The organism is Ruegeria sp. R8_1 (assembly GCF_017743815.1).
GTDB classification, from domain to species: Bacteria; Pseudomonadota; Alphaproteobacteria; order Rhodobacterales; family Rhodobacteraceae; genus Ruegeria; species Ruegeria lacuscaerulensis_A.
On the sequence record NZ_JAGHRL010000002.1, the window covers coordinates 283818 to 511749 of the forward strand.

Annotated in this window: 223 protein-coding genes, 2 tRNA genes and 1 other RNA gene (1 of these 226 running past the window's edge); 113 read left to right on the forward strand and 113 right to left on the reverse strand. The window is 58.1% G+C overall.

Annotation, left to right across the window (positions count from 1 at the left end; translation table 11 throughout):
* The 13 genes from J7380_RS05495 to J7380_RS05555 form a co-directional block, all read left to right on the forward strand.
* Positions 1-906: the end of a DUF3604 domain-containing protein gene (locus tag J7380_RS05495; protein WP_209194840.1), read on the forward strand. Its footprint begins 1017 nt before the window's first position; 906 of the gene's 1923 nt are visible here — the last part of the coding sequence; its start codon lies beyond the left edge, outside the window; its stop codon occupies positions 904-906.
* A gap of 16 nt (positions 907-922) precedes the next feature.
* Entirely contained in the window at positions 923-2791 is a 1869-nt protein-coding gene (locus tag J7380_RS05500) for a DUF3604 domain-containing protein (protein ID WP_209194841.1), read from the forward strand.
* Positions 2792-2846: 55 nt separating this feature from the next.
* Positions 2847-3848 (forward strand): transporter, encoded by a 1002-nt coding sequence (locus tag J7380_RS05505; RefSeq protein ID WP_209194842.1) that lies wholly within the window; start codon positions 2847-2849, stop codon positions 3846-3848.
* A gap of 17 nt (positions 3849-3865) precedes the next feature.
* Positions 3866-4639, forward strand: coding sequence for a hypothetical protein (locus J7380_RS05510; protein WP_209194843.1), 774 nt, complete (start codon positions 3866-3868; stop codon positions 4637-4639).
* Positions 4640-4643: 4 nt separating this feature from the next.
* On the forward strand, positions 4644-5573 hold the full coding sequence (locus tag J7380_RS05515; RefSeq protein WP_209194844.1) for a peptidylprolyl isomerase: 930 nt from the start codon (positions 4644-4646) through the stop codon (positions 5571-5573).
* Positions 5570-6580 (forward strand): HupE/UreJ family protein, encoded by a 1011-nt coding sequence (locus J7380_RS05520; RefSeq protein WP_209194845.1) that lies wholly within the window; start codon positions 5570-5572, stop codon positions 6578-6580. The genes J7380_RS05515 and J7380_RS05520 overlap by 4 nt, the downstream gene beginning before the upstream one ends.
* Before the next feature lie 26 nt (positions 6581-6606).
* The gene (locus J7380_RS05525) at positions 6607-6792 is read left to right on the forward strand and encodes a hypothetical protein (protein ID WP_209194846.1); all 186 of its coding nucleotides are present in this window, start codon (positions 6607-6609) and stop codon (positions 6790-6792) included.
* A gap of 187 nt (positions 6793-6979) precedes the next feature.
* The gene (locus J7380_RS05530; RefSeq protein ID WP_209194847.1) at positions 6980-7825 is read left to right on the forward strand and encodes a neutral zinc metallopeptidase; all 846 of its coding nucleotides are present in this window, start codon (positions 6980-6982) and stop codon (positions 7823-7825) included.
* A 103-nt stretch (positions 7826-7928) separates the two neighbouring features.
* Positions 7929-9017 carry a transporter substrate-binding domain-containing protein gene (locus J7380_RS05535; RefSeq protein ID WP_209194848.1) on the forward strand — a complete coding sequence of 363 codons (1089 nt, stop codon included), beginning with the start codon at positions 7929-7931 and terminating at the stop codon, positions 9015-9017.
* Positions 9018-9070: 53 nt separating this feature from the next.
* Positions 9071-10495: a sodium:alanine symporter family protein gene (locus tag J7380_RS05540; protein ID WP_209194849.1), complete on the forward strand. Its 1425-nt coding sequence runs from the start codon at positions 9071-9073 to the stop codon at positions 10493-10495.
* Positions 10479-11426: a glutaminase gene (locus J7380_RS05545; protein WP_209194850.1), complete on the forward strand. Its 948-nt coding sequence runs from the start codon at positions 10479-10481 to the stop codon at positions 11424-11426. Before J7380_RS05540 ends, J7380_RS05545 begins: the two co-directional genes overlap by 17 nt.
* 25 nt (positions 11427-11451) lie before the next feature.
* Positions 11452-11778, forward strand: coding sequence for a hypothetical protein (locus J7380_RS05550; RefSeq protein ID WP_209194851.1), 327 nt, complete (start codon positions 11452-11454; stop codon positions 11776-11778).
* A complete protein-coding gene (locus J7380_RS05555; protein ID WP_209194852.1) occupies positions 11748-12620 on the forward strand; it encodes a hypothetical protein in 873 nt (290 codons plus the stop codon). The genes J7380_RS05550 and J7380_RS05555 overlap by 31 nt, the downstream gene beginning before the upstream one ends.
* A gap of 46 nt (positions 12621-12666) precedes the next feature.
* On the opposite strand, the gene J7380_RS05560 is transcribed toward J7380_RS05555, so the two are convergent.
* The gene (locus J7380_RS05560) at positions 12667-13350 is read right to left on the reverse strand and encodes an AIM24 family protein (RefSeq protein WP_209194853.1); all 684 of its coding nucleotides are present in this window, start codon (positions 13348-13350) and stop codon (positions 12667-12669) included.
* 1 nt (position 13351) lies between these two features.
* Positions 13352-14161, reverse strand: a complete 810-nt coding sequence (locus J7380_RS05565; protein ID WP_209194854.1) for a DUF4239 domain-containing protein — start codon at positions 14159-14161, stop codon at positions 13352-13354.
* Between the two features lie 49 nt (positions 14162-14210).
* On the opposite strand from J7380_RS05565, the gene J7380_RS05570 reads away from it, so the two are divergent.
* Positions 14211-15158, forward strand: coding sequence for a TAXI family TRAP transporter solute-binding subunit (locus tag J7380_RS05570; protein ID WP_209194855.1), 948 nt, complete (start codon positions 14211-14213; stop codon positions 15156-15158).
* 176 nt (positions 15159-15334) lie between these two features.
* On the opposite strand, the gene J7380_RS05575 is transcribed toward J7380_RS05570, so the two are convergent.
* The 6 genes from J7380_RS05575 to J7380_RS05600 form a co-directional block, all read right to left on the reverse strand.
* Positions 15335-15634: a hypothetical protein gene (locus J7380_RS05575; protein WP_209194856.1), complete on the reverse strand. Its 300-nt coding sequence runs from the start codon at positions 15632-15634 to the stop codon at positions 15335-15337.
* Between the two features lie 148 nt (positions 15635-15782).
* The gene (locus J7380_RS05580; protein WP_209194857.1) at positions 15783-16391 is read right to left on the reverse strand and encodes a HupE/UreJ family protein; all 609 of its coding nucleotides are present in this window, start codon (positions 16389-16391) and stop codon (positions 15783-15785) included.
* Between the two features lie 2 nt (positions 16392-16393).
* Entirely contained in the window at positions 16394-16990 is a 597-nt protein-coding gene (locus J7380_RS05585; protein WP_247742420.1) for a HupE/UreJ family protein, read from the reverse strand.
* 68 nt (positions 16991-17058) lie between these two features.
* Positions 17059-18027 carry a hypothetical protein gene (locus tag J7380_RS05590; protein ID WP_209194858.1) on the reverse strand — a complete coding sequence of 323 codons (969 nt, stop codon included), beginning with the start codon at positions 18025-18027 and terminating at the stop codon, positions 17059-17061.
* 673 nt (positions 18028-18700) lie between these two features.
* Entirely contained in the window at positions 18701-20068 is a 1368-nt protein-coding gene (locus J7380_RS05595; RefSeq protein ID WP_348539076.1) for a sensor histidine kinase, read from the reverse strand.
* Positions 20065-20733 carry a response regulator transcription factor gene (locus tag J7380_RS05600; protein ID WP_209194859.1) on the reverse strand — a complete coding sequence of 223 codons (669 nt, stop codon included), beginning with the start codon at positions 20731-20733 and terminating at the stop codon, positions 20065-20067. Before J7380_RS05600 ends, J7380_RS05595 begins: the two co-directional genes overlap by 4 nt.
* A 139-nt stretch (positions 20734-20872) precedes the next feature.
* On the opposite strand from J7380_RS05600, the gene J7380_RS05605 reads away from it, so the two are divergent.
* The 5 genes from J7380_RS05605 (at position 20873) to J7380_RS05625 (ending at position 26431) form a co-directional block, all read left to right on the forward strand.
* Positions 20873-21961: a tricarboxylate transporter gene (locus tag J7380_RS05605; protein ID WP_209194860.1), complete on the forward strand. Its 1089-nt coding sequence runs from the start codon at positions 20873-20875 to the stop codon at positions 21959-21961.
* A 76-nt stretch (positions 21962-22037) separates the two neighbouring features.
* Positions 22038-24068, forward strand: coding sequence for a tripartite tricarboxylate transporter permease (locus J7380_RS05610; protein WP_209194861.1), 2031 nt, complete (start codon positions 22038-22040; stop codon positions 24066-24068).
* 10 nt (positions 24069-24078) lie between these two features.
* Positions 24079-25167 (forward strand): 4-oxalomesaconate tautomerase, encoded by a 1089-nt coding sequence (locus J7380_RS05615; RefSeq protein WP_209194862.1) that lies wholly within the window; start codon positions 24079-24081, stop codon positions 25165-25167.
* Between the two features lie 50 nt (positions 25168-25217).
* A complete protein-coding gene (locus tag J7380_RS05620; RefSeq protein ID WP_209194863.1) occupies positions 25218-25454 on the forward strand; it encodes a hypothetical protein in 237 nt (78 codons plus the stop codon).
* The gene (locus J7380_RS05625; RefSeq protein ID WP_209194864.1) at positions 25451-26431 is read left to right on the forward strand and encodes a D-2-hydroxyacid dehydrogenase family protein; all 981 of its coding nucleotides are present in this window, start codon (positions 25451-25453) and stop codon (positions 26429-26431) included. The genes J7380_RS05620 and J7380_RS05625 overlap by 4 nt, the downstream gene beginning before the upstream one ends.
* On the opposite strand, the gene J7380_RS05630 is transcribed toward J7380_RS05625, so the two are convergent.
* On the reverse strand, positions 26400-27464 hold the full coding sequence (locus J7380_RS05630) for an AbrB family transcriptional regulator (protein ID WP_209194865.1): 1065 nt from the start codon (positions 27462-27464) through the stop codon (positions 26400-26402). The two genes, J7380_RS05625 and J7380_RS05630, sit on opposite strands and share 32 nt — an antisense overlap.
* Positions 27465-27542: 78 nt before the next feature.
* Between J7380_RS05630 and J7380_RS05635 the strand changes: the two genes are divergently transcribed.
* The 3 genes from J7380_RS05635 to tcuB are packed head-to-tail and all read left to right on the forward strand — an operon-like array spanning position 27543 to position 30698.
* Positions 27543-28223: a GntR family transcriptional regulator gene (locus J7380_RS05635; protein ID WP_209194866.1), complete on the forward strand. Its 681-nt coding sequence runs from the start codon at positions 27543-27545 to the stop codon at positions 28221-28223.
* Between the two features lie 11 nt (positions 28224-28234).
* Positions 28235-29629, forward strand: a complete 1395-nt coding sequence (gene tcuA, locus J7380_RS05640; protein ID WP_209194867.1) for an FAD-dependent tricarballylate dehydrogenase TcuA — start codon at positions 28235-28237, stop codon at positions 29627-29629.
* Positions 29619-30698, forward strand: coding sequence for a tricarballylate utilization 4Fe-4S protein TcuB (gene tcuB, locus J7380_RS05645; protein ID WP_209194868.1), 1080 nt, complete (start codon positions 29619-29621; stop codon positions 30696-30698). Before tcuA ends, tcuB begins: the two co-directional genes overlap by 11 nt.
* A 611-nt stretch (positions 30699-31309) precedes the next feature.
* Here the strand turns inward: tcuB and J7380_RS05650 are convergent.
* The 4 genes from J7380_RS05650 to J7380_RS05665 form a co-directional block, all read right to left on the reverse strand.
* Positions 31310-34099: a UvrD-helicase domain-containing protein gene (locus tag J7380_RS05650; protein WP_348539077.1), complete on the reverse strand. Its 2790-nt coding sequence runs from the start codon at positions 34097-34099 to the stop codon at positions 31310-31312.
* A gap of 573 nt (positions 34100-34672) precedes the next feature.
* On the reverse strand, positions 34673-36001 hold the full coding sequence (locus J7380_RS05655; protein ID WP_209194870.1) for an MATE family Na+-driven efflux transporter: 1329 nt from the start codon (positions 35999-36001) through the stop codon (positions 34673-34675).
* A gap of 278 nt (positions 36002-36279) precedes the next feature.
* Entirely contained in the window at positions 36280-37293 is a 1014-nt protein-coding gene (locus J7380_RS05660) for a hypothetical protein (protein ID WP_209194871.1), read from the reverse strand.
* 184 nt (positions 37294-37477) lie between these two features.
* Positions 37478-37552: transfer RNA gene (locus J7380_RS05665), tRNA-Gln, on the reverse strand.
* Positions 37553-37833: 281 nt separating this feature from the next.
* On the opposite strand from J7380_RS05665, the gene J7380_RS05670 reads away from it, so the two are divergent.
* On the forward strand, positions 37834-38742 hold the full coding sequence (locus J7380_RS05670) for a haloalkane dehalogenase (protein ID WP_209194872.1): 909 nt from the start codon (positions 37834-37836) through the stop codon (positions 38740-38742).
* Positions 38743-38759: 17 nt separating this feature from the next.
* Here J7380_RS05670 and J7380_RS05675 read toward each other — a convergent pair whose 3' ends face one another.
* The gene (locus J7380_RS05675) at positions 38760-39233 is read right to left on the reverse strand and encodes an SH3 domain-containing protein (RefSeq protein WP_348539085.1); all 474 of its coding nucleotides are present in this window, start codon (positions 39231-39233) and stop codon (positions 38760-38762) included.
* Between the two features lie 186 nt (positions 39234-39419).
* On the opposite strand from J7380_RS05675, the gene J7380_RS05680 reads away from it, so the two are divergent.
* The 4 genes from J7380_RS05680 (at position 39420) to J7380_RS05695 (ending at position 46307) form a co-directional block, all read left to right on the forward strand.
* Complete coding sequence (locus J7380_RS05680; RefSeq protein WP_170353109.1) at positions 39420-40406, forward strand: D-glycerate dehydrogenase; 987 nt, start codon at positions 39420-39422, stop codon at positions 40404-40406.
* 43 nt (positions 40407-40449) lie between these two features.
* The gene (ggt, locus tag J7380_RS05685; protein WP_209194873.1) at positions 40450-42243 is read left to right on the forward strand and encodes a gamma-glutamyltransferase; all 1794 of its coding nucleotides are present in this window, start codon (positions 40450-40452) and stop codon (positions 42241-42243) included.
* A gap of 24 nt (positions 42244-42267) precedes the next feature.
* Positions 42268-43665, forward strand: a complete 1398-nt coding sequence (locus tag J7380_RS05690) for an FAD-linked oxidase C-terminal domain-containing protein (RefSeq protein WP_209194874.1) — start codon at positions 42268-42270, stop codon at positions 43663-43665.
* A 134-nt stretch (positions 43666-43799) separates the two neighbouring features.
* Positions 43800-46307, forward strand: coding sequence for an FAD-dependent oxidoreductase (locus tag J7380_RS05695; RefSeq protein ID WP_209194875.1), 2508 nt, complete (start codon positions 43800-43802; stop codon positions 46305-46307).
* 139 nt (positions 46308-46446) lie between these two features.
* Here the strand turns inward: J7380_RS05695 and J7380_RS05700 are convergent, their stop codons facing one another.
* Positions 46447-47100 (reverse strand): DUF938 domain-containing protein, encoded by a 654-nt coding sequence (locus J7380_RS05700; RefSeq protein WP_209194876.1) that lies wholly within the window; start codon positions 47098-47100, stop codon positions 46447-46449.
* Positions 47100-48164, reverse strand: a complete 1065-nt coding sequence (locus J7380_RS05705; protein WP_209194877.1) for an FAD-dependent oxidoreductase — start codon at positions 48162-48164, stop codon at positions 47100-47102. The genes J7380_RS05700 and J7380_RS05705 overlap by 1 nt, the downstream gene beginning before the upstream one ends.
* 122 nt (positions 48165-48286) lie before the next feature.
* On the opposite strand from J7380_RS05705, the gene J7380_RS05710 reads away from it, so the two are divergent.
* Positions 48287-48679 (forward strand): hypothetical protein, encoded by a 393-nt coding sequence (locus J7380_RS05710; RefSeq protein WP_348539078.1) that lies wholly within the window; start codon positions 48287-48289, stop codon positions 48677-48679.
* A 3-nt stretch (positions 48680-48682) separates the two neighbouring features.
* Positions 48683-49915, forward strand: coding sequence for a biotin/lipoyl-binding protein (locus tag J7380_RS05715; RefSeq protein ID WP_209194878.1), 1233 nt, complete (start codon positions 48683-48685; stop codon positions 49913-49915).
* Positions 49916-49955: 40 nt separating this feature from the next.
* Here the strand turns inward: J7380_RS05715 and J7380_RS05720 are convergent, their stop codons facing one another.
* The 10 genes from J7380_RS05720 to xdhA all read right to left on the reverse strand — a co-directional run bounded on the left by J7380_RS05720 (position 49956) and on the right by xdhA (position 60636).
* Positions 49956-50324, reverse strand: a complete 369-nt coding sequence (locus J7380_RS05720; RefSeq protein ID WP_170352261.1) for a ribbon-helix-helix domain-containing protein — start codon at positions 50322-50324, stop codon at positions 49956-49958.
* A 16-nt stretch (positions 50325-50340) separates the two neighbouring features.
* A complete protein-coding gene (locus J7380_RS05725) occupies positions 50341-50655 on the reverse strand; it encodes a muconolactone Delta-isomerase family protein (RefSeq protein ID WP_209194879.1) in 315 nt (104 codons plus the stop codon).
* Between the two features lie 26 nt (positions 50656-50681).
* Positions 50682-51077 carry a VOC family protein gene (locus tag J7380_RS05730; RefSeq protein ID WP_209194880.1) on the reverse strand — a complete coding sequence of 132 codons (396 nt, stop codon included), beginning with the start codon at positions 51075-51077 and terminating at the stop codon, positions 50682-50684.
* A gap of 203 nt (positions 51078-51280) precedes the next feature.
* Complete coding sequence (locus J7380_RS05735) at positions 51281-52354, reverse strand: BMP family ABC transporter substrate-binding protein (RefSeq protein WP_170352264.1); 1074 nt, start codon at positions 52352-52354, stop codon at positions 51281-51283.
* A 34-nt stretch (positions 52355-52388) separates the two neighbouring features.
* Positions 52389-53309, reverse strand: coding sequence for an ABC transporter permease (locus J7380_RS05740; protein WP_209194881.1), 921 nt, complete (start codon positions 53307-53309; stop codon positions 52389-52391).
* Complete coding sequence (locus tag J7380_RS05745) at positions 53309-54391, reverse strand: ABC transporter permease (RefSeq protein WP_209194882.1); 1083 nt, start codon at positions 54389-54391, stop codon at positions 53309-53311. The genes J7380_RS05740 and J7380_RS05745 overlap by 1 nt, the downstream gene beginning before the upstream one ends.
* A 38-nt stretch (positions 54392-54429) precedes the next feature.
* A complete protein-coding gene (locus J7380_RS05750; protein WP_209194883.1) occupies positions 54430-55947 on the reverse strand; it encodes an ABC transporter ATP-binding protein in 1518 nt (505 codons plus the stop codon).
* Positions 55944-56879 carry a xanthine dehydrogenase accessory protein XdhC gene (gene xdhC, locus J7380_RS05755; protein WP_209194884.1) on the reverse strand — a complete coding sequence of 312 codons (936 nt, stop codon included), beginning with the start codon at positions 56877-56879 and terminating at the stop codon, positions 55944-55946. Before xdhC ends, J7380_RS05750 begins: the two co-directional genes overlap by 4 nt.
* Positions 56879-59281: a xanthine dehydrogenase molybdopterin binding subunit gene (gene xdhB, locus J7380_RS05760; RefSeq protein ID WP_209194885.1), complete on the reverse strand. Its 2403-nt coding sequence runs from the start codon at positions 59279-59281 to the stop codon at positions 56879-56881. The genes xdhC and xdhB overlap by 1 nt, the downstream gene beginning before the upstream one ends.
* Positions 59278-60636, reverse strand: coding sequence for a xanthine dehydrogenase small subunit (gene xdhA, locus J7380_RS05765; protein WP_209194886.1), 1359 nt, complete (start codon positions 60634-60636; stop codon positions 59278-59280). Before xdhA ends, xdhB begins: the two co-directional genes overlap by 4 nt.
* 343 nt (positions 60637-60979) lie before the next feature.
* Here xdhA and dnaE point away from each other — a divergent pair, with 343 nt between their 5' ends.
* The 3 genes from dnaE to J7380_RS05780 all read left to right on the forward strand — a co-directional run bounded on the left by dnaE (position 60980) and on the right by J7380_RS05780 (position 65144).
* Positions 60980-64480 (forward strand): DNA polymerase III subunit alpha, encoded by a 3501-nt coding sequence (gene dnaE, locus J7380_RS05770; RefSeq protein ID WP_209194887.1) that lies wholly within the window; start codon positions 60980-60982, stop codon positions 64478-64480.
* 77 nt (positions 64481-64557) lie between these two features.
* The gene (locus J7380_RS05775) at positions 64558-64770 is read left to right on the forward strand and encodes a YMGG-like glycine zipper-containing protein (RefSeq protein WP_209194888.1); all 213 of its coding nucleotides are present in this window, start codon (positions 64558-64560) and stop codon (positions 64768-64770) included.
* Between the two features lie 5 nt (positions 64771-64775).
* Positions 64776-65144, forward strand: a complete 369-nt coding sequence (locus J7380_RS05780; RefSeq protein ID WP_209194889.1) for a YmgD family protein — start codon at positions 64776-64778, stop codon at positions 65142-65144.
* A gap of 4 nt (positions 65145-65148) precedes the next feature.
* Here J7380_RS05780 and J7380_RS05785 read toward each other — a convergent pair whose 3' ends face one another.
* Complete coding sequence (locus J7380_RS05785) at positions 65149-65343, reverse strand: SlyX family protein (RefSeq protein WP_170352274.1); 195 nt, start codon at positions 65341-65343, stop codon at positions 65149-65151.
* A gap of 124 nt (positions 65344-65467) precedes the next feature.
* Here J7380_RS05785 and hisS point away from each other — a divergent pair, with 124 nt between their 5' ends.
* Genes hisS through hisG form a run of 3 tightly spaced genes read left to right on the forward strand, consistent with a single transcriptional unit; the run spans position 65468 to position 68733 of the window.
* A complete protein-coding gene (gene hisS / locus J7380_RS05790; RefSeq protein WP_209194890.1) occupies positions 65468-66955 on the forward strand; it encodes a histidine--tRNA ligase in 1488 nt (495 codons plus the stop codon).
* A 3-nt stretch (positions 66956-66958) separates the two neighbouring features.
* Positions 66959-68047 carry an ATP phosphoribosyltransferase regulatory subunit gene (locus J7380_RS05795; RefSeq protein ID WP_209194891.1) on the forward strand — a complete coding sequence of 363 codons (1089 nt, stop codon included), beginning with the start codon at positions 66959-66961 and terminating at the stop codon, positions 68045-68047.
* Positions 68044-68733: an ATP phosphoribosyltransferase gene (gene hisG, locus J7380_RS05800; protein WP_170352277.1), complete on the forward strand. Its 690-nt coding sequence runs from the start codon at positions 68044-68046 to the stop codon at positions 68731-68733. The genes J7380_RS05795 and hisG overlap by 4 nt, the downstream gene beginning before the upstream one ends.
* On the opposite strand, the gene J7380_RS05805 is transcribed toward hisG, so the two are convergent.
* Positions 68730-69161 carry a DUF1489 domain-containing protein gene (locus J7380_RS05805; protein ID WP_170352278.1) on the reverse strand — a complete coding sequence of 144 codons (432 nt, stop codon included), beginning with the start codon at positions 69159-69161 and terminating at the stop codon, positions 68730-68732. The genes hisG and J7380_RS05805 overlap by 4 nt on opposite strands.
* 129 nt (positions 69162-69290) lie before the next feature.
* Here J7380_RS05805 and J7380_RS05810 point away from each other — a divergent pair, with 129 nt between their 5' ends.
* From J7380_RS05810 to rpsD, 3 genes are all read left to right on the forward strand, one after another.
* Entirely contained in the window at positions 69291-71573 is a 2283-nt protein-coding gene (locus tag J7380_RS05810) for an adenosylcobalamin-dependent ribonucleoside-diphosphate reductase (protein WP_209194892.1), read from the forward strand.
* 188 nt (positions 71574-71761) lie between these two features.
* Positions 71762-72256, forward strand: a complete 495-nt coding sequence (locus J7380_RS05815) for a hypothetical protein (protein WP_209194893.1) — start codon at positions 71762-71764, stop codon at positions 72254-72256.
* 219 nt (positions 72257-72475) lie between these two features.
* Positions 72476-73096 carry a 30S ribosomal protein S4 gene (rpsD, locus tag J7380_RS05820; protein ID WP_170352305.1) on the forward strand — a complete coding sequence of 207 codons (621 nt, stop codon included), beginning with the start codon at positions 72476-72478 and terminating at the stop codon, positions 73094-73096.
* A gap of 88 nt (positions 73097-73184) precedes the next feature.
* On the opposite strand, the gene J7380_RS05825 is transcribed toward rpsD, so the two are convergent.
* Together J7380_RS05825 and J7380_RS05830 are read right to left on the reverse strand one after the other, a co-directional pair.
* A complete protein-coding gene (locus J7380_RS05825; protein ID WP_209194894.1) occupies positions 73185-74078 on the reverse strand; it encodes a hypothetical protein in 894 nt (297 codons plus the stop codon).
* Between the two features lie 294 nt (positions 74079-74372).
* Entirely contained in the window at positions 74373-74834 is a 462-nt protein-coding gene (locus tag J7380_RS05830; protein ID WP_209195142.1) for an Lrp/AsnC family transcriptional regulator, read from the reverse strand.
* 103 nt (positions 74835-74937) lie between these two features.
* Here J7380_RS05830 and J7380_RS05835 point away from each other — a divergent pair, with 103 nt between their 5' ends.
* The 4 genes from J7380_RS05835 to J7380_RS05850 all read left to right on the forward strand — a co-directional run bounded on the left by J7380_RS05835 (position 74938) and on the right by J7380_RS05850 (position 79233).
* A complete protein-coding gene (locus J7380_RS05835) occupies positions 74938-76353 on the forward strand; it encodes an aminotransferase class V-fold PLP-dependent enzyme (RefSeq protein ID WP_209194895.1) in 1416 nt (471 codons plus the stop codon).
* A gap of 65 nt (positions 76354-76418) precedes the next feature.
* Positions 76419-77504 (forward strand): histidinol-phosphate transaminase, encoded by a 1086-nt coding sequence (gene hisC, locus J7380_RS05840; protein WP_209194896.1) that lies wholly within the window; start codon positions 76419-76421, stop codon positions 77502-77504.
* Entirely contained in the window at positions 77501-78421 is a 921-nt protein-coding gene (locus tag J7380_RS05845) for a prephenate/arogenate dehydrogenase family protein (RefSeq protein ID WP_209194897.1), read from the forward strand. The genes hisC and J7380_RS05845 overlap by 4 nt, the downstream gene beginning before the upstream one ends.
* The gene (locus J7380_RS05850; RefSeq protein ID WP_209194898.1) at positions 78418-79233 is read left to right on the forward strand and encodes an extensin family protein; all 816 of its coding nucleotides are present in this window, start codon (positions 78418-78420) and stop codon (positions 79231-79233) included. Before J7380_RS05845 ends, J7380_RS05850 begins: the two co-directional genes overlap by 4 nt.
* Before the next feature lie 7 nt (positions 79234-79240).
* On the opposite strand, the gene J7380_RS05855 is transcribed toward J7380_RS05850, so the two are convergent.
* Together J7380_RS05855 and J7380_RS05860 are read right to left on the reverse strand one after the other, a co-directional pair.
* Positions 79241-80008, reverse strand: a complete 768-nt coding sequence (locus tag J7380_RS05855) for an FkbM family methyltransferase (RefSeq protein ID WP_209194899.1) — start codon at positions 80006-80008, stop codon at positions 79241-79243.
* A gap of 105 nt (positions 80009-80113) precedes the next feature.
* Positions 80114-81115, reverse strand: a complete 1002-nt coding sequence (locus J7380_RS05860; RefSeq protein WP_209194900.1) for a DUF2125 domain-containing protein — start codon at positions 81113-81115, stop codon at positions 80114-80116.
* A gap of 67 nt (positions 81116-81182) precedes the next feature.
* Here J7380_RS05860 and J7380_RS05865 point away from each other — a divergent pair, with 67 nt between their 5' ends.
* From J7380_RS05865 to J7380_RS05875, 3 genes are all read left to right on the forward strand, one after another.
* On the forward strand, positions 81183-81713 hold the full coding sequence (locus tag J7380_RS05865) for a gamma-glutamylcyclotransferase (RefSeq protein ID WP_209194901.1): 531 nt from the start codon (positions 81183-81185) through the stop codon (positions 81711-81713).
* A 70-nt stretch (positions 81714-81783) separates the two neighbouring features.
* Entirely contained in the window at positions 81784-82962 is a 1179-nt protein-coding gene (locus tag J7380_RS05870; protein ID WP_209194902.1) for a biopolymer transporter ExbB, read from the forward strand.
* A 3-nt stretch (positions 82963-82965) separates the two neighbouring features.
* Positions 82966-84645 (forward strand): peptidoglycan -binding protein, encoded by a 1680-nt coding sequence (locus tag J7380_RS05875; RefSeq protein ID WP_209194903.1) that lies wholly within the window; start codon positions 82966-82968, stop codon positions 84643-84645.
* 802 nt (positions 84646-85447) lie between these two features.
* Here J7380_RS05875 and clpA read toward each other — a convergent pair.
* On the reverse strand, positions 85448-87772 hold the full coding sequence (clpA, locus tag J7380_RS05880; protein ID WP_209194904.1) for an ATP-dependent Clp protease ATP-binding subunit ClpA: 2325 nt from the start codon (positions 87770-87772) through the stop codon (positions 85448-85450).
* Between the two features lie 175 nt (positions 87773-87947).
* Positions 87948-88715, reverse strand: a complete 768-nt coding sequence (gloB, locus tag J7380_RS05885) for a hydroxyacylglutathione hydrolase (protein WP_209194905.1) — start codon at positions 88713-88715, stop codon at positions 87948-87950.
* A 62-nt stretch (positions 88716-88777) separates the two neighbouring features.
* Between gloB and J7380_RS05890 the strand changes: the two genes are divergently transcribed.
* The 7 genes from J7380_RS05890 (at position 88778) to J7380_RS05920 (ending at position 95154) form a co-directional block, all read left to right on the forward strand.
* Positions 88778-89512: a class I SAM-dependent methyltransferase gene (locus J7380_RS05890; protein ID WP_209194906.1), complete on the forward strand. Its 735-nt coding sequence runs from the start codon at positions 88778-88780 to the stop codon at positions 89510-89512.
* Between the two features lie 312 nt (positions 89513-89824).
* On the forward strand, positions 89825-90385 hold the full coding sequence (locus J7380_RS05895) for a F0F1 ATP synthase subunit delta (protein ID WP_209194907.1): 561 nt from the start codon (positions 89825-89827) through the stop codon (positions 90383-90385).
* Positions 90386-91924: a F0F1 ATP synthase subunit alpha gene (gene atpA, locus J7380_RS05900; RefSeq protein WP_209194908.1), complete on the forward strand. Its 1539-nt coding sequence runs from the start codon at positions 90386-90388 to the stop codon at positions 91922-91924.
* Between the two features lie 15 nt (positions 91925-91939).
* A complete protein-coding gene (locus tag J7380_RS05905; protein ID WP_209194909.1) occupies positions 91940-92818 on the forward strand; it encodes a F0F1 ATP synthase subunit gamma in 879 nt (292 codons plus the stop codon).
* Positions 92819-92836: 18 nt separating this feature from the next.
* The gene (atpD, locus tag J7380_RS05910) at positions 92837-94261 is read left to right on the forward strand and encodes a F0F1 ATP synthase subunit beta (RefSeq protein WP_209194910.1); all 1425 of its coding nucleotides are present in this window, start codon (positions 92837-92839) and stop codon (positions 94259-94261) included.
* Between the two features lie 12 nt (positions 94262-94273).
* A complete protein-coding gene (locus tag J7380_RS05915) occupies positions 94274-94684 on the forward strand; it encodes a F0F1 ATP synthase subunit epsilon (protein ID WP_209194911.1) in 411 nt (136 codons plus the stop codon).
* Between the two features lie 119 nt (positions 94685-94803).
* Positions 94804-95154: an H-type lectin domain-containing protein gene (locus tag J7380_RS05920; protein ID WP_209194912.1), complete on the forward strand. Its 351-nt coding sequence runs from the start codon at positions 94804-94806 to the stop codon at positions 95152-95154.
* A 12-nt stretch (positions 95155-95166) separates the two neighbouring features.
* Here the strand turns inward: J7380_RS05920 and rpiB are convergent, their stop codons facing one another.
* The gene (gene rpiB / locus J7380_RS05925) at positions 95167-95607 is read right to left on the reverse strand and encodes a ribose 5-phosphate isomerase B (protein WP_209194913.1); all 441 of its coding nucleotides are present in this window, start codon (positions 95605-95607) and stop codon (positions 95167-95169) included.
* Positions 95608-95667: 60 nt separating this feature from the next.
* Entirely contained in the window at positions 95668-96687 is a 1020-nt protein-coding gene (locus J7380_RS05930; protein ID WP_170352327.1) for a ribose-phosphate pyrophosphokinase, read from the reverse strand.
* A gap of 108 nt (positions 96688-96795) precedes the next feature.
* On the opposite strand from J7380_RS05930, the gene J7380_RS05935 reads away from it, so the two are divergent.
* Both J7380_RS05935 and J7380_RS05940 read left to right on the forward strand, forming a co-directional pair.
* Positions 96796-97398, forward strand: coding sequence for a 2-hydroxychromene-2-carboxylate isomerase (locus J7380_RS05935; protein ID WP_170353112.1), 603 nt, complete (start codon positions 96796-96798; stop codon positions 97396-97398).
* Positions 97395-98201, forward strand: a complete 807-nt coding sequence (locus J7380_RS05940) for an alpha/beta hydrolase (RefSeq protein ID WP_348539079.1) — start codon at positions 97395-97397, stop codon at positions 98199-98201. Before J7380_RS05935 ends, J7380_RS05940 begins: the two co-directional genes overlap by 4 nt.
* 12 nt (positions 98202-98213) lie before the next feature.
* Here the strand turns inward: J7380_RS05940 and J7380_RS05945 are convergent, their stop codons facing one another.
* From J7380_RS05945 to J7380_RS05980, 8 genes are all read right to left on the reverse strand, one after another.
* Positions 98214-99248 carry a low specificity L-threonine aldolase gene (locus J7380_RS05945; protein ID WP_209194914.1) on the reverse strand — a complete coding sequence of 345 codons (1035 nt, stop codon included), beginning with the start codon at positions 99246-99248 and terminating at the stop codon, positions 98214-98216.
* Positions 99248-99721: a YcgN family cysteine cluster protein gene (locus J7380_RS05950; RefSeq protein ID WP_209194915.1), complete on the reverse strand. Its 474-nt coding sequence runs from the start codon at positions 99719-99721 to the stop codon at positions 99248-99250. The genes J7380_RS05945 and J7380_RS05950 overlap by 1 nt, the downstream gene beginning before the upstream one ends.
* Positions 99718-100650, reverse strand: coding sequence for a bifunctional riboflavin kinase/FAD synthetase (locus J7380_RS05955; RefSeq protein ID WP_209194916.1), 933 nt, complete (start codon positions 100648-100650; stop codon positions 99718-99720). Before J7380_RS05955 ends, J7380_RS05950 begins: the two co-directional genes overlap by 4 nt.
* A 47-nt stretch (positions 100651-100697) precedes the next feature.
* Positions 100698-101141: a MaoC family dehydratase gene (locus J7380_RS05960; RefSeq protein WP_170352332.1), complete on the reverse strand. Its 444-nt coding sequence runs from the start codon at positions 101139-101141 to the stop codon at positions 100698-100700.
* A gap of 100 nt (positions 101142-101241) precedes the next feature.
* Positions 101242-102117 (reverse strand): TIGR01459 family HAD-type hydrolase, encoded by an 876-nt coding sequence (locus tag J7380_RS05965; protein WP_209194917.1) that lies wholly within the window; start codon positions 102115-102117, stop codon positions 101242-101244.
* Between the two features lie 106 nt (positions 102118-102223).
* Positions 102224-103300, reverse strand: coding sequence for a DUF389 domain-containing protein (locus J7380_RS05970; RefSeq protein WP_209194918.1), 1077 nt, complete (start codon positions 103298-103300; stop codon positions 102224-102226).
* A gap of 130 nt (positions 103301-103430) precedes the next feature.
* Positions 103431-104351, reverse strand: coding sequence for a manganese-dependent inorganic pyrophosphatase (locus J7380_RS05975; RefSeq protein ID WP_209194919.1), 921 nt, complete (start codon positions 104349-104351; stop codon positions 103431-103433).
* A gap of 100 nt (positions 104352-104451) precedes the next feature.
* The gene (locus tag J7380_RS05980; protein WP_209194920.1) at positions 104452-105432 is read right to left on the reverse strand and encodes a TraB/GumN family protein; all 981 of its coding nucleotides are present in this window, start codon (positions 105430-105432) and stop codon (positions 104452-104454) included.
* A 137-nt stretch (positions 105433-105569) separates the two neighbouring features.
* Here J7380_RS05980 and J7380_RS05985 point away from each other — a divergent pair, with 137 nt between their 5' ends.
* The 6 genes from J7380_RS05985 (at position 105570) to J7380_RS06010 (ending at position 111369) form a co-directional block, all read left to right on the forward strand.
* Positions 105570-106244: a DUF2161 family putative PD-(D/E)XK-type phosphodiesterase gene (locus tag J7380_RS05985; protein ID WP_209194921.1), complete on the forward strand. Its 675-nt coding sequence runs from the start codon at positions 105570-105572 to the stop codon at positions 106242-106244.
* A 152-nt stretch (positions 106245-106396) separates the two neighbouring features.
* Positions 106397-106684, forward strand: a complete 288-nt coding sequence (groES, locus tag J7380_RS05990) for a co-chaperone GroES (protein ID WP_039185788.1) — start codon at positions 106397-106399, stop codon at positions 106682-106684.
* Between the two features lie 54 nt (positions 106685-106738).
* The gene (gene groL, locus J7380_RS05995) at positions 106739-108382 is read left to right on the forward strand and encodes a chaperonin GroEL (RefSeq protein ID WP_209194922.1); all 1644 of its coding nucleotides are present in this window, start codon (positions 106739-106741) and stop codon (positions 108380-108382) included.
* Positions 108383-108566: 184 nt separating this feature from the next.
* A complete protein-coding gene (locus J7380_RS06000; protein WP_209194923.1) occupies positions 108567-109409 on the forward strand; it encodes a DMT family transporter in 843 nt (280 codons plus the stop codon).
* A 38-nt stretch (positions 109410-109447) separates the two neighbouring features.
* Positions 109448-110221 carry an alpha/beta fold hydrolase gene (locus J7380_RS06005; RefSeq protein ID WP_209194924.1) on the forward strand — a complete coding sequence of 258 codons (774 nt, stop codon included), beginning with the start codon at positions 109448-109450 and terminating at the stop codon, positions 110219-110221.
* A complete protein-coding gene (locus tag J7380_RS06010; RefSeq protein ID WP_209194925.1) occupies positions 110218-111369 on the forward strand; it encodes an alpha-D-ribose 1-methylphosphonate 5-triphosphate diphosphatase in 1152 nt (383 codons plus the stop codon). The genes J7380_RS06005 and J7380_RS06010 overlap by 4 nt, the downstream gene beginning before the upstream one ends.
* A gap of 60 nt (positions 111370-111429) precedes the next feature.
* Here J7380_RS06010 and J7380_RS06015 read toward each other — a convergent pair whose 3' ends face one another.
* The 3 genes from J7380_RS06015 to J7380_RS06025 form a co-directional block, all read right to left on the reverse strand.
* Complete coding sequence (locus J7380_RS06015) at positions 111430-112497, reverse strand: 5-(carboxyamino)imidazole ribonucleotide synthase (RefSeq protein ID WP_209194926.1); 1068 nt, start codon at positions 112495-112497, stop codon at positions 111430-111432.
* Positions 112490-112978: a 5-(carboxyamino)imidazole ribonucleotide mutase gene (gene purE, locus J7380_RS06020; protein ID WP_209194927.1), complete on the reverse strand. Its 489-nt coding sequence runs from the start codon at positions 112976-112978 to the stop codon at positions 112490-112492. Before purE ends, J7380_RS06015 begins: the two co-directional genes overlap by 8 nt.
* 399 nt (positions 112979-113377) lie before the next feature.
* Positions 113378-113602, reverse strand: a complete 225-nt coding sequence (locus J7380_RS06025) for a DUF465 domain-containing protein (RefSeq protein ID WP_170352346.1) — start codon at positions 113600-113602, stop codon at positions 113378-113380.
* A 163-nt stretch (positions 113603-113765) separates the two neighbouring features.
* Here J7380_RS06025 and J7380_RS06030 point away from each other — a divergent pair, with 163 nt between their 5' ends.
* The 4 genes from J7380_RS06030 (at position 113766) to J7380_RS06045 (ending at position 116234) form a co-directional block, all read left to right on the forward strand.
* Complete coding sequence (locus J7380_RS06030; protein ID WP_058280036.1) at positions 113766-114179, forward strand: Hsp20 family protein; 414 nt, start codon at positions 113766-113768, stop codon at positions 114177-114179.
* 5 nt (positions 114180-114184) lie between these two features.
* Positions 114185-114409, forward strand: coding sequence for a DUF1150 family protein (locus J7380_RS06035; RefSeq protein ID WP_170352348.1), 225 nt, complete (start codon positions 114185-114187; stop codon positions 114407-114409).
* Between the two features lie 80 nt (positions 114410-114489).
* Positions 114490-115374, forward strand: coding sequence for a PhzF family phenazine biosynthesis protein (locus J7380_RS06040; RefSeq protein WP_209194928.1), 885 nt, complete (start codon positions 114490-114492; stop codon positions 115372-115374).
* Positions 115374-116234 (forward strand): hypothetical protein, encoded by an 861-nt coding sequence (locus J7380_RS06045; RefSeq protein WP_209194929.1) that lies wholly within the window; start codon positions 115374-115376, stop codon positions 116232-116234. The genes J7380_RS06040 and J7380_RS06045 overlap by 1 nt, the downstream gene beginning before the upstream one ends.
* Before the next feature lie 51 nt (positions 116235-116285).
* On the opposite strand, the gene J7380_RS06050 is transcribed toward J7380_RS06045, so the two are convergent.
* From J7380_RS06050 to trxB, 4 genes are all read right to left on the reverse strand, one after another.
* The gene (locus J7380_RS06050) at positions 116286-118004 is read right to left on the reverse strand and encodes a bifunctional sulfate adenylyltransferase/adenylylsulfate kinase (protein ID WP_209194930.1); all 1719 of its coding nucleotides are present in this window, start codon (positions 118002-118004) and stop codon (positions 116286-116288) included.
* 217 nt (positions 118005-118221) lie between these two features.
* Positions 118222-119892 (reverse strand): adenylate/guanylate cyclase domain-containing protein, encoded by a 1671-nt coding sequence (locus J7380_RS06055; RefSeq protein ID WP_209194931.1) that lies wholly within the window; start codon positions 119890-119892, stop codon positions 118222-118224.
* A gap of 60 nt (positions 119893-119952) precedes the next feature.
* Positions 119953-120411 carry an RES family NAD+ phosphorylase gene (locus J7380_RS06060; protein WP_209194932.1) on the reverse strand — a complete coding sequence of 153 codons (459 nt, stop codon included), beginning with the start codon at positions 120409-120411 and terminating at the stop codon, positions 119953-119955.
* A 3-nt stretch (positions 120412-120414) separates the two neighbouring features.
* A complete protein-coding gene (gene trxB / locus J7380_RS06065; RefSeq protein WP_209194933.1) occupies positions 120415-121356 on the reverse strand; it encodes a thioredoxin-disulfide reductase in 942 nt (313 codons plus the stop codon).
* Positions 121357-121583: 227 nt separating this feature from the next.
* Here trxB and J7380_RS06070 point away from each other — a divergent pair, with 227 nt between their 5' ends.
* Positions 121584-122084, forward strand: coding sequence for an Lrp/AsnC family transcriptional regulator (locus J7380_RS06070; RefSeq protein ID WP_170352355.1), 501 nt, complete (start codon positions 121584-121586; stop codon positions 122082-122084).
* Between the two features lie 116 nt (positions 122085-122200).
* Here the strand turns inward: J7380_RS06070 and J7380_RS06075 are convergent, their stop codons facing one another.
* The 6 genes from J7380_RS06075 to lgt form a co-directional block, all read right to left on the reverse strand.
* On the reverse strand, positions 122201-122977 hold the full coding sequence (locus J7380_RS06075; protein WP_209194934.1) for a Hint domain-containing protein: 777 nt from the start codon (positions 122975-122977) through the stop codon (positions 122201-122203).
* 2 nt (positions 122978-122979) lie between these two features.
* Positions 122980-123138, reverse strand: a complete 159-nt coding sequence (locus J7380_RS06080; protein ID WP_170352357.1) for a hypothetical protein — start codon at positions 123136-123138, stop codon at positions 122980-122982.
* 173 nt (positions 123139-123311) lie between these two features.
* Entirely contained in the window at positions 123312-123440 is a 129-nt protein-coding gene (locus J7380_RS20495; protein WP_280635732.1) for a hypothetical protein, read from the reverse strand.
* 271 nt (positions 123441-123711) lie between these two features.
* Positions 123712-124470, reverse strand: coding sequence for a peptidoglycan editing factor PgeF (pgeF, locus tag J7380_RS06085; RefSeq protein WP_209194935.1), 759 nt, complete (start codon positions 124468-124470; stop codon positions 123712-123714).
* The gene (locus J7380_RS06090; protein ID WP_209195144.1) at positions 124467-125534 is read right to left on the reverse strand and encodes an SAM-dependent methyltransferase; all 1068 of its coding nucleotides are present in this window, start codon (positions 125532-125534) and stop codon (positions 124467-124469) included. The genes pgeF and J7380_RS06090 overlap by 4 nt, the downstream gene beginning before the upstream one ends.
* On the reverse strand, positions 125531-126418 hold the full coding sequence (gene lgt / locus J7380_RS06095; protein WP_209194936.1) for a prolipoprotein diacylglyceryl transferase: 888 nt from the start codon (positions 126416-126418) through the stop codon (positions 125531-125533). Before lgt ends, J7380_RS06090 begins: the two co-directional genes overlap by 4 nt.
* 97 nt (positions 126419-126515) lie before the next feature.
* Here lgt and J7380_RS06100 point away from each other — a divergent pair, with 97 nt between their 5' ends.
* From J7380_RS06100 to J7380_RS06120, 5 genes are all read left to right on the forward strand, one after another.
* Positions 126516-126764, forward strand: coding sequence for an accessory factor UbiK family protein (locus J7380_RS06100; protein WP_170384762.1), 249 nt, complete (start codon positions 126516-126518; stop codon positions 126762-126764).
* A gap of 310 nt (positions 126765-127074) precedes the next feature.
* Positions 127075-127575, forward strand: coding sequence for a YbjN domain-containing protein (locus tag J7380_RS06105; protein WP_170352361.1), 501 nt, complete (start codon positions 127075-127077; stop codon positions 127573-127575).
* 37 nt (positions 127576-127612) lie between these two features.
* Positions 127613-128428, forward strand: coding sequence for a pyrroline-5-carboxylate reductase (gene proC / locus J7380_RS06110; RefSeq protein WP_209194937.1), 816 nt, complete (start codon positions 127613-127615; stop codon positions 128426-128428).
* The gene (locus J7380_RS06115) at positions 128421-128759 is read left to right on the forward strand and encodes a tRNA-binding protein (RefSeq protein ID WP_170352363.1); all 339 of its coding nucleotides are present in this window, start codon (positions 128421-128423) and stop codon (positions 128757-128759) included. Before proC ends, J7380_RS06115 begins: the two co-directional genes overlap by 8 nt.
* Entirely contained in the window at positions 128759-129709 is a 951-nt protein-coding gene (locus J7380_RS06120) for a D-glycerate dehydrogenase (protein ID WP_209194938.1), read from the forward strand. The genes J7380_RS06115 and J7380_RS06120 overlap by 1 nt, the downstream gene beginning before the upstream one ends.
* Here J7380_RS06120 and J7380_RS06125 read toward each other — a convergent pair.
* Positions 129706-130284: a thymidine kinase gene (locus tag J7380_RS06125; protein ID WP_209194939.1), complete on the reverse strand. Its 579-nt coding sequence runs from the start codon at positions 130282-130284 to the stop codon at positions 129706-129708. The genes J7380_RS06120 and J7380_RS06125 overlap by 4 nt on opposite strands.
* Before the next feature lie 357 nt (positions 130285-130641).
* Between J7380_RS06125 and J7380_RS06130 the strand changes: the two genes are divergently transcribed.
* A complete protein-coding gene (locus J7380_RS06130; protein WP_068336404.1) occupies positions 130642-131103 on the forward strand; it encodes a hypothetical protein in 462 nt (153 codons plus the stop codon).
* A 243-nt stretch (positions 131104-131346) separates the two neighbouring features.
* On the opposite strand, the gene J7380_RS06135 is transcribed toward J7380_RS06130, so the two are convergent.
* Positions 131347-132237, reverse strand: a complete 891-nt coding sequence (locus J7380_RS06135; protein WP_209194940.1) for a formylglycine-generating enzyme family protein — start codon at positions 132235-132237, stop codon at positions 131347-131349.
* 159 nt (positions 132238-132396) lie between these two features.
* Complete coding sequence (locus J7380_RS06140; RefSeq protein WP_209194941.1) at positions 132397-134820, reverse strand: arylsulfatase; 2424 nt, start codon at positions 134818-134820, stop codon at positions 132397-132399.
* A gap of 261 nt (positions 134821-135081) precedes the next feature.
* On the opposite strand from J7380_RS06140, the gene J7380_RS06145 reads away from it, so the two are divergent.
* Positions 135082-136104 carry an AraC family transcriptional regulator gene (locus tag J7380_RS06145; protein ID WP_209194942.1) on the forward strand — a complete coding sequence of 341 codons (1023 nt, stop codon included), beginning with the start codon at positions 135082-135084 and terminating at the stop codon, positions 136102-136104.
* A 368-nt stretch (positions 136105-136472) separates the two neighbouring features.
* Here the strand turns inward: J7380_RS06145 and J7380_RS06150 are convergent, their stop codons facing one another.
* Entirely contained in the window at positions 136473-137597 is a 1125-nt protein-coding gene (locus J7380_RS06150) for a beta-ketoacyl-ACP synthase III (RefSeq protein WP_209194943.1), read from the reverse strand.
* A gap of 169 nt (positions 137598-137766) precedes the next feature.
* On the opposite strand from J7380_RS06150, the gene J7380_RS06155 reads away from it, so the two are divergent.
* From J7380_RS06155 to J7380_RS06165, 3 genes are read left to right on the forward strand one after another with little or no spacing between them, the layout of a single operon-like run.
* Positions 137767-138234, forward strand: coding sequence for a MarR family transcriptional regulator (locus tag J7380_RS06155; protein ID WP_170753347.1), 468 nt, complete (start codon positions 137767-137769; stop codon positions 138232-138234).
* Positions 138231-139268 (forward strand): efflux RND transporter periplasmic adaptor subunit, encoded by a 1038-nt coding sequence (locus J7380_RS06160; protein WP_209194944.1) that lies wholly within the window; start codon positions 138231-138233, stop codon positions 139266-139268. Before J7380_RS06155 ends, J7380_RS06160 begins: the two co-directional genes overlap by 4 nt.
* Positions 139269-139279: 11 nt before the next feature.
* Entirely contained in the window at positions 139280-142330 is a 3051-nt protein-coding gene (locus J7380_RS06165; RefSeq protein WP_209194945.1) for an efflux RND transporter permease subunit, read from the forward strand.
* Positions 142331-142390: 60 nt separating this feature from the next.
* Here the strand turns inward: J7380_RS06165 and carB are convergent, their stop codons facing one another.
* Entirely contained in the window at positions 142391-145735 is a 3345-nt protein-coding gene (carB, locus tag J7380_RS06170; RefSeq protein WP_209194946.1) for a carbamoyl-phosphate synthase large subunit, read from the reverse strand.
* Positions 145736-145911: 176 nt separating this feature from the next.
* On the opposite strand from carB, the gene J7380_RS06175 reads away from it, so the two are divergent.
* From J7380_RS06175 to aspS, 4 genes are all read left to right on the forward strand, one after another.
* A complete protein-coding gene (locus J7380_RS06175) occupies positions 145912-147039 on the forward strand; it encodes an aminodeoxychorismate synthase component I (protein ID WP_209194947.1) in 1128 nt (375 codons plus the stop codon).
* Positions 146994-147641, forward strand: a complete 648-nt coding sequence (locus J7380_RS06180; protein WP_209194948.1) for an aminotransferase class IV family protein — start codon at positions 146994-146996, stop codon at positions 147639-147641. Before J7380_RS06175 ends, J7380_RS06180 begins: the two co-directional genes overlap by 46 nt.
* Positions 147638-148309 (forward strand): CPBP family intramembrane glutamic endopeptidase, encoded by a 672-nt coding sequence (locus tag J7380_RS06185; protein WP_348539080.1) that lies wholly within the window; start codon positions 147638-147640, stop codon positions 148307-148309. The genes J7380_RS06180 and J7380_RS06185 overlap by 4 nt, the downstream gene beginning before the upstream one ends.
* A gap of 79 nt (positions 148310-148388) precedes the next feature.
* A complete protein-coding gene (gene aspS / locus J7380_RS06190; RefSeq protein ID WP_209194949.1) occupies positions 148389-150164 on the forward strand; it encodes an aspartate--tRNA ligase in 1776 nt (591 codons plus the stop codon).
* Positions 150165-150346: 182 nt separating this feature from the next.
* Here the strand turns inward: aspS and J7380_RS06195 are convergent, their stop codons facing one another.
* A complete protein-coding gene (locus J7380_RS06195) occupies positions 150347-151063 on the reverse strand; it encodes a response regulator (RefSeq protein ID WP_209194950.1) in 717 nt (238 codons plus the stop codon).
* 137 nt (positions 151064-151200) lie between these two features.
* Between J7380_RS06195 and mce the strand changes: the two genes are divergently transcribed.
* Entirely contained in the window at positions 151201-151605 is a 405-nt protein-coding gene (gene mce, locus J7380_RS06200; RefSeq protein ID WP_170352375.1) for a methylmalonyl-CoA epimerase, read from the forward strand.
* 16 nt (positions 151606-151621) lie between these two features.
* A complete protein-coding gene (locus J7380_RS06205) occupies positions 151622-151897 on the forward strand; it encodes a DUF1467 family protein (protein WP_170352376.1) in 276 nt (91 codons plus the stop codon).
* Between the two features lie 3 nt (positions 151898-151900).
* Here J7380_RS06205 and J7380_RS06210 read toward each other — a convergent pair whose 3' ends face one another.
* Both J7380_RS06210 and J7380_RS06215 read right to left on the reverse strand, forming a co-directional pair.
* Positions 151901-152596: an EI24 domain-containing protein gene (locus J7380_RS06210; protein ID WP_209195146.1), complete on the reverse strand. Its 696-nt coding sequence runs from the start codon at positions 152594-152596 to the stop codon at positions 151901-151903.
* Positions 152596-153174, reverse strand: coding sequence for a nitroreductase family protein (locus J7380_RS06215; protein WP_209194951.1), 579 nt, complete (start codon positions 153172-153174; stop codon positions 152596-152598). The genes J7380_RS06210 and J7380_RS06215 overlap by 1 nt, the downstream gene beginning before the upstream one ends.
* A gap of 136 nt (positions 153175-153310) precedes the next feature.
* Between J7380_RS06215 and J7380_RS06220 the strand changes: the two genes are divergently transcribed.
* Positions 153311-153586, forward strand: a complete 276-nt coding sequence (locus J7380_RS06220) for a DUF167 domain-containing protein (protein ID WP_209194952.1) — start codon at positions 153311-153313, stop codon at positions 153584-153586.
* Here the strand turns inward: J7380_RS06220 and J7380_RS06225 are convergent.
* The gene (locus tag J7380_RS06225) at positions 153574-153822 is read right to left on the reverse strand and encodes a hypothetical protein (RefSeq protein ID WP_170352379.1); all 249 of its coding nucleotides are present in this window, start codon (positions 153820-153822) and stop codon (positions 153574-153576) included. The genes J7380_RS06220 and J7380_RS06225 overlap by 13 nt on opposite strands.
* A gap of 123 nt (positions 153823-153945) precedes the next feature.
* On the opposite strand from J7380_RS06225, the gene J7380_RS06230 reads away from it, so the two are divergent.
* The 4 genes from J7380_RS06230 (at position 153946) to J7380_RS06245 (ending at position 155879) form a co-directional block, all read left to right on the forward strand.
* Positions 153946-154653: a M48 family metallopeptidase gene (locus J7380_RS06230; RefSeq protein ID WP_209194953.1), complete on the forward strand. Its 708-nt coding sequence runs from the start codon at positions 153946-153948 to the stop codon at positions 154651-154653.
* Positions 154650-155018 carry a YigZ family protein gene (locus tag J7380_RS06235; RefSeq protein WP_209194954.1) on the forward strand — a complete coding sequence of 123 codons (369 nt, stop codon included), beginning with the start codon at positions 154650-154652 and terminating at the stop codon, positions 155016-155018. The genes J7380_RS06230 and J7380_RS06235 overlap by 4 nt, the downstream gene beginning before the upstream one ends.
* A 68-nt stretch (positions 155019-155086) precedes the next feature.
* A complete protein-coding gene (locus J7380_RS06240; RefSeq protein WP_209194955.1) occupies positions 155087-155362 on the forward strand; it encodes a DUF6455 family protein in 276 nt (91 codons plus the stop codon).
* 259 nt (positions 155363-155621) lie between these two features.
* Entirely contained in the window at positions 155622-155879 is a 258-nt protein-coding gene (locus J7380_RS06245) for a DUF6455 family protein (RefSeq protein ID WP_170352383.1), read from the forward strand.
* Here J7380_RS06245 and J7380_RS06250 read toward each other — a convergent pair.
* Positions 155876-156118 carry a CDGSH iron-sulfur domain-containing protein gene (locus tag J7380_RS06250; RefSeq protein ID WP_170753318.1) on the reverse strand — a complete coding sequence of 81 codons (243 nt, stop codon included), beginning with the start codon at positions 156116-156118 and terminating at the stop codon, positions 155876-155878. The two genes, J7380_RS06245 and J7380_RS06250, sit on opposite strands and share 4 nt — an antisense overlap.
* A 216-nt stretch (positions 156119-156334) precedes the next feature.
* Between J7380_RS06250 and J7380_RS06255 the strand changes: the two genes are divergently transcribed.
* The gene (locus J7380_RS06255; protein ID WP_170352385.1) at positions 156335-156523 is read left to right on the forward strand and encodes a hypothetical protein; all 189 of its coding nucleotides are present in this window, start codon (positions 156335-156337) and stop codon (positions 156521-156523) included.
* 125 nt (positions 156524-156648) lie between these two features.
* Positions 156649-157005: a diacylglycerol kinase gene (locus J7380_RS06260; RefSeq protein WP_209194956.1), complete on the forward strand. Its 357-nt coding sequence runs from the start codon at positions 156649-156651 to the stop codon at positions 157003-157005.
* A 6-nt stretch (positions 157006-157011) separates the two neighbouring features.
* Here the strand turns inward: J7380_RS06260 and J7380_RS06265 are convergent, their stop codons facing one another.
* Positions 157012-157374: a hypothetical protein gene (locus tag J7380_RS06265; protein WP_209194957.1), complete on the reverse strand. Its 363-nt coding sequence runs from the start codon at positions 157372-157374 to the stop codon at positions 157012-157014.
* Between the two features lie 104 nt (positions 157375-157478).
* The gene (gene rimO, locus J7380_RS06270) at positions 157479-158867 is read right to left on the reverse strand and encodes a 30S ribosomal protein S12 methylthiotransferase RimO (protein WP_209194958.1); all 1389 of its coding nucleotides are present in this window, start codon (positions 158865-158867) and stop codon (positions 157479-157481) included.
* A 95-nt stretch (positions 158868-158962) separates the two neighbouring features.
* On the opposite strand from rimO, the gene J7380_RS06275 reads away from it, so the two are divergent.
* Positions 158963-160918, forward strand: a complete 1956-nt coding sequence (locus J7380_RS06275; RefSeq protein WP_209194959.1) for an AsmA family protein — start codon at positions 158963-158965, stop codon at positions 160916-160918.
* Positions 160919-160953: 35 nt separating this feature from the next.
* On the opposite strand, the gene J7380_RS06280 is transcribed toward J7380_RS06275, so the two are convergent.
* From J7380_RS06280 to J7380_RS06295, 4 genes are read right to left on the reverse strand one after another with little or no spacing between them, the layout of a single operon-like run.
* Positions 160954-162450: a phosphomannomutase/phosphoglucomutase gene (locus J7380_RS06280; protein ID WP_209194960.1), complete on the reverse strand. Its 1497-nt coding sequence runs from the start codon at positions 162448-162450 to the stop codon at positions 160954-160956.
* Positions 162451-162465: 15 nt separating this feature from the next.
* The gene (gene kdsA, locus J7380_RS06285) at positions 162466-163299 is read right to left on the reverse strand and encodes a 3-deoxy-8-phosphooctulonate synthase (protein WP_209194961.1); all 834 of its coding nucleotides are present in this window, start codon (positions 163297-163299) and stop codon (positions 162466-162468) included.
* A gap of 5 nt (positions 163300-163304) precedes the next feature.
* Positions 163305-164879: a capsule biosynthesis protein gene (locus J7380_RS06290; protein WP_209194962.1), complete on the reverse strand. Its 1575-nt coding sequence runs from the start codon at positions 164877-164879 to the stop codon at positions 163305-163307.
* Positions 164857-165516: an ATP-binding cassette domain-containing protein gene (locus J7380_RS06295; protein WP_170352393.1), complete on the reverse strand. Its 660-nt coding sequence runs from the start codon at positions 165514-165516 to the stop codon at positions 164857-164859. The genes J7380_RS06290 and J7380_RS06295 overlap by 23 nt, the downstream gene beginning before the upstream one ends.
* 217 nt (positions 165517-165733) lie before the next feature.
* On the opposite strand from J7380_RS06295, the gene J7380_RS06300 reads away from it, so the two are divergent.
* Both J7380_RS06300 and J7380_RS06305 read left to right on the forward strand, forming a co-directional pair.
* Positions 165734-166321, forward strand: a complete 588-nt coding sequence (locus tag J7380_RS06300) for a uracil-DNA glycosylase family protein (RefSeq protein WP_209194963.1) — start codon at positions 165734-165736, stop codon at positions 166319-166321.
* Positions 166314-167102 (forward strand): SseB family protein, encoded by a 789-nt coding sequence (locus tag J7380_RS06305; RefSeq protein WP_209194964.1) that lies wholly within the window; start codon positions 166314-166316, stop codon positions 167100-167102. The genes J7380_RS06300 and J7380_RS06305 overlap by 8 nt, the downstream gene beginning before the upstream one ends.
* Positions 167103-167137: 35 nt before the next feature.
* Here the strand turns inward: J7380_RS06305 and yghU are convergent, their stop codons facing one another.
* Positions 167138-168016: a glutathione-dependent disulfide-bond oxidoreductase gene (gene yghU / locus J7380_RS06310; RefSeq protein ID WP_209194965.1), complete on the reverse strand. Its 879-nt coding sequence runs from the start codon at positions 168014-168016 to the stop codon at positions 167138-167140.
* A 248-nt stretch (positions 168017-168264) separates the two neighbouring features.
* On the opposite strand from yghU, the gene J7380_RS06315 reads away from it, so the two are divergent.
* Positions 168265-168783, forward strand: coding sequence for a YHS domain-containing (seleno)protein (locus J7380_RS06315; RefSeq protein WP_209194966.1), 519 nt, complete (start codon positions 168265-168267; stop codon positions 168781-168783).
* Between the two features lie 58 nt (positions 168784-168841).
* On the opposite strand, the gene J7380_RS06320 is transcribed toward J7380_RS06315, so the two are convergent.
* The gene (locus tag J7380_RS06320) at positions 168842-169495 is read right to left on the reverse strand and encodes a J domain-containing protein (protein ID WP_209194967.1); all 654 of its coding nucleotides are present in this window, start codon (positions 169493-169495) and stop codon (positions 168842-168844) included.
* Between the two features lie 163 nt (positions 169496-169658).
* Positions 169659-170525, reverse strand: coding sequence for a methylenetetrahydrofolate reductase [NAD(P)H] (gene metF / locus J7380_RS06325; RefSeq protein ID WP_209194968.1), 867 nt, complete (start codon positions 170523-170525; stop codon positions 169659-169661).
* A 93-nt stretch (positions 170526-170618) separates the two neighbouring features.
* Here metF and J7380_RS06330 point away from each other — a divergent pair, with 93 nt between their 5' ends.
* Positions 170619-171524: a LysR family transcriptional regulator gene (locus J7380_RS06330; RefSeq protein ID WP_209194969.1), complete on the forward strand. Its 906-nt coding sequence runs from the start codon at positions 170619-170621 to the stop codon at positions 171522-171524.
* 96 nt (positions 171525-171620) lie between these two features.
* Positions 171621-172406 (forward strand): inositol monophosphatase family protein, encoded by a 786-nt coding sequence (locus J7380_RS06335; protein WP_170753297.1) that lies wholly within the window; start codon positions 171621-171623, stop codon positions 172404-172406.
* A gap of 54 nt (positions 172407-172460) precedes the next feature.
* On the opposite strand, the gene bhcD is transcribed toward J7380_RS06335, so the two are convergent.
* From bhcD to bhcA, 4 genes are read right to left on the reverse strand one after another with little or no spacing between them, the layout of a single operon-like run.
* Complete coding sequence (bhcD, locus tag J7380_RS06340; RefSeq protein WP_209194970.1) at positions 172461-173444, reverse strand: iminosuccinate reductase BhcD; 984 nt, start codon at positions 173442-173444, stop codon at positions 172461-172463.
* Positions 173445-173459: 15 nt separating this feature from the next.
* On the reverse strand, positions 173460-174623 hold the full coding sequence (gene bhcC / locus J7380_RS06345; RefSeq protein WP_209194971.1) for a 3-hydroxy-D-aspartate aldolase BhcC: 1164 nt from the start codon (positions 174621-174623) through the stop codon (positions 173460-173462).
* A gap of 11 nt (positions 174624-174634) precedes the next feature.
* The gene (gene bhcB, locus J7380_RS06350) at positions 174635-175606 is read right to left on the reverse strand and encodes a beta-hydroxyaspartate dehydratase BhcB (protein WP_209194972.1); all 972 of its coding nucleotides are present in this window, start codon (positions 175604-175606) and stop codon (positions 174635-174637) included.
* An 11-nt stretch (positions 175607-175617) separates the two neighbouring features.
* The gene (bhcA, locus tag J7380_RS06355) at positions 175618-176808 is read right to left on the reverse strand and encodes an L-aspartate--glyoxylate aminotransferase BhcA (protein WP_209194973.1); all 1191 of its coding nucleotides are present in this window, start codon (positions 176806-176808) and stop codon (positions 175618-175620) included.
* Positions 176809-176995: 187 nt separating this feature from the next.
* On the opposite strand from bhcA, the gene bhcR reads away from it, so the two are divergent.
* Positions 176996-177838, forward strand: a complete 843-nt coding sequence (gene bhcR / locus J7380_RS06360; protein WP_209194974.1) for an HTH-type transcriptional regulator BhcR — start codon at positions 176996-176998, stop codon at positions 177836-177838.
* Here bhcR and J7380_RS06365 read toward each other — a convergent pair.
* Both J7380_RS06365 and putA read right to left on the reverse strand, forming a co-directional pair.
* Positions 177803-178546 carry a rhomboid family intramembrane serine protease gene (locus tag J7380_RS06365; RefSeq protein WP_209194975.1) on the reverse strand — a complete coding sequence of 248 codons (744 nt, stop codon included), beginning with the start codon at positions 178544-178546 and terminating at the stop codon, positions 177803-177805. The genes bhcR and J7380_RS06365 overlap by 36 nt on opposite strands.
* A 42-nt stretch (positions 178547-178588) precedes the next feature.
* Complete coding sequence (gene putA / locus J7380_RS06370) at positions 178589-181990, reverse strand: bifunctional proline dehydrogenase/L-glutamate gamma-semialdehyde dehydrogenase PutA (RefSeq protein WP_209194976.1); 3402 nt, start codon at positions 181988-181990, stop codon at positions 178589-178591.
* Positions 181991-182093: 103 nt separating this feature from the next.
* Here putA and J7380_RS06375 point away from each other — a divergent pair, with 103 nt between their 5' ends.
* On the forward strand, positions 182094-182582 hold the full coding sequence (locus J7380_RS06375; RefSeq protein ID WP_170753285.1) for a winged helix-turn-helix transcriptional regulator: 489 nt from the start codon (positions 182094-182096) through the stop codon (positions 182580-182582).
* A 30-nt stretch (positions 182583-182612) separates the two neighbouring features.
* Positions 182613-183179, forward strand: coding sequence for a tetratricopeptide repeat protein (locus J7380_RS06380; protein ID WP_209194977.1), 567 nt, complete (start codon positions 182613-182615; stop codon positions 183177-183179).
* A gap of 45 nt (positions 183180-183224) precedes the next feature.
* Here J7380_RS06380 and J7380_RS06385 read toward each other — a convergent pair whose 3' ends face one another.
* The 7 genes from J7380_RS06385 to J7380_RS06415 form a co-directional block, all read right to left on the reverse strand.
* Positions 183225-185114 (reverse strand): PhoX family phosphatase, encoded by a 1890-nt coding sequence (locus tag J7380_RS06385; RefSeq protein WP_209194978.1) that lies wholly within the window; start codon positions 185112-185114, stop codon positions 183225-183227.
* Positions 185115-185321: 207 nt separating this feature from the next.
* Positions 185322-186314 carry an ABC transporter ATP-binding protein gene (locus J7380_RS06390; protein WP_209194979.1) on the reverse strand — a complete coding sequence of 331 codons (993 nt, stop codon included), beginning with the start codon at positions 186312-186314 and terminating at the stop codon, positions 185322-185324.
* Entirely contained in the window at positions 186311-187345 is a 1035-nt protein-coding gene (locus J7380_RS06395) for a Gfo/Idh/MocA family oxidoreductase (RefSeq protein WP_209194980.1), read from the reverse strand. Before J7380_RS06395 ends, J7380_RS06390 begins: the two co-directional genes overlap by 4 nt.
* Positions 187342-188181 (reverse strand): carbohydrate ABC transporter permease, encoded by an 840-nt coding sequence (locus tag J7380_RS06400; RefSeq protein ID WP_170352414.1) that lies wholly within the window; start codon positions 188179-188181, stop codon positions 187342-187344. The genes J7380_RS06395 and J7380_RS06400 overlap by 4 nt, the downstream gene beginning before the upstream one ends.
* A gap of 10 nt (positions 188182-188191) precedes the next feature.
* Positions 188192-189106 carry a sugar ABC transporter permease gene (locus tag J7380_RS06405; protein WP_209194981.1) on the reverse strand — a complete coding sequence of 305 codons (915 nt, stop codon included), beginning with the start codon at positions 189104-189106 and terminating at the stop codon, positions 188192-188194.
* Positions 189107-189171: 65 nt separating this feature from the next.
* Complete coding sequence (locus J7380_RS06410; protein WP_209194982.1) at positions 189172-190425, reverse strand: ABC transporter substrate-binding protein; 1254 nt, start codon at positions 190423-190425, stop codon at positions 189172-189174.
* 17 nt (positions 190426-190442) lie between these two features.
* Positions 190443-191336 carry an N-acetylmuramic acid 6-phosphate etherase gene (locus J7380_RS06415; RefSeq protein ID WP_209194983.1) on the reverse strand — a complete coding sequence of 298 codons (894 nt, stop codon included), beginning with the start codon at positions 191334-191336 and terminating at the stop codon, positions 190443-190445.
* A 168-nt stretch (positions 191337-191504) separates the two neighbouring features.
* Between J7380_RS06415 and J7380_RS06420 the strand changes: the two genes are divergently transcribed.
* From J7380_RS06420 to J7380_RS06440, 5 genes are all read left to right on the forward strand, one after another.
* Positions 191505-192380, forward strand: coding sequence for a BadF/BadG/BcrA/BcrD ATPase family protein (locus tag J7380_RS06420; protein ID WP_209194984.1), 876 nt, complete (start codon positions 191505-191507; stop codon positions 192378-192380).
* The gene (locus J7380_RS06425) at positions 192367-193116 is read left to right on the forward strand and encodes a GntR family transcriptional regulator (RefSeq protein ID WP_170352419.1); all 750 of its coding nucleotides are present in this window, start codon (positions 192367-192369) and stop codon (positions 193114-193116) included. Before J7380_RS06420 ends, J7380_RS06425 begins: the two co-directional genes overlap by 14 nt.
* A 19-nt stretch (positions 193117-193135) precedes the next feature.
* Positions 193136-194164: an SIS domain-containing protein gene (locus J7380_RS06430; RefSeq protein WP_209194985.1), complete on the forward strand. Its 1029-nt coding sequence runs from the start codon at positions 193136-193138 to the stop codon at positions 194162-194164.
* The gene (nagA, locus tag J7380_RS06435) at positions 194161-195297 is read left to right on the forward strand and encodes an N-acetylglucosamine-6-phosphate deacetylase (RefSeq protein WP_209194986.1); all 1137 of its coding nucleotides are present in this window, start codon (positions 194161-194163) and stop codon (positions 195295-195297) included. Before J7380_RS06430 ends, nagA begins: the two co-directional genes overlap by 4 nt.
* A 112-nt stretch (positions 195298-195409) precedes the next feature.
* Positions 195410-195484 (forward strand) — tRNA-Gly (locus J7380_RS06440).
* A gap of 66 nt (positions 195485-195550) precedes the next feature.
* On the opposite strand, the gene J7380_RS20330 is transcribed toward J7380_RS06440, so the two are convergent.
* The gene (locus tag J7380_RS20330) at positions 195551-195721 is read right to left on the reverse strand and encodes a hypothetical protein (RefSeq protein WP_247742423.1); all 171 of its coding nucleotides are present in this window, start codon (positions 195719-195721) and stop codon (positions 195551-195553) included.
* Between J7380_RS20330 and J7380_RS06445 the strand changes: the two genes are divergently transcribed.
* From J7380_RS06445 to J7380_RS06455, 3 genes are all read left to right on the forward strand, one after another.
* Positions 195720-197432 carry an ABC transporter transmembrane domain-containing protein gene (locus J7380_RS06445; RefSeq protein WP_247742424.1) on the forward strand — a complete coding sequence of 571 codons (1713 nt, stop codon included), beginning with the start codon at positions 195720-195722 and terminating at the stop codon, positions 197430-197432. The genes J7380_RS20330 and J7380_RS06445 overlap by 2 nt on opposite strands.
* Positions 197433-197584: 152 nt before the next feature.
* Positions 197585-199474: an acyl-CoA synthetase gene (locus J7380_RS06450; protein WP_209194988.1), complete on the forward strand. Its 1890-nt coding sequence runs from the start codon at positions 197585-197587 to the stop codon at positions 199472-199474.
* A 13-nt stretch (positions 199475-199487) separates the two neighbouring features.
* The gene (locus J7380_RS06455) at positions 199488-200411 is read left to right on the forward strand and encodes an alpha/beta hydrolase (RefSeq protein WP_209194989.1); all 924 of its coding nucleotides are present in this window, start codon (positions 199488-199490) and stop codon (positions 200409-200411) included.
* On the opposite strand, the gene J7380_RS06460 is transcribed toward J7380_RS06455, so the two are convergent.
* The 16 genes from J7380_RS06460 to J7380_RS06535 all read right to left on the reverse strand — a co-directional run bounded on the left by J7380_RS06460 (position 200412) and on the right by J7380_RS06535 (position 217821).
* A complete protein-coding gene (locus J7380_RS06460) occupies positions 200412-201248 on the reverse strand; it encodes an alkaline phosphatase family protein (protein WP_209194990.1) in 837 nt (278 codons plus the stop codon).
* Positions 201249-201386: 138 nt separating this feature from the next.
* Entirely contained in the window at positions 201387-203024 is a 1638-nt protein-coding gene (locus J7380_RS06465) for an ABC transporter ATP-binding protein (protein WP_209194991.1), read from the reverse strand.
* Entirely contained in the window at positions 203021-203836 is an 816-nt protein-coding gene (locus J7380_RS06470) for an ABC transporter permease (RefSeq protein ID WP_209194992.1), read from the reverse strand. The genes J7380_RS06465 and J7380_RS06470 overlap by 4 nt, the downstream gene beginning before the upstream one ends.
* Entirely contained in the window at positions 203833-204789 is a 957-nt protein-coding gene (locus J7380_RS06475) for an ABC transporter permease (protein WP_170352428.1), read from the reverse strand. Before J7380_RS06475 ends, J7380_RS06470 begins: the two co-directional genes overlap by 4 nt.
* A gap of 16 nt (positions 204790-204805) precedes the next feature.
* Positions 204806-206392, reverse strand: coding sequence for an ABC transporter substrate-binding protein (locus J7380_RS06480; protein WP_209194993.1), 1587 nt, complete (start codon positions 206390-206392; stop codon positions 204806-204808).
* Between the two features lie 125 nt (positions 206393-206517).
* Entirely contained in the window at positions 206518-208509 is a 1992-nt protein-coding gene (locus tag J7380_RS06485; protein ID WP_209194994.1) for a CocE/NonD family hydrolase, read from the reverse strand.
* A gap of 51 nt (positions 208510-208560) precedes the next feature.
* Complete coding sequence (locus tag J7380_RS06490; RefSeq protein WP_209194995.1) at positions 208561-209664, reverse strand: DUF4147 domain-containing protein; 1104 nt, start codon at positions 209662-209664, stop codon at positions 208561-208563.
* Complete coding sequence (gene dtd / locus J7380_RS06495; protein WP_209194996.1) at positions 209664-210101, reverse strand: D-aminoacyl-tRNA deacylase; 438 nt, start codon at positions 210099-210101, stop codon at positions 209664-209666. Before dtd ends, J7380_RS06490 begins: the two co-directional genes overlap by 1 nt.
* 15 nt (positions 210102-210116) lie before the next feature.
* Positions 210117-210785, reverse strand: coding sequence for a nitroreductase (locus J7380_RS06500; RefSeq protein WP_209194997.1), 669 nt, complete (start codon positions 210783-210785; stop codon positions 210117-210119).
* Positions 210786-210874: 89 nt separating this feature from the next.
* Positions 210875-211963, reverse strand: coding sequence for a TFIIB-type zinc finger domain-containing protein (locus tag J7380_RS06505; RefSeq protein WP_209194998.1), 1089 nt, complete (start codon positions 211961-211963; stop codon positions 210875-210877).
* Complete coding sequence (locus tag J7380_RS06510) at positions 211960-212502, reverse strand: hypothetical protein (RefSeq protein WP_209194999.1); 543 nt, start codon at positions 212500-212502, stop codon at positions 211960-211962. Before J7380_RS06510 ends, J7380_RS06505 begins: the two co-directional genes overlap by 4 nt.
* Positions 212503-212505: 3 nt before the next feature.
* Positions 212506-213654 (reverse strand): SPFH domain-containing protein, encoded by a 1149-nt coding sequence (locus J7380_RS06515; RefSeq protein ID WP_209195000.1) that lies wholly within the window; start codon positions 213652-213654, stop codon positions 212506-212508.
* A gap of 22 nt (positions 213655-213676) precedes the next feature.
* The gene (locus J7380_RS06520) at positions 213677-214633 is read right to left on the reverse strand and encodes a DUF2927 domain-containing protein (RefSeq protein WP_209195001.1); all 957 of its coding nucleotides are present in this window, start codon (positions 214631-214633) and stop codon (positions 213677-213679) included.
* 4 nt (positions 214634-214637) lie between these two features.
* Complete coding sequence (locus tag J7380_RS06525) at positions 214638-215828, reverse strand: toxic anion resistance protein (RefSeq protein WP_209195002.1); 1191 nt, start codon at positions 215826-215828, stop codon at positions 214638-214640.
* 30 nt (positions 215829-215858) lie between these two features.
* On the reverse strand, positions 215859-216773 hold the full coding sequence (locus J7380_RS06530) for a 5-bromo-4-chloroindolyl phosphate hydrolysis family protein (protein WP_209195003.1): 915 nt from the start codon (positions 216771-216773) through the stop codon (positions 215859-215861).
* Between the two features lie 175 nt (positions 216774-216948).
* Entirely contained in the window at positions 216949-217821 is an 873-nt protein-coding gene (locus J7380_RS06535) for a pseudouridine synthase (RefSeq protein WP_209195004.1), read from the reverse strand.
* Between J7380_RS06535 and J7380_RS06540 the strand changes: the two genes are divergently transcribed.
* A complete protein-coding gene (locus tag J7380_RS06540; RefSeq protein ID WP_209195005.1) occupies positions 217820-218275 on the forward strand; it encodes a nucleoside deaminase in 456 nt (151 codons plus the stop codon). The genes J7380_RS06535 and J7380_RS06540 overlap by 2 nt on opposite strands.
* Before the next feature lie 13 nt (positions 218276-218288).
* Here J7380_RS06540 and J7380_RS06545 read toward each other — a convergent pair whose 3' ends face one another.
* Together J7380_RS06545 and J7380_RS06550 are read right to left on the reverse strand one after the other, a co-directional pair.
* Positions 218289-219266 (reverse strand): adenylate/guanylate cyclase domain-containing protein, encoded by a 978-nt coding sequence (locus J7380_RS06545; protein ID WP_209195006.1) that lies wholly within the window; start codon positions 219264-219266, stop codon positions 218289-218291.
* Positions 219267-219273: 7 nt separating this feature from the next.
* On the reverse strand, positions 219274-219966 hold the full coding sequence (locus J7380_RS06550; RefSeq protein WP_209195007.1) for a metal-dependent hydrolase: 693 nt from the start codon (positions 219964-219966) through the stop codon (positions 219274-219276).
* Positions 219967-220024: 58 nt separating this feature from the next.
* On the opposite strand from J7380_RS06550, the gene J7380_RS06555 reads away from it, so the two are divergent.
* Complete coding sequence (locus J7380_RS06555; protein WP_209195008.1) at positions 220025-220675, forward strand: ceramidase domain-containing protein; 651 nt, start codon at positions 220025-220027, stop codon at positions 220673-220675.
* On the opposite strand, the gene J7380_RS06560 is transcribed toward J7380_RS06555, so the two are convergent.
* On the reverse strand, positions 220672-221235 hold the full coding sequence (locus J7380_RS06560) for a DUF4202 domain-containing protein (RefSeq protein WP_209195009.1): 564 nt from the start codon (positions 221233-221235) through the stop codon (positions 220672-220674). The two genes, J7380_RS06555 and J7380_RS06560, sit on opposite strands and share 4 nt — an antisense overlap.
* 125 nt (positions 221236-221360) lie before the next feature.
* A complete protein-coding gene (locus tag J7380_RS06565; RefSeq protein WP_209195010.1) occupies positions 221361-221519 on the reverse strand; it encodes a hypothetical protein in 159 nt (52 codons plus the stop codon).
* A gap of 225 nt (positions 221520-221744) precedes the next feature.
* Between J7380_RS06565 and gatC the strand changes: the two genes are divergently transcribed.
* From gatC to rnpB, 5 genes are all read left to right on the forward strand, one after another.
* Positions 221745-222032: an Asp-tRNA(Asn)/Glu-tRNA(Gln) amidotransferase subunit GatC gene (gene gatC / locus J7380_RS06570; protein WP_170325838.1), complete on the forward strand. Its 288-nt coding sequence runs from the start codon at positions 221745-221747 to the stop codon at positions 222030-222032.
* Positions 222033-222035: 3 nt separating this feature from the next.
* Positions 222036-223523, forward strand: a complete 1488-nt coding sequence (gatA, locus tag J7380_RS06575) for an Asp-tRNA(Asn)/Glu-tRNA(Gln) amidotransferase subunit GatA (RefSeq protein ID WP_209195011.1) — start codon at positions 222036-222038, stop codon at positions 223521-223523.
* 35 nt (positions 223524-223558) lie between these two features.
* Positions 223559-224269 (forward strand): hypothetical protein, encoded by a 711-nt coding sequence (locus J7380_RS06580; RefSeq protein WP_209195012.1) that lies wholly within the window; start codon positions 223559-223561, stop codon positions 224267-224269.
* Positions 224253-224921 (forward strand): N-acetylmuramoyl-L-alanine amidase, encoded by a 669-nt coding sequence (locus tag J7380_RS06585; RefSeq protein WP_348539081.1) that lies wholly within the window; start codon positions 224253-224255, stop codon positions 224919-224921. Before J7380_RS06580 ends, J7380_RS06585 begins: the two co-directional genes overlap by 17 nt.
* A gap of 132 nt (positions 224922-225053) precedes the next feature.
* Positions 225054-225453, forward strand: an RNA gene (gene rnpB, locus J7380_RS06590) — RNase P RNA component class A.
* 9 nt (positions 225454-225462) lie between these two features.
* On the opposite strand, the gene J7380_RS06595 is transcribed toward rnpB, so the two are convergent.
* The 3 genes from J7380_RS06595 to J7380_RS06605 all read right to left on the reverse strand — a co-directional run bounded on the left by J7380_RS06595 (position 225463) and on the right by J7380_RS06605 (position 227351).
* Positions 225463-225795 (reverse strand): GYD domain-containing protein, encoded by a 333-nt coding sequence (locus tag J7380_RS06595; RefSeq protein ID WP_209195014.1) that lies wholly within the window; start codon positions 225793-225795, stop codon positions 225463-225465.
* A gap of 65 nt (positions 225796-225860) precedes the next feature.
* Complete coding sequence (locus J7380_RS06600; protein ID WP_209195015.1) at positions 225861-226703, reverse strand: DUF2182 domain-containing protein; 843 nt, start codon at positions 226701-226703, stop codon at positions 225861-225863.
* Between the two features lie 12 nt (positions 226704-226715).
* Complete coding sequence (locus tag J7380_RS06605; protein WP_209195016.1) at positions 226716-227351, reverse strand: DUF1326 domain-containing protein; 636 nt, start codon at positions 227349-227351, stop codon at positions 226716-226718.
* Positions 227352-227644: 293 nt separating this feature from the next.
* Here J7380_RS06605 and rpmG point away from each other — a divergent pair, with 293 nt between their 5' ends.
* Positions 227645-227812 carry a 50S ribosomal protein L33 gene (rpmG, locus tag J7380_RS06610; RefSeq protein WP_010441901.1) on the forward strand — a complete coding sequence of 56 codons (168 nt, stop codon included), beginning with the start codon at positions 227645-227647 and terminating at the stop codon, positions 227810-227812.
* Positions 227813-227932 lie beyond the last annotated feature (120 nt).

Genomic DNA, 227932 nt, shown 5'->3' on the forward strand with positions numbered 1-227932 from the left:
AAGACACCCGACATGCTGCCCGGGGAATACGCGCGGTCGGGCCTTTTGCGTGGTTTGGCAATGCAGGCAGAGCTTGGCGTGAACCCCTATAAATTTGGCGCAAGTGCCGCGACTGACACCCATACGGGTTTATCGACTGTGGCAGATGATAACTTCTTTGGGAAATTCGCCGCCTATGAACCGAACGCCGAGCGCGCCAACCACGTCGCGCGCACCTTTGCAGATGGCGAAGCCGCATATTACAGTTCTGCATACAGCTCTGCTGGAATGACGGCGGTTTGGGCGCGCGAGAACACGCGGGGCGAAATCTTTGACGCGATGCAAAGGCGCGAGGCCTATGCAACGACCGGCCCCCGCATGACGGTGCGCTTTTTTGGCGGCGACTATTCTGACGATGTACTTGCCCGCCGCGATCTGGCGCGTATCGGTTACTCTGGCGGGGTCCCCATGGGGGGTGATCTTGCCGCGCCTGCCAATGGCCAAGCACCAGACTTCCTCGTTTACTCGCTGCGCGATCCCATGGGTGCCAACCTTGACCGCATTCAGATCATAAAGGGCTGGATCGACGCAGAAACCGGCGAGGCAATGGAGCAGGTCTATGACGTTGCATGGGGCGGAGACCGCAGCCCGGACGAAAACGGCCAGCTACCACCGGTCGGCAATACGGTTGATCTGTCTATTCCATCCTGGACCAACACGATCGGGTCCCCGGAACTGGGTGCGGTCTGGACGGACCCGGACTTCGACCCTGAGGAATCCGCCTTTTACTATGCCCGCGTCATCGAAATCCCGACCCCGCGCTGGACGGCATATGACGCCGTGAAATTCGGCGCCGAAATGCCTGAAGGCACGAAAATGGTCACGCAAGAGCGCGCCTATACCTCACCCATTTGGTACACGCCGTAAGGTTCGGGAGGTTCCCATGCGATCGCTTTTGATCATTGCTCTGGGTTCGGTTTGCGGAACGACTGCATTTGCGCAGGACACCCCGCCTGTTGGACCGGCCGAAATGTATTCCCCTTATCCTGAACAGAATTTCCCAAACCAGGTTTTCTTCGGCGACACCCATCTGCACACAACCTACTCGGCAGATGCAGGGCTGTTCGGCAATACGCTTGGCCCCGATGAAGCGTACCGTTTCGCCAAAGGTGAAACTGTCACGTCTTCAACCGGATTGCCAGCGCGCCTTGCACGGCCGCTCGATTTTCTCGTTGTTGCAGATCACGCTGAGAATATGGGGACAGCCCCGCTTCTGGAAGCACGAGACCCACGCCTTTTAGAGACTGAATACGGGTCGTCTCTGCTGGAAGCTCTGGATGCGGATGATCTTCCGCGAGCATGGGAAATATTCTCGGTCACCAAAGCAAGCGGCGAAGACCCATTGGCTGATGTCCCCGGTATCTACGAGAGCGTTTGGCAGGAGATGACAGCCGCCGCCGAAAGGCACAATCAGCCCGGAGGTTTCACGGCCTTCATCGGCTTCGAATGGTCTTCGACGTTTGACCGTTCGAATTTGCATCGCAACGTCATCTATCGCGGCGGAAAAGAAAATGCCGACACACGTTTGCCGTTCTCGCAATACGACAGCGCTAATCCCGAGGATCTTTGGGATTGGATGGAAGCCTACGAGGCGGACACCGGAGACAAGCTGTTGGCGATCCCGCACAATGGGAACCTCTCCAACGGGCTGATGTTTGACAGCGTCAAGCTTGGCAGCGATGAACCGCTCGATACGGCCTACGCCGAGCGCCGTGCCCGCTGGGAGCCGCTCTACGAGGTAACCCAGATGAAAGGCGACGGTGAAGCGCATCCGATGCTGTCACCGGATGACGCATTCGCGGATTTTGAGACGTGGGACAAAGGTCAACTTGGCCCGAATCCAAAGACCCCCGAAATGATCCCCAACGAATATGCGCGCGAAGCCCTTAAACGCGGTCTCGCCTATCGCACTGAACTTGGAGTCAATCCGTTCAAGTTTGGCTTGATCGGCTCGACGGACAGCCACACATCACTCGCGACCTCGAGAGAGAACAATCACTTCGGAAAGGTTGTAGCCCTTGAACCAACGGCCGATCCAATCCGTTTCGAAGAAGTTGTCGGCGGAGTCGGAGGAGACGATAGCGTAGCGCAGTATGCCTGGCAGACTTCGGCTTCTGGGTTAGCAGCTGTTTGGGCACGCGAGAATACGCGTGAGGCGATCTTTGACGCGATGATGCGCAAAGAGGTTTATGCCACGACTGGCACGCGGCTCAGTGTGCGTGTGTTTGCGGGATATGACTTTGAAGAATCTGACCTCCCTCGGTCGGACTTCGCGGCGCATGGCTACGCCAATGGCGTACCTATGGGGGGTGATCTGGGAAAGAGTGAAGGCCGTGCGCCGCGATTCCTAATTCGGGCATTGCGAGACCCCGATGGGGCCAACCTGGACCGGGTTCAGGTCATCAAGGGCTGGCTGAATGCGGACGGCTCGACCAGCGAGAAGGTCTATGACATTTCCTGCGGCGGGCGCGAGGTGATTGACGCGGCCTGCGATGGGGTAGTCGGCAATACCGTCAACGCGCAAGAGGCCACCTATACCAACGATATCGGTCAGGCGATCCTCGCCGGCTATTGGGAAGACCCCGATTTCGATCCTTCACAAAGCGCATTCTACTATGTCCGGGTTCTGGAAATCCCGACTCCGCGCTGGACGACCTATGACCGCAAGTTCTTTGGTGTCGAACTGCCGGAAGGCGCGCCTGAGTCCATTCAGGACCGGGCCTATACATCGCCCATCTGGTACACGCCCTGATCCGACAAACCAAACAGCGCGGCTAACGCGCGAGTGATTTTGAACGAGGTGACAAATGAAGACATTTCTACGCGGCCTGCGCCCTTTGGCGGGCGCAGCGGCCCTTGCGTCCTCGGTGGTTTTGACCGTCAGCCCGGCGATTGCTGTCGAAGGGGGGCTGGGCGCATATTTTCTCGGAACCAGAGATACTTTTGCAGGTTTCGTGCCCGAGCCGGGAACTTACACAAGCCTGACATTCGACCATCTTGATGGCAGCGTGGACGGCGTTTCGCTTGCGGGTCTTCCGATTGCAGCGGATGCAGACCTTGAACTCAATCTCTGGCGACTGGGTGTAACTCAGGTTTTCGACGCGCAACTATTTGGCGGAACCCCCGCCATAAACCTCACTGTTCCTTTTCCTGTTGCCGATCTCACCTTTACTGCGATCCGCCCCCCTTTGGAGGGCGCGAACATCGACGACACGCTTTCCAGCTTCGGGGACCTCAGTCTGACCGGTTTGGTGGGTTGGCACCGCGGTAATCTGCATTACAGCACTGGCCTGACCGTTTATGCGCCGACTGGCGAATTCAATACCGCAACTATCAACGTTCAGGAACGTACCGTTCAAGTTTTGAACGCAGGCAAGAATGTCTGGTCGTTCCAGCCCTTCTTTGCCGCGACGTGGTTTGTTCCGGAACGTGGTTTTGAAGTTTCAGGCGCGGCCAGCTTACTGTTCAGCGAAGAAAACGATGCGACTGACTATCAAACGGCTCCCGCGTTTCAATTGGAAGGTGCGGTTGTGCAGCGCTTCCGCTCGGGCTGGGGGGTTGGCCTTGCTGGCTATACCTACCATCAGCTTGAGGATGACAGCGGCGCGGGTGCTGAGCTTACACGGATCGCTCTGGGGGCCAGTAGCCTGCGGGCTCAGGTCAGCGGTATCGGGCCTCTCGTGACATACGAGGGAGGAACGCTGTTGGGAGCCAATGCTTCCCTCAAACTTAAATACACACATGAGTTTGCGGCAAAGCGGCGGTTCGAAAGCAATATCCTGACGGCCGTGGTTTCATTAGCGTTCTGACCTGCGGGATTTTCAACATGAAGCCGACACTGTCTTGGGTGATTGCAGTAGTTCTGGTCCCTTGCGTTATCCACGCACAGGAGACATCTGAGTCTTTGCAATCTGCAGCCAACGATCCGACGGCGTCGATCATGTCGTTTCAACTGCAAGGGTTTCATTCGTTTAACCTGCACAACTCACCCGAGGATAGCAGCCTGTTGCAATTTCGCGCTGCGATCCCGTTTACCTTGGGGTCAACCAACCACATTGCGCGGCTGACACTGCCCTACATCACCGACAGTGCGACGGGCGAGTCTGGGCTTAGCGATACCACCCTATTTGACCTCGTGACCTTTGATCGGCGCTGGGGTCGTTTCGGAGTGGGTGCCGTGGCCTTGTTGCCAACGGGTGAGGATGGTTTGAGTGCGGAAAAATGGGCACTGGGGCCCGCCGCCGGATTTGCGAAACAGGAAAAATGGGGATTGTGGGGTCTGTTCAACCAGAACTTGTTCACCGTCGCCGGGGATGACGACCGGCCAGATGTCAACCTGTCCACAATCCAACCGGTGTTCAACTACAACCTTGGTAACGGTTGGTCGGCTGGCACATCCGAGATGGTCTTTGTCTACGATTGGGAGGCTGGCGATTTCAGCAGCGTGCCGTTGGGGGTGAAGCTGTCCAAGCTCGTCAAGGGCAACGGCCTGCCGTGGCAGTGGTCCTTGTCCTACGAACACAACTTTGACGATGATGTGGTCTCGGCGGCGGACACAGTCAGTTTTACGTTGAAATTGTTGGTGCCCAAAGGCGGCTGAACGCATGGATGATAAACCGATGAATGAGAGCCAGCAGACAACCAACCCTCCGCGCGGGACAGAGCCGCCGCAGAGTAAACCAAGTCTGTTCCGTCGCCTTGCCACAGAACCATTTGTCCATTTTGCGCTGCTCAGCGTGGCGATATTTGGCTGGTTCAAGCTGGAGCAGCCTGTCGAATGGACTGCTGAACCAGACACGCGGGTGATCGTTATCGACCAACGGCAGGTCGACGTTCTGGCCGGTCAGTTCAAAGACACCTGGCGGCGGTCTCCGACCGAAGATGAGTTGTCTGCCCTCAGGGAGGATTGGCTGAACCGCGAGGTTCTGGTGCGCGAGGCGATGGCACTGGGTTTGGACAGCAATGATGAGATCATCCGCAACCGGCTGGTGCAAAAGATGAACTTCCTTCTGGCCTCTCAGGCGGGTGCGGCCCGCCCGGATGACTCGGTGCTGAAATCGCATCTGTCCAACAATACCGAGGCATTTACGACCCCCGCGCGGCTTGCAGTCAGCCTTGTGTATCTGGGTCAAAACCCCGGCACCACCTTTGTCGAACAAACCCGTGCGCGTTTGGCTGCCGGGGAAGATCACCGCCAGTTGGGCCAGGCCTCGTTGCTGCCATCTGACTTTGGTCTGAGCGCCCGCAACGCGGTTGACGGAAACTTCGGGTCAGGTTTCTTCGATCAGGTGCAACCCTTGCCGCTAGGGGAATGGAGCGGGCCTGTTCAGTCCTCCTTCGGCCTTCACCTGGTTCGGCTCGACGACAGGTGGGATGCTGTCCTGCCGCCTTTTGGCGCGATCCGCGATCGCGTTTTGGCGGATTGGCGCGAGAAAAAAGTTCAAAGCGCAACAGAGACGTACATCGACAATCTTCGGTCCACCTACACGGTGCAGGATCTGGCTGAGACAGGTGCGCCTGCAGGTGAACCATGACGCACTTTCTGACGCTGATCGCGCTTCTGGCGGGGCTGTTAGCACCGATCCACGTCCATGCCCATGCGTTGGAACCGGGTTATCTGGAAATCTCGCAGGAGACCGACACCGACTGGCACGTCTTCTGGCGCAAGCCCGACGTCCGCGGCGCGCCGATGGATATCGACGTTGCGCTGCCCGAGAACTGTTCGGCGCCCGCCTTCGACGCGCCGGTCTTTGACGGCCGCGCCTGGACACAGGTCTGGCGGATGACATGCGCCGATGACCTGCGTGGCAACGTGATCCGGATCGACAGACTCGAGGCGCAACGGACGGATGTCCTGCTGCGGGTTGGGTATCTGGATACGGTGAACATGGCGACCTTCCGTCTAACCCCGGATGCACCTTCGGTAGTGTTGCCCGCGCAGCAAGGCTTGCTGCAGACCTTGTGGCAATATGGAGTGTTGGGCTTCGAACATATCCTTGAAGGCTGGGATCACCTGCTGTTCGTCTTTGCCCTGCTGGTTCTGATCCGCAATCTGCGCCAGCTGATCTGGGCGGTCACGGCCTTTACTGTTGCCCATTCAATCACGCTGGGCCTTGCGACCTTCGGCGTACTGAACGTGCCCGGCCCCCCGGTCGAGGCGGTCATTGCGCTGTCGATCGTCTTTCTGGCGACCGAGGTTCTGCGGTCGGATGACAAACCAAAGACGCTGGCCAGTCGGATCCCCTGGGTGATTTCCTTTGGCTTCGGCTTGTTGCACGGGCTTGGTTTTGCCGGTGCACTGGCCGAGATCGGCCTGCCTGAACAGGATATCCCGGCAGCCTTGCTGGCCTTTAACCTCGGTGTCGAGGCAGGGCAGCTCGCCTTCATCTTTGCCGTATTGGGTGTCTTCGTGACGCTTCGAAAGATAGTGCAGATGGTCTGGGGCTGGTCGCTGGCGCAAGGCACCTCGCGTCAGATCTTGGGTTACCCGATCGGATGCATCGCCGCGTTCTGGCTGGCTGAGAGACTGGCCGGATTTTGATCCAACTAAGAAAAGGAGAATGGACAGTGAAAAAGATAGTGGGGGGTGCAATGGCCGTCGCGATGCTTGCGATTACGGGCTGTGATGTGGCGGACCCTGATTGCACACCGGAAAAGGCTGCGAAGCGCCAGGTCCAACAAGCAACGATAGGCGTCAGCAACCGCTGCACACCGGCCGAGACCGCGAGGGATACCGCCGGGATCGATGGCTGAGACATTCGGGTGTTTCAAACCCTGAGCGCAATTTGAGTGGTGGCGAAGTGGCACCCGATATCGTCCATTAGAAACGGTTGTCACTGCCTCAGGATTTGGAAGTCCGGATCGGTTCCCCGTTCAAACCTCGTAGATCGGGGAGCCGTCAAAAAATTGTGGTAGAATACCCGAATTGTTCGGAGGCTGCATGCGCTGGAAAGGACGACGTACAAGCCGTAATATCGACGACCGACGCTATGCGTCGCGCGGTACGTCCCGTGCGGGTATGGGCGGCCTTGGTCTCATCGTGGTCGTTGTCGTCGGGCTGTTCCTCGGCGTGGATGTGACCCCGTTCTTGACCGGTGGCGGGCAACTCTCGGCGCCGCAAGCGAATGCACCGGTGCAGATCGATGACGAAGCCGAAGAGTTCGTTGCGGTCATCCTGGCCGATACTGAAGAAATCTGGTCCGAGATATTCAGGAACTCCGGCATTCAGTACACGCCGCCAGTTCTGGTTTTGTTTGCTGATCGTACGCACTCAGCTTGCGGGCGCGCCGTGTCTGCCACCGGTCCATTTTATTGCCCGGTCGATCAGCGCGTCTATCTGGACACATCCTTTTTCCGAGTGATGGAACAGCGCCTTGGTGCGAAGGGCGATTTTGCCAAAGCCTATGTGATTGCGCATGAGGTCGCGCACCATGTTCAGAACAGCCTTGGCATTCTGGACCAGGTAAACCGGGCCAAAAGTCAGTCCAGTCAAGCCGATGCCAACGCCCTGTCTGTTCGCGTCGAACTTCAGGCGGATTGTTATTCCGGTGTCTGGGCCCGCGCCGTTGATCAGAAGTTCGATGTCTTGGAGCGCGGGGATATCGAAGAAGCTCTGAACACCGCTGCCGCGATCGGAGATGACGCTTTGCAACGTGCGCAACAGGGCGTGGTGGTTCCGGACAGCTTTACTCATGGCACAAGTGAGCAACGGCAAAGCTGGTTTTATAGGGGATATGAAACCGGAGACCCAAACGGCTGCGATACTTTTTCGACAAACCGGCTGTAGGATTTGATGATGGCGGGCGCATTGAAACCACAGACCGAATACTGGTTCGAAAAAACTCTGAAACTCGTTCTTCGGAAAATCAATTTCTTTCAATGATGTGAGTATGAAACGTAAAATTTCTCTGTTGCTGTGTATAGCTGTGCTGTTCACCTTGGTCTTCTTACCCGACAACGGCAGTGCACAGGATCGCAGCGGGCCGGTGCCGATTGCCGCTGCAGTTTGCCCACCTTTCGTGATGCAGGAGGGTGAAAACCTGGATGGTCTGGCCATTTTCTTGTGGGACCGCGTGGCCAGAGAATTGGACATTGCGTACGACATTTCTGTCATGAATTTCGGTGACATGATCGACAGTGTCGCCGCCGGTCGATCTGCAGTTGGTGTCTCTTGCCTTTCGATCACGCCCGAGTGCGAAGAACTGGTCGACTTTTCTCATTCCTTTTTTGAGACCCACAAGGCGATAGGGATAAAGAAAGCCAGCTATCTCAGTTCGATCCGGCAATTCCTTCTGAGCCCGCGAATTTTGACTGCGATCATCATCGTCTTCGGCGCGGCAGCTGTGGTTGGCGGCATCTTTTATCTGCTTGAGCATAAGATCAACTCGAAGCTCTACGCGATGAAAACCCGGGGTGGGAAGGTGATGGAAGCGCTTGTCATTGGCCTGCTGTTCGTGACCCGCGGTCCCATTCGCTATTACGAGTTCAAAACACCGACTGCGCGTATTTTATCTGCGGTGCTGGCTGTGAGCAGCACAATTCTGGTTGCGAGTATAACGGCCATTCTCGCCAGCGCATTCACGCTGGAACAAATCCGATCCGAAATCCGCACGCCAGAGGATCTGGCCAAAGTACGTGTCGCGACACTGGCGGCATCCACGTCGGAGGAATATCTGCAAAGAACCGGCATTGCTGCCAGGACATACGAGACATTGGATGAAGTCGTCGCAAGTCTGGAGGCCGGGCGGGTCGACGCGGTGGTAATGGACGCACCCGCGTTGAAATTCGAGATTCTGCGTGGTCGTGAACAGGGTCGTTTCGAGGACCTCGAAGTGCTGCCCTATGAGTTCGAAGAACAGAACTATGCCTTCGCCTTGCAGGATGAGAGCGAATATGTCGAAGTTCTCAATCGCGCTTTGCTTTCGGTCCGGAAAAGTCCTGCATGGGACACCGAAGTTCTAAGATACATCGGGAAGTGACTTGCTGAATTTCTGATATACTGTCGGAGGTTAATATTGATTGAGGTTTGTTGATGGATTTCTTTGTTGATGGTCTGAATGGCATTCTCTGGAATTATGTCCTCGTTTATGGACTGCTGGGGGCGGGACTCTTCTTCACGATCCGACTGGGTGCTCTGCAGTTTCTGCATTTCGGCGAGATGCTGCGCGTCATCACCGCAGCCCCCAGCACCGACAAGCGCGGGATCACACCGTTTCAGGCACTGACCGTTAGTCTCGCGTCGCGCGTTGGCACCGGGAATTTGGCAGGTGTTGCGGTTGCCCTGACCTTAGGTGGACCCGGAGCAATCTTCTGGATGTGGATGGTAGCGCTGGTCGGTATGGCAACGGCCTATTCCGAAAGCACCCTTGCGCAGCTTTACAAGGTGACGACCAAGAATGGAGATTTTCGCGGCGGCCCAGCCTTTTACATCTCCAGAGGGCTGAATGCTCCTTGGGCCGGAGCCGTGTTTTCGGTTTGCCTGATCCTAAGCTTCGGTCTGATCTTTGTCGCTGTTCAGTCAAACTCGATTGCCGAGGCGCTGAACGGAGCGTTTGGGATCGAAAAGTTTTGGGTTGGTATCGGCATCGCGGCGGGGGCGGCAATTGTGATCTTTGGCGGGATCAAAGCCATTGCGCGCGTTGCCGAAATTCTGGTGCCTTTCATGGCAGGCGGCTACCTGTTGATCGCGGTATTCGTCATGATCTTAAATATCACCGAAGTTCCCGGCCTGCTGTGGCTGATCGTCTCCAGCGCGCTGGGTCTGCAAGAGGCCGCAGGCGGTGTCGCCGGTGGTGTTATGGCGGCCATGCTAAACGGGATCAAACGCGGCTTGTTTTCCAACGAAGCGGGCATGGGATCGGCCCCCAATATTGCGGCTGTCGCGACCCCGTCGCCGCATCATCCTTCAAGTCAGGGATTGGTGCAGGCATTCGGATGCTTTGTTGACACCATCCTTGTCTGCACGGCGACCGCGCTTTTGATCCTGTTGTCCGGCGTAATCGACGGCGAGATCACTGGCATGCAGCTGACGCAAAACGCGCTGGACGTTCACCTGGGGCCGGTCGGGACTTATTTCATTGCAATTGCGATCATCTTCTTCGCCTTCACATCCATCCTCGGCAACTACTCCTACGCCGAAAACGCCATGGTTTATCTCGGGCTGGAGGGAAAGGCCCCGATAACTGCACTGCGAGCGGCCTGTCTGGCGATGGTTGTGTGGGGCGCGCTGCAAACCGTCGCGACAGTCTTCAACTTTGCTGATGCTGCAATGGGTCTGATGGCTGTCATAAACCTGACCGCCATCCTTTTGTTGTCCGGCACCGTGTATCGATTGACCAAGGACTACTTTGGTCAGAGACGGGCAGGGCAAGAACCGACTTTTGTTCTGGAGGATTTCGAAGGGGCAACCGAAGGTGTTTCGCATAAAATCTGGAACGAAGATGCCCAATGCACTTAATACCGAAGAAATCCAGACGGTCCTGGACGATATCGTCACCCAAATGGCGGGCGAAACTGATCGAGGAGAGGTGGCCGGCTATATCCCAGAACTGGAGCAGGTCCCGCTCAACCGGTTTGGCATAGCGTTTGCACCGTTGAACGGAGAACCCATCATTGCAGGTGATGCCGAGGTTCCGTTTTCCATCCAGAGCATCTCGAAAGTGTTCGCTCTGGTTGTGGCGCTTGGGCATGTCGGTGCGACTCTGTGGCGGCGCGTTGGCCGTGAGCCTTCTGGTGACCCCTTCAACTCGATTGTTCAGCTTGAATTTGAACGCGGTAAGCCTCGTAACCCGTTCATCAACCCCGGCGCGATTGTCGTATCGGACGTGATCTTGGAACACCAATCCAACGAACTGGGTTTGCATCCGGTTGTTGAGCTTTGCCAACGTCTGGCAGACGCGCCGGATATCGCGGTGGACGAGCATGTCTTTGCCTCCGAGGTTGCGACGGGCGACCGCAACCGGGCCTTGGCCTACTTCATGCTGGCCGAAGGCAACCTTCGCGGCGACGTGACGGAAGTCACTGAAAGTTATTTCCGCCAATGCAGCATCGAGATGAGCTGCCGTCAGCTTGCGATGGCGACACGGTTTCTGGCCACCGGAGGTAAGGGGCCCGACGCGGAAACAGCGGGTGTCACACCAGAACGCGTTCGCCGCTTGAATGCGCTGATGATGACCTGCGGGTGCTACGATGCATCTGGTGAGGTAGCCTTTCGGATCGGATTGCCCTGCAAAAGCGGAGTCGGCGGGGGTGTTGTTGCCATCGCTCCGGGTGTCGGTTCGATCGTCGCATGGAGCCCAGGGCTGGACGAGAAAGGGAACTCGGTCCTCGCCCTCAAAGCATTAGAAGAACTGGCGCATAGGCTCGGATGGTCAGTGTTTCAAACTTAATCTTTGGCAAGAAAGGATGGCGCGAATGAACTTTGTCAAAGCAATCCCTGCAGCGCCGCTGATTGCGGCGAGTGCCGCACTATGTGCCGAGTATGAAGAGCCGCCCCTCTTGTCTGCACAGGAAAGCATTCTGGACGTTCCGCTGTCATCTGAGTTTTACAACATTAAGGACCAGGTGCCGACTGACGGGTTTATGGCGACCTACCGCATTGATACTCCGTTCGGGCAGTTCTCGGCTTCAGGACCCGGTATGTTGAGAGCGCGGCTAACCGAAATCCGGGCTCTTGCCGCACTTGACCATATTCAGAACGATCAACAATTTTGGATGCTGCCGAAAACACGGCCGGAGTGACATTCGAAAACCTGCGCCAGTTCGCCAAACAGCCTAAAGAAACTCTGAAAGGCGTTCCCGAAGGCATCGGGCGGTTTTTCAAACGTACCGGCCGGTCGGCCAAGACTGGCTTGCAAAAACTGGGGGATGTACGAGAGGGAAACTTGCCCGGCGTTGATCCCGAGAGTGTTTCCAAACTTCCCGGAGGCTCGGCAGATCAGCAGGCGGGTCCGCAGGGCAGCTTTACTGAGAATGTCGCGCGCGCTGGCGGTGATGTTGCGGTGAATATCTTGGGGTTTGACAAACAACGCCGTCGGCTGGCCAAGGAACTGGGTGTTGACCCCTATACCACCAATAATTTGCTGGCCGCGCGACTTGATGAGGTCACATGGGCCGCCTTTGCCGGTGGGCTTGGCGTCAACGTGTTGACCAGCCTGGTCCCAGGCGGGTTGATCTTGTCTTCATCCTCACGACTCAGCGATTGGGTTTGGGATACTGCCCCTGGAGACTTGCGCGTGCAGGTCGGTGAAACACTGTTGTCCATCGGCGTGCCACATGATCAAGTCGACCGTTTCCTGCGGCACAGCTATTACACGCTTAGCATGCAAGCCGTGGTAGCGACCTCGCTACAATCGCTTGACAGTGTGCAAGGCAGGGCGGTGGTCATGGCCCCGGTGGATTACCTGAGTTGGACCGCAACACTGGATGCCTTTTCTGCCAATCTTGCCACATCGAACGAAGGCCCAATTGCGCTCTATGTCTCGGGCGATATATCCAAATCTGCAAGGGACAGCCTGATCTCGCGAACTTGGGTAGTTGAAAAGCCCGGCCTTATCACCCCGGATGCCTACCCGCTGCGGTGATCAGAAGCAGGGTTTGGATCGCGCCAAAACACGAACCGTATCCGCGTCATTCAAACAATGATCCCCGGACATGATCCCCGCCGCTCATTTGATTGTGGAGATATTCGTTCCAATAGGGCGTCCAGGCGACCAGCGCCTTTCCGGTCCCTTCAAACAGCCTGAGGCGGGTCTGGCCCGAAATCATATTCCGGGGAAACCGGGCTGATCGCACGGACCGAAACCGCAGACCCGAGGTTCGGCCCAGAACAAGGCGGCCTTGCACTTTGATTTCTCCATCAGTAACTGAAATCTCTTCGACCGGGCCGGGCGCGTTGATCGCCACTTTACCTGCGCCACGCAAGGTCGTTTTCCAGGCAAAAAGTCCGTCGCCTGCCCACCAGCTGGCCAGCATAGGGTCACGATGCAAGCCAAGGCGCACCGTCCCCTCGCTGGCCCAGTATTCGCCGGGTTCCAGAATCCATGTCTCATCGGGCTGAACTTCGAAGACATGAAAACCCGCCAGCGATGGTTGCAAGTGGATCGTTCCGGTCCCGCTGTAGTATGGCCTGATCCGGGATTCACGGGCGAAGATGTTGCGAAAGATGTCACCCACCCCAGGCAGCTTAGGCGTAAAGGAGATGTCACCGCGGAAATTGGACAGCGCGCCCCGTGCGGCCTGAACCGTTTCATCATCAAGATGCATACGTAATTGGCGCATACCTTCGACATTGGTGACATCAAACCGGGCCATGTCAGAACCTTTCGCCCGGAGGTTCATCCCAGACCATAAGACGACTCCAGAGAAGTCGGAAAGGTTCAGGTTGCAGTGCCGCGCCGCCCCGCAGGGGACGGTCGAGTGTCACGATAACGAACAGGATCACACCCAGGAAAACAGCCGTGATACTGCCAAGAACAAGGTGTTGCCGAATCCGGATCCGAAACATAGTCATCAACAGGATGCTGATCCCAGCCCCGACCAGTACAGCTTGCCAAAGCACGTCGGGAATGGCGGTAACTACTCCGGCCAGTCGTAGCTGTCGCGCGTCGGAAAAGTCTTGGAAAGACGACACGACCTCAGTGTGCACAATCTGCTCTGCCCGGGTTTCGGGAGAATACTCAGCCAGCTTACGGCGAATTGCCTCGGCGCGGTTGTACCCGCCATTCAGAATCTCACCTTGTTGGTGGGCGGGCCATTCGCTGTTGACCGTGTATAGGACATAATCCCTCATGATCAGCTTCACTTCGCTACGGTAAGGCTCGGCATAAACGTTCAGTTGTGCGTAAAGAGATCCGAGCGATGTTGCCTCAAGCAGAATGCTCTCTTTGACACGTTCGGAATTCTGGTAGGCTGCGACGGTCAGAAGGCCCAGCAAAAGGCCGTAAAACAGGCTGAATCCAGATGTTACATAGTTAATTGATGAGTTGAAATCGGGGCCAGTCCCAAGAAGAATACGAAGAATGGGTTTAACGACAAACAATCCTACCACGACCGCCGCCAAAGCGATCAGAACAAACCATATGGCCAGGCTCTGGGTCGGGATGTCATAAATGAAATCAGGCATATCGCTGCCACTTGTGAATACCCCAGAAACAATACGATTGGTTCGGACAATGACAAAACGGTTATTCGCTATTTTTCTGGGTATTACCCTTTTTTTCCCCGGATTTTTGGCCGCGCAGGACGTCAGGGTTTTCAGCATTGGATCAGGGAATGTCTCGGGCAACTATTTCCCTGTGGCCAGCGCGATCTGCGATGTATTCAACATGCGCGACGACTCGCTGCGCAGATGCAGCCCAGAGCCCACACCGGGCAGCGTTTACAACCTGAAAATGATGCATTCAGGAGAGTTGGATTTCGCAATCGTGCAGTCCGATTGGCAACAAGCTGCGTTTGAAGGCACCACCCTATTTGCGAAAGATGGGGCAATGGATGATCTGCGTGTCATTACCCCTCTGTTCAAAGAAGCTGTAACGATACTGGCAGCACCAAACTCGGGTATCCGAACAATCAGAGACTTGCGCGGTAAGGCCGTTGATATTGGTCGGTCTGCATCTGGCAGAAACGCGTCCATCCGGAATTTCCTTGATGAGATGGGTCAAGGGCTGGACTTGTTCGGCACGACGTATGAGCTGGAGCCATCCAATGCGTTGCAAGAGCTTTGCGAGGGGCGCATTGACGCCAGCATCTTCATTCTGGGACACCCCAATCAACTTATTGGACAGGCATTGGATACCTGTGAAGCGACAATGGTATCCGTCGCGGGCCCAGGTATTTCGGAGTTTTTGAACCAGAACCCGGTATATCAAGCCGCTACAATTGACATGGAGCTGTATGGCAAACCGGGTCGGCAAATTCCAACTATATCCGTTGTTGCTGCTCTTGTTGCGCGTGAGGGTGTCGAATCCAATCTTGTTGCAGATCTTGCAGATGGCATCGAAAACGCACATCAGAAACTAACGGCTGATCTTCCCGTTCTGGACGCCGGTTTTTTGAAGAACCCTGCTGCCCAGAAGATGCCCGTCCCTGAACATCCGGGGGTTTCTCTGGTTCAGAATTGAAATTTTGATCCTTGACCTCGTCAAATTCGGTGAGGTCAGGCTCGGTAGTGATTATGTTCGAAATCACGTCGTCTAAACGAAACACTTTCGGAAGTAGCTATATTCCCATGAGCAGAACGAGAAGTTTCGTGCGCCTTACAACTGCGATTTTGGGTATCATTTGCATGGTTCAGGTTTCATTCGCAAACGCCAGTAATGCCGAGGAAAAACTGGAGTTTGACATTGCTGCTGGTACTGAACCATGCGTCGGCGTTGCCCCCATGCGGTGTCTGGTTATCAATGGTGACTTTTTCTATGAAAACATAGTTGGCTACCAGCACATCGAAGGGCAGGCCGCGAAGATTTGCGTGCTCCGTACAAAGCGCCCCGAACCAATACCTGCCGATCTCGGAGCCTTTGTTTTCACGCGCGTACCCTGCGACGATTGAAGCATCCGCGATAACAGGGTCTTTTGCCTCGTAGCTGGTCGTGGTCAAAATGGGCGCGCACCTTGGCTTCAGACATAGCACTTATAAACACTGTTTAGCGTAAATGGTGGCATCGTTTCTTAACTGCGACAATCGACGAAAGGTGTTCGCAGCGCCCATCAGCACTTGATCCTGGTGCCGTCGCCCTAAAGGTTGACTACCCTGGCGACGCCGTCTCCGAAAGCCTAAGCGCCAGCATTAAGAGCGACACAGCTCCAAGCCACGCCGCTGCAACGCGGAATGCAATTGCAACCCAAGGTTTGCTAAAGCGTTCTCTGATCCATAGGGAGCCGCCTAAAAGATACAAAAAGCCGACATTCGCCCCAACCATAGAACCCGACATTGTGAACACTCTGTCGCGGACCGGCCCCGCTTCTGGGACAGATGCATCTCCGATCAGAAACGCACCAATACAGACCAAAGCGATTGCTACAGGCAACAGTTTTCCTTGAAAAAGCGCGGCTGTCGAACACGCTGCAAAGGCAATCGAAAACATTTTTGCGTCGAGGCTTTCAAGTCCATAAGCCGAAATGAGGCCAGCAAAACTCGCCGCAAGAAAACTGGGAAGCAGCCATCGCACCCGTTCAGGTTTGAACCCACCCACAAGCAAACCAAGGCTAAGCATAAGAAGCGCCTGCGGCGGTGTCGAAAAGGGGTGAACCAATCCGACATAAAAGCCTTTGATGCCAGGAACTGGGCTATGAGCTGCGGCAGGTCCCGCAGCCAATACCAAGAGCACGCAAACGGGCAGTAAGCCCTTTCCCATATTCAGGCGACGCCGCTGAGGAATGCGATCCCGGCAAAAGCTATAAGGCCACCTGCGCCGCGCACAGCAACCCGGCCGGCAGGCCACCGAACAAGCAAGCCAAATGCAATCCCGATAAGGTGAAGTAGTCCTGTTGAGATGACAAACCCAACTGCATAGGCGAACGCGTTGACAGTAGCTGGGAGTTCTGTGCCGTGGGCGTAACCGTGAAAAATTGCAAAAGACCCTACGATCAAGGCACAAATCCAAATCGGCGGCCTTAAAGCGAATAAGATCATCACCCCCAATACGAAGGCAGACAACGCAATGCCGGTCTCAATAGCGGGAATGGGAATGCCAACAATCCCAGCAACCGCGCCAAAGGCCATAACCAGCGGGAACACGACGGGCAGAATCCAGATCGATGGTGCGCCAAGAAAAGCCCCCCAAAGGCCGACCGCGACCATCGCGGCCACATGATCCCAACCCAGGATCGGGTGCGTGAAACCTGCAATGAAACCTCCACCATACCCTTCGCCAGAATGGGCATGTGCTGCATAAGCCGTGAAAAGATAGACCAAGGCAATCGCGAGAAGACTGGACGCAATACGGTTTGGCAAAACGAACATCCCTACAAATTTAGTGTCGATTATCTGCAAGCTACACATTCGCATAACTCAACATGAGATCAATCCCTTACTTCAGGCTCCTGTTTTTCCAAAATGGCTCGGCGCACAGTGCGAGCTCCGAAAAACACCAGCAAGACAAGCCCACAAGCCAATAAAGCAGCTTCTGCACGAAACAACGCCGTCTCAGTTGTTGGTGAAGACATTAGGACGATCCCGGCCGACATTGAAGCTGGCGAAATGGGCTTCCTGGACGGTAAGTATCGCAGGCCAATCAAAATAAGCACGACCGCGACAAGCTTGAAATACAAAGTCGTGAGAGGAAACGTCACAAACACCGAGGCCATACCCGCGCCGAGCACCATTGCCAGTCCTTTGCGCCTGGCTTGCGCGACATGACTGCCGGGAGGATCCAACGCACGCGCTGTGAACAGCAGGGCGACCCAATGTGAATGGGCGTTTTCGAACTGGCTTGCGATCAATTGTGCGCAAACCAATCCAACGGCCAGGGCAATTCCATGCGTGATAGCGTATCCGCTTTCAATGTCTGATGGCTCAACACGTCCCTCTAAGCTGGGCAAAATCGCCATGGTTACGCCAACGGCAGCAGATACAGAAAACACGAGCAGTAACGGAAGCAATTCAGCGTCAAGTGTCACAGGGCTGCTCAAAATGATCCAGGACATGATGGCAAATATGGTGACCCTGGTGCCGAAACGCGCCAATTCCGTCCCTGCAAGCACGGCAAAGGCAGGCGCCAACACGTAGAAGCTTAACCAGGCCGGGATGGCGACGGTGATCGCACTCGCAACGGCAACACTCAAAATCGCGAAAGTCGTTTTGACTCGCCCGCCAAAGACGATCCCAAAGAACCCAAGAATCAACCCAGAGATAGCCCCGGGGATATTTGAAGGACCGGTGAATACAGTTGTCGCGCCCACGACCAGACAAAGCATGGCAAGCAGCAATGAGACAAACCGCCAGGGCAACAGGAAAACCGGGCGATCTGAGGTCTCTGGAAGTCTATTCATGGAAGGCGATGTCCCAAAAGTTAGAGGTTAGGAAAGATGAGAGGTCGGAGGGCGTCAGAACACCGAAACCACTGGGGCATAAACGGGGGCATTTCTCGGAGGGTTTAGCTCCAAGCGCCTGCTGTTGTTCCATGTCTTGATGAACTGGCTGGGGTGGTAGGATGCCATGCTAAGTCCTTGATATATATCATTTATATAAGTAAAATGGAGAGAATATGGGGTCAAGTTCGAATTTTTGTATCCCGGTTTGTATCCACAACAGAAATTTGCCTTAGTAACTTGGCCAATGTTGCAAAGAGGGTGAGTGTCTGGCGGTTTCTTATACCAAACAGATAGGTCGATCCTCTTTTAACTCAGGCCGACTTCTGTCTCAAAGCTCCAGGCGACGGACGGACTGGGACGCCTCCGATTACGCGGCCCATGCGGCGAAAAAGACGAATCCCGCCTTGCCGCCACCACTTAAAACCTTCGTAAAGTGGCCAAGATCTTTCCTGCACGGCGGCAAACATGAAAAGCCGGAGCAGGCACTCACGCTTCGTTCAGCGCCTTTCATTCAGCGATAGCAATGCGTTGTTTTTCAACAGAATCGGGCGGAAACCGGTCATTCGCTGCAATCGCAAAAATTCTCTTTGATTGTGACAGGTTTCGGGTTCCGAGCAGAAATAGAAACAAACTATAGGGCTATGGGAAGCTCGAGCGTAACGCTTGCTCCTTTTTCGACTTGGTTGATCGCGACCACTCCTCCGTGACGCTTCGCGACAGCTGAGACAATCGACAACCCTAAACCGCTACCTTCGGAATATTCCAGCTGCGAAAATCGACTGAAAACGGCTTCGCTTTGGTCGGGTGAAAGGCCGGTTCCGTCATCAGACACGGTTAGTTTGACGTTCCCCGCGTCACAACGCAGTACAACTGATATTTGACTCAGTTTAGCGCCGCCGTGCTTAAGCGCATTGTCCAGCAGGTTTTTGATAGCCTCTGCCAAAAAGATCCGATCTCCCGAGACCAAGATTGTTGGTTCTGGCAATGTGACTTCAAAATCGATCCCTTTTGTGAGGATATGAACGCCCATGTCAGCGCAGGCCTCTTCCACAACCGCACGGAAATCAATCTTGTCCATCTGATCCTGATGCGTAGGCTGCCGCAACCGCTCCAACGACAATAGCTGCTCGGCCACTGTGGCGGAGTTTTTCGCTGCTGACACAAGTTCGATAATCCGTTTGTCCTTGTCCTCATCCGTTTTTGCGTCCCGCAACGCCTCGGCCATGGACTGAACCGCTGCCGCCGGATTTCGCAGCTGATGCGCGGCTTCGGAGATAAACACCTGATGGGCGTTGATGCTGTGCTCGACCTGTCCAAAAAGCCGGTTCAGGGTTTGAACAATGCCATGAACCTCGACCGGGACCGGGCGTTTGATCTTGCTGAGGTCGTCGGGTGAGCGTAGGTCGATCGCATCCTGCAAATCCAGCAAGGGGCGCAACCCGCGTGCGACCCCGAACCACACGACAACAGCAAGCGTGGCCAGCAGGATACCCATCAGGATCGCGGCGCGGATTGACAGTTCGTTGGCAAAAGCGTTGCGGTCCGCGACGCGTTGCCAGGCCGTAACTGTCGCATCGCCCACCAGGTTATCCAGTGTGACCCGCTCGGTCATTTTCAGTACGCGCACCAACTCATCCCGATAAACTGCTTCGAAAAACCGCGGCTGGTACGCGTCCTGTTCAGACGGTTTTGCAGCGGCCGGGGGATATGCATACCCTGTGACGTAGATGCCACCTGGTCCGGTCACGTGATAAAAAATCTCACCGCCGGACGCATCGCGGATCAAGCTGCGCGTGGTGGGCGACAAGGCGTCACCTTCTGACACAGCCACGTCGCGCGAAATGGCCAGACCGGCGGATAGCAGGCTGTCGTCAAACAACTCCTGCGCCGTTTGCTGGGCCACGGTGTAGCGCCAGTATCCAAGCAGGATTGCGAGCAGCACCAATGGCGTCAGGATCAGAATGAAAAGCCTGAGCCTGAGTGAGCCGTGCCGGATCACTTCTGCACCTCAAGCAGGTATCCAAGGCCACGGGCGGTCTTGATCCGGATGCCAAGGTTCTGAAGGCGTTTGCGCAGTCGTGACACATGCGGCTCGACGGCTGAATCGTCGACATCGGCGCCCACGCCGTAGACGTAATCGGTCAACTGACTTTTGGGGACGATCCTGCCCCGCCGTTCCAGCAGGCATTCAAGCACAGCCATTTCCCGACGCGGCACATCGAGAACTTGGCCCTTTGCACTGACCTGCCGGGCGGTGCGGTCGAACTCAAGATCTCCGATGATCTCTCGCGCGCCATAGTCCAGTTGTTTGCGACGGGACAGCGCGCGGATGCGGGCTTCGAGCTCGTCCATTTCGAAGGGTTTCACGAGGTAATCGTCAGCGCCCATATCCAGACCGGAAACACGGTCGCTGGTCTCGGTACGTGCGGTCAGCAGGATGACAGGCGCGCTGTCGCCCCGGTTGCGCAGGGAACGCAAGATCTCAAGCCCTGACCGACCCGGCAGGTTGATGTCCAGAACGATCAGGTCTGCGCCTTCCTGTTCCAGATACAAATCGGCCGCGACACCATCTGTCAGCACGTCAGCGGCATGGCCCCTGTCCAGCAGGCGATAGGCAATGGCGTTAGCGAGGGTCTCATTATCCTCGACGATGACGATCCGCATTCGGGCTCCTGCAAGTTTCGCGCAAGGTTGGCGCTCCATGATTGCCAGATGGGAGGGGGAATCAACCCCACAGTTCTATTTACGATCACGGTGGCGCGGAGGGCGTCGACGTGGTTGTCTGGTCAACAGGGAGGAACCAATGGCCATTTCCAACTTCACCCGTCGCGCCGTCGTGGGGCTGATCGCCGCCGCCGGACTCGCCGCACCTGCCGCTGCAGAAGTCGATTTCTCGGGCAAGACCATCGAATGGGTCATTCCTTTCTCGGAAACGGGCGGGTCGGCCAAATGGGCCAACTTCTTTGCGCCGCTTCTGTCCGAGGCACTGCCGGGCCAACCGACTGTGGTGGTCAAATTCATGCCGGGCGCAGGTTCGACCAAAGGTGCGAACTGGTTTCAGGAGCAGAATCATGATGACGGCACGCTGCTGTTTGGCACGTCGGGTTCAACACAGTTCCCGTATCTGCTGAGCGACCCGCGTGTGCGCTATGAATACAACGATTGGATTCCGGTTATGGCGTCGGGCACCGGCGGTGTCGCCTATCTGAACGCCGAAGATGGGGCCAAGTTTGATGGTTCTGCCAATGCGCTGAAAGACACCAATTTCATCTACGGCTCGCAGGGCGCGACCCGTTTAGACCTTGTGCCGCTGCTGGCCTGGCAGATGCTGGGCATGAATGTTGAGCCTGTCTTTGGTATCAAGGGCCGCGGTGATGGCCGCCTGATGTTCGAACGCGGTGAGGCTAATATCGACTACCAGACTTCCTCGGGCTATCTGGGCGGGTCGGCCCCACTGGTCGAGGCTGGTCAGGCCGTTCCGATGATGACATGGGGTGCACTGGACGCCGATGGCAACATCGTGCGCGATCCGACCTTCCCGGACATTCCGACTTTCAAGGAGGTCTGCGAGGCCACCGATGGCTGCGAAACCAGTGGTGAGGCATGGGACGCATGGAAAGCCTTCTTCGTGGCAGGTTTCCCGGTTCAGAAGCTGGCCTTCCTGCCCGGTGACACGCCGCAAGAGGTCGTCGACGCCTATACCGCAGCGTTCCAAGCTGTGACCGAGCGGGGTGATTTTGCTGATATCTCCTCGAAGCGCGTCGGCAAGTATCCGGTGTTCGTCGGCGACGGCTCAAAAGCCGCGCTGCAAACGGCGACTAATGTGGACGACAACGCCAAGCAATACGTCCTGAACTGGCTGAAAGAGGCCTACGGCGTTGAACTGAACTAAGTTGACACGTCGTCGCGCGCCCAACGAAGGGCGCGCGTTTCTCTACATCCAAGACATTTTATGAAAGGCGGCCGCTATGGAGGTTTTCGCCACCGCTCTTCCTGCGCTCGGTGACGCGTGGGGTCTGATCCTGCAACCTATCGTTCTGGGGTATCTCATTCTCGGCGTCGTTATGGGGCTGGCCGTGGGCGTCTTTCCGGGGCTGGGAGGCATCGCCGGTCTGTCCCTGTTGCTGCCCTTCATGTTCGGTATGGACCCGATCCTTGGACTGGCGCTGATGATCGGTATGGTCGCGGTGGTGCCGACGTCGGACACTTTTGCGTCCGTCCTGATGGGCATCCCCGGCAGCTCCGCCTCGCAGGCGACCGTGCTGGACGGCTTCCCCATGGCGAAAAAGGGCGAAGCGGCAAGGGCGCTGTCGGCGGCTTTTTCCTCGTCCCTCTTCGGCGGGCTGGTCGGCGCGACCTTCCTGACCATGTTCATTCTGATCGCGCGGCCCATCGTTCTGGCCTTCGGCCTGCCCGAGATGTTGATGATCACAATTCTCGGCCTGTCGATGGTCGCCATTTTGGCCGGGCGAATCCCGCTGAAAGGCGTCGCCGCCGCCGGTCTGGGCCTGATGGTCGGCACGATTGGTGAGGCGGATGCAGGCGGTTCGCTGCGCATGGCAACTTATGACATTCCTTATCTGACGGACGGCCTGAAGCTGGTCATCGTTGGCCTGGGTATCTTTGCGGTGCCCGAGATCGTATCGCTGCTGCGTCAAGATCGGTCGATTGCCAAAGGGGCCTCACTGGGCGCCGGTTGGCTGGACGGCGTCAAAGACTGGTTCGCAAATATATGGCTGTCGGTGCGTTGTTCGATCATTGGCGTGATTGTTGGCGTCATACCTGGTCTTGGTGGTTCGGTGGTCGACTGGATTGCCTACGGCCATTCGGTTCAATCCACCAAGGACAAGAGCAATTTCGGCAAAGGCGAAGTGCGCGGAGTCATCGGCCCGGAAAGCTCAAACAACGCCAAGGAGGGCGGCGGTTTGGTGCCAACTTTGCTGTTCGGCATTCCCGGTTCCGGCTCAATGGCGATCTTTATCGGCGCGGTGGCCCTGCTGGGGTCTGGCGATATCGAGGTCGGTCCAAGCATGCTGAAAGACAATCTCGACATCACCTATTCAATCGTTTGGCTGCTGGCGCTGGCCAACGTCGTGGGCACGATCTTGTGCATCGCGGCATCGGGCGGGATCGCCAAGCTGACCACGATCCGCTTCACCTATCTGGCGCCGTTCCTGTTCATGCTGATCAGCTTTGCGGCCTTCCAGTCCGGTCAGAACTTCGAAGACCTGCTGGCCTTGTTCGTGATTGGCTTGATCGGCATCTTCCTGCGCCGTTTCGACTGGTCGCGCCCAGCCTTCCTGATCGGTTTCGTTCTGTCGAATCCGGTTGAGAAGTTCACCAATCAGGCGTTCCAGATCGCCTCATTCCGGTTCCGCAAGAGCTTTGGCGAGGGGATGGAATATGTCTTCAGCCCTATCGTTATCGTGCTGATCGTGGTCACGGTTGTTTCGGTCATTCTGGGTATTCGGCAGGCCAAGATGATTATGGCTGAGGGTGATGTTCAGGCCGGTACCAAACGCGCGCCGCTTATCTTTCTGCTGGTGATCATGGCCTATCTGATCGTCGCTTTGGTCAACGCCAACATGATCCCCGACTACAATATGACCGATAAGATCATCCCGCTGGTGATCGGCAGCGTCTCGCTATTCTGTTGCGTGATCCTTCTGATCCAGATGATGCGACGTCCCGAAGGCGACGTGATCTTTGCCGACAAGGAAATCGCTGGTGAGGACGCCAGCGCACCGCATGGTTTGTGGTCCACTCTGGCGTGGTTCGCCAGTTTGATCGCGGCCACGTGGGTGGTGGGCTTCATCCTCGCCCTGATAGGGTTCCTGATCGCCTTTCTCCGTATCCGCGCCGGGTCCAGCTGGCAGATGACTCTGATCCTGACCGCCTGCGGCATCGGGTTCATGTGCCTGATGGCGGGCGCTCTGAACCGCGATTTCCCGCCGGGTCTGTTGCAGGACATGGTCAGCCTGCCCTGGCCGTTGAAGTGAGGGGTTCAAAATGACTCAAACCGCAATCCCTTATATCTTGATGCGCGGCGGCACGTCGAAAGGCCCGTATTTCCGCCGCTCGGATTTGCCCGAGGATCTGGACGCGCTGGCCGAGGTGCTGATCGCCGCTATTGGGTCCGGGCAGTCGCTGAACATCGACGGCATCGGCGGCGGCGCGGCGGTGACCACAAAGGTCGCGATGCTGTCGGTCAGCGAGGATGACTGGGCCGATATCGACTATTTCTTCGCGCAGGTCTCGGTCGAGGACAAGCTGGTCGATTTCAAACCCACTTGCGGCAATATCCTGTCTGGCGTTGCCCCTGCTGCCATCGAGATGGGCCTGTTCAAACCGCAGGGTGATGAAACTGAAGTTCGCATTCGGGCCGTCAACACTGGGGCTCGGGTCGTGGCCAAGGTGAATACACCCGGGGGCGAATTGACCTATGAGGGTGATGCGGAGATCGCCGGCGTTCCCGGTCATTCAGCGCCGGTGCAGTTGAGTTTCATGGGCGTGGTGGGCTCGGCCACCGGAGCGTTCCTGCCTACGGGCAACCTGCGCGATGCAGTTCAGGGCGTCGAACTGACCTGCATGGATGTCGCTATGCCGATGGCTATCGCCCGCGCCACAGACTTCGGATTGACGGGCTATGAGAGCGCCAAGGAGCTGGACGCAAACCGCGCGTTCTTTGACCGGATGGAGGCCGTTAGGATCGAAGCAGGGCAGCGGATGGGTATGGGGGATGTGTCCAAATCGGTCACCCCTAAGTTCGGCCTTGTTGCTCCGGCCAGAGAGGGCGGAACGCTCGCAGTGCGGTATTTCATGCCGTGGAAAACCCACCCGACCATGGCGGTCACCGGCGCGCAATGCATGGCGTCTTGCGCTTTGACGCCCGGAACCGTCGCCGACGGTTTGCTGGATCGCCCCACGAACAGCCCGGCTGAAGTCGTTCTGGAACACGCCTCGGGCAATATCGACGTGTTGGTGGATTTTTCCACCACCGACCGGTTCACAGTGAACGCGGCGGGTTTGGTGCGGACCGCGCGCAAGTTGGCGGACGGGCATGTTTATGTGCCAAAGTCTGTTTGGAACGGGAGTTGATCAAGTGCAACCCAAATAGTATACTATTGCATACATAGCGGGAGGTCACGATGGACGACTATTCGGAATGCCTCGGTATCGCGCGTCAGGAACTTAAGCTGGCGCAAGCGGCCTTGCGGCGAGATATGGCAGAATACCCAACGCCGATCGCCGGGTGTGATGAGCAGTTCAACCATCTGCTGGATCAAAGCGAACGGGTCCGAAACGCTTTGGCCGCCCTTGACGCACCGCATTTTGTGCCGACGCCAAGAAAACTGAACACCGAGCAGAGTATAGAAAGCCGATGAAGGTCCACATTCTTGATGACTGGTTTGGCACGCTGCGTGGCCTGCCTTGCTTTGAGAAACTCACCGGTCATGAGGTGACGGTATGGACGGATCATGTCGAAGACACTGACACTCTGGCCGAACGACTGCAGGACGCAGAGGTGCTTGTCCTGTTCCGCGAACGTACCAAAGTCACCCGCGCCTTGCTGGAGAAATTACCAAACCTGAAACTGATCAGCCAGCGCAGCGTTTATCCTCATGTCGATGTTGAGGCCTGCACAGATCACGACGTGCTGCTGTGCTCAAACATGCATGGCGGGACGCCGTCTTATGCTGCAGCCGAACTTACTTGGGCGTTAATCATGGCCGGGATGCGGGATTTGCCCGCACAAATGGCCTCGGTCAAAGCAGGGCACTGGCAGGCGGGCGTGGGCAAGACGCTGCGTGGTCGTCAGTTGGGGCTCTATGGCTATGGCCGCATTGCTCGCGCCATTGCAAGTTATGCCGAGGCCTTTGGGATGAATGTGGTCTGGTGGTCATCCGTAGAAGGCCGGGCACGTGCGCAGGCGGATGGCGCGCAGGTCGCGCCCAGCCGTGAAGCGTTCTTTGGCAGCAGCGATGTTGTCTCGGTCCATGTGCGCTTGAAACCGGACACGCGCGGGATCATCACCGCATCGGATTTCGCACAGATGCAGCCGGAGGCGCTGTTTGTGAACACCTCGCGAGCCGGGCTGATCGCGCCTGGTGCTTTGCTTGAGGCGCTGAACGTCGGTCGCCCCGGCAAAGCGGCGATTGATGTGTTCGATTCCGAGCCACTGATTGATCCGACCGACCCGCTATTGTCACATCCCAACCTGATCGCGACCCCACATATCGGCTTTGTCACTGAGGACGAGTTCGACCTGCAATTCGCGGATATTTTCGATCAGGTGAACGCCTATGCCGAATGCGCTCCGATCCACATGATCAACCCCGAGGTTTGGACCAACGCAGAATAAGATTTGCGGCGATGGGCGCACCAATGATCACCAACACGATCCTTGTCAGATGGTGGGTGATCACAAAGCCCAAATCCGCGCCCGAGACGATGGCCAGCACCGTCATCTCTGCCTGCCCACCGGGCGCGAAGGCCAGAAACGCCTCGACAGGTTGGCCCAGTCCCAAGGTGGTGACAACGGCGGTGAAAGCGGCTGCCAGGACGGCAAGGACAATTACATAGGCGAAGCCCGCTGCCACTACCCGGCGTAGTTCGACCCATGTGACACCTACGAATTTCACACCAATTCCGCAGCCAATGAAAAACTGCGCTGCAAGGATCGCCTCGCGAGGCGGTCGGGTATGAATGAAGTCGCCCAGTGACAAGGCAGCCGTAAGGATCATTGGCCCCAGGATTGACGCCCCGAACAGGCCGATCCGCTCCCCGCCTTTCCAGCCGATAATGGCGGCCAGAACCATCAGCGCCAATTCATGTATTGGCAGGTTGTACGCGGGCTCGCCAATCGGATTGGTGAGTTGGGCATCATAGAACACGGTGAGGAACAAGGGGGCCAGCGTCACGATGATCAGCACGCGCGTACCGTGGATCAAGGACAGGGTACGCGGATTGGCCCCAGCCTCAGTGCCAAAGATGATCATGTCTTGCAAACCGCCCGGCATGGCTGCGTAGAAAGCCGTTGTGGAGTCAAAGCCCCAGAATTTGCGAAAGAATGGCACACCTACCATCGCGATCAGCAGGATGAAGAACGGGATCAGCGCAATTGACGCGGCCATTTTCGGCAATTCAGCAAACAGAGCCGGCGTAATCGATGCCCCTACCGCCACGCCCAGTATAGTGCGGGCGGCAACCGAGACCTGTCCAAAGCCTTCCATCGGTGCGTGCGCAAGAGCTGCAATCAAACATGCGCTCATTGGCCCGAACAGAAAGGGTAGCGGCAGGTTTAGCGCCCAAAATACCCCACTGCCCAACACCGCCAGGCCGAGCGTGACGGCCTGTTTCGTCAGAAGAGCGGGGGTATCGGTTTGGCTGTGCAAGGTAAGCGTTCCAGCTTCGTTGACTTATAATGTATCCATATGTATACAATTGGACGCAAGATGACAAGAGAGCCTGTGATGACCCTTCAAGACGACCCGTTACAACCTGGCCCACAAGGCAATTCTGCGTATCAGCGCCTGCTGGACGAGATTCGCCAGGGCACTCTTCTGCCCGGCGACCGGCTGCGTGAGATTGAGCTCTCGGAACGGTTGGGCGTCAGCCGTACCCCGGTACGCGAGGCGATAAGGCAGTTGGAGGCCGACGGGCTGGTCACACATGTGCCACGGCAAGGTGCCACCGTGCGCAGTCTGGATTACGCTGAGGTCATGGAGTTGTACGAAATGCGCGCCGTGCTGGAAGGCACCGCCGCGCGGCTGGCGGCCCGTGCGGCCTCGGATGTCGAGTTGGATGAGCTGGATCTATTGAACGACCGGCTGGCCGAGGCAGGGACCGGTCCAGAGGCGGCCCAAATCAACAGGGTCTTTCACGCAACGCTTCTGGATGCGGCCAAGAACAGGTTTCTCGCGAAATCCATGCTGTCCTTGCAAAAGGCGCTGTTGATCCTGGGGCCGTCCCAATTGCTGGATGGCGACCGGGCCGAGGCAGCGGTAGCGGAACATCGGCGCATCATGGCCGCTCTGAAGGCCCGCGACGGCGCAGCGGCCGAGACAGAGATGCGGGCGCATATTCAAGCCGCGCAGCGGATGCGTATCCGTGCGTTGCAGGACCGCGACCGCTCAATCGACGATAATCAGTAGGTAGACAGGATATGGCCACCCCAAAGGAGGCTTACGATATCGTTGTGATCGGGGGCGGTAATGCGGCTCTCTGCGCTGCGATGACCGCGGCCGAGGCTGGTTCCCGGGTTTTGATCCTTGAGACAGCACCCAAACCTTATCGAGGCGGAAACTCTCGCCACACCCGAAATTTCCGATGCATGCATAGGACGCCTTTGGGTCCGCTGATCAAAGAATACAGCGAAGACGAATATCTCTCGGACTTGATGAAGGTAACCGGCGGCAAAACCGACGAGCATTTGGCGCGTCTGGCAATCCGTACGTCCGAGGAATGCCTGCCGTGGATGGAGGAACACGGGGTCCGGTTCCAACCCTCGCTTTCCGGAACATTGTCACTGGCGCGGACCAATGCCTTTTTCACGGGCGGAGGCAAGTCTCTTGTTAACGCCTACTACCGAACAGCGGCGGGTTTAGGTGTTGATGTACTTTATGAGGCTGCGGTTACGCATTTGGAGTTGAACAAGGATCAGATTGAATGGGTGGATTACACCTATGAAGGCCAGTCTCATCGGATCACACCCAGAGCGGTCATCGTTGCTTCTGGAGGGTTTCAGGCCGACACAGATTGGCTCACCCGCGCCTGGGGTGAGCCTGCCAAGAACTTCCTGATCCGGGGAACGCCGTACAACCGAGGCGTGGTGCTGGCTGACCTTTTGGATCAAGGCGTCGAGAGCGTTGGCGACTCGACCCAATGTCACGCGGTCGCCATCGACGGGCGCGCGCCGAAGTTCGACGGCGGCATCGTCACCCGCTTGGACTGCGTGCCGTTTTCCATCGTCGTGAACAAACATGCCGAGCGGTTCTATGACGAGGGCGAAGACGTCTGGCCCAAGCGCTACGCGATATGGGGGCGACTGGTGGCGGCCCAACCGGATCAGGTGGGTTATGTGATCATTGATGCCAAGTCGCTGAACCTGTTCATGCCGTCCGTGTTCCCTCCGACAAAGGCGGACACTTTGGAAGAACTGGCGGGGATGATGGGCCTGCCCGCCGACAAGCTGGCCGCAACCGTCAGCGAATTCAATGCCGCTTGCGGCGACACCAGTGGCTTTCACCCAACCGAACTGGACGGGGTTGCGACCTCGGGTCTGACGCCACCCAAGACCAACTGGGCCCGTCCAATCACCGAACCGCCCTTCTATGGCTACTCGTTGCGCACAGGTGTGACCTTCACATATCTGGGCCTGAAGGTTGACGACACAGCGCAATGCTCGACCCCTGACGGCAAGATCAAGAACCTATGGGCGGCCGGTGAAACCATGGCCGGGTCGATATTGGGGCAGGGGTATCTGGCCGGCTTCGGCATGACTATCGGAACCGTTTTTGGACGCATCGCAGGACGTGAGGCAGCCGCTTATGCAAACTGATCTTATTCAAGAAGCTCGCCGTCAGGCCGAGATCTGCAACGCCTGCCGCTATTGCGAGGGCTATTGCTCGGTCTTCCCGTCGCTGCACGCGGAACGCGCGTTCTCGGACGGGGACATCACGCAATTGGCTAACCTCTGCCACAACTGCCGGGGCTGTTACTACGCCTGTCAGTACACCGCCCCGCATGAGTTCGATCTGAACCTCCCCAAGGCGCTGGCCGAGGTACGGCGGGACAGCTGGGAAAGCTTCGCCTGGCCGCAGCCGCTGGCGCGCCGGTTTCACACGCAAGGCGGCGCCATCGCCCTGGCGCTGGTGATCGGCTTTGCTTTGCTGTTCTGGGCCATCCGGGCCATCGGTTCCAGCGGAGGGGAGGGGTTCTACGCCGTCCTGTCCCACAATGCGATGGTCGCGATCTTTGCCCCCGCATTTCTGCTGCCGCTGTTCAGCATAGCCATCAGCCTTCGGCGCTATTGGGCCGAGGTTGGCGGCAAGCCGATCCAGATGTCTGATCTGAAGGCTGCGTTCAAGCGCGCGGGCAAGATGCAGGATCTGGCAGCAGGCCATGGAGAGGGCTGCAACTTCGAGGATGAAGACCGGTTCAGTCAGGGCCGACGCCACATCCACCACGCCATTATGTATGGCTTCCTGCTGTGCTTTGCGTCGACCTCGGTCGCGACGATCATGCACTATGTCTTCGGAATGCACGCGCCGTACGGGTTCTGGTCGTTGCCGAAACTGTTCGGAATTTCCGGGGGTCTGCTGCTGACGGTTGGATGTGGTGCGATGGCCTGGCTCAAGCAAAAGTCAGACCGCGATCTCGGCGATCCATTGGCATGGGGTGGGGATATTGGCTTTATCTTGTTGCTTGGGTTTGTGGGGCTCAGCGGTTTGGTTCTCTATGCCCTCGGTTCAACGGCTCTGATGCCCGCACTGCTGGCCATCCACCTCGGATCGGTCCTGACCTTCTTCCTGCTGACGCCCTATACAAAAATGGCACACGGGTTTTACCGATTGGCGGCGCTGATCCGGGATGCACAACGGAAAAGAGATGTGTCCATGGTCCGTTAACAGCCCGTCGCGCCTGGGTGAGCAGATAGAACATGCAATAGGATCAAATATTATTTTGAAGGTCTCTGCGTCGCAGCACTTAGAGTTGCGGACAACGTCCGGAATGGGCCGTCCGCGGTCAGGCGCTGACACGATCCTGAGCAGATGTTGCACAGCCTCCGATGTCCACAACGAGCTCTTTCTTCTTGATGCCGAAGTATGCGCGAACGGTTATCGATCTTAATTTTGCAAAGATTGCCACGGCAAACCGAAGATTAGTCGCGACCTGACATCAAGTGGCACGGGCTGAAATAAAGACAGAAAGAAAACCTGAGGCGAACCTCTTCATTGAGCATGTCTATCCAAATTCAAAAAAAAGCATTGTATTTTTGCTGATCCAGCGCACATGCACTGGATCAGTAAGTGTACTGTAATGTCATCTGTGCGAGGTTGGCCGATCGGCAGTGAGAGATGGTCAACCATGACAGGGACTTTGGCTGAGGGCAGCGACAGTGGGAACGATCTTCATTGACCAGTTGCCTTCGTCTCGAGATTTGTTGCAATGCTACCAAATGCTGCCGGACTTATTGGCAAGCTCCTAATCGTGTTTTGCGGTAAATAGTTTGAACAACTTAGGACTGTTGTGATTTCTCTACTCGTATTTTTGCTTTGCCAGAGCATCTCGGAAATTTCACACATCCCAGAAACTTTCCGTACCGCCCTTTGCGCTCGACCAGCCAACCGTCCTGACATTTGGGGCATGCCTGGTACTCTGAACCGCACGAGCATGTCGCGAAGTGATCTGCAGAATTTCGGACAGGAAAACCAACACCACAGCTTTCACATGCCGGCAAACTGTTTCCGCAAAGCCCTGTGTGCTCACACCTGTAATACATTCCGCCGTCTTGCTTGGGCACGGGGAATAGATGCCCTTGGCAATCTCCACAGGTTTGCGGTTCTGCGAATGCTTCGTGTTCTTTTTCGACGCCATATTCCTCGTCGTCCAACAGTTCCTCAACAAATGCCGATTGACGAGCTGCCGAGCCCATGATGGTGAGTGTTTTCCTCGCGCGTGTCATCGCTACGTACATCACACGCCGTTCTTCAGCGTGCTCAAAAGGTTCAGCCTCTGGCGAAACCATTGTAAGCAACGGGTCATCAACAATTTCTGAGGGAAAACCTGTCCGGCCGCTGTAAACCTGCAGAAGAACAACATGATCTGCTTCCAAGCCTTTTGATGAATGAATGGTTTTGAAAGTCAAATCCAAATGCGGGTATTCCGCACGCAACTTCCGAAGGTTTGGCGGCGCGGAGTGCCGATACCGCCCCAGCAATAACACAGATGACTGAGACCCTGATGATTTAGCCATTGTTTGCAAAGAAGACAGTACGGCCAAGAGCTTGGCTTCACTGTCATGGCGGAATGTTGAGACGATCTGAATTGCGGGTTCACTGGTAGTTCCCGCTGGTATGACTGTCTTGGACAGTTGGGTCGGATTCTGCAAAACGAACCGACGTGATGCATATGCGATTTTGTCAACAGAGCGGAAGGTCCGACCAAGATCTACAGTACGGTGAATACCTACCTCGTCGTCAAAAACTCCACCGAATTCCACTCCAAATTCTCGCATCAGGTGAATATCTGAGCCGGCAAACCGGTAGATCGACTGCCAATCATCTCCGACGGCAAATAGCCGGGCGTCTTCGCGTTGTGCGAGAAGAGCTTTCACCAGTCGAGCGCGGCTGCGCGAAATGTCTTGAAACTCATCGACAAGTATGTGCCCGAACGGGCTTTGGAACCGATTGGTCTCGACGTATTTCGCGGCCCGCATAACCATGTCTTCAAAGTCTATGCGGCCATCCAGACTCTTTTCGTATGCTTCGAGGAGGGGTTTGAAGATTCTTAAGAAGGCCGTTCCTCGGAGGCCGAGTTTTGCTTCGGATGCCTTTTTCTCACAATCGTCGATAGAGTAACCGCCGCTTTTGAAGTTGCGAAGAAAGCTTCCGATAAGGCGAATAAAGCCATCGATCAGGTTCATTTCCACGACGCGATCGAAAAGCTCCTCGCTCGGCCGCGGTCGCAGAGAGACATACGGGTCAACTTTTTCAGCCAACGCTTCGAGCAGACGACCCTCTTGCTGTTCATAACTGTAGGTTTCGATCAGGGTAGTTTCGTTTTCCTGATGTACCTTTCGCTTCCAGTCCATGCTTTCGAGGTATTCATCTCGATCTACCCACGGCGCGGTTGTGAGGTTTTCGGTTCCATTTGACCCGTGTTTTTTCCGCACGCCAAAATGCTCAAGATAGATCCCGCTTTCTGTGAGGCGAAAATCCGGACAATAGTTTCGTTTTGTTGGATCTGACGTGTCAAACTCGTAGTCGGGCTCGTATTCGTATTCGATACCGTTTTCATATAGCCAGTTGGCGATCAGCAGTTCTTCGTAACTCTTAACTTGATCGCCCTGAAGGGTGCGTAAGTCCTGTTTCTCAAGATAGTTGTAGAAGTCGTGTTTACGTTTGAAGTCCCATTCAGACTTTCCTTCCAGACGCGCAGACGTGAACCATTTGATAATAGCCTTTGAGACCAACGAGGCCTGGCCAACAAGCTCGATAAGGATGCGTTTTATCAAATCGAGGAACGCTGTGTCGTCGGTCGCGTGAGCAGCGAGAGCGGGCTTTCCGCCTTCGACTTGGCCAATTATGTCATAAGCCAATGCATGGAACGTGCGAGCTTCCACAGGCTCTCCGCAGCGTGCTTCGATACGCTCTGACATTTCTGCCGCAGCATCTCGCGCAAAAGCAAGAAGGAGGATTTCGCTTGGTTGGCGTATGCCAGCCTTGATCAAGTAGCCTGCTTTGGCAGTGATGACGCTCGTCTTACCAGATCCTGCTCCCGCGAGCACCAGCGTCGCATCCTCGTCAGCGATAACTGACAAGCGTTGTTCGGGTGTAAGTGGGTTTGTCTCGAAGCCATCGAAAAACTTTGACCAGCAATCAAGATGCTTCTTTTCGAATTTCTCGATCGCTTCAGCTCGAATTTTCTTCGGGGACGTCAAAAACTCGCGAATAGCAGAAATGGCTTGGATCGATCTTTCATCGAGTGCCTCTTCTTTCAGTTTCTGGAAAATGTTGCTTTCAAGACTTTTCGCACTCTTCAGAACGGGTTCAAGGCGGCAGGCTGAAGGGTAATGCGACGGATCGGAAAGAGTCCGAACCGCGGTAAGAACTTCGTCTATTTCTTGGGAATTTGTTTGAAGCTGGGACGTGTTGAATTCACGCCACGCGCGTTCGATCTCTTCGGAGAACCGCTCAAGCTGCTCCATATCAGCGCTTCGAATGCGAAGAAAGGTTTTGGCTGCTTCAACGTCGAGACGAAGCTCGGCACCAAAGGTTCTGGGCGCGATAGACGGAGCACGGTTCAAGCACTGCAACCCAATTGACGACATACTGGGATCCGAACTCGAGATATTAGTGCCGTCAAAAGACAGGTAAGAGGTGTTTCCTCGCCATCGGTCAAAAACAAAAAAAAGAAATTTGCTGGATTTCAAATGCATGGCGCCAAATAAATAGGCTTGGACAGCAAGTAACAACTCAAATCGGCCATCACCAGTGCTTTGGCACAGTATGTTGCAGGAGGTGGTAGGTATAAGCTTGGTTGTTCATTCCTTGCTCGATAATAGGTCTTCGAGATTGTCATATGGCGCAATGTCCCTAAACTGTTTTACGAGCTCAGGGTCGTTTGAGCGATCACGCCCGTAGGTTTTCAGAAGATACCGTACATATAGAAGCAGAGCGATTGTCGTTACCGCTGCTGTAATGTTGAATGCGACTTCCCACACTGTCATTCAAGTGCTCCCTCAATTGATAAGTTTCGCTTCCCTGCACTGTTTCCCGTTCGACAAGTGGAGGGGGGTGCTTTTGGCAAACCACAAATGCCAAGAAGTGGACGAATGGCGGACTTCCACCGGAAATCCCCGGCGAGCAAAAAGCCGCAATCATCCTTTCTGCAAGACGAGCTCGGGCTCTGCGCACGTTGAACGCCCGAAATACCCCGCGCGCCAAAACTGCCAGAGTGTTACCAAGCTATCCATCGCTATTCCGCCGCCAAAGAGAAAAGCTATTTTGTTGAGATCAGGGACGAACTCACCTGCCAGGTACGCGACAAAGGCCCCGCCATAGTAGATCACGCTGACGAACAGGGATTGATAGAGCATCAGGTCCGTTCTGCCCATCCCATACAAGTAGCTGTCAAGAACATGGTTCAAAGCGAAGACGACATAGAAACCCAGGAAAACCAGCGCGAGATACACTACCTTTCCAGCCTCATCCGACCCCATCGCATTAGCAATGAACCAGCGCCATGCTGGGATCGTAACAAGCCACAGGCCAACTATGATCACGGTAAGCCAGAAATATCCCGCCAAACGCCCATCGATCTTGCCTTGGTGATTTCCAACGTCTTGCCGGATCAATGTCCCGAGGGTGAGGACCGGCAACAGAAGCCAGCCCCAAATGAAGTTGTTGGTCACCCAGAACAGACCCGCTTCGTTGACCTCGTTTACAAGTTTCAGGATCATGAGTGAGAAGGCAAGGTTTCGGACGCCCGCCTCCAGACCAGAACGGATCGCGACGCAAAACCAGTCCCTTTTCCAACCCTCGACGCGTCCAAGATGAGGAATGCCGAGAACTCCGGCTCGTGCGAGAATTGCGATGGACGGCATAAACAACAAAGCACCAACCGCGATATTCGTTAGAGCGACGCCCTGAACCCCGAGGTCGAGCGAAAAATCAAATTGTCCCACGAAGACACTGTCAAAGAGGATGGTCAGCATTGCTCGTGCCGCCACCAGAGCAATGAGGACACGCGACCACGACAATGCGACAACGACGATGATGCAGATGTCATTCAGGACGCCGACCATTATGCCCAATGCCTCGAGGCGCACATATTCTGCTGTTTTTGCCTGAAGCTCAGGTTGTTGCGACATCGCGCGTGTTAACCAATCCGAGCCAAGCAGGATCGCGATTGTCAAAAGCCCGTAGGAAAGGAGAGCGACAAGAAAGGCATCGCCGACCCTTTCACGCAAGGCCGCACGATCCGCAATGACCTTCCCAAAGACGTAGTAGAGCGGCAGCAAGAGTGCTTCCTGAACCACTTCATATGCAAGATTCAGCCATGCGGCTTGAGCCGCAATGCTTACGCTCCACGTATCCGGCAGGCTGTTCAGGAAATAAATTCGCACAGTTGAATAAAGGGTCGGCAACAGAGCTGTAAGAATTATGGCAAACCAAAGTCGGTAATCGATGCCTTTGAGAAAGGACATGTAATATTCCGTTAATCCAAATTAACACTGGTGCGCGACTTCACGCTAAACAGGTCCCGCGTCAACCGACCATTTTGAGGCCAAGTGATGGTCTTTGGGCTTTTCCCTGCTGATGGGTGAATGGCAACGGAAGTATCCTCAATCTTTGTTCTTGTGGTGGTGTTTCGCGTGCTCCTCAAGAGCTTCCGCGTGCTCCTCCTGCCAAGCTCGTTTCCGATCTTCCTTGGTCGCGACAAGTTCCGAAATACGCTTGTCCAGAGCGTCGGTATCTGCAGCGGTCAACTGACTACGCTGTTCGAGCAAAAGGTCGATGACGACTTTCGAAAAATGGCGTGCAGGCGGTCGAGGTGGTGTCCAACCGTGGTCATTGCCAGCCTCGGAACAAGCACTTCAGCGAGGCGGGCACGTTTTTCTGGCAACGGGAGCAATTCGTCTGCTTCGATTTGGGCGCGGAGTGTGCCATCGTGCAAATCCGCGATTTCGATTTCCTCTCGCTTCGTCGCATTTTGACGATCCTTGACGAAGCGATTGTTACCATGCTTCTTCCCATGCAATGCTGGTATCCGTTGAACGAACCACATCAGGTCTTTGACGTTTTCGGTCGTCACGGTTGACAGAGCGATATCCCCCCAAAACTCGAGTGCGATGGCGCCTGTGGCTGTATATTTGTTGGCCATATCTTGTGACGTGGCGTTGGCCACAGCGCTCTCAATGGCTCCGGACAACGTGATTTCACCCTCAATGAAACGGTCAAAATCCTTGTTCTCGTCGTCTGTGAGCAGATTGGATGCGGCAATTCGGATATCTTCGCCATCAAGAACATCGATTTCGACTTCATTGATTTGTCTCTGTTGAGCGACCGCCCGTCGTCCAATATCTGTCGAAACCGGCGTTGGTACCGGGATGGAAATTGTTTCCCCTGCCGCAAGCAGCGCTGGTTCGATGGTGGACCAGTCGCGCTTCCGCATCGCTGCTTTGAGAGCTTTATTTTCGTTTTCCAGTGCTTCGATGCGGGTGTATGCTTCCTGATCCGAAAGCGTGCAATCTGAATTTTGTTCCACCAGAATACGATTGAGTTCAGCGCGGAGCATCTCTTTCAGTAAGGCAATTGCCTGTTCAGGTGTTATCTCTTTTTTGTTCAGTGCGTTCACGATTTCCGGTTCCCTCTGCTCGTAAACCGCGAGCAGGCATCCAGCCCGCACTACGGCGTCGAGCGGTAGGTCGGTTTGCAGTGAAAAACGCAGAAATCGGTTTGATGCGCTGTACAATATTTTTTTTGGCAGACGCTTCATGAAGTAATAAGTGCGGCCACGCCTCGTAAGATAGGGGCCGCCGCGAGAGCGTCGCCTGGGTCGGAATCCGAGCTTGGAGTGACGAGCTTGTATCCCGCATTGTATCCCAACTTCGGAGGCATGGGATACATGTCGGCTTGAAGGGGCGGAATTCCCCTTATTTTGTTGCTCTTTCGGAGAATGGTGGCTGGGGTGGTAGGATTCGAACCTACGATACACGGTACCAAAAACCGCTGCCTTACCACTTGGCTACACCCCAACGGTGAGGCGCTATCTACGATTGTTGTTTGGGGGGTTCAAGTCCTTTCAGGCAAAAAATCAGCTCAGGTTAAAATATTTTTTCAAACCTAAGCAGCCGTCATGCTGGGGCTTTCAGGACGGCATTCAAGGGATCGCTTTTTAGGGTTTGTAGCCCCCAAGCTCTAGAAGATCGCCGCAAAAGCGGTGAGCTCGGAAACCGCTGGTAGGCATTGTGATGTGACAGGCGACCTAAGTGCGTGCCATTCATTTAAATAGCCCATCAAAAAAAGTAGGTGAAAGATGAAATATCTGCGCACACCAGACGAACGTTTCCAAGAGTTGTCGGACTACGATTTCACTCCGCATTATACACAGATCGACGACACCGAAGGCGGGTTTATGCGAATCCACCATGTCGACCAAGGACCGCAAGAGGCCGCGCCTGTCTTGATGATGCATGGTGAGCCAAGTTGGTCATACCTGTACCGACATATGATCAAGGGATTCGTTGCGCAGGGTCATCGGGCGATCGCACCGGATTTGATTGGCTTTGGGCGGTCGGACAAACCGACCGAGCGCGACGATTACACCTATGCGCGCCATGTGGCCTGGATGGGAGAATGGCTTCGTAAAACAGATCTGCGCAACATCACTCTGTTCTGTCAGGACTGGGGCGGGTTGATCGGCCTGAGACTATGGGCAGAAATGCCGGACAGATTCGCACGTATTGTGGTTTCGAATACGGCTTTACCCACTGGTGATCAGCCAATGGGTGAGGCGTTCGAAAATTGGCGGGCATTCAGTCAGACTGTCCCGGTTTTTCCGGCAGGTGGCATCCTTCAAGGCGGAACCGAGACGAGCTTGTCCGACGAGACATTGGCAGCCTATGATGCGCCGTTTCCCGATGAAAGCTACAAAGCCGGAGCGCGCCAGTTCCCCATGCTTGTTCCCGCGTCACCGGACGATCCGGCCGCTGGACCCAACAGGCAGGCTTGGGAGGTGATACAGGGACTTAAAACTCCGGTTCTTACGGCCTTTGGCGCAGATGACAAAGTCATGGCAGGGATCGATCAGATATTCCAAAAACTGTGCCCTGGCGCTGCGGGACAACCTCATGTCGTGCTGCCCAAGGCAGGCCACTTTCTGCAAGAGGATGTCGGCGCTGAACTGGTAAAGCTGACCTGCGATTTTATTGAAAGGACGTCCTAGTTACCGGAGCAAGCCGATCATTCGCGAACTTCACCGGGGTCTACACCCCAAAGATTCGACTTGAGTGTCCAGCCTTTGTAACCACCGGCTGAGATCCGGCACCAGTCAATGGTGCAACTGCCCAGCCGGGCAACAACTCCGGACTCGAACTGGGCGCTGACCGGTGAGTTCGGATCGGGGTTGGTGTATACGGGCAGCATTTCGGATTCGATCAATACCGTCCGTACGCCGGACAACAAAGCATAGTGTACCCAGCCACCGGCTCCGTCGCGATCCTGAACCTTCCGCCAGTTTCCGAATTCGGCCGTCACCTGCAAGGGCATCCCACGCCGTTTGAAGACCCAGTCGATTCGATGTGTCAAAGACGGGCCGCGTCGCACATTTCCCTCGGCTGCCTTCATCGAGACGAAACGCGGCAGCGGCAGGTTCGTGACTTGGCCGCGTTTATCCTGTGCAGCTGCGCTTGACGCGCAAATTCCTATCAGGATCACGCTTATCAGCGCCGTTATTCGGCGTTTTGCGGGTAGAATACCACTCACTGACGGTCTGCTCTTGTGCCTGTTGATCTTGTTTCGAAAAAAGGTGGTTTCAATGCCCTTGGGGTTCTTGTGCCCCGCCTTTTCCTGCGCCACGATGCCATGGCGCGCGAAGTTTTGCAAAGCAGTGGGAGTGCACAGGTGCCAAGAGAACGTCTGAGTGTTGTCGTTACGCGACGGTTGCCCGAGGCGGTGGAAACGCGATTGAGCGAACTGTTCGATGTTCAGCTGCGTACAGACGATGCCCCCATGACCCGAGATGAGCTTGTCGCCGCGGTCAAAGAGGCAGATGTGCTGGTTCCCACCATCACCGATACAATCGACGGCGGGCTGCTGGGGCAGGCGGGTGAGAACCTGCGCCTGATCGCCAACTATGGTGCGGGGGTCGACAATATCGATGTGGCAACCGCCCGCCAGCGGGGCATTCTGGTGTCCAACACTCCGGGTGTGCTGACCGATGATACCGCCGACATGACCATGGCGCTGATTCTTGCAGTAACGCGTCGTATCCCCGAGGGGCTTTCTGTGATGCAGAAATCCGAATGGGATGGATGGGCTCCTAATGCGTTGTTGGGCGGCAGAATCGGTGGGCGCCGTCTTGGCATCCTTGGTATGGGCCGGATCGGGCAGGCCGTAGCGCGGCGGGCCAGCGCCTTTGGGATGCAGGTGCACTACCATAATCGCCGCCGGCTGCGGCCTGAAACGGAACAAGAGCTTGAGGCAACCTATTGGGAAAGCCTTGACCAGATGGTTGCGCGGATGGATGTGATATCTATCAACTGCCCGTCGACACCGTCCACTTTTCACCTGATGAACGCGCGGCGGCTGAAGCTGATGAAACCCTCGGCGGTGATCGTGAACACTTCGCGCGGCGAGGTGATCGATGAGAACGCTTTGACCCGGTTGATCCGCTCGGGCGAGATCGCCGGGGCCGGTCTGGATGTGTATGAGCACGGCACCGATGTGAACCCACGCCTGCGGCAATTGTCCAATGTCGTGTTGCTGCCTCATATGGGGTCCGCGACGTTGGAAGGCCGGATTGAGATGGGCGAAAAGGTCATTATCAATATCAAAACATTCGAAGACGGCCACCGCCCACCGGATCAGGTGGTTCCTGCCATGCTCTGACGTATCACTCAGGCTGGTGGCTTTTAATTTTTAGGAGGACACTATGAAACGAAGTCTGATTTCAGGATTGCTATTGTCCGTCATGGCCTTTGCTGACCCGGCCATAGCGCAAGAAGCAGCCGACGCCGTCGCACCCGAAGGTGGTTCGACCGGGCAGGTTCAGGGCCTGACCGAAGAGGTTATCGCCGCACTGGAAGCCAAGCTTGCGGGCGAGCCGGTCACTTCGGAAAACTGGATGGTCGCCGCAGCGAACCCGCTGGCAGTTGAAGCTGGGGCCAAGGTTCTGCGGGCCGGAGGATCAGCTGCCGATGCGATGGTTGCCGTTCAGGTTGTACTGGGTCTGGTTGAACCTCAGTCGTCGGGCCTTGGGGGCGGTGCGTTCCTGGTCTGGTATGATGCCGCAACCGGTCAGATGACCACGTTGGATGGCCGTGAAACGGCTCCGTTAGAGGCAAACCATCGTCTGTTTCAGGATGAAAACGGCGAACCTCTTAAGTTCTTCGATGCTGTTGTCGGTGGCTTGTCTGTCGGAACGCCAGGCACCCCGGCACTGTTGGAAGAAGCGCATCGCCGCTGGGGCCGCAGCCCATGGCCCAGCCTATTTGCAGACGGGATCACACTGGCTGACGACGGATTCCTAGTTTCGCCCCGGTTGGCAAGCCTTGTTGAAAAGGACGCCGAGCGACTGTCACGTTTCCCGGCAACGGCCTCGTATTTCCTGCCGGATGGCAAGCCGCTTGAGCAGGGGCAGCGTCTAGTGAATCCGGACTATGCTGACACGCTGCGCACGCTTGCCAGCGAAGGCTCGGCTGGCTTCTATGGCGGAGAGATCGCCGCCGGGATCGTCAGCACCGTTCGCGGGGCCGAAGGCAATCCCGGCGTATTGTCGGGTATCGATCTGGCGCTGTATCAGGTGATCGAACGCGAGCCGGTCTGCGCGACCTATCGCGCCTACGAGGTCTGCGGGATGGGGCCGCCATCTTCGGGCGCGCTGACAGTTGGGCAGATCCTGGGCATGTTGGACGGGTATGATCTGGCCGAGTACGGACCAGAAGATATCAATACCTGGCGTCTGATCGGAGATGCCTCACGGCTGGCTTTCGCTGATCGCGGCCGCTACATGGCCGATCACGACTTTGTCCCGATGCCGACGCAGGGTCTGGTCGACCCCGGCTATCTGTCCGAACGCGGAGAGCTTTTGAACACGGATGGTGCTTTGATTGATGCGAAACCGGGTAACCCGGCCTTCGATCATGCATCAAACTGGGCAGATGATGTGTCGATCGAGCTGCCATCGACATCGCATATTTCGATCGTGGATCAATACGGCAATGTCCTTTCTATGACCACGACCATTGAGAATGGGTTTGGATCCCGTCTCATGACCAACGGATTCTTGTTGAACAACGAATTGACTGACTTCTCGTTCAAGACCCACAAGGATGGTGTGCCAATTGCCAATCGGCTTGAACCCGGCAAGCGGCCCCGGTCGTCGATGAGCCCGACAATCGTAATGCAGGACGGTAAACCGGTTCTGGCCATCGGCTCGCCCGGAGGCAGCCGGATCATCGGCTATGTCGCCAAGTCGATCATCGCGTGGGCAGACTGGGATATGGATGTCCAGCAGGCCCTGTCCTTGCCGCATCTGGTTAACCGGTTCGGCACCTATGACGTGGAACAAGGCACCGCAGCCGAAGGGTTCACGGATGGGCTTACCACGCTGGGGTACGAGGTTAATCCGCGCGACCTGACCTCGGGGCTGCACGCGATCGAGATCGGCGACGTACTGATTGGTGGCGCGGATCCAAGACGTGAAGGCATTGCGCTGGGCGAATAACCCGGCGCCTTAATTAGGAGCAGCATGGTGCAGGCAGTTGCGTTGCCCCGGAATGAAAACGGGATCCAAACGGTTGTCGGAATTCTGAAACAGAAATTCGGCGACCGGTTGCAAACCGGTCAGGCCATTCGTGAACAGCATGGCCACACGACGACCTGGATTGAAAACCAAAGCCCCGACGCCGTTGTTTTTCCGCATTCTACCGACGAAGTGGCAGAGATTGTCAAAGCCTGCGCCACACACAAGGTTCCGGTGATCGCCTTTGGCACCGGAACCTCGCTTGAGGGGCATGTGAATGCGCCTGCCGGAGGAATTTCGGTTGATCTGACACAGATGAACAAGGTGCTGGCCGTGAATGCCAGCGATCTGGACTGTGTCGTGCAACCCGGTGTCACGCGCGAGGATCTGAACACGCATCTGCGGGATCAGGGGTTGTTCTTCCCCATCGACCCCGGCGCGAATGCCTCGTTGGGTGGAATGGCGGCCACGCGCGCCTCGGGTACGAACGCGGTGCGTTACGGTACGATGAAGGATAATATCCTCAGCCTTGAGGCCGTGATGCCCGATGGGCAGATCATACGTACCGGCCACCGGGCCAAAAAATCCTCGGCCGGGTATGATTTGACCCGTTTGCTGATCGGTGCCGAAGGCACGCTGGGCATCATTACCGAGATCACCTTGCGACTGCAGGGCATCCCCGAGGCAATCTCCTCGGCGCGTTGTTCTTTTCCAACCGTCGATGCGGCCTGTCAGGCTGTGATGATGACCATTCAATACGGTGTGCCTGTTGCCCGCATAGAACTGCTGGACGAGATGTCAGTGCGCGCCGCCAATGCCTATTCCAACCTGACCCTGCCGGAAACGCCGCTGTTGTTGCTTGAGTTTCACGGCTCGGAACACGGTGCCGTCGAACAGGCCGAGACCTTCGGTCAAATCGCTGAAGAGTTTCAGGGTACCGATTTTACTGCGACCACGACCACCGAAGAGCGGAACAAGCTGTGGCAGGCCCGGCACGATATGTATTGGGCAAGCCTGCAGCTTCGGCCGGGCGCGCGCGGAATCTCTACCGATGTCTGCGTTCCGATCTCGCGACTGGCCGAGTGCGTCACGGCCACGCAGGATAAGGCGCAAGAGCTGGACCTGATGGCCCCCATGGTTGGGCATGTCGGAGACGGCAACTTTCATACCTTGTTGCTGATTGACATGGACAATGCCGATGAGGTCGCAAAAGCCGATGGTTTTGTGGGCTGGCTCAACGATCTTGCGATCTCGATGGAAGGCACCTGCACCGGTGAACATGGAATCGGTCAGGGAAAGCGTCCGTATCTGGTCAAAGAACTGGGTGAAGCCACTCGTTATATGGCAGCCATTAAGGCGGCGCTGGATCCCGACAACATCATGAACCCCGGTAAAATCCTGTAGCCGCTTCACTTCCATTTGAGTGAATGCGCCACCAAAGGTCGGTTTTGCCCTTTTTTGCGTCGGCTGGACTTCGCGCTGAGACGCAGGCTTGGGCATAAACCTTGCCAAACAGACTCAATCCGGAGAGCGGGCGAATGAAAACCCAAGTCAAAGCACTGGTTGTCGGCGGCGGTGCCGTCGGGACCTCGATTGCATACCACCTTGCCAAGGCAGGCTGGGACGATGTGATGCTGATCGAACGGGACGAGTTGACATCTGGTTCGACGTGGCACGCGGCGGGCTTGTTGCCGCTGTTCAACATGTCATATGCGACCACCCACATCCACAAATACTCGGTCGATTTCTATAAGACGCTTGAGGAAGAGACCGGCCTGAACGCGGGCTTTGCCGTGGTCGGCAACCTTCGCATGGCGCAGACGCAAGAGCGTATGGACGAATACATGCTCTATGCCTCGACCGCCGAGACCTGTGACGTGGCTTATGAATGGCTGACACCCGAGCAGATTAAGGAACGCTGGCCGCTGATCGAAACCTCGGACCTGAAGGGCGCGATCTATCACACCGAAGATGGTTACATTAACCCCGCAGACGTAACGCAGGCGATGGCCAAGGGTGCGCGTCAGCGCGGAGTTGATATCGTGCGTAAACTGCAGGCCGATGCTTTCCACTGGAACGGCACCCACTGGGAAGTCACCTGCACCAAAATGGTCGAAAAGGGCGGCAACCTTGTCGAAAGCGACGAGCGGGTGGTTATCACGGCCGAACATGTCGTGACCGCATCGGGTAACCACGCACAGCGCACCGCCAAGATGCTGGGCATCAAGATGCCCGCGATCCCGGTCGAGCACACGTTTATCGTCATGGACAAAGACCCCGAGCTGGTCAAATGGCGCGAGGCTGGCAACCCCGAGCACCCCGTTGTGCGCGACGCGGACAATGAATCCTATGCGCGCGAAGAGCGCGGCGGCTGGATTCTGGGCATCTACGAACACGGCGCGCCTGCGCGTTTTGAGCATGGCGTGCCCGACAGCTTCCGCGCTGATCTGTTCCCGCTGGATCTGGACCGGATCGCGGATCAGTACATGGCGATGGCCGAACGGGTTCCGTCCTGCGCCGAATCCGGTCTGAAAGACGATTTTAACGGCCCGATCTGCTACACCCCCGACGGCAACCCGCTGGTCGGTCCGGCTCCGGGCCTGCGCAATATGTGGCTGGCCGAGGGCTTCTCGTTCGGGATCACCGCTGCGGGCGGCACTGGCTATTATCTGGCGCAGATGATGGTCGATGGCGAAGCCGAGATCGACATGGCCTCGCTGGACCCCAAACGGTATTCGTCGAACTGGATGACCACCGAATTCGCGGCGCGCAAGAACGAAGAATGCTATGAGCACGTCTACATCCTGCACCACCCCGACGAAGAGCGTGAAGCCTGCCGTCCGCTGCGGACTGTTCCGGCCTATGACCGCCAGAAAGCGCGTGGCGCACAATTCGGCTGGGTCAATGGTTGGGAACGCCCGAACTATTTTGGCCCCGTTGATGCTCCTGATAACTTCGACAAAGAAAGCCGCAGCTTCCGTCGCGGTGGCTGGTGGAAACACGCCGTGGAAGAAGCCAAGGCGATCCGCGAAGGCGTTGGCCTGATCGACGCGTCGGCCTTTACCAAGCATGTCGTCAAAGGCCCCGGTGCGACCCAGTTTCTGGATTGGTTCACCTGCAACAAACTGCCCAAGGTCGGTCGCATCAACCTGACCTACGCGCTGACCTCGCATGGGACCACCCGCACCGAATACACCATCGTGCGCAATGGCGAGAACAGCTACTACATCGTTTCTGCCGGTGCCTGGACCGAGTATGACGCAGACTATCTGCGCAAGGCGGCCGAGGACAAGATGGAGGAGTTCGGCTACATCGAGATCCAGGACGTGACCACCCAGTGGGGCGTCTTCGCAATCGCCGGACCCAAGTCGCGTGACGTTCTGAAAGAGGTCATCAAAGATGCCGATCCGGAAACCGCACTGTCCAACAAGCGTTTCCCGTGGCTGTCGGCCCGTCAGATCGAGTTGGGCATGTGCCCTGTGAACGCAATCCGCGTGGCCTATACCGGCGAACTGGGCTGGGAACTTCACCACCCGATCGAGATGCAGAACTACCTGTTCGATCTGCTGGAAAAAGCCGGTGAGAAACACGGTATGAAGCTGGTCGGCGCCCGCGCCCAGAACTGGCTGCGTCAGGAGAAATCCTATCGCGCCTTCGGCACCGAACTGGGTCGCGACGCAACCCCGCTGGAAGCCGACCTGCCGCGCTTTGTCGACCTGTCGAAGGACTTCTACGGCAAGGCCAAGCTGGAAGAGACCGGTGTGCGCGTGAAGTGCTGCACTTTGCTGATTGACGGTCCGGACGATGCGGACCCGTGGGGCCGCGAGGCGCTGTATACGCCGGAAGGTGAACGCGTGGGCCGTTTGACCTCGGGCGGGTATTCGGTCGCGTTCGAGAAATCCATCGGCATGGGATATGTGAAACCTGAGCTGGCGGTCGAAGGCACCAAGCTGCAAGTCAAAATACAGGATAAACTGTGGGATGCGGTTGTGACCTGCGACAGCCCATATGATCCAAAGAACGAAACCATCCGAAAGGACGGTTGATACAGTGTATCAATTCAGGCGGCGCAAAAACGCGCCGCCTGAAAAAGCCGTGAATTACTGCAGAAGCTGTAGGCTCGTGTTATAGGATGACCCAGTCTAACGGGGTAGCAGACACACCGGCAACAGGTTTGGGTTTCGATCAGAGGCTAGGTTTTTCCACCACAAACGCCAAATTGTTTGCAGGCATCTCAATGGTTTTCACAAGGGTCAGGCCCTGTTCCAGCATACACCCGATAATGTCTTGATCGTTCTTGTACCCGATTTCCGCATCTTGTTGCACCAACGCGTTATGGAACCGTTGGTCACCATCACTGGTCAGTTGCCCTGATCGCATGAAAGGCCCGTAAAGGATAAAGCGTCCGCGTGGGTTCAGGGCCTTTGCAGCCTCAGTCAGAATGGTTTGAGTTTCCTGCCAGCTGATCAGATGCGTCAAGTTGATCAGGACAATCAGGTCGCGCTCACCATACTTTTCATGCCACCCCGCTGCCGTTGCATCCAATTCCACAGAGTTGGAAATATTGGCATGCTCGGCAGCATACGTGTCGATGCTAGAGCGGCGCTCTGGCTCAACTTCAGTCGGTTGCCACGCCAAACCGGGCAGTTTTCGGGCGAATGCGCTGACGTGCTGCCCTGTTCCGCTGGCAAGCTCCAGCGCATGGCCAGCGGTCGGAGCCCATTCCGCAAGCAGGTCTGATAAGGCTTCGGCGTTGCGGGTGGCCGCCGGGGCGATCATTCGGGCGCCCTCGGCCTGCGTTGCAACACTGGCGTTTGCGGGAAGGGTGCGTTTGCTCATTATCGGAACCTGCAGGGTTTGAGGGCGTTTACACTGTCTGCGTCTAAGTCAGAGGTCGCGCCAGTTACCAAATCTGCCACCAGCTTAGACGCGGCGGGCGATGTCTGAAACCCATACCCGCCCTGACCGGCAGACCAGATAAATGTCGGCTCGGACGGTTCCGGCCCCAGAACCAATGTGCCGTCCGGGGCAAAGCTGCGTAGCCCCGCCCAGTTGGCCTCAAGCCGGGTAACGGGTTCAGTCATCATTTCTTCGTACCGGGCCAGCCCTTCGGCAAGGATCATGTCGTCCGCATAGGCGTCATGTGGCGGCACAGGGGTCGCCTCGGACGGAGAGACGATCAGGCTGCCTGCGTCTGGTTTGGCATACCACCCTTCGCCTGCACCCAGCATCATGGGCCAACCTCGCACATCGTAGCCACCCGGAGCCGGAATGCGTGCCATCGATCTCCGCTTAGGATTGATGCCAACCGGCGCAATCCCCGCCAATGCGGCGACCTCGTCGACCCAGGGTCCGGCGGCATTGATGACCAGGCGGGCTTCGTAACGATCTTGGCCGTCAACCACCCAGTTCTTGTTTTTTTTCAAGGATGTGACACGGTTTTTTGTCAGAACCTCTCCGTCATTGCGGCGAATGGTTCGGGCAAAATCCTGCATCAAACGGTCGGTGTCGATGTCGAATGCGGCGTCGCTGATCGCCGCGTGGCTCAGGACCTCTGGGTTCAGGATAGGCACACGCGAAACTGCGTCCGAGTTGGAGATAACTTGCATCGAAAGATCGCTGACATCGCGGTCAAAGGCCTCTTGCTGCGATGCGTTGGCAACCAACATAAGACCGCGTGGAGTAAGATACCCACCTTCGTGCAGAAACCCGGCGCTGGCCCGGTTCAAAGCAACGACCGATGGAGGACCATAGCTTTCCTCAAACAAGGCGGCCGAGCGGCCAGAGGCGTGGTACCCAAGGGCGTCTTCAGCTTCAAGCAAGGCAACTTTACCGAAAGCAGACAGGCGCGCCCCGGTGCTGAGGCCCGCTATCCCTCCACCGATGATGAGGAAATCTATCATGCCGCTTGGATCCTTGAAAAAATACCGCACAGACGGGGCAAGCCGCGCAGCGCATACTAAGCAGGCTTGAATTTGGGCATCAACCCATCCAAACACGTCATATACAATTATAGGAGGGCAGGGTGACAGCCGCAGATTTACACCCAATGGCCACGGGACATATTCCCCACTACGTGGTCCAGGCGGATGGCAGTGATTATCTTTTGACATTCATGTTCGTGTTTACGGTCGGCGTGATCATCTTGATCGGTGTGGGGTATTTCACACTGCATTCGATTCCGGAAAAAATCGCACACGAATCCAATCATCCCCAGTTTCAACTGGTTGGTATTCTTGCCCTGCTGGCCTTGTTTACTCATAACGGCTTGTTCTGGATTGCCGCCATTTTGGTCGCCGGTTTTCAATTCCCCGACGTAGGTGCGCCATTGCGTGCGATTGCCGATGCGATCCGATCTTTGGGTCCGCAGCGTCAGGATCCACCCGTGCCCCCGTCGCCCGAACATCAGGAGCAATAAGATATGCTTGAAACGCTGATGTGTGCACTGGTCACGGTGCTACCGGATTACCTGTTCCGTCGCTTTGTCCAAGGCAAACGGATCGGGCACGAGATTACCCTGTTCACCATGTGGTATGAGCTGCGCTGGGGCCTGACCACCTGCGCCATTCTGGCGCTGACCGTGATCACTACGCTGTTCTATTTTCACCCTGCCAGCAAGACGGCCGCGTCTTACTTTCGTACGGTGACAATCCTGCCGCAATTAGGTGGACGCGTCGCCGAGGTTTATGTGACCAACAACCAGCTGGTTGTTGCGGGGCAGCCCATTTTCCGAATGGAAGATTTTACCCAAACGGCAATGGTCGAGGCCGCCCATGCGCAGATCGCGCAGGTTCAGGCCTCTTTGAAAGTGGCCGAGACCGATCTGGCCGAAGCGACTGCCGGAATTGCAGGCGCCAAGGCCTCGCTGGATCAGGCGATTGAGGACCTTGAGCGCAACACGACTCTGCGCGACGAAGGGTCCAGTGCTGTGCGTCTGGCCGAGATTGACCGGCTGGAAAACATCGTGGCTGAACGCGAAGCCAAACTTGTGGCTGCAGAGGCGAAACGATCCGCCGTTGTTCAACAGATCGAAGAGCTTATCCCGGCACAGCTTGCCAGTGCAAACGCGCAACTGGACGCGGCCCTGACCGAGCTGGATAAGACCGTTGTTGCCGCAGGTGTGACAGGCCGGGTCGAGCAATTCGGCCTGCAGGTCGGCGATTTCGTAAGCCCCTTGTTGCGCCCTGCGGGCATTCTGGTGCCGTCGCATTCGGGGCATAATCGGTTTCAGGCCGCGTTCAACCAGATGTCTGCACAAGTCATCAAGCCCGGCATGATTGGCGAGTTGGGTTGCATGACCAAGCCCTTTACCGTCATCCCAATGGTCGTGGTGCAGGTTCAGGACGTGATCCCATCGGGGCAACTGCGCCCGTCCGATGAATTGCGTGACGTGCAGGCCAACACCTACCCTGGCTCGATCCTTGTTTACATGGAACCGCTCTACAAAGGCATGGCTGACGACATCCCTCCGGGCAGCAACTGTTTGGCAAATGTCTACACCAGCAATCACGAGAGGCTGGAGCATGAAGATCTGGGCTTCTGGCATGCAGCGTTCTTGCACGTGGTCGATACGATCGGTGTGGTGCACGCAGCGGGTCTGCGCTTGCGGTTGATCCTGATGCCTGTGAACACGCTGGTTCTGAGCGGGCATTAACGACAAAAAAGCTGCTTGGTTACAGAGGCGCCCCAAAACATCATAGTTTTGGGGCGTTCTCGGCGCGGGCCTTTTGTTCAAGTGACAGAATATCTTGGGCTGGAAGCAAAGACAGATTGACGTGTGCTTCAAGCGGGATCAGGCCGCGCAGTTGCAAATCAAGATACCGCAAACAACAGACCCGCAAGAATGACGTAAAATTACCTACATCGTGCCCCGCATCCAGGCTTTCATTGTATAGCCTGTGCAACAGTTGGGGCACGGTAAGCTCATCCCTCTCGCTGACGGTTTCAAGCGTACGCCAGAACAGCTCTTCCAGGCGCACGCTGGTGACCATACCTTCCATTCGGAATGAACGGGTGTGAGAAGCCCAAAGCGCCGGATCGGCATCGATAAACAACTGGCACATTGGGTTCCCCTTCGCTTCAGCGTCCCAGCCGCTCTTTGACGTCGGCCGCGAAGTCTTCGTATCGACGCAATGACTTCACCTCGACCTTAACATGATGACCCATTTTCTGCATGATGGGCAGATCGAACAGAATCCTGTCCAGAGTATCTGGATCTTCGACATCGACGATCGCCGTCACTTTGCGTTCACCGACAACCTTCCACAAGTCTTTGACGACGCCCGCCGACTTCGCGCCCAAGGCGGCTTCGGCTTCTTCTGCCCAGATTCCCAGCAGACCTTGCTGGGCCATCGTAGCATCGTATTCAACGTTGAAATTCAGTTGATAAAGCATGTTTTCCTCCGAGTTTTTTGACGCGTTCAGATAAAGCGACCACCTTTTTCGATCACTTCGATCTGATAACCGTCGGGGTCCGACACAAAGAAAAACCGCGCTACGCGCGTTCCTCCGGGGCGGAAATCCACGATGTCTTTGGGATAGGCTCCTAGATCACGGATGTGACCATGCATGGCGTCCAGGTCATCGACGACAAAGGCGATGTGACCGTATCCATTGCCCAGATCATAAGGTTCACTACGATCTTTGTTTATGGTCAGTTCTAGCTCGAAATCGGAACCTTCCGAAATCATGTAGATCAGGGTAAAGCCGTCAAAGTCGAGCCGATCCTTAACCTTCAGATCAAAAGCTGTCTTATAAAACGTCACGGCCCGGTCTTCATCGATAACCCGGATCATGCTGTGTGCAAGTTTTGCCATCTGCGCACCTCCTGCGGCTTTGTACCGGGCAGGGAACGCGAAGTGGTATTATAGGACTAATACAACCCTGAATTTTTGCTGGGGAAGACGTGCAACTCGGTTGATGGTTGCCGCCATCAAGGCCAAGGTACACGTCAAAACCGGACCAAGAAAAAAGGCCCGCAAACTCTGCGGGCCTTACAAGTATTCGCTGAGATACTGGTTTACTGCGGAATTTCGCCTTCCAGCCCTTCAACGTAGAAGTTCATGCCAGCCAGGGTGCCGTCATCGGCTGTTTCGCCGTCCGCCAGCCAGTCGCTGCCGTCCTGCTTTTTGATCGGGCCGGTGAAGGGGTGGTATTCACCTGCAGCCATTGCGGCTTTCAAAGCCAGCGCCTCTTCCTTGACATCAGCAGGTACCGCGTCGGAAATCTCGCCGATAGCGACCATGCCTTCGCGGATACCGTCCCAGGTGTTCGCGCTTTCCCATGTGCCGTCCATCACGGCCTTGGTCCGTGCGATGTAGTAAGGTGCCCAGTCATCGATGATTGACGACACGCGCGGGAAGGGGGCGTATTCGCTCATGTCAGATGCCTGGCCGAAGGTGACCACGTTGCCCGCTTCTTGTGCGGCGGCCTGCGGTGCGGTCGAGTCAGTGTGCTGCAGGATCACGTCAGCGCCCTGTTCGATCAGTACGGTGGCGGCGTCAGCTTCTTTTGCGGGGTCAAACCAGGTGTAGGCCCAGATGATCTTGAACTCGACATCCGGGTTTACGGCTTTGGCGTGCAGATAGGCCGAGTTGATGCCGCGGATCACTTCGGGGATCGGATACGAGCCGATATAGCCGATGATGTTCGACTTGGTCATCTTGCCCGCGATGTGACCCTGAACCGCGCGGCCTTCGTAGAAACGCGCCGAATAGACCGAGACGTTTTCGGCGGTTTTATAGCCGGTCGCGTGCTCGAACTTTACGTTCGGGAATTTCTTGGCAACGTTGATGGTCGGGTCCATGTAGCCAAACGAGGTGGTAAAGATCAGGTCCGCGCCTTCCAGCGCCATCTGAGTCATTACGCGCTCGGCGTCGGGGCCTTCTGGGACGGACTCGACAAATACGGTTTCAACCTTGTCGCCAAACTCTTCTTCAACGGCCAGACGACCTTTGTTGTGTTCGTATGTCCAGCCGCCATCGCCGACTGGGCCAACGTAAACGAAGCCGACCTTTGTCTTTTCGTCGGCCATCGCTCCCGAAGCCAGCCCGAGCGCCATGGCGGCGCTTGCCAAAAGTGTAGTGAATTTCATGTGGTACTCCCCAAGTTGGTTCAGTTGGCCCCGTCTAGTGCGAGGCATGGAAGGTCCGGCCCAGTGAGGCAGGTGCGCTGCTCTTGTCGGCCGAAAGGATCACAAGCACAAGGATCGTGATGATGTAGGGCGACATTGCCAGATACTCGACCGGAATGGCAACGCCCGCCGCCTGCAAATTGAGCTGCAAAACGGTGATACCGCCGAACAAATAGGCACCCAGCAACGCACGCCACGGCTTCCAACTGGCGAACACCACCAGTGCAAGGGCGATCCAGCCAACCCCGGCGGTCATGCCCTCGGTCCATTGGGGCACGCGGATCAGGCTGATGTAGGCTCCGCCCAGGCCCGCACAGGCTCCGCCGAACAGGATCGCCATGACGCGAATCTTGATGACCTTGTAGCCAAGCGCGTGCGCGGCATCGTGGTTTTCCCCGACCGCGCGCAGGATCAGACCTATGCGAGTGTACTTTAGCGTAGCCCAAACCGCTGCAGTCAAAGCGATGCCGACATAAAGGATAGGGTCGTGCTGGAACAGGATAGGACCGATCACCGGAATATCGCTGATCACCGGGATATGGATATCTCCCATGCTCGGGGGTTTGACGCCTACGTAGCTTTGCCCCATCAGAGCGCTAAAGCCGAGTCCGAACAGGGTCAGGGCAAGACCGCTGGCGACCTGGTTGGCCAAGGCCACCTGTGTCAGCACCACAAACAACAAAGACAGAACCGCGCCGCCAATGGCTGCGGCGATAAAGCCCAGCCAAGGTGACCCGGTCTCGACCGAGATCGCAAAGCCACTGATAGCGCCGACGATCATCATGCCCTCGACGCCCAGATTCAGAACGCCTGCTTTCTCGACGACCAGTTCCCCGATTGCGGCCAGCAGCAGGGGGGTTGCAGCCACCATCAAAGAGGCGACCAGAAGGACGGGGTTAATTTCACCAAGGTCCATTACGCCACCTCGCTACGTGCCGCACGGATGCGGTAGTTTGTCAGAAGATCGAAAGCCAGCAGGAAGAACAGAAGCATCCCCTGGAACACCTGAATTGCAGCGGCCGGCAGGCCCAACTGAGACTGCGCGATTTCACCTCCGATATAGGTCAGCGCCATCAAGCCGCCGGCCAGCAGGATACCCACCGGGTGCAGACGGCCAAGGAAGGCCACAATGATCGCGGTAAAGCCATATCCCACGTTGAAGTCGATGCTGACCACGCCCGACGGGCCTGAGACTTCGAACATCCCCGCCAGACCGGCCAGAGCGCCGGACAGGCCCAGGCAGAACAGGATCAGACGGGCCGGGTTCACACCGGCAAACTTCGCAGCGCGCGGAGCTTCACCGGTCAGGCGGATGTGAAAGCCCAGCATGTGCCGGTTCAGAAGGACATAGGAAAAGATCACCGCGATCAGCGCGGCTACTACGCCCCAATGCATCCCCGATCCGGCGATCAGCTCGGCGTTATGGGCGCTGTCATAGGCTTGCAGGTTGCGCGAGCCGGGAAAGCCGAACCCCTCGGGGTTTTTCAACAAGCCGAGCGACACTGAGGCCAGCATCTGCTCGGCAACGTAGACCAGCATCAGCGAGACAAGGATTTCGTTGGTGCCGAAGCGAACCTTCAGAAAGGCCGGGATCATCGCCCAGAGCCAGCCACCGAATGCCCCCGCGATTACCATGATCGGAAAAATGTAAAACGCGTCCAGAGGGTAAAAGGCCAGACCCGCACCGGCCCCAAAGATGGCGCCCATGATATACTGCCCCTCGGCCCCGATATTCCATATGCCGGCACGGAAACCCAGCGACAGACCAATGGCGATCAGCACCAAAGGCGCCCCTTTCACCAGCAGCTGCGGGCGGTAATAGAATGCAAACTCACCGAACAGGGGTTCCCAGAAAATGGTGCCGATGGCCTCGATCGGGTTCTTCCCCAGAATGGCGAACAGCAGCCCGCCGAATACCATTGTCGCCAACACCGCGACCAAAGGGGTGGCATAAGACCACGCCTTGGACGGCTGTGGCCGTTTCTCCAACACAATCATCCGCTCATACCCCCGTTTTCGTCTTTTTCTGTAATAGCTTAGACATGGGCTACCTCCATGCCATGCGCGCCGCCCATCATTAGGCCAATCTCATCCACGGTAAGGCCCGTAGTTGGTCGAGGCGCGCTGAGGCGACCTTCGTTGAGGGCGGCGAAACTGTCGGAAATCTCCATCAGTTCATCCAAATCCTGACTGATACAGACAACCGCCGTGCCCTTGGCTGCTAAATCCAGAATGGCCTGCCGGATCGACGCCGCAGCTGCCGCGTCCACTCCCCAAGTCGGTTGGTTCACCACTAGCACATCCGGGTTTTGTAGCACCTCGCGCCCAATCACGAATTTCTGCAGATTGCCGCCGGACAACGAGCGCGCGGCGTTTTCCGGGCCTGGCGTGCGCACGTCGAAGGCGCTGATGATCTTTTCAGCGAAGCTTTTGGTCTCGGCCCATTTCAGAAAGCCATTGTTTTCTAGACCTTCCCGAACCGATCCAGTCAGTAAAGCGTTTTCCGTAAGGCTCATGTCCGGAGCTGCCGCATGACCCAGACGTTCCTCGGGCGCGGTCAGAACGCCCAGTTTGCGACGCGTAGTTGGCCCCAGCAAGCCGATGGGCTGACCGTTGAACTTAATAGCATCAGCTGCAGTGGTGATTTCGCCGGACAGAACGCCCAGTAATTCATCTTGCCCGTTGCCTGCGACACCGCCGATGCCCAGAACCTCGCCCTTGCGGACTGTCATATGAACGTTGCGCAGCGCAGTGCCGAACTCGGAGGGCGAAGGAACAGATAGCCCGCTGACATCCAGAGCGACTTCGCCGAAGTCACGCCCCGACCGTTCGGGCGTTTGCAGGGTCGAGCCGACCATCATCTCGGCCATGTCCCGCGCGGATGTCTCGGCCGGTACGCATTCGCCCACATTCTTTCCCAGACGCAGGATCGTGGCGTGGTCGCACAACGTGCGGATTTCTTCCAGCTTGTGCGAGATATACAGGATTGAGGTGCCTTCGGCCCGCAATTTGTTCAGCGTTTCAAACAGGATTTCGACCTCTTGCGGGGTCAATACGCTGGTGGGTTCGTCCATGATCAGCAGCTTGGGGTCCTGCAGCAGACAGCGGATGATCTCAACTCGCTGGCGTTCACCTGCCGACAGGTCGCCCACAGTGCGGTATGGGTCCAGCGGTAAGCCATAGGTCTCGGAGACTTCGCGGATACGCGTGGCCAGATCGCTCATCCTGGGCGGGTTTTCCATCCCCAGCGCGATGTTTTCGGCCACGTTCAATGCGTCAAACAGGGAAAAGTGCTGAAACACCATCGCAATCCCGTCGGCCCGCGCCGCGCGGGGTTCCGCCGGAGCAAAAGGCTGGCCGCGCAGCAGCATGGTGCCGCTGTCGGGTTTCACCAGCCCATAGATCATCTTGACCAGCGTGGACTTTCCCGCGCCGTTTTCGCCCAACAGGGCGTGTACTTCGCCTTCGCCGATATCAAAGGACACCTGATCATTGGCGACGACGCCGGGATAAGCCTTGGTCAGCCCTTGCAGACTTAAAAGTGGAGTGGTCACGCGCTCTGGTCCTTCTTCAGTTCGTTCTGCCAAGCCGGGCGCAGTAGTTGCGCGGCGACGCCAATGGCGATCATCTGCGGGTGTTTGCCCAGACCGGGATCGCCAATCGGGCAGGTGATCTGTCTGATCCGTTCGGGGGAATGACCAAGGGCTGTCAGCCGCGACCGGAATCGCGCCCATTTCGTAGCCGAGCCGATGAGGCCAGCAAAGCCAAAACCATGCGTCAAAAGGTGATTACACAGCTCAAGGTCCAGATTGTGTGAATAAGTAAGCACAAGATGCTCGGCCTCGGGCGGCGCGTGCTGGACCAGCGCGGCGGGTTTGGGTGTTGGAATCGGGGTGACACTGGCCGGGATTTGCGTGGGAAAACGTTCGGGGCCGGTATCGACCCAGGTGATTGCAAGGTCGGGCAGGGGGGCCAGCACATCCACCAGCGCCCGGCCCACATGGCCCGCGCCCCAGACCCACAGCTGCCGGGTCGGTTTGTGAACGGGTTCGACCATCCAGCCATCGATCAGTTGCGGTTCGGGCGCGATGCCCTGCGCGCGGGCTGCGGCCAGCAGGCGCTTGACCGAAAGGGGTATATCGCCGCCTGACGGGGCGCGTGCGATGACCGTCTGATCCAACGCGTCCAACGCGTGTTGGTCGTAAACCTCGCTCAAAAGCGAGACCGCCCCTCCGCAGCATTGGCCCATATCGGGGCCAAGCGCATGGTGGGTCAGTCGCATTGGGACGGACTGCGCCCGTGCGGCGAGCGCCGCCTGATGCTCCAGCGTACCGCCGCCGATCGTGCCGGACTGACCGTCCGCCCAAACCAGCATGGCGGTGCCGACCTCGCGCGGGGACGAGCCTTTGATGGCAGCGATGACCACGCGGGTCACGCGTCCGTGAATCTTGACCGCCTCCTGCAGAGCTTCAAGGTCAAACCCCATCAGGTGCCGCCTTTCATCCGCTGGACACCGTGCCAGACCTGTTCGGCCGTGGCGGGTGCATCCAGCGCGGGGTAAGCGTCGCCACAAGCTGCCACCGCATTCGACAAGGCCAACCACGCAGAAATACCTAGCATGAAGGGCGGCTCACCAACCGCTTTTGACCGATAGATCGTGTCCTCGCGGTTCTCGCCGCCCCACAGCGAAACGTTGAAGATATCGGGCCGGTCGGAACAGGCGGGAATTTTATAGGTCGAGGGCGCGTGGGTGCGCAGGTTGCCCTTGCCGTCCCAGACCAGTTCCTCGGTCGTCAGCCATCCTGCGCCCTGCACATAGCCGCCTTCGACCTGCCCGATATCCAACGCCGGATTCAGCGAGGCCCCCGCGTCATGCAGGATATCCGTGCGCAGAATGCGGTTTTCGCCGGTCAGCGTGTCCAAGGCGACCTCGGTGACGGACGCGCCATAGGCAAAGTAAAAGAACGGTCGCCCTCGGCCCGCGATGCGGTCCCATTCGATCTTGGGAGTTTTGTAGAACCCAGTCGCCGACAGGCTGATACGGCCTTGATAGGCCAGCGCGGCGGCTTCGGCGAAGGTATAGCGTTCCTCGCCAACCAAGACATGCCCATCTGCGAAGGTCACAGTCGCGGGATCGGCCTGGTGCCGTTCGGCCAGATAGTCCGCCATCCGGTCGCGGATCGTGTCACAGGCGGCTTTCACAGCCATCCCGTTCAGGTCACTGCCCGAGGACGCCGCCGTGGCCGAGGTGTTCGGCACCTTGGCGGTGTCTGTGGCGGTGATCTTGACCATCTCCAGCGGAATGCCGAACCGCGATGCGGCCACCTGCGCGACCTTTTGGAACAGGCCCTGTCCCATCTCGGTGCCGCCATGGTTCAGATGGACCGAGCCGTCCTGATACACATGCACCAGCGCGCCCGCCTGATTCAGATGGGTCAGCGTGAAGGAAATCCCGAACTTGACCGGCGAGAAGGCGATACCCTTCTTTATCACGCCGTTCTTCGCGTTCCACTCGGCGATGGCGGCCTTGCGAGCGGCATAGTCGCTGGATTTCAGCAGCGCTTCGGTCATGCCGTGCAGTTCGAAATCGCTGACCTCCATTCCGTAAGGCGTGGTGTTGCCGCCGGCGGGTAGGGGACGAACGGGGGCATTCCCGGTTTCGACAGCGCCTCGGCTGGTCAGGTCTTCGTGCGGGTCGGGATGACCCAGTGGTTTCGCGTGCAGCGGCTGATCGGCCACCTTATGCGCAGGCTCATAGTAGTTGCGGCGGCGCAGCTCGACCGGCTCCAGCCCAAGCGCATGCGCGGCGTGGTCCATCACCCGTTCGATCCCGACCATACCCTGCGGCCCGCCGAACCCGCGGTAGGCGGTGGCAGATTGGGTGTTGGTCTTCAGCCGATGGCTTTCTATGCGTGCATTCGGCAGCAGATAGGCGTTGTCGGAGTGCAGCATCGCGCGGTCAGCCACGGGCAGGGACAGATCCTGCGCCCAGCCGCATATGACGTAGTGATGGAACGAGACGCCCTGAACATGGCCGTTCTCATCAAACCCCGCTTTGTAGGCGATGCGGAAGGCGTGGCGCTTGCCGGTGATGATCATGTCATCATCGCGGTCGTATCGCATCTTGCAGGTCTTGCCGGTGGCGCGGGCGGCGATGGCGCAAGCCACCGCCAGAGCGTTGCCCTGACTTTCCTTGCCGCCGAACCCTCCGCCCATCCGACGGGTTTCGACCCGCACGGCGTGCATGGGAACGCCTAAAGCATCAGCTACCTTGTGCTGAATCTCGGTCGGGTGCTGGGTCGAACTGTGGACCAGCATATCCGCGCCTTCATTCGGGACGGCCAGAGCAGCTTGGCCTTCCAGATAGAAATGTTCCTGCCCGCCCAGTTCAAAACTACCCTCGATCACATGAGTGGCCGAGGCAATCGCCGCATCTGCGTCGCCCTTGGCATAAATGCGGGGGCCGTCCTCGAACCGGCTGTCGGCGGCCAGCGCCTCTTCGATGGTCAGGATCGGGGTGTCTTCGGCATAGTCGATCTTTCCCAGCCGCGCGGCTTTGCGGGCTGCCAGATGGCTGGTCGCCACCACCAGAAACACCGGCTGGCCGATGTAATGAACGGTGCCGTCCGACAGCAGCGGCTCATCATGGATCGAAGGTGAGACGTCATTGGCAAAAGGCAGGTCATTCGCCGTCATCACCTGCACCACACCCTCGGCGGCTTTCACCGCCGACAGGTCCATCGCGGTGATGGTTCCCTTGGCAATCGGGCTGAGGCCAAAGGCCAGATGCAACGTGCCTTTGGGCGTTGGGATATCATCCACATATCGCGCGGCCCCTGCCACATGCAGCGGCGCGGCGTCATGGGGGAGAGGCTTGGTCACGCTCATGCCGTCACCTTCAGTACGTCGGTCACTTCGCCCTGATCTTCGAGGAAATACCGCTCCAGCATCGCCTTGGCGGTTTCCAGACGATAGGTGGCCGAGGCGCGCATATCCGTGAGTGGTTGGTAATCGTCAGCAAAGGTGGGCAGCGCGGCCTGAATGGTCGCAGCGGTCCAGGGTTTGCCGATCAATGCGGCCTCGACATGGGTGGCCCGCTTCGGAATGCCCGCCATGCCGCCAAAGGCGATCCGGGCTTGGGTAACAGTGCCATCGGACACGGTGATGTTGAAACAGCCGCAGACGGCTGAGATATCCTGATCAAACCGCTTGCTGAGCTTGTAGCATTTCAGGCGATCGGGTTGGCGTGGGAAGCTGACGGCCTCTACAAATTCGCCGGGCGCGCGGTCCTGTTTGCCGTAGTCGAGGAAGAAATCTTCCAGCAGGATCTGACGGCGCGTATTGCCTTTGCGCAGGTACAGAGTTGCACCAAGAGCGATCAACGCGGGCGGATTGTCCCCGATGGGCGAGCCATTGGCGATATTGCCGCCGACGGTTGCCGCATGACGGACCTGCACGCTGGCATAGCGGCGGATCATTTCGGCGTAGGAGGGGTGAAGATCGGCCAGCGCCGCGCCCATCCGGTTCATGTCGACCATGGCTCCGAGGCGGATTTCATCCTCGGTTAAGGTAATGTCCTTGAGGTCGTCGCAGCGGTTCAGGAAAATCACCGGGTCCAATTCGCGCAGCTGTTTGGTGACCCAGAGGCCCACATCGGTTGCTCCGGCAATCAAGGTGGCCTCCGGGTGATCTGCGTAGATAGCAGCCAGTTCATCCGACGACGTGGGCAGCATTGGTTGGGCAGCGGCATCCACGGGCGCGTCCTTGACCCAGACTGGTACAGGCATTGCCTCGATAGCCGTGGCAGCGCGGATGATCGGGGCATAGCCCGTGCAGCGGCACAGGTTCCCGGCCAGTTGGGCGTCATGGTCGGTCGCGCCATTCGCGTGGCTGGCGACCATCGACATGACGAAGCCCGGTGTGCAGAAACCGCATTGCGATCCGTGCAGATCGACCATCGCCTGCTGCACAGGGTGCGCCTCGCCATTGGGGCCGCTTGCGCCTTCGACGGTGCGCACAGCCTTACCGTGCAACTGGGGCAGGAACAGGATGCAAGCGTTCAAAGCCTTGGCACCGCCCTCATCTGTTACCATCACGGTGCAAGCGCCGCAGTCGCCTTCGTTGCAGCCTTCCTTGGTGCCGGTCAGGCCGCGATCCTCGCGCAGCCAGTCCAGCAGGGTGGCGGTCGGATCGACATCCGACAGCTCCACTGTCTCTCCGTTCAGAAGAAACGTGATGTTCATGCGTGAAACCCGTCGCCTTACCCGGTTGCGCCCCTGCGGCCCTCCTTCGATGCGACGTAGAAAGAGTGGCGGGCGAATAGCTTGCCGTCAGATGTTAGAAATAGCTCACCCGATCTGGCAAGAAAAACTGCCTGTGGGATGTACCATTACGCCGGACGGCGATGAATTTGAAATTGGTGTTTACCGCACAGAGCTTTGAAATTAAAGTGATTTGCCTTCTTGGGCCGTTGCTGTTGCCGAAGCACCTTCTGGAAAAGCCGAATAATCCAAGCTGATTTTTTAGGCATTCCATCTATGCGGTTCCCGCTTTTGCCGCGCGCCTGGCTGGGATAGCTTGGGCTTCATGAGCAGCACTCCTCGATTCATCCACCTTCGTGTTCACACAGAATATTCCTTGCTGGAAGGGGCCGTGCGGCTGAAAAAGCTGCCTGGCCTGTGTGAAAAGGCCGATATGCCCGCCGTCGCCGTCACCGACACCAATTCGATGTTCTCGGCGTTGGAGTTTTCCGTGACCGCCAGCGGGGCCGGGGTGCAGCCGATCATGGGGTGTCAGGTTGATCTGACCTATGTGCAGCCGCAGCCCGGCGAGAAGCCCAAGGCTCCTGCGCCGCTGGTGCTGCTGGCGCAGTCTGAGGTCGGGTATGAGAACCTGATGAAGCTCAGTTCCTGCCTCTATGTGGACAAGGGTGGGCAGTTGCCACAGGTCACGTTGGAGGAGTTGGCGGAACGCTCGGACGGCTTGATCTGTCTGACCGGCGGGCCGGACGGGCCGGTGGGGATGCTGCTGCAACAGGGCCAGCGCCCGGCGGCCGAGGCTCTGGTGGATCGGTTGGCCGGGATGTTCCCGGATCGGCTGTATATCGAATTGCAGCGCCATCCGGGCGAGGACGGCCAGCCCGAGGCCGAACGCCTGACCGAGCGTGGCCATGTCGAGATGGCCTATGCCAAGAACCTGCCTCTGGTCGCCACTAATGACGTCTATTTCCCGACCACCGACATGTATGAGGCGCATGACGCGCTGATCTGTATCGCCGAGGGTGCGTATGTCGACCAACAGGACGGCCGCCGCCGCCTGACCGCGCAGCATTACTTCAAGTCGCAGCAGGAAATGGTGACGCTGTTCGCCGATCTGCCCGAGGCGATTGAGAACACGGTTGAGATTGCGCGCCGTTGTGCGTTCATGGCTTATCGCCGCGATCCGATCCTGCCGAAATTCGCCGATGACGAAGTGGCCGAACTGCGCCGCATCGCCAATGAGGGCCTGCAGAAGCGTCTGGCCGTGATCCCTCATGCGGTGACGCCCGAGGAATATCAGGAACGGCTGGATTTCGAGCTGGGCATCATCGAAGGCATGGGGTTTCCCGGCTATTTTCTGATCGTTGCGGATTTCATTCAGTGGTCAAAGGATCACGACATTCCGGTGGGGCCGGGGCGGGGGTCCGGTGCGGGCTCACTGGTGGCTTATGCGCTGACGATCACCGACCTTGATCCGTTGCGGTATTCGCTGCTGTTCGAACGCTTTCTGAACCCCGAACGGGTCTCGATGCCCGACTTTGATATCGACTTCTGCATGGATCGCCGCGAAGAGGTGATCCGCTATGTTCAGCAGAAATACGGGCGCGACAAGGTGGGGCAGATCATCACATTCGGTGCGCTGCTGTCCAAGGCCGCTGTGCGTGATATCGGGCGGGTGCTGCAGATGCCCTATGGGCAGGTGGACCGCCTGTCCAAGATGATCCCGGTGGAGGGGGTCAAGCCTGTTTCCATCGAAAAGGCTCTGAAAGACGAACCCCGCCTGCGCGAAGAGGCGCGCAACGAAGAGGTTGTGGACCGTCTGCTGACCTACGGCCAGCAGGTCGAGGGGCTGTTGCGGAACGCCTCGACCCACGCGGCGGGGGTGGTGATCGGCGACCGGCCTCTGGACGCGCTGGTGCCGCTCTATCAGGACCCGCGTTCCGACATGCCCGCGACCCAGTTCAATATGAAATGGGTCGAACAGGCCGGGCTGGTGAAGTTCGACTTTCTAGGTCTGAAAACGCTAACCGTGATCCAGAACGCGATGGATTTGATCTTCAAATCCGGGCGAGATCTTCACATCGCGGCGGATGGCACGGAACTCTATGAACCCGCCGATGGGGCCCAGAACCAGATCAACGCCATCCCGCTGGACGATGAGGCGACGTACAAGCTCTACTCGGCGGCCAAGACGGTGGCGGTGTTCCAGGTGGAATCCTCGGGCATGATGGATGCGCTCAAGCGCATGAAACCGACATGTATCGAAGATATCGTCGCCCTTGTGGCGCTGTACCGCCCCGGCCCGATGGAGAACATCCCGACCTATTGCGAGGTCAAGAACGGGCTGCGCAAGATCGAATCCGTGCACCCGTTGATCGACCACATCCTTGAGGAGACGCAGGGCATCATCGTCTATCAGGAACAGGTGATGCAGATCGCTCAGGTTATGGCCGGTTACTCGCTGGGCGGCGCCGACCTGCTGCGCCGCGCGATGGGTAAAAAGATCAAAGAGGCGATGGATGCCGAACGCCCCAAATTCGAAAAGGGCGCGGGTGAAAACGGCGTGGATGCCAAGAAAGCCAGCGAGGTCTTCGACCTGCTGGAGAAATTCGCCAATTACGGCTTCAACAAATCTCACGCTGCGGCCTATGCCGTGGTCAGCTATCAGACCGGCTGGCTGAAAGCGAACCACCCGGTCGAGTTCATGGCAGGTGTCATGAACTGTGATATCCACCTGACCGACAAGCTGGCCGTCTATTTCGAAGAGGTCCGCAAGGGGTTGGAGCTGCCTTATGTGCCGCCTTGCGTGAACCGGTCGCTGGCGACCTTCGATGTGGTGAACGGAGAGCTGGTCTATGCGCTGGGCGCGTTGAAAAACGTGGGCGTCGAGGCGATGAATTTGGTCGTTGATGGCCGGGCCGATAAGCCTTTCGTGAACCTGTTCGATTTCGCCCGCCGGGTCGATCTGAAGAAGGTCGGCAAACGCCCACTTGAGATGATGGCGCGGGCGGGGGCGTTTGATCAGCTCGACAAAAACCGCCGCCGCGTGTTCGAAAGCCTTGATCCGCTGGTGCAGTATTCGGCGGCGATCCACGAACAGAAGAACTCGAATCAGGTGTCGCTGTTTGGCGAGGCCGGGGACGACCTGCCCGAACCGCGTCTGTCGCCGACGCCGGACTGGCTGCCTGCTGAACGGCTCAGCGAGGAGTTCAAAGCCATCGGTTTCTACCTGTCGGGCCACCCGCTGGACGACTATATGCCCGCGCTGAAACGCAAGCAGGTAATGACGCTGGACGAGGTGACGGAAAAGGCGCGCTCGGGTCCGTTCATCGCCAAGATGGCTGGTGTTGTCGCTGGTCGGCAGGAACGAAAATCGGCGCGTGGCAACCGGTTTGCCTTTGCGCAGCTTTCGGACCCCAGCGGTGCGTATGAGGTCACGCTCTTCTCGGAAACGCTTGAGAAATCGCGCGAGTATCTGGAAACCGGCGCGCAAGTTGTACTAACCGCCGAGGCCACAATGGAAGCTGATCAGCTGAAACTGCTTGGCCGCTCTGTCGGCCCGGTGGATACGGTCGTGGCCGAGGCGGGCGCGACCGGTCTGCGTATCTTTGTGGACGAGGAACAGGCCCTGCCCACCGTGGCCAAAGTGCTAGAGGACGCGGCCGCCGCCGCCAAAAATGCCGCGCGTGGGCCGATCCAACTGCTGCTGATGGCGCCCGGATTGCCCGGCGAGGTCGAGATGGATCTGGGCCAGAACTTCCCCATCAATCCGCAAATTAAAGGCGCGATCAAATCGCTGGAAGGCGTGATGTCAGTCGAGGAGTTCTGACCCCGCCATTTGTTGCCAGACAAAGCCCCTCGGGCTAGGCTGACATTGGTCGGTTTCGGGCCAAAGGAGGGTTTGACATGGTGATTTTAGGTCTCGGGTTCAGAACTGTTGCGCTTGCCGCGATGGCATCACTTGCGTTGGCTTCGGCGGCGGTGGCTGATGACAAGAAAAAAAAGAAAACGATCGAAGGCGCCGTAATCGGGGCCGGTGTGGGTGCGTTGATCGGGGACGGCAAGGGCGCTGCGATCGGTGGTGTGGCCGGTGCGATTATCGGGCATAACTGGAAGTGAATGTTATGACCTCAAAACCTTTGAAAATCGTAGTTTGCGCCGCGCTATTGGGTGTTCCGACAAGTGTTATTGCGGATGAGGCCGCAAGGCGAATGGTGAAGGATGCCTTGCCGGTGATGCACTACACATGCGCTTCGATTGCTGAAGAAGCGGATGGGGATGAAGCCTTTGTCGTCACCGTGGTCGAGAAGATGACTGCGCTTTCGTTGCATAACAGGCAGGTCGATATCGCTGATCATGCAACCACGGACGAAGAAAAAGCCCAGTTGCGCGAGGCTTTTATCGCCGCCCTCTCCGCAGGCTGCGCGGCAGACAAGAACGCCCTTTTGGGGGGTGTGGTCGATAACGCAGTGAAAACGACGTTGGGGTTATAAGCAGTCAGTAATGCGGTGGGCGTTCGTCTCCGAACACGACCCCGCCGGAGCCTTCCTGCGCCCGTTCAGCCTCGCGCTGCAACAACATCTCTACGCGCCGGGTCAGGCGATCGATCTCGCTCTGTTGGGTTGTGACGACTGTGTTCAGCTCTTCGACCGTGCGGGTCAGGTGGGCGATCTGCTCTTCCAGATGCTGCATGGGGCTCTCCTTTGGGCGTGGTCATAGCGGCACGGGCGGGCCATGACCAGCGAAAGCGCGCCTTGCCCCGATGCGGGCCATGGGATAGACCGCGCGCGGAACATGAACCGCAAGGACGCCCCACATGGCCAAGCCCAAGAAACAGCCCCGCCCCAAGGCCGTCACGCCGAAAGGGTTCCGCGACTATTTCGGCCAGGAAGTCTCGCAGCGCACCGAGATGCTGCGGACGATTGCGGATGTCTATCATCGCTACGGGTTTGATGCGCTGGAAAGCAGTGCGGTTGAGACGGTCGAGGCGCTGGGCAAGTTCCTGCCCGACGTGGATCGCCCGAACGAGGGCGTGTTCGCATGGCAGGAGTTTGACGAGGGCGGCAACGGTGACTGGATGGCTTTGCGCTATGACCTGACCGCGCCGCTGGCTCGTGTCTATGCGCAGCACCGCAACGACCTGCCGACGCCTTACCGCCGCTATGCGATGGGTCCGGTCTGGCGCAATGAAAAGCCGGGGCCGGGACGGTATCGTCAGTTCTATCAATGCGATGCGGATACGGTGGGCACGGCCTCGATGGCCGCCGACGCCGAAATCTGTGCGATGCTGTCGGACACGTTGGAGACCGTGGGCATTCCGCGCGGCGACTATCTGGTGCGGGTGAATAACCGCAAGGTCCTGAATGGTGTGCTCGAGGCGATGGGGTTGGGCGAAGACGCCGCTGCCCGCGACAATGTTCTGCGCACCATCGACAAGTTCGACAAGGTGGGTGAGGCCGGAGTGCGCGAGCTGCTGACCAAGGGTCGATTGGATGCCTCGGGTGCGTTTATCGACGGTGTGGGTCTCAGCGATGATCAGGCCGAGCCGGTGATTGCCTTCCTGACGTCTAAGGCCGCTGATACCGCCGGAACTTTGGCCAACCTGCGCGCCGCGGTGGGTGACAGCAAGATCGGCGCAGACGGCATCGCCGAACTGGAACAGATCGGCGCGCTGCTGGATGCAGGCGGATACGGTGCGGACCGGATCGAGATTGACCCCTCGGTCGTGCGTGGCCTTGGGTATTACACCGGGCCGGTTTATGAGGCCGAACTGACCTTTGAGATTTTCGACGAGAAAGGCCGCAAGCGGCAGTTCGGCTCGGTCTCGGGCGGCGGGCGTTACGACGATCTGGTCAAGCGCTTCACCGGGCAGGAGGTTCCTGCAACCGGCGTGTCCATCGGTGTGGACCGCCTGCTGGCCGCTCTGCGCGAAAAGGGCCGGATTGCGGCGCAGGCAACCGGCCCCGTGGTTGTCACCGTGATGGATCGCGACCGTATGGCTGACTATCAGGCCATGGTCGCCGAGCTGCGCAATGCAGGCATCCGGGCCGAGGTTTATCTGGGCAACCCCAAGAACTTTGGCAATCAGCTGAAATATGCGGACAAGCGGAACTCGCCCATCGCGGTGATCGAGGGCGGCGACGAAAAGGCCAACGGGATCGTGCAGATCAAAGACCTGATCCTTGGCGCCAAGATCGCCGAAAGCGCCACGCTTGAGGAATGGAAAGAACGCCCCAGCCAGTTCGAAGTGCCGCGTGGCGAGCTGGTCGCCAAGGTGCGAGAAATTCTGGACAGTCAGGACTGAGCCATGCCCAACCGTTCCCAGATACAAGCCCGCGCCGCGATGATGCGCGTGAGGTTCGAGGCCGCAGGCGCGCAGGTCGTGGACCCTCCGTTGCTGCAACCGGCCGACACGTTGCTTGACCTTTATGGTGAGGATATCCGTGCGCGTGCCTATGTGACATCAGACGCGCTGCGGGGCGAACAGATGCTGCGCCCGGATTTCACTCTGCCCGTGGTGCAGATGCATATGAGCGACGGGGCCGAACCCGCGCGCTATACCTATTCCGGCGAGGTGTTCCGACGTCAGGAGCATGACCCGGACCGCTCGAATGAATATATTCAGGTCGGGTACGAGGTGTTCGACCGCAACGAACCCGCAGGCGCGGATGCCGAAGTGTTTTCGCTGTTCGCGTTGCAATTGCGGGGGCTGCCTTTGCGGGCTGCGACTGGAGATATCGGCATTCTGACCGCTGCCGTTGAGGGCCTTAAGACCACTGACCGGCGCAAGGCGGCGCTGATGCGGCACTTGTGGCGGCCTCGTCGATTCCGGGTGCTGCTGGACCGCTATGCCGGGCGTAAACCGGGCCCTGAAGGGCGCGACAGCCTGTTGGATGCGGAAAATCCGCTGGATACGGACATCCCAATGATCGGCAAGCGCCGCGCGTCCGAGATCGAGGCTCGGATCGCCGCCCTGCGTGAAGATCGCGACACACCGCCCATTTCGGACAACGAACTGGTTGGGCTGGAAACCCTGCTGAACGTGCGTGAGACCATGCCCTTTGCGTTGGAACAGCTGCGCGACGTGGCGGTGGACCTGCCGCAGATCACTCCGGCGCTGGACCGGCTTGAGGCGCGGATCGCCTCGCTGCAAGCCCGTGGCGTGGATGTGGAACGTCTGGATTTCGAGGCCGCCTATGGCCGTACCTCGATGGAGTATTATGACGGGTTTGTCTTTGGCTTCTATGCCGAGGGCCGCCCCGACCTGCCCCCTATCGCCACTGGTGGGCGCTATGATGCGCTGACGCGGCAGTTGGGGAACGGGGCCGAAATTCCGGCCGTGGGCGGTGTCATCCGCCCCGACCTGATGCTGGAGATCGAGGAGGACGCGCAATGAGCCTGAAACTGGGCGTGCCCTCGAAGGGCCGGTTGATGGACAAGACCTTTGGTTGGTTCGAAAAGCGCGGCATCACCCTGTCGCGCAGCGGATCGGATCGGGAATATGCGGGCAAGGTCGAGGGCATCGACGGGGTCTCTCTGATCCTGCTGTCTGCTGGGGAAATCCCGCGCGAACTGGCCGCCGGGCGCATTCATCTGGGTGTCACCGGCATTGATCTGGTGCACGAGAAACTGCCCCGCTGGGAACAACAGGTTGAGGAGATCTCGCAGCTTGGGTTCGGCAAGGCCGACCTGATCATCGCGACACCTGCTTGCTGGGTTGATGTAGACACGCTGGATGATCTGGACGCGGCGGCAGCGGCGTTTCGCAAGACCCACGGCCACCGGTTGCGGATTGCCACGAAATATCACCGGCTGGTGCGCGAGTTCCTGACCGATGCGGGGGTGGCCGATTACACTCTGGTCGACAGCCAGGGTGCGACTGAGGGCACGGTGATGAACGAGACCGCCGAGGCGATTGCCGACATCACATCCACCGGGGAAACGCTGCGGGCGAACCACCTGAAAATCCTGACCGACGGGATGATCCTGCAGTCGCAGGCGACCCTGTGGCGCAGCCGGGTGGCGAAATGTGACCCCGAGACAAAGGCCACGCTGAACGCATTGCTGGATCGCTTGCGCTAAAGCACGCCTATCTCGGCCAGCGCACGGTTCAGATCGTCGGGCAAGGCATCGTCCTGTTCCCGCCCTTCCGGCAGGTCGGCGGGGGTGTCCTCGGGTTTGAGATAGCGCCAGCCCTGGAATGGGCGTTTGAGCGCCGTCTGGGTGCGATAGACCTGCGGGTCCAGCACGATGGCGCAACGGCGGATGCCGTCCTCGCCGCGTACTTCGTCCAGTCGCAGGATGCGCTGACGGCATTGGATTACGCCCTTGATCACCCAATAGATTGATCCGCCGTTCAGAATCTCGGCCTCGCGCTTGGGCCACATACGGGTGACATGGCGCGGGCAGCCGTCCTCGTAAAGCGGTCTGCGACTGTCCTGCCACGCCATCAGCGTGTCGACGCTTTCCGATCCGACGGACAGTTTGATGAGGTTTACGTACTTATCCACAGCTTTCCCACAGAGTCGTCCCAAGGCCCACCCTCATATTGTAGCTCGCTATGCGGCGTCATCAAGGTGTTGTGGTTTGGATGTGAATTGCGGTAATCTGGATACCTCTTTCAAAACAGGGAATCACCAATGAGCCGCTTTGCCGCCCCCATCGCCGAGCAGATCTGGGACATGAAATACCGCTTTAAAGAAGCGGATGGCACGCCCATCGACCAGACGGTCGAGGACAGCTGGCGGCGCATCGCCCGCGATCTGGCGCGGGTCGAGGATGACGCAGCCCATTGGGAAGATAAATTTTATGAGGCCCTGGAAGATTTCAAATATCTGCCCGCTGGCCGCATCACCGCAGGCGCAGGTACGGCGCGTCAGGTGACTCTGTTCAACTGTTTCGTCATGGGCACCGTGCCCGACAGCATGGGCGGTATCTTTGACATGCTGAAAGAAGCCGCGCTGACCATGCAGCAGGGCGGCGGCATCGGGTATGATTTCTCAACCATCCGTCCACGTGGGGCCGATGTTAAGGGCGTGGCGGCGGATGCTTCTGGCCCGCTTTCCTTCATGGATGTTTGGGACGCGATGTGCCGCACGATCATGTCCGCAGGCTCGCGCCGCGGGGCCATGATGGCGACCATGCGGTGTGATCATCCCGATATTGAACAGTTCATCACCGCGAAATCTGACCCCGCGCGCCTGCGCATGTTCAACATGTCGGTTCTGGTCACGGACCCGTTCATGGAGGCCGTCAAGGCCGATGGCCCGTGGGAATTGCAGTTCGACGGCAAGGTCTATCATACCGTTCAGGCGCGTGATCTGTGGAACAAGATCATGCAAGCCACCTATGATTACGCTGAGCCGGGTGTGATCTTCATCGACCGCATCAATAAGGCCAACAACCTGAGCTATGTGGAAACCATCGCCGCGACCAACCCCTGCGGCGAGCAGCCTTTGCCGCCTTATGGCGCGTGCCTTCTGGGCTCGATCAATTTGGCGCGGCTGGTAACAGATCCGTTCGATGATGCGGCGCGCCTGAATGAGGCCGCCTTGCAAGAGTTGGTCGCGACCGCTGTGCGCATGATGGACAACGTAGTAGACGCGTCGAAATTCCCGCTGGCCGAGCAGGAAGCCGAAGCGCAGGACAAGCGCCGCATCGGCTTGGGAGTGACCGGGCTGGCGGATGCGCTTTTGATGCTGGGTTTGCGCTATGGGTCCGACGAAGCGGCGCGTCAGACCGAGCGCTGGTTGCATGCGATCGCCCGCGCCGCCTATCTGGCCTCGGTCGATTTGGCGAAGGAGAAGGGCGCGTTCCCACTGTTTGACGCCGAGAAATATCTGGCCAGTGGCACCATGCAGCAGATGGATGACGATGTACGCGATGCCATTCGTGAACACGGTATTCGCAACGCGCTGCTGACCTCGATCGCGCCGACTGGGACGATTTCGCTTTATGCAGGAAACGTGTCTTCGGGGATCGAACCGGTCTTTGCCTACGCCTACACGCGCAAGGTGTTGCAGAAGGACGGCTCGCGCACCGAGGAAGAAGTAGTAGATTATGCCGTGCAGATGTGGCGCGACAAATTCGGCGATGTCGCCTTGCCCGATTATTTTGTGAACGCGCAGACGCTTTCCCCGTCGGACCACGTCAAGATGCAGGCGGCGGCGCAGAAATGGATCGACAGCTCGATCTCGAAGACCATCAACTGCCCTGAGGACATCAGCTTTGACGCCTTTAAAGACGTCTATATGCAGGCCTGGGATCAGGGCTGCAAAGGGTGCACGACCTACCGTCCGAATGACGTGACCGGCTCGGTCCTGACAGTGTCCGAAAGCGCCGACAAAGCCCCCGGCGAAAGCGCCGATGCCCCGCATCAGGTGGATGGCGGCGAGGTTGTCTACATGTCCGAACCACTGGATCGCCCGCAATCGCTGGAGGGATCGACCTATAAACTGAAGTGGCCCGATAGCGAGCACGCAATTTACTTGACCATCAACGATATCGTCATTGGTGGCCGTCGCCGTCCGTTCGAGGTGTTCATCAACTCGAAGAACATGGAGCACTACGCCTGGACACTGGCGCTGACCCGTATGATCTCGGCGGTGTTCCGGCGCGGTGGGGATGTGTCTTTTGTTGTCGAAGAACTGAAGGCCGTGTTCGACCCGCGCGGCGGGGCTTGGGTGCAGGGGAAATACATTCCCTCGATCCTGGCGGCGATTGGCGGCGTGATCGAACAGCACCTGATCAATATCGGCTTTCTCGAGGGCGAGGGCATGGGGCTGAAATCAGATCCGCAGGCGCAGGTCGTCAATATGGATGCTCCGCGTGGCAAAGCGTGCCCGTCCTGCGGGCAGTTCGACATGGCAATGATCGAAGGCTGCATGACCTGCCGCAGTTGCGGCCACTCTAAGTGCGGATAAGAACTAGATTAGAAAGCGATGACAATTCAGGGTTTGCCGGTGGGATAGTTTCTCGCTGGCCCTGAAATTATGATTCTCAATAGCAACAACTTTATGAACGTTACATTAACGTCTCTTTTCTGCCCGATTTATGGCTGATAAGAACGTACACGTGAGCAGTGATTTGTTTCTAAGTGCAGGCGGTAAAGATGAGAACCGGACAAAGCGGTCGTGTGGCCATTTCGTGGGCGCAAACAGAATTGGATGGTCTTGAAGGGGCGCCTTTGTCGTTCATGGCTGTAGGGGCAGTGTGGTCCTGGCGGGGGCGTATTCTCTGCGTGGAAGATTCCACAGACACGGCGAAGGACTTGAGTTCTCGGCTGCCGGATCACTTTATCTCTGAACAAGAGCTGGATGGTGACGCGTTAGGCGTAATTGTTCTGACAAATGGTGCGCAACAGTATTCAGCTTTATTGCACAGCGCCGGCACCCTGGGCGATCCGGTTCTTGTGTTCGAAAACGGATTGCCTACCCGTGAACAAGAATTCTGGGTCGACGAGGTGATCGAGATCAGGGTTTCCAATGATCATGCCACGAGTACAGCGGATACCGTCATTGCATTTCCGACGCGACCCAACATGGCTTCTGACATTCACCCAGTCCCGCGTTTGCCAGCGGTTAATGCTGCTCAGGCAATGGATTGAGCGACATCGCAGTTTTTGCGTCCGAAAAATCGCATCTTCTCATGCTCCACGTGTTGACTCTGCCTGATCTGGGGATATAAGCGCGGCTTCATTGGTGTTGGTGGCCCCCGCAAGGGGATGCCTGTCATGGGGGAAACCTCAAGAGGACAACGCCCTTCATAGTAGGCGTCTGCTCCCTTAGCGAGGGAACGCCTTCGACCACAAAGAAGGAGATCAGCCGTGACGAAACGCACGTCTGCCAAGCACAAAATCGACCGCCGGATGGGCGAAAACATCTGGGGTCGTCCGAAATCCCCGGTTAACCGTCGTGAATACGGCCCCGGCCAGCACGGCCAGCGCCGGAAGGGCAAATTGTCGGACTTCGGTCTGCAGCTGCGCGCCAAGCAGAAACTGAAGGGCTACTACGGCGACCTGACCGAGAAGCAGTTCCGTCGCATCTACGCCGAAGCCGAGCGTGTTAAGGGCGACACCGGTGAAAACCTGATCGGCCTGCTCGAGCGCCGTCTGGACGCCGTTGTATATCGCGCCAAATTCGTGCCGACCGTGTTTGCCGCACGTCAGTTCGTGAACCACGGCCACGTCAAAGTGAACGGCAAGCGGGTCAACATCCCCAGCTACCGCGTCAAAGAAGGCGACGTTATCGAAGTTCGCGACAAGTCCAAACAACTGGCTGTTGTTCTGGAAGCTGTTGCACTGGCCGAGCGTGATGTGCCTGACTACATCGACGCCGACCACTCGAAAATGACCGCGACCTTCGTGCGCGCCCCGGGTCTGAGCGATGTGCCTTACCCGGTCATGATGGAACCGAACCTGGTCGTCGAATTCTACGCGAAGAACTAATCTTCGCCGATACAGTTAATAGAAAAGGCCGCGATCTCCGCGGCCTTTTTTGTTTCCTACACTATTCTTGTTCAGACCGTGTCCGCTATCAAACGATGTGCATGAAGAAATCGGCAGCGGATACTTCGACGTCTGCTTTGGCAGACGTGCCGGTGTCAAAAGTGTCATCGGTAATTACGTCGATGTATTCACCTTCACCTGGCCCGAACTCGCCCCCGTTGTTACCGGCCTTGATTGTAAGGCCGAGTATGTCGCAATCGCCAAAGTCGGTCTTGTCGAGATATTGCTCCAGCTCTGCGACAGTGATTTCGTTAACACCATCGCCAAAATCGTCGATCTTGAACTTGATGACCTCGTCCTCGCAATCGAGGTAAAGGACAATGTTAGAGATGTCCTTGTCGACAGTAATACACTGTTCGATCTCATACATCAGGTCGTCGACGGCACCGCTTTCGTCAAAAGTGACCACAAGCTGCGATACATCTTCGAATTGGCTAAGATCAACAGTGCCGACTTTCCCGTCAGAGCCGTCGCCTTCGGCTGCAATGACGATGACCCCAAGCGAGTTCCCCTCGCTATCAAAGGCTTCGAATTCCGCACCACCTTCGAACGCATCGACCAATGCAATACTGGTCAGGTTCACAGGTGTGTTGAAATCAAACGTCAGCGTTCCGCCGCCTGCTTCGTCGTCAGGATCCGAGGAATCCCCGTCTTCGGAAACGATCAGAAGATTCCCCTGAGAGACTGTCGCCAAATCAGTGTCTTCACCAGTTGGATTGGCGCTGTCAAAAATCATGGCTTCGTTTGAAATCCCTGACGGAGAGTTTGAAACACCCGTCACTGTGAAATCGGCAAAAACAAATTGATCTCCGGTATCACCAGCCATTAACGGGCCGTTGTCATCACTTTCAAAGTCGATTGTCCGGGTCTTGGTGGACGACATGATCGTCGCCATAGAATTTGGATTGCTCTTTCTGGGCATGGCCCCCTCCACATTTAACCAATACAAGTCCTCGCGCAGAGACAAAGGACAAAAAGCCAAACAGCCTTACTGTCCACCTACGCGCGGCATACGCCCAAGAGGTTCTAGCCTTTAGGAAATCGCCCCCAATTCCCAGTGCGAATTCTCGCTTCTATCTTTTGGTCCTGAAACACCGGTATCATACACGAGTTTGTGACATTCTCAAAAAAGTGGGTTTTTTACTTAATTTGACTGCATTTAATGCGTCGAATCTGCCGTGAAATTCGCCCTTTTACAGCGAAATAGCCCGCTGCCTTAGATCGGTAACGGCCGTCCCTCGGCAATCGCTTCCATAGCGAAATAGGACGTGACACTGTCCAGCTCGACCTTTTCGATCAGGCGCTGATAGACCTTGTCGTAGGACGCCATATCTTGTGTTACGACTTTCAGCTGATAGTCGTAGTCCCCTCCGATGCGATGAAAATCTACAACTTCAGGAATTGTAAGTACGTGACTGCGAAATGCTTGCAGCCAGTCTGCTGAATGATGCCGGGTGCGCAACATAACAAACACCACAAGGCTTAGGCCCAGTTTTTCTCGGGCGACCCGTGCTGTCGAGCCAATGATGACACCGCTTTCGTTCAACGCTTTCAAGCGCCGCCAACACGCGTTTTGGGACAGCCCGACGCGATCGGCCAGCTCTCGCTGGGACAGCGTGGCGTGTTTCTGCAGTTCGCGTAGAATACCTTGATCAATACGATCTAAATTTCTCATTATCTTTGATCATATGACACAATATCAGGTGGAACAATCCAAAAATATGTGAAGTTTGTTGATAAAGTACCAATCATATTGATGGCACAACTAAGGAGCCTGATCTATGACCCTGTCCCATTTCCGCTCGACCATCCAATCCGCCAACTGCATCTCGACCCTGCGAGGCGGATTGATTGGTGAGAACGTTATGATCCCGGGTCTGAACGGGGACGTGCCGCTTGTGTATGCGGATTATGTCGCGTCGGGCCGCGCATTGCGGCAAGTCGAGGACTTTGTGGCCGAGCATGTGTTGCCGTTTTATGCCAACAGTCACACAGAAGCCTCCTATTGTGGGTCTTACATGACCCGCCTGCGCCGCGAGGCGCGGGCCGAGATTGCCCGTATCGTTGGTGCCAAGGAAGAGGATGCGGTGATCTTTACCGGATCCGGCGCCACCGCGGGCCTCAACCGGCTGGTCAGCCTGATGGGAGTGAACGAGGCAGACCGGCCGGTTGTGTTGTTGGGACCGTACGAGCATCACTCGAACATCCTGCCATGGCGCGAAAGCAAGGCACGGGTGATTGAAATTCCCGAAGCGCCCGGCGGTGGTGTCGATCTGGAAGTATTAGAGCGTATTCTGTACGACCATGCCGCGTCGGATCTGATCATCGGGTCGTTTTCGGCCGCCTCCAATGTAACAGGCATTATCACCGACCCTGATCCGGTGACACGGATTCTCAAAGCGCATGGCGCGCTTGCCGTTTGGGACTATGCCGGAGGCGGACCCTATCTGCCGATGAGCATGGGGCAGGGCGAGACGTGCAAGGATGCAATTGTGGTCTCTCCGCACAAGTTTCCGGGCGGGCCGGGGGCCTCGGGTGTGTTGGTTGTTAACCAGAATATGGTGACGCGCCGCAGCCCAAGTTGGCCGGGCGGTGGGACTGTCAGCTTTGTCTCGCCATGGCGGCATGACTACAGCACCGATCTTGCAACACGTGAGGAGGCCGGAACGCCGAACGTCATTGGTGATATCCGCGCGGCTTTGTCCTTTATTGTCAAGGACGCGGTTGGAGAGGATGAGATCGCCGAGCGCGAGGCGCGCTATAACCGTATGGCGATCGCGGGTTGGAGGAATAATCCTAATCTGACGCTTCTGGGTTCCGAAGACGCGCACCGGTTGCCTATCTATTCATTCCTGGTGCGAGATAACGCGGGGAATCCGGTGCACCAGCAACTCTTCACGCGGATGTTGAGTGATATCTATGGAATACAAGCGCGTGGTGGCTGCGCGTGTGCTGGGCCGTATGCGCACCGTCTTTTGGGAATCGATCAGTCGACGTCGGATGAGCTACACGCGGCGCTGTCTGCCGGGGAAGAGATGAAAAAGCCTGGCTGGGTACGTCTGAATTTCTCGTATTTGATGAGCGAGGACACGGTTCGCTTCATCATCGACAGCGTCAATGATCTGTCGCGGCGCACGTCAGAGTTTGCCCCGTTCTACAGCGCCGACCCGGCGACGGCCCGCTTCAAAGCGGCGTGACGGAATTGCCGCTTTTCTCAACGCGTTGAGACAGGTATGAGAGGCTCCAATCAATGGAGCCTTTCATGACGAAGATCACCCCTCAACCCGGCATTATGGACATCGCGCTTTATCAGGGCGGTCAGTCGCATGTTGCCGGGGTTGAGCATGTGATCAAGCTGAGCTCAAACGAAAACCCGTTCGGCCCCAGCCCCAGGGCCATCGAAGCCGTGCGCGACAGTGCCGCGACCCTGCACCGCTATCCCAGCACCGATCATGCGCCCTTGCGCGGGGCGATTGGGGATCGGCACGGCCTGGACCCGGCGCGGATCATCTGCGGTGTCGGCAGTGACGAAGTGCTGCAATTCATCGCACAGGCTTATGCCGGGCCGGGGGATGAGGTCATCTATACCGAGCATGGGTTTTCCATGTACCCGATCATCGCCCGCATGGCCGGTGCCCGGCCGGTGATGGTGCCGGAGCGGGATCGCCGCGTGGACGTGGACAATATTCTGGCCGCTGTGACCGAACGGACCCGGATCGCGTTTGTGACCAATCCGGGCAATCCGACCTCGACCATGATCGCCGAGGCGGAGCTGGTGCGGCTGGCCGAGGCGTTGCCCGACAGTTGCCTGTTGGTGATCGACGGGGCCTATGCCGAGTTCGTCGATGGTTTCGACGGTGGTGCGTCTATCGTGGATCGGTTCGACAACGTGATCATGACCCGGACGTTCTCGAAAGTGTACGGTCTGGGTGGGATGCGCGTCGGCTGGGGCTATGCGGCGCAGTCGATCATCGACGTGCTGAACCGGGTGCGCCAGCCGTTCAACCTGTCGCTGACGGCGCTGGCGGCGGCCGAGGCGGCGGTGAAGGACGAAGAGTTTCTGTCCTTCTGTCAGGCCGAAAACGCCCGCCTGCGGGTGTGGTTGTCGGATCAGCTGGACAAGATCGGGGTGCCTTCGGATGCGTCCTGCACCAACTTCATTCTGGCGCGTTTTGCGGATCAGGCCGAGGCCGAAGCCTGTGACGAGTATCTGAAATCCAACGGCCTCATCGTGCGTCGCGTGGCGGGGTATAACCTGCCAAATGCGCTGCGCATCACGGTGGGCGATGAGGATGCCTGCCGTCGGGTTGTCGCGGCGATCACCGCGTTCAAGGGGGGTGTGGCATGAGCCAGATCTATGACCGCGTTGCGCTGATCGGGCTGGGCCTGATTGCGTCGTCGATGTTCTGGGCGATCAAACGGGCGGGCCTTGCGGGCGAAGTGACGGGGTACGCCCGGTCTGAGGCCACGCGGGACACCGCGCGCGCGATCGGCTTGTGTGACCGGGTTTGCGATTCAGCGCAAGAGGCGGCCAAGGGTGCCGATCTTGTCGTTCTTTGTGTGCCGGTTGGTGCGATGGGGGCAGTTGCTGCAGACATCGCCCCTGTTCTGAAGCCGGGGGCGACTGTATCTGATGTGGGCTCGGTGAAACGACATGTGATCGAGGCGGTATCGCCCCATATTCCTGATGGCGTGCATTTCATTCCTGCCCACCCGTTGGCCGGGACCGAGCATTCCGGGCCCGAATCCGGTTTTGCTGAACTGTTCGACAATCGTTGGAACCTGCTGGTGCCGGTCAAGGGGTCTGACCCCGACGCTGTGGCGCGGTTGCGCGCCTTGTGGGAGGGCATGGGCGCCAATGTCGATGAGATGGATGCCGATCACCATGATTTGGTGTTGGCGGTGACGTCTCATGCGCCGCACCTGATCGCTTACACTATGGTTGGTGTGGCTGATGATCTGCGTCGCGTTACGGATAGCGAGGTCATTAAGTACTCGGCCGCAGGTTTTCGCGATTTCACGCGCATCGCGGCCTCGGATCCGACCATGTGGCGCGACGTGTTTCTAACCAACAAAGACGCGACGCTGGAAATCCTTGGACGTTTTACCGAGGAGTTATTCGCCCTGCAACGCGCCATCCGAACCGGCGATGGAGAGCAGCTTTTCGACTATTTCACACGTACTCGGGCGATCCGTCGTGGAATTATCGACGCTGGCCAGGATACTGATGCGCCGGACTTTGGGCGAGGAAAAACAAGCTCATGACGCTTAAGGCATTGCTGATCGGATTGCTTGCGCTCAGCGCCACGACGGCTCCTGCAGCGCCTTTGGATCAATCCCTGGTTCCCCTTTCGCGCCCTGCAGGAAGTACTGTTTTAGCCTATGCGCAGCCGACCAGATTGCGCCCTGCCATGCGTCCGGAATCCGCTCAGGTTATCGCTACCGCTGCGCGACCACTGGATTTGCCGTCGCTTGGACCGGACACATCGCTGATGCCTTACAAGCGGCCCAAGGCGGTTGAACAACAGGCTTTGTTCAAAAAGCGTAAACTGCGCAAAGGCTCGGTCTGTGGAGATATAGCGATTCAGGGCAAGGCCGTTGGCAAGGTTCCGGGTAGGATCAAAGCCTGTGGGATCAAGGATGCCGTGCAAGTCACGTCGGTATCGGGGGTTGCGCTTAGCAGACCTTCTACGATGGATTGCGGCACGGCAATCGCTTTGAATGAATGGGTGGACAAATCCGTCAAGCCGACGTTCCGGCGTCGCGGACCCGTAGTCGAGCTGCAAGTTGCCGCGCACTATGCTTGCCGGACGCGCAACAATCGCACGGGTGCAAAAATCTCGGAACACGGCAAGGGGCGCGCGATTGATATCTCGGGCTTCAAGATGGCCGATGGTGAGGTGGTGACGGTTTTGAACGGGTGGCGCAAGAACCCTTCAAAAAAGCAGTTGACCAAAATCTGGCGCAACGCGTGTGGGCCGTTTGGAACAGTGCTTGGTCCGAATTCGGATCGGTACCACCGTGACCATTTCCACCTGGACACGGCCCGGCACCGGCGTGGGCCTTACTGCCGCTGACCGAGCTCTACTTTCTTTTGTTGAACACCAGAAGGTCCGTCTGACCCTGTATTGCGTCGAACGATTGTGCCGTCAGTGGTGTAGGTTGGCGGCCAAAATCGACGACGTATTCATAGTGGTCGAACAGAAGATCGCGTAGTTTTTTGTTGTGTGCAGAAGACTCTGCAGGGGTGTATTCGAGGAACACTGCCGGGCGAAAGGTTTCCAGCGTCTTCAGTGCCCCTTCCAGTACTTCAAGCTCGTGCCCCTCGACATCAATCCATATCAGGGAAAGTTCTTTGAAAGGTTCACTATACTGTTCGAGCAAGCGGTCAACCGTGGTGATATCAAATACTATCGCCTCATCGGAGTGATCGCCAATCCTTGATCCGCCCCTATTCATTTGGTTTGAAACAAAAGGCAATTGGCCGGAGGTGCTGGATGCACCCAATTGGAGGTGCGTGACGCGGTCGCCCAGATTGTTGAATTTTACGTTCCGCGTCAGCAGGTCATAGTTTTTCGGATCAGGCTCCAACGCAATGACATGCGTGCATCCAAGGTCGCGGAAGAAATAGACAGTATGCGTTCCGATATTGGCGCCAATTTCCAGAACCGTACCAGCGCTCAGCGCAGCGCCTTCCTGTTTCAAGTAGTTTGACAGCGTACTTACAACCGCCCGGCCGTATTCACCGCCTTTGGTGATCTGTTCTCCTATCACGTCATGTGGGTAGTAGATCAGGCAGTGATCCTGCATCTGGCGGAAAAACAGGACATCGTCTTTCCAGAGATCGCGCAAGATGGCGTTTCGAACCTTTTCAGCGCCCAGCGGGACAGTTTGTTGGACAACGCGGTTTTCAGACCCATATTCGACGCCCCTTGGGCAGATTTAAAGCAGAAGTTGTTAGCGTAGAATCAAACGCGGTGCAGGCCCGATTGGCAAGGGGCCGAGCGCGACAAAGCCGTCGCGGAAATTAAGCTGCAAGTCCAGTGCGTTGGGGTTGCCGCCTAGGCCCGCCATGAAGTTCAGGGCACGGGTTACCGGATCAACCGCCTGATCGGGCAGGGCGCCTGCTGCATTGGCCATCGCAATCATATCGCGCCAGTTTTCTGCCTTTATCGCGATCTCGCCGGTGGGGATGCCTTGGGGGTCAACGTCCAACTCTCCGGCAGCGAACAAGCGCAGCGCGCCCCATTTCATCTCGGCCAGACGGAGTTCAATGTTCACGGGTTGCGGTCTACTCAGTTCCAGCGCGGACCGGTCCCAGGGTTTGTCGAAAGTTGCACGCATGTCCAACTCGAGCGTTTCGAAGGTCTGCGGCAATGTGGTGGCTGATCGCATCAGCGCGCGCAACTCATCCCCGGGCATGAAGGCATCAATGCGAGCGCTGATCATGTAGGTTTCGGGCGTTTCAGTCTGCTCCATTACAAGCGCCAGGGTTTCGCCTCCGGCCAGGGCCTCGGAATTGTCGGCGACTGACCATGCTCCGGCTGTTAGGGCCATCTTTTCCAGGACCAGCGCAACACCGGGCTGAAGCTGTAGCTCAGCTTGCATATCAGCGGCTTGAATAGTCGATGTCTGATCAAAATAGGACAGCCGTTGCGGCGTGTCGGCAAAACGCAAAACCTGTCTGCCGGGCCAGATTGCGGGGCTTTGGAATTGAATCCAATCGGCGCTCCAGGCGGTGCCGTTGACCGGGTCGGCAAGCGCGGGACTGCTCAGGCGTGTTACGTGGTTGAACGGGTATCCGGCTGTTGTGACCTCGGCGAACTCGGCTTGCCAGCCCTGATCTTGCTGCGTGTCGAACCAGGTCGTTATCGCGTTTCGCAAGCCGATGCCCGCGACGAACCAGTAGGCACTCCAGATCACAGTAATGACAATGACGACTCGTATCAGCCCGCGCATGGCAGTTGGCCCTTTTTCCCACCTCAAATTTGATGTTTATAGGCGCAAACGGGCAAGGACCAGAGTTATGACGATGTGGGTTTTCGGATATGGGTCGCTGTTGTGGAATCCCGGCTTTCCTGTGGCCCGCAGTGAACGCGCGACTTTGATCGGCTACGCACGCTCATTTTGCATGAGTTCGATCCACCATCGCGGTACCGAGGATGAGCCGGGCCTTGTTCTGGCGCTGGATGAACAAGACGACGCACAGTGTAAAGGGTTGGCTCTTGCGGTCCAGGCAGGCCACGAAGATCGCACCTTACAAGAGCTGCGAGAGCGCGAGCTGATTTCTTCCGCCTATGTCGAAAAGATGCTGGATGTGCATTTGGAAACCGGTGACACGGTCAATGCAGTCACTTACGTGATCGAAAAAGATCATGTGCAGTATTGCGGGGGAATGCCTTTGGAAGAGCAGGCCCAAATCATCGCACACGCCGTTGGCGGACGGGGGCCAAACACCGAATACCTCTATAACACTGCCGAACATCTGGCCGAGATTGGCCTGCGCGATGCTGATCTTGAGTGGTTGGCGCAACGCGTGCGTGACATTACCGCATAAACCCTTGGCGTAACCGGCGGATTTTCGCTAGATTCACCCTCAGAGCAGCTAAAGACCGGGAAACACGCGCATGGCGCAGGCACATCAGGGCGCGAGACCGCATTTCTCGCAACCCATTCGTCAGATCGTAACGATGTTGGTTGCGATTGCGCTGGCGGGTGGCGGAGTTTTTATGGCGCTGCCCTATGTTCTGCCTGTTTTCTACGCCAACCCTTATCTGAACGGGTTCATCCTGCTGGTATTTGGCATCGGCGTACTGGCCTGTTTTTATCAGGTGACACAGCTGATCGGCTCGGTTCGTTGGATCGAAGCCTTCGTCGGTGGCGTTGTACGCGAAGACGCCCGGACCCCACAGCTCTTGGCTCCTCTGGCGTCGTTGCTGCGGGAACGTGGGGCGCGGTCTCAGATCAGCTCCAGCTCCACCCGGTCCATTCTGGATTCGGTAGCAGAACGGGTTGAAGAAGAACGCGAGATCACGCGTTACATCACCAATGTTCTGATTTATCTGGGCCTGCTGGGCACTTTCTTTGGTCTGGCGACAACTGTTCCGGCCATCGTTGACACGATCCGCAGCCTAAACCCCCAAGAAGGGGAAGAAGGGCTGGCTGTCTTCAACCGCCTTATGGTCGGGCTCGAGGCGCAGCTGCAGGGTATGGGCGTGGCCTTTGGGTCATCGCTTTTGGGTTTGGCCGGATCGTTGATCGTCGGCCTGCTTGAACTGTTTGCAGGTCACGGGCAAAGCCGGTTCTACCGCGAGTTGGAAGAGTGGCTGTCGTCAATCACCCGAGTCGGGTTCGCTTCTGGTGACGAAGGTGGGGCTGAACTGGCGGTTCTTACCCCTGTTCTGGATGCAATGTCAGAACAGATGAATGCGTTGCAGGATCTTTTCGAAGCGCAAGAGGCCGACCGCGCATCGGTGTCCGCCAACCTGAATCAGCTGGTCAGTTCGATAGGTGAAATGAACATGCGCCAGTCCGAGGCCGAAGGGGTCACAGCCGCGCTGGAACGCGTTGCTCTGGGACAGGATGCCTTGTTGGACCACATGCGCGAGCAAGGCACAGGCGACGGAATCGACGCCGAAAGCCGTATGCGCCTGCGGTCCATGGATGTTCAGTTGCTTCGTATTCTCGAAGAAATCTCGGCAGGCCGTCAGGAAAGTATGAACGAACTGCGCAAAGATATTGAACTGTTGGTCAAGGCTTTGACCTTGCCACGGGGCGCCGTTCGCACCACTCCGGACGGAGAATAACCCATGGCCCTGTCACGCCGCACAGGTCAACGGTTTCAGGGCTCTGTCTGGCCAGGCTTCGTAGATGCGATCACTGGACTGTTGATGGTGCTGACCTTTGTCTTGACCATTTTCATGGTCGTGCAATTCGTTCTGCGTGAAACGATCTCGGGTCAGGAAGATGAGTTGTCCGCCTTGTCTGGCGAGGTTGCCGCGTTGGCCAACGCGCTGGGTTTGGAAGAGCGTGAGAACAGTCGGCTTGAGGCGCGGTTGGGAGCTTTGAATTCGACCTTGTCCCAAGTCGAAGGCGAACTTGTTGATGCTCAGTTGCGTCTCACTAATTTTGAAGATCAGGTCGCTGCGCTTCTTGCAGATCAGGAGCGCGCGCGCGGGGCCATTGCGTCGCTGGAGTCGGAACGTGAGACCCTGTTGACCGAACAAGAAGCGTTGAACCTTGCCCTCGCCCAAAGCCGGTCGGAAATTGACGCACAGGCCGAGGCCGCGCGTCTGGCAGCCGCGCGCCGTGAGGCGCTTGAGGCACTTGTTGCTGATCTTGAACAAAGCGGCACGGCGCAAGAGGCATTGATTTCCGAGCTCGAAGATCAGCTAAGCGCAGAAGAAACCGCCCGATTGGCCGAGGCAGCAGCGGCAGAAAACCTGCGAAACCGGCTTCAGGATGCGGATGCGGAACTGACGGCCATGACGCTTGCGCTAGAGGCGCAAAGGAAAGAGGCCGAGGATACGCTTACCCTTCTTGCGGCGGCGCAAGCCGCCAAAGCAGAGTTGGAGCGTCAGTTCGGCGAGTTGAATACTGAGGAGTTGGAAGCCCAGCTTGAAGCTGCCTTGGCTGCGCGCACGCAGGCCCAGACCGAGGCGCAGGAGCAGCGCACGCTGGCAGAGGAAAGAGCTGCGCTGCTGGCCGTCGCGCGCGAAGCGATCTCGGCAGAACAGGCGGTATCCGAAAAAGCGCAGCGTCAAACCGCGCTGCTGAATCAGCAGATGGCCGCCCTCCGTAATCAGCTGGGCGGTTTGCAAGCCTTGCTGGACGACTACGAAGAACGAAACGCTGCCGCCGATATCCGCATTCAGACGCTCGGGCAAGATCTGAACGCTGCACTTGCCCGTGCGGCCTCGGAAGAGCGCCGCCGCCGCCTTCTGGAAGAGGCTGAGCGCGTCCGGTTGGAAGCCGAAGCCGAAAAGCTGTCGGGTCAGAACGAAGAACTGGCTGCTCAGGCTGAGGATTTGCAGCGCTATCGCTCGGAATTCTTCGGCCGGCTCCGGGATGTTTTGGGGGATCAGGAGGGTGTTCGGATCGAAGGCGACCGCTTTGTGTTTTCGTCCGAGGTTTTGTTTGATACCGGTTCGGCAGTCCTGTCTCCCGCAGGCCAGCTTGAGGTCGCAAAGGTTGCCAACATCCTGCGGACCGTGGCAGCCGAGATCCCAGAAGGTCTGAACTGGGTTATCCGGGTCGATGGTCATACCGACAACGTCCCACTGGCAGGATCAGGTCGTTATCGCGATAACTGGGAACTTAGCCAGGGCCGCGCGTTGTCGGTCGTGCTGTACATGGTCGAAGCGCTGGGTATCCCACCGAACCGCCTGGCGGCCAACGGGTTTGGTGAGTTTCAGCCTGTAAACCCGGCAGACACGCCAGAAGCCCGCGCCCAGAACCGCCGGATCGAGCTGAAATTGACCGAACGCTGATTGTGTATCTCTGATTTGAGACGGTCTGAACCTACGCTAAAATAGCGGCGTAGTCGCATGGAAAAGGCCACGCGCATCCCTATATATGTACCCTAGGTTGAACGGGTAGGGATCGTGAAAGCAGGCGTTTCGGAACTTCGCTATATTGTTGATAGCGCACTAAGCGCTCCTTACCGTCGTGTAACAAGGTGCGAAATGCGCTGTGGGGCCGCGGTTTGGCTCAAACGGATCGAGCGTTCAGGTCCACACCTTTGGGTTGTGAAAGGGTTGCCTGGGCAAGCTTTTGATAGGGATCGGCGATCGCATCGCTTCCTGCGCAGTTGCGGAGTGCCAGTTCCGGCGGTTCTTCTGGAAAGCGACAGCTATTTTGTAGTCGAAGACGCAGGACATAGTTTGAGCGCCTTATGCGGCGACCCGCTTGTAACCAAGGCGGAGAAATTGGCAGCCTGCAGTGCGGCCGGGCAGGCACTTGCGCGTTTGCATGCAGCGGATCTGGCGCATGGGCGCCCTGCATTTCGGGACATGTGCTGGGACGGGCGCAGAATACGCTTTATTGACTTTGAGTATTTCGTTCCAAGTCAGGCCGGACCGATTAGAAAAGCCCGAGATATTGGCGTCGCGCTTTTGTCTGCCCTTTCTCAAGGCGGCGAAGGCTTACGTTTTGCCCGTTCGTTTTTGTCAGCGTATCGCTTGGCGCGCAGGAAGAGGTCGAAGCCGTATTTCGCTCCGCTATGGGATCAACCGAGATAACGGTGCAATGAAAAACCCGCCGTATTGGGCGGGTTTTTTGTTTTCTCATCAATCAGTCAGCTGTGAGCAAGGGTGGTTTGTCGCCCGGTATGCGCGGCTGATCGGGGCCCAGAATTTCCAGGTTCAGATCGCCTTTCTTGACCGAAACGCGGACCACGCCGCCCTTGGCCAGCTTGCCGAATAGCAGCTCTTCGGCCAGAGGCTTCTTGATGTGTTCCTGAATGACGCGGCCCAGCGGGCGCGCACCCATCTTGTCGTCATACCCCTTGTCCGCCAACCATTCGGCGGCCTTGGGTGTCAGGTCAAAGGTCACATTGCGGTCCATCAACTGTGCCTCAAGCTGCAGGACGAATTTCTCGACCACTTGTAGGATGACCTCTTTCGGCAGCGGTGCGAAGGAAATCACCGCGTCCAGACGGTTGCGGAATTCCGGTGTGAAGGTCCGTTCAATCGCAGCGGTATCTTCGCCTTCGCGACGGTCGCGTCCAAAGCCGATCGCGGCCTTGGCTTGCTCCTGAGCGCCTGCGTTCGAGGTCATGATCAGCACCACGTTGCGGAAGTTCACCGTGCGGCCGTTGTGATCGGTCAGTTCACCATGATCCATAACTTGCAACAGGATGTTGAAGACGTCCGGATGCGCTTTCTCGATCTCATCCAGCAGCAGCACGCAATGCGGATGCTGGTCGACGCCGTCAGTCAGAAGACCGCCCTGATCGAACCCGACATAACCCGGAGGCGCACCGATCAGACGAGAAACGGCATGTTTCTCCATGTATTCAGACATGTCGAAACGCAGCAGTTCTACACCCAGCGTATCTGCCAGCTGTTTCGCCACTTCGGTTTTACCCACACCGGTCGGACCTGCGAACAGGTAATTACCGATGGGCTTTTCAGGTTCACGAAGGCCCGCGCGCGCCAGTTTGATCGCGCTGGACAGCGCGACAATGGCGTCGTCCTGACCGAACACCACCCGTTTCAAGGAGGTTTCAAGGTCTTTCAGAACCTCGGCATCGTCCTTGGTGACGTTTTTGGGCGGGATGCGCGCGATCTTGGCGACCACGGCCTCAATCTCTTTCACGCCAATGGTTTTGCGACGCTTGCTTTCCGCGACCAAATGCTGAGCTGCACCGGCCTCGTCAATCACGTCGATCGCCTTGTCAGGCAGTTTGCGGTCATTGATGTAACGCGCCGACAATTCCACCGCCGTTTTGATCGCGTCGGCAGTGTATTTGATCGCGTGATGTTCTTCAAAATACGGCTTGAGGCCGCGCAGGATTTTCACGCTGTCCTCGACCGAAGGCTCATTCACGTCGATCTTCTGGAACCGACGGCTAAGCGCGCGGTCCTTTTCGAAATGCTGCCGGAACTCTTTGTAGGTGGTCGAACCCATCGTGCGCAGTTTACCGCCTTGTAGGGCAGGTTTCAGAAGGTTCGACGCATCCATTGCGCCGCCCGAAGTGGCTCCTGCGCCGATGACCGTGTGAATCTCGTCAATGAACAGCACGGCATCAGGATGCTCTTCCAATTCGGTCACGACTGCTTTCAGTCGCTCCTCGAAATCACCGCGATAACGCGTGCCCGCCAGCAACGCGCCCATATCCAGCGAATAAATCGTGGTTTCGGACAGCACATCGGGCGCTTCGCCCGCGACGATTTTATGGGCCAAACCTTCGGCGATGGCGGTTTTCCCCACGCCCGGATCACCCACCAGCAGCGGGTTATTCTTGCGGCGACGGCAAAGCACTTGAATGCAACGTTCAACTTCATCCGCGCGACCGATCAGCGGATCTACATCCCCTGCACGGGATTTGGTGTTCAGATCCACGCAGTATTTGCCAAGTGCGCTTTCCTTCTGCTCACCTTCGCCAGCAGAGGGTTGCGTTTCGTCCTCGACCTGATCCGCGCCCGAGACCGACCGGCTTTCCCCATAGGCCGGGTCTTTGGCGACGCCATGTGCGATGAAATTCACCGCGTCATACCGTGTCATGTCCTGTTCTTGCAGGAAATAGGCCGCGTTGCTTTCGCGTTCAGCAAAGATCGCAACCAGCACGTTTGCGCCCGTGACCTCGGTCCGGCCCGAGCTTTGAACGTGGATGGCGGCGCGCTGGATCACACGTTGGAAAGCGGCCGTTGGCACAGCCTCGGACCCGTCGATATCCGTAACCAGATTGGACAGGTCTTCGTCGATGAATTCGACCAGAGTGCTGCGCAGCTCATCCAGATCGACGCTGCAGGCTTTCATAACACGGATCGCGTCCGGTTCTTCCAGCAGCGCCAGCAGCAGATGCTCTAGCGTGGCGAATTCGTGTCGCCGTTCGTTCGCAGCCGCAAGGGCCGCGTGAATGGCTTGTTCTAATGTGCTCGAGAATGAAGGCACGCGGGTGCTCCTCTGTCTTGGGTCGGAAGGGGCGCGGGCTTTAGGCCGGATCCCCATCCCAACCGTGTCCTCATAGTATTAGAGTTTGGTTGATCATGGCCCGGCTTCAAGGGTTTTCTTTCACTTGACAGTCACATTTATTGTGACCGTGGCCGTGAAGCGGGTGAAATAGGCATCAAAACCTGTCTTTTCTAGCCCGAATTTCTGCAAATACCGCAGCGGGTTCAGCGCCCGACATCCCCAAATGCGTTTGAATCGCCGGATCAGCGGCGCGCAGAAACGGATTTGTGGCCTTTTCCAGCGCCAAACTTGACGGCACTGTAGGTTCGCCAGCGGCACGGGCGCGGTCGATATCCGCCGCGCGGTCGCGCAGCGCGGCATTGTCTGGGTCGACGGTCAGAGCGAATTTGGCGTTGGATTGCGTATATTCGTGACCCGAACACACCAGAGTATCGTCGGGCAATGCGGCCAGCTTGGATAATGAGTCCCACATCTGCGGGGCGGTTCCTTCAAACAGGCGACCACATCCCAAAGCCATCAAACTGTCGGCGGTAAATACAACGGCGCTTTGCGGCATATAGAATGCGATGTGTCCAACTGTATGGCCCGAGACATCCAGCACCTGAACAGGCTCTCCGCCCAGCTCAAACGTATCGCCTTCGCTGACTTGTTGGTCCAAAGGGGGCAAACGATGCGCGTCCGCAGCGGCCCCTATGACTTTGGCGGGGTGCTTTTCCAGAATGGCCGGCAACCCGTCCACATGGTCAAAGTGGTGATGCGTCAGTAACACATGGCTGAGCGTCCAGCCGCGCTGGTCCAGCTGGGCCAGAATGGGGGCAGACTCTGGCGCGTCGATCAATGCGGTGTTGCCGCTTGCGGCGTCATGCGCCAGAAAAGCGTAGTTATCGCTGAGACATGGGATGGTGACGATCTCAAGAGGCATGGCCTTTTGCCCTTTCGTTGCTAGACTGCGCCGAAGCTAAGCCGATTGACCGGGTGTCCGCAATGCATCTTGATGTGCAGGATCTTAGGAATTTCTACTACCGCAGCACATTGGGGCGTGCGGCGCAGGCGGCGATCCGGGGTCGGTTGATCGAACAATGGCCCGAAGCCAAGGGCCAGACGGTCGCCGGGTTTGGCTTTGCCGTACCCTTGCTGCGCCCCTATCTGGCAGATGCCAGGCGGGTGATCGGGCTGATGCCCGGACCGCAAGGCGTGATGCCGTGGCCCGCAGGGATGCCCAATGTCTCGGTCCTGACGGAAGAGACGATGTGGCCGATTGAGACCGGGCACGTGGACAAGCTGGTTGTGATGCACGGGCTTGAGACCTCGCAGCGGCCGAGCGAGCTGTTAAATGAATGCTGGCGGGTTCTGGGGCCCGGAGGACGCGCGTTCTTTATTGTGCCCAACCGTGCGGGGTTGTGGTCGCGGACGGACCGGACGCCGTTTGGCTTTGGGCGCCCTTATTCAGCGACGCAGTTGGAAAACCAGCTTCGGGCGCATCATTTTGAACCGGAAAGCCATTGTTCAGCATTGTATCTGCCGCCGTCATTCCGCCGATTTTGGCTCAAGTCGGGTAGTTTGATTGAAAAGACGGGTCAGCGGATTCCCACGGTCATGGCCGGAGGCGTCTTGATGGTCGAAGCAACTAAACACGTCCGGCCTCCAAGCGGCAGCGTCACAAAGGATCCTGTTCGTCGGCCGATCAAGGCGTTGGACGGTTTGCTGAAGCCTGCCTAACTTTTGTCCACTTTTTGAACTCCGCCAAGCGAAGAAAATGCGGGAAAATGGTCACAGGAATCGCAAAAACCTACACTTTCGTAACATTTTTAGTCCCCTCCAACCGGACAAAAGGGTCGCACCCTGCGTAACCCCATGAAATCAAACATTTTGTGGATAAGGCTGCCCTCGTGATAATATGTTGCGAGCTGGGTTCGGCTCTGCTACATCCCCGGTGATTTTGATCCCCGACCGTATGGCCGGGGTTTCTTCACGCCCCCGGGGTAGCTGCCGCAACGCGAATTCGGGGCCTCAAATATCGGAAGGGTGGACGTGTCCGAACCAGCTTCGATTTCCACAGGCATTGCCGAGCGCTATGCCACTGCGATTTTCGAGATCGCGAAAGAGAATAAAGACCTCGCAGGTCTGGAGACCGGAATTAACGATCTGGCAGCAGCATTGGGCGACAGCGCCGAACTGCGTAACCTGATCGCTTCGCCTCTGGTTTCGCGCGCCGAACAGGAAGGCGCCATTACCGCAATCGCTGACAAGATGGGCCTGAACGCCATCCTGCGCAATACGCTGGGTCTGATGGCGCAAAAACGCCGCCTGTTTGTCGTGCCACAGCTGGTGCAGGTTCTGCGCGACATGCTGGCCGAAGAGCGTGGCGAAGTGACCGCCGATGTCGCCTCGGCCAAGGCGCTGACCAAGACACAACTGGATAAACTGTCCAAAACGCTGTCCGAGCGTGTGGGCAAGACCGTGACAATCAATGCGACCGTTGATGAAAGCCTCATCGGCGGTCTTGTCGTTAAAGTGGGCTCGAAGATGATCGATAGCTCGATCCGTTCGAAGCTGAACTCCCTACAGAATGCAATGAAAGAGGTCGGATAAATGGGAATCCAAGCTGCAGAGATTTCTGCAATCCTGAAGGACCAGATCAAGAACTTTGGTCAGGAAGCAGAAGTGGCCGAGATCGGCCGCGTGCTGAGCGTCGGTGACGGGATTGCCCGTGTATACGGCCTGGACAATGTGCAAGCCGGTGAGATGGTCGAATTCCCCGGCGGCATCATGGGCATGGCGCTGAACCTGGAAAGCGACAACGTGGGTGTCGTTATCTTTGGTTCCGACCGTGACATCAAAGAAGGTGACACCGTTAAGCGCACCAACTCGATCGTGGACGTTCCGATCGGTGACGAGCTGCTGGGCCGTGTTGTTGACGGTCTGGGCAACCCGCTGGACGGCAAAGGTCCGATCAATGCCTCCAAACGTGGCGTTGCAGACGTCAAAGCCCCCGGCATCATCCCGCGTAAATCGGTGCACGAGCCGATGGCAACTGGCCTGAAATCGGTTGACGCGATGATCCCGATCGGCCGTGGTCAGCGGGAACTGATCATTGGTGACCGTCAGACCGGTAAAACCGCTGTGGCTCTGGACACCATCCTGAACCAGAAAGTCTATAACGAAGCGGCTGGCGACGACGAGTCGAAGAAGCTGTACTGCGTTTATGTTGCGGTTGGTCAGAAGCGTTCGACCGTTGCGCAGCTGGTGAAGAAACTGGAAGAGTCCGGCGCGATTGAATACTCGATCGTTGTGGCCGCAACCGCGTCCGACCCGGCGCCGATGCAGTTCCTGGCACCCTATGCCGCAACTGCGATGGCTGAATACTTCCGTGACAATGGCCGCCACGCGCTGATCATCTATGATGACCTGTCGAAACAGGCCGTGTCCTATCGTCAGATGTCCCTGCTGCTGCGCCGTCCGCCCGGACGTGAAGCCTATCCGGGCGACGTTTTCTACCTCCACTCGCGCCTGCTGGAGCGTTCGGCGAAGCTGAACGAAGATTTCGGTGCAGGCTCGCTGACCGCTCTGCCGGTGATCGAAACACAGGGTGGTGACGTTTCGGCGTTTATTCCGACCAACGTGATCTCGATCACCGATGGTCAGATCTTCCTTGAAACCGAACTGTTCTACCAGGGTATCCGTCCTGCTGTGAACACCGGTCTGTCGGTTTCGCGTGTGGGCTCGTCGGCCCAAACCAACGCGATGAAATCGGTCGCTGGTCCTGTGAAACTGGAACTGGCTCAGTACCGCGAAATGGCTGCCTTTGCGCAGTTCGGTTCGGACCTCGACGCCGCGACCCAGCAGCTGCTTAACCGTGGTGCGCGCCTGACCGAGCTGATGAAACAGCCGCAGTACTCGCCGCTGACCAACGCGGAAATCGTCTGCGTCATCTTCGCCGGTACCAATGGTTACCTCGACAAGATCGAAGTCTCGGACGTTGGCCGCTATGAGGCCGGTCTGCTGGCGCACCTGCGCGGCAAGCACGCCGACCTGCTTCAGTGGATCACCGACGAAGATCCCAAGATCAAGGGCGAGGCTTCCGACAAGATCAAGGCTGCGCTGGACGAATACGCCGCAACCTTCGCTTAAGGGAGAGGCGGGCATATGCCAAATCTTAAGGACCTTAAAAACAGGATCGAGTCGGTCAAATCGACCCGCAAGATCACCAAGGCCATGCAGATGGTCGCGGCTGCAAAACTGCGCCGCGCCCAGGAATCTGCCGAAGCCTCGCGCCCCTATGCCGAGCGGTTCAATGCCGTGATGGCGGGGCTGGCGGCGTCGGTCGGGGGCAGCGACAGCGCCCCCAAGCTGCTCCGTGGTACGGGCAGTGAGGATGTGCATCTGCTGGTTGTGATGACAGCTGAACGCGGCCTGTGTGGCGGCTTCAACTCGAACATCGCCAAGCTGGCCCGCCAAAAGGCGGAAGAGCTGCGCGGCAAGGGCAAGACGGTCAAAGTTCTGACCGTTGGCAAAAAAGGCCGCGACGCGCTCAAGCGTGATTTTGGCGACATGTTCGTGGGACATGTCGACCTGAGCGAGGTCAAGCGTCTGGGTTACACCAACGCGCAGGACATCGCCAAGGACATCCTGTCCCGCTTTGACGGGGGTGAGTTCGATGTTGCCACGATCTTCTACTCGAAGTTCGTCAACGTCGTGACCCAGATCCCGACGGCACAGCAAATCATTCCTGCCTCGTTCGAGGACGACGCGGCAGGTGACGACAGCGGTGCCATTTTCGACTATGAGCCCAGCGAAGAGGCCATTCTGGCCGACCTGCTGCCCAAGGGGGTTGCGACCGCGATCTTTTCTGCTCTGCTCGAAAACGGAGCGTCTGAACAGGGTGCACGGATGTCCGCAATGGACAACGCGACACGCAACGCGGGTGAGATGATCGACAAGCTGACGATCCAGTTCAACCGCTCGCGTCAGGCCGTGATCACCAACGAGCTGATTGAAATTATTTCCGGCGCCGAAGCGCTGTAAGAAAACCGGAGACGAAACATGGCGAATGCAAAAGGCAAAGTCACACAGATCATCGGGGCCGTCGTTGACGTGCAGTTCGATGACGCACTGCCTGAAATTCTGAACGCGCTGGAAACCACCAACAATGGCAAGCGCCTGGTGTTGGAAGTTGCTCAGCACCTGGGTGAAAACACCGTCCGTACCATCGCGATGGACGCGACCGAAGGTCTGGTCCGCGGCGAAGCCGTGACCGACACCGGTGCACCGATCTCGGTTCCGGTTGGCAACGCGACCCTGGGCCGCATCCTGAACGTGGTCGGCGAGCCGATCGACGAAAAAGGCCCGGTTGAAGCAACTGAAGCCCGCGCGATCCACCAGCCCGCGCCCGAGTTCGCGGAACAGTCGACCGAGTCGGAAATCCTTGTGACCGGCATCAAGGTTGTGGACCTGCTGGCCCCCTACGCCAAAGGCGGTAAAATCGGCCTGTTCGGCGGTGCCGGCGTTGGTAAAACCGTTCTGATCATGGAACTGATCAACAACATCGCAAAAGTGCACTCGGGCTTCTCGGTGTTCGCGGGTGTTGGTGAACGGACCCGTGAAGGCAACGACCTGTATCACGAGATGATCGAATCGAACGTCATCAAGCCCGACAACCTGTCGGAATCGCAGGTGGCTCTGGTTTACGGTCAGATGAACGAACCTCCGGGAGCGCGTGCGCGTGTTGCTCTGACCGGTCTGACCCTGGCCGAGCAGTTCCGCGACCAGTCCGGTACCGACGTTCTGTTCTTCGTCGACAACATCTTCCGCTTTACGCAGGCGGGTTCTGAGGTTTCGGCTCTGCTGGGTCGTATTCCGTCAGCCGTGGGCTACCAGCCGACGCTGGCCACCGACATGGGCGCCCTGCAGGAACGCATCACCTCGACCAAGTCGGGCTCGATCACCTCGGTGCAGGCGATCTATGTTCCTGCGGACGACCTGACCGACCCCGCGCCGGCAACATCGTTTGCTCACTTGGATGCGACCACCGTTCTTAACCGTGCGATCTCGGAAAAGGGTATCTACCCGGCTGTTGACCCGCTCGACTCGTCCTCGCGTCTGCTGGACCCCGCAATTGTGGGTGAAGAGCACTACGCGGTTGCGACCGACGTTCAGCAGATCCTCCAGCGCTACAAGTCGCTGCAGGACATCATCGCCATCCTCGGCATGGACGAACTGTCGGAAGAAGACAAACTGACCGTCGCCCGTGCCCGTAAGATCGAGCGCTTCCTGTCGCAGCCGTTCGACGTGGCCGAGGTTTTCACCGGTTCGCCGGGCGTTCAGGTTCCTCTGGATGTCACCATCTCGTCGTTCAAAGCCGTTGTGGCTGGCGAATACGATCACCTGCCCGAAGCGGCCTTCCTGATGGTTGGCGGCATCGACGATGTGATCGCCAAAGCGGAAAAGATGGCCGCAGAAGCCGCCTAAGGAGTATCCCTGATGGCAAACACGATGCAATTCGACCTCGTCAGCCCCGAGCGGAGCCTTGCTTCGCTTGAGGCCACCGCGGTCCAGATTCCCGGCGCGGACGGGGATATGACGGCAATGCCCGACCATGCCCCCACCATCACCACGCTGCGCCCCGGTCTGCTGAAGGTTGAGGCACCTGCCGGAGCCAGCGAATACCTGGTCACCGGCGGGTTTGCCCAGATCAACGGCGACAGCATGTCGGTTCTGGCTGAAAAGGCCATCCCGGTTGCCGAAGTGACCCGGTCGCATCTGGACGACCTGATCGCCGAAGCCCGCGCCTCGCACGAGGCCGCAAAGTCTGGCGACGATCAGTCGATCGTAGACGATGCAGCCAAGCTGCTGGCCGACATGGAAGCGCTTGGGACGCATATGAGCCTGTAACGGCTTGTTGCAAATGGATCATTCGAAACGGCCCTGCGACAGTAGGGCCGTTTTTTTGTCGTGATTTCATCATGAGACCGAATTAGGTTTCGGGGATTGATAAATAAAAGACAACAAAAATGAAGACGTTTCGAACCCATCCTATTGGTATCGACCAAGGCGAGACCGTGGTGTTTTCCGATTTCTCCAACGGCGGGGACATGTGGACTGGCAACGGTACGCGCGAGAGGCGCTCGGCCGTTACCTTTCGCCAGCCGTTCCGGTCTGCGCCGGTTGTTCAGATTGGCATATCCCTATGGGACGTGGACACAACATCTGCTTTGCGGGCTGAAGTGCAGGCCGAGAACATTACGAACGAAGGTTTCGACGCAGTCTTCCGAACATGGTCAGACACGCGAATCGCACGGATCAGGGTCACGTGGACAGCAATTGGCGATATCCCGCATGAAGATGATTGGGATATTTCCTAGTCGATCGGCGTCTTACGGCTCGATCATGTCCACCCGGGTCGCGTGACGGCCACCTTCGAACTCGGCACCAAGGAACGCATCCACGATATCTAGCGCCTGACCTTCACCGACAACACGCGCGCCGATGGACAGCATGTTGGCGTCGTTATGCTGGCGGATCATCCGGGCTGAGAACGCGTCGGAACACACGCCGCAGCGAATGCCGGGCACCTTATTGGCGGCCATCATGATGCCCTGACCGGTGCCGCACAGAATAATCCCCAGTGCGCAATCTCCCGAGGCAATGGCGTCAGCGGCGGCTTTGCCGTGGATCGGATAATGCGTGCTTTCGGGCGTTTGAGGCCCGATATCCACGACCTCCCATCCTTGGTCCGCGATATGTTTGGCAACCGCGTGGCGCAGCTCGATGGCGGCGTGGTCGCTGGAAAGAACGATGCGTTTGGGGGCGGTCACGGAAAGCTCCTGCCTTAGAGGGGTCACGAAAAAGGGCGACTACAAGGCCGCCCGTTCAGATCAGTCCATGTGGTACATGGATTCGTAGATCGGGGTCAGGGTCTTGTCCTCGAACAGCGACGATACCGAGGTGCCGTTCCAGATGTTCAGGATTGCCTGTGTAAAGATCGGCGCGGTCGGCACGATCCGGATATTCTTGGCTTTGGCGACCTCTTTGGTGGGTTGGATCGTGTCGGTCAGAACCAGAGACTTCATGACCGAGTTTGTCACACGCTCGACCGCAGGGCCGCTCATGACGCCGTGGGTGATATAAGAATGCACCTCTTTCGCTCCGTTATCCAGCAGCACCTGCGCCGCCTTACACAGTGTTCCGGCAGTATCGCACATGTCGTCCACGATCAGGCAGATCTTGTCTTTGACGTCGCCGATGACAGTCATTTCGGCCACTTCGCCCGCCTTTTCGCGGCGTTTGTCGACGATCGACAGCGGCGCTTCGATCCGTTTGGCCAATTCGCGCGCGCGGGCCACGCCGCCCACATCGGGTGAGACCACCATGATCTCATCCATCTGGTCCTTGAACTGGTTCTTCACATCCAGCGCAAAGATCGGCGAAGCATAAAGGTTGTCCACGGGGATATCAAAGAACCCCTGAATCTGCGCGGCGTGCAGGTCCATGGTCAGAACCCGCTCGATCCCGGCGCCGGTCAGCATGTTGGCAACCAGCTTGGCGGAAATTGGCGTGCGCGCCTTGGTGCGACGGTCCTGACGGGCATAGCCGAAATAGGGGATCACGGCGGTGATCCGCTGCGCGGACGAACGGCGCAGTGCGTCGGCGATGATCAGAAGCTCCATCAGGTTGTCATTGGCGGGGTTCGAGGTCGGCTGGACGATGAACATATCCTCGCCGCGTACGTTCTCGAACACTTCGACGAAAATCTCACCGTCGTTAAAGCGTTCGACGCGCGCATCGACGAGGCCCTGATCGACGCCGCGATACAGGCTCATGCGGCGGGCAATGGATTCGGCAAGCGGAAGATTGGCGTTCCCAGCGATCAGCTTGGGTTCGTGGAGTGTCGGCATCGGCTGAAGTCCCCGGGCAGCAATGGCAAATGTGACAGATTCGTGATGTTGACACCGCTTACCACGGCCTTACCGTCCAGCAAAGACAACGCAGCGGAGAAAGTGAACATGGCCACCATTGACTACTATTTTGCGACAATTTCGCCCTTCACCTACCTGGCCGGAACCCGGCTTGAGGAGGTCGCGGCAAAGCACGGCGCGACGATCAACTACAAACCGCTGGATATCATGGCGCTGTTCGGACGCACCGGGGGAACTCCACCGAAGGACCGGCACATTTCGCGCATCGAATACCGGGCGCAGGAACTGCAGCGGCAAGCCAAGAACCTTGGGATGGAGTTCAATCTGAAACCTGCCCATTGGCCCACGAATATGGCACCGTCCTCTTACGCCGTGATCGCGGCGGCCAAGGACGGCTCGGGTGATGTCGGACAGCTTGTCCATTCCATTCTTCGCGCCTGCTGGGCCGAAGAAAAGGACGTCGCGCAGGACGAAGTGATCCGTGAATGCCTGTCTTCTGCAGGGTTCGATCCCTCTCTGGCCGATAGCGGTTTGCTGGTCGGGGCCGATACCTATGCCGCCAACCTTGAGGAGGCGGTGGACAAAGGCGCGTTTGGCGCGCCGTTCTATATCACCGAAGATGGACAACGGTTCTGGGGACAGGACCGGCTAGAGGACCTGGACCGTCACCTGAGCGAGATGAAAGGGTGAAGGATCTGATGCCGTCGGTTCACGTCAGAACCTTGGGGCAGGGCGAGCGCAAAGTGCTGGCCCTGCATTGCACGATTGCTCACTCTGGGGCGTGGGCAGGGTTGGCGGGCGTGTTGGGGGATGACGCGACATTTATCGCGCCCGATATGCCCTCACACGGTAAGAGCCCCGATTGGAATGAACAGGGCGATCTGTTCGATTTGTTGACCGAACTGACTGTTGAGCAATTGACAGAGCCGATGGATGTAATCGGTCATTCCTTTGGCGCGATGATCGCGCTGCGCCTGGCGATGGAACACCCCGATCTGGTTCGCAGTGCGGTTCTGATCGAGCCGGTGTTCTTTGCCGTTGCCAAGCAGGACGCGCCTGATCTTCTGGCGCAGCACGAGCATACCGCGCAACCTTATACGCAAGCACTGGCTGTGGGTGACATGGAACTGGCCGCACGCCTGTTCAACAGGATGTGGAGCACCGATGACAGTCCCCGATGGCCGGACATACCCGAACGAACCCGCGCCGCGATGACTCGTGGAGTGCATCTTGTGCCTGCGGTCGAGGATGATTTGTTCGAGGATAAAAAGGGCTTGCTGGCCCCCGATAGGATAAGCCGCGCAAATATGCCCATTCTGTTGGTCAACGGGTCACGTACACATCCCGCGATGCCCGCGATCTGTGAAGCGCTGCAAAAGCGCCTGCCCAATGCCTCGGGCTGTGTCATTGAAGGGGCAGGGCACATGGCCCCGATCACGCATCCTCGGGACATGGCGCGCGTGATACGGGATTTCTGGGATGGGCAGCCTTAGGAAGTGCTGACCTCACAGTAGTGCGATGAACTGGTCGATCTGTTCAGGACTGATCGACCAGTCGCAGACCAGACGACAAGCAAGCGGCTCTGCGTCATCGGCCCCGTCCAGCTCTCCGCCCCACAGATGATAGACCGCCCCCGCGTCGTGCAATTGCTTGTGCCGCGCGCGCGAGAATTCTGCGAAGATCATGTTCGCCTGCGGTTCATGCAGGAACGAGGCCCCCTTGGCCCGCAACCCCTCCGCCAGACGCGCACAATTGTCATTGGCCTGACGCGCCATCTGCAACCACAGATCATCCTGCAGATAGGCGGCCATCTGAGCCGACAAGTACCGGTGTTTCGAAAACAGATGCGCGCCACGTTTCCGGCGCAGCTCGAACTCCCAGGCTTTGGTCTCGTCGAAAAAGACGACCGCCTCGACCCCCATCAGTCCGTTCTTTGTGCCGCCAAAGCTGACCGCATCAACACCCGATTTCCATGTCATCTCGGCCGGAGAACAGTTCAGCGCGACCAGAGCATTGGTGAATCGCGCACCGTCCAGATGCACTGGCAGGCCGTATTCCTTGGCAACACCGCACAGCGCCTGCAACTCTTCCAGCGCATAAACCGACCCTCGCTCGGTCACCTGTGTGATCGAGACTGGCCCGCGTTGCGGCCCATGCACCCCGCGGGTTTCCTCGGCCAAAATCGTTGCACGCAGCGCATCCGGGGTCATCTTGTCACCACCGGGCACCAGCGTCAGCTTGGCGCCGCTGTAGAATTCCGGCGCGTTGCACTCGTCCTCGTGAATATGCGCAACGGGGGAACAAAACACGGTGTCCCACGGGTTCGCCAGCGTCGACAAAGCCAAAGAATTCGCCGCCGTCCCGGTCGCCACCAGATAGACAGCTGCCCCCGGCGCTTCAAAGATACCACGGATACGGTCGCGCACCTCGTTCATCAGCGTGTCGGCCCCATAGGCCATCTGATACCCTTCATTGGCGGCGTTCAGTGCAGCCATGACCTGCGGGTGAACCGGCCCGGAATTGTCAGAGGCGAAATACATCAGTTGGGCTCCTCGATGATATAGTCTTCCCACTCTTCCATGGGGGTTTCGAACTCGGACACCGTGCGCCCCTGAACCGAGACCCCGGCGGCGTGTACGCTGTCGGGCGTACCAGATATCAAAGGATGCCAGTCGTAAAGGGGCTTGCCCTCCCACAACAGCCGATAGGCGCAGGTCTGGGGCAGCCAATAGGCGTGCTCGTTGATATTGCCGGGCGTCATCACGATGCACTCCGGCACGAATTGGTGGCGGATGTCGTATTGGGTGCAGCGGCAGGTCTCATCGTCCAGCAGACGGCAGGCAACGCAGGTCAGGGCGACCTCACCCGTGTCTTCGTCTTCCAGCTTGTTCAGACAGCACTTGCCGCAGCCGTCACACAGCGCCTCCCACTCGCGCTGGTTCATCTTGGCCAGCGGTTTGCGTTCCAAGAACCGGGCGGACAGGCCGTTGCGGTCAATCGGGTCGGTGGTCATAGCGCCGCCAATAGCGCACGGGCCTTGTCACAATCGACATCCATCTGGGTGATCAGCCCGTCCAGCCCGTCAAACGTCATCTCGGGGCGCAGGTATTCGACCAGACCAACCGAGAGCGTCGCGCCATAAAGATCGCCCGAGAAATTAAACAGGAATGTCTCGATATTGGGCACTTCGCCGTTGAACATGGGTCGCGTGCCAACCGAGGCCGCGCCGTGATAGCTGCCCTGATGCGGGCCATCCAGCACATCAACCAGCACCGCATAGACACCGAACTTCGGAGGGTGCAACCCCTCGATCGACATATTCGCGGTGGGATAGCCCAACTCGCGCCCACGCTGTTCGCCGCCGATCACCTCGCCCTCGATCCGGTGCCAATGGCCCAGCATGGCGGCAGCGTCCCGAGGGCGGCCTTCAGACAGCGCAGTGCGGATCGCGGTCGAGGACACAACGTTTTCCGACCGCTCCATCAACGGTGCGATGGTGACGCCAAAGCCCATCTGGGCCCCGAACCGCACCAGATCATCGGCGGTGCCGCTGCGCCCTTTACCGAAACAAAAATCCGCCCCGACCACCACATGCGACAGCCCCAGCCCGTCGCAGATTACATTGCGCGCGAATTCCTCGGGCGTTAGCCCCGCCAGCGCGGCATTGAACGGCAATTCATACAGTTTGCGCACCCCCAGCTTTTCCAGCCGATGCGCCCGCGCATTGCCCCGCATCAGGCGAAAGGGCGGGGTATCGGGCGCGAAATACTCACGCGGGTGGGGTTCGAACGTCAGCACACCCAAGGGTGCATCCGGGGCGGCATTGCGAGCCAGTTCGATCACCGAGCGGTGGCCGATATGCACGCCGTCAAAATTCCCGATCGCAACGCTTGCGCCACGGTCAGAGGGTTCGATGAACTGGAAATCCCGGATGATCTGCATAACGCCTGCCTAGCGGGACTGCGAGGCAGGTTCAAGGGTCTGAGATGTCAGTCGAACTTGCGCGATGGTGCCAGCACCATAGCCTCGCCCATCAACACCTTTTTGCCGTCCACCGCACAGTGGCAATCCAGCTTGACCCGTCGCTTGGCAAAGTCGATGTCAATCACTTTGACCTCGGCATAGACCATGTCTCCGGGGCGAACGGGGGCCAGGAATTTCAGGGACTGCCCCATATAAACTGTGCCGTGGCCCGGTAGTTGTTCTCCGATCACAGCCGAGATCAGCCCCGCCGTCAGCATCCCGTGGGCAATGCGCCCCTCAAAGATCGTGTCGCGGGCATAATCGTCATCCAGATGCACCGGGTTGCGGTCGGTCGAGACCTGCGCGAACATTTCAATATCTTCGTCCGTCACCACTTTGCGCAGGTGGCGGGTCATGCCCATTTCGATGTCTTCAATACAGATCGTGCCGCGCGGAAGATTGTCCAACATGTCACCCTCACTCGATTTCAGCGGGCAACAAAAAAACCAAAGTCACCCAAGTTGGGTAACTTTATTACTTCGCAACTGCAGAAAATCAAGCCTTTTCTGACTAGCGCAGCCGTCCGATCGTATAGGTGGGGTTGATGTTTTCCCTTGCGATATAACCGGTTAAGGACTCGTGGTGCGGGTGGTGCGACGTTTTGGTTTCCGCCGCTGCCAGTCCGCCCGAGATGAACAGAGAATCAATCCCCTCACCCATGCCCCCCAGAATGTCGGTATGTGGGCCGTCGCCGATGACCAGAATATCCCCATCCGAGATATCGTGACCCAGCTCCTGCAGCCGCCGACGCGCCAGATCATAGATCGGCGGATGCGGCTTGCCGAAGTAAAGGCTCTCGCCCCCCATCTCGGTATAGAGCTTGGCCAAAGCGCCCGCGCACCATTCCCGAACCTCGCCCCGGTCGACCACGATATCTGGATTGGCGCAGAGAAGTTTCATGCCCTTCTGCTTGGCATAAAGGAAATCCGCGCGGTTGACGTCAGGGTCGGCCATCGGATCGAATGGTCCACAGCAGACAATCCCTTCGGCCTGATCTAACGGGACGCGCTCGATATGGATGGGGTGGTGCAAAATCTTCAGCGGCTCGAAAAAGCCGGCATCGCGCGCCCATTCTCCCATGAAGTAAACTTTTTCGCCTACAGCGCCTCGAAACATAGCTGAGCGCGCCGAGTCTCCGCTTGTGGCGATCGTATCATATGCATCGTTGGGAACGTTGAATTGTTCCAGTTGCTCAGCCACCCCTGCGCGGGGCTTGGGCGAGTTGGTGACCAGAACAACAATGCCCCCTTTGGCGCGATAACCTTGAAGCGCTGCCACGGCTTCGGGATAGGCGGTTATGCCGTTGTGTACACAGCCCCAGAGATCGACAAACAGCGCTTTGTAGCGATCGGAGATTTCATCAAGTTTGTGAATAATCTGAGTCATTGAGCTGCCCCCGAGGGTCTGGAGTCGAAGTTGTGCCAGCTATGTCAAAGGTTCGGTCTTTTGACCATCCCAGCTGCAACTTTTCTGAATGAATAGCCGTATGCGTTCAGTTGTCTTCACTGATTTCTTCGACGTCTGGTGCCTGTTGAACGTTTTCGGTGCCTAGAATGACCTGGGCGCCGATCCTGTTCTGAAAGCGAACAACAACCAGATAACCTGGCCCCAACTCGTTGCGCAGTACGTCGACTAGGGGGTTCTCGCGCAGACTTTCCGGCAGGAGGCCTGCAATTGAAGACACCTTGAACGCAGCTTCAACTGGCAGGTCAACGATCAGCCAGATATCGGCTTGCTTGCGTTGAGCGTTGACGTCGACGCGAACAATCTCGACCGAGACTGGGTCAGCCCAAGCGCGAATTGTCTGCGCCAATTGCGCTTCGGTCCGGGTTTCCAGATAGCGGTTATAAGTCGACTTGCCCAATTGAATGACAACGAAGGTCAAGAACGCCAAGGTCACAACGACGCTGGCAGTAAAGTTAAGCTTGCGACGCCCCTTGCTGAAAACCACCGAACGGGCAGCGTACACGATGTAAACCGCGCAAGCCGATAGGATGATCGCCCCAAGGTTTGTTGCGAACAGCAAGCCGGCCTCATAAGCTTCAGCCGCTTCTTCAAAATACATCAATACCCCCGAGGCGGATAACGGGGGCACCAAAGACACGCCGATCGCAGCACCTGGCAGCAGGCTAACTTCTGATCGATTTATCTGCACATACGCCCCGGCGACGCCGGCTGCCAAGGCAACGATCAGATCTTCAGTCCCGGGATCGGTGCGCGCCAGAACCTGATCAGGGATCAGAATTCCGCGAGGAACATCGGCGATATAGACAAGAAACCAGGCCAAAAAGACGCAGACAACTGCCGCCCCGCTTACAATCAGGGCAAGCTTGAACGCACGTCCCAGCCACCCCATGACCATCGAGGCAGCTATGCCCAGTATCGGTGTCATCAACGGTGCGACCAACATGGCGGCAATCACCACGGCGCCTGAGTCGCGAAGCATCCCCATGGTCGCGATCACCACCGACAATGTCAAAAGCATCGCAAATCTGCGCCAGTAGGCCGCTCGGTCATGCCCTTCGAACCGAAGGATATCCCTGGTGGTGCTGAATTTTCGTTTACTCATTCCTGCGACCAAGACCCAAGCAAGACTATCCGCACCAGATTATCAACGGATACGCTCTATGCAAAATCTTGTGTCTTAACGAAAAAAGGCGCCCCGATACAGGCGCCTTTTGTTTGTGGTGTTACGAAGATCACACTTTGAGGTTGGGGATGATCTGCTTTTTCCGGCTCATGATTCCGGGCAGAACCACGGCGTCACCGTCTACTGACGCACCAAAGCTCTTCTCGGCCACGCCTTTCACAAGGTCATTGGGCACAAGCAGGGTGGCTTCTTCGTTGAGGATGTCGACGACAAACAGCAATACCTGATCTACGCCGTCTTCCTTTGCGACATCCACCATCGACGCGGCCAGGCTGTCTTTGCGGTCCAGAACGACGCCCGGAGCGGTGGTTTCCAGGACCGAGACGCGGAACTTGGTGCCGTCGACTTCGTATTCCTTGCTGTCCATGCGGATTAGTTCGGCGTCCGAGAACGAGGACACGTCCGATTTCGCCGCGAACATGTCAGCGGCATAGGCCGAGACGTCCAGACCCAGCTCAGCCGCCAGTTTCTCGGCCACTGCGCGGTCATGCGCGGTGGTGGTGGGCGAGCGGAATTCCAGCGTGTCAGACAGGATGCAGGTCAACGCTGCGCCTTTGACGGCGTCGGGCATCTTGGCGGCGTCGTCGCCCATCAGGTCAACCATGATGGTCGCGGTGCAGGCCAGCGGGCGCACGGTGATGTCGATGGGGCCTTTGGTTTCCAGACCGCCGACCAGCTTGTGGTGGTCGATGATCGCTCGGATGTCGGCGCTGTTGACGCTGGCGGGCAGTTCGGCGGGGTTGTTGGTATCAACGATGACAACTGGCGCGTCCGCGTCCACGTCTGCGATGATGCGCGGCTTGGGCAAGTCCCAGCGCTGCAGCATAAAGGCGGCCTCGGTGTTGGGTTCACCTAGCAGCACGGGTTCGGCCTGTTCGCCTTTGACTTCGTTCAGGTACCAAGACCACAGGATCGGAGAGCCGGTGGAATCGGTGTCGGGGGATTTGTGTCCAAATACGAGGGTTGTCATGTCTGCGTCCTGAGGAAGGTAAATTTGCGCGCCTTATAGGGCGGTCCGGCGCGCTTGTCACCCGCCCCTGCGTAAACTGCGACGAAGGGTAAATTTTGCCTTAGAACGGCGCGCGTTCCAAGGTGTAGCCAGCTTGTTGCAATTGGTTCAGAAGGCCGAATTCGTCAGCAAGATGCCCCGCGCCAACGGCGATGACCGCTGTTTGGTCCTGAATACTCAGAATATGCTTCATCCAGTTGTTGTTGCGCCCGACGAGCAACTGATCTTCAAAGCTGCCCCATTCCTCGTCAAAGACATCCTGTGACAGGCCCGAAGTCTCGAGCCCCTGCAGGCGAGCAAAGTGAAGAATCTCGCCGTGTTTTTCCTCGATATAGGCATTAACCATCGTGGCAAGCTGATCTTCGCTGCTTTCAAAGGCGCTGGCCATTCGCACCAGGGACTGAACCTGCTTTTCCAGCGGATGTTCATTGAACATCGCCATCAGGTCTTCGATTTCTTCCAGTGAGTACTGAGGTTTCCCGAGTTCGACAGCCAGATCAGTCAGGCGTGCATCCATGCCATAGCTGGCATCTTCGTCCTGGGTCATGCAGGGCGGAACACCCAACATCATGCTCAGGAACCATGGGCGCATTTTGGCGGCCATCCAGCCGGGGATGCCTCGATCAGCCAATCCGGTGGACAGGGCGGCCCAGTCTTCTTCAGACATCAGGTCAATCAGGGTTGGGCCCGAGGTTATCAGAACAGGGCTGAGGTCTTGGGCGAGCTGTTGCTCGAATCCGTCCATCTTGTCCTTGGTGACTTCGAAATAGAACGCGTCCGCGTCCGACAGGGCGGGGGCCAGACGTTCCATAACGGCGTCCATGCGTGGATCATTCGTGTGCAGTGTTCCGATCAGGTGCAGTATTGTGTCGCCTTTGGTCGCGATCCAGTGGTTGCCTTCAGAAAACGGGGTACCGCTTACCGCCTGATCAAGCTGCGCCCGCATGTCCGCAGAAAGATCCGGCCGAAGGTCTCGCCCTTCGCAGGCCGCATGGGCTGCCAAAGGAAAAAACAAAAAAGCAACAAAGAACAAGAAACGCATCAGGTTCATCCCGTTTTAACTCGGTACGTATATGTGGCGTGACCTTGCCTTGGCCAAGTGTTGGGTTCAAGCAAGTTGAACAATTGTCGGCGTTTTCTGTGTCTGGCATTCCACAATAAATCACTTAGCATGGCGCCATGGACCGTGAGCAGGATCTCTATCCCCCCATAAAAGCGCTGTTGGAGCGTCAGGGTTATACCGTCAAGGGTGAAGTGGGCGCGGCCGATATCGTGGCTGTGCGCGCAGGTGATGAGCCTGTTATTGTCGAGCTGAAACTGCGATTTACTCTGGCCTTGTTTCATCAGGCGGTAGCGCGGTTAAAGGTTACAGATCAGGTCTATCTGGGCGTGTGCAAGCCAACCGGGCGCAGTGCGCGTCGGGCACTGAAGGATAATCTGGCCATGTGTCGACGTTTGGGACTGGGCTTGATCACCGTTCGCGCGGATGGGGCAGTCGAGGTGCAGTGTGATCCGGGTCCTTATGCCCCGCGCAGGAACAAAGCCAAAGCGGCGCGACTGCTGCGCGAGTTTGATCGCTTGGAGGGTGACCCAAATGCGGGTGGGGCTACGCGGCATGGGATTGTCACGGCTTATCGTCAGGATGCGCTGAAATGTGCAGCGCATCTGGTGGAATGCGGAGCGACCAAAGGAGCCGAGGTCGCCAAGGCAACGGGTGTGACCACCGCCACCCGCCTGATGCGAGAGAACCATTACGGCTGGTTTGAAAAGGTCGACAAAGGTGTTTACGCCCTGACCGATGCCGGACAAGAGGGTCTGAAACACTGGGCTTACAGTTGGGATCAGCCCGAATAGGGGCCGCGGTTCAAAAAATCCTTCACGGCTTGTTGACTCGGGGAATTGCACCCCCTAGCTATGCGTCGTTATCACTCGACAAGTATGAGTGCTAACGCCCCGCCATTCGGCGAGGGGAGGATTAACAACTTTGAGCCCAAGGAGCTGCAAAGATGGCATTGAAACCGCTTCATGACCGCGTGCTGGTTCGCCGTACCGAAAGCGAAGAAAAAACCGCAGGCGGCCTGATCATTCCTGACAGCGCAAAAGAAAAGCCCAGCGAAGGCCAAGTGGTCGCAACCGGCGAAGGCGCACGCAAGGACAGCGGCGAGCTGATCGCGATGGCTGTGAAAGCTGGCGACAAGATCCTGTTCGGCAAATGGTCGGGCACCGAGGTCACCGTCGACGGCGAAGAGCTGCTGATGATGAAAGAAAGCGACATCATGGGGATCATCGAGTAAGCGCACGCTTCACTCTGATCTTCATCTACAACCTATTTCTCAAGGAGAAACGACATGGCTGCAAAGGACGTCAAGTTCGACACCGATGCCCGTAACCGCATGCTGGCAGGCGTAAACATCCTGGCCGATGCTGTTAAAGTGACCCTGGGCCCCAAAGGCCGCAACGTGGTTCTGGACAAATCCTTCGGCGCACCGCGCATCACCAAAGACGGTGTGTCGGTTGCCAAGGAAATCGAACTGGAAGACAAGTTCGAAAACATGGGCGCGCAGATGGTGAAAGAAGTCGCCAGCCGCACCAATGACGAAGCCGGCGACGGCACCACCACCGCGACCGTTCTGGCCCAAGCCATCGTTCGCGAAGGTCTCAAGCAGGTTGCAGCTGGCCTGAACCCGATGGACCTGAAGCGCGGCATCGACCTGGCGACCGCCAAGGTTGTTGAAGGCATCAAGTCGGCTTCGCGCGAAGTCAAAGACTCGGCCGAAGTTGCTCAGGTTGGCACCATCTCGGCCAACGGCGAAGCCGAGATTGGCCAGCAGATCGCAGACGCGATGCAGAAGGTTGGCAACGAAGGCGTTATCACCGTCGAAGAAAACAAAGGTCTGGAAACCGAGACCGATGTTGTCGAAGGTATGCAGTTCGACCGTGGCTACCTGTCGCCTTACTTCGTCACCAATGCAGACAAGATGATTGCAGAACTCGACGACTGCATGATCCTGCTGCACGAAAAGAAACTGTCCTCGCTGCAGCCGATGGTTCCGCTGCTGGAACAAGTGATCCAGTCGCAAAAGCCGCTGCTGATCATCGCGGAAGACGTTGAAGGCGAAGCGCTGGCAACTCTGGTTGTCAACAAACTGCGCGGCGGCCTGAAAATTGCTGCTGTCAAAGCACCGGGCTTCGGCGATCGTCGCAAAGCCATGCTGCAGGACATCGCGATCCTGACTGGCGGTCAGGTCATCAGCGAAGATCTGGGCATGAAGCTCGAGTCCGTGACCATGGACATGCTGGGCACCGCCAAGAAGATCGAGATCACCAAAGACGAAACCACCATCGTCGACGGTGCTGGCGAGAAGGCCGAGATCGAAGCACGTGTTGCTCAGATCCGCACTCAGATCGAAGAAACTTCGTCGGACTACGACCGTGAGAAGCTGCAAGAGCGCGTTGCCAAACTGGCAGGTGGTGTTGCCGTGATCCGAGTCGGCGGCATGACCGAGGTTGAAGTGAAAGAGCGTAAAGACCGTGTGGACGATGCTCTGAACGCGACCCGCGCTGCTGTGCAGGAAGGCGTTGTCGTGGGCGGTGGTGTTGCTCTGGTTCAGGCCGGTAAAGCACTGGAATCGCTGGAAGGTGCAAACGCGGATCAGAACGCAGGCATCAACATCGTTCGCAAAGCAATCGAGGCGCCGCTGCGCCAGATCGCTGAAAACGCAGGTGTTGACGGTGCGGTTGTTGCGGGCAAAGTCCGCGAATCCGGCGACGTGACCTTCGGTTTCAACGCACAGACCGAAGAATATGGTGACATGTTCTCGTTCGGCGTGATCGACCCTGCCAAAGTTGTCCGGACCGCTCTGGAAGACGCGGCATCGGTTGCTGGCCTTCTGGTCACCACCGAAGCGATGGTTGCAGATCGTCCGGCCAAAGAAGGCGCGGCACCTGCAGGCGGCATGCCCGACATGGGCGGCATGGGCGGCATGATGTAAGCACGTCGAATTCGCCTCGGCGAATTTTGACGAGCCCGAAAGGCGCTTGGCCAAAAGGCCAAGCTGCCGGAAGGGAAGCCGCAGAGCTTAGGAATGGGGTCGCCTTTGGGCGGCCCCGTTTCGTTTCAATCCTCGCGCCAGATTGTGAATGTGCAAACGGCCCTAAACCCATTATGCGGTTGTTATGAAACTGTTCCTGTTGACGGCCCTAACCATGGTTGCTTTTGCGGCCAACTCGATCCTCAACCGGCTTGCCATCGACAGCGGGGCAAGCGATCCAGCCGGATTTGCCACTGTGCGCGTACTGGCCGGGGCGTTGGTTCTGGCCGCGCTTGTTTTCTTCAAAGGGGGCCATCTGCCGCTTTGGAATATGCGGCGGATCGCAGGGGCAGGGTCATTGTCATTATACATGATCGGGTTTTCGATTGCCTATCTGACGCTAGATGCGGGATTGGGCGCGTTGATCCTGTTTGGTGTCGTGCAGATCACGATGTTTGCCGTGACCTCTGTTACCGGGGTCCTGCCTACCGTGCGCCAGATCGCTGGCGCGGTGATCGCGCTGGCAGGATTGGCCTGGGTGCTTTGGCCCACAGATCAAGTGCAGGTCAGTCCGGTTGGCGCGACGCTGATGACAGCCGCCGGGATTGGGTGGGCGATCTATTCGCTGGTCGGTCGGTCCGAGCCGGATGCTCTGGCCGGGACTGCGGCAAATTTCGTGGTCGCCCTGCCGGTGACGGCGTTGGCTTTGCTGACCGTTGGAGGCGATTGGCAGATGACCGGCACGGGATACGTGTTGGCGGCCGTGTCGGGTGGTGTCACCTCGGGGATGGGCTATGCGCTGTGGTACCGCGTGCTGCCGCAACTGGCCCCGACCACGGCGGCGGTGGTGCAGCTGAGCGTGCCGATCATTGCCATTCTGGGTGGTGCGGTTCTGTTGGGTGAGGTCGCCAGCTTGCGCCTGATCTTTGGTGCGGCACTTGTGCTGGGCGGTATCGCGCTGGCTGTTCTGCGCCTGAAACCGCGCTAGGGGTTTCATCACTCGCGCTTAGGGCTTATCTGGCCGCTATGAGAGTTCTGCTGACCCTAATTCTGTTCCTTCTGCCGGTTGCGGCCCAAGCGAAATGCGTAGTTCTTTTGCACGGGCTTGCGCGGACCGAGGCGTCGTTTACCGTAATGGATCAGCTGTTCAAGGCGCATGGTTATACGGTTGTGCGACCGGGCTACCCCTCGACCGACTTGCCAATCCCAGACCTTGCGAACCAGACCCTGCCGGATGCGTTCGCGGCCTGTGGCGAGGATACGGTCAACGTGGTGGCTCATTCGATGGGCGGCATCCTGCTGCGCTATTGGCTGCAGGACAACATGCCCGAAAATCTGGGCCGCGTGGTCATGCTGGGCCCGCCCAACCAGGGCAGCCAATTGGTGGACGAACTTAGCGCCTATGAGGTGTTCGGCATGTTGAACGGCCCCGCCGGCCTTGCGCTGGGCACCGGCCCCGAGGGCCTTCCGCGCATGTTGCCGCCGGTGGATTTTGAATTGGGTGTGATTGCGGGCAAAGACACACTGAACCCATTGTTTTCCTCGATGATTGACGGTCCGGATGACGGCAAGGTTTCGGTCGAAAGCACCAAGGTCGCGGGCATGAAGGACCATATCGTCCTGCCAGTAACCCACACTTTTATGATGAACAACCCGCGCGTCATGGCACAGGCGCTGCACTTCATCGAATTCGGTCAGTTTGATCCTCAGATCACGTGGCTGGACGGGGTGCAGGATATCATCGACGAGATCTGCATCGGTCAGGATTGCTCCGAGCCCGAGTCGGAGCGTTCCGAATGACCGCCTTGAACCTGACCTTGACCGGCGCAGAGGTTCTGCTGCCGGAGGATGGGCTGATCCCGACCGACCTGTTCTTGGCGGACGGTGTTATACAGGCGGATGCCACCGGTCGCCCTATTGATCTGTCCGGTTATCTGGTGCTGCCGGGCATCATCGACCTGCACGGCGACGGGTTCGAACGCCATATCGCCCCGCGCCGGGGTGCGATGAAACAGATGGACGAAGGCATCCTCTCGGTCGAGGCCGAACTGGCCGCCAACGGCATCACCACCGCCGTTCTGGCGCAGTTCTACAGTTGGGAGGGCGGCGTGCGCGGTCCCGAATTCGCGGGGCAGGTGTTTGATGCGATTGCTGCGGTCAAAGGCCGCGTCGTGACCGACCTGCTGCCGCAATTGCGGTTCGAGACGCATATGCTGGACGACTACGCCGGTCTGCCCAATAAGATCGCGGCGTGGCAGGTGCCCTATGTGGTGTTCAATGACCACCTGCCGCATGACCGTCTGGCCGAGGGGCGCAAGCCACCGCGCTTGACCGGACAGGCGCTGAAAGCCGGGCGCAACCCGGACAAACATTTTGAGATGCTGCTCTCCATGCATGCCCGTGGCGGTGACGTTCCGGCGGCGCTGGATCAGCTGTGCGCGACATTGGTGGGGCAGGGGGTGCGCATGGGCAGCCATGATGACGCCACCGCCGAAACCCGCGCAGACTGGCGCGCACGCGGGGCGCAAATCTCGGAATTCCCCGAAACGCTCGAGGCTGCCGAGGCCGCGCGTGCCGCAGGCGACCACATCATTCTGGGCTCACCCAACGTGGTGCGCGGCGGATCGCACAAGGGCAATGTCAGCGCGCTGGACCTGATCACGATGGGGCTGTGCGACGCGCTGGCCTCGGACTATCACTACCCAAGCCCGCGCCGCGCCGCGCTGATGTTAGCCAAATCCGGCCTGTTGGATATGGCCGGGGCCTGGGCGCTGGTTTCTTCGGGGCCCGCACGCGTTCTGGGTCTGAACGACCGGGGCACGTTGGCTGCCGGGAAACGTGCCGACTTGACCATTCTGGACAAACACACCCACCGGGTCGCCGCGACTATGGCAGGAGGTCGGATCAGCTATATGGCCGGGGATGTCGCGAGCCGGTTCGTCATCTGATCCGCGCTTCATCGGGCTAAAAATACCTCCGCCGGGGGCATCGCGCGTCAGAGCGCTTTCTCAGCGCACGATCCGGTTGAAATGCCCCATCTTACGGCCTGCCTTGACCTCGGCCTTGCCATAAAGATGTAGCGCCACGTCCCGTTCCTGCGCCAGTTCAGGCACACGGTTCATGTCGTCGCCGATCAGGTTCTCCATCACCACATCCGAATGCCGTTGCCCGTCACCCAAAGGCCACCCGGCCACCGCGCGGATATGCTGCTCGAACTGATCCACCGCGCAGCCGTTCTGCGTCCAATGGCCCGAATTATGCACGCGTGGCGCGATCTCGTTCACGATCAGACCCTGCGGCGTCACGAACAGCTCAACCCCCATCACGCCCACATAGTCCAGTGCGTTCAGGATATTGGCTGCCAACAGCACCGCATCGGTGCGCTGGGCCGGACGCAGACGAGCGGGCACCGTCGTCGTGTGTAGGATGCCATCGCGGTGCACGTTCTCACCGGGGTCAAAACAGGCGACCTGCCCATCCAGCCCGCGCGCGGCGATGATCGAGACCTCGTGGCTGAACTCAACAAATCCCTCAAGGATCGCAGGAGCGCCTGCCATATCGGCCAGCGCAGTCTCGGCATCCTCAGGCGTGCGCAACCGGGCCTGCCCTTTGCCGTCATAACCAAAGCGGCGGGTTTTCAGGATCGCAGGCACGCCGAACTGATCAATTGCCGATTTCAGGCTGTCCAGATCGGTGATATCCGCGAAAGGCGCGGTTTGCAGGCCCAGCCCTTGAAGAAAATTCTTCTCAGTCAGGCGGTCCTGACTGACCCGCAGCGCCTCGCGGCCCGGACGAATAGGGCGATGGGATTCCAACAGGTCCAGCGCTTCGGTGGGGATGTTTTCGAATTCATAAGTGATGACATCGACGGACTCGGCGAAGGCGCGCAGGGCGTCGACATCGTCATAGGCTGCCGTGGTCACCCGGTCGGCCACCTGACCGGCGGGCGGGTTGGCACCGGGTTCATAGATATGGGTCACAAACCCTAGCCGAGCGGCCGCCACGGACAGCATCCGCCCCAGCTGCCCACCCCCCAGAATCCCGATCGTCGCGCCGGGCTGCAGCATCTCAGTCATCGACAGGCTCCTGCGGGATCGAGGCCGACAGCGCGTCACGCCACGCATCCAGACGGTCTGCCAAAGCACCGTCCTGGAGTGCCAGAATACCGGCTGCCATCAGGCCCGCATTGACCCCACCGGCGGCACCAATCGCCATCGTCGCCACGGGAAACCCTTTGGGCATCTGCACAATCGAATACAGCGAATCGATCCCCGACAGCGCCCGAGTTTGCACCGGAACACCGATCACCGGCACACGGGTTTTCGAGGCCATCATGCCGGGCAGATGTGCTGCCCCTCCGGCACCGGCGATGATCACATGCAGACCACGCGATGCGGCGGTCTTGCCATAGTCCCACAACCGGTCCGGGGTACGGTGGGCGGACACGATGCGCTTTTCATAGGCTATGCCCAATTCGTCCAGAATATTGGCGGCTTCTTTCATCGTGGGCCAGTCCGACTGGCTGCCCATGATGATCCCCACTTTCACGTCGCTCATCCGCTTACTTCCCTGCGTGCCGAAAGAGCGCGCACTATAGCCAAATCCGCATTCGTGGCAATGCAGTTTGGTTTCGTCGGAGAGCCTTTAGCTTCAGTGTCTCGAAGGACTTGCCCACCATCTGAGCAACCCATAGGACACTGCGCATAAGCACATCAGCAACATGGTCTTTTTCAGCACAAGATGTGCAAAATAAAGGAAGCTTGCGACCGGAACCCATGCATCAGGGTTTCCGCGTAGCAGTACATAGTGCTGCCCGTTGTCCAGCTTGTGAGAAACCACAACATCTCCAATCGCCAGATGCACCACTATTGTAGCAAGGAACACGCCCCAAAACCCGGCAAAAAAGCGCTTTGATCCCCATTTTTGGAAACCCGGAGACAGAGGGCCCCACATATCTCAGGCGATGATATCGGGGGTCAGACGGTCTTCGATCAGGCGGATGATGTCTTTCAGCCGCAATTTCTGCTTTTTCAAGCGCTTGATGGTCAGTTGATCCGCCGTTCCGGTGCCTTGAAGTGCCTCAATCGCTTCGTCCAGATCACGGTGCTGGCGGCGAAAAACCTCCAGCTCGACCCGCAGAACGTCATCAGTTTTCATCGAAAGATCGGTGGGCGCGTTCATGGGCGACTCAGTGATTATTGTGGTGCTTGTCACACAAGATAGTGTGTCAGGGTTTATCCCGCCAGACCTTGTGGACATCTGGCTACATTCCCATATTCTATTCTACGCGGTTGCCGGAACGGGGCCGCACCACACGTCGCTTTGACAATAAAGGACGAAATACGTGTCTAAACTTACCTTAGGCTCATACCCGCATCTTTTGGGGTTCGAGCAACTGGAACGCCTTTTGGAACGGTCTGCAAAGGCCGGAAATGAAGGATATCCGCCCTACAATATCGAACAGACCTCGGACTTTTCCTATCGGATCACGCTGGCCGTGGCCGGGTTTGCCGAGCAGGATCTGTCGATCACCATCGAGGATCGCCAACTGGTGATCCGGGGCCGTCAACGCGACGACAGCGAGGGGCGTATATTCCTGCATCGCGGCATCGCGGCGCGTCAATTCCAGCGCATGTTCGTGCTGGCCGACGGGGTCGAGGTGGGCGAGGCGATCATGGAAAATGGTCTGCTGCATGTGGATCTGACCCGCGCCGTGCCCGAAACCGTGGTGCAAACGATCAACATAAGAAAGGGGTAAGAGCAATGAATACACCGATTGAACTGAACGCCGAGGGCGACCGGATCGTCTATGTCAAAACGGTCGAAGTCGCCGATTTGCCAGAAGAAATGCGCGAGCAGGCAGGCGATCTGGATCAGATATATGCCGTCCATGATTCGGATGGGCAACGGCTGGCTTTGGTCGCCGACCGTAAGCTGGCCTTCAACCTCGCGCGCGAGCATGACTTCTCGCCGGTGGCCGTGCACTGACACGGCCCTTTGGGCGTTTTCCTCGTGACATCCGACGCTGACCGGGCGAGATATGCCCTGTAAAGCAAAGGGGCCGAGGAATGAGCTGGTTTGATTTTGACTGGGTAGATGCCTTTACCGATCGCGCTTTTGGGGGCAATGGGTGCGCAGTCGTGCATGGCGGCGCTGGTTTGTCCGATGCAATCTGCATGGCCTATGTGCAAGAGACGTCTTTGGTCGAATGCACCTTTACCGGGCCTTCTGACGTGGCTGATATCCGGGTTCGCTACTTTCTGGCCAGCCGCGAGATCCCCTTTGCCGGGCACCCAACCATTGCGACCGTGGCCGCCATGCGGTCACGCGGGATGATTGACGGCGACAGCCTGACGCTTGAGACGGGCGCGGGCCTCGTCGATATCCACCTGAACGGTGACGAGATCGAGATGACTCAGGTCGCACCGCAATTTGGCGCCGAGGTGCCGGCTGATTTGGTGGCCTCCGCGATCGGCCTGTCCGCAGATGCCATCACTTCACCGCCGCAATTCGTGTCTACCGGCTTGCCGTTCTGCATCACCGTCCTGCGTGATCACGCGGCGCTGCGGGCCGCGAAACTGGCCGAGGGACCGCTGCGTGAGGTCGCGGCCTTGGCTGGGTTCTCGGGTTCGGATATGGCCGAGCCATTTCTGGTTACGCTGCAAGGCGCGACCGAAGGCGGGGACACGTTTTCGCGCTTGTTGCTGGCGCCGCCCAGCCCGCCCGAGGACCCGTTTACCGGGTCCGCCACCGGTGCGATGGCGGCCTATCTGTGGAAGCACGGTCTGATGGAGAAAGACAGCTTTGTCGCCGAACAAGGCCATGACATGGGCCGTCCGGGTCAGGCCACCGTTACGCGTGTTGGCCCGTCGGAGGCAATGACCGGTATCAAGGTGGCCGGGTGCGGCCATGTGCTGATGCGTGGGCAGGTCAATCTGCCGGAGGGAAATTGATGTCTGAGCCCGCCATTGCGATCCTGCCCTATGGGCACCGGTTGGGGCCGAAACTGGGCTCGGTTCTCCTCAGCGATTTGATCTGGCCCGAGGGTTGCCCGGATCGTCTGACTGGCAAAACTGTCGGGGATCTTGAACGAACCGATCACCTGATCATGTATCCCAATTCCACCGTACATCTGCGGTTGCGCCGGGGTACCCGCGCGCAGATTTCGCTGATGATGGGGGAACCCTCGGCTATCCACGCAAAACACGACCGGATGCTGCGCTGGACATGGCGTCGGTTCTTTCGTGTGCTGACCTTCCATGACGTCCTGCTGCAAAGCATCCCGAATGCGGTCTTTCTGCCCTATGGCGTCACCATGGTGCCGGACTGGCAGAAGTTGCCCGCCGCAAAGACCAAATCCTGTTCGTTGATCGCCTCGGCCAAGCGCGATCTGGAAGGTCACCAATTGCGTCATGCGGTCATCGACTGGGTGCGCGAGACGGGCGCGGATGTCGATATCATGGGTCGTGGTTATATGCCGTTTGACCAGAAATCCGACGGGCTGGCCCCGTATCGCTATTCTGTGGTGATCGAGAATGTGCGGGAAAGGAATTATTTCTCGGAAAAACTGACGGATGCTATCCTGTGCGCCACTGTTCCGATCTATTGGGGCTGCCCGAATATTGGGGACTTCTTCGACACATCCGGCATGATCCTGTGCGAATCCGAGGCCGATATTCGCCGCGCCATTCAAACGGCCTCACCCGAGGACTATGCTGCGCGTCTGTCGCATCTACATGCGATCCAGCCCAAGGCGGCTGAATACGGTGATTTCGAAGCCCGCGCTGTTGCTGCCATTCGCGCCGAGCTCTGATCACAAAAAAGGCCCCCGCAGCGCGAGGGCCTGTTTCATGTGGCGGTCAGCTTAAGTCGCTGCAATCAGACCCATGCTTTCAAGCTTGAGCAGCACCTGATGGGCGCAGTTGTCGACCTCGACATTCTCGGTCTCGACGCTCAGCTCCGGGTTCTGGGGCACATCATAAGGGTCCGAGATGCCGGTGAATTCCTGGATCTTGCCTTCGCGTGCCAGCTTGTACAGGCCCTTGCGGTCACGGCGCTCACATTCTTCGATGCTGGTCGCAACATGGACTTCGCAGAAGGCACCGAATTGCTCGATCTCTTCGCGAACGGCACGACGGGTGGTGGCATAAGGCGCAATGGGCGCACAAATGGCGATGCCGCCGTTTTTGGTGATCTCGGACGCCACATAGCCGATGCGACGGATGTTCAGGTCGCGGTGTTCCTTCGAGAAACCGAGTTCCGACGACAGGTTCTTACGAACGATATCACCGTCCAGCAGCGTCACCGGGCGGCCGCCCATCTCCATCAGCTTGACCATAAGCGCGTTGGCGATAGTCGATTTGCCCGAACCTGAGAAGCCGGTGAAGAACACGGTAAAGCCCTGCTGGCTGCGCGGTGGCTTGGTCTTGCGCAGCTCGGCCACAACCTCGGGAAAGCTGAACCATTCGGGGATTTCCAGACCTTCGGCCAGACGCCGGCGCAGTTCGGTCCCCGAGATGTTCAGGATAGTGACGTTATCCTTGTCCGTGATCTCGTCATTGGGTTCATACTGGGCGCGTTCCTGCACATAGACCATGTGTTTGAAGTCGACCATCTCAACCCCGATTTCGTCCTGGAACTGGCGGAACAGGTCCTGCGCGTCATAGGGGCCATAGAAATCTTCACCGGCCGAGTTCTTGCCGGGGCCCGCGTGGTCGCGGCCCACAATGAAGTGGGTGCAGCCGTGGTTGGCGCGGATCAGCCCGTGCCAGACCGCCTCGCGGGGGCCTGCCATCCGCATGGCCAGGTTCAGCAGCGACATCGAGGTGGTCGAGGCGGGATACTTGTCCAGAACCGCCTCATAGCAGCGTACGCGGGTGAAGTGATCGACGTCGCCCGGTTTGGTCATGCCGACCACCGGGTGGATCAGCAGGTTGGCCTGTGCCTCTTTCGCGGCGCGGAAGGTCAGTTCCTGGTGTGCGCGGTGCAGCGGGTTGCGGGTTTGGAACGCAACGATGCGACGCCAGCCCAGCTTGCGGAAATAGGCGCGCAGCTCGTTCGGAGTATCCCGGCGGCCACGGAAATCATAGTGGACGGGCTGCTGGATGCCGACCACAGGTCCACCAAGATAGACCTTGCCTGCGGTGTTGTGCAGATAATTCACGGCTGGATGCGCGTCGTCATCCGCGCCGAATACCTTTTCAGCCTCGCGGGATTTGTTCGGGGTCCAGCGGTCGGTCACGGTCATGGTGCCGAGGATGACGCCTTCCTGATCGCGCAGGGCGATGTCTTGACCCAGCTCGATCGACTGGGCGAAGTCTTCGCTGACGTCCAGCGTGATGGGCATCGGCCACAGGGTACCATCGGCCAGACGCATGTTTTCAACGACGTTGTCGTAATCGGCTTCGGACAGGAAACCCTTAAGCGGGTTGAACCCACCGTTCATCAGCAGTTCAAGGTCACAGATCTGGCGCGGGCTCAGGTCCCAACTGGTCAGCTCGGCGGCTTCTACTTTCAGCTTCTGCGCCGAGTCGTAGGAGACATAGAGTTCTGGGATAGGGGCCAGATTGCTTAACATCGTCATCGGAATACTCTTGTGTAAGGGCAGTTTTGCCCGTGATTCATAGGTGTTTAAGGGGCATTTGCCCCGATGATCAGGTGAAGTCCATATACATTCATGAAACAAAGGACGATATGCGCGGTTTTCGCTCGGATTGGAAGAATTTTCCATATTCAGGTGCAAATACCGACTGTGGTTCTTCGAATTGTCGGCAATTGGGCTGGTTCTAGGCCATGTGTTCTTAAGCAGCTATCCTAAGCGCCAGTAAGGTGGCGGTCCTTACCGGTAACGCAGGAATCGGGCGGGAAACCCCCCTTAGTTTGAAAGATTGTAGCCCCGCTTGGTCACCATCGTATCCGGCCGCGCGCAGAATATCCTCTGAGACTAAAAGCTCGACGCCCAGAGTTTTGGTCTCTGCCTCTAGCCGGCTGGCAACGTTGACCGCGTCCCCGATAATGGTCCGAGTCGCTGTTCCGGCGGCACCGATTTCGCCCAGAACCAGATCACCCAGATGCAACCCCATGCCGATGCGAATATGCGAGCTGCCTTCTGCGTTGAGTTGCTTGTTGAATCGTTCCAGTGCGCGGCTGACATCGGCTGCGGCCATCAAACCGGCACGGGCGGAACTTGCGGGGTCGGCGGTTTCGAACACGGCCAAAAGACCATCGCCCATGTATTTGTCGACTATCCCACCTTCGGCAGTGATCGCAGGAACGATCGCGTCAAAAAAACGGTTCAGAAGGAAGACAATATCATAGGGCAGCTGTCCCGTTGTGCGCGACGTAAACCCACGCATGTCCAGAAACAGAACGGCAAGCTGACGTTCCTGGCCTTGGCTGGCATGGGCCCGGTTGCGCATGCCATCGGCCCGAAACATACGAAAGGCCGTAATCGGCTGGGTCGGGCGGATCTGGCACGCCAGCCGGGCGCCCTTGGGGGCTCGGACCGCGGCAAGGCTGCGGGCTTCAACTTCGCTTGGAGCCGGAAGCTCTGCCGCACCGTCCTCTACGATAACTCTACAAGTAGTGCAGCGGCCTTTGCCACCGCATAGGGCCGTATGTGGGATACCGTTGGCCTGCGATATCTCAAGCAAGGTCATGCCTTTTTCAGCGACGACTTCTGGTCCTTCGACATATGTAACGCGGACCGAATGTCTGCGCCGTAGAAGTTTGCGTCCTGCAAACACGGCCAATGAAACACCCAGGGCGATCCAGAAGGCCAATAGCGCATTGTCCTTGACGCTAAACAGAGTCTGAAATTCTTCAGGCGACGGCCAATTATAATGCTCGATATATTGGTCGCGCAGAAACGGATCGCCGAAATCGGCCCAAATCCGCCGCCCTTCTGTCAATAGTCCCGCCATCGCAAATGACGGGACGAACACGGCCAATCCGATCAGATAGGGGACTGTTTTGGGCCACCATTTGGTCAACCGCAGCCACATATGAAGACCAATGCAGCTATGCACCCAAACGACCAGCAAGAGCATGCTTTGCATCCAGATCGCCGAGCTGGGCCACATCAGCGCGATGATATACCCCATCTCGTCGTTCACGTTGAACACCTCGTGCGCGTAACGTGTGTGAACGATATGCGCGATCAGTTGCAGCGGGATCAGCAATCCCAGAACAATCTGCAATGCCATGCTCAGCGGCATTTTTAGTGTTTTGCGCTGACTGATCGAATAGAGCGCCAGACCCGAGTGAATGAACAAAGCGGCATAGAGCAAGGCGCTGCCGATGTCGTGACGGGTGACAGCGTGGCGGCCGTCTTGCATTCCGTGCAGGTAATCGGTGTGGAACAGGCCCAAGCCGATATTGATGAAGTGCAGGAATGCAAACGCGAACAGGATCAGGCCACTGCCAATCCTCAGCCGGGTTATCCACCCGCCTTGCCACAATACGCTCTTCACTTCAGGTCACCTGTGAATTCTTGCCTTGTGCCCCGAGTCTGATACGGGCGCGCGGGCGGGTCAAGAATAAGCAGGTACCCAGGTTTCTGACGGAGCATCGACGCAAATAAGCCGGGCACTGGTACGGAACAGAACCACATGGCTGAGCTGGGGCCGTGATCGAGAGCTATAGATCATGCCATCGGCACCTAACGCTCGGGCGTTGTCCGAGAATTGCCAGGTTGGCGAACGCCCGCAGGCCTTTGCAATGTCTTGCCAAACGATGGATGCTTCGGGTTGACCTCTGAGGTCGACAAGACGTGCCTCTGTGATCCTTGCACATTGCAGGATTCGCGGTGGGTCATCGCGCGATACATAGCGACGTATCGCGACTTCGGCCCCTTCGGCGCTGAGAGATGCATAAAGCGCGGTCTGACCTGCATAGTGAAAACGCCCCTCTGGCGCCCGCGCGGGGGCCAAAGGGGCGTCTGAATGTGTTCGAAACAGAATTCTCCAGACCGGGCCGGAGAATTCTATCATTGGCTAGTCCTGCTCCGCCAGGAACCGCTCGGCATCCAGCGCTGCCATGCAGCCCATACCAGCGCTGGTAACGGCCTGACGATAGATGTGGTCAGTCAAGTCACCGGCGGCGAATACGCCAGGTATGGAAGTCTCGGTCGAACCCGGCTTGGTCACGACATAGCCACCCATGTGGGTTTCAAGCGTGTCCTTGACCAGCTCGTTTGCAGGGGCGTGGCCAATGGCCACAAATACGCCCTTGCAGGGAATCTCTGAGAGTTCACCGGTTTTCACGTTCTTGACGCGCACGCCCTCAACGCCCAAAGGCGCATCGGTGCCAAGCACCTCGTCCAGCTCGTGGAACCAAAGCGGTTCAATCTTTTCGTTTTTCATCAGGCGGTCCTGCAGGATTTTCTCGGCCCGCAACTCGTCACGACGGTGGATCAGGGTGACCTTGCTGGCAAAGTTCGTCAGAAACAGAGCTTCTTCCACGGCAGTGTTGCCGCCGCCAATGACAACGATTTCCTGTCCACGATAGAAGAACCCATCGCAGGTGGCACAGGCCGAGACACCAAAGCCTTTGAACTTGTCCTCGGACGGCAGCCCAAGCCATTTTGCCCGAGCGCCAGTCGCCAGAATAACCGCATCAGCTGTATAGGTCGTTCCGCTGTCGCCTTTGGCAGTGAAGGGGCGTTTGCTGACGTCCAGATCGCTGATGATGTCCCCGATGATCTCACATCCCATTGCTTTAGCATGGTCCTGCATACGAACCATCAGGTCGGGCCCTTGAACCTCTGTGTCGCCGGGCCAGTTCTCGACCTCTGTGGTGGTGGTCAACTGACCGCCGGGTTCAATGCCTTGCACCAGGATCGGTTCCAGCATTGCGCGGCTGGCATAAACGCCCGCCGTGTATCCGGCGGGCCCCGATCCTATGATCAGAACCTTGGTGTGTTTCGTTTCGGCCATGGTACCCCCAACTCGATCTGCCTGATGCGGGCGCGTGGCCCCTTGGCGTCTGGATATAGCGACCCGATGGCGGTGCTTAAAGCCCCTTCCTGACAGAGAACTGCTATGCGTCACGCGAATGGCGCCCATAAATAGGGCGTTTAAAATAAAGAATATTGCGCTAACGCGAAAGATTATTGCGCATCTTCTAGGTGCTGATATAACAACCGAAAAATCAGGAGCATTTTATGGTCGCGACACGGCTGGATGAGATTGACCGCAAAATTCTGGCGGAATTGCAGGCAGACGGTCGTATGACCAATGTCGAACTTGCGAAACGTGTCGGCATTTCTGCGCCTCCGTGTTTGCGGCGTGTTCGTACGCTTGAGGAATCCGGCCTGATCCGCGGTTACCACGCCGAAGTGAACGCGCGAGAGCTGGGATTCGAGGTTCAGGTCTTTGCCAGCGTTGGTTTGGAAAGTCAGGCCGAGACGGAACTGAGCGCCTTCGAAGAGCGGTGCCGCGACTGGCCCTTGGTCCGCGAATGCCACATGCTGAATGGCGAGGTTGATTTCATCCTGAAATGCGTCGCCCCTGACCTTAGCAGTTTTCAGCGGTTCCTGACCGGTGATTTGCTGACCACCCCAAACGTGGCCAGTGTTAAGACATCGCTTGTGATTCGAGGCGCTAAGGACGAGCCCGGTGTGCCGTTCGATGTTCTGGAAGAACGCATGAACCGGATGGCTTGAAGCGCATCCGTTTATGTGCGGAACAACATGGCGGAAGAATCGCTGTAACGATCAGGAACAGCACCCAACCCAAAAGAATCTGCATAAAGCCCCCACTCTGCAGCACTGAAAAAAATTTACGCTGTGATCGCGTCGACCTCTCCGTCGCCAGCACGCGGCATCAGCAGCGGACCAAAATCATTCAGCGAATCGGCATGCGCGAACAGGTTCAGGTAGATCGAGCGCAAGGAATGGCTGATCATCCGAACTGCATTGACACCGGGATGATACGTCTCGAACTGCAGCCCGTCGATTTTGATCACCGAATGGCGCTTGAGACAGATATGGAACAATTCGATAGGCGTTGGCGGCAGGGTTTCGACCACGCTCATTCCGTCCTGAAATTCGTGAACCGGTGTCAGTACAGCCTCGTTCCCGTGCAAGTGGCGTAGATGAGACGGCGTGCCGACCAACCGTGCTGCGGGTCCTGCGATCACACCTGACATGGGTTTCTGCATCCCGAACGTGTCGGCCATGATGCGGGTCAGGGGCCGGGTCCGGCCACGCGAATCCTCGCGCCCGGGAACCAAAGTGACCGACCCCTTCCAAAGCACGGTCTGGGACGACCCATCTTGCGTCAGCACCGTGTCACCGGGCAGGAGATCTTCGATCGCGAGCGGGCCAGTTTCTGTTTCAATCAGCGAACCGCGTGTAAAGGCGCAGAACGCGTCTTCGAACATTGGTAAAGCCGGTGCGATATGGCGGGTCTGAGAAATATCGCCATTTGGCAGCAGCGCGCTCACTTCATAGCGCCGCAGTTGCGCCTTTGGTTTGTCCCTTGGCGCATCCCGCAGCATCGCCGATGTATCGGCGGCGTTTTTGGCCGCGCGCGAAAGCGAATGTGGAATAGGCATGTTTATTCCGTCCCTTCTATCATCCGTGCAGACAGGTTGAACCCTCCGTACAGGCCCGTCTGACCGATCTTTTTCTTTGTTTTGAATGAAAGGGCGACCTCAGGGCGAGCGTCGAACCGACGTCGCAACGTGATGGTATTCAGCACACCTTTGGTCAACATCTTGACCCCCCAGACAAACTCACAACAACGCCGGCGAAAATTACCCGCGCACACAACACCCCTGAACCTGACCGCGGAAAATACCTGCGGCAGGTCACGCATCGGGCCGGAGCACCCCTCCGATGCGCGTCTTGGCCCCGGGAACCGGCAGCTTGGTACCCTGGGCGTCACGATCAGACCCGTTCCGCCAAACGACGGGCAACCCTGACCGAGTCGCTGGAAATGCTTTTCCACGGCATTTCCGGCGTCTTTTCGTTGGTCGCCGCGACAACGGCGCTCAGAAAGCGAGATTTTACCTTCATGATCTGGTCCTGCTCCTCTGGGGTTTTTGGGCCCCATTTCCCTTTGGGATGCCAATCTGACGCCATATTGAGGCAGCGATAAGGCTGATCCGGGATCAATTCAGGACAAAATGAAGGTTAGTAGCTCCTCTTTCTTCATACTGTCTCACACTGCTGGAGCATCGGCAGATAAACACCTGAGAGCGGACAATAAAACTCAACTTGTTACGACTCAGGTAGACACAAAGAATGTGGCGAAAAAGCGGCGAAATCGCCACAATTCAGTCTAGGTCTACAATTTGATTGCAGAAATAAGGCGTCCATAGTCCGCTTCTTTGGCGTGCGTAGATCGCCGGTAGGAATAGAACCTGTCGGGATCTGAATAGGTGCAGTGCCGGGTCCATTCAGCTTGGCCTACGCCTGCCTGTCGAAGGCGATGCAAACCGTAAGCGGGAAGGTCAAATTGCAATCTGTCGCCTTCCCCATTTGCGAAGAAACGCAGGTTTTCTGGCGTTTCTGCGACGAAATCATCCAGGAACTCAGGCCCGACCTCGTATGCTTGTTGCGAAATCGACGGGCCAATCACAGCGACCGTGTTTTCGCGCTTTGCCCCCAGTTCTTCCATGGCGTCCAGCGTTGATTCGAGCACCCCGTCCAAGGCTCCGCGCCACCCTGCGTGGGCCGCGCCGATAACATTTGCGTGGGTGTCGGCAAAAAGAACAGGCTGGCAATCCGCTGTAAGTATGGTCAGGGCCAAGCCCGGAGTGGCTGTGACCACTGCGTCCGCGCGTGGACGCTCGCCGTTCATCGGAGCGTCAACCTTAACCACGGTCGGAGAATGCACCTGGTGTACGCCAATAAGCGCCTCGGGCTCGACTTCCATCGCCCGGGCTACACGCGCCCGGTTGATCGAAACAACCTCGGTCTGGTCTGACGAGCCGTAGCCGCAATTCAAGCCGGAAAACACCCCTGATGACGCTCCGCCACGGCGGCTGAAAAAGCCGTGGCGTACGTCTGACAGCATGTCCGAGGTCAGTATTTCCAGTGTCATGGTTCCAGTCCCGGTGGAGGTGCCGCGTAAGAGGGGTAGAGCCCCAGTATTTTGAACAGGTTTCCCATTTCATCGGGATGCGTCAACCTGCGATGTGCGGCGATAAGCGCATCAAGCTCGGATCCGCCGAGTTGTTTGGCCAAAGCCTGCGCGCGGGCAGTAATCCCAAGCCGTTCCAGAAACACGCCCTGGGGGGTCAGGCGGGAATGGGCGCAACCGGCGGCACGTGCTGCCAGTGCAAGCGGCTCGAAATCCACATGCGCGGTCAGATCGGCCTGGCCAGGCGTATCCAGCGGATCTGCGCGGTCATGCGCGCGTAGGGCTTGAAACGTGTCTCCCAGCGAATGCCAGTCTCCGTAATCCACGATCAGACCGGCACCGCCGTGGCTGGCGATTCGACCTGCGATGACGGTCAGGATGGGGATTGCCGCCGCGCAAAGTTCGACCAAATCACCATCTTTCGTGTCCTGCAATCGATCCGTCAGAGCGACCTGATCCGCCTGAGCCCCTAGCCCGAAGGTCAGCGATTCGCCCTCGGCCCCGATCAGGCGCTCGCGCCATGCAGGGCCATCCCGCAGGAACTGGCGGATGGGCAGGGCGTCAAAGAACTCGTTGGCGACCATAAACAAGGGCGCGTCGGGCAGCTCGGTGAGCGTTGTGATCCAGCGCGGCGCAAAATCCTTCAACGTTTCTGCCTGAATGTCGCGCAGGGTCGGTGAGGCTTCGAACAGCACGATTTCAGCCGCATCATGGAAGCCATGAACCCCGCGCGTTGCCCGCAGAATGTCCGCCATCAGTGTTCCGCGCCCCGGCCCAAGCTCGGCCAGAACGAAGTGATCAGGGTGGCCCTGATCCATCCAGCTTTGCGCCAGACTTAGGCCGATTAATTCACCGAACATCTGACTGATCTCGGGCGCGGTGACGAAATCGCCCTGCGCGCCCAAAGGATCGCGGGTGGTGTAATAGCCATATGTCGGATGCAGCAGGCATTCGGTCATGTAGTCGGCCACGGTCATCGGGCCGTCTTGCGCGATGCGCTCCAGCAGATGGTTGGTCAGGTTCATCGCGCGTGTCGCGCCCGCAGGGCGAACCATAGGCCAAGCGCGATCATGGGCAGCGACAAGAGCTGTCCCATGGTCAGGCCATATCCACCAATTTGCCACGCCAGACCCAGAGGGTTCCCGGCCGAGATGAACTGTGCGTCCGGCTGCCGAAAGAACTCAACGATGAAACGGGACGCGCCATACCCGGCCAGAAACACACCCATGACCAGTCCGGGTTTGCGCAGCGCGCCCTTGCGGTAGACCAGCCACAGCAGCGCGGCCCCTAGTAGCAGGCCCTCCAGCGCGGCCTCGTAAAGCTGCGAGGGGTGGCGTGCGCACATGCCCACCAGTACGCCGGGGCAGTCTTGCGCTGCAGGGCCGGGGAAGATCACCGCCCATGGCACCTCGCTGGGGCGGCCCCAAAGCTCGGCGTTGATGAAGTTGGCCAATCGTCCCAGTAGCAGCCCCGGCGGAACAGCGTGGGCAATGAGATCAGCCAGCGGCAGAACCGATATCTGGTGACGGCGCGCATAGATGTACGAGGCTACAATCACCCCCAGCAGACCGCCGTGAAATGCCATGCCACCCTGCCAGACTTTCAAAATGTCCGCCGGGTTCGCAAGGTAATAGGCGGGCTGATAAAACAGCACGAAGCCCAGCCGGCCGCCCAGAATCACCCCAAGGATGATCCAGGTGATCAGATCCTCAAGCTGCTGGGGTTTCATCGGCGGTTTGTTATCTGCCCAAAGCGCGGGGCGTTTCAGCGCCGCTGCCCCAAGCCTCCACGCGATCAGGATGCCCGCGATATAAGCCAGCGCGTACCAACGCAGGGCGAATTCCATCCCGAACAGCGAGATCGAGAACAATTCGGGCGAAAGATCGGGGAAATTCAGAACAGCCTGCATGTGCGTCTCATTGCCCGTGCTTTGCAGGGCAAGTCAACCTTGAGCCTGACGCAAAGTTTACCCATATAGATAACAACCGCGATTTCGGAGAAAAACCATGCAGACCCGCAACAAGATCCTCGATGATGTATCCCAACTGATGACCAACGCCATGGGCGTGGCGCAGGGCGCGCGGGAAGAGGCCGAGAATGCGATGAAGTCGATGATCGACCGCTGGCTGGCCGACCGCGATTTCGTCACCCGCGAAGAGTTTGATGCCGTCCGCGCCATGGCGCAAAAGGCGCGCGAAGAAAACGCCGCGCTGGAAGAGCGTATCGCCGCGCTTGAGGCGAAGCTGGACAAATAGAGCCCAATATTAAGATTCGAAGTCAGGAAAAGCACCGCGCAATCCGATACCGGTTTGTGCGGTGTTGTGCATTTTGCTGTCTTGCGGAATTTAATCAAGACAAAGCTGCCTGTCGCGCCAATATTTTGACCTCCGTTGCTATTCGTCCACAACTTATTGCTGTTATCCCCAATAAATAGGGTTGCCAGATGGGTGCGCGCGGCGCACCATATTTAGTACAGGCACATGGGGAAAGCCCGGCTTGTAGAGCAGGCAACTAGCGCTGGGGCGCTGCCAGCCCCAAATTGCTAGAGATAAGTGAGGTGGCATTATGGCCCTATCCGAGCAGTTTCTCGAAGAAGACCTTCATCCGATTGATATTGTTGAACACCTGGCCGAACATCACGACTGGGATTTTGATCGCATCGGCGATGATCAGATCGCCATGGCTGTCGAAGGACAGTGGCGCACCTATTCCATCACTCTGGCCTGGTCGAACTATGACGAAACCCTGCGCATGGTGTGCTCGTTCGAAATGGACCCGCCATCCGAGCGGGAAAGCGAATTGTACGAGCTGCTGAACAAGATGAACGATCAGTGCTGGGCCGGGGCGTTTACCTATTGGGCCAACCAAAAGCTGATGGTCTATCGCTATGGTCTGGTTCTGGCGGGTGGTCAGACGGCCAGCCCGGAACAGATCGACACGATGATCACTGCGGCTGTCCTGAGCGCTGAACGCTATTACCCGGCGATCCAACTGGTCACATGGGGTAATCGTGATCCCGAAGATGCGATGCAAGTCGCCATTGCAGAGGCTTACGGCCGCGCGTAAAGCTTTGCCCCAAGCCAGATAATGGGGAGGGGCAATCATGGACATGTCGCGCGTCGCGGAACAGGGGCTTGTGCTTCTGGGATGCGGAAAGATGGGATCGGCCATGCTGGCGGGCTGGCTAGAGCATGGCTTACCAGCATCGTCAGTCTGGGTCGTGGATCCGCACCCCTCGGACTGGTTGAAAGCACAAGGCGTCAATATCAACACAGCATTGCCCGAAGCCCCAGCCGTGGTGCTTGTGGCCGTCAAACCGCAGATGATGGGCGAAGCATTGCCCGCGATCAAAGCGCTGGGCGGGGGTGGAAGCCTGTTCGTCTCGGTCGCTGCGGGGACGTCGATTTCCACATTTGAATCTGTGTTGGGCGCGGGCACGCCGATCGTACGAGCGATGCCGAATACGCCTGCAGCAATCCGGCAGGGCATCACGGCGCTGATCGGCAACGTACAGGCCTCCGAGGACGACGTGACCCTGGCCGAAAACCTGCTATCCGCGATTGGTGAGACTGTCCGGCTGGCGGATGAGGCGCAGATGGACGCGGTGACTGGCCTAAGCGGATCGGGTCCGGCCTATGTGTTCCACCTGATCGAAACGCTGGCCGCTGCAGGGCAGGCGCAGGGCTTGCCGCATGAACTGGCGATGAAACTGGCGAAGTCCACCGTGGCCGGGGCAGGGGCGCTGGCGATGGCGGCGGATGAAGACCCCGCGCAGCTGCGAGTCAATGTGACCTCGCCCAATGGCACCACGCAGGCCGCGCTTGAGGTGCTGATGCACGAAGAACAGGGTTTCCCCGACCTGTTGCACCGCGCCGTCAAAGCCGCCACCGACCGATCCAAGGAGCTGTCCCGTGAGTGAGATTTCCTTCGACGATTTTCTCAAAGTCGATATCCGCGTGGGTGAAGTGATCCGCGCCGAGCCGTACCCCGAGGCCCGCAAGCCGGCGATCAAGATGTGGATCGACTTCGGCGATGAGATCGGCGAGCGAAAGACGTCGGCCCAGATCACCGCGCATTACGATCCGGCTACGCTGGTGGGCAAGCAAGTTATGGCCGTGGTGAATTTCCCGCCGCGCCAGATCGGCAAGTTCATGTCCGAGGTGCTGGTTCTGGGTCTGCCCGACGAAAATGGCGAGATCGTTCTGATCGGACCGGATGGAGAGGTTCCGACCGGTGGGAGGATGCACTGATGAAACTATTGATTACACGCCCCATGACCAACGCCGTAATGGAGCGCGCACGGACGGAGTTCGATGCGGAGATTCGCAAAGAAACGTCGCCACTGACACCGGATGAGATGCGGCGGGCCTTGACGGAATTCGACGTGGTAATGCCAACGCTTGGCGATCTTTTTTCGGCGCAGGTATTCGCGGATGTGTCCGATCCGCGCTGCAAACTGCTGGCTAATTTCGGCGTCGGCTACAACCATATTGACGTGGACGCGGCCAGCGCGTCAGGCATTGCGGTCACCAATACGCCGGGTGCCGTTACGGACGCCACAGCCGATATCGCCATGACTTTGTTGCTGACTACCGCGCGCCGTGTCGGGGAAGGAGAACGCATCGTCAGGGCGGGGGGCTGGCATGGCTGGCATCCCGCGCAAATGCTTGGCCATCACGTCACCGGCAAGCGGGTGGGTATCGTTGGCATGGGTCGGATCGGACAGGCCATTGCCCGGCGCTGTCACTTTGGGTTTTCCATGCAGGTTGCCTATCAGTCGCGTAGCGCGAAGGAATTGGAATTCCCGGCAGAGTTCGTACCCGATCTATCCACTTTGGCTGCGTCGGTCGATTTTCTGGTGCTGGCCGTCCCCGGTGGAGCGGAAACTCAACATCTGATCAATGCGCCGGTCCTTGAGGCGATGAACCCCAATGCCTTACTGATCAATATCGCCCGCGGAGAAGTCGTGGACGAGGCTGCCCTGATCGCAGCCCTTCAGTCTGGGCAGATCGCAGGGGCGGGGCTGGATGTATACGAATTCGAACCCAAGGTTCCGCAGGCGCTGATCGACATGGAAAACGTGACCCTGTCCCCGCATCTGGGTACCGCCACTGAAGAGGTGCGCACCGATATGGGTTACCTGGCGCTGGACAATGTTGCGGCCTTTATCGCAGGCCGGGCGCTGCTGACGCCGGTTTAACCGCCCATCGCCTTGCGCCAGTGTCGGCGGCAGAGCGAGACATAGGTTTCGTTCCCGCCGATCTGAACCTGTGCTCCTTCGGTGATCGTATTTCCGTGCGCGTCCTGACGGATGACCATTGTGGCCTTGCGCCCACATTCGCATATCGTTCGAACTTCGCGCATCTCATCCGCCAGGGCCAAGAGGGCTGCAGAGCCGGGAAACAGCTGTCCCTGAAAATCTACGCGTAACCCATAGGCAAGAACCGGTACATTCAGATCATCCACGGCACTGGCCAGCTGCCAGACCTGATCGCGGGTCAGAAACTGTGCCTCGTCCACAAACACGCAGGCCACCTTACTCTGCGCCAGACGGTTCTCGATCATGTCGAACACATTGTCTTCTGCCCCGAACGTGTCGGCATCTGCAGATATGCCAATGCGCGAGGCGATCTTGCCCACGCCCGCGCGACCGTCAAGCTGTGCGGTCATAAGATAGGTGTCCATGCCGCGTTCACGATAGTTGTGCGAGGCCTGCAACAACACGGTCGATTTACCCGCGTTCATGGTTGAATAGTTGAAGTACAGTTTTGCCATGTGCCCGGGTCTAAAACGCCTGATCCGCATGGGCAAGTAACCAAATTCTACGAAATAAGCGACGTCGCAGTTGTCGTTGCAAGGGTCGAGCGAAAGCTCATTGGGGATGGATACCCCTACGTCAACAACAGCGACGCCGTCGGCCATCATGTGGCCAAAACACAGCAAGACCCGAAAACCGCCTTGCAAACACTCATTACCGGCTGGAAACGCCGCCACTCACTCACAAAATCCCTGCATATCTGAGGGATAGTCAATTTATGGCATTTCAATTATGACTCGAGTATGGGAAATTTCCTTACCCTTTCCCCCATAGTGGCAGATGTCGTGGGAAAGCCAGGCAGTAAAGGTTGAAACATGGCAGATATCGGGGCTTATCTGAAAAAACACACTGAGGCGTTGGTAAAAGACGTCGGCATTGAATCGGCCTGCGAGATTACAGGCAAGTCCAAGGCAACATTGGGTCGGTACTACTCGGACAACGCGGAACATGCGGACCGTTTTATGCCAGTCGATGCGGTTGCTCGGCTCGAGGCCGTCTCGAACTTTCCGCATGTGACCTCGGCCCTGGCGGATCTTAAGAATATCACGCTGTCCTATGATGGCCGTAATACGGATACCCCCAGGACCGGAGGTGTGAATTCGGATGTCATCGCCCTAAGCCAAAGGTTTGCAATGCTGATGACCGAATATCAGGCTGCTATTGAGGACGGCATCATCACCGTCAACGAGGCCAAGCGTCTGTTGAAGGAGACCAGCTTGTTGCAACAGGTCCTGATCGAGATGAAGCTGCATCTGGAAGAGGAAAGCGTGAGCTAGGACTAAGCGCCAACCTTCTGGTTGCGGATACCTTCTGACACGGGATTCAAAGGTCTGAATTGCGGGACGGAGCTGCCGTTTGGGTGCGGCGTCGCAAAGTCCGCTTTGTTCGCTTGGCGCCAGTAGCTAAGAGCTCCCCAGACGCGAAACGTTCAGGTAGTTAATGTAAGGAATGACCTTTGTTCTTTTGGCGTAGTTGCAGAGCAATTGGTACAAATCCAATAGCCGCTGGAAACCCTTTTGCTACTGAACATTCTTAGCAAGCCGAAATCCGGTGTGGTTAGATCCAAGGCCGCGTTCAAAGGGTTGTCTTGCGGTTGGTCTATAGCGCATGCAGAAGGCCGGGGCGCAAAGCCAAGAACCTCCCTTTACCACCCGCTGGGCTCCTATTTCAGGATGAGAGAAACGCGCAGCGAGTGCTTCGGGGGGGCCATGAGGGTCGGTTTCCGAGACGTTCGGATGCGTTGGCACCCACCAATCTGCCACATGCTCCCAAACATTGCCGACCATGTCGTGAATTCCGTACCCGTTGGGCACAAAACTGGCGACCGGTGACGTTCCGTGATGTCCATCGGCAGCCATGTCAGTCGAAGGAAACTCACCCTGCCAAGTGTTCGCCTTCCAGCCGGAAACCGGGTCATAGGGCTCGTCCCAGATTGCACTGTCACCTAGGCCGCCACGCGCGGCCAACTCCCATTCAGCTTCGGTCGGCAAACGACCTCCGGCCCAAACCGCATAGGCTTCGGCGTCCTCCGGGGAAACCTGTACGACAGGGTGGTCATCGCGCCCCTTGATTGTACTTCCCGGCCCCTCGGGTGCGCGCCAGTTTGCACCGGCAACCCAACGCCACCATTTATTTGGATTGTCTAGATCAACTGGCTCAGCCGGTTGGGCGAACACCATTGAGCCGGGTTCAAGCAATTCCGGCGGCCAACCGGGGCGTTCTTCCGGCTTTAACCCACGCTCAGCCGTCGTGACATAACCCGTTGCATCGACAAATGCGCCGAATTCCGCGTTTGTGACTTCGGTCTTGCCGATGAAGAATGTGCTGACAGTCACTGGACGTATGGGACCTTCTTCGCGGTAATGCGATTGCGATCCCATATTAAATGTCTGCCCTTCAATTCGTATCATATCCGCCGCCGAAGCAGCGGATATGACGTTCATTACACACAAGAAGACAGCGGCACGGACGACCCATTTCTGAGGTCTTTTTTCAGGTAAGCAGTTCAGGATCATACCATCACCGACTGTCGTGTCGCTCTGCTCATGTGGTGTTTCCCAGCTGCAGATTTACTGACGCTTCAGCATACGCTGAGCCGCCGCTTCAAGGCTTTCGTAGCTTTCACCCGATACGGACACGGCGACCTCGCGGATGGTGCCACCTTCGAATTCACCGGGAGTGGTATACAGCTTGCTGACCGCGTCGCCGCTGTCATAGCCGATGCACAAACCGTCGCCTGAAAGCGTGAACTTACCTGACTGGGTTCGCATATCGCCGGAAGCGACCTCTTGATCGTTAACATAAAGCTTCATCGATCCCAGCACTTCACCGTTGTCGCCCGTCCCGGTTGCGTCGAACTCCATCCCCAGCGTGTAGCTGCCGGGTTCAAGTTCCACATCCGATTCAAACGTCTGTTCGGGCTGAATGCCGAGGAAGTTGTAGGTATAGTAAAGCTTTTTGTCTTTGATCAGCAAAGCATGACCGCCAAAGCGCGACCCGTGCGCAAAGATGACGCCATTGGCATCCTCTTCCACATCGACATTGGCCAGGATCTTGTAGTCCCGCCCCCGCACGTTGACCGCAACACCTTCGGGCACGCAGGTCGTGTTCGGGTAGTAGAGATATGTGTCACGCGCCGGTTCAGCGGAGGGACGTTCAATTCCGATGATCTCAACAGCACTGCGGTCATCCAGCGGCAGAACGTTGTTCTTCGCTGCCTCATCGAACCAGACCTGTATCAATTCCTGAAGCTTTTCGGGCTCCTGTTCCGCCAGATTGTTCGATTCCGAGCGATCAACGTCGACGTGATACAGTTCCCATTCATCCTGATCGAAGTTGCTTGTCCCCGTCAGCGGCGCGTGAACGGCCACGGCTTTCCAGCCATCCTTCCAGATGCCTCGGGTTCCCAACATGGTGTAATACTGCACCTCTTTCTGCGTAGGATCGTTCGGTTCTGCGTCAAAGGTGTAGGCCATCGACACACCAGACAGTGGGTACTGTTCCACGCCATTGGCCTCGGTCGGCATTTCCAGACCTGTGATCTCAAGAATGGTCGGAACGATATCAACCGAATGGTGATACTGGTGTCGGATTTCGCCGCCATCCTTGATGCCCGCAGGCCAGGACATGACCAGAGGGTCATTGGTGCCGCCGGCATAGTTCGAATAGCGCTTGAACATCTTGAACGGGGCAGAGAATGCTGCGGCCCAGCCGGTCGGATAGTGGTTATAAGTATCCGGACCACCAAGCGTATCAAGGTACTTCATATTCTCTTCCAGCTCATCGGGGAAGCCGTTGAAGAACTTGTTCTCGTTCACCGACCCGTTCGGAGAACCTTCGCCCGATGCCCCGTTGTCAGCGGCATAGATGATCAGCGTATTCTCGTATTGTCCGGTTTCTTTCAGGTGTTCGACGATGCGGCCCACTTGGCTGTCGGTGTATTCCGAAAAGCCCGCATAGACTTCAGCCATGCGCGTGAACAGCTGCTTCTCGTCATCATTCAGGCTATCCCACGGGCGTACCAAGTCGTCGGGATTGGCGATGCCATCCGGCAGGAAGTTCAACTCGGTGTTGACCGTTCCCTCAGGCGCGATCCCTTTTTCGATCATCGCCTGAGTGATCTCCTCGCGGTATACGTCGTAGCCTTCGTCAAAAACACCCTTGTACTTGTCCGCCCATTCCGCGCCTGCGTGATGCGGCGCGTGATTGGCGCCGGGGTTGAACCACATGTACCAAGGTTTCGACGGGTTAGTCGCCTTCTGATCGCGCAACATCTGGATCGCCTGATCAGCCAAATCCTTGGACAGGTGATACCCATCTTCGGGGCCATAGGGTTGTTCGATGAACCGGTTGTCCTCGACCAGATCGGGGTACCACTGGTTGGTTTCACCGCCCAGGAATCCATAGAAGCGATCAAAACCCTGATTGAGCGGCCACTCCGTTCGGCTGGCCCCGGATGCCACATCCTGTTCAGGGACGTTGTGGTTTTTACCGATCCAGAACGTGCTGTACCCGTTGGCCTGAAGCACTTCAGCGACGGTTGTTACTTGCGGGGGCAGTCGGCCGCTGGCGCCGGGGAAGCCATCGGCCGTTTCCGTGATCGCAGCCATACCATTCAGGTGATGGTTGCGGCCTGTCAATAGCGTCGAACGCGTAGGAGAGCACAAGGCGGTCGTGTGCCATTGTGTGAATGTCAGACCTTCGGCTGCAAGGGAATCCATCGTCGGCATATTGATTTTGCCACCGTAAGGAGACCACGCACCAAGTCCTGTATCGTCATAAAGCACAAACAGGATGTTAGGTGAGCCTTCAGGCGCTGCTTTTGGCGTGAACGGCGTCCAATCCGATTCAGAGTCGCGCACGTCCAGTTCAATCTTGCCGTTGAAACCGGGATAGCCCAAAGGTTCCTTCATTTCGGGCGCATCTTGGGCCATCGCGACTGACGACGACACCGCAAGAACTGTACCAATTGTGAATATGTGATAGATTTTCATCCAACGCTCCTATTTTGAGGAATTTTTCTTATTGTTGTTCATCAAGTCACCCCTCATGCCGTGGCGCAGTATTGGCTGGTCCTTTTTCGTTTTGAATTGGGCTGCTAATAACATGATGATTGCATATGGCGCGAATATCTGTGTGTGTTTAGGGAAAAATGCCATACAATCTGACGGTTCAAAGGTGACGACTGTATATTTCTTAATGGCAGTTCGGAGAGTTTTCTTGTCATTTCATGCCACCATTCAAGAGAGCAATTTATGCGGCAGCCCATAATTGCGATGACGACCGCGACGGGTATGGGTCCTTTGCCATGCATTCTGGAAAGAAGGGTCGGTACGCGTGCTGTCGATCAGACATTCAAAGCCGCTGGTTTGCCGCTGGATCTATTGGAAAATCGCAACCAGAAGATCCCTATGGCCGCCATGATCAGCCTGTTTCGCGAAGCCGAAAAGGTTGCCGGAGATGAGATTCTCGGCCTCCGCGTCGGTCGGGAAATGAAACCGGGAGCTTACGGACTTTGGACTAAGTATTCGGGCCAAGGCAGAACGGCACGGGATGCCCTTACAAGACTGTCCCAAACAATCGGCGTTCATCAGTCCGGTGGACAAATGCGATTGAGACAGAGCGACAAACAGTTCGAATGGTCATACATCGTTCCCTCAAGCTTTAAGGCCAATATTCGTGCACATGCCGAACATGTAATACCTGTGATGATTGGGTTCCTGCGACCATATTTCGGGCCAAGCTGGCTACCGGACAGAATTGGTGTTCCGTATCCCAACGATGGCCTCAGCGCCAGACGCTCTGACCTGCTTCCGGTTGACTGGTGCTATCTCACAGATGCAGTCACACTGTCATTTCCGGCCGAAATGCTCAAAAGTACACTCAGCTCCACGGTCCACAAAACGGTTTACACTCAAGTTGAACTTTATGCCGAGCGCGCTTTGCGGGAGACGCAATCGCTGGACAACGTCGTTCGTGAAATTGTTGCACTTCGTTTGATGGACGGAAATATCGACATTGATGGCGCGGCGCGGCTCGTCGGGCAAAGCTTACGAACGTTTCAACGCAACTTAGATCGCGAAGGCTCCTCCTACACTGAGTTGCTGACCCAAGTGCGCAAACAACGCGCGACGGCATTGCTTCTTGAGAGTGATCTTTCAATCATGGATATCGGGTTCCAAATCGGCTTCTCCGATCCGGCAAATTTCACCCGAGCGTTTCGTTCTTGGACCGGAGCAAACCCGTCGCAAATCAGAAAAAACTCCGGAAATTCGTGAGGCTGGAATAAGTTCTTACTGTTCGGTAATCCGACTACGTTAACCAAACCCCAACCTGGTGCAAGATATCATCCTGCACTGCCAACAGTATCGGCCATATGCTATCTACGCAGATTCATTGAGACCGTTTTTCTATAGATTTACAGACCTCAATCTTTAAGCAGGGGTGAAAAGTTCAAATCCACTGGGTCAACATAGAGCATATCGCGCACGTGCCAATGCCACGATCACCACGCAGGCCTCAATAAACTAATACAGCGTCAGCTTTCTCCCTTTTCGCTGCCATTTATGAAGACCGCAGCATTTGTCAGTTTGGGCTCAAAGCAGACAGTCGAAGATTCATTCCTGCGAGTTCTGGAAACAACCCACTACCCGTGCCGCCGCACGATTACCGAACCCACGGAATACCCCGCCCCGAAGGAACAGATCAGACCGACTTCTCCATCCGCGAAATCATCCGAGTATTTCGAGAATGCGATGATCGACCCCGCTGAGGACGTGTTGGCGTAGTCCTGCAAGATATTGGGTTGTTCGCCGGGTTCGGGCTCGCGGCCCAAAACCTTTTTGCCGATGAAATCGTTCATCGTCTTGTTGGCCTGATGCAACCACAGGCGTTTCAGGTCCGAACTGTTCAGCCCTTCGGAATCCATATGGTCGGCGATGTGCTTGCTGACCATCGGCAGCACTTCCTTAAAGACTTTACGGCCGTTCTGCATGAATTGCATGTCGCGGCGATCAACTACGCCATCAGGGCGCGAGCGGCGTAAGTAACCGTTATTGTTGCGGATATTGTTTGAAAATTCGGTGGCGCAGCGGGTCGAGAGGATCTCGAAATAGGGGCCGGTTGCGTCCTCGACGCGTTCGATCAGGGTGGCGGTGGCGACGTCTCCGAAAATGAAATGGCAATCGCGGTCGCGCCACTCCAGATGGCCCGAGCATATCTCGGGGTTCACCACCAGCGCGGATTTCACCGACCCCGAGCGGATCATATCCGCTGCAGCCTGAATGCCAAACGTGGCCGAGGAACAAGCGACATTCATGTCAAAGCCAAAGCCTTTGATCCCCAGCGCCTGCTGGATTTCGATCGCAATCGCCGGATAGGCCCGTTCGTGGTTCGAGGCGGCGCAGATCACCAGATCCACATCTTCGGGTGCGCGCCCGGCCTGTGCCAGCGCCTTTTTGCAAGCATCCACAGCCATCTCGGTCATGATGCCGGGTTCATCGTCACTGCGCTGGCGCAACAAGGGGTGCATCACGTCTGGGTCCAGCACGCCGGACTTGTCCATCACATACCGGTTTTCAATGCCTGACGCTTTGAGAATGAACTCTTCCGATGAATGCTGCAGCGGTTCCACTTCACCCGAAGCAATCGCGTCGGCATTTTTGGCGTTCACCTTGTCGGCGTATGCATTAAAGGCGGCAACAAGTTCCGCGTTGGTGATGACATTGTCTGGCGTGAACACACCGGTGCCGGTGATTGCTGGCGTATACATTGCTGCCCCTGCGTTTTTCGGATTTGCCCAAAATGCAGTCAACGCAAGGTTAGTTCAAGAGAGATTGACCCAAGGGAACATCAAAGTTGCGGTGCCAATGCGCTTCAAATCTTGAATAGTTCATTTTTTGAAGTATATGACGCCCCGTGAACGGCAACGGATTCGGCACATGACATTTGACGACAGCGCACTGGTAAAGCGACTAAGCCCAGAAATGCAGGCCATGATGGGGGTCTATGCCCTCTATTGGAAGCTGGAAGAAAGCTTTGATTTGATGGAGGTCGAACTGACCCATCAAGAGTGTCACATGGTGATAAAGCTGGACCAACCCAAGCGTATGGGCGTTTTGGCGGCGGATATGCTGACGGTGCCATCCACAATCACGTCTACTGCTGATGCTTTGGAAACGGCGGGATACCTGACGCGAGAGCGCGATCCGGACGATCGTCGAGCCTGGCTGTTGGTGTTGTCCGACAAGGGGTTGGCGATGCGCCAGACTTTGGTGGCCGAGGCCGGGGCACTGTTTCAGCGCGCATCCGGTTTGACGCCCGATGAAACGGCCGAATTCGCCCGACTTGCCCGGAAAATCCGGGAAAACATTCTGAAAACGGGAATACCCGAGGGGTTGAAGAAATGAAATTGATCTCTGCTTTGGGCCTCGCCCTGACCATGCTGGCCACCACGGCCATGGCCGAAAGTGCTGCCAAGCCGGTCAAGCTGATGGTTGTGCAAGAAACCGCGCCCGGGTTTTCGCGGCAATTCTTTGGCCGGGTCGCAGCGCGACAGACGGTTGATCTGGCTTTTCAGGTGGCGGGGCAAATCGTTGATATGCCGGTGACCGAAGGTTTCGTGATTCCCAAAGGCGAATTGATTGCGGAACTGGATCGTGAACCATTCCAGCGTCGCTACGACCGGGCTGTGCTGCAGAAAGATCAGGCGGACCGGACGCTGGCGCGCTTGTCCCGTCTGCGGGGAACGGCAGCAAGTCAAGTTGCCGTTGATGATGCCGAGACAGCGGCTCAGCTGGCGGATATTGCGGTGCGCGATGCGCTATATGATCTAGAGCAGGCCACGCTGACGGCCCCCTTTGATGCTCTGGTTTCAAGCCGGGCAGTGGAATCCTTTACGACCGTATCGGCGGGGGCGCCGATTGTGCGCATCCATGACATGTCCGAGCTGCGCATCGAAGTCGACGTGCCCGAGATTTTGTTCCAGCGCTCGGGCCAGCAGGATGACATCACCATCACGGCGAAATTCCCCGTCAGCGACGAAGTATTCCCTCTGCAAATTCGGGAATTCGACGCCGAGTCGTCGAGCGTTGGTCAGACTTTCCGCATTCAATTCGGTCTGACACCGCCAGAAGGTCTGCAGATTCTTCCGGGGTCATCGGTAACGGTGAATGTGCAGGTACAGGACCAACGTACAGGTATCGTCGTTCCGGCCACTGCGGTTGTTGCTGATGCTGAAGGTGTTTTGGGTGTCTTTGTGTTTTCGCCCGTCGGCGCGGATGAAGGCAGTGTCAAATGGGCTCCCGTGGCCATTGAACCCACGGCATCGGGTGACGTAAGCGTCCTGTCCGGGCTGGAGGATGGCGATGAAATCGTGGTTGCCGGAGGCGGAGCGCTGACCGACGGGCAAGCCGTACGCCGCTTTGCCGGCTTTGCGAACTAAGGGGCGGACGTATGAATATCGCACGCGCTTCCATAGACCGGCCAATCTATACGTGGTTGATCATCCTGATCGCCTTGTTCGGTGGCATCTGGGGTTTTCTGTCGCTTGGGCGACTGGAGGACCCGGCCTTTACCATCAAGAATGCTGTCATCGCCACGCAGTATCCCGGCGCAACGGCCGAGCAGGTGGCTCTGGAGGTATCGGAGCCACTGGAATCCGCCATTCAGCAGATGGGAGAGGTCAAAACCATCACCTCGCTCAACCAGCCGGGTTTTTCGCTGATCGAGGTTGAGATCAAGTCGACCTATGACGGTACCGAACTGCCCGAAGTCTGGACCAAGCTGCGCGCCAAGGTTCGCGACGCAGCCCGGGCGTTGCCGTCCGGGGTCGGCCAGCCGCTGGTCAACGATGGATTCGGCGACGTGTTCGGCCTGTTCTATGCAGTCACTGCGGATGGCTTTTCGGACGCTGAAAAACACGAACTATCCACGTTTCTGCGGCGCGAATTGCTAACGGTCGAAGGGGTGGCCGATGTCGAAGTCATGGGCCTGCCGCAAGAGGCGATTTTCGTCGAACCGGACTTGGCCATCTCGGTCAATCAGAACGTGCCGCTGCAGGCAATCAACGAGGCGATTGCCAATGCGGATTCGGTGAACGCATCAGGCTCGTTGCGGTCTGCAGATGACCGAACAACGGTCCTGACCGCCGAAGGCTCGGACACTGTTTCGGCCATTGCGGGTCTGTCCGTTGGGTCGCAGGGGCAGGTGATCAACCTGTTTGACATGTCAAATGTGTACCGTGGCCGCCAGACCGACCCGGATGTCATCATCCGCTTTAACGGAGAAGAAGCCTTTACGCTGGGCATTGCGGGGCTGTCGACCGAGAACATTGTCGAGGTTGGCAAGCGCGCCGACGAGAAATTCGCCGAACTTGACGGGCAAATCCCCTACGGTGTCGAAATCCTGCCGATCTATCAGCAGCACGTGGTCGTCGAGCAAGCCTCGAACGATTTTCTGTTGAACCTTGCGATGTCGGTGGCAATCGTCGTTCTTGTCCTGGCCTTGTTCATGGGTTGGCGGGCCGCGATTGTCGTCGGCTCGACGCTGTTGCTGACCGTTGTCGGGACGTTGCTGTTCATGGCGCTGTTTTCCATCGAGATGGAACGGATTTCCCTAGGGGCCCTGATTATTGCGATGGGTATGCTGGTCGACAACGCCATCGTGGTCGCCGAAGGAATGCAAATCGCAATGTTGCGGGGCAAAAACTCGCGCGATGCAGCAGACGAGGCCGCGTCCAAAACCCAAATTCCGCTTTTGGGGGCGACCATCATCGGCATCATGGCTTTCGCCGGGATAGGCTTGAGCCCGGACGCGACCGGAGAGTTCATGTTCTCGCTGTTTGCCGTCATCGGAATATCACTTTTGCTGAGCTGGATTTTGGCCCTGACGGTCACTCCGATGCTGGGACATTACTTTTTCAAGCAGGGTAAAGCTGGTGCAATTGATGCCTATGGCGGCATCATGTTCCGCGTCTACGGAGCGATCCTAAGATGGGCATTGCGGTTCCGCTGGTTGGTGATTGCCATGCTGGTGTCTGTCACTGTGGCGTGCTTTGCCGGGTTCGGGCTGGTGAAACAGCAGTTCTTTCCCGACTCGAACACGCCGCTGTTCTTCGTCCATTACAACCTGCCGCAAGGAACGCCGATCGCGCGGACCGCTGAGGATATGGCGGTTTTTGAAGAGTGGCTGGCCAACCGGGATGATGTCGTGTCCGTCGCCACCTTTGTCGGGCAGGGCGCGACCCGTTTCCTGCTGACCTATGAGGCTGAGAAACCCAATCCAAGTTACGGCCACCTGATCATCCGTACCAGGACGCTGGAGGACATCCCCCCGCTGCGTGCCGCACTTGCAGAATTTGGTCAGGCGCAATTTCCTGAAGGAAAGTTCCGTACAAGGCGTCTGATCTTTGGTCCGGGCGGAGGTGATCCGATCCAGGCCCGCTTCTCGGGCAGTGACCCGGTTGTGCTGCGCCAGCTTGCGGATGAGGCTGTGTTGCGGATGCGGGATGCGTCGCAAAACGCGCTACACGTTCATCATGACTGGCGTGAAAAGGCGCTGGCCGTCCAGCCGATCTATGCGACCGAACGCGCGCAGACGGCGGGTGTTACGCGCGAGGATATTGCGGCCACGCTACAGTTTTCGACCGATGGAATCACGGGCGGCGTTTTCCGCGAAAGGGATCGCCTGATCCCGATCATCCTGCGTCGACCGGCGGACGGAGATTATTCGATCGTGGACCAGGTCGTGTTCTCGGACCAATCCGAGCGTTTTGTTCCTATCGAACAAATGGTGGATGGGTTCGAATACAAGGCGTTGAACACGCTTGTGCACCGAAGGGACAGGGTTCTGACCATCACAGTTGGCGCGGATATTCCGGCTGGTTTCACGGCGGCTCAGGTCCATTCCGAAGTCCGTGAGGCCATCGAAAGCATGGACCTTCCTGCAGGGTATCGGATGGAATGGGGTGGTGAGTTCGAAAATGCCGGCGAAGCGAATGAAAGCCTTGGGCGTCAACTGCCGCTGAGCTTGCTGATCATGGTGCTGATCTCGGTGCTGATCTTTAACGCGATCCGGCAGCCGATCATCATCTGGTTGCTGGTGCCTATGTCGGTCAATGGGGTGGTTCTGGGCTTGCTGGGCACCGGATTGCCCTTCACGTTTACGGCGCTGCTTGGGCTGCTGAGTCTCTCGGGGATGTTGATCAAGAACGGAATCGTTTTGGTAGAAGAGATCGACCTTGTGCGCGAAACCGGCAAAGGATTGCGCGAGTCGATCATTGAAGCCTCGGTCTCGCGTCTGCGTCCTGTGATGCTGGCGGCGATCACCACCATTCTGGGGATGGCGCCGCTGTTGACGGATGCATTCTTCAAATCGATGGCGGTGACGATCATGGGCGGGCTGGCTTTTGCCACGATCCTGACCATGGTGGCGGCGCCGGTATTCTACATGGTGTTCTTCCTGCCGGAATACCGGCGAAAGTCCGCGCCGCAACCTGTTGTCTAAATGAAAAACCCCCGGTCAGTGACCGGGGGTTTTGCTTTATTCTGGTGCCGGGTGGCGGGGTTAGCCCTGAAGAGATTTGACCTCAACATCGCCCTCGGCTTGCGCCTTGATCGCCAAAGCTGCTGCATGGCTTGCGGCCGCCGTGGTGAAATAGGGGATCTTGTCATAGAGCGCGATGGAGCGGATGGATTTGCTGTCCTCGACCGCCTGCGCGCCTTCGGTGGTGTTCATCAGCAACTGCACCTGACCGTCCTTCAGCATGTCTGCCACGTCGGGGCGGCCCTCATAGACCTTGTTGACCACGTCGCAGGCCACGCCCTGCTCGGCCAGCCAAGACTGCGTGCCGCGCGTGGCAACCAGCGAGAATCCCTGTTCGGTCAGTACCTGCGCCGCTTCAAGCATTGCAGGCGTCTTGTCGGCATCCTTGATCGAGATAAACGCACGACCCTCGGACGGCAGGACCATACCGGCCCCCATCTGCGCCTTGAGGAAGGCGCGCGGGAAGTCGCGGTCCCAGCCCATGACCTCACCGGTCGAGCGCATTTCGGGGCCCAGAATGGTATCAACCCCGGGGAAGCGGGCGAAGGGTAGCACCGCCTCTTTCACCGAGAACCACGGCATGTCCGGGTCGGCCAGTGTCATCTGGTCGGCAATCTTGGTATCCTGACCTTCCTTATATGCCGGACGCATCGGGAAGCTCGACAGTTTCTCACCCGCCATGATGCGCGCCGCGATGGACGCAATCGCGCTGTCGGTGGCTTTGGCGACAAAGGGCACGGTGCGTGAGGCGCGCGGGTTCACTTCGATCAGGTAGATCTCGCCGTCCTTGATCGCGAACTGCACGTTCATCAGGCCGACGACATTCAGCGCCTTGGCCAGTTTGAACGCCTGATCCTTGATCTGGTCGAGGATGTCCTTGGACAGCGAATAAGGCGGCAGCGAACAGGCCGAGTCGCCCGAATGCACACCGGCCTCTTCGATATGCTGCATGATGCCTGCCACATGCACATCGGTGCCATCGCACAGCGCATCCACGTCCAGCTCAACCGCGCCCGCCAAATAGCTGTCCAGCAGAACGGGGCTGTCGCCCGAGACCACAACGGCCTCGTTGATATAGCGTTTCAGCTGTTCCATATCGCGCACGATTTCCATCGCGCGACCGCCCAACACGTAAGAGGGGCGGATCACCAGCGGGAAGCCGATCTCGTCCGCGATCTCCAGCGCCTGTTCATCGGTCGAGGCGATGCCGTTTTTCGGCTGCTTCAGGCCCAGATCGTTAACCAGCGCTTGGAATCGCTCGCGGTCTTCGGCCAGGTCGATCGCGTCGGGCGTGGTGCCAAGGATCGGAATGCCTTCGGCCTCAAGCGCATTGGCCAGTTTCAGCGGCGTTTGCCCGCCGAACTGAACGATCACACCGTGCAGCGTGCCGTTTTCCTGCTCTTTCGTCAGGATTTCCATGACGTGTTCAAAGGTCAGCGGTTCGAAATACAGCCGGTCCGAGGTGTCATAGTCGGTCGAAACCGTCTCGGGGTTGCAATTGACCATGATGGTCTCATAGCCCTGATCCGTCAGCGCGAAACAGGCGTGGCAGCAGCAATAGTCGAATTCGATCCCCTGACCGATCCGGTTGGGGCCGCCACCCAGAATGACAACCTTCTTACGGTCGCTTGGGCGGGCTTCGCATTCGACCTCGCCCATCATCGGGGCCTCATAGGTCGAGTACATATAGGGCGTCTGCGCCTCAAACTCGGCGGCGCAGGTGTCGATGCGTTTGAACACGGCGTGCACACCCAGATTGCGGCGAGCGCGGCGGATATTGGCCTCGTCCCGGCCAGTCAGGTTGCCCAGACGCGCGTCGGTGAAGCCCAGCATTTTCAGCTTGCGAATGCCGTCCTCGGTGACGGGCAGGCCGTCTTTGCGCACCTGACGCTCGGCGTCGATGATCTCGCGGATGCGGGCCAGGAACCACGGGTCGAACTTGGTGACGCCGAAAATCTCATCGTCCGTCAGACCATGGCGCATGGCTTGCGCAATGGTGCGCAGACGGTCCGGCGTCTGCTGGCTGATGGCCTTGATCACGGCGGCCTTGTCGTCGGCTTCATCCCATAGGCCGACGTTCAGGCCGGGGATTTCGACCTCATCAAAGCCGGTCAGGCCCGATTCCATCGAGGCCAGCGCCTTTTGCATCGATTCGTGGATCGTGCGGCCGATGGACATGGCCTCACCCACCGACTTCATCGCGGTGGTCAGGTAGGGTTCCGAGCCGGGGAATTTCTCGAACGCGAATTTCGGGATTTTTGTCACGACATAGTCGATGGTGGGCTCGAAGGACGCAGGCGTGACCTTGGTGATGTCATTGTCCAACTCGTCCAGCGTGTAGCCCACAGCCAGTTTCGCCGCGATCTTGGCAATTGGGAAACCCGTCGCCTTGGACGCCAGCGCCGACGAGCGCGACACGCGCGGGTTCATCTCGATCACGACCATGCGGCCATCGACCGGGTTGATCGCCCATTGCACGTTCGAACCGCCGGTCTCGACCCCGATCTCGCGCAGCACGGCAATCGAGTGATTGCGCATGATCTGGTATTCTTTGTCTGTCAGCGTCAGGGCCGGGGCCACGGTGATCGAGTCACCGGTGTGCACACCCATCGGATCGACGTTTTCGATGGAGCAGACGATGATGGCGTTGTCGGCGGTGTCGCGCACCACCTCCATCTCATATTCTTTCCAGCCCAGCAGGCTTTCGTCGATCAGGATCTGACCCACGGGGGACGCGTCCATGCCTGTGCGGCAGATATGGATATAGTCTTCGCGGTTATAGGCCACACCGCCGCCGGTGCCACCCAGCGTGAAGGCAGGGCGAATGATGGCGGGCAGGCCCACGGTCTCCAGCGTCTCAAGCGCCAGCGCCACGCCGGCCTCAAGGTCTTTCTTACCGTCCGCATCCTTGGGGGCGGTGACGATTTCGGCCTTGGGGTTTTCGATGCCCAGCCGATCCATCGCCTCGCGGAACAGAGCGCGGTCTTCGGCCATTTCGATGGCGTCGCGCTTGGCACCGATCATCTCAACGCCGAACTTGTCCAGCACGCCCATCTCTTCCAGCGCCAGCGAAGTGTTCAGCCCGGTCTGACCGCCCATGGTGGGCAGCAGCGCGTCGGGGCGCTCTTTCTCGATGATCTTGGCGACAACTTCGGGGGTGATCGGCTCGATATAGGTGGCGTCGGCCAGACCGGGGTCGGTCATGATGGTGGCGGGGTTCGAGTTCACCAGAATGACCCGGTAGCCTTCTTCCCGCAGCGCTTTACATGCCTGAGCGCCGGAATAGTCGAACTCACACGCCTGACCGATGACAATGGGCCCCGCCCCGATGATCATGATCGACTTGATGTCGGTTCTTCTCGGCATGGCCACGTTCCTTCAATTGTTCGCGAGTCAGGGCACCCCCAAGCGCCCAAATTGTCCTGCGTTATAGGGACAGCGCGAAAAGGTTCAAGGGGTATCGGAAACAGGGGTGAAATTGCCGCTTTCCCCTCTTTCCCTCGGCACCGTATTCTCTATACCGCGCAGCACGGCAAATGAGGATGCAGGTGCGTATTCGTTTCGATCAGGGCCCGGCCGGGCAAGGGACCACTTTTGACCGGCCCACGCAGGTGATCCGCGCCGACCGCGCGGAGGACGTGCCCCACGCGTTGGAGGCGCTGGATTCCGCGCGCGCGGATGGTGCGTGGTTGGCCGGTTATGCCAGCTATGAGCTTGGTTATGCGCTGGAGCCGAGGTTGTCCGCGCGGATGCCCGAGGGCCGCCGCCTGCCATTGCTGTGCTTTGGCGTCTTTGACGCGCCGGTCCAAAGCGGCCTGCCTGCGCCTGCGGGCGGAGTGACCGGTTTCGCGCCTCGCTGGGACGAAGCGCGTTATACTCGCGCCTTCAACCGAGTGCACGAGGCCATCGGCGCGGGCGATATCTATCAGGCAAACCTAACCTTTCCGATTGACCTGATGGTCGAAGGCGCCAGCGCTGCGCTTTATGCCGCGTTGGCGGCAGGTCAACCCGTGGGCCACGGCGCGCTTGTGCAGCAGGATGGCTTGCCTGATCTGCTCAGCCGCTCGCCCGAGCTGTTCTTCCGCACCGATGCCGACCGCTTGATCGAAACACGCCCTATGAAGGGCACCCAGCCGCGCAGTGAGGACTTGGCCGAAGACGCCCGCCATCGCGATTTCCTGTCGAGTGACGCAAAGAATCGGGCCGAGAACCTGATGATCGTCGACCTGCTGCGCAACGATATCAGCCGCGTGGCGCTGCCCGGTTCGGTCAACGTGCCCGAACTGTTCAAGGTCGAAACTTATGCGACCGTGCATCAGATGATCTCGCTGGTGCAGGCGCAGCTGCATTTGGGGGCCGAGCTTTCGGACATTCTGATGGCGCTGTTCCCCTGCGGCTCGATCACCGGTGCGCCCAAAATCCGCGCGATGGAGATTCTGTCTGATCTCGAACCCTGGCCGCGCGACATCTATTGCGGCGCGATTGGCTGGGCCGCGCCGGATGGACGGTCAGAGTTCAACGTGGCCATCCGCACTCTAATGGTCGAAGACGGCACCGCCACCCTGAACGTGGGCGGCGGCGTGGTCTGGGACAGCACCGCCCCATCCGAATATGAGGAGGCGCTATGGAAAGCCCGCTTCGCCCGCCAGATGACCCTGACTTCCGCCTGATCGAAACGCTGGCCTTTCGGCCGGGGCAGGGGTTTGTGCGGCGGGATCGCCATTTGGCCCGCATGGCCCGGTCGGCCGCAGTGCTGGGGTTGTCGTTTGATCGGGACCGAGCCGTTGCCGCGTTGGAACGTGTCACGAGTCCATCCCCTCTGCGCTGTCGCCTGACGCTGGACACAGCGGGCGCTGTAGAGGTGACGACCGGCGCGCTGGCCGAGAACCCGCCGCTGTGGCGGGTGGCGATTGCGGATCAACGGCTGCGGGCCTCGGATATCTGGTTGCAGCACAAGACCACGCAGCGCGCTTTGTACGATGACGCCCGCGCATCGTTGCCACCGGGGATAGATGAGTTGCTGTTCCTGAACGAGCGCGATGAAATGTGTGAGGGCACGATCACCAACCTGTTTGTACACATGGCGGATGGCCGGCGATTGACACCTGCGTTGTTCAGCGGCGTCCTGCCTGGCATTCTGCGCGAAGAATTGCTGGATCGTAAAAGCGTTATCCAAGCGACGCTGACCTTGACCGACCTGCGCAATGCGGAAAAGATTTTTGTCGGGAATTCCTTGCGGGGCCTGATCCGGGCCGAGTTGGTGTCAGAGTGAGCAATCGAAGCGACTGGGCAGAAGCAGCTCCGCAAACCACGCGGCTTTGGGTAGAGTTTGCTCTGTTCTTTGTCGCCGTGCCCGTGCTGATCGCGGTGTTCTTTCCTCCGAACTGGATGTTTCCGTCGCTGTTCAGCTTCACGGCGCTGGGCATCGTGCTGCTGCACATCACACCGGGCTTTGCCTGGGCCGAGCTGCGGTACAACTGGCGCAATTGGTCGTGGGCCGAGGTTGCCGTGTTCACGCTGGCGATGACGATCTTTTGTTCCGCCCTTGTGATGTTGACCCGACCTGAGGCCGCGTTCTTTCTGCTGCGCAACCGGCCCGAGTTTCTGATCGTCATCTGGACCTTCTACCCGCTGGTGTCCGCCTTGCCGCAAGAGCTTTTGTTCCGCGTCCTGTTTTGTCGCAGATACCACGCGATCCTGCCGGGTGGCCGCGCCTTTTATCTGCTGAATGCAGCCCTTTTTTCGCTGGCTCACCTGATGTACTGGAGCTGGATCGTCGCCATCATGACTTTTGGCGGTGGGCTGATCTTTACCTGGGCCTATCGCGGGCGCGGTTCGTTTTTCTACGCAGTGCTGCTGCACGCAATTGCCGGGAACATCATCTTTGCGGTCGGTCTGGGTATCTATTTCTACTCAGGCAACGTGCAAAGGCCGTTTTGAGCGGGATACCTGCCTTGACTTTCGCGGCCCGACGGGGTGTATCGGCGCGACGAATTCTGCGCCCGAAGGGATATGATCCATGCACGCCTATCGCAGCCACACCTGCGCCGCTCTGACTGCCGCCAATGTCGGTGAAACCGTCCGCCTGTCCGGCTGGGTGCATCGGGTTCGCGACCACGGTGGCGTGCTGTTCATCGACCTGCGCGATCACTTTGGCGTGACGCAAGTTCTGTGCGACGGCGACAGCGCCGCCTTTGCCGAGCTGGAAAAAGTACGCTCCGAATGGTGTATCCGCATCGACGGCACCGTCAAAGCGCGTGACCCCGAGTTGGTGAACCCGAAGCTGCCCACCGGTGAGGTCGAGGTCTACGTGCGCGAGCTTGAGGTTCTGGGTGCGTCCGACGAACTGCCCCTGATGGTGTTCGGCGATCAGGAATACCCTGAGGAAACCCGCCTGCGCTATCGCTATCTGGACCTGCGCCGCGAGGCGATGCAGCAGAACATGACGCTGCGCTCGGACGTTGTTTCTTCGATGCGCAAACGTATGTGGGATCAGGGCTTCCGCGAATATCAGACGCCGATCATCACGGCGTCCTCGCCCGAAGGCGCGCGCGACTTTCTGGTGCCCTCGCGCCTGCATCCGGGCAAGTTCTATGCGCTGCCGCAGGCCCCGCAGCAGTTCAAACAGCTGATCATGGTGTCGGGCTTTGACAAGTATTTCCAGATCGCGCCGTGTTTCCGCGATGAAGACCCGCGCGCCGACCGCTCGCCCACCGATTTCTACCAGTTGGACCTTGAGATGTCCTTTGTCGAGCAGCAGGACGTGTTCGACACGATCCAGCCCGTTCTGACCGGTGTATTCGAGGAATTCGGCGGTGGCCGTAAGGTCGATCAGGAGTGGCCGCAGATTTCTTACAAAGACGCGGCGCTGTGGTACGGCAGCGACAAGCCCGACCTGCGGAACCCTATTAAAATGCAAGTGGTCTCCGACCACTTCCGCGGGTCTGGCTTCGCGATTTTCGCGAAGCTGCTAGAGCAAGAAGGCACTGAAATTCGCGCTATTCCCGCCCCATCAGGCGGCAGCCGTAAGTTCTGCGACCGCATGAACGCGTTCGCGCAAAAAGAGGGTCTGCCGGGGATGGGTTACATCTTCTGGCGCGATCAGGGCGAGGGGATGGAGGCCGCTGGACCGCTGGCCAAAAACATCGGCCCCGAGCGCACCGAGGCGATCCGTCAGCAACTGGGTCTGGGCGTGGGCGACGCCGCGTTCTTCCTTGGCGGTAAGCCGAAAGCCTTTGAAAAGGTCGCGGGCAAAGCGCGTGACGTGATCGGCGAAGAGCTTAACCTGACCGAGAAAGACCGTTTCGCCTTTGCCTGGATCGTGGATTTCCCGATCTACGAACAGGATGAAGAAACCGGAGCGATCGATTTTGAACACAACCCGTTCTCGATGCCGCAAGGCGGAATGGAGGCGCTGAACGGCAATCCTCTGGACGTGCGCGGCTATCAGTACGACTTGGCCTGTAACGGGTACGAGCTGGTCTCGGGCGCGATCCGGAACCACAAGCCCGAGATCATGCTGAAGGCTTTTGAACTGGCAGGCTATGGCGCGGATGAGGTGAAATCCCGCTTTGGTGCGCTGTTCAACGCCTTCCACTATGGCGCGCCGCCGCACGGTGGTTGTGCTGCAGGGATCGACCGGATTGTGATGCTGCTGGCCGATGAGGCCAACATCCGCGAGGTCATGATGTTCCCGATGAACCAGCGCGCCGAAGATCTGATGATGGATGCACCGTCCGGTCCAAGCTCGGATCAGTTGATGGAACTGGGACTGAGGATCATCCCGCAGGAATAACAAAAACCCGTCGCATCCTTTGCGGCGGGTTTTTTTGTACGCCAAGCTATATCCGTCCGGTCTTTTCCAGCGGATCGCTAACCTCGTCGCGGGCTGCCCTAATACTGCGTGCTGCAAGTCTTGTCTGGCAATAAGCCCACAGGCAGACCAAACCTGCGGTTACAAAATAGGCGGTTGCCATCTCAGATTGCCTCGCGCTGTTCAAGTCGCGCCTGAACAATGCCGGCCACCTGAGCCGCAAGTGCCGTTACCGGAGTGCCACTCGCGCGTGACTCAGCAAGTCTGCTGGCAGCTTCAGCCAGAATCGTGTCTTCGGCATCGCGTGCAACGCCACGCAAAAACTGCGCCGCATAGTCCAAACTGCGGTGATCGTTCGGCCCGGCAAGAACATCAGCGATATGGGCCATATCGTCCTGATAGGCCATTGGGTCCGGGTGTATAACTTCGTCCCGGACAGCGTGCAGACTGTGAGGGCGGCGGTCCGCGGGCAGACGCTCTAATATCGACTTCTGAAAATAGGAAAGGGATTTAAGGGGTTTGGCCAGAAACCCATCGGCCCCTGCGGTTTGCGCATCCTTCTGTGCGTAGTCATCCCCGGACATACCCAGAATGGCACCGATCCGTGGCACAGCCTCGGTCAGTTCGGCGATCAAATCAGCGCCGGACCCGTCAGGCAGGCCCATATCGACCAGAATTACCGAGGGGCGATAAATCTGCAGGTGTCTACGGGCCGATTTCAAGCAATCCGCGCGTCGAATGCGTGCGCCAGAGTGCAAACACATCAGGCGTATCGCATCGCAGGCATAGCGGCTGTCTTCGACAACCAAAATTGTTTGACCCAGCAGCGGCCGCGTCGCCGTTGGCTGCGCGGGCGAGGTGAAGGGGTTCGAATCGTCCATGGCAGAACTCCTATTCAGCAGATGCCTTCAGGCTAGGAACTTCTGGCTAACACGACGTTAACGGCAATTTGGCGCACTTGTTCTTTGCCCGGACACGCCCCATAACCGCTGCAACGCAGAGAACAGAGGAGAGTTCCATGATTGGTCGTCTGAACCACGTCGCCATCGCCGTGCCTGACCTGGAGGCCGCATCGGCGCAGTACCGCAACGCGCTGGGCGCCAAAGTCGGTGCACCGCAGGACGAGCCCGATCACGGGGTGACCGTTGTGTTCATCGAACTGCCAAACACCAAGATTGAACTGCTGTATCCGCTGGGCGATGACAGTCCGATCAACGGATTTCTGGAAAAGAACCCCGCTGGCGGCATCCACCATGTCTGCTATGAGGTCGAGGATATTATCGCCGCCCGTGATCATCTGAAAGAAACTGGCGCGCGTGTGCTGGGATCGGGCGAGCCCAAGATCGGGGCGCATGGCAAGCCGGTGCTGTTTCTGCACCCCAAGGACTTTAACGGCTGTCTGGTCGAGCTAGAACAGGTTTAACCAAAGCGAGGATGTCATGACCATTACTGCTGCACTCGTCCTGTTTGCCGTCATCTGGTTCATGACGTTGCTGATCGTGCTGCCGATCCGTATCAAGACGCAGGGGGATCTGAACGAGATCGTACCGGGTACCCATGCGGGTGCACCGGAAGTACACCACATGAAAAAGAAGATGTGGATCACCACCGGGATTTCCGTGGTGCTGTGGGCGATTATCGCCGGGATTATCGTTTCCGGCGTGATCTCGGTCCGCGATTTCGACTGGCTGAACCAGTTGGAACCCAGGGGATAACTGTCAGGGCGTCGGCCCTGACAGCTTGTGATAGATGTGGGTGAATGTAGCCGCACCAATGATCGGAATCACAAGGTTCACTAGCGGTACTGACAGCGGGATGGCCATCAGTGTGCCGGCAAGCCAAATGGTTGACGTGTGTTTTGCGCGCAGCTTTCGCGCACTTTCGCGCCCGATCCGGCGCATTGCGGCCAGGGTGAAATATTCCCGTCCCAGCAAAAAGCCATTCATGGCCCAAAAGATAAACGGAGCCAAAGGCGAGAAGATCACATACAGGATCAACGCCAGAAGGTTGGCCGCAATCAGCACGCCCATAAAGCTGAGCGCATCTCGGACACCGTCGCTAAACGGGATGCCGGCTACGGCGGGCAGCGTGCGATAATGTTTGTCTTCGACCGCCTGCGCGACCTCTTCGAGAAACATCGAAATGATGGCCGAGGCGACGGGCATCATCAAGAATACCGGCAGCACCAGAACGACAAAGATGCCCGAATAGTTCAGCACGTCGTTCAGCCATGAGACTGTACCGATCCAAGGCAACGAGATTTCACTGCTTGCCAACCAGTTAATCAACCAAATCGCCGCTGCGCAGCCCGCAATCAGAAGAATGATCGTTAACCCGACACCGCGCAAAAGGACCGAGCGGAACTTCGGGTCGCCGATCTGACCAAGCGCCGCGAAGAACGCGTTGAGGATCATCATTCGGACACCCATTCGGTCAGCGCGGCCACGTCGGGTCGAGGGCGTTCAGGCGGCGTGACAGATTCTGTGGCGATGTGGACAAAGCCTGCGATCCGTTCATTGTCCTTTAGACCCAAAGCTTCGCGGCAGAACTCGGGGTCGTGCGATTGCCAGCCAGACAGCCAGTTTGCCCCCCAACCGGCCGCCAAAGCCGCGTTTAGCAAGCCAAGGCAAACTGTGCCTGCCGAATACGTTTGCTCGATTGAAGGCACCTTGTCAGACGGTTTTTGGACCTCAACCACAGCGACAGCCAATTGACCCATGTCGAATTGGCTGCGGGTCTTATTGATATCTTCCGGAGTTTTGCCCAAACGATCGCCGCAGGTCTGGGTCAGGGCAGACAGCCTGGGCATCGCGCCTTTCTCGATCACAATAAACCGCCACGGTTCCAGCTTGCCGTGATCGGGGCTGCGGGCGGCGGCTGTCAGCAAAGGCAACAGCTCTTCTCGGGTCGGGGCAGGGGCGACCAGCGTCTTTGCGGGCCGGGACCGGCGCGTTTGCAGAAACTCAAGGGCGGCCGGGTTCTTCAAGGACATATGTTAACTTCCTTCACATAGGCAGATTGTATCTGGTTGACCATCTGGCAGGTTTCAAGAGCAAACGGCTGGACTGCGGGGATCATTTCCATCCCACGCCATAGGGTGCAAGGGTGTTTCGGGACAGGAGGTCCGTATGGCAAAGCCAAAACTGCGAAACGTGCCGGATTTAACCGTCATTGCTCTTCCGGGGGCTGAGATCAACGTGAAGGTAACACCCAAAGCTGCCTTGGACCGGATCACGCTTGATGGCGGTTTAATTCGCGTCTACGTAACCGCCCCGCCCACCGAAGGTAAGGCCAACGACGCAGTGCGCCGGGTTCTTGCAATTGCGTTAGGCGTTCCGGCGACTTCGCTGAAACTAAGGCGGGGGCAGACATCGCGGGACAAGCTGTTTGTCTATGACCCTTGATCCGGTGTTTCGTGGATCTGGTAAACCCCCTCGGGCAGGTCAAGGGCAGCAGCCAGATCGCGAACCTGCTCGGGCGATAGTGTGATTTTCTGCACTGTGTCGGTCCGTGGATCCAGCTGTTCCAGCGTGACGCATTCGGCAAAGTTATTGATGATTACGTCCTCTTGCAAAGGCTTTTGGCCCTCGTCCACCAGGGTAATCACTGTCGAGTCGAATTCATGCTCAATCGAAAACATGTGATCAGATTGCCGGGCGTTTAACGCCATTGCAACCCGTTCGAACGCATTCAACCAGTGGCGGTCTTATTCTGGGCGCGCTATGGTCGAAAAAAGCGGCAGGACCGTTTAAAGGGATGATGAATGCGCCGTCTGATTGCTTTGATTTTACCTGTGGTGTTGGCAGCTTGCACAGCCGATACGCTGCGTGTTCAACCCGTTGAAGACTGGCAACAGGATTCTGCCGGTTTTGCGGTTCAGGCAACCGCTTTTCAGGAGATCAGCCGGAGGGTCGGCCGACAGGCGCGCAGCGAATGCCTAAAACGGGAAGGTGTCAGGAATTGCGACTTTACCATTGTTGTTGACCTGAACCCCAAAGCCCCCGCAAATGCCTTTCAAACGCTGGACGATAAGGATCAGCCGGTAATCATCTTTACAAGGGCCATGATTCAGTCGGCTGAGAATGCGGATGAATTGGCCTTTGTTATGGGGCATGAGGCCGCCCATCACATCCTGCAGCACATTCCCCGACAATCTGTAAATGCCCGCGAAAGTGCTGCCATTTTTGGTGAACTGGCCCGGCTTGGCGGGGCGCAAGGCGCGGATGTGGAAGAGGCGCAGAAGCTAGGTGCTCAGGTCGGGGCGCAAGTCTATATCAAAGACTTCGAGCTTGAGGCCGACGCGCTTGGTACCGTTATCACTTACAAGGCAGGTTATAACCCACTTGTCGGGGCCAAGTACTTCGATCGCATTCTAGACCCCGAAGACAGTTTTCTAAGCACTCATCCGCCCAATGCAAAACGGGTTCAGGTTGTGGTGGATACAGCGCGCCAGCTTGGGTTGACGCAATGACCGGGTTGAAATGCTTGGGTGTGGTTCTGACTGACCGCGGGTCAAAATACGCAGTGTCGGGTGCTCCGGTCGCATCGCGGGCAGATGTGGAAGCCGTTCTGAAGACGCTGAAAGCGGATAAGAGTTATGCCAAGGCAACGCACAACACTTGGGCTGCGACACTGCCGACGGGTGCGTTAAAGGCGGATGACGGTGAAGCGGGGGCTGCCATGGTTATTCTGCGGATGATGGAACGTGCGGCTCTGGACGGGCACGTTATCATCGTAACGCGTTGGTATGGTGGTAAAAAACTGGGCGGAGACCGGTTCCGCCGCGTTCAGGATGCAACACGAGCCTATCTGGACCAGATCGTTGCAGAGTGTTGACCTGAGTCAAGGGCGTCGCAGCAGCTTTCGGATACTCTGATCAAAACGTATCAGGGAAAGGATGCCGAATGCCCAGCCGAGAAACGTTGAAGCAGCACGCAAGTCTGGTTGATCGAATGGCAACGCGGGTCGGTATCGACCTTGAAGATGCGGCGATCCGGGGGGATGTCTCGATCGATCAGATATCAGAGGCGGTGCTGCGCTGCACGGAATGCGGAAATCCCGGACATTGCAAAACCCTAATGGAGCAAGACGCGACATCGCCGTCGGCACCAGAGTATTGCCGCAATAAGGATCTGTTTTCCCAGCTAGTCTCGCCGGTGGCTATGTCATGCAAAAATTAGGGAACGTCATGACTCATCTGCGGCTGGTCCTGCGTATGGGAAAGGCGACAGGCACAGATGTGACTTCGGCTCATCGACAAGGGCGTCTTAGTCAGCAGGAGTGGGCAAGAATGGTGAGATCCTGTCAGGGGTGCAATTGGGCCGAACGATGCCCAGACTGGCTGTCTGATGCCCAAAATGCGGTATGCGCGCCGCAGACCTGCCCAAACCGAGAGCGGTTTGCAGAACTAAAGGTGCAACAAATGCAGGAGACCCAATAATGCGGGACGTTCTAGGCGAAGTGGAGATGCATTTCTGGCTTACGCGGTCTATGGCCAGATGTATCGACCTATCGCTGTCCGAGGCAATGGCAGAGGGCAGGCTCAGTGCAGATGACTACGCGACAATGGTGACGCGATGCAGGGCCTCGAAATGCAGCGGTCAATGCGCCGGATGGCTTGCGGACCAGCAAGCAGGGGCCGACAAGGCCCCCGGCTTTTGCGCCAATGCCGAGACTTTGAACGCCTTGAAGGCTTAGAGCTTTGAATGGGATCCGTCGCAAAGCGGCGGATTAGCGCTGTGTTTGCATCCGCAAAAAAACACCTTCTTGGTGCTTTCCGCGGTGTATTTTACTGGCTCAATACCGCTGCCCTTGTGAGACCCATCGCAAAACGGTTGGCGCTTAGACTGTCCGCACGCACACCAGAAGTAGTTTTTGCCCTCGGTCACCTCGACCGGGTATGGGGCTTTCTGAGCGATAATTGGCGCATCTGACATTTGGCTGATCCTTTTCTTGGCGTGTGTTGTCCGATGGTTCTAGTTCAAATCCTCTGAAACTCTAGCAACGGTCGGATATTCCGCCACAACGGCGTAGAATTGCTGGCCCCACATTTTTGTGATCGGATTTGTTGCAAATTTGCCGGCGAAGTCGTATTTTGAGACTGGCCCCGAATTTCTGGGGAATATCAGGAAATTAATAAAGGAATGACGGACATGAAATTGAAATTCGCTACAGTTGGCGCGTTTGCATTGATCTTGGGCGCGTGTTCGCAACAGGAAGAACCGGCACCGGTTTATATCACTCCTGAATACGACAAGGTTGGAAACCCAAGCTGCCCTGCGGGTACTCAGCTGGCAACGACCGAAGCAGGTCAGACAGTTTGTGACCCCGTCGCACAATAACCATATCGCGGGCGACCTTCGCAGGGTCGCCCGTTTCCAGAAACGTGCCGCCCTTTGGGCGGTTTTTTCTTGCCTGCATCCCCCGGATTGAGGTTTTGTCCGCTCTACTGTTATGCAGAGGGCGCATGAGAAACTTTCTGATCCGATTAAAACACCGCACAGTCTGGAGTTGGCAAGGACTGGCCGCCACGTGGCGCGACGAGTATTCGTTTCGTGTTTGGGGCTGGGCTAATCTCATTTCCGCTGGGCTTGCGGTTGCTTTGCCTCTTACAGGCAGTCTGCGCGCGCTAATCATCGTGCTGGGCATATTGGTTATGGTCGCCGAACTGTTCAACACTGCGATCGAACGGGCTGTGGATCACACATCCACCGACCACAGCATATTGGCTGGTCAAGCCAAGGACGCCGCCAGCGCGGCGGTTGCGCTGACAGCCGTTGCCGCCGGGGTTGTATGGGTCATTGGCCTGATCACACTGGTCTGACGCGGGCTATTTGATTCGATATCTTGCAAACCCGCGATGGAATTTATGATGCCGAAACCCATGGCGTCGCGGCGTATAGTATTTATAGTATTTCTTTTTGTGCCGCTTGAACGACGATCGGTGGTGCTTTTTTACCGGTTTCGCGTGATGTAATTTTGCTTTTGCAGCAGGTTTATGCACTTTCGGCGCGATAAAATGCCGATGTACCCGCGCTTTTCCGCGATGCGAAATGCCGAAGGATTTCACCCCGGAAAGCGTAACTTTGGCCGAACTGCCATGTCGGTAGTCAGCGGCGGCAGGGGCCGCAATCAGTTGAGTGGCAAGCACCGCCACTGCTAATTTCGCCGCGAAGGGACGCAGTTTAGTCATGATAACCCTCCTTCTTGCGTGTTGAGGTCTCATGTCTATGTGGGGCGCCGAGTGGTTGATCTCCAATAAACTCGGCTCACGCTTCGACTATAATCAGTGACCGATCAGGCCAGTTTGCCCCAGAGATCGTATTCCCCCGCTTCATCCACTACGACCGAGACAATATCGCCGGGTTTGAGATCCGCGAACTCTTCGTCAATGAACAAATTGCCATCGATCTCAGGCGCGTCGGCCTTGGTGCGGCAGGTGGCGGCCTCGTCATCGACCTCATCCACGATCACGTCCAGCGTTTGTCCAACCTTTGCGGCCAGCTTTGCCTCGGATATCGCCTGCGCCTTTTCCATGAAGCGTTCCCAGCGGTCCTGTTTGACCTCGGCCGGGACGTGATCAGGCAGATCGTTCGAGCGCGCCCCGTCCACGTTTTCGTACTGAAAGCAGCCAACGCGATCCAGCTGCGCCTCGTCCATCCAATCCAGCAAAGTCTGGAATTCGGACTCGGTCTCACCGGGATAGCCGACAATAAAGGTTGAACGCAGCGTGATATCGGGGCAGGTGGCGCGCCATGCGGCGATTTCGTCCAGCGTTTTGGCAGCCGCCGCCGGGCGGGCCATGCGTTTCAGAACGTCAGGATGGGCGTGTTGGAACGGAATATCCAGATAGGGCAGCATGTTGCAGCCCGCATCTGCCATCAGCGGGATCAAGTCGCGCACATGCGGGTAGGGATAGACGTAGTGCAGGCGTACCCAGGCATCAAACTGCCCCAGCTCGCGCGCCAGATCGGTGATGTGGCTGCGCACCTCGCGGTCTTTCCACGGGTTCACATCATATTTGCGGTCCAACCCATAGGCCGAGGTGTCCTGAGAGATCACCAGCAGCTCGCGCACGCCATTGTCAACCAGCTTTTCGGCCTCGCGCAGCACCGCATGGGCCGGGCGGCTGGCCAGCTTACCGCGCATGTCGGGGATAATGCAGAACTTGCACTTGTGGTTACAGCCCTCGGATATTTTCAGATAGCTGTAATGGCGCGGGGTCAATTGCACGCTGGCGGCGGGCAGCAGGTCCACGAACGGATCAGGATCGGGTGGAACGGCCTGATGCACGGCGTCCAGCACCTGTTCATACTGATGCGGACCGGTGACGGCCATGATGCGTGGGTGATGTTCACGGATGTAATCCGGTTCGGCCCCCAAGCAGCCCGTGACGATAACCTTGCCGTTTTCGACCAAAGCCTCTCCGATTGCGTCCAGTGATTCTGCTTTGGCGCTGTCGAGAAACCCGCAGGTGTTCACGATCACGGCATCGGCCCCGGAATAATCTGGCGAAATCCCGTATCCTTCGGCCCGTAGGCGGGTCAGGATGCGTTCGCTGTCCACCAAAGCCTTGGGGCAACCCAGCGACACCATACCAATGGTCGGTTGGTTCGAACGGGGCGCGTCGGTGATCCGGGCAGCGGGTGCCAGGTCGGGGCGGAGGTTTGGCGGGTTTGTACTCATTGCGCGGCATATAGTGGGGAACGCTTCCCCTTGCAAATACAGTGAATGCCAAGAATGATCTTTTCCAAACATGCCGAAGGGCGGAGAGCAGAAAAATGAAATGGCTGTTGCGCATTGTTTTCCTTTTTATAGCGGTGCTTGGGCTGGTAATCGGCGCTTTGCTACTGATGCCAGGTGACAAGTTGGCATCCATACTGGCTGAGCAGGTCAAAGCGGAAACCGGGCGCGATCTGAACCTGTCGGGCGATGTCCGTTTATCGTTCTGGCCTGTCTTGGGAATGGAAACCGGCCCCGTTGCCTTTGGCAACGCGCCTTGGGCAGGCTCCGATCCGATGCTGAGCGCCCAAAGCCTGGCCGTGGGCGTTGACGCGGCGGCGCTGATGGGGGGCGATTTGCGGATCAAACGGATCATTGCCGAAAACCCGACACTGCGGCTGGAATTGTCGGATGGGCGCGGGAACTGGGAGTTCAGTTCAGCGACCCCGACTGAGGGCACAACCAGCGCAGCGGCGACCCCAGCGCAAGGGCAGCAAGGCGCGGTGACATTAGACCGTCTGCAGTTAACGAACGCGCGGCTTGTCTATGTCGAGAATGGTTCCACTCGGTATGATTTCGACAATGTCGATCTGGCCGCAAGTTGGCCGGACCCGAGTGCGCCTATGACCCTCGAAGCCCAAATGAAGGTGCCGGGTGGCGCTGTGGACGTCGATCTGACGATTCCTGACCTTCCCACCTATGCTTCGGGTGTCGCGACGCCTTTGACCGTGACGTTGACCGCACCCGGCGGAGACGTGCGATTTGACGGCCGCGTTAACCTCGCTGGTGAGATGGACGGCAATTTCCACGTCAGAACGCAAAACACCGAGCGGATGCTGGCAGCCTTCGGTCAAGCTGGCGTTGGCGTACCACTGGGGTTGGGGACGGCAGCAGACATATCGGGGCATATGACTTACACGCAGGATGGTCGCATTTCTGTTCGCGATATGGTTGCTCAACTGGACGAAAACCGAGTGACCGGCGAGGCGGATATTCTGATCTCGGATCCTCCACAAATCACGGCGCGGCTGGACGCTGGTGACTTGGACCTGTCGAAATACAACACGGCCCCGGCAGGTCCGTCAGGCGAAACAAGCACAGGTCCGGTTAATGACGCAGGGTGGTCCACCGATCCTATCGACGCATCGGCTTTGGCACTGGCGAACGGGAAAATTCGGCTGAAGGCCAGCTCGATTGCGGTTTCGGGACTGACCCTGGGCCCCAGTGATCTGACGCTGAACCTTGATCGGTCGCGCGCAGTTCTGCAGATGAATCCGGCCAGCTTGTTTTCAGGTCAGTTGACTGGGCAAGTCGTAGCCAATAACCGAAACGGATTGTCGGTCGGCGGTGACCTCAAGGTCGAGGGCATCGACATCGAACAGGCTTTGACTGCGCTTGCGGGTGTCGATCGTCTGTCAGGGACCGGGACAGGTTCGTTCAAGTTCCTCGGTGTCGGCCAAACCGAAGATCAGATCATGCGGTCGCTCAGCGGCGATGGGCGGCTGGATGTTGGTGCCGGGGTCATCAGCGGATTTGATCTGGACCGTCTGATGGGGCGCAGCTCGGAAACGGGTGGGACAACCGTCTTCAACAGCCTTTCAGCAAGTTTCACCTTGGATCAAGGCGTGCTTAGGAACGACGACTTGTTGATGTCACTCAAGAATTTCCGTGCGGATGGTGAGGGGCGTGTGGGCATTGGCGCGCGTGACATTGATTATCTTTTCACCCCTACAGCATTGCGGGCTAACGCAGGTCAGGGCCTTTCGGTACCCGTTCGCATTGTCGGCCCCTGGAGCAATCCATCGATCCAACCTGACCTAAGCAAAGTGCTTGAAGCGGCAGCAGAGGGCAAAGTCAAAGAGTTGGAGGATGATGCCAAGCAAAAAGTTCTGGAAAAGGTTGGCGATGAGCTTGGAGTTGCGGTGACCGACACGGAAAGCATCGAAGATGCGGTAAAAAACAAGCTGCAGGAAGAGGCCGCAAAAGGGTTATTGAAACTCTTGGGCGCAGATTGAGAGGGCAGGGGGCGCAAAGTGCACCCCATGCCGGTTCAGATGGTTTGGTCGTAGTCGCCGACGCCGGGTTCCGTTCGAATGACGGCGTCGATATCAGCGAAAATCGCACGCATCTCTTCTTCGCTTTCGCTGCTTTCGCATACGACAACCAGATTGGGTGTGTTGGACGATGCGCGAACCAATCCCCAGCTGCCGTTGTCCAGAATGACACGGGCCCCGTTGACAGTGACCACCTCTTTTATGTTGCGCCCTGCGAAAGTCTCGCCAGCTTCGGATTTGGCGACCAGCTTGTCGACCAGACGCTTTAGGATGTCGTATTTTTCGGTATCCGCCGCGTAGGGTGACATGGTCGGGGTCGACCAAGTCTTGGGGAGGGCCTTGCGTAGATCAGACATGCTTTTGTCGGGGTTTCGATCCATAAGCTTGCAGATCTCAACCGCCACGCGCATCCCGCAATCATAACCACGCCCGATGGGTTCAGCCAGGAAGTAGTGGCCCGACTTTTCGAAACCAGCTAGCGCATTGATTTCCTTAACCCGCCGTTTCATATGGCTGTGGCCCGTCTTCCAGTAATCCGCTTTGACGCCGTGGGCCTGCAACTCGGGGTCACTGGCAAACAGGCCGGTAGATTTCACATCGGCCACAAAGGTGGAATTCGGGTACAGCTTGGCCAGATCGCGAGCCATGATCACTCCGACCTTGTCGGCAAATATCTCCTCGCCCTCGTCATCTACAACACCGCAACGATCGCCATCACCGTCAAACCCAAGCGCCATGTCGGCACCGCTGGATTTCACGCTGTCGGCCATGTCGTGCAACATCTCCATGGCTTCGGGGTTGGGGTTGTAGTTGGGGAAGGTATAATCCAGCCGGTTATGACTGGGCACAACCTCGACCCCCATCCGTTCAAAAACCTCGGGTGCGAAGGCCGACGCAGTTCCATTGCCCGTCGCGCAGACGACTTTAAGCGGGCGGGACATTTTGAAATCGCCGACCAGATCGTCGATATACGCCTCTTTCACCCCGTCGACAAATTCATAGGAACCGCCTTCGTGCGGCTGACCTTCGCCGTTCAGAACGATGTCGCGCAGCTCGGACATTTCATCGGGGCCATGAGTCAATGGTCGCTCAAACCCCATTTTAACCCCGGTCCAGCCGTTCGGGTTGTGGCTGGCCGTGACCATCGCAACTGCAGGCACATCCAGATGGAACTGCGCGAAGTAAGCCATCGGGCTAAGAGCCGGGCCGATATCCTTGACCTGTATCCCCGCCTGCATCAGCCCCAGGATCAGCGCGTTCTTAATCGCAAGAGAGTAGTCTCGATAGTCGTTGCCAACCGCGATCACCGGCGCGATTCCGCGGCGACGCATCTGTGTTCCAAGACCCAGACCCAGCGCTGTCATGCCCGGCAAGTTGATCTCTTCGGGGTATTTCCAACGCGCGTCGTATTCACGAAAACCCGTTGGCTTGATCATCGCGTCGCGCAGAAACGTCCAGGTGTTTGGGGTCACCTCGGGGAGTGGTTTGGTCATCAAGAATCTCGGTTGTTAAATCTGAATCGGATTGGCTTTGGCAAGCGTATCAAATCGCATCAATGTATCAATCAGTTGAGGCATCTGATCCAGGTAAATCATATTCGGACCATCACATGGCGCATTGTCCGGATCCTGATGCGTTTCCATAAAGACGCCAGCAACGCCAACAGCAACGGCCGAACGCGCCATAACAGGCGCAAATTCGCGCTGGCCACCGGATGCGCCGCCCAAACCGCCGGGTTGAGCCACAGTGTGCGTGGCATCCATGATCACCGGATACCCGGTTCGCGCCATTTCCGGTAACGATTGCATATCGACCACCAGGCGGTTGTAGCCAAAGCTGACTCCACGCTCGGTCAACATGATGTTGTGGTTGTCGGTGCTTTCGATCTTGGCAGCAACATTTTGCATGTCCCAAGGGGCGAGGAACTGTCCTTTCTTGACGTTCACCACCGCGCCTGTTGCGCCTGCCGCCTTAAGCAAGGCAGTCTGGCGACAAAGAAACGCAGGGATCTGAAGGATATCGCACACCTCGGCCACTGGGGCGCATTGCTCTTTCTCATGCACATCGGTGGTGACTGGCACCCCGATGCTGTCCTTGACCGATTGCAGAACGGCCAACCCCTTTTCCAACCCCAAAGCAGGGGCGGCATTTACCGAGGTGCGGTTGGCCTTGTCGAACGAGCCCTTGAACACATATTGCGCACCGGCGGCATCGCAGGCCTCTTTCATTTTGCCGGCGATCATTTGGGCATGATCGGCGCTTTCAAGCTGGCAGGGGCCGGCAATGATTGTCAGAGGCAGATCATTGCCGACCGTGAGATCGGAGATTTTTACATGTTTCATGTGTCTTACGAGGATACCTGTTCACGAAGGACCGACGCGGTAAGCGAGATCAACAGGTAGATACCAGCAAACAACAGGAATGCCAAAATCGTATTTTCGAATTTGCGCGGGTAAGTGGGGTCCTGACTGGGCACAGGATTAACCGAGACTGTCAGATATCTAACCTTACGGTTAGCCTCGGTCCGGGTGGTTTCCATTTGCTGCATAGCGTTTTGCAGCATCATGTCCCGGGCAATCAAATCGGCCTGAGCCATTTGAAGGCGCACGCTAAGCTGGGCAAGCGAATTTTCGCCTGCCGAGACATCCAGCATCTGTGCATTAAGCTCATCCAGGACTTGTTCAAGACGACGGATATCTGCACGCGCGCCATCGACCTTGGCTTGGTTGGGCCGCAGGTTGTCCAGCAAAGCAGCCAATTGCAGTTCTTTGTCTTGAATCTCGGTTTCCAGCGCGTTGATGCGCCCGCGCAGACCAGCGATCACGTTTTCAGGGTCCAGTAAAGCACCTTGCAACTGCAACTCGATCAAGTCTTCCTGCGCTTTTCGGCGCTCGGCCTGGGCCAACTCGAATGCGGTGCGGGCCTCGCGCATCTGGTCTTCGCGTTTCAACTCGGTCAGTCCGTTGATCGTTTCTTCAGCATAGGACAACAAGCGCTCGGACAGGCCGACGGCAAGCTCGGCCGATGGGGCGGCAACCTCCATCCGTATGATCCCGTCGCTTGGGTCATATCCGATCGTTATCATCCGTTTGAACAGCTTGTAGGTTTCTTCCAGACTGGCATCAGGCGACAGGCGCTGAATTGGATCAATCCACTCCTGTTTGAAGATGTCGGCGAAGCCCATGTCCCGATCCAATCGAAGAAGGGCATCTTTGGATTCCAGGAACTCCTGCGTCGCCACCGAGTCCTGCGCTGTGGCATATTGCGTACCGGCCAAAAACCCACGGAACGATGCGCCTCCGCCATCGGCCTGAAGAATCGAGAAAGCCGAATCGCTGGCATACATTGGTGTCGCGTAGCGATAGAAATAGGTGCCCACGATTAGCGTCGGAAGCAGAACAAATGCAGCGAGTCGCGCGAACAATGCCATCAGCTTTCGCCTGCGTCTGCGGGCAATGTCCCTTTGGATCTCCTTGATCTCAATCTCGCGACGCTCTGCCGGGTTCATTTCAGGGCCAGGCAGGGTTTGAGCGGCTTCAGAAAACGCTTGGGGCAGTTGGATGGTGATTTTGTCCTTGGCCTCACCCTCAGTGTGTTTCTTTTCAGCGGCCAGATCTAAAAGGTTAGCCCGTTCAAACGGGTCGATACCTTTTTTCCGCAAAAGGCGTACAGCATCATAATCCGAGGTCGCGGCAAGCCCGTTTTTCTGAGCAAGACGTCGTGCCACCCTAAGCTGCCGTCCGGTCAGCCCTTCGCGTTTGATCTCGTCGATTTCAGTAGCAGTCTGCGACTCGTTCGCGGCGGCCGGAGCCTGCGTTGCCTTGCGAATACGCGAGATCGCCTCAGCGCGCGCTTCAGGGTCGCCAGAGCCTTTGCGTTTGCGGCGCAGGTTGTAGATGCTAGCCTTGGGTTTGGTAGTCATATAGCTGCTTAGCCTCTTCCAAGGTGTCAAACATGTAAAGCTGACCGTCCACGAGAACGGCAGCCTGACGGGCGAATTTTTCCAGCACTGCAGGGCTGTGGGATACGATGACCAACGTGGTCGTGCGCAACCTTTCCCTCAGAATGTCACCGGCTTTCCTGTTGAATTCGACATCCGTGGTGGCGGGCATGCCTTCGTCAATCAGATACATGTCGAAATCAAGTGCCAGCATCAAGGCAAAGGTGAAACGGGCCTTCATGCCTGATGAATACGTGGCCATTGGCTGGTCAAAATACTCGCCCAGATTGCACAGCCATTTACAATAGGCTTCGACGTAGTCGGGATCCATGCCATAGATTTTCGCGATATATCGCGCGTTTTCCAATGCCGAAAGCTTGTTCGCAACGCCACCGGTGAACCCCATCGGAAACGAAATCCGGCATGACTTGCGGATCACGCCCTCATCCGGTTTCTCTAACCCGGCCATCATGTTGATCAGTGTTGTTTTGCCAGTGCCGTTCGGGGCAAGCACGCCCAGAGATTTCCCAAGCTCAACCCGGAACGACACCCGGTCCAGGATCACCTTGCGGCGCGTCCCGGTCCAGAAAGACTTACTGACGTTCTCAAACTCAAGCATACTGGGCCTGCTACATATGTCTTTTTATTGCACCGACCAAGCCGGTGATGCCGCGTTCACGCGTGCTGCATTATGTCGAAAAATGAGGGGGGTGATCAATGCGTTCGCTTGCATGCTGTTGCTATTGTGACTTTTCCATCTGTTGGCGTCCAAAGGCGCGTTGTCTATCCTTTGATCTAACCGTTACTCATTTTGATGCAGGAAACCTTGCGATCTGATGAATACACTCGAGAAAGACATCGCAGCCTGCAGGATCTGCGCCGATAGGTTTGCCGACACGCACACTGCGCACGAACCTCGACCAGTGGTCTGGTTCCGCAAAGGAACTTCGGTTCTGATTGCAGGGCAGGCACCCGGCGCACGCGTTCACGAATCCGGCCGCCCTTTTACCGACCCCTCGGGAGATCGCCTGCGGGATTGGTTGGGGCTTGATGAACCGACATTCTATGACCGCTCAAAGGTGTCGATTGTGCCAATGGCATTCTGCTTTCCCGGATATGATGTGCGCAAAGCCGATCTGCCTCCACCGCCGATCTGCGGGCAAACCTGGCATGACCGGGTGATGCAAGCGCTGGGCGAAATGCCGTTAACGGTTCTGGTCGGGGGCCATGCGCATAAATATCACCTGGGCACCAAAAGCTCGGTGACGGAAACGGTGCGCAACTGGCGGGACCATGCGCCGCGCGTCTTTGCCTTGCCTCATCCGTCTTGGCGGAATACGGCATGGATGAAGAAAAACCCCTGGTTCGAGGCCGAGCTTCTGCCGGTCTTGCGTGCACGGGTGCAAGAGGTTCTGAATGACTGACACAACAGCTCTGGATGCCGCCCATTCCGCGATGGAGGCTGCCCCACTGGACGATGCTGCCCGGCTGCGCTTTTTTGAACGGCTGGCGGACAGCGAGTTGTTTCTTTTGCTGACCGAAGAGGCGAAAGACGAAAACATCTCGCCTGAACTGTTCGATGTGGCTGACGGCCGGTTTGTTCTGGCCTTCGATCGGGAAGACCGGCTTGCCCGATTTGCGGAACGCCCCGTGCCTTATGTTGCTTTGTCGGGGCGGATTTTGTCCAACATGCTAGCCGGTCAGGGGATTGGTCTGGGTCTGAACCTTGAGGTCGCGCCATCGTCCATGTTGATCCCGTCCGAGGCCCTTGGATGGTTGGCTACGACTTTGCAGAACGCGCCAGAGGAAGTGCAGCAACACCTGTCCGAGTTCCTGCCTCCCGTTGGGTTGCCCGACGATCTGTTGACGGCCCTGGACGCCAAACTGGCAACAGCCGTTGGTCTAGCGCAGGCGGCATATCTGGTCGGCACAAAGACGGCTGAGGGCGGCACCGGTCATCTGCTGGGCTTTGTCGGAGCGGTGAGCGGGGCTGAGGCTGCGCTGGCCAAAGCTGCGTCCGAGGCGTTGACCTTTTCGGGTATCGAAGCTGGGGCCATGGATGTCGGCTTTTTTGCAGCGCACGACCCGGCTGCTGCAGCGTTGGCCCGCGTTGGGCTAAGGTTCGATTTGCCCCAGCCCGAGACGTCCGAATATGCGCAGATCACACCGGGCAGCGACCCGGAGAAACCACCAATTCTGCGATAATCAGGCCCCGCAGATCAAGCTGCGAGGCCCATGCGTTATTCCGCTGCAGGTTCCAGTTTGTCCTGAGTGCGGGTCTCAAAGTCGCTGGCCTCGTGGCGTTCGTGAAGCTGCATGTGCTTTTCACCGAAGGGACGGTTGACCATGCGACCGCGCAGTACTGCGGGGCGTTCGTCGACTGCTTTGGCCCAACGCATAACGTTCTTATAGGATTCGACGTCCAGGAACTCGGCGGCGTCATACAGACGTCCCAAAACCAACTGACCGTACCAGGGCCAGATGGCCATGTCGGCGATGCTGTAATCGTCGCCTGCAATATAGGCATTTTCCGCCAGTTGCTTGTCCAGAACGTCTAACTGGCGCTTGGTTTCCATGGCAAACCGGTTGATCGGGTATTCCCACTTCTCGGGCGCATAAGCATAGAAATGGCCGAACCCGCCGCCCAGATAAGGTGCGCTGCCCATCTGCCAGAACACCCAGTTCATCACCTCAGTCCGTTCGGGGCCGGATTTCGGCAGAAAGACGTCGAATTTCTCGGCCAAATGAAACAGGATCGAGGCGCTTTCGAACACGCGCACAGGTTCATCCCCCGACCGATCCCAAAGCGCGGGTATCTTTGAGTTCGGGTTTGCCCCGACAAAGCCCGAACTGAATTGATCGCCCTCGCCGATATTGATCAGCCAGGCGTTATACTCGGCCTCTTCATGGCCAAGAGCCAACAGTTCTTCCAGCATCACCGTGACTTTGACACCGTTTGGCGTTGCCAGCGAATACAACTGGAACGGATGGCGTCCTACGGGCAGGTCTTTGTCATGCGTCGCGCCGGAAATGGGGCGGTTGATATTGGCGAATTGTCCGCCATTCTGACTGTCCCAAGTCCAAACCTTTGGTGGGGTATAGGTCGATTGCTCGCTCATTTCTGGCCTTTCTCAGCAAATCTGGTGTGCATTGTCTGTCCTCAACAACAGCTAATATTGCAAAGCGCCGAGTCCAACCCCGCATCTGTGGTTCATTTTGTAACATTCAGCGCCAATACTCTCACGTTTCTTCATCGGACGTCACAGCGCCGCGAGCGGGACTGCTCTGCGCCATGAAATCGCTTATTGTCTGCTCAGACCCGGAATGCGGGTGACCTTGAAACCTAAGGACAAGAGGATTGACCTATATGAAACGTTTTGCCCTGACCCTTGCAGCAACGCTGGCATTCGCTGTCCCGGCATTCGCTGGCGATCAGTATGTTGATGGAACTGGTTTTGCTGTTTCAGGCTATGATGTTGTGGCATATCGCAGTCTGGATCAGTCACCGGTTGGTAAGGCGCAGCCGGCGGGCGTTCGTGGACGTTCCGACATCACCGCTGAATACAATGGCGCAACCTGGGCATTCTCGACCGAAGAAAACCGTGACAAGTTCTTGGAAAATCCCGCGTACTACGCGCCGCAATATGATGGCCATTGCGCCTATGGCGTGTCGCGCGGCGGCAAGGTTCCGGCCAACCCGAACCTGTGGCGCATCGTTGATGACAAGCTGTACCTGAACATCACGGACGTGGTTGTTGGGTTTTTCGAAGAAGATATCCCGGGTAACATCAATCTGGCAGAAAGTAACTGGCCGGGTATCGAGCCTGCGAAAGCTTCGACCGCAGTTATCCCGAAATTTACCTCGGACGCTCCGATTTCAAACTAATTGGAATCTGACAAACGAAAACCCGGCTGGCATCAGCCGGGTTTTTGCATTTCAGGTCTCAGCTTGCCAGTTCAAAGGCATCCTGCATGGCCTGATCCGCATCGAACCGTATGCGAACACTTTTGGCGCCAGGAAACTTTCGGGCCATGATCTCGTCAGGGACAACGACTTCGCCGGCACCTGCGTTCTTGGATTGGAAATTCAATACTTCGGTTTCCGTTTTGCGAAACCCGACCAGAACAGATGTCGGCAAAGCAACGCGGTTCGCACCTTTGCAAACCGGAGATTTCACGAAGTATATCAGGTTACGACCAAAACACTCGATAGCGCTGGGGATGTGGTCCGAGTCAGCAACGATTTGGTCGCCATCGTCAGTTGGCGCAATGTTGCCAGAATGGGCCAACGCCCGAGCAAGAAGATCACGACACGCGCTGACTTCGGTATCTTTCAAACGGATCACGCGTTTGCGCAGCTTGGGCCTTTTGGGCTTGCCATGCATCGGGCTTTTGGTGGTCAGCCCCTCTTGCCGAAGAAGATCATAAGCGTCTTTGGCGCGGACAAAATCCGAGCAATCATTGTCAGCGCGGTCAGGATGTGCGCTGAAGGCAATCTTGCGCCAAGCGTTGCGGATGTCGTCGGAACTGGCAGTGTGGTCCAGCCCAAGCGCATACAAAGCATCTGTCCGCGCCTTGATCTTTTCAACTGCTTCCATACCCAAATCACTCACTAAACAACAACATGTCCTAGTGTTGTGACGGTCGCAATTTTGTCAAATTTGGTGAGTTTTTAGGGGGTATGTGGGAACAATTTCGAGTTAAGTGTTTTGATTGTTCCCACTATTGCGTCTGATTGACCGGGTATCGTTCGGCCTTTCTCTAGGCCACGTTCTGCAACGAGGGCTTTGGTGTGATCCCAAGGGCAAAGCAGACATCGCGTGTCAGTTCTGGCCGGTTCAGTGTATAGAAATGCAGTTTGTCCACACCGCCTTCTATCAGGTCCGAGCACAGCTCGGTGCACAATGCAGTAGCCAGCAAATCCTCGCGGTCATCCCGGAGGGCCTTGTCAAATGCTTGCTCGATCCAGCCGGGAATGCGTGTGCCACAACGTTTGGCAAAGTTGCGCGCGCCTTTCCAGTTCTCGATTGGCAGGATGCCCGGCACGATGGGCTTGTCGATCCCGGCTTTTTCGCAGGCGTCGCGGAAGCGGAAAAAAGTCTCGGCCTCAAAGAAGAACTGCGTCAGCGCTTCGTCTGCGCCAGCGTCCAGCTTGGCTTTCAACCAGTCGACATCAGTGCGGGCGCATTGCGCTTCGGGGTGGATGTCTGGGTAGGCGCCCACGCGGATTTTGAACGCGCCGGTGTCCGAAAGCGCTTCGATCAGTTCGACCGAATTGGCGAACCCGTCTGGGTGAGGGACGAACCGGTCCTGTCCTTTGGGGGGGTCGCCACGCAGTGCCACGATGTCTTTTACACCTGCCTTGGCGAAAGAATCCGCTATTTGCAGGGTCTCAGCGCGGGTCGCATCGACGCACGTCAAATGCGCGGCCACCGGAAGGCCCGAAGACTTGTGCAAAGTCGCCACCGCATCGCGGGTCAATTCCCTCGTGGTGCCACCAGCGCCATAGGTGACTGACACAAAGCGCGGGTCCAGCGGAGCCAGCGTCTGCACGGTGTCCCACAGGCGGAACGAGGCCTCGAGCGTTTGGGGCGGGAAGAATTCGAATGAAATCTCAGGTTGTGTCATCTCGGCCTCGTAAATACTGGTCGCAGGCCTTGTGCCATGACCCGCATTGTGAGACAAACTCATATTCCTCAAGAACAACATGAGTTCCATTGAATGCACATCGAATTCCGGCACCTGCGCACGATCAAGGCGATTCATGAATGCGGCGGGTTGGCCCGCGCGGCGGACCAGCTGAATATCACCCAATCGGCGCTGAGCCATCAGATCAAAGGGCTTGAGGATCAGGCCGGGGTTGAGCTGTTCCTGCGCCGCTCCAAGCCGATGAAGCTGTCGGCGGCGGGGTTGCGCCTGTTGCGGCTGGCCGAACAGATTCTGCCGCAGGTCGAAGCGACGCAGCAGGAGTTCACCTCGCTGCGCGATGGGCGCACGGGCCGGATGCATATCGCGATCGAGTGCCATGCCTGTTTCGAATGGCTGTTTCCGGTGTTGGAGGCGTTCCGTAAATCCTGGGGGGATGTAGATGTCGATATCCGCCCCGGTCTGGCGTTTGACGCGTTGCCCGCGCTGCAGAAGGAAGAGGTCGATCTGGTCGTGTCCTCGGACCCAGAAAACCTGCCGGGGGTCGAGTTCATCAAGCTGTTCGACTATGACGCGGTGTTTGTTGCGGCCTCGGCCCACCCATTGGCACAAAAGGATTTCATCGAGGCCGAGGATTTTCGCGGTCAGACTCTGATCACCTATCCGGTCGAACGCACGCGGTTGGACGTGTTCAGCCAGTTGCTGATCCCCGCGCGGGTGGAACCGGCGGCCATCCGGCAGGTAGAGCTGACAGCGGTCATCCTTTTGCTGGTCGCTTCGAACCGGGGGATTTCGGTCATGCCCGACTGGGTGGTGCGCGAGGTCAAGTATAACTCGGACTATGTAACCCGGCCGCTGACCAAGGACGGGATCACCCGCAGCTTGTATGCGGCAGTGCGGTCCGAGGATCTTGAAAAACCCTATGTGCAGGAACTGATCGAACTGGCCGGGACCGAGGCGCGCAAGCTGCAATTGCAATAGGCGCGAAACGCGGGGCGGCTATGCGCATCAAGCCTCTTGGCAAGGGCGCATTGCATCAGTATACGCGCGGTTTGACCGAACAGGAGCCCTGGGACAATGGTAGGCAGTGCAAACCTCAACATCATGATCAAAGCCGCGCGCAAGGCGGGGCGGTCTCTGGTCAAGGATTTCCGCGAAGTCGAGAACCTGCAGGTCTCGATGAAAGGTGCGGGTGACTTTGTCTCCAAGGCCGATATCGCCGCCGAGGCGATCCTGAAAGAGGAATTGCTGGGCGCGCGCCCGACCTATGGCTGGCTGGGTGAAGAAGGCGGCGGGCAGGCGGGTGAAGACCCAACGCGCCGCTGGATTGTCGACCCGTTGGACGGCACCACCAACTTCCTGCACGGCCTGCCGCATTGGGCGATTTCCATCGCTCTGGAACACAAGGGCAAGATCGTTTCGGGCGTGATCTATGACCCCGCCAAGGATGAGATGTTCTTTGCCGAAAAGGGCGAGGGCGCGTGGATGAACGACACCCGCATCCGCGTTTCTGGCCGTCACCGTATGATCGAATCGATCTTTGCGACCGGTTTGCCTTTTGGTGGCCGTTCCGACCTGCCTGCGACCTTGCAGGATCTGGCCCGTATCATGCCCACCTGCGCTGGCGTGCGCCGTTGGGGATCGGCAGCGCTGGATTTGGCTTATGTCGCTGCAGGGCGTTACGAAGGCTATTGGGAGCGTCGACTGAACGCGTGGGACGTGGCAGCCGGGATCATCATCGTGAAAGAAGCTGGCGGATTTGTGCAAGCCATCAATCCAGAAGGCAGTGTCTTGGAGGATGGTGAGGTTATCTGTTCGAATGAGCCGATCTTTGACCAGTTCTCGAAGGTGATCCGGGGCTGATTTTCTTAAGCCAGTGCTAAACAAGCGCGCCCCGTACGAGGCGCGCTTTTTTGTTTATAACGCAATGCGTTGGGCTAACCCGCAGTCCTCAGCCAGCCGTGCGGCGACGGATGCGACCGCCAGATCCTGCAGGCCGACGCCTGTTCCGTCGAACAAGGTGATCTGATCCGCCGAAACCCGGCCAGGATGAACGCCATTGATCACAGCGCCGATGGGCGTAATCGCCTCCTTTGTAAGAGCCCCGTTGCCGACGGCGTGCTGCGCTTCACCAATCGAGACGGATTGCGCCACCTCATCCGTAAAGACCGAGGCCGCAGAGACCAGTGCCGGGTCGACCTCTTGCTTTCCTTTGGTGTCGGTGCCCATGCAGGCCAGATGGGTGCCGGGTTTGATCCACTCCTTCATCAGCAGGGGCTCGAAAGCCGAGGTGATGGTGATGATCACATCCGCCTGTGCGCCCAACTCCTGTGGGCTGACGCTTTCGAATTCCAACCCGATCTCGTCAGCGACGGAGGCCAATCGAGGCAGCATGTCAGGATGTGGATTCCACGCCACGACCTTTTCGAACATGCGTTGCTCGGCGGCTGCGCGCAGTTGAAAGGTGGATTGATGGCCAGCCCCGACCATGCCCAGAACCTTGGCGTCCTTACGGGCCAGATGAGCGATGGACACAGCAGATGACGCCGCAGTGCGCACTGCCGTCAGATAGTTGCCGCCAACCAGTGCCGACAGTCGCCCCGTATCCGGGTCGAACAGGAACACTGTGGATTGATGGTTAGTCAGGCCGCGATCTGTATTCCCTGGCCAATACCCACCGGACTTCACACCCAGCACTTGCCCTTCGCGGTCGAACCCGGACTTGAACCCATAAATCGCATCTGCGTGGCCCAAAGCCTCGCGGATCACGGGAAAGTTTCGCGCCCCGCCGCTGGCCATGGCGCCAAAGACAGCCTCGACAGCATCAAATGCTTGTTGACGGCCCACGAGTTGGGCACATAAATCCTCGGTCACGATCAGCGGTCCGTCTTGAGTAGTCATGGCATCCCTCATCGCTTAGTACGCCTTTCCGCGCGCCGACACTGGCCACAAGGCTTCGACTTTGCCGCCGCGTACGCCGACATACCAGTCATGGACATTGCAAGTGGGGTCGCAGTGACCGGGCACCAGCCGTAGTTTGTCATTGACTTTCAAAACCCCGTCCGGGTCGCCAATCACGCCATGTTCGTCCGAACATTTGAGGTACTCCACGTCGTCGCGCTCATAAACGAAGGGCAGGCCGCTATCGACAGACTGGGCTTTGAGACCCGCATCGCAGACTGCAATATCAGGTTTGGAATGGCTCATGACACTGGTCAGAATGAACAGCGCGTTCTCCCATTCACCTTGATCGATCCGGTTGCCGTCCTTGTCCAGAATGCGTCCGTAATCGGCATCCATGAACGCGTAAGACCCGCATTGCAGTTCATTGTAAACGCCTGACTCGCTTTCAAAATAATACGACCCAGTTCCTCCGCCCGAGACCAGTTCGCAGTCTATCCCTTCGGCTTTTAAACCCTCGACCGCGTCTTTGACCATCGCGATGGCGACGTCCAGTTTTTCCTTGCGGGCTTCATAACTGTCCATGTGCTGCATCGCACCCTGATAGGCCTGTATTCCTGTGAATTTAAGATTTGCAGCGGCGTGAACCGCTTGGGCGATTTCAACGACTGCTGCGGTCGAGGTCACGCCGCAACGTCCTGCGCCGCAGTCGATTTCGACAAAAACCTCCAACTCGGTGCCGTGCCGCGTGGCTGCCGACGACAGCTCGGCGATGTTGTCCACGTCATCTACGCAGACGATTGTGCGCGCACCCAGTTTGGGCAGACGCGCCAAGCGATCGATCTTGGCTGGGTCGCGCACCTGATTGGATACGAGGATGTCTTTGATACCACCACGGGCAAAGACTTCGGCCTCGGACACTTTCTGACAGCACACGCCGACCGCGCCACCCAGTTCTTCTTGTAGCTTGGCTACGTCCACGGATTTGTGCATTTTGCCATGCACCCTATGCCGCATCCCGTGCGCTTTGGCGTAGTCACCCATCTTCTTGATATTTCGTTCAAGCGCATCAAGGTCCAGGATCAGGCTTGGCGTCTGGATATCTCGCTCGTCCATCCCAATGGCGGCAGGGATGTCGAAGCCGACCTCGAGATCGTCAAATTTCGTGGATTTGTTCATATTCTCTCTCCTCATCCTTGCAGCCATGGCAACTTGTCTAAATCGACGTTCCCGCCTGTTATGATCACGCCCACACGTTTGCCGCGGAACACGTCTTGGTTCTTCAAGATGACCGCCAATGGCACCGCCGAAGATGGTTCCATCACCACCCGAAGGTGCTTCCACGTCAATTTCATAGCGGCGATGATCTCGTCATCAGAGGCTGTGAAAATGTCCGTCACATGGCTGGAGACAAAGTGCCATGTGTTCTCTTTCAAGGGCACCAGCAAGCCGTCAGCGACGGTCTTGGGTGCGTCGTCTGCAATTATATACCCAGCCTTGAAGGACCGAAACGCATCATCTGCCTGGTCGGGTTCGGCCGCGTAAATCTCTGTGCCGGATGCAAGGTTCGAGACGGTCAGGCAGGTGCCCGAAACCATGCCGCCGCCGCCAATCGGGGCGATTACGGCGTCAACGCCGCCGGTTTGATCCAGCAATTCAGCCGAGCAAGTGGCTTGCCCTGCGATCACACGCGCATCGTTGTAGGGGTGGATGAACTCACCACCTGTCCGGGCCTGAACCTCGGCAAAGGTAGCCTCGCGCGATGAAGTTGAAGGATCGCATTCCGTAATGGTACCGCCATACCTGCATACCGCGTCTTTCTTGGCCTGAGGCGCGGTGCGGGGCATAACGACGTTGCACGGGATACCCCGGCGACCCGCAGCGTATGAGAGCGACAACGCGTGGTTGCCGCTGGAATGGGTGCACACCCCCTTGACGGCCTCTTCTTCGCTGAGGCTGAAGACCGCGTTGCAAGCACCGCGCACTTTGAAAGCACCTGCCTCCTGAAAGTTCTCACATTTAAAGAACAACTGCGCGCCGGTCAGGTCATTCAGGTAGTCCGACGTCATCAGCGGTGTGCGTCTGATATGAGGTGCGATCCGCCGTTGCGCCGCGCGCATGTCCGCGATCGTCAGGTTGGCGGCTTGTGAATGGTCCAACATCTCAACCCTCCTTATGCGGCTGCCTTGGCGTGGTCCGGCGACCCCTTGCGATAGAAATCCTGTGCGGCGGCGACTCCGCTGCCCAAGTTGATCGGATAGTGCAGATCGGCCATCGCCATCTCAATCGTCGACAGGCCGGACAGGACCATCGCATCCGTCAGGCTACCCAAATGACCAATGCGGAACGCCTTACCGTCAAGCTGGCCCAGGCCGATGCCGAATGACACCCCGTATGCGTTGAACGCATGATCTGTCAGCGCATTGCTGTTGATACCGTCCGGTACATAGATCGCGCTGACAGTGTCGGAATAAAGCTCAGGCGACTCGGCAACCAGTTGCAGGCCCCAGGCATCAACGGCGCGCCGAACGCCTTCAGCAAGACGGGTGTGGCGGGCATAGACATTCTCAAGCCCTTCCTCGAACAACATTTTCAGGCTTTCACGCATCCCGTAGATCAGTTGCAGCGGTGGGGTATAAGGAAAGCCGCCAGACGCGTTGGCTTGCATCATGTCGCGAAAATCGAAGAACGTGCGCGGTAGCGTCGCCGTTGCCGAAGCCGCCAGAGCCTTGGGGCTGACACAAAGGATCGCCATGCCGGTTGCCAGCATGAACCCTTTTTGCGACCCGGAAACGGCGATATCGACACCCCAATCGTCAAACTCGAACGGCATGGACGCTAGGGAACTAACACAATCCACGAATAGCATCGCGGGATGATCGGCTGCGTCTATTGCGCGCCGAACTGCACTGATGTCCGACCGAACGCCGGTTGCGGTTTCGTTATGGGTCACCAGAACTGCACGGATTTGGTGTGCATTGTCCTTGGACAGGGCGGTCTCAAACTGCTCGGCAGGGGCACCGCTGCCCCAAGGGCAGTCGATCACCTGAACGTCCAGTCCATGCCGTTGACACAGGTCGATCCAACGGTGACTGAATACGCCGTACCGGGCCACCAGCACCTTGTCGCCGGGGTTAAGCGTGTTGGTCACCGCAGCTTCCCACCCGCCAGTTCCGCTGGCGGGGTAGGTGACGACCTGACCACAGGTGGTGCCAAAAACTTTCTTTGTGTCTTCAAGAACGGGGGCAAAGGTTTCGATGAAATCAGGGGCGCGATGGTCCTGAGTCTGGACCTGCATTGCAAGACGCAGCCTGTCCGGGATGTTAGTCGGGCCGGGAATGAAAACAGGGTTTTGGTTGGACATGACGTGTTCCTCCGCATTTGAGGTCAGTGTCCGGGAATGCAGGGCGCCATGCAATTTTCTTGAAAAATATTTTCATTTTTGCAATTTTATTATTAAGGCGCTGATTTGATTTGAGTTTCCTTTTTTCATTTCTTGGGGGAGAAAAACGGGCCAAAAATATTTGGCATCGCAAACCGGAGAAAATGGGATGGAATCTTCAAAAAGACAGCGCGGTAGACCGAAGTCCTTGTTCAAGGAAAGCACGGCCGGGACGATGCAGTCGCTGGATCGCGCGCTGGGTGTTTTGACCGAAACTGCCCGGTTGGAGCGCGCAGCATTAAGCGATCTGGCACGTGAGACTGGTGTACCTACGGCCACCACCCACCGCATTCTGATGACTTTGCAGAAACACGGGTTCGTGGCCTTCGACGAAGAACGACAGGAGTGGATGATCGGGATCGAGGCTTATCGGACCGGAGCCTCGTTCCTGCGCCGTAATAGTGTGATCGAGATTGGACGGCCAGTCCTGCGCAGATTGATGCAGGACAGCGGAGAAACGGCCAATCTGGCGGTCCCGGACGGGGCGCAGGTGGTGTTTGTCGGTCAGGTTGAAACAGCAAACCCGATCCGGGCGTTTTTCCCACCGGGGGCGCGGACGCCGATGTATGCCTCGGGGACGGGCAAGGCGATTCTGGCCGCGATGGGAGAGGCCGCGCTGACCAGATTGATGACCGGGGCCAAATCGGAACGCTTCACGCCTCATACTTTAATAGACGACGCCCTGTTGCAGGCAGACTTGGATCAAACCCGCGCGCGGGGATGGTCATTGGACCGGGAGGAGCGATATCAGGGAATGTCCTGTATCGGAGCAGCCATATTCAACGACCGGGGCGAGCCTTGTGCAGGTATCTCGGTGTCTGGTCCAACGGTCCGGTTCAACGCTGAACGCGCGCCGGAACTGGGGGCGCTGGTTCAGGCCGCCGCGCAAGAGGTAACGCGGCAAAGCGGTGGTCACCTACCGGCGCGGGATGCGGGGAATGCGGGATTGTGACAGCTTGTATTCGTGCTCGGGGTGCGGCGGGTGGCCGTGGGTGCGGTTCCAATAAGACATCGCGCCGCGCCTTAGCCACAAGGGGACGCATAGGATCAGACCGACGAGGAACCCACCGGTATGTGCCCAATAGGCGACACCGCCCTTGTCAGGATCGCTTGCCAGGCTGCCGAGGAACTGCATTCCCAACCACACTCCCAACATGACAAAGGCCGGGATAGTAAATACGCGGAAATAGACGACTAGGATCAACAGGATGTCGACGCGGGCTTTGGGGAACATCAGAAGATACCCGCCCATGACGCCAGCAATGGCACCAGACGCGCCAATCGTGGGTATCACCGATTCAGGAGCGGTCACGACGTGGATCAACCCTGCTCCGATACCGGCCAGCACATAAAACAGCAGAAAGGGTAGATGACCCATTTCGTCTTCCAGATTATCTCCGAAAATCCACAAAAACAGCATGTTGCCCGCCAGATGCATCCAGCCGCCATGCAAAAACATCGAGGTCACAAGCGTTTCCAGCGCAAATCCATCCGTGATACGGGCCGGGATTACCGCATAATCGAAGTAAAGTTGGTTGAGTAACCGCACGTTATCCATGATCCCCACATAGCTGATGAAGATCACGATATTCGCTGCCATCAGCAGATAGACGACGTAAGGTGTGCGCCCCGAGGGGTTGTGGTCACGGATCGGAAACATGGCGCGACGCTGGGCTTTTCGCGGCCCAGCGTCAAGGTCCGGTTACGCCGCACCCCCAAGCAGAGCGGCGTTGCCTCCGGCGGCGGTGGTGTCGACGCAAACGTGACGTTCACCCAGCACCCGCGCGCGGTCGGGCAGGCCGGGGATCAGCGGCAGGATCGGGCCGTGGCGGCGAGCCAGATGTTGCTCGATCTGCCGCGCGGTGGCCTCATCGCCCCACCATAGCACGCCCGAGATGTTCGTGATGTTTTCCAGCCGGTGCAGGTCGACCATGCCGGGCGCGCGGATCGCGGTGCCGCCATGTGCCTCGACCGCTTGGGCCTGCGCCTGAACGGCATCTGCGCCCGGACCCATGCACAGCAGTGGTGCGCGGGGGAATTCGCTGAGCCGGTTGGATTCCCCGGTGGGGCCGGGCAGGGATTGGGTGCGCACGGGGGCTGGCCGGCCGGTGGGTTCGGGCAGATCGCTGGCGGTTTTGTCCCATGTGTCGCGGGTGTTCTGCCGATTCGGTGCGCAGAAGCGGGCCATATAGTTCGGCCCGCCCGCCTTGGGTCCGGTGCCCGAAAGCCCCTCGCCACCAAAGGGTTGCGAGCCGACAATGGCACCGATCTGGTTGCGGTTCACATAGATATTGCCCGCGTGGACGGCCTCGGTGATGTGCTGCACGCGGTCGTCGATGCGGGTGTGCAGGCCAAAGGTCAGGCCATAGCCGGTGGCGTTGATATCGGCGATGACCTGATCCAGATCCGAGGCTTTGAACCGCGCCACATGCAGCACCGGGCCGAATATCTCCCGCTCCAGCGCCGCAATGCCGGAGATTTCGATCAGGGTAGGAGCGATAAAGGTGCCCTCGGGCGGCATCGCCAGTTCCTTGAGCAACCGGCCCTCACTGCGGGCTTGGGCTATGTGGTCGGCGATGCCTTGCCGTGCGTCCGGGTCGATCACCGGGCCGCAATCGGTTGCGATCCGCCACGGATCACCCACCACCAGCGCCTCCATTGCACCGGTCAGCATGGTCAGCAAGTCGTCGGCGATATCCTCCTGCACATAGAGGCACCGCAGGGCCGAGCACCGCTGACCCGCCGATTGAAACGCGCTTTCGATGATGGATTGCACGGCCTGTTCGGGCAGGGCAGTGCTGTCGACAATCATCGCATTCAGTCCGCCAGTTTCCGCGATCAGAGGCGTACCGGGTTGCAAATGATCCGCCATCGCCGCGCGGATTTTCAACGCCGTGCCGGTCGAGCCGGTGAAGGCCACCCCCGACACCCGCGCATCGGATGTCAGCGCGGCACCTACGTGCGGGCCACCCGGCAGCAATTGCAGCGCATCGCGCGGCACGCCCGCCTCGTGCAGCAGCTGCACGGCCCGATGGGCGATCAAAGGTGTCTGTGGTGCGGGTTTGGCCAGAACAGCGTTGCCGGTGGCCAAGGCGGCCGAAATCTGCCCTGTGAAAATCGCCAGTGGGAAGTTCCAGGGGCTGATGCAGGTAAAAATGCCCGCCGGGTCCGCATCGGGGATATTGGCGGCGTAGTAGCGCAGGAAATCCACCGCCTCGCGCAGTTCGGCCACCGCGTCGGGCAGCGATTTCCCGGCCTCGCGCGCCAGCAGGGCGAACAGCTCGCCGAAATGCGCCTCATACAGATCAGCGGCTGCGTTCAGCACCTGCGCGCGCTGGGCGGCTGGGGCTTGCCACGGTGCGGCTGAGGCCAGCGCCAGTTCCACATCGGCGGCACTGGCGGGGGCGACCGCTCCGGGGCGGTCTTGCGGCTGGGCGGGGTTGGTGACGGGCTTATCGCCCTCGGGGTGTGCCGTGTCCGACAGCAGGGGTTGCGCGTACCAGTGATGCGCGCGGAAGGCATCGCGCGCGGCGTCGATCCGATCCAGCGTTGGGGTATGGTGCAGGTCGAACCCGCGCGAATTGGGGCGCTCGGGCTGGAACAGGTCGGGACCGGTGGGCAGAGGGCGGGCGGCGTCGACAATCGTGACAAAGGGATCGGCGGCGACCTCTTCGGGCGGCACGTCCTCATCCACGATCTGGTTCACGAAGGAGGAGTTCGCGCCATTTTCCAGCAGCCGCCGCACCAGATAGGCCAGCAGGTCGCGATGCGCCCCCACCGGCGCATAGATGCGACAGCGGGTGGCGTTCTGGTCCTTGACCAGCCCGTGCAACGTCTCGCCCATGCCGTGCAAGCGCTGGAATTCGAAGGGCTGCCCCTCGGCCATATGCAGGATCGCGCTGACCGTATGGGCGTTATGGGTGGCGAATTGCGGATAGATCCGGTCGGTCATGCCCAGCAATTTGCGCGCATTGGCGATGTAGGAAATATCGGTCGCGGCCTTGCGTGTGAAGACGGGGAAGCCATCGACGCCTTCGACCTGCGCGCGCTTGACCTCGGTGTCCCAATAAGCACCCTTGACCAGCCGCACCATCAGCTTGCGGTCGTGGCGTTGCGCCATGTCATACAGCGTGTCCAGAACCACCCCTGCGCGGGGGCCATAGGCCTGCACCACGATCCCGAACCCGTCCCACCCGGCAAGGGCGGGTTCGGCCATCACCTCTTCGATCACCTGCAGAGACAGGGACAGGCGGTCGGCCTCCTCGGCGTCCACGTTCAGGCCCATCCCGGCGGCTTTGGCCAGCAGGCACAGGGCGCGCAGGCGGGGCACAAGCTCATCCATCACACGCTGTTCCTGCGCCAGCTCATAGCGCGGGTGCAGGGCGGACAGCTTGACCGAAATCCCCGGATTGGCGCGAATGTCATCATGGGTGCAGGCATTGGCAATGGCCGCTATCGCGCGCGAATAGGACAGGTGATATCGCGCGGCGTCAGCCTCGGTCCGGGCGGCCTCGCCCAGCATGTCATAGGAATAGGTATAGCCCTTGGCCTCCATTCCGCTGGCGCGGTCCATGGCGGATTGGATCGTCTCGCCCAGAACGAACTGGCGGCCCATTTCCTTCATTGCGCGACCCACGGCGGTGCGGATCACCGGCTCACCCAGCCGTTTGATCGCCCCGCGCAGGGCGCTGACTGGTGAGGCTTTGCCCTCGTCCAGAACCTTGCCCGTCAGCATCAGGGCCCAGGTGGACGCATTGACCAGCGAGGACGAGGATTGCCCCAGATGCTTGCCCCAGTCCGAGGGCGCGATCTTGTCCTCGATCAGCGCATCGATCGTGTCGGCGTCGGGCACCCGCAGCAGCGCCTCGGCCAGACACATCAGCGCGACGCCTTCATCGGTGGACAGGCCATATTCAGCCAGAAACACCTCCATCATGCCCGGTGATGTGCTGGCGCGGATGTCGCGCACCAGTTGGGCTGCGGCGGCGCAGATGGCGGCACGATCCGTGTCGCTCAGATCGGCCTGCGCGATGAGGGTTTCCAGAATGGCCGACGGGTCGGCATAGGTTTGGGCGTCAATATGGGTGCGCAGGCTGTGTGCCATGAATCCTCCAGTGCTTTAGTTAAATATAGGATCGCTTTGGTGGGTTGATTGCCTTAAATTTCGCAACACACAGTCGGTTGAACTGATTTTAGGGGTAAATGCGATGCAAATGGACTTTCCTGACTTGGATCGGTTCGACCGCGCCATTCTGGCGATTCTGTCCGAGGATGGGCGCATCTCGGTCGCGGACCTTGCGCGGCGGATCGGGCTGTCGAAATCGCCCACTCAAGCACGTGTGAAGAAACTTGAGGCGGACGGGATCATCACCGGATACCGCGCCCTGCTGGACCCGATCCGCCTTGGACTGGACCATGTGGCCTTTGTAGAAGTGCGCCTGACCGACACCCGAGAAAAGGCACTGGCCGAGTTCAATGCCGCTGTACGGAAGGTGGGCGAGATCGAGCAAGCCCATATGATCGCGTCGAATTTCGACTATCTGCTGAAAATCCGCACCGGGTCGATGTCGGAATACCGCGCGGTTCTGGCCGAGAAAATCTCATCCCTGCCGCATGTGGCCAGCACCTCGACCTTTGTGGCGATGGAGGCCGTGAAGGAAACCGGCGTCTCGGGCGGGATTGATGCAGTGGGTTGACGAACGTGTATGGCGCGTCACCATTGAGACATGAAACAGATCGCTACAGCTTTTGCATTTCTGGTCGCGGGCACGATTGCGGCCCAGTCCGAGGGGTGCCCCGCTGCGCCGGACCACTCGGACGGAGTTGCCGGGATCATCACGCAAATCCAGCAAGCCGAGAATGAGCGTGCCGCGCAAATCCTTTCAAACCAGCTGTGGGAATTTTGGGCCGACGCACCGGATGACAGCGCACAGGCCGTGCTGGACCGTGGCATGACCCGCCGCAGCCAATGGGATCTGCTGGGCGCGATCGAGGATTTCGACAAACTGGTCGAATATTGTCCCTCTTACGCAGAAGGCTATAACCAGCGCGCCTTTGCGCATTTTCTGCGACAGGACTATCAGGCGGCGCTGCCTGATCTGGACCGTGCGATCGAACTGTCGCCCAACCATGTGGCTGCGATCAGTGGTAAGGCGCTGACCTTGTTGGGCTTAAAGCGGGTTGATGAAGCGCGTGAGACTTTGCAACAGGCGTTGAAGCTGAACCCGTGGTTGTCCGAACGCCATTTGCTGGACGCCGGGGGGCCACTTGCCCCGAAGGGCGAAGACATCTGAAGATCAACGCCCCCGAAAAGAACTCCGGGGGCGTTGGTGCATTAGTTAGCCGACAAGACCGTTATCAGCGCGCTTGATCGCGATGACAGACGAGCGTGGCGTACCACCATCAGGCCAGTTGCTGCCGGGGTGCTGGATGCCAACAAACATGGTGCGCAGGTCTGTGGACCACGCCAGACCGGTCACCTCACAGCCCTTCGGGCCGGTCATAAAACGTGCAATTTCACCGGTCACAGGATCACCAACCAGCATCTGGTTATTGCCGTTGCCTGCGAAATCTTCCTCGTTGTCGTCATTCCCGTCGGTCTGGATCCAGATCAGACCGGTCGAATCGATCACCATACCGTCGGGCGAGTTAAACAGGTTGCCCTCGTTCACGTTGGGCGAACCGGCGCGGTCATCGGAATGCACGGTGGGGTTGCCTGCCATGACGTACAGGTCCCAATCGAACGCTTGGGCGGCGTGGTCGTCATTGGCCGGACGCCAGCGCACGATCTGACCATACTTGTTGGCTTCACGCGGGTTGGCCGCGTTGACCGAGGTATCATCACCACCGGCGTTTGGCTTGACGCCGCGGTTCTTGTTGTTGGTCAGGCAGCAATAGGCCTCGACCGCAACCGGGCTGGACGCGACCCATTCAGGGCGGTCCATGGTGGTGCCGCCCGCTTTGGAGGCCGCCATGCGGGTAAAGATGCGAATCTCGGCATCGTCCATTCCGGTGGTTTCCGGGGTCAGGGCCAGCCATTCCCCCTTCATGTCGTCGTTGAACTTGGCGACATAAAGCGTACCGTCGTTCAGCAGGCTCTCGGTTTCACCACCGGGCTGATAGGTGCCGTTCGAGACGAACTTGTACAGGTATTCGCCACGCTCATCGTCGCCCATGTAGACAACCACGCGACCGTCGGCAGCCAGGGTGACTTCGGCGTTTTCGTGTTTGAAGCGACCCAGACCGGTGTGTTTGACAGGCGTGCTGTCAGGTTTGGTCGGGTCGATTTCAACGATCCAGCCCGCGCGGTGCGGCTCGTTGGGGTTTTTCGATGTGTCGAAACGAGGATCAAAGAACTCGTAACCGTTCCAGCTTTCGGCCTTGATACCGTAGCGCGCCATACCGTCCGCAACCTTCTGGTCATAGGCGGCATTCTCGTCCGACGAACCGAAGTAGCCGTTGAAGTTCTCTTCGCAGGTCAGATAGGTGCCCCAGGGCGTCTTGCCCGCACCACAGTTGTTCATGGTGCCCAGCGAGGTGGTGCCGGTCGGGTCAGCCTCGGTTTTCAGCAGGTCATGACCGGCTGCGGGGCCAACGATTTTCATCGGAGTGTTGTGGTGGATGCGGCGGTTGAACGGGCTGTCCTTTACAACAGACCAGCCCTCAGGTCCTTCGGCGATTTCCATCACCGTCACGCCTTGGATATTCTGCAGTTTCAGAACATCATCTGCATTTGCCGGAACGCCCTCGTTCGAGGCAGGCATGTTGATCTTGCGGTTGGGGTATTCGTGGTTGATCGCGATCAGTTCGTGACCCTGGAACGAGAAGGTTTCCATCCCGTCGGTATTCTCGCCAAAGATACGGTCGGATTTTTCGACCGGGCCGCCATCGGCGATGTCATAGCCGTCGGCATCCGAGAACAGCGGATCGCCCCAGCGCATCATGACTTTCCACTCGTACCCTTCGGGGACGTGAACGGTGCCATCGGTCTGGGCCGCGATCGGGGTAAAAGCAAAGCGCGACGCGTCAGCAGCCTGCGCCGAGGTCGAGCTGAGCAGACCTGTGCCCATTGCGGCAGCGCCCGATCCAAAGGCCACCACACCGGCCAGAAAACCACGGCGGGAAATGGCGCTTTCGACCACGCGGTCAAAGTCGTTTTCCTCGGGGCGGGGGAAGTGCAGCTCGTCCCAGTCGTCTGCGGAAAGTGTGGTGTTGTCGACGTCTTTCATGGATGGCTCCTGGCTAAAATGAAAGTTGATGAACGGGATTTAAGAGGTCTTTGTGACAGGTTCTTAACAGCGCCATTAAAGCCGCTGTATTTCGACCTGAAAATAGATTCATTTTTATTGCGCTAAATCGCGCCGAAGCCCTGCCTGCGCGACACAGACAGGGTTTTAAAATCATCTAAATTGATTGATCACATCGCCGTGATGGGGTTAACGCAGCCGCTGTCCATCTGCATCGAACCGATACGCTTTTTCGGGCGCGAACCCGAGGCGCAGGTCTTGGCCTTCGGATATTGCGTGTTGACCGAACAATCGCGCCGTCACCGAATGGTTCTGAACGGTCGCAATGACGTTGGTATCACCGCCCAGTTTCTCGACATGGCTGACCCGCGCTGACAGTGGGCCGTCGTCAGACAGAAACAGATCCTCTGGGCGAATCCCAAGGGTGTCTGACCCCTGATCTAACAGGCTTTCGGGCAGGAAGTTCATCGAAGGGGATCCGAGGAATCCCGCAACAAACTGGTTGGCGGGGTTGTTATACAGCTCCATCGGAGAGCCGATCTGCTCCACCCGCCCATCGCGCAGCACGACGATCTTGTCGGCCAGCGTCATCGCCTCAGTCTGGTCGTGGGTGACATAGATCATCGAGGCATCCAGTGCCCGGTGCAGGTTTGCGATCTCAATCCGCGTATTCATCCGCAGCGCCGCGTCGAGGTTCGAAAGCGGTTCGTCAAACAGGAACAGTTTCGGCTCGCGCACGATGGCCCGCCCGATGGCGACGCGTTGGCGCTGACCGCCGGACAGCTCAGATGGATAGCGGTCCAGATATTCCTCAAGGTTCAGCATCCGGCTGGCAGTGGCGACGCGTTCCTCAATCACCGCTTTGGGCTGTTTCTCTTGTTTCAGCGCCAGTGTCATGTTTCCGCGCACGTTCAGATGGGGATAGAGCGCATAGCTTTGAAACACCATCGCAATCCCGCGTTTCGACGGCGGCACCAGATTGACGGTCTGGCCGTCGATATTAATCTCACCCGAGGACGCATCCTCCAACCCCGCGATCACGCGCAGCAGGGTGGACTTGCCACAGCCCGAGGGGCCGACGAAGACGACGAATTCGCCTTCTTCCACCTCAAGCGAGATGTCTTTGAGGACACGCACTTCGCCAAAGGATTTGTTCACGTTGGTCAGGGTCAGAGCAGTCATGTTGCGGACTCCTTAAGCGAAACGGGCTGGCCGGTGCGGATGCTTTCATCTGCGGCCAGACAAATGGCAAGGGATTGGACGGCGTCATTCATATGGCGCGTCAGGTCGATATCGTCAGCGATGGCGCGCAGCATATACGCCTGTTCGGCGTCACAGAGTTCCTGATGGCCGGGCTCATCGGGCATCTCGACGGTACGGTCGCCGCCCGGCGTGTGGATCAGCAGACCACCAACCTTGGTATGGCCGTCGATATCCGCCGACGCGCCCTTGTTGCCGTCGGTGATCGAGACCGAGCCATTGGGCGAGACGATGTCTTTCACGAAAAACGCGGTTTCGGACATCATCGGGCCCCATCCGGCCTCATACCAGCCGACCGAGCCATCCTCGAAGATCACCTGAAACTGACCGTAATTATACATGTCCTCGGCGATCTCATCCGACAGGCGCAGGCCCATGCCATGCACGCGGAGGGGCTGCGCATCGGTGATCTGGCACATCACATCCACATAATGCACGCCGCAATCCACGATGGGCGAGGTGGTCTGCATCAGCGCCTTATGCGTCTCCCACTCCGCCCCCGAGGACTGCTGGTTCAGGTTCAGGCGGAACACATAAGGCCCACCCAGATCGCGCGCCTCGGAGATCAGGCGCATCCAAGAGGGGTGGTGGCGCAGGATATAGCCGACCACCAGTTTGCGGTTCAGGCGGGTGGCCGTTTCGACCACGCGCCGCGCGTCTGTCACATTTGTCGCCAGTGGTTTTTCAACGAAGACATGCGCACCAGCTTCCATCGCGGCGCAGGCGTAGTCGGCGTGGCTGTCGGAATAGGTGGCGACGACCACCAGATCGGGGTTGGTCTCGGCCAGTGCGGCGTGGAAATCCGAATAGGCGGGGTATTGGCCCAACTCGGGGTGATCTACACGGCCCGACCGGTTCACCAGCCCCACGATCTGCGCGTCCGCGTGGTTGTGATGGGCCAGCGCGTGGCAGAGACCCATATTGCCAAGGCCAGCGATCAGAACTTTGGTCATTTGACAGCTCCTGAAGTGATGCCGCGGATCAGCTGGCGTGAGAAGATGACATACAGAACCAGCACCGGCAGGATTGCCATCGACAGTGCTGACAGAACCGCGTTCCAGTCGGTGACGAATTGACCGATAAAGACCTGACTGCCCAGCGTGAGCGTCTTGGTTTCCTCAGCCGGGGCGAGGATCAGCGGGAACCACAGGTCATTCCAGATCGGGATCATGTTGAACACGGCCACGGTCGCCATCGCGGGTCGGACCAGAGGCAGAACCAGCCGGAAAAAGATTGTGTATTCCGACAGCCCGTCGATGCGGCCCGCGTTTTTCAGATCGTCACTGACCTGCCGCATGAACTCCGACAGGATGAACACGGCCAGAGGTAGGCCTTGCGCGGTATAGACCAGAATCAGCGCCCAAAGCGTGTTGACCAGCCCGGTGGCCACCATCATCTCAAGGATCGCCACGGTGCCGATGCGGATCGGGATCATGATCCCCAGCGCCAGATACAGCCCCATCAGCAGGTTGCCCTTGAACTGGTACTCCGACAGCGCATAGGCCGCCATGGCCCCGAACAGCAGGATGAAGAACAGCGACGCAACGGTGACGATCATCGAGTTCTGGAAATAGAGGAAGAAATCTCCCTGCTTCATCACCGTCTCGTAGCCGATCATCGAGAAACTGTCGGCATTCGGCAGCGCCAGCGGCTCGCGAAAGATCGCGCGGCGGGATTTGAAGCTGTTGATGATGATCACAAAAACCGGGAACAGGGCGATCAGCGTGTAAAGGATCAGCGCCCCGTGCATCGCGGCGGTATTCAGCGGGTTATGGCGTGCTTTGTTCATCTATGCGCCCTCACAGTTGATACCGGCGCATCCGGGTCTGGATGCCGAAGAGGTAGATGCAGACGCCCACCAGAATGATCGCGAACATGGCCCCGGCGATGGCCGATCCCATATGCGGGTCGCCCAGTTGCAGCTGGAAGCCAAAGAAGGTGCGGTACATGAAGGTGCCTAAGATGTCCGTCGAGAAATCCGGCCCCGCCAGCGCGCCTTGGGCGGCATAGATCAGGTCGAACGCGTTGAAATTGCCCACGAAGGTCAGGATCGAGATGATCCCGATCGAGGGCAGGATCAGCGGCAGCTTGATCTTCCAAAAGGCCGAGGCTCCGGTGATGCCGTCGATCTCTCCGGCCTCAAGGATTTCTTCGGGGATGGTCAGCAAGGCGGCATAGATCAGCATCATCGGGATGCCCACGAATTGCCAGACCGAGATCAGCGCCAGCGTGGTGAGCGCATATTCCTCTTTTCCCAGCCACGGCGCGAACAGGGATTTCAGGCCAACCGCGTCCAGCATCGACGGCGCGATGCCCCAGATGGGCGACAGGATCAGTTTCCATGCAAAGCCAACGATCACAAAGCTCAGGATTGTCGGGATGAAAATCGCCGACCGATAGAGCGCCGAGAACCGCAGGCGGGGGTGGCTGAGCAGGGCTGCCAGAGCGATCCCGATGGGGTTCTGCACAAGCATATGGATCAGGAAGAACCAGAAATTATTGCCCAAAGCGTTCCAGAACTGCTCGGACCAGACGGGGTCGAAAAACAGGGTTTGAAAGTTCTGCAAGCCCACGAACACGCGGCTCTGATCCACTTCGGAATAGAGCGCCAGCCGCAGTGTGTTGAACAGCGGGAAAATCATCACCGCCGTATAGACCAGCACAGCAGGGGCCAGAAACACGACGATATGCCAGCGGAAGCGGGGGCGGTTCATGGGTCAGCTTTCAAAGGGGTGCAGGGTGTACCCGGGCGGGCGTTTCCGCCCGGGTATGGATCAGCTTACCGATGCGGAGCGTACCAGGAGGCAAGACCTTCCTGCAGCTCGGCGCCCAGTTCTTCGGGCGATTTGGCACCCTTGATGGCCGCAACGGATGCGCCCCAGGTCTCGTTCTCAAGGTTCGGCGTGCCACGCGACAGGATCTGATAGGTCGAGCGGATGGTCGATTCACACTCATCACGCCAGCCGACGATTTCCTTGGCCAGCGGATCCTGCAGCTCAACCGGCGTGCTGGACAGCGGGAAGAAGCCGGGTAGGGCGTTGCCGAAGATTTCCGCGAATTCGGGGCTTGCGACCCAGGACAGGAAGGTTTCAGCCGCTTCGGGGTTCTCGGTCGCGGCGTTCATGCCGATGCCGATATCGGTGTGATCCGAGATATAGCAGGTGTCGCCCGCATTGCGGACCGGCGGCTTGAATGCGCCCATTTCGAAATCAGCCTGCGCGTTGAAGCCCGAGATTTCCCACGACCCGGCAGGGTAAACAGCCGCACGGCCCAGCGTGAAGATGTTCTGGCTGTCGGGATAGGTCTGTGCCTCATACCCGTCGCCCAGATACTCACCCCAGCGGGCCAGCGTGGCGTAGGGGGCGGTCCAGGCCTCATCGGTCAGCTTTTGCTCGCCTTTGATCAGCGCCTGACGGCCTTCCTCACCTTTCCAATAGTTCGGGCCGATGTTGTTATAGCCCATGGTCGCGGCTTCCCACTGGTCGTTGGTGCCCATCGCCATCGGGATATAGGTGCCGTCTTCCTTGATCTTGTCGAGGGCGGCAAAGAACTCATCCTCGGTGGTCGGCACGTCGATGCCCAGCTCGTTGAACGCGTCCTTGTTGTAGATGAAGCCGTGAATCACCGACGCCATCGGAACACAGAAGCTGACCGCGCCGTCATCGGTCTGCCACGCTGATTTGGCGACATCCGAGAAATTGCCCATCGCCTCGACGCCGGACAGATCAGTCAGGTGTCCGGCTTCGTACAGCGCCAGCGAGGCGTCAAACGGACGGCAGGTGATCAGGTCGCCAGCCGAGCCCGCATCCAGTTTCGAGTTCAGAACGGCGTTGTATTCGGCGGGGGCCGAGGGCGTGAATTGTACCTTGATGCCGGGGTTGGCGGCCTCAAATGCAGGAATGATCTGATCCTGCCATAGGGTCAGGTCATCGTTGCGCCAGCTTTCGATGGTCAGCGTGACATCTTCGGCCATGGCAGCCGTACCCATAAGGGTTGAGCCCAGCAGAGCCAGCTTCAGACTTGTGCGTTTCATTTCATTCTCCCAGTTGGTTAGCAGTTGTTATTCATGTTTAGCGCGGTGCTCAGGATGCCGTCGGCTTCTTCAAGCCGCGCCAGTGCGTCGCCCTTTGACACGCCAAGGGCAGCGATCAGGATGGCCGGTTTCACGTCGCCGTTCGTCTGCGCCAGCGCAGCCTGGGCTGCATCGGTGTCGACCTTGGCGATCCGTTCCACGATTCCGGCAGCGCGCGCACGTAGCTTGTGATTATCAGCGCGCAAATTCACCATCATGCCGCCATGCACATGCCCCAGATCAAGCGCCATGAGCGAAGACAGCATATTGAGCGCGATCTTCTGCGCCGTCCCAGCCCCCATGCGGGTCGAGCCCGAGATCAACTCGGGTGGCGTGGCGAGCAGAATTGGTATGTCAGCGGTTTGAAGAAGAGGGCTTTCCGCATTATTGGCGATGCCGATCAAGGTTGCCTTTTTGGCGCGCGCGATGTCACCCGCTGTCAGAGTATAGGGCGTGGATCCGCTAGCCGATACCGCGATGACGGTATCGGTAGGCTTTAAGTCGGACAGGGCGTCGGCAAGCCCTACGTCCGAGTCCTCTGTATCGCCGGGCATTTCAACACCGGTCGGTAATCCGCCTGCCATGTGAATGCGCAAGCGACTTGGAGGGATCGAGAATGTCCCGCCCAGTTCCTGCGCATCCGCTGCGGCCATCAAACCAGATGATCCGGCGGCGACGTAGTGCAGTACGCCTCCGGTGCGGAGTGTTGCCGCCATTGCCGCAGCTCCCCGCGCGATCGCGGGTGCCGCACGCTCAACAGCCTGCGCAGCAGCGATTTGACCAGCGGCCAAGGCGCGGGCCGAGTTGGCCAGATCGCTCCGGTCAAGTTGGGCGGCATCAATGTGCAGTTGTTCAGTCGACGGCAGCGTCAAGAGAATCCCCCTTACAGTCCTTTTACAATACCTATGTAATACCACTTGTCTATAACTTTATTATTGCAAGAGATGTTTGGGGGTTTTTGCGTTAAACTCCGGGAATTTGCGATTTGTGCCCGAATTTTGGTCTTTCCTGTGAAGTAAAGGTATTATAATGGTATTGTCATGACTGAGTCTCAAAACACCGCGTTTCTGGCCGTTGACGGTGGTGGAACCCGATGCAGGGTCGCTGCTGAGGTTGATGGCGTCGTTCATTCGGTCGAGACCGGAGCAGCCAATGTATCAACGGATTTCGAGGGCGGGGTTCGTCAGATCGCTGCCGGTTTGTCTGAATTGGCAGCGGGGCTGGATACCTCTGTAGCAGAATTGGTGCGCTGGCCCGCCTTTATCGGGCTGGCCGGAGTAACGGGTGACAGCGTCGCCGATCGACTGCGAGTGGCGTTGGACATGCCCAACGCGCGGATCGAGGATGATCGACCTGCAGCGGTAAGGGGCGCATTGGGTTCCTCAGATGGCCTGATCGCGCATTGCGGGACCGGGTCATTTCTGGCTGTTCAGATCAACGGTGACATCCGCCTTGCCGGAGGGTGGGGGCCTATCTTGGGCGACGAAGCATCCGCGCAATGGGTTGGTCGACGTGCGCTGTCCGAAGTGCTGAATACGGAGGATCAGATCCAAGCGAAGTCGAGCTTGACGCAAGCGTTTTCTAACCAGTTCGGCGGTGTTGCTGGAATTGTCGAATTTGCGGGACAGGCCGCGCCGGGGGCGTTCGGCGCATTGGCACCTCAGGTCACAGCCGCTGCCGCCGATGGTGATCAGGTTGCGCGTCAGGTCATGCAGGCAGGTGCCGATTACATCGGTGGAATGGCGAAACGCCTTGGGTGGAAGGCGGGGTTAACCCTGTGTTTAACAGGCGGAATTGGCCCGCACTATGCCGATTATCTGCCCGCAGACATGCAAGCTGCGCTAAGACCAGCACAGGGCGAACCGCTGATCGGGGCCTTGGCCTTGGCAAAGGAGGACGCTCATGAGCATTGCTGACTTCTTGCGCGCAGAAGCGTGGCTGAGCCCCGAGAACGGACCGCGATATGTTCAGCTGCGCCGCCGCCTTCAGGAAGGGATAGATACGGGCGTGCTTGCGCCGAATTCATCTCTTCCGTCCGAGCGGGAATTGGTGGATATCACTGATCTGTCCCGCGTCACGGTGCGAAAGGCTATTCAAGAGCTGGTGCAGGAAGGTGTGATCGAACAACGTCAGGGTTCAGGCTCGTTCATCCGCGAGCGCGTGCCCCGGGTCGAACAATCGCTGACACATTTGACGTCTTTCACCGAAGACATGTCGAGCCGCGGAATGCAGACCACGTCAAAGTGGTTGGAGCGGGGCGTATTTGCGGCGACGTCTCAAGAGATAGCTGCGCTGAACTTGCCGGAAGGCGCGCAGATCGCCCGCATCTATCGTCTGCGCGAGGCAGACGGCCGCCCCCTGGCGCTTGAGAAAGCGGCACTGCCGTTGGACATTCTGCCGAATCCGATTGAGGTGACCACCTCGCTCTATGAGGTTCTGGACGGGTTGGGGCGTCGTCCCGTTCGGGCGGTCCAGAAAATTTCGGCACTTAATCTTGCTGCGCGCGAGGCTGAGTTGCTGGATGTGCCGGAAGGGGCGGCAGGGCTGAACATCGAGCGACTCTCATTTCTCAAAAACGGGCGGGTCGCGGAATTGACCCGCTCTCTCTATCGCGGTGACGCTTATGACTTCGTCGCCGAGCTGCGGCTCTAACCGGAAGGATCGAAGGCCGATGTCCGAACATACATCCAAGATGCGTCAGGAGATTTTGGAAATCCCTGCCGCGGTTGACCGGCTGCTAGGCAGTGGCGCGGCTAGTATTCAAAACGCGGCCGCGCTGGTCCGGGAAACCGACCCGCGGTTCCTGATCACGGTGGCGCGCGGGTCATCCGACCACGCGTGTAGTTATCTGAAATATGCCAGCGAGCTATTGCTTGGGCTGCCTGTGGCCTCGGTTGGGCCGTCGGTTAGTTCGATCTATGGGGCCGACTTGATGGCGCGGGGCGCTGTATGCCTGTCGGTGTCTCAATCTGGCCAAAGTCCCGATATTGTCGGATTGACGCGCTCGCTGCGGTCATCAGGGGCTGTTGCGCTGGCGATCACCAACAACTCGGAATCGCGATTGGCAGACGTTGCGGATGCGATGCTGCCGCTGCACGCCGGCCCCGAGTTGAGCGTCGCTGCCACCAAGACATTTGTGACTTCGCTGGTGGCAGGGCTGTGGTTGCTGGCCGAAGTCAAGGGCGATGCTGAACTGTTGGGGGCGATACGGGCGCTTCCCGCCCAGTTGGAACGTGCAGCACAGTGCGACTGGTCTGCAGCGGCGGCTACGATTACTGGGCGTTCGCTGTTTACTTTGGGCAGGGGGCCATCTTTTGCGATATCGGGCGAAGCGGCGTTGAAGATCAAGGAAACCTGTCAGATCCATGCAGAAAGCTATTCAGCTGCCGAGGTGCTGCATGGACCGGTCTCAATCGTCGAGGACGGGTTCCCAACCATCGTCTTTGCGGCTGGAGATGCGGCGGAGGACACGACGGCGCAGGCCGCTGACGCGTTGGCCGATAAGGGGGCCATAGTTTTCGCCACCACGGATCGCGTCACGCGGGCGCAGCAGTTGCCAGTAGAGCGTACGGATCATTGGATCACCGATCCGATCACGACGATCACCGCGTTTTACTCTATGGTCGAATCCGTCGCCAGTATGCGCGGCATTGACCCGGACGCGCCGCGTCACCTCAAGAAAGTGACCGAGACGGTATGACAACAGACAGAGTGATCTTTCGAAACGGTGCAATCTTTGACGGCAAGCGGTTGCTGAGTGATCATGCGCTTGTATTCAGCAGCGGTCAGAGTGTGGAAATCGTAGCAGACGCAGAGGTAGCGGCTGTTGGGGATCACATTGATCTGAACGGGGATATCGTTAGTCCGGGTTATGTGGACTTGCAGGTGAATGGCGGCGACGGTGTCATGCTGAACGATGATCCTTCGGTCGAAACCATGCGCCGGATCGCGCAGGCCCATCGCCGGTTGGGAGTCGCGGCTTTGCTGCCGACTTTGATCACGGATACCAGCGAAAAGACTCGGGCGGCGATCGCAGCGGCCATTCAGGCAGTGAAAGAGGGCGTTCCGGGTGTCGCGGGATTGCATTTGGAAGGCCCCCATCTGTCGGTTGCCCGCAAGGGGGCGCATGACGGTGATCTGATTTGCCCCATGTCCGATACCGACCTTTCCATGTTGCTTGAGGCGGCGCAGCATTTGCCTTGCCTCAAGGTGACTGTGGCACCTGAAACGGTCTCGGAACAGCAAGTTGGGGCGCTGAGTGATGCGGGCATTCTTGTCTCGCTCGGGCACACGGATGCAGATTTCGCGACCTGTCAACGTTACGCAGCAGCCGGGGCACGCTGTGTGACCCATTTGTTCAATGCCATGAGCCAATTGGGCAACCGCGAGCCCGGTTTGGTTGGCTCTGCTCTAGCCAACGGTGGTCTTTCAGCCGGGCTTATTGCAGACGGCATCCATGTCCATCCTGAAACGATGCGAGCTGCTTGGGCTGCCAAATCCGGCCCGGGCCAGATCTATCTGGTTAGCGATGCAATGGCCGTTGCAGGCACTGATTTGTCCGAGTTCAGATTGGAAGGTCGCCGGATCACGCGAACTGATGGGCGACTGACTCTGGAGGATGGCACTTTGGCTGGGGCCGACCTGGATTTGACGACAGCCATCCGCGTGCTGGTGACGCAGGTGGGTGTTCCTTTGCCAGATGCTCTGACAGCTGCGACGACCTATCCCGCCCAGTTGATTGGGCAAACGCATGGACCGTCGATGAAGCACAATCAAATGATACGCATCAGTGCAAACCTTGAAAAATGCACGTGGTTGTTTCCTACTGAATGAACTGCTTGGCAAAGGCTTGTCGGCTGCGCAATTTTTCGGCGCTGAATTTGAAAACAGCGGCCGAAGGACGCTTGACGCCATCTGACGCATCGCTTAAACCGACCTCCGCTGAGCGGGCGTCGTATACTGGCTATTACCTCAGCCTTCCAAGCTGATGAAGCGGGTTCGATTCCCGCCGCCCGCTCCAAGTCAGCCCCAAAATTCTGCGTCAAAAGGCCCGTTTGGTGTTCGATTTTGCCATGGCAGCTTGACCCTACGCGCTGTCATCGCCAAGAAGCGCTGAAATAAACGCGAACACCACGTAAGGGCCAGTCATGGCAAGAAACGCCTCAGCCAGTCCATCGGCAAAATCCGCGCCCGGCGCCAGCGAAGAGCGCGCGCGTTCCAGAAAAATCGGCGTTCTGGGCTCGTTGTGGCCGTTCATGAAGCCCTACAAGCTGTTGATGATCGGCGCGACATTGGCATTGATCCTAACGGCCAGCATGACATTGACTCTGCCGTTGGCCGTGCGCCGGGTGGTGGACAACTTCCGCATCGAAGATGGCGAGTTGCTGGATTGGTACTTTCTGGCTGCGCTGGGCATCGCCGGTGTCTTGGCCATCGGAACAGGTATTCGCTATGCACTGGTGACACGGTTGGGTGAGCGCGTCGTGGCCGACATTCGTAAGGCCGTGTTCGACCGCGTCATCGGGATGAGCCCCGAATTCTATGAACGCATTATGACCGGAGAAGTCCTGAGCCGGATCACTACTGACACGACGTTGATCCAGTCTGTGCTGGGTTCGTCCGTTTCGATTGCGTTGCGCAACATGCTGATGTTTGTCGGTGGATTGGTGTTGATGTTGCTGACTTCGGCCAAGCTGACTGCGATGGTCCTGCTACTGATCCCGCTGGTCGTGGTGCCAATTCTGGTACTGGGTCGCCGTCTGCGGGCCATCAGCCGCGAGAATCAGGACTGGATCGCCGCCTCATCCGGCAATGCAGGCGAGGCGCTGGGTGCGGTTCAGACCGTTCAGGCCTTTACCCACGAACAGGCAAGCCGCGCCCAGTTCGGAGAGATGACGGAAACTTCATATGAAGTTTCATTGCGCCGTATCCAAACCCGTGCCGTTTTGACTGTGATCGTGATTTTTTTGGTTTTCTCCGGCATCGTGGGCGTTTTGTGGATGGGCGCGAATGACGTCCGCAACGGTGTGATGACCGAAGGTGTTTTGATCCAATTCGTGATCTATTCGATCATCATGGCTGGCTCGGTCGCGGCCTTGTCAGAGATTTGGAGCGAGCTTCAACGTGCAGCCGGCGCGACCGAGCGTCTGGTCGAATTGCTGAACGCGCAGGACACCGTGAACGACCCCACGCAAGCCAAGGCCCTTCCCGCGCCGGTGCGGGGCGAGATACGGTTCGACGGCGTGACGTTCCGCTATCCTGCGCGGCCGGATGTGGTCGCGCTGGATCAGATGACTCTGACGGTCAGCCCGGGCGAAACGGTCGCCTTTGTCGGGCCTTCGGGGGCAGGTAAAACCACTGTCATTCAGATGATTCAGCGTTTTTACGACCCAGATGCCGGCGGGGTAAGCCTGGATGGCATCGACCTGCGTGACTTGGACCGAGCTGAATTTCGGCGCCACATGGCGCTGGTCCCCCAAGACCCTACGATCTTTGCCGCGTCGGCCCGTGAGAACATCCGCTTTGGCCGGTTGGACGCAACGGATCCTGAAGTCGAGGCCGCCGCCCGCGCTGCCGCCGCGCATGATTTCATTTCGGCATTGCCGGAAGGCTATGACAGTTTCGTAGGCGAACGGGGCGTCATGCTGTCGGGTGGTCAGAAACAGCGCATCGCCATCGCGCGCGCCATCCTGCGCGATGCGCCAGTTCTGCTGCTGGACGAGGCGACCTCGGCGCTGGATGCGGAAAGCGAGCGGGCGGTGCAGGGTGCTGTGGATCAGATGCGTGCGGGACGCACCACGTTGATCGTCGCACACCGGCTGGCCACCGTGAAAAAGGCGGACCGGATCGTAGTGATGGATGCAGGTCAAATTGTGGCGCAGGGTACTCATGATGATCTTGTGGCGCAGGATGGTCTTTATGCACGTCTGGCGCGGTTACAGTTCACCGATGGTGTAGCTGCCGAGTAGTATGACGTTAGGGAAACGGATTTTCGCCGTAGCGTAATTTAGTTTTTTACCCCCTCCCTCTCTAACCCGTTGCTTGAACCCGCGTGGTTTTGCTTCCATCCTGTGATGGAAAAATCCGCGCGCAGGTTGCGATATAAAACGGGAGGAGACGCATGTCGTTTGTTGGCATCGACGATAAGAAGAAACTTGAACAGGAAATGCCGTGGGAGGATCGGGACGTTCCGGTCACGTTCCACCAGTTACTGTCGCGGACCGCGACCAAGTTTCCGAACAACAATGCGATCAGTTTTCAGTTGTTTTCTGGTCCCACAGACAAGGCCGAGACGCTGACATGGTCGGACCTGCTGGGCAAGGTCAATCAGGCCGCCAATCTCTTCCGGTCGTTGGGCGTTGGGGAAAAGGACGTAGTCGCCTATATCCTGCCCAACTGTAACGAGACGCTGATCACCATGATGGGTGGCGCGGTTGCAGGTATCGTCAACCCGATCAACCCTTTGCTTGAACCCGAACAGATTGCAGCCATTCTGCGTGAAACCGGTGCCAAGGTTGTTGTCACGCTGAAATCCTTCCCCAAGACGGATGTGGCCCAAAAGGTTGAAGAGGCCGTGCGGCATGCGCCCAAGGTCAACACAATCCTCGAAATTGATCTGAACCGCTATTTGACCCCGCCCAAGTCATGGATCGTGCCTCTGCTGCGTCCCAAGATGGGCGACAAGGAACATCTGGCGCATGCGGATTACAAAAGCTTCAGTAAAGAGCTTGCCAAACAACCGACCACTCTGACTTTCGAAGACAGTAAGGAAGACCGCGTCGCCTGCTATTTCCACACCGGTGGTACAACGGGTATGCCCAAAGTGGCACAGCACAAGTACTCGGGCATGATCTATAACGGCTGGCTTGGTGACACGCTGCTGTTCTCGGACGAAGACGTTGTTATGTGCCCGCTTCCGATGTTCCACGTCTTTGCCGTACATGTGATCATGATGGCGGCAGTGTCGTCGGGTGCGCATGTGGTATTCCCGACGCCGCAAGGCTATCGCGGCGATGGTGTGTTCGACAATTTCTGGAAGCTGATCGAGCGTTGGAAGGTGACGTTTATCATCACTGTCCCAACGGCGATTGCTGCCAAGATGCAGCGCCCGGTAGATGCCGATATCTCAAGCGTGAAAACTGCGTTCTCGGGCTCGGCCCCGCTGCCGGTCGAGCTGTTCCGCCGCTTTGAAGAAGCCACGGGCGTCACGATCATCGAAGGTTATGGCCTGACCGAGGCAACCTGTCTGGTGTCGTGTAACCCGACGGATGGTGAGAAAAAGATCGGCTCAATCGGGATTCCGTTCCCCTATACGGACGTAAAAATCCTTAACGACAGCCCGGACGGCCCGGTCGAGTCTGCTACCAATGAGATCGGCGAGATCTGTATTTCGAACCCGGGTGTCTATGCTGGCAATACCTATACCGAAGCAGACAAGAACGTAGATCTTTACCATTTCGACGAATACCTGCGCACAGGCGATCTGGGCCGCTTTGACGAGGATGGATACCTGTGGATTACGGGCCGGGCCAAAGACCTGATCATTCGCGGAGGTCACAATATCGACCCGGCCGAGATCGAAGAGGCCCTGCTGGGCCATGAGGCAGTCGCATTCGCTGGTGCCATTGGCCAGCCCGATGCCTATGCGGGCGAAGTGCCGTGTGCCTTTGTTGAACTTGTTGATGGGGCCAAGGTCACTGAAAAGGAACTTATGGAGTATTGTGACGTTCACGTTCACGAACGCGCCGCACAACCCAAGCACATGACCATTTTGGACGAGCTTCCCAAGACCGCCGTCGGAAAAGTGTTCAAACCCGAACTGCGCAAACAGGCGATCACCCGTATCTACAACGGTGCGCTGGAAAAAGCCGGTGTCGAGGCACGTGTTGTCTCGGTGCTTGATGATAAAAAACGCGGTTTGGTCGCACAGCTTGACGCGAACGGTTCCTCGGACGACGATGTCAGTAAAGTGCTGGGATCGTTCACCCGGCCATGGGAATGGGCTGCCTGACTGCGGAGGGGACATGGACTATGAACGCCTGATCGACGAAGAAACCTGGGCGTTCATAAGACGTACCGCTGAAAGCTATCCAGATGATGCGGTTGATCTTTCCATCGCGGATCAGCGCAACGTGTATGACGCCATGTGCCGCGACTTTCGCCAACCGCGCCCGGCGGGCGTTGAAACAGAAGACAGGCACGCCGAAGGTGTGCCTGTTCGCATTTACACTGCCGGTGATCCGACACGGACGGTCGTCTATCTGCATGGCGGTGGGTTTGTTGTCGGAGGACTGGACAGCCACGATGACGTCTGCGCCGAAATTTGCGCGCAGACCGGGTACCGAATTGTTGCCGTAGATTATCGGCTCTGCCCCGAACATGTGCATCCGGCGCAGTTTCAGGATGCGTGGACCGCAGTGCAATGGGCCGCGCGTGAATTCGGTGACCCGCTTGTGCTGGCCGGAGACAGCGCCGGGGGCAATCTGGTCGCCGCTGTATCTCATCACGCGCGGGGTCGGCTGGATGGGATTCTGGGGCAGGTTCTGATCTATCCGGGATTGGGCGGGGACCGCTCCAAAGGGTCATATATCGAACATGCCCATGCGCCGCTTTTGACGTTGGAAGACATAGTCTTTTACGAAAAGGTGCGTTGCGGTGGCACACCTCCGCAAAATGACCCGACTTACGCACCTTTGCAGGATGCGGATTTCGCCGGGCTGCCGCCCACGGTGATTGTGACGGCGGATTGCGATCCACTGCGGGATGACGGGCCAGACTATCGCGAACGGATCAAAAAGGCCGGAGGGAAGGCACATTGCATCAACGAAGCGGGGCTGGTGCATGGCTATCTGCGGGCACGAAGCTCGGTCAAACGTGCCGCAGATAGTTTTGAGCGGATTTCGATCGCGATTGAAGCGCTGGGCCAGCAAATCTGGCCCTATGACTGATCATTTTAGAAAGGGTTGCGCCTTCATGGTCTCGGCCACCGATGCGCCCATCCTCTTCAGGATCGTTGGTGCCAACTGAAGCTGGTCTATGACCGTATCCGCCTCGGGGCCTTCCGCGTCGCCGAAGTAATACAGCGCCGTTTCCTGTTGCAGTGGACTGCGCCCTCCGTGGTGGCCGCGGTCGTCCTGACCGTGGTCGGCGGTGACGATCACCTCGTACCCCAACTGGCGCCAGCGGGGGATAAATGGGGCCAGCATCTCGTCCATGACAAAACAAGCGTGGTCCATCTCTTCGCTTTCGTGGAAAAAACGGTGCCCCATGCTGTCCAGAGTGCAAGTGTGCAGGATGCCGTAATCAAGCCCGAACCGCAGGCACATATTGGTGAGCTGGGCGAACAGGTCCACGTCGCAGGGCGTCATCTGATTGGCTTTGCCGTAGCCCGTCATGGTGTGGAACCGGCCGTGGTTGATCGTCTTGCTGTTGGGTTCGTCATATTCCACGTCGCGCACGTAGTCGAAGGGATGGCGGTTGAAGAACTGCGACCAAAAACTATGAGTGACTGCACCTGTGACACCCCCGGCCTCGCGTACCTGGCTGAACACGTCCTTGTGGCCGAGGCGGAAGACATTGCCATTGCCGGTGCAGCCATGTTCCTGCGGTGAGACACCTGTGTGGATCGAAGCGTAGCAACTGGCCGAGATTGACGGCAGCACCGCGCGGTGTTTCCACACGCGTGCCTCGCCGCTGTCGACCCACCCTTCGAGGTTGCCAAACAGACGGCGGAAATTACGCCAAGGGACACCGTCAAGGATGATGAGAAGAAGTTTGCGGTCCATGGTTCGGCCTTTTCATGGGGTCTTTCGGCGACCCTACGAGATTCGCAGGGCAGGGGCAGCTTGTTCCCGCCCCAAATAGCAAAATCCCGACACCTGTTTGTGACAAGCGTCGGGATTTTATGATTGTTTTTCGTGGGATCAGTTCCCGGCGCTCTCCATCTTGCGGTGGGCGACAACCTCTTCCAGCCAGCCCAGATGCATTTCGGGCACCGAGCTGAGCAGGAGGTCGGTATAGTCGTCGAACGGCGGGCTCAGAACCTGCGATTTCGGGCCGTAGCGGACCACACGGCCCTGATACATCACCGCAATACTGTCGCTGATTGCGCGGACCGTCGCCAGATCGTGAGTGATGAACAGATAGGCCACGTCCTCAATCTTCTGCAGGTCCAGAAGCAGCTTCAGGATGCCGTCTGCCACCAGCGGGTCCAGCGCCGAGGTGACCTCATCACAGATGATCATCTTGGGCTTGGCCGCCAAAGACCGCGCGATACAGACACGCTGTTTCTGCCCGCCGGACAGCTCTGCCGGATAGCGGTCGATGAACTTCTCGCCCAGCTCGATCTCGTCCAGCAGTTCCACAATCCGCTTGCGTTTTTCAGCGCCGCGCATGTTGAAGTAGAACTCCAGCGGGCGGCCGATGATAGTGCCCACGGTCTGACGCGGGTTCATAGCCACGTCGGCCATCTGGTAGATCATCTGCAGCTCACGCAGGTCCTCGCGGGTGCGGCCCTTGAGGTCGGGCGACAGCTTGCGCCCGGCAAATGTGATCTCACCATCGCGGGGTGGCAACAATCCAGTGATGACTCGCGCCAGCGTGGACTTGCCCGAGCCGGACTCGCCCACAACCGCCAGTGTCTGCCCTGGATGCAGCTCAACATTGACGTTATGCAGCACGTCGAAATTCAGCCCCTTGTAACGCGCGGTGATGCCGTCGACGCTGAGCACCGGTTCAGGTGTGGGCTGCTTTTCCTCGTGTTCGATCGAACGCACCGAGACCAGGGCCTTGGTGTACTCTTCCTGCGGGTTGTTGATGATCTGGTCGGTGGTGCCGTATTCGACCGTATTGCCCATGCGTAGGACCATGATGTCATCACTGACCTGCGCAACGACCGCCAGATCATGCGTGATATACAGCGCGGCAACCCCGGTATCGGCGATGGCTTCCTTGATGGCCATCAGAACGTCGATCTGCGTGGTCACATCCAGCGCGGTGGTGGGCTCGTCGAAAACCACCAGATCAGGCTCGGGGCACAGGGCCAGCGCTGTCATGCAGCGCTGCAGCTGACCGCCCGAGACCTGGTGCGGATAGCGCTCGCCGATATTGTCGGGGTCGGGCAGACCCAGCTTGGCGAACAGCGCGCGCGCGCGGGCTTCGGCCTCTTTACGGGTGAACTTTTTCTGTTCAACCGCAGCCTCAACCACCTGATCCATGATCTTTTTGGCGGGGTTAAAGGACGCCGCAGCGGACTGAGACACATACGTCACCTCACCCCCGCGCAGCTTGCGGATATCGCCATAGGACGTCTTCAGGATATCACGCCCGTTGACCCAGACTTCCCCACCGGTGATCTCAACGCCACCCCGGCCATAGGCCATCGAGGCCAGACCGATGGTGGACTTGCCAGCCCCGGATTCACCGATCAGCCCCAGCACCTTGCCGCGTTCAAGGTCAAAGCTGACCCCGTGCACGATTTCGATGTCATGGGGCTTTTCGCCCGGCGGATAGACGGTCGCGCCGATCTTGAGGTCGCGGACCTTGAGAAGGGTATCACTCATCCCCGGCCTCCTTTCAGCGATGTGGTTCGGTTCAGGACCCAGTCAGCCACAAGGTTGACCGAGATGGCTAGCGTCGCGATAGCCACAGCGGGGTAAAGCGCCGCGCCGATGCCGTAGACGATGCCGTCCTTGTTTTCTTTCACGATCCCGCCCCAATCGGCCAGTGGCGGCTGAACGCCCAGCCCCAAGAAGGACAGTGTCGAGACGAACAGAACCGCAAAGATGAAACGCAAGCCCAGTTCCGCCACCAGCGGCGACAGAGCGTTAGGAAGGATTTCGCGGAAGATGATCCACGACTGCCCCTCACCGCGCAGCTTGGCGGCCTCGACATAGTCCATTACGGCGATATCTACCGCGACCGCGCGGGCCAGACGATAGACGCGGGTGGAATCCAGCAGACCCATGACGATGATCAGAACCGGAATGGTCACTGGCACCATCGCCAGCACCACCAGTGCGCTGATGAGCGTCGGGATCGACATGATCAGGTCAACTGTTCGGGACATGACCTGATCGGCCCATCCCCCCAGAACAGCGGCCAAAAATCCAAGGATCGAACCGGTCACAAAGCTGAGGATCGTCGCAGCCGTTGCGATAAAGATCGTGGTCCGCCCGCCATAAATCATGCGGCTGAGAAGGTCGCGCCCGATATTGTCGGTCCCAAGCCAGAACTGCGAACTGGAGGGTTCCCAGACATCGCCCACGACCTCGGCCATCCCATATGGGGCCAGCAAAGGAGCCAGCAGAGCAATCAGAAAGTAGAGGGCTGTAAAGGCCAGCCCGATCATTGCAGAGATAGGGATGTTCTTCATTTCGGATGCCTCAGCCTTGGGTTGGCCAGAATGGCAACGATATCTGCAACCATGTTCAGTCCGATATAGATCGCGGCAAAGATAACGCCGCAGGCCAGAACCACGGGAACATCTCGTTTGGTTACGTGGTCCACAAGGTACTGCCCCATGCCGGGATAGACGAACACCACCTCAACCACGACAACGCCGACGACCAGATAAGCCAGGTTCAACATCACCACATTGACGATAGGCGCGACTGCATTGGGCAGCGCGTGGCGGTAGATGATTTTAAAGTTGGTCAGACCCTTCAGTTCAGCCGTTTCGACATAGGCCGACTGCATCACGTTCAGAATAGCGGCGCGCGTCATACGCATCATGTGCGCCAAGACAACCATGGTCAGCACCATGACGGGCAGTGCGATCGAGTTCAGCTTTTGCCCAAGTGACATGCTGTCATTGATCATTGCCAGCGGCGAGAACATGCCCAGTTTTACGGCAACGAAATAGACCAACACATAGCCGATCAGGAATTCCGGGATCGAGATTGTGGTCAGCGTGACAGCCGAAATCAGCTTGTCCGGCCACCGGTTGCGGTAGCGCACTGCCAGCAGGCCCAGAAAAATGGCCAGTGGAACCGAAACCAGCGCGGCCCAGAACGCCAGGAACAGAGTGTTGTTCAGACGGCCGCCAACAGATTCGGCGATGTCCAGCTTGTTTGTCAGGGATTGGCCCAGATCGCCTTGCACAATGCCACCCAGCCATTCGAAATAGCGGGTCAGGGCAGGGCGGTTCAGACCCATTTCTTCGCGTAGGTTAGCCAGAGCTTCAGGGGTTGCGGACTGCCCCAGGACGGCTTGCGCGGCGTCTCCGGGAAGGGCTTCGGTCAGGCCAAAAATCAGGGCCGAAGCGCCGAGCAGCAATAGGAGTCCCAGCGCCAGGCGCTGGGAAACCAGTTTCAGAATAGGATGCATTCGTCCGTGATCCGTATCAGGCGAACCACATCTTACGAGACATCTGGCCGTTCATCAGCTCTTGGGTCGGGTCGGTCTCCCAACCTTCCAGCTGGTTGCTGACGCCTTCGACAAAGTCGTTGAACATCGGGCAGATCAGGCCGCCTTCGTCGCGGACCATCTGGCCCATCTGGCTGTAGATGTTCTTGCGCTTGTCATTGTCCAGCTCGGCACGGGCCTGGAACAACATTTCGTCAAAGCTGGCAACCTTGAACCGCGTGTCGTTCCAGTCAGCGGTCGACAGATACGCGGTCGCGTACATCTGATCCTGAACCGGACGGCCACCCCAATACGAGGCGCAGAAGGGCTGAACGTTCCAGACTTCGGACCAGTAGCCATCGTTGGGCTCACGCTTGATTTCCAGCGGGATACCGGCCTGAGCGGCGGTTTGCTGGAACAGAGCGGCGGCATCCACGGCACCCGGGAAGGCACCATCTGCGACGCGCAGGATGATGGGCGATCCGTCATGACCGGACTTCTTATAGTGCTCGGCGGCTTTTTCGATGCTGAATTCACGCTGTGGGATCGAGCCGTCGAACAGAGGATATGCCGCGTTGATCGGCATGTCGTTCCCGATCGAGCCATAACCACGCAGGACCTTGTCGACCAGTTCCTGACGGTTGATCGCATATTTCAATGCCAGACGCAGTTCGTTGTTGTCGAACGGTGCGGTGTCGCAATGCATGATGAACACATAGTGCCCGCGACCGGCTGTTGAATGCACGGTCAGGTTGGGGGCGCGGCCCAGCAGGTCTGCCACTTTGGGCTCGACCCGGTTGATCGCGTGAACCTGACCCGACTGCAATGCGGCTGTACGAGCGGTTGCGTCGTTGATTACAACCACTTCGACGCTGTCGAAGTTGCCGAATTCACTGTTCCAGTGGTTGGCGAATTTCTTGAAAACATGGCGTACGCCGGGCTCGTCGACCTCCAGCTGGTAGGGGCCGGTGCCGATACCGGCGCCTGGGTTGTCCATGCCGCCGTCTGGCTGGATGATCAGGTGGTAGTCGGCCAGCAAATAGGGAAGGTCGGCATTCGCTTCGGTCAGTGTGACCTGGAAATACTCGCCATCGGCCTTCATGGACTCGATGCCCTTCATGATGCCCAGAGCGCCGGACTTGGAATCTTCGTTCGAGTGGCGCTCCATGGTTTTCAGCACATCTTCGCTGGTCATGGTCTTGCCGTTGTGGAATTCAACGCCTTGACGCATTTTGAAGGTCCAAACCTTAGCGTCCGCGCTGCCTTCAACGCTTTCGGCGACGCGGGGTTCGATCGAGCCATCGGGCGCGACCTCGACCAGCGTGTCACCGAACTGCTTGCCGTTCGCAAACGGAACCGAGCTGGCATAGGTTGCCGGGTCAAGCGAGTTGGTGGATTCGCCGCCCTGAAGGCCCAGCTTAAGATCGCCGCCCTTTTTTGGTCCCGCTGCGCGAGCTGCATCTGCAAACATGGTGCTGGCCATCGCTGCCGAAACACCCAATGCCGCCGCTTTTCCCATAAATTCGCGGCGGGTCAGTTTCCCGGCTGTGACCTGTTTGGTCATGTGAGTGAGTTGTTCGTTCATCCAAAGATCTCCCAGTTGATTGGATTTCAGCCCTTGCGCGGGCTTTTTATTGACGCATGAGTCAAAGTTGGCTGATTTTTGCCCACCGGGCAAGTTTTATTGTCATACATTTATACCGCACCGAGTCACATCTGTTCGCGCGGGATCGAATCCTCCGTTTCCTTTGAAAAAACCTCTGTCTCGCCCTCATAGGCGATCAGTTTGGCTTTCAGGTAAAAGGTGTTGATATCCGACCACATTTCACAAGTGGTCACGGTGCGCAGGTGAATGTCATCCCGGCGCATTTCCTGTGTCCACACACATTGACCGCGCGCTGAAAGCGGATCTTCGGGGTGAATAGACCATTTTTCAGTGGCCGTGCCCCCGTGTGTCAGACCGTGGTGTTTATCTGTGATCAACCCAAAATCATCTTCGATGATCAAGTGCGTTTCGCCCGTGTTCATGTCCGTTTCTACACGACGTTTGTTGCTGTCTGCACGCAGAGTGTCGACATCGCGAGGGGTTTCAGAGTCGGCGGGTTCGAACACCCATTCGTCCCCGGATGACGGGCGGAGAGGGATATCGATCTCACCATTGGTCATATGAAGCTCGGTCGCCTCGGGCGAGGGCCAGATTAGCGGCCAGTAAGCGCTTGAGATTGCGACACGCAAATGGTGCCCTTTGGGAACGCGGTACGCGATATGGTCGAGGTCCAGTTCTATCTCGAAGGGTACGTTGGGTGTCAGGGCAGACGGGGTCGCGTGGCTGTCTCGGTGTGACAGATTAAGGACCCCATAGGTGATACGCGTCGACGCACCGTCGGGGTGCACGTGGTTCAGACGCACGGCAATCTGTGCTTGTGGTTTATCAGCGCTGACGCGCAGCCGTAGTCGGGGCGCGCCAACGATATCCAAATCATCGGACAGTACTGCGCCGTCGAAACAAGCAGACAACGCGTCATCCCCCCGCTGATCACCGGGCATGTCCGGACCGAGCCAGATGGCACAGTACTCGCCGCCTTCCATCCCGCAGTTTTGCGGTGACCGGATGCGAGCGTCCAGCGCGCCTGACGCGCCCAACCCGTTCTTGGTCAGCGCCAACGTCTGGACAGGCAAGTGCGAGGTCGCGCCCTTTTCTTCAACGATCCAGCGGCCGGGACGTTCGGTGTACCAGCGTTGCGGTCGCACCCCATCCATCAGATAAGCGCGATAGTCGGGGTCCTGATCCACGCCGGTATCCGCACCTTTCAACCAGTGGTCCCACCAGCGCAGCGCCTCTTGCAGGAAGCCAATCCGGGGCTCGGGGATCGCGAAATGCGGGTACTTGTGCACCCACGGTCCCATGATCCCTTTGGCTGGGGCGTCAAGTTGTTCGACCAGCAGAGGAACAGTGTTTTTGTAGGCGTCACCCCATCCTCCGACAGCGAGGGTTGCGGCCCGGATAGCGCCGAAATCCTCGCAGACCGAGCCGTGCTGCCAATAGGCATCCCGAGTCTGATGCCGCAGCCAGACCGACGGCAGGAATGGTTCATTTTCCAGTCGATCCAGCCATAGTTCGCGCCAGTTCGGGCGCAGTGCCGGATCAGGAGCGCGTGACGAATACGACCACATTGTTGCCCCCCAGCCGAGGTTTTCGTTCAGCAGGCAACCACCCTTGTAGTGGATGTCGTCGGCACAGCGGTCCGCGGTCGAGCAGAGGGTGATGATCGCCTTTAGGGCCTCGGGCTGCATGGCAGCGACCTGCAACGAATTGAAACCGCCCCAGCTGATCCCCATCATCCCAACTTGACCCGTGCACCAGGGTTGGTCGGCCAGCCACCGGATCGTCGAGACGGCGTCGTCCAACTCTTGCTGGGTGTACTCGTCCTCCATCAGCCCTTCGCTGTCGCCATTGCCGCGCATATCGACCCGAATGCAGGCGTAACCGCGCTTAGCGAACCAAGGATGTGTCAGGGCATCGCGCGTCGCGGTGCCGTCGCGTTTGCGGTAAGGCAGGAACTCCAGAATGGCGGGGACAGGATCGTCCTGCGCATCCACCGGTCGCCAGACGCGGGCAGACAGGCGGCACCCATCTGGCATGTGAATACCGATATCTGGCAGGTCTTCGATCTCGCGCAGCGCATTGGAGAGATGAGTCATCGGATCAGTCTCGTGGTCTTGTGCGTTTCGGGTGAGATAAAAATCGTCAAATCAAGAGCGAATTGCGACAACCAAATCCATCACGTTTGTCCCGGTGGGGCCGGTCACCAACAAAGCATCTGCACGCTCAAGGTAGCTGCCGCTGTCGGCATTCTGCAGCGCTTGCTCTGCGCCGTCTGCCCAAGTGGATCCATTGACAATACCGCCTGCCGCCTGCGTCGGACCGTCAGTACCGTCAGTGCCGCCTACGACCACCGTCAGCCCTTCGACGCCAGCGATTTCCTTGGCCAATGCCAGCGCCAGCGCCTGATTGCGTCCGCCGCGTCCCGGATCGTCCGGCAGAACAACCGTCGGTTCGCCTCCGAAGATCATGACCCCCTTTGGCATGTCGCGCAGGCGTGGGCCGAGAGTCGCTGCAACGGCAAGAAAATCGTCGTGCAAAGCTTCTTCGTCGGCAAATACCGCTGCGCCTTCGATTTCGGCTTGTCGGACAGCGGCCGCACGGGCGTGGGCGTTCGAGGCCACAATCTGTGCCGATGCCTCGAAATCACGGGTATAGGGAAGCGCTCCAATCCCCGAGCCGATGACATTCAGATCATCCCCAGGCACATCCGAGATCGCCAGAACCGTTGCCTTGCGCCCTTTGAAATGGGACAGCAATCCGGCCCCCTTGATCCGGGATATCTTGCGACGTTCGACATTCATCGCAGTGATATCAAGCCCTTGGGACAAAAGCCGTTTGTTCAATCGCTCAAGATCATCCAGCGTCTGGCCTGGTACCAGATCTTCCGCCAGCGATGATGCGCCGCCTGACACGAGCAGTAGCAGGTGCGACGAAGCTCCCATTCCTTCCACGGTTTGTCGCAGCGCACGCCCACCGTCCAGACTGCGCGCGTCAGGAACAGGATGAGACGCCTCGATCACCGTTACATGATCAGGCAGGCCCCGTCCGTGATCGTCCTTGGTGACGACAAGGGTTGGCACCGGGCCGAAATGCTCAAGCGCGGCGAGGGCCATTGCCGCTGCAGGTTTTCCCACTGCCAGAATTTGGTCGGGCGCTGGGATATCACCAAGGGCTGTCCGCGTTGCGGTGTGGCCGCCAACGGCATCCACGCCTGCTTGCCAGATGCGTATTGCCTTTTGCGTTTGGTTCATCAGTTCTCCACCCAGATTGTGACCGGCCCGTCATTTACCAGTTCCACGGCCATATCCGCACCGAATTGCCCGGTTTCGACAGGTATTCCTTGCGCGGCCAGAAAGCGCGCGAATTCTTCGTACAGGTGCTTGCCAATATCAGGCGAGGCAGCTTCTGAGAAACCGGGCCGGTTTCCTCGTGTCGTATCTGCCGCCAGCGTGAACTGGCTGATCACAAGCGCCGAGCCCCCGATATCCAGAACCGACCGATTCATCTTGCCGGCGTCGTCCTTGAAAATTCGAAGTTTTGCGATTTTGGTCGCCAACTGCTCGGCTTTACTCAAGTCATCGCCCTGCATGGCACAAACCAGAATCATCAGGCCGGGACCGGTCCGCCCAACGACAAAACCATCTACGCTGACCTTGGCTTTGGAAACTCTTTGTAAAACGGCCCGCAAGTGCTGCTCCTTTGGTTAATAGGCCCAGGTGATAAATTCACTTGGTGCAGCGCGTGTTGTACGAAACCTATTTGCCGGATGCTCTGAATCCGCATAGCCGAAGGAAATTGCGCAAAGGATCAGCCGGTCGTCAGGGATGTTGAAAAACCGGTGCAGGAATGGGCCATAGCTGGCCACGGCTGCCTGCGGGATAGTCGCCACGCCCAAAGCCTGCGCTGCCAGCGTAAAGGCGGTGACAAAACCGCCGCAATCCATTGCACCATATGAGCCCAGCTCGGCCGGGCTGGACACAATCGCGCAATGAGGCGCACCGAAAAGGGTAAAGTTCTGCATCATCTGTTTTGCGGAGGCGGATCGGTCTCCGCGTTCAACTCCCACCGCTTCGTATAAGGCCCAGCCACATTCGCGGCGACGGTCCTTGTAAACGCCAGAATATGACGTCGGAAAGGGCAGATCAGGCGCAGGCGCGCCAGTGGTCGCCTCTTCTTGCAGCGCTTTTCGGAAGGTGTCGGTTTGGGCACCGCTGGTAACGACAACGTCCCATGGCTGTGCATTGCACCAACTTGGCACACGTGCCGCGCTTGTCAGTATTTGCTCGATCTGGTCTTTCGGAATCGGATCAGGGCGAAAAGCGCGGCAGGAATGGCGCTCGTCCAGCAACTTGTTCAATTCGGATAGCGTCACACTGGCCTCTCCCCTCGGCGTTGACGACGCGCAGGATGGCGTCTGACCAAAGGATGTTCAAGCAGTTATCCGGCGGGTTGTGTGTCTGTCTATTGCTGACCGGTCGCGATCAGATAGCCAACCCCCGCAGCAACCAGCAAACCAAGCGCAACGGCGATGGTGATCTTGATAGCAGACCATGGGCGTTCGCCCTGTACCCGTCCCGTGCGGCCATTCACCACGAACCGATAGGTCTGACCGCGATACTTGTAGGCGGCCATCCAGACGGGCAACAGGATGTGTTTGAAGGTGACATTCCGCACATTGGTATCAATCGCGTGTATGCGCTGACGGTCGCCGCCAATATCAAAGCGCACGTCCCGCTCGATCACGCGGGCCATGTGGCCGCGCGCCTCGGTATAGCCATCCTTCAATTCGACCGAGTACGCCTCGGCCCGGAACCCGGCCAGATATTCGGGCTGATAGGGTTCCAGCGCCGGAAGATCCCAAGGCTCCAGCGCGTCGGTATAGGTTTTGGGCAAGGACCGAGAGGCCAGCACCAGCACATCGTCAAAGAACCGCGCCACCCGCCCGGATTTGGGCGACCATCGCACTTTGGGCACTTGCTGCTGCACCCGCTTTCCATCGCGCATGACAGTGCGGGTTTCGTAGTAGACCGTGCCGCGCTCACCTCGGTAGCTGGACTGGGTGTCGGCATCAAAGGTCCAGTAGGGCACATAGATACCCTGCATTTTCCGGCCCTTGCGGGCATAGTCCTTGAGCCCGTTGGGCGCAAACCACAGCCGGCCCAACCAATCGCCCATCGCCTTATGCGCAGCCCGCTCATCCAGCGCAAAAGGCAGCACGCCGCGCGGTTTGATGTGCCGGTTGACTCCGGTATCCGTCACCACGGGCGTGGCGCAGAACGGACACTCGGCGGCATGCGTGTTGGGATCGAATTCGACCTGGGCCGCACAATTGGGGCACGAAAGAACGCGTGTTTCCTCGATCTCGGTATCTGGCAGTCGGTCGGCGATGGCGCTGTCGAAATCCAGCTCTTTCAGGCTGGCCCCGCCCCACGGGCCTGCGCCGATGGGTTCCGAATGGCCGCAATGGTCGCAGGTCAAAGAACCATCGCCCGGGTTGAAACGGTAATCCGCGCCGCATTGGTCACAGGGGAAACGGTGTTCTTCGGTCATAGCTTGGCCTCTGTGGTCGTGGCGCTGCTCCCGGGGCCAATTATCAAACGAACAACCAAGGCCGAGAGGATACAGATTGCGACGAAATTCAGAGAGTTCTTTGCAAATACCCACCAACCATAGTCGGTGTAGACACCGTTGATCGAGATGGTGCCGGTCCCGTCGCCATAGCTGGATGTACTTTTGGGATCCTGTGACATCCGCCAGCTTTTGAAGAACCTGATGGCTAGCCGAATGGCGATGAGGTTAACCGCAATCCCTGCGCCCCAAATGGCCGCACGTATATAACTGATCCGGCGGCGCATCATGAAGCGCAGAAAGGGTTTGACTAACAGCCAGCAAATAAAAAGCGATATTGGCAGGCCAAACAACGCGTACCAAAACACAAGGAATACAGAGTCCATGTCCAGAGCTTCACGGCTCAGGCTCGCAAACAGCGGTACGCCGATAACGCCCACCCAGCCCAACAGCGCAGACAGTTTCACCGCACATCCCAGATCGCGCTGAGAATACGGGGACCCCGCCTTGACGTCGGTCACCGATTACGCCCCCGGCGGTGGGGGCGGCAGGATGGTGAACAGCTGTGCCAGTTCCTGCACCTCGCCGGCCTTTTTCCACCCGTCTTGACCTGCGGTCCAGACATGAGTGTCACGGGTTAGCTCTCCTTCAGCGGCCATTCGGCCCATCTTGGCCTTGGAAAACGGCCCGCTGGTCTGCCCGTCGACGGCGATATGCCAAACATGCTCAACCGGAGGCGGGGGCGGCGGTGCCGCATGTGCAGCTGTTTGCGGGGCAGCGGGGGCGGAACTGCCCCACGGGCCGCTCGGTTGACCCGCTGCCATGTTCGACATCTGCTGCGCCATCGCCATTCCCATGCCCATACCAAGACCGGCCCCCATGCCACCGCCCTGACCGGGGTTGTTGGCGGCTGCGGTCATCGCCTCGGCTGCAGAATACTGGGTGAACTTGCCCAAATCACCGGCCAGACCCATGGATGTGCGCTTATCCAGCGCCGCCTCGACCGCAGGCGGCAGCGAGATGTTCTCGATGTAAAACTCGGGCATCTCCAGTCCATACCCATCCAGCACAGGCGAGACCTCAGCCGCGATCAGTTTGCCCAGATCGGCGGTGTTGGCCGCCATGTCCAGAACCGGAATGCCCGATCCCGCAATCACGCGGCTGAATTCCTGCACGATGATGTTGCGGATCTGAAAACTGATCTCATCCATGGTGAATTCGCCATCGGTGCCGACGATCTCGACCAGAAACTTCGCGGCATCCTTCACCCGCACCGTATAGGTGCCAAAGGCCCGAATGCGGGTTGGCCCAAATTCGGGATCGCGCAGCATGATTGGGTTTTTGGTGCCCCATTTCAGATCGTTGAACCGGGTCGTGTTGACGAAATAGACCTCGGATTTGAACGGAGACTGAAAGCCGTGATCCCAATGCTGCAGGGTCGTCAGGATCGGCATGTTGTTGGTTTCAAGCATATAAAGGCCGGGCGTGAACACATCTGCCAGCTGCCCCTCATGCACAAAAACGGCGGCCTGACCTTCGCGCACGGTCAGCTTGGCACCGTATTTGATCGCATGGCCTTCACGCTCGAACCGCCAGACCATTGTGTCACGGGTGTCGTCGACCCAGTGAATGACGTCGATGAATTCTCCGGTCAGAAAATCGAAAATACCCATTGGGGCCTCCTTATCCTTGGGCCTATAGCGGCTGGCCCATCAATTCACGTGCCAGTATCCGCACCACGGGGCGGGCATCCTGTGCCGTCACGCCCGGTTGCAGGCGCGGATCGTAAAGCATTGAAAGCAGTTTCTCGTCATGGCTGGTCAGCAGAGCAAACTCGTCATCGTCGTTAAAGATCGAAGGCCGAGCAGCCGGACTGTCGTTAGACAGGCCAAGACCCTGCGCCATTTCTTCATGGATGCAACTGCGGCGCAGCAGGTCCGGCAATTCCGTTCGGATGAGTACCACGGCCCGCACGAACTGGTTCGGGGACCGGTTGGTGGGGGACGCAATTACAAAGCAATCAATATTGGCCCGAGGGTTTGCGACCAGTTCAAGAACCGGTTGGCTGATCCCGGGCGCGAGCTCCTTGAGGCGTGACACCACGTATGCGCTGTCGTCTTTGCCTGCAAAAAAGACATGAAAATTCGGTTTTCTTGTGACGACTGAGATCGGGTGGCTGGTAAGTCTCGCTAACCTTTCGGTGTAGGCGTTGACCTGAGCGGTATCCTGTTCGCGCAACTGTGGTTCCACGGTGGGCGCAAACTCAATTTGGACACGAACCGGGGTGGTCCAGCGGCTGAGTTGCCCCTCGGTGCTGTACGTCGTCGCGGTGACGGCGTGGTCGGGATACTCGTTGTAAAACGCAATCACGTCGAAATTGCGCTCAAGGTCGCTGGCGTCGTAGGGCGTATCTGGGCCCCCGCCATCTGTGCGCAGCAGGCCGCGCGTGACCAGATCGCGTTCGACCCGCTGGTAAAACCGGGCAAGATCCTGACTGGCGGCTGAGGGCGCAGTATAGGCGTTGGGCGCAGGCGCTGCTGGCGCAGGGCGGGGTTCAGGCACTGCAGACGCAGTCAGGGTTTCGTCGCAACTGGCCAAGGCCCAAAGCGCAACGCACCCCAACGCATATCTGAGTGTCCTTAGTCCTGCCACCGTATCAGCCCGGAACAGCGGTGCCGGAATTGTCGCCGATGCCGTCCTTGCGGGCCTTGGCAGCGGCCAGCGTGTCGCGCAGCTCGGCCTCCATCTTCTGAAGCTCTTCTTCGGCGGCGGCGCGTTTGGCTTTGCCCTCATCGGCAATAGCAAGGCTTTCATTGATCGTTCCGATCAGATCAGCATTGGCCTGTTTTACAGCTTCGATGTCGAACACGCCGCGCTCCATCTCTTCGCGGATCATCTTGTTCGACTGCCGCAGATTGGCCGCGTTCGAGGTCAGCAACTCATTTGTCAGGTCGTTGGCCTCACGCACGGCCGAGGCAGCCTCGGCACTGCGCTGGATAGTAACCGCCTGCGCCAGTTGGGTTTCCCACAGCGGTACGGTGTTCACCAATGTCGAATTGATCTTGGTCACCAGCGACTTGTCGTTTTCCTGTACCAAGCGGATTGAGGGCAGCGACTGCATCGTCACCTGTCGGGTCAGTTTCAGGTCATGCACTCGGCGTTCCAAATCATCCCGCGCAGCGCGCAGGTCGCGCAATTCCTGCGCTTTCATGACCTGATCATCTTCGGGGGCGGCCTGAACGGCGGCCTCTTTTTCGGGGATATCGTGGCTGTCCAGTTCGGTCAGCTTTTCCTCACCCGCTGCGATATAAAGCGCCAGCTCGTCGTAAAACCCCAGCGTTTTTTCATAGAGCATATCCAGCGATTTGATGTCTTTCAGCAGCGTATGCTCATGCGCCAACAAATCGTCAGTAATGCGGTCTATCTGGCCCTGTACTTGTTCGTATTGCGCGGTGAACTTGGCAAATGGCGCCGCGCGGCCCATTAGTTTTTCCCACCAGCTTCGTTCGCGCCGTACGTCCAGCTCGCTGACCGAGAAACCGCGAATAGTGGTCACGATGTTGCGCAGGCTGTCTCCGGCTGGTCCAACATCCTTGTTGCGTACGTCGGCCAACATGGCTTGGCTTATTTCCTGCAGTTCGGCTTGTGCCGAAGACCCGAACGCGACGATCGAGTTGGTGTTGCCCATGTCGATCTCGTCCATCCGCTTGCGAATTTCGGCACTGACAGGCTCGTCGGCATCCTCCAGCGAGATGACCTCGGCGGTGGGGTCGGGAAGGGCAACTGCAGTAACTTCCTGCACCATCGTCTCAGCTTCGACCGCCTTATTCTTGATTTCGTCGGACATGGGGAAATCCTCTCTTGCAATAGTGGCCGGTCAGTCCAACCGGACGCCTTCGCGCTGCAACCGTTCGCGCAACACGTCAATTTCAACCGTCAGATCACTGCGGTCATCCAATAGCATCTTGCGGGTTCGAGCCGCGAAATTCTGCTCCAAATCGTCTAGCAATTCCGAGTAACCGGCAAGGGCTTGTGCGTCCCGCGTGCGGGCATAGACATCCGAGAATTTGACGGTCGCATCACGTGCACCTTGCAAATAGACGGTCAGGTATTTGCGCGCCCCCGCGAGATCGCGCGGGTCCTCTTCGACCGTACGAAATAACTCGCGCGCCGTGTCCTGAAATCGTTCAACGCGCGCCTCGATCTGTCGGTCGCCTGCGCGCTTGATTGCATCCGTCATCTCGGCCAGATGGGTCTCGGCATCTTCGATCACGCGGGCCACGCGGTCCTGTTGAAAGGTGTCGATGCCCTCCATTCCCTTGTCTTTCATCGGATCCAGTCCGAAAGACACGGAATGCAGCGTCGCGGCTGCTAGGCCAAACAGAACAGGCGCGGCGATACCGGCGTCTGAAGCCGCGGCTGCGTCCAGAAATTCCACTCTGTAAGACGCCAACGCCGTGCCAAGCCCCGTGAGAACACTGGCAAAGATCTTGCGCGGAATGGCGGGCCGTCGCGCCGTTCGACGAGCGTTATAAGCCGCTTCGGCGCGCAGACCCTCGCGCAGAAGAAACGCCGCACCGGTCAGCAGCGCCGCTGCAATCAGGCCAATGGTCACGCCAAGTGCGCCATCGTTCAGCGACAGAAACACCAATGGTATGGGAGGGATGAACAGAATGTTGGCGCGGGCACCAGCAGGTTCTACCCGGGCGCCGTCGAACTGACCACGCGACGACTGTTCGGTCGGGTCGGCTTCACCGTGTGGGCTGTATTTTCCGCCATAGCGTTTGGCCATGCTTCTACAAGCCCCCCAGAAGGCCGGTGCAAACGCCAAACAACAGCACCACCAGGGCCGCGTAGGCCAGTTTCTGCACTCCGGTTCCGGACATGATGCCCCCCAAAGACGATCCTCACATAAAATTTAGGGCATGAGGGGCGTGTACGCTAGGGGGAAGGTTGCCTAACCCGCGTCACTTGCGAGATTTCTTGCCGATCGGTGCCCGTTTTCTTTGCGGTCGAGCCTTGGGTTTGGCTTGCGCTTCCGGGGCCGCGTCCAAACCCAATTGGTCGCGCATCACGCGGCGGCGAATTTCTTCGACCTCGCCGGGCTTCAGGCTGCCCAGTTGAAACGGTCCATAGGATACGCGCAGCAGGCGATTCACGGCGTAACCGATATCCTCCATCGCGCGGCGAATTTCGCGGTTCTTGCCTTCGCGCAAGCCGATGGTCAGCCATGCGTTCGCGCCCTGCTGACGGTCCAGCGAGACGTCCATGGGTAAAAACCGCTCGCCTTCAATGACCAACCCTTTGCGCAAGGGGGCAAAATCCTCGTCCTTGGGGCGACCATTCACCCGCACGCGGTATTTGCGCAGCCATCCGGTCGAGGGCAGCTCCAGCTTGCGCTTGATGCCGCCGTCATTGGTCAGCAACAGCAACCCTTCGGAATTTAGGTCCAGCCGCCCGACGCTCATGACGCGGGGCATGTCCTCGGGCAGGTTGTCGAAGATCGTCGCGCGGCCCTTTTCGTCCCGCGTCGTTGTCACCAGACCAGGGGGCTTGTGATACAGCCACAAGCGCGACGGTTCCGGTTCGGACACCGGCTTGCCGTCAACGGTGATCCTGTCTTTGCCGGTGACGTTCAGGGCTGGGCTGGTGATAGCTTTGCCATTGACGGTCACACGACCGGCTTCGATCATACGTTCGGCTTCGCGGCGCGAGGCGACGCCCGCGCGGGCAAGCACTTTGGCGATCCGGTCGCCGGGAGGAGGGGTTTGTGTCATCCGCAGCCCATAGCGCATCCCGCCGCCTTGCGAAAGACAGGTTTCTGATGCAGTCAGGGGCATGGCATTCAGGTCTTACATGAATATCGCGATAGATCAGGCGCGCGCAGCGGCCGAACGCGGCGAGGTTCCCGTGGGTGCCGTCATTGTGCAGGGTGGCCGGGTGGTCGCAGCAGCGGGAAACCGAACACGAGAACTGAATGACCCGACTGCACATGCCGAGATACTCGCTTTGCGCGCAGCCTGCGCCGAGGCTGGGTCCGAACGTCTGCCCGAGCATGACTTGTACGTCACGCTGGAGCCCTGCGCTATGTGTGCTGCGGCCTTGTCTGCTGCGCGTATACGTCGGGTGTATTATGGTGCAGGCGATCCCAAATCGGGCGGCGTGGCGCATGGCGCGCGGGTGTTTTCGCATCCACAAGCGCATCACAAGCCCGAAGTATTCGATGGTATTGCCGCGGCCGAGTGTGAAGATCTGTTGCGCCGGTTTTTTGCTGAAAAAAGAGAGCAAAAGTAACTTGGTCTTTGCTTCAATTCGCAGACCAATCCAGTTGATAGACAACTTGCGGCCCGCCGAATCCTTTCAGCGAAACTGACGCAGGTGGTCTGAATACTAAGTTATCCTCTGCCCCGACCAAAAGGCGCGTTACGTCGGTGACGTGAATTTCGTTTGGCCCGCTGATATCGGTGACGCGGGCTGCCTTGTTGACGACCGATCCGAAAAAATCCTCGTTCCGCTGGATGACATCTCCGGTGTGAATGCCGATTCGCAGCCCAAATGGGGCGTCGGAAGCTGCTGCAGCGTTTCGGCTCTGGATTTCGATCGCCGCCCTTAACGCGTTTTGAGGAGAGGCGAAAATCGACATGGTTCCGTCTCCAAGCGATTTGATCATCCGGCCGCGATTCGCCTCGATCATCTGCGAGGTCAGGGCCAAATGGTCCGCAATAACCTCTGCCCATCTGCGATCACCCAATCGCCGGGTGATCACTGACGAATTCGCGATGTCAGTAAACATGACCGAAGCGGTGCCTTCGGTCTGATCATGTTGAAATTCGTGACGCGCTGCGTCGATCAGAGCGTTCAGCGCAGTGTGCTCGATCCCGATTTTTTCCATGTTCGAGGTGGGGTTGGACACATGCGCCTGCACGACTTTCCAAACGCCGTCCTCAAGGTGCAAAACAAATGTGAACCGGTGAAATGCAGACTTTCCATTCGAGGCAAAGGTCAATGTCGCGGTGCAATGCGCCCAGCCCGCGCTGCCGCATTCAAACGCTTCCAGCGAGTGTTCATCCCACTCAAAGTCGGGGATTTCTTTCGTGTGATCGGCAAACCCTCGACGAAAAACCTGCCCCGACCACTCCTCGTTTTCCGCTGATCCCTGATACCGCAGATGCTCAGAAGACGAGAGCATGTTGACCAAGGTCGCGCGGTCCTTGAGGCGTACGGCATCGTTCCACCGTCTGACAACGGAGATCAATTCGGGAGAAGGAACGATGCCTTGGCTCATTCGTGCGCTATAGTTTGATCGGCTGCATCACCACGGGCTCGATCACATCTACGCCGGGAAGCCCGTCGATCAGCGTTTGCGCGGATTGTTCCAGGATCGGGAATGTTTTGTAGTGGCAGGGAATCACGGTTTTGAAATTGAAATACCGCTTGGCAGCGTATGCAGCCCCCTTCATATCCATGGTGAAATGCCCGCCCGCCGACAGGATCCCGATATCGGGTTTGTAGTAGTCGCCCATCCAGTCCATGTCGGCCATTATGTCCGTGTCCCCAGACACATATAGCATGTGCCCATCACCCGCGATCATGAACCCGGCTTCGCTGCCACCGGTGCGCAAACCATCGGGCGTAGAGAAGGTCGAGCTGTGCGATGCGGGAACCATCGACACCATCACGCCGTTCAGGTTTACCGTGCCACCTTTGTTGAAGCCCACGGTCTCGATCCCTTCGGATTCGCTCCAATACCCCATCAGATCGTATTGGCCGACGACTGGAACCTTGAGGTGCTTGGCCAGTGAGACCACATCTGCGACATGGTCGAAATGCGTGTGCGTCAACAGGATGTGGGTTGCCCCCTCAAGGGCTGCGTCGTGCTGGTCTTCGGGCAAAACCGGGTTTCCGGTCAGCCACGGGTCGATCAGCAACACTTGCCCTTCGGTCTCGATGCGAAAGCTGCCGTGACCCAGCCAGATGATATTCATGAAAAAACCTCCCAATCAGTCTGTTGGCTTTAACCTAGCATCGGCTATGTAAAAATTCATGGACTGGTTTCAGGAAATTGACGGGTATTGCGAACGGTTGTCGCCCGCCTATTGGGCCGAGCCGATAAATGCAGTCACGAACGCGGCCTTTCTGGTTGCCGCGTTGATTATGTGGATGCGCGTTCGGGGGCAGGGGATGCCGCTGGCTGCAGTCCTGGTGGCGATTCTAGCTGCGATCGGCGTGGGCAGCTATCTGTTCCACACACATGCACAGGTCTGGGCGGCGCTGGCGGATGTCGCGCCTATCCTGCTGTATATTCTGGTCTACATTTTCGCGATAAACCGTGATGTCTGGCAGATGCGGCCGCTTTTTGCCGCCATCGTTACGGCGTTGTTTATCCCTTATGCAGCCGCGACCATACCTGTGTTCCAACTCGTGCCCGGTCTCGGCGGGTCGGCGGCCTATGCGCCGGTCCCGTTGCTAATCCTGATCTACGCCTTCTTGTTGCGCACGCGCGCTCCAGATACGGCCAAAGGGCTGGCCACCGGCGCGATAATCCTGATCGCCTCAATTGCATTCCGGGCGCTGGATGAACCGATCTGCGGCCACCTGCCGTTGGGTACACATTTCATGTGGCACATCCTGAATGCGACCATGCTGGGCTGGATGATAGAGGTCTATCGCAGGCACATGATACGTCTGCGTTAGTCTTCGAAAGCGGCGGCAAGCTCTTTGGGTAGGTCAAATTCCGTCAATACCCGCGCGCGACCCTCGTCAGACATCTTGCGGGCGGTCTTTTCGACGATGCTTTGGATTTTCTCGGCAGAGTGCTTTGCGGCGAAGGGTGCAAAATACCACTTTAGAAACACGAAACAGATCACATCTTCCAGCGCCTGAACCTCGTCGTCGCGCTTGATGCCCTGTTTGCGCAGCATTCGCTCAGCCGCTTCGATGTCGCCGGCGCCATATTCACTGAGCTCCATTAGCCCGGCGACGACTTCGGCATGATGAACCGCTTGCGCTTTGCGCCATGCCAGATAGCCCGCACGCCCTTCGGGGTATTCGCTGCGCGCAAGCTTCCAACGTTCCACATGTTGACCGCGCGCCGCGATTTGCAGTGGGTCCGAGGCGTTTGGAAACAGCCGGTCCAACTCGGCGGTCATGCGCTGACCGTAGAGCAGGGCGGCAGGTTGGCCATCTTCCAGATTGGGGTCTTGTGCGTTGGCCGCGTCAATCGCGTCCAGAACTGCTTGTTTGCGCGGGTTCATCTTGTGCTCCGTCGAATGGCTGACTTTGTGTCCATCCTAGCGTGTCGTCAGATTAAGCGCAGCAGGTGATTGCATAAAATCCGGGTCGGGGAGAGGGGAACCCGACCCGGACGAAGGGGGTCACATCACTTACCGACCTTCGTTTTATCTTGAGAGACAGGTTCCGAGACCGTTTCGGGGAAAGTCAGGTCGCGGGTCAGGCTGCCCATGGTCGGCCCGAATGCCTGTGCCTGCGCTGCCAGAAGGGTCGAGGTCAATAAAAGGGCGGTCATGAACGTTTTCATCGTCTTACTCCGATTGTGCGTTTCCGTGAGTATGAAATGAACAGTTCAGTTCAGTTTTTCAAGAGGCAAAGTGAACTAATCGGTTTATTTTTTGCATGGCGGGTATGCTTCATTTGCAGTCAGCTTGGGTCGCCGCGGCGAAAGGCGGGTAAATCCGCCCCCTGCCGCTCTTGCGACCGGGGCGGCAGACAGGTAAACGCCACCTAACGCATATGAGGTTTTCCGATGTCGATTGACCAAAGCACCGCCGCCAAGGTGGCCAAACTGGCCCGGATCAAGGTCGAGGATGACGCGCTGCCCGCGCTGGCATCCGAATTCAACACCATCCTTGGGTTCATCGAGCAACTGAACGAAGTGGATGTTGAAGGTGTCGAGCCGATGGTCTCGGTCGAGCCGATGCGCCTGAAACGGCGCGAGGATGTGGTCACCGACGGAAACCAGCAGGACAAAGTTCTGGCCAACGCCCCCGACGCGCGCGAGGGCTTTTTCGCAGTCCCCAAAGTGGTGGAGTAAGAAATGAGCGATCTGAACAAACTGGGCCTGGCCGAGGCTCGCGACGCGCTGCGCAAGGGTGACGTAACCTCGGTGGAACTGACCGAGTCCTGCCTGAAGGCCATTGATGATGCCGACGCGCTGAACGCTTTTGTCCACAAGACGCCCGAGATCGCGCTGGAGCGCGCCAAGGCAGCGGATGAGCGGATCAAAGGCGGCGATGCGCCTGCCATGTGCGGTCTGCCGATCGGCATCAAGGATCTGTTCTGCACCAAAGGCGTGCCTTCTCAGGCGGCCTCAAAGATTCTGGAAGGCTTCAAGCCCGAATACGAATCCACTGTGTCTCAGCAACTGGCCGATGCCGGTGCCGTGATGCTGGGCAAGCTGAACATGGACGAATTCGCCATGGGCTCGTCCAACGAAACATCCGTATACGGCAATGCGGTCAGCCCGTGGCGTCGCGGCAATGATGATGCGCAACTGACACCGGGCGGGTCGTCGGGTGGTTCGGCTTCGGCCGTGGCCGCCGACCTGTGTCTGGCGGCAACCGGCACCGACACTGGCGGTTCGATCCGTCAGCCTGCCGCATTTACCGGCATCACCGGCATCAAGCCGACCTATGGCCGTTGCTCTCGCTGGGGCATTGTGGCCTTTGCGTCCTCGCTGGATCAGGCCGGACCGATGACCAAGAACGTGCGCGATGCGGCGATCATGCTGGAAACCATGTGTGGCCATGACCCCAAGGATTCCACCAGCGCGGAATTGGCTGTGCCGAACTTTGAGGCGATGTTGACCGGCGACATCAAGGGCAAGAAAATCGGTATTCCGAAAGAATACCGCATGGATGGCATGCCCGCCGAGATCGAAAAGCTCTGGGCAGATGGCGCTGAGATGCTCAAAGCTGCTGGGGCCGAGATCGTCGATATCTCGCTGCCGCACACCAAATACGCGCTGCCAGCCTATTACGTGATTGCCCCGGCCGAGGCGTCCTCGAATCTGGCGCGCTATGACGGCGTCCGCTATGGCCGCCGCGCCACGCTGGCGCAGGGCGACGGCATCACCGAGATGTACGAGAAAACTCGCGCCGAGGGCTTCGGCCACGAGGTGCAGCGCCGCGTAATGGTCGGCACCTATGTGCTGTCGGCAGGTTTCTACGACGCCTACTACAACCGCGCCCGCCGCGTCCGCACCCTGATCAAGAAAGACTTCGAAGACGTCTTTGCCGCAGGCGTCGACGCGATCCTGACGCCTGCCACCCCGTCGGCCTCGTTTGGTCTGGGCGAGATGACCGAGGCTGATCCGGTGCAGATGTATCTGAACGACGTCTTCACCGTCACCGTGAACCTTGCGGGCTTGCCCGGTGTCTCTGTCCCGGCAGGTCTGGACGCACAGGGTCTGCCGTTGGGTCTGCAGTTGATCGGACGTCCTTGGGAAGAGGGTGATCTGCTCAACACGGCCTACGCGCTGGAAAACGCCGCCGGGTTTGTGGCCAAGCCGGGCAAATGGTGGTAGGTCTGGGCGCAGGCAAGACAACACGGAGCAGCCGGATGCGATTTACGTTTCTGATCCCCGCAATCGGGTTTGTGGCCGCCTGCAACACGGTGGCCCCGATCCAGGGGACCGACTTCAATACACCGTCTTATCAGGCGCAGCGTGAGGCTCAATTGGCTGGCCAAGGCTACACGGGCAACCCTCTGGTCGGCCCAGTAGACGTGTCAGAGCAGGCGCTTGGCGCGCCGGGTACAGCACTGCCCCCATCGGGAGACAACGCAGACCTGGCCTCTGCTACTGCGGCGGCATTGGCTAGTACATCTGCCTCTGGTGCACCTTTGACCGCTCCGGTTGCGACAGAGCTTCCGAGCAACAACGCCATCTCGGATGAGCAGGATTTCGGGGCTGTATCCGACCGCCGTTCCATCGAGTCAGATGCGGCACGGATCGAAAAGAATCGTCAAACCTATGAGGTGGTTGCCCCAACGGCGATCCCTCAGCGGGGCACCGATGGACAGCCCAACATTGTGCAATACGCGTTGAGCACTTCAAATCCGGTTGGTACGCAGCTCTATAGCCGGGCAGGGTTCAACCTACAGGCCAAGGCGCAAAGGAATTGCGCAAAATTCCCGTCGGCGGATCAAGCACAGATCGAGTTCCTGTCCAATGGTGGCCCGCAGCGCGACCGTAAGGGGTTGGATCCAGACGGGGACGGGTATGCCTGCGGCTGGAACCCCAGCCCGTTTCGCAGTGCCGTCAACAACTGACCTGACACCGATCTGGCACCCTTCCCCCAATTTCGGCTCACGCAGGGACGGGTTGGGACCGTCGCTGGTCGTTTTGCACTATACTGCAATGAACAGCGCTCAGGCGGCGCTGGAGCGTCTCTGCGACCCGGAATACGAGGTGTCCGCTCACTACCTGATCGGTTGTGGTGGCACGCTCTGGCAGATGGTGCGCGAAGAAGACCGTGCGTGGCACGCCGGGGCAGGCGAGTGGCACGGCCAGACTGATATCAACTCGCGCTCGATCGGGATCGAGCTGGACAATCGCGGCGACCACCCCTTTTCCGAGCCGCAACTGGCGACACTCGAAACCCTTATGCCCGCAATCCTGTCGCGCTGGAATATCCCGCCATCAGGCATAATCGGTCATTCTGACATGGCTCCGGGCCGCAAAATCGACCCCGGCCCGCGCTTTCCCTGGTCTCGGCTGGAACACCAAGCCCTTGCCGCCCAATCGGGCGCAGGCGATTGTCCGCAAAACCTCACACAAGAGGCGTTCCGCGCTGCTGCCCGCGCCGCAGGCTATACTGCACAAACCGACGACGAGACGCTGCTGGCAACTGTGCGCCTGCGTCACCGTCCAAGTGCAACAGGCCCTTTGCACCCTGCCGATTTCGCCGCGCTTATCCCCTAGAACCTGATCCGTCCTTCATCTGGCCCAAAATACCTCGGGGTTGAATTGGCCGCAGGCCAAGAAGGGGCTGGCCGCTTCTACCAACCAATCCACTCTTGACGCCGCTTGGCCCAAAGCCTACCCAGCCAACGCGCGGAGGGCCGGATGGCCGCTGGGGTCGCAAGACCCGAGAGGAAAGTCCGGACTCCACAAGACAACGGTGCCGGGTAACGCCCGGGCGGGGCAACCCGACGGAAAGCGCCACAGAAATCAGACCGCCTGCGACTTCGGTCACAGGTAAGGGTGAAACGGTGGGGTAAGAGCCCACCGCGCTGCTGGCAACAGCGGCGGCACGGCAAGCCCCACCGGGAGCAATGCCAAATAGGGTCCCCGCGCGGGCCGGTCGGCGCCCGCCGATACCGCCGCTAAGCCTGTCTTGGCCCAGAGGGACCGGGTTGGCAGCTTGAGCCGCGCAGCAATGCACGGCCTAGAGGAATGGTCATCGAAGGGGGTAACCCCGGAACAAGATCCGGCTTACAGGCCCTCCGCGCATATTCCCTGCTCACTTGCCCGGGGGTGAATAGGCTCCGGCAAGTTTGGCGGCTTTTTTCTGAATCGCGACAAAATCTTTGGCCTTCCATGCGCGAACAGTCTCGACCTTGGAAACCGCGCCCGAGGCTGCGACGGCCATGCCGACGGCGACCGCATCAGTTCCGTCAGGTGCCTCGCTGACAACAACCACGTCGTTTTCGCCAGTTGTCACATAAAAAGCCAATAACTTGCCTCCGACTTTCTTTAAAAGAGCTTTCACCGGTCCTGTCCGGTCCGCCGGCTTCTTGAGCATCCCTCGGACACCGTCCTGCGAATAAGTGGCGTATGTAATGAAAATTGGCATTTCTACCTCCTGAAAAAATGAAGGGGACCCTTAAGTTGGCCGGCCCCGAAAGCCGAGTATCTTGATCACGTCACCGGAATCGAAAGCCCTGCGATCAACCAACCACCGAATACGATCAAGGCAATGCCGGTCAGGGGAACCAGCCATCTTGCATGCGGGATAAGTTTTTCCAGCGCGACATACACGGCGATCCCGACAATCCAATAAAGGTTCATAACGCCGCCAACAAACAGCAGCAGCATCAGCGCCCAGCAGCACCCAAGGCAATACGCCCCATGCAGTACGCCGGTCCGAAAGGCGCCAACTGCACCCGGTCTGCTGTGGTCGGCCAAAAAATGCGCAGGGTTGCGGCAATGACGCAGGCATGCAGTTTTCAGGCTGGACAGTTGATAGAGACCGGCCGCCAACAGAACAATCCCGGCAAAGGTTCGGGATCGGATCGTCATCATCGGCCCGTCGGATAACCCGACCTGTTCCAACCCCCATTGCGCTCCTGTTGCCAATGCGCTGAAGACCGCCCAAGTCACCAGATACCCGCCCAGAAACACCATGCTTAGGACAGCGGACCGGGCCTCTTCAGGCCCCATGCGTTTGATCGCGCTATAAAGCAAAACGGTAGGAGCAGCGCTGGGTGTCATCATGGCGATCATCATCACCCACCACATCAGAAAAATAAGGATGGCGTAAGGCAGGGACCACGTCGTTTGACCTGCCATTGTCATTGGCTCTCCGATCGGTCCGGCCATGCGGGTCATGTCCACTGCGGACATGTTCATACCGATGCCAACTGTTGTGTACCACGCAGCGCCAAGGACGACTGCGAGGACACTCAGCAACACGACTAGTCGGTCATGGCGTAATACACGATCAATGGCTCCGGCCAAAGCCGCTTTGTTCTTGGACGTCATGATCGCACCTGTTCACGCGCCAAGAACGCCGTGGCCTGATATGTTGAGATGCGCCAAATGCGCATGGGTGGCGTCAAAGCTCAGGCTGATCTCGCCACCCGTTGTCCGTGCTTTCCCCGAGGCGGCCTCGGCCTGACGATATTCAAACCCATTCGGTAATTGTATGGATGCCCGATGGGGCAGACCCGATACGATATGTGGAATCGGATTGACCTCAAGATCGAAGACACCATGAACCTTTGCGTGGCCCGTGCGGTCTTCGCGGGACCAGCTCAACTCGATCGGTACAAAGAGTGTTTCGTGTTTGGTTGGTGCCATGGCGCTGTAGACGAACCAGAATGTCGCCATTTCATCCGTGTCCTGACCAGTCATGATAGCTTGCATCGCCGCCCGCTGATCGTCCGAGGCCGAGACGTCGATCACCAATTGCATCTGGCCGTTGCCTTCGTGAATCGGGCCCGGCCAATAGTAGACGCCTGCTGCGCGGATTCCGGCAAGATCGGTGTCGCCGTAGTGGCCGCTTTGGATATCATAGACAACAACCGCTTCGCAGTTGCCATGCGTCGGCAAAACGCTGAATTGGCACGGGCAACCGAAGTTGCAGTTGCAATTGGCCAATTCCTCGGCCTGAAGTTCCCATTCCGTCATAATAGCCCCCCAAGTGTACGGCATGATAAAACCGCGCTGCCCCAGGGTTTTGCCTGTGATCCGATGCCTCGTGCATCCCGCCGGAATGCAGCCTTTTGGCCTGCTCCGACCGCAGAACTGTATCACGGAACCGTGATCCCACCAAATCGACACAGTTCGGCTGTCGCGCGTCGGATGGAATTGTGCGGAAAAGACACCGATTCAGGTTGACTCGGCTGTGCGACCGGGTAAAAGCGCACGCTCATAGGAATTCAACCGAAAGGCCCCTGCCTTTTCGGACGCAGGAGACAACCATGGCGAAGCCGACGACAATCAAGATCCGTCTGAACTCGACCGCGGGCACGGGCCACTTCTACGTGACCAAGAAAAACGCGCGTACCATGACCGAGAAAATGACCATTCGTAAATACGATCCGGTCGCTCGGAAACATGTCGAGTACAAGGAAGGCAAGATTAAGTAATCTGCGGTCCCTCTTGGACTGTTTAGAAGGCCTCGTGTTTACGGGGCCTTTTTTCGTTTGAAGTTGGTTGGATGCTGGATCTCGGACGACCTTGTGCTGCATCTGTGCCGTTGCAACGGC

Coding starts and splice junctions, on each gene's coding strand:
- J7380_RS05500 (WP_209194841.1), top strand. CDS start 923: ATGCGATCGCTTTTGATCATTGCTCTGGGTTCGGTTTGCGGAACGACT.
- J7380_RS05505 (WP_209194842.1), top strand. CDS start 2,847: ATGAAGACATTTCTACGCGGCCTGCGCCCTTTGGCGGGCGCAGCGGCC.
- J7380_RS05510 (WP_209194843.1), top strand. CDS start 3,866: ATGAAGCCGACACTGTCTTGGGTGATTGCAGTAGTTCTGGTCCCTTGC.
- J7380_RS05515 (WP_209194844.1), top strand. CDS start 4,644: ATGGATGATAAACCGATGAATGAGAGCCAGCAGACAACCAACCCTCCG.
- J7380_RS05520 (WP_209194845.1), top strand. CDS start 5,570: ATGACGCACTTTCTGACGCTGATCGCGCTTCTGGCGGGGCTGTTAGCA.
- J7380_RS05530 (WP_209194847.1), top strand. CDS start 6,980: ATGCGCTGGAAAGGACGACGTACAAGCCGTAATATCGACGACCGACGC.
- J7380_RS05535 (WP_209194848.1), top strand. CDS start 7,929: ATGAAACGTAAAATTTCTCTGTTGCTGTGTATAGCTGTGCTGTTCACC.
- J7380_RS05540 (WP_209194849.1), top strand. CDS start 9,071: ATGGATTTCTTTGTTGATGGTCTGAATGGCATTCTCTGGAATTATGTC.
- J7380_RS05545 (WP_209194850.1), top strand. CDS start 10,479: ATGCCCAATGCACTTAATACCGAAGAAATCCAGACGGTCCTGGACGAT.
- J7380_RS05550 (WP_209194851.1), top strand. CDS start 11,452: ATGAACTTTGTCAAAGCAATCCCTGCAGCGCCGCTGATTGCGGCGAGT.
- J7380_RS05560 (WP_209194853.1), bottom strand. CDS start 13,350: ATGGCCCGGTTTGATGTCACCAATGTCGAAGGTATGCGCCAATTACGT.
- J7380_RS05565 (WP_209194854.1), bottom strand. CDS start 14,161: ATGCCTGATTTCATTTATGACATCCCGACCCAGAGCCTGGCCATATGG.
- J7380_RS05570 (WP_209194855.1), top strand. CDS start 14,211: ATGACAAAACGGTTATTCGCTATTTTTCTGGGTATTACCCTTTTTTTC.
- J7380_RS05580 (WP_209194857.1), bottom strand. CDS start 16,391: ATGGGAAAGGGCTTACTGCCCGTTTGCGTGCTCTTGGTATTGGCTGCG.
- J7380_RS05590 (WP_209194858.1), bottom strand. CDS start 18,027: ATGAATAGACTTCCAGAGACCTCAGATCGCCCGGTTTTCCTGTTGCCC.
- J7380_RS05600 (WP_209194859.1), bottom strand. CDS start 20,733: ATGCGGATCGTCATCGTCGAGGATAATGAGACCCTCGCTAACGCCATT.
- J7380_RS05605 (WP_209194860.1), top strand. CDS start 20,873: ATGGCCATTTCCAACTTCACCCGTCGCGCCGTCGTGGGGCTGATCGCC.
- J7380_RS05610 (WP_209194861.1), top strand. CDS start 22,038: ATGGAGGTTTTCGCCACCGCTCTTCCTGCGCTCGGTGACGCGTGGGGT.
- J7380_RS05615 (WP_209194862.1), top strand. CDS start 24,079: ATGACTCAAACCGCAATCCCTTATATCTTGATGCGCGGCGGCACGTCG.
- J7380_RS05620 (WP_209194863.1), top strand. CDS start 25,218: ATGGACGACTATTCGGAATGCCTCGGTATCGCGCGTCAGGAACTTAAG.
- J7380_RS05625 (WP_209194864.1), top strand. CDS start 25,451: ATGAAGGTCCACATTCTTGATGACTGGTTTGGCACGCTGCGTGGCCTG.
- J7380_RS05635 (WP_209194866.1), top strand. CDS start 27,543: ATGACCCTTCAAGACGACCCGTTACAACCTGGCCCACAAGGCAATTCT.
- tcuA (WP_209194867.1), top strand. CDS start 28,235: ATGGCCACCCCAAAGGAGGCTTACGATATCGTTGTGATCGGGGGCGGT.
- tcuB (WP_209194868.1), top strand. CDS start 29,619: ATGCAAACTGATCTTATTCAAGAAGCTCGCCGTCAGGCCGAGATCTGC.
- J7380_RS05655 (WP_209194870.1), bottom strand. CDS start 36,001: ATGTCCTTTCTCAAAGGCATCGATTACCGACTTTGGTTTGCCATAATT.
- J7380_RS05660 (WP_209194871.1), bottom strand. CDS start 37,293: ATGAAGCGTCTGCCAAAAAAAATATTGTACAGCGCATCAAACCGATTT.
- J7380_RS05670 (WP_209194872.1), top strand. CDS start 37,834: ATGAAATATCTGCGCACACCAGACGAACGTTTCCAAGAGTTGTCGGAC.
- ggt (WP_209194873.1), top strand. CDS start 40,450: ATGAAACGAAGTCTGATTTCAGGATTGCTATTGTCCGTCATGGCCTTT.
- J7380_RS05690 (WP_209194874.1), top strand. CDS start 42,268: ATGGTGCAGGCAGTTGCGTTGCCCCGGAATGAAAACGGGATCCAAACG.
- J7380_RS05695 (WP_209194875.1), top strand. CDS start 43,800: ATGAAAACCCAAGTCAAAGCACTGGTTGTCGGCGGCGGTGCCGTCGGG.
- J7380_RS05700 (WP_209194876.1), bottom strand. CDS start 47,100: ATGAGCAAACGCACCCTTCCCGCAAACGCCAGTGTTGCAACGCAGGCC.
- J7380_RS05705 (WP_209194877.1), bottom strand. CDS start 48,164: ATGATAGATTTCCTCATCATCGGTGGAGGGATAGCGGGCCTCAGCACC.
- J7380_RS05715 (WP_209194878.1), top strand. CDS start 48,683: ATGCTTGAAACGCTGATGTGTGCACTGGTCACGGTGCTACCGGATTAC.
- J7380_RS05720 (WP_170352261.1), bottom strand. CDS start 50,324: ATGTGCCAGTTGTTTATCGATGCCGATCCGGCGCTTTGGGCTTCTCAC.
- J7380_RS05725 (WP_209194879.1), bottom strand. CDS start 50,655: ATGCTTTATCAACTGAATTTCAACGTTGAATACGATGCTACGATGGCC.
- J7380_RS05730 (WP_209194880.1), bottom strand. CDS start 51,077: ATGGCAAAACTTGCACACAGCATGATCCGGGTTATCGATGAAGACCGG.
- J7380_RS05735 (WP_170352264.1), bottom strand. CDS start 52,354: ATGAAATTCACTACACTTTTGGCAAGCGCCGCCATGGCGCTCGGGCTG.
- J7380_RS05740 (WP_209194881.1), bottom strand. CDS start 53,309: ATGGACCTTGGTGAAATTAACCCCGTCCTTCTGGTCGCCTCTTTGATG.
- J7380_RS05745 (WP_209194882.1), bottom strand. CDS start 54,391: ATGATTGTGTTGGAGAAACGGCCACAGCCGTCCAAGGCGTGGTCTTAT.
- xdhC (WP_209194884.1), bottom strand. CDS start 56,879: ATGGGGTTTGACCTTGAAGCTCTGCAGGAGGCGGTCAAGATTCACGGA.
- xdhB (WP_209194885.1), bottom strand. CDS start 59,281: ATGAGCGTGACCAAGCCTCTCCCCCATGACGCCGCGCCGCTGCATGTG.
- xdhA (WP_209194886.1), bottom strand. CDS start 60,636: ATGAACATCACGTTTCTTCTGAACGGAGAGACAGTGGAGCTGTCGGAT.
- dnaE (WP_209194887.1), top strand. CDS start 60,980: ATGAGCAGCACTCCTCGATTCATCCACCTTCGTGTTCACACAGAATAT.
- J7380_RS05775 (WP_209194888.1), top strand. CDS start 64,558: ATGGTGATTTTAGGTCTCGGGTTCAGAACTGTTGCGCTTGCCGCGATG.
- J7380_RS05780 (WP_209194889.1), top strand. CDS start 64,776: ATGACCTCAAAACCTTTGAAAATCGTAGTTTGCGCCGCGCTATTGGGT.
- J7380_RS05785 (WP_170352274.1), bottom strand. CDS start 65,343: ATGCAGCATCTGGAAGAGCAGATCGCCCACCTGACCCGCACGGTCGAA.
- hisS (WP_209194890.1), top strand. CDS start 65,468: ATGGCCAAGCCCAAGAAACAGCCCCGCCCCAAGGCCGTCACGCCGAAA.
- J7380_RS05795 (WP_209194891.1), top strand. CDS start 66,959: ATGCCCAACCGTTCCCAGATACAAGCCCGCGCCGCGATGATGCGCGTG.
- hisG (WP_170352277.1), top strand. CDS start 68,044: ATGAGCCTGAAACTGGGCGTGCCCTCGAAGGGCCGGTTGATGGACAAG.
- J7380_RS05810 (WP_209194892.1), top strand. CDS start 69,291: ATGAGCCGCTTTGCCGCCCCCATCGCCGAGCAGATCTGGGACATGAAA.
- J7380_RS05815 (WP_209194893.1), top strand. CDS start 71,762: ATGAGAACCGGACAAAGCGGTCGTGTGGCCATTTCGTGGGCGCAAACA.
- J7380_RS05825 (WP_209194894.1), bottom strand. CDS start 74,078: ATGCCCAGAAAGAGCAATCCAAATTCTATGGCGACGATCATGTCGTCC.
- J7380_RS05835 (WP_209194895.1), top strand. CDS start 74,938: ATGACCCTGTCCCATTTCCGCTCGACCATCCAATCCGCCAACTGCATC.
- hisC (WP_209194896.1), top strand. CDS start 76,419: ATGACGAAGATCACCCCTCAACCCGGCATTATGGACATCGCGCTTTAT.
- J7380_RS05845 (WP_209194897.1), top strand. CDS start 77,501: ATGAGCCAGATCTATGACCGCGTTGCGCTGATCGGGCTGGGCCTGATT.
- J7380_RS05850 (WP_209194898.1), top strand. CDS start 78,418: ATGACGCTTAAGGCATTGCTGATCGGATTGCTTGCGCTCAGCGCCACG.
- J7380_RS05860 (WP_209194900.1), bottom strand. CDS start 81,115: ATGCGCGGGCTGATACGAGTCGTCATTGTCATTACTGTGATCTGGAGT.
- J7380_RS05865 (WP_209194901.1), top strand. CDS start 81,183: ATGACGATGTGGGTTTTCGGATATGGGTCGCTGTTGTGGAATCCCGGC.
- J7380_RS05870 (WP_209194902.1), top strand. CDS start 81,784: ATGGCGCAGGCACATCAGGGCGCGAGACCGCATTTCTCGCAACCCATT.
- J7380_RS05875 (WP_209194903.1), top strand. CDS start 82,966: ATGGCCCTGTCACGCCGCACAGGTCAACGGTTTCAGGGCTCTGTCTGG.
- gloB (WP_209194905.1), bottom strand. CDS start 88,715: ATGCCTCTTGAGATCGTCACCATCCCATGTCTCAGCGATAACTACGCT.
- J7380_RS05890 (WP_209194906.1), top strand. CDS start 88,778: ATGCATCTTGATGTGCAGGATCTTAGGAATTTCTACTACCGCAGCACA.
- atpA (WP_209194908.1), top strand. CDS start 90,386: ATGGGAATCCAAGCTGCAGAGATTTCTGCAATCCTGAAGGACCAGATC.
- J7380_RS05905 (WP_209194909.1), top strand. CDS start 91,940: ATGCCAAATCTTAAGGACCTTAAAAACAGGATCGAGTCGGTCAAATCG.
- atpD (WP_209194910.1), top strand. CDS start 92,837: ATGGCGAATGCAAAAGGCAAAGTCACACAGATCATCGGGGCCGTCGTT.
- J7380_RS05915 (WP_209194911.1), top strand. CDS start 94,274: ATGGCAAACACGATGCAATTCGACCTCGTCAGCCCCGAGCGGAGCCTT.
- J7380_RS05920 (WP_209194912.1), top strand. CDS start 94,804: ATGAAGACGTTTCGAACCCATCCTATTGGTATCGACCAAGGCGAGACC.
- J7380_RS05930 (WP_170352327.1), bottom strand. CDS start 96,687: ATGCCGACACTCCACGAACCCAAGCTGATCGCTGGGAACGCCAATCTT.
- J7380_RS05935 (WP_170353112.1), top strand. CDS start 96,796: ATGGCCACCATTGACTACTATTTTGCGACAATTTCGCCCTTCACCTAC.
- J7380_RS05945 (WP_209194914.1), bottom strand. CDS start 99,248: ATGTATTTCGCCTCTGACAATTCCGGGCCGGTTCACCCGCAGGTCATG.
- J7380_RS05950 (WP_209194915.1), bottom strand. CDS start 99,721: ATGACCACCGACCCGATTGACCGCAACGGCCTGTCCGCCCGGTTCTTG.
- J7380_RS05955 (WP_209194916.1), bottom strand. CDS start 100,650: ATGCAGATCATCCGGGATTTCCAGTTCATCGAACCCTCTGACCGTGGC.
- J7380_RS05960 (WP_170352332.1), bottom strand. CDS start 101,141: ATGTTGGACAATCTTCCGCGCGGCACGATCTGTATTGAAGACATCGAA.
- J7380_RS05965 (WP_209194917.1), bottom strand. CDS start 102,117: ATGACTCAGATTATTCACAAACTTGATGAAATCTCCGATCGCTACAAA.
- J7380_RS05970 (WP_209194918.1), bottom strand. CDS start 103,300: ATGAGTAAACGAAAATTCAGCACCACCAGGGATATCCTTCGGTTCGAA.
- J7380_RS05975 (WP_209194919.1), bottom strand. CDS start 104,351: ATGACAACCCTCGTATTTGGACACAAATCCCCCGACACCGATTCCACC.
- J7380_RS05980 (WP_209194920.1), bottom strand. CDS start 105,432: ATGCGTTTCTTGTTCTTTGTTGCTTTTTTGTTTTTTCCTTTGGCAGCC.
- J7380_RS05985 (WP_209194921.1), top strand. CDS start 105,570: ATGGACCGTGAGCAGGATCTCTATCCCCCCATAAAAGCGCTGTTGGAG.
- groES (WP_039185788.1), top strand. CDS start 106,397: ATGGCATTGAAACCGCTTCATGACCGCGTGCTGGTTCGCCGTACCGAA.
- groL (WP_209194922.1), top strand. CDS start 106,739: ATGGCTGCAAAGGACGTCAAGTTCGACACCGATGCCCGTAACCGCATG.
- J7380_RS06000 (WP_209194923.1), top strand. CDS start 108,567: ATGAAACTGTTCCTGTTGACGGCCCTAACCATGGTTGCTTTTGCGGCC.
- J7380_RS06005 (WP_209194924.1), top strand. CDS start 109,448: ATGAGAGTTCTGCTGACCCTAATTCTGTTCCTTCTGCCGGTTGCGGCC.
- J7380_RS06010 (WP_209194925.1), top strand. CDS start 110,218: ATGACCGCCTTGAACCTGACCTTGACCGGCGCAGAGGTTCTGCTGCCG.
- J7380_RS06015 (WP_209194926.1), bottom strand. CDS start 112,497: ATGACTGAGATGCTGCAGCCCGGCGCGACGATCGGGATTCTGGGGGGT.
- purE (WP_209194927.1), bottom strand. CDS start 112,978: ATGAGCGACGTGAAAGTGGGGATCATCATGGGCAGCCAGTCGGACTGG.
- J7380_RS06025 (WP_170352346.1), bottom strand. CDS start 113,602: ATGAACGCGCCCACCGATCTTTCGATGAAAACTGATGACGTTCTGCGG.
- J7380_RS06035 (WP_170352348.1), top strand. CDS start 114,185: ATGAATACACCGATTGAACTGAACGCCGAGGGCGACCGGATCGTCTAT.
- J7380_RS06040 (WP_209194928.1), top strand. CDS start 114,490: ATGAGCTGGTTTGATTTTGACTGGGTAGATGCCTTTACCGATCGCGCT.
- J7380_RS06045 (WP_209194929.1), top strand. CDS start 115,374: ATGTCTGAGCCCGCCATTGCGATCCTGCCCTATGGGCACCGGTTGGGG.
- J7380_RS06050 (WP_209194930.1), bottom strand. CDS start 118,004: ATGACGATGTTAAGCAATCTGGCCCCTATCCCAGAACTCTATGTCTCC.
- J7380_RS06060 (WP_209194932.1), bottom strand. CDS start 120,411: ATGATAGAATTCTCCGGCCCGGTCTGGAGAATTCTGTTTCGAACACAT.
- trxB (WP_209194933.1), bottom strand. CDS start 121,356: ATGGCCGAAACGAAACACACCAAGGTTCTGATCATAGGATCGGGGCCC.
- J7380_RS06070 (WP_170352355.1), top strand. CDS start 121,584: ATGGTCGCGACACGGCTGGATGAGATTGACCGCAAAATTCTGGCGGAA.
- J7380_RS06075 (WP_209194934.1), bottom strand. CDS start 122,977: ATGCCTATTCCACATTCGCTTTCGCGCGCGGCCAAAAACGCCGCCGAT.
- J7380_RS06080 (WP_170352357.1), bottom strand. CDS start 123,138: ATGTTGACCAAAGGTGTGCTGAATACCATCACGTTGCGACGTCGGTTC.
- J7380_RS20495 (WP_280635732.1), bottom strand. CDS start 123,440: ATGAAGGTAAAATCTCGCTTTCTGAGCGCCGTTGTCGCGGCGACCAAC.
- pgeF (WP_209194935.1), bottom strand. CDS start 124,470: ATGACACTGGAAATACTGACCTCGGACATGCTGTCAGACGTACGCCAC.
- J7380_RS06090 (WP_209195144.1), bottom strand. CDS start 125,534: ATGAACCTGACCAACCATCTGCTGGAGCGCATCGCGCAAGACGGCCCG.
- lgt (WP_209194936.1), bottom strand. CDS start 126,418: ATGCAGGCTGTTCTGAATTTCCCCGATCTTTCGCCCGAATTGTTCTCG.
- J7380_RS06100 (WP_170384762.1), top strand. CDS start 126,516: ATGCAGACCCGCAACAAGATCCTCGATGATGTATCCCAACTGATGACC.
- J7380_RS06105 (WP_170352361.1), top strand. CDS start 127,075: ATGGCCCTATCCGAGCAGTTTCTCGAAGAAGACCTTCATCCGATTGAT.
- proC (WP_209194937.1), top strand. CDS start 127,613: ATGGACATGTCGCGCGTCGCGGAACAGGGGCTTGTGCTTCTGGGATGC.
- J7380_RS06120 (WP_209194938.1), top strand. CDS start 128,759: ATGAAACTATTGATTACACGCCCCATGACCAACGCCGTAATGGAGCGC.
- J7380_RS06125 (WP_209194939.1), bottom strand. CDS start 130,284: ATGGCAAAACTGTACTTCAACTATTCAACCATGAACGCGGGTAAATCG.
- J7380_RS06130 (WP_068336404.1), top strand. CDS start 130,642: ATGGCAGATATCGGGGCTTATCTGAAAAAACACACTGAGGCGTTGGTA.
- J7380_RS06135 (WP_209194940.1), bottom strand. CDS start 132,237: ATGATACGAATTGAAGGGCAGACATTTAATATGGGATCGCAATCGCAT.
- J7380_RS06140 (WP_209194941.1), bottom strand. CDS start 134,820: ATGAAAATCTATCACATATTCACAATTGGTACAGTTCTTGCGGTGTCG.
- J7380_RS06145 (WP_209194942.1), top strand. CDS start 135,082: ATGCGGCAGCCCATAATTGCGATGACGACCGCGACGGGTATGGGTCCT.
- J7380_RS06150 (WP_209194943.1), bottom strand. CDS start 137,597: ATGTATACGCCAGCAATCACCGGCACCGGTGTGTTCACGCCAGACAAT.
- J7380_RS06155 (WP_170753347.1), top strand. CDS start 137,767: ATGACATTTGACGACAGCGCACTGGTAAAGCGACTAAGCCCAGAAATG.
- J7380_RS06160 (WP_209194944.1), top strand. CDS start 138,231: ATGAAATTGATCTCTGCTTTGGGCCTCGCCCTGACCATGCTGGCCACC.
- J7380_RS06165 (WP_209194945.1), top strand. CDS start 139,280: ATGAATATCGCACGCGCTTCCATAGACCGGCCAATCTATACGTGGTTG.
- carB (WP_209194946.1), bottom strand. CDS start 145,735: ATGCCGAGAAGAACCGACATCAAGTCGATCATGATCATCGGGGCGGGG.
- J7380_RS06175 (WP_209194947.1), top strand. CDS start 145,912: ATGCAGGTGCGTATTCGTTTCGATCAGGGCCCGGCCGGGCAAGGGACC.
- J7380_RS06180 (WP_209194948.1), top strand. CDS start 146,994: ATGGAAAGCCCGCTTCGCCCGCCAGATGACCCTGACTTCCGCCTGATC.
- aspS (WP_209194949.1), top strand. CDS start 148,389: ATGCACGCCTATCGCAGCCACACCTGCGCCGCTCTGACTGCCGCCAAT.
- J7380_RS06195 (WP_209194950.1), bottom strand. CDS start 151,063: ATGGACGATTCGAACCCCTTCACCTCGCCCGCGCAGCCAACGGCGACG.
- mce (WP_170352375.1), top strand. CDS start 151,201: ATGATTGGTCGTCTGAACCACGTCGCCATCGCCGTGCCTGACCTGGAG.
- J7380_RS06205 (WP_170352376.1), top strand. CDS start 151,622: ATGACCATTACTGCTGCACTCGTCCTGTTTGCCGTCATCTGGTTCATG.
- J7380_RS06210 (WP_209195146.1), bottom strand. CDS start 152,596: ATGATCCTCAACGCGTTCTTCGCGGCGCTTGGTCAGATCGGCGACCCG.
- J7380_RS06215 (WP_209194951.1), bottom strand. CDS start 153,174: ATGTCCTTGAAGAACCCGGCCGCCCTTGAGTTTCTGCAAACGCGCCGG.
- J7380_RS06220 (WP_209194952.1), top strand. CDS start 153,311: ATGGCAAAGCCAAAACTGCGAAACGTGCCGGATTTAACCGTCATTGCT.
- J7380_RS06225 (WP_170352379.1), bottom strand. CDS start 153,822: ATGTTTTCGATTGAGCATGAATTCGACTCGACAGTGATTACCCTGGTG.
- J7380_RS06230 (WP_209194953.1), top strand. CDS start 153,946: ATGCGCCGTCTGATTGCTTTGATTTTACCTGTGGTGTTGGCAGCTTGC.
- J7380_RS06235 (WP_209194954.1), top strand. CDS start 154,650: ATGACCGGGTTGAAATGCTTGGGTGTGGTTCTGACTGACCGCGGGTCA.
- J7380_RS06240 (WP_209194955.1), top strand. CDS start 155,087: ATGCCCAGCCGAGAAACGTTGAAGCAGCACGCAAGTCTGGTTGATCGA.
- J7380_RS06245 (WP_170352383.1), top strand. CDS start 155,622: ATGCGGGACGTTCTAGGCGAAGTGGAGATGCATTTCTGGCTTACGCGG.
- J7380_RS06250 (WP_170753318.1), bottom strand. CDS start 156,118: ATGTCAGATGCGCCAATTATCGCTCAGAAAGCCCCATACCCGGTCGAG.
- J7380_RS06255 (WP_170352385.1), top strand. CDS start 156,335: ATGAAATTGAAATTCGCTACAGTTGGCGCGTTTGCATTGATCTTGGGC.
- J7380_RS06260 (WP_209194956.1), top strand. CDS start 156,649: ATGAGAAACTTTCTGATCCGATTAAAACACCGCACAGTCTGGAGTTGG.
- J7380_RS06265 (WP_209194957.1), bottom strand. CDS start 157,374: ATGACTAAACTGCGTCCCTTCGCGGCGAAATTAGCAGTGGCGGTGCTT.
- rimO (WP_209194958.1), bottom strand. CDS start 158,867: ATGAGTACAAACCCGCCAAACCTCCGCCCCGACCTGGCACCCGCTGCC.
- J7380_RS06275 (WP_209194959.1), top strand. CDS start 158,963: ATGAAATGGCTGTTGCGCATTGTTTTCCTTTTTATAGCGGTGCTTGGG.
- J7380_RS06280 (WP_209194960.1), bottom strand. CDS start 162,450: ATGACCAAACCACTCCCCGAGGTGACCCCAAACACCTGGACGTTTCTG.
- kdsA (WP_209194961.1), bottom strand. CDS start 163,299: ATGAAACATGTAAAAATCTCCGATCTCACGGTCGGCAATGATCTGCCT.
- J7380_RS06290 (WP_209194962.1), bottom strand. CDS start 164,879: ATGACTACCAAACCCAAGGCTAGCATCTACAACCTGCGCCGCAAACGC.
- J7380_RS06295 (WP_170352393.1), bottom strand. CDS start 165,516: ATGCTTGAGTTTGAGAACGTCAGTAAGTCTTTCTGGACCGGGACGCGC.
- J7380_RS06300 (WP_209194963.1), top strand. CDS start 165,734: ATGAATACACTCGAGAAAGACATCGCAGCCTGCAGGATCTGCGCCGAT.
- J7380_RS06305 (WP_209194964.1), top strand. CDS start 166,314: ATGACTGACACAACAGCTCTGGATGCCGCCCATTCCGCGATGGAGGCT.
- yghU (WP_209194965.1), bottom strand. CDS start 168,016: ATGAGCGAGCAATCGACCTATACCCCACCAAAGGTTTGGACTTGGGAC.
- J7380_RS06315 (WP_209194966.1), top strand. CDS start 168,265: ATGAAACGTTTTGCCCTGACCCTTGCAGCAACGCTGGCATTCGCTGTC.
- J7380_RS06320 (WP_209194967.1), bottom strand. CDS start 169,495: ATGGAAGCAGTTGAAAAGATCAAGGCGCGGACAGATGCTTTGTATGCG.
- metF (WP_209194968.1), bottom strand. CDS start 170,525: ATGACACAACCTGAGATTTCATTCGAATTCTTCCCGCCCCAAACGCTC.
- J7380_RS06330 (WP_209194969.1), top strand. CDS start 170,619: ATGCACATCGAATTCCGGCACCTGCGCACGATCAAGGCGATTCATGAA.
- J7380_RS06335 (WP_170753297.1), top strand. CDS start 171,621: ATGGTAGGCAGTGCAAACCTCAACATCATGATCAAAGCCGCGCGCAAG.
- bhcD (WP_209194970.1), bottom strand. CDS start 173,444: ATGACTACTCAAGACGGACCGCTGATCGTGACCGAGGATTTATGTGCC.
- bhcC (WP_209194971.1), bottom strand. CDS start 174,623: ATGAACAAATCCACGAAATTTGACGATCTCGAGGTCGGCTTCGACATC.
- bhcB (WP_209194972.1), bottom strand. CDS start 175,606: ATGTTGGACCATTCACAAGCCGCCAACCTGACGATCGCGGACATGCGC.
- bhcA (WP_209194973.1), bottom strand. CDS start 176,808: ATGTCCAACCAAAACCCTGTTTTCATTCCCGGCCCGACTAACATCCCG.
- bhcR (WP_209194974.1), top strand. CDS start 176,996: ATGGAATCTTCAAAAAGACAGCGCGGTAGACCGAAGTCCTTGTTCAAG.
- J7380_RS06365 (WP_209194975.1), bottom strand. CDS start 178,546: ATGTTTCCGATCCGTGACCACAACCCCTCGGGGCGCACACCTTACGTC.
- putA (WP_209194976.1), bottom strand. CDS start 181,990: ATGGCACACAGCCTGCGCACCCATATTGACGCCCAAACCTATGCCGAC.
- J7380_RS06375 (WP_170753285.1), top strand. CDS start 182,094: ATGCAAATGGACTTTCCTGACTTGGATCGGTTCGACCGCGCCATTCTG.
- J7380_RS06380 (WP_209194977.1), top strand. CDS start 182,613: ATGAAACAGATCGCTACAGCTTTTGCATTTCTGGTCGCGGGCACGATT.
- J7380_RS06385 (WP_209194978.1), bottom strand. CDS start 185,114: ATGAAAGACGTCGACAACACCACACTTTCCGCAGACGACTGGGACGAG.
- J7380_RS06390 (WP_209194979.1), bottom strand. CDS start 186,314: ATGACTGCTCTGACCCTGACCAACGTGAACAAATCCTTTGGCGAAGTG.
- J7380_RS06395 (WP_209194980.1), bottom strand. CDS start 187,345: ATGACCAAAGTTCTGATCGCTGGCCTTGGCAATATGGGTCTCTGCCAC.
- J7380_RS06400 (WP_170352414.1), bottom strand. CDS start 188,181: ATGAACAAAGCACGCCATAACCCGCTGAATACCGCCGCGATGCACGGG.
- J7380_RS06405 (WP_209194981.1), bottom strand. CDS start 189,106: ATGAACCGCCCCCGCTTCCGCTGGCATATCGTCGTGTTTCTGGCCCCT.
- J7380_RS06410 (WP_209194982.1), bottom strand. CDS start 190,425: ATGAAACGCACAAGTCTGAAGCTGGCTCTGCTGGGCTCAACCCTTATG.
- J7380_RS06420 (WP_209194984.1), top strand. CDS start 191,505: ATGACTGAGTCTCAAAACACCGCGTTTCTGGCCGTTGACGGTGGTGGA.
- J7380_RS06425 (WP_170352419.1), top strand. CDS start 192,367: ATGAGCATTGCTGACTTCTTGCGCGCAGAAGCGTGGCTGAGCCCCGAG.
- J7380_RS06430 (WP_209194985.1), top strand. CDS start 193,136: ATGTCCGAACATACATCCAAGATGCGTCAGGAGATTTTGGAAATCCCT.
- nagA (WP_209194986.1), top strand. CDS start 194,161: ATGACAACAGACAGAGTGATCTTTCGAAACGGTGCAATCTTTGACGGC.
- J7380_RS06445 (WP_247742424.1), top strand. CDS start 195,720: ATGAAGCCCTACAAGCTGTTGATGATCGGCGCGACATTGGCATTGATC.
- J7380_RS20330 (WP_247742423.1), bottom strand. CDS start 195,721: ATGAACGGCCACAACGAGCCCAGAACGCCGATTTTTCTGGAACGCGCG.
- J7380_RS06450 (WP_209194988.1), top strand. CDS start 197,585: ATGTCGTTTGTTGGCATCGACGATAAGAAGAAACTTGAACAGGAAATG.
- J7380_RS06455 (WP_209194989.1), top strand. CDS start 199,488: ATGGACTATGAACGCCTGATCGACGAAGAAACCTGGGCGTTCATAAGA.
- J7380_RS06460 (WP_209194990.1), bottom strand. CDS start 201,248: ATGGACCGCAAACTTCTTCTCATCATCCTTGACGGTGTCCCTTGGCGT.
- J7380_RS06465 (WP_209194991.1), bottom strand. CDS start 203,024: ATGAGTGATACCCTTCTCAAGGTCCGCGACCTCAAGATCGGCGCGACC.
- J7380_RS06470 (WP_209194992.1), bottom strand. CDS start 203,836: ATGAAGAACATCCCTATCTCTGCAATGATCGGGCTGGCCTTTACAGCC.
- J7380_RS06475 (WP_170352428.1), bottom strand. CDS start 204,789: ATGCATCCTATTCTGAAACTGGTTTCCCAGCGCCTGGCGCTGGGACTC.
- J7380_RS06480 (WP_209194993.1), bottom strand. CDS start 206,392: ATGAACGAACAACTCACTCACATGACCAAACAGGTCACAGCCGGGAAA.
- J7380_RS06485 (WP_209194994.1), bottom strand. CDS start 208,509: ATGACTCATCTCTCCAATGCGCTGCGCGAGATCGAAGACCTGCCAGAT.
- J7380_RS06490 (WP_209194995.1), bottom strand. CDS start 209,664: ATGAACCAAACGCAAAAGGCAATACGCATCTGGCAAGCAGGCGTGGAT.
- J7380_RS06505 (WP_209194998.1), bottom strand. CDS start 211,963: ATGACCGAAGAACACCGTTTCCCCTGTGACCAATGCGGCGCGGATTAC.
- J7380_RS06515 (WP_209195000.1), bottom strand. CDS start 213,654: ATGGGTATTTTCGATTTTCTGACCGGAGAATTCATCGACGTCATTCAC.
- J7380_RS06525 (WP_209195002.1), bottom strand. CDS start 215,828: ATGTCCGACGAAATCAAGAATAAGGCGGTCGAAGCTGAGACGATGGTG.
- J7380_RS06530 (WP_209195003.1), bottom strand. CDS start 216,773: ATGGCCAAACGCTATGGCGGAAAATACAGCCCACACGGTGAAGCCGAC.
- J7380_RS06540 (WP_209195005.1), top strand. CDS start 217,820: ATGGCATTCAGGTCTTACATGAATATCGCGATAGATCAGGCGCGCGCA.
- J7380_RS06535 (WP_209195004.1), bottom strand. CDS start 217,821: ATGCCCCTGACTGCATCAGAAACCTGTCTTTCGCAAGGCGGCGGGATG.
- J7380_RS06545 (WP_209195006.1), bottom strand. CDS start 219,266: ATGAGCCAAGGCATCGTTCCTTCTCCCGAATTGATCTCCGTTGTCAGA.
- J7380_RS06550 (WP_209195007.1), bottom strand. CDS start 219,966: ATGAATATCATCTGGCTGGGTCACGGCAGCTTTCGCATCGAGACCGAA.
- J7380_RS06555 (WP_209195008.1), top strand. CDS start 220,025: ATGGACTGGTTTCAGGAAATTGACGGGTATTGCGAACGGTTGTCGCCC.
- J7380_RS06560 (WP_209195009.1), bottom strand. CDS start 221,235: ATGAACCCGCGCAAACAAGCAGTTCTGGACGCGATTGACGCGGCCAAC.
- J7380_RS06565 (WP_209195010.1), bottom strand. CDS start 221,519: ATGAAAACGTTCATGACCGCCCTTTTATTGACCTCGACCCTTCTGGCA.
- gatC (WP_170325838.1), top strand. CDS start 221,745: ATGTCGATTGACCAAAGCACCGCCGCCAAGGTGGCCAAACTGGCCCGG.
- gatA (WP_209195011.1), top strand. CDS start 222,036: ATGAGCGATCTGAACAAACTGGGCCTGGCCGAGGCTCGCGACGCGCTG.
- J7380_RS06580 (WP_209195012.1), top strand. CDS start 223,559: ATGCGATTTACGTTTCTGATCCCCGCAATCGGGTTTGTGGCCGCCTGC.
- J7380_RS06595 (WP_209195014.1), bottom strand. CDS start 225,795: ATGCCAATTTTCATTACATACGCCACTTATTCGCAGGACGGTGTCCGA.
- J7380_RS06600 (WP_209195015.1), bottom strand. CDS start 226,703: ATGACGTCCAAGAACAAAGCGGCTTTGGCCGGAGCCATTGATCGTGTA.
- J7380_RS06605 (WP_209195016.1), bottom strand. CDS start 227,351: ATGACGGAATGGGAACTTCAGGCCGAGGAATTGGCCAATTGCAACTGC.
- rpmG (WP_010441901.1), top strand. CDS start 227,645: ATGGCGAAGCCGACGACAATCAAGATCCGTCTGAACTCGACCGCGGGC.